The 225,104-nt window shown below is 67.6% G+C and carries 214 protein-coding genes, 1 tRNA gene and 1 pseudogene (2 of these 216 cut by a window edge); 102 read left to right on the forward strand and 114 right to left on the reverse strand.

From position 1 onward, the window contains the following. Nucleotides 1-470 carry the 3' portion of an ABC transporter ATP-binding protein gene (locus ACQY76_RS04875; RefSeq protein WP_428031776.1) on the forward strand. It extends 352 nt beyond the left edge of the window, so only the last 470 of its 822 coding nucleotides appear in the window; its start codon lies beyond the left edge, outside the window; it ends in the stop codon at nt 468-470. 6 nt (nt 471-476) lie between these two features. On the opposite strand, the gene ACQY76_RS04880 is transcribed toward ACQY76_RS04875, so the two are convergent. The 8 genes from ACQY76_RS04880 to ACQY76_RS04915 form a co-directional block, all read right to left on the reverse strand. Then, nucleotides 477-1,253, reverse strand: coding sequence for a 2,3-dihydro-2,3-dihydroxybenzoate dehydrogenase (locus tag ACQY76_RS04880; RefSeq protein WP_428031777.1), 777 nt, complete (start codon nt 1,251-1,253; stop codon nt 477-479). Then, a complete protein-coding gene (locus ACQY76_RS04885; RefSeq protein ID WP_428031778.1) occupies nt 1,235-5,167 on the reverse strand; it encodes an amino acid adenylation domain-containing protein in 3,933 nt (1,310 codons plus the stop codon). Before ACQY76_RS04885 ends, ACQY76_RS04880 begins: the two co-directional genes overlap by 19 nt. Continuing rightward, nucleotides 5,142-5,426, reverse strand: coding sequence for a phosphopantetheine-binding protein (locus ACQY76_RS04890; RefSeq protein WP_428031779.1), 285 nt, complete (start codon nt 5,424-5,426; stop codon nt 5,142-5,144). Before ACQY76_RS04890 ends, ACQY76_RS04885 begins: the two co-directional genes overlap by 26 nt. Beyond that, nucleotides 5,426-6,079, reverse strand: a complete 654-nt coding sequence (locus tag ACQY76_RS04895; protein WP_428031780.1) for an isochorismatase family protein — start codon at nt 6,077-6,079, stop codon at nt 5,426-5,428. The genes ACQY76_RS04890 and ACQY76_RS04895 overlap by 1 nt, the downstream gene beginning before the upstream one ends. Further along, nucleotides 6,080-7,705: a (2,3-dihydroxybenzoyl)adenylate synthase gene (locus tag ACQY76_RS04900; protein ID WP_428031781.1), complete on the reverse strand. Its 1,626-nt coding sequence runs from the start codon at nt 7,703-7,705 to the stop codon at nt 6,080-6,082. It abuts the gene before it with no gap. Beyond that, a complete protein-coding gene (locus ACQY76_RS04905) occupies nt 7,702-8,910 on the reverse strand; it encodes an isochorismate synthase (RefSeq protein WP_428031782.1) in 1,209 nt (402 codons plus the stop codon). Before ACQY76_RS04905 ends, ACQY76_RS04900 begins: the two co-directional genes overlap by 4 nt. Before the next feature lie 115 nt (nt 8,911-9,025). Next, a complete protein-coding gene (locus tag ACQY76_RS04910; protein ID WP_428031783.1) occupies nt 9,026-10,201 on the reverse strand; it encodes a YncE family protein in 1,176 nt (391 codons plus the stop codon). 62 nt (nt 10,202-10,263) lie between these two features. Further along, nucleotides 10,264-11,400 carry an ABC transporter substrate-binding protein gene (locus ACQY76_RS04915; protein ID WP_428031784.1) on the reverse strand — a complete coding sequence of 379 codons (1,137 nt, stop codon included), beginning with the start codon at nt 11,398-11,400 and terminating at the stop codon, nt 10,264-10,266. 363 nt (nt 11,401-11,763) lie between these two features. On the opposite strand from ACQY76_RS04915, the gene ACQY76_RS04920 reads away from it, so the two are divergent. The 4 genes from ACQY76_RS04920 (at nt 11,764) to ACQY76_RS04935 (ending at nt 17,056) form a co-directional block, all read left to right on the forward strand. Then, a complete protein-coding gene (locus ACQY76_RS04920; RefSeq protein WP_428031785.1) occupies nt 11,764-13,086 on the forward strand; it encodes a UDP-glucose dehydrogenase family protein in 1,323 nt (440 codons plus the stop codon). Between the two features lie 74 nt (nt 13,087-13,160). Next, complete coding sequence (locus ACQY76_RS04925; RefSeq protein WP_428031786.1) at nt 13,161-14,258, forward strand: YihY/virulence factor BrkB family protein; 1,098 nt, start codon at nt 13,161-13,163, stop codon at nt 14,256-14,258. Nucleotides 14,259-14,562: 304 nt separating this feature from the next. Beyond that, nucleotides 14,563-15,780 (forward strand): tyrosine-type recombinase/integrase, encoded by a 1,218-nt coding sequence (locus ACQY76_RS04930; protein ID WP_428031787.1) that lies wholly within the window; start codon nt 14,563-14,565, stop codon nt 15,778-15,780. Nucleotides 15,781-16,240: 460 nt separating this feature from the next. Next, nucleotides 16,241-17,056 carry an SHOCT domain-containing protein gene (locus tag ACQY76_RS04935; RefSeq protein ID WP_428031788.1) on the forward strand — a complete coding sequence of 272 codons (816 nt, stop codon included), beginning with the start codon at nt 16,241-16,243 and terminating at the stop codon, nt 17,054-17,056. Nucleotides 17,057-17,089: 33 nt separating this feature from the next. Here the strand turns inward: ACQY76_RS04935 and ACQY76_RS04940 are convergent. Continuing rightward, nucleotides 17,090-17,197: pseudogene (locus tag ACQY76_RS04940) on the reverse strand (MBL fold metallo-hydrolase); the annotation flags it as partial. A gap of 104 nt (nt 17,198-17,301) precedes the next feature. Here ACQY76_RS04940 and ACQY76_RS04945 point away from each other — a divergent pair. Further along, complete coding sequence (locus tag ACQY76_RS04945) at nt 17,302-17,493, forward strand: hypothetical protein (protein WP_428031789.1); 192 nt, start codon at nt 17,302-17,304, stop codon at nt 17,491-17,493. Between the two features lie 130 nt (nt 17,494-17,623). Here the strand turns inward: ACQY76_RS04945 and ACQY76_RS04950 are convergent, their stop codons facing one another. The 6 genes from ACQY76_RS04950 to ACQY76_RS04975 form a co-directional block, all read right to left on the reverse strand. Then, nucleotides 17,624-18,481 (reverse strand): SDR family oxidoreductase, encoded by an 858-nt coding sequence (locus tag ACQY76_RS04950; RefSeq protein WP_428031790.1) that lies wholly within the window; start codon nt 18,479-18,481, stop codon nt 17,624-17,626. Between the two features lie 551 nt (nt 18,482-19,032). Further along, nucleotides 19,033-19,188 (reverse strand): hypothetical protein, encoded by a 156-nt coding sequence (locus tag ACQY76_RS04955; RefSeq protein ID WP_428031791.1) that lies wholly within the window; start codon nt 19,186-19,188, stop codon nt 19,033-19,035. Between the two features lie 340 nt (nt 19,189-19,528). Beyond that, entirely contained in the window at nt 19,529-20,281 is a 753-nt protein-coding gene (locus ACQY76_RS04960; protein ID WP_428031792.1) for a hypothetical protein, read from the reverse strand. 353 nt (nt 20,282-20,634) lie between these two features. Further along, nucleotides 20,635-21,117, reverse strand: a complete 483-nt coding sequence (locus ACQY76_RS04965; protein WP_428031793.1) for a thermonuclease family protein — start codon at nt 21,115-21,117, stop codon at nt 20,635-20,637. A gap of 383 nt (nt 21,118-21,500) precedes the next feature. After that, nucleotides 21,501-22,916, reverse strand: a complete 1,416-nt coding sequence (locus ACQY76_RS04970; RefSeq protein ID WP_428031794.1) for an amidase — start codon at nt 22,914-22,916, stop codon at nt 21,501-21,503. A 45-nt stretch (nt 22,917-22,961) separates the two neighbouring features. Beyond that, a complete protein-coding gene (locus ACQY76_RS04975; RefSeq protein ID WP_428031795.1) occupies nt 22,962-23,204 on the reverse strand; it encodes a helix-turn-helix domain-containing protein in 243 nt (80 codons plus the stop codon). Between the two features lie 106 nt (nt 23,205-23,310). On the opposite strand from ACQY76_RS04975, the gene ACQY76_RS04980 reads away from it, so the two are divergent. The 12 genes from ACQY76_RS04980 to ACQY76_RS05035 all read left to right on the forward strand — a co-directional run bounded on the left by ACQY76_RS04980 (nt 23,311) and on the right by ACQY76_RS05035 (nt 29,802). Then, nucleotides 23,311-23,736 carry a hypothetical protein gene (locus tag ACQY76_RS04980; RefSeq protein ID WP_428031796.1) on the forward strand — a complete coding sequence of 142 codons (426 nt, stop codon included), beginning with the start codon at nt 23,311-23,313 and terminating at the stop codon, nt 23,734-23,736. A 10-nt stretch (nt 23,737-23,746) separates the two neighbouring features. Beyond that, nucleotides 23,747-24,043 (forward strand): hypothetical protein, encoded by a 297-nt coding sequence (locus ACQY76_RS04985; protein ID WP_428031797.1) that lies wholly within the window; start codon nt 23,747-23,749, stop codon nt 24,041-24,043. 24 nt (nt 24,044-24,067) lie between these two features. Continuing rightward, entirely contained in the window at nt 24,068-24,796 is a 729-nt protein-coding gene (locus tag ACQY76_RS04990) for a hypothetical protein (RefSeq protein ID WP_428031798.1), read from the forward strand. 55 nt (nt 24,797-24,851) lie between these two features. After that, nucleotides 24,852-25,199, forward strand: coding sequence for a hypothetical protein (locus ACQY76_RS04995; RefSeq protein WP_428031799.1), 348 nt, complete (start codon nt 24,852-24,854; stop codon nt 25,197-25,199). Continuing rightward, entirely contained in the window at nt 25,196-25,351 is a 156-nt protein-coding gene (locus ACQY76_RS05000) for a hypothetical protein (RefSeq protein ID WP_428031800.1), read from the forward strand. Before ACQY76_RS04995 ends, ACQY76_RS05000 begins: the two co-directional genes overlap by 4 nt. A gap of 112 nt (nt 25,352-25,463) precedes the next feature. Beyond that, nucleotides 25,464-26,246 carry a hypothetical protein gene (locus tag ACQY76_RS05005; RefSeq protein ID WP_428031801.1) on the forward strand — a complete coding sequence of 261 codons (783 nt, stop codon included), beginning with the start codon at nt 25,464-25,466 and terminating at the stop codon, nt 26,244-26,246. Between the two features lie 75 nt (nt 26,247-26,321). Next, on the forward strand, nt 26,322-26,537 hold the full coding sequence (locus ACQY76_RS05010; protein WP_428031802.1) for a helix-turn-helix domain-containing protein: 216 nt from the start codon (nt 26,322-26,324) through the stop codon (nt 26,535-26,537). Between the two features lie 81 nt (nt 26,538-26,618). Next, nucleotides 26,619-26,825 (forward strand): hypothetical protein, encoded by a 207-nt coding sequence (locus tag ACQY76_RS05015; protein ID WP_428031803.1) that lies wholly within the window; start codon nt 26,619-26,621, stop codon nt 26,823-26,825. Further along, the gene (locus ACQY76_RS05020) at nt 26,825-27,181 is read left to right on the forward strand and encodes a winged helix domain-containing protein (RefSeq protein ID WP_428031804.1); all 357 of its coding nucleotides are present in this window, start codon (nt 26,825-26,827) and stop codon (nt 27,179-27,181) included. The genes ACQY76_RS05015 and ACQY76_RS05020 overlap by 1 nt, the downstream gene beginning before the upstream one ends. Continuing rightward, nucleotides 27,178-27,426, forward strand: a complete 249-nt coding sequence (locus ACQY76_RS05025) for a hypothetical protein (RefSeq protein WP_428031805.1) — start codon at nt 27,178-27,180, stop codon at nt 27,424-27,426. The genes ACQY76_RS05020 and ACQY76_RS05025 overlap by 4 nt, the downstream gene beginning before the upstream one ends. 76 nt (nt 27,427-27,502) lie before the next feature. Further along, a complete protein-coding gene (locus ACQY76_RS05030) occupies nt 27,503-28,867 on the forward strand; it encodes a replicative DNA helicase (RefSeq protein ID WP_428031806.1) in 1,365 nt (454 codons plus the stop codon). Next, on the forward strand, nt 28,867-29,802 hold the full coding sequence (locus ACQY76_RS05035; RefSeq protein ID WP_428031807.1) for a YdaU family protein: 936 nt from the start codon (nt 28,867-28,869) through the stop codon (nt 29,800-29,802). The genes ACQY76_RS05030 and ACQY76_RS05035 overlap by 1 nt, the downstream gene beginning before the upstream one ends. A 386-nt stretch (nt 29,803-30,188) precedes the next feature. Here the strand turns inward: ACQY76_RS05035 and ACQY76_RS05040 are convergent, their stop codons facing one another. Together ACQY76_RS05040 and ACQY76_RS05045 are read right to left on the reverse strand one after the other, a co-directional pair. Further along, a complete protein-coding gene (locus tag ACQY76_RS05040) occupies nt 30,189-30,761 on the reverse strand; it encodes a hypothetical protein (protein WP_428031808.1) in 573 nt (190 codons plus the stop codon). Further along, nucleotides 30,736-36,969, reverse strand: a complete 6,234-nt coding sequence (locus ACQY76_RS05045) for an RHS repeat-associated core domain-containing protein (RefSeq protein ID WP_428031809.1) — start codon at nt 36,967-36,969, stop codon at nt 30,736-30,738. The genes ACQY76_RS05040 and ACQY76_RS05045 overlap by 26 nt, the downstream gene beginning before the upstream one ends. Before the next feature lie 752 nt (nt 36,970-37,721). Between ACQY76_RS05045 and ACQY76_RS05050 the strand changes: the two genes are divergently transcribed. From ACQY76_RS05050 to ACQY76_RS05060, 3 genes are all read left to right on the forward strand, one after another. Next, nucleotides 37,722-38,459, forward strand: coding sequence for a hypothetical protein (locus ACQY76_RS05050; RefSeq protein WP_428031810.1), 738 nt, complete (start codon nt 37,722-37,724; stop codon nt 38,457-38,459). Nucleotides 38,460-38,897: 438 nt separating this feature from the next. Further along, the gene (locus tag ACQY76_RS05055) at nt 38,898-39,347 is read left to right on the forward strand and encodes a hypothetical protein (protein WP_428031811.1); all 450 of its coding nucleotides are present in this window, start codon (nt 38,898-38,900) and stop codon (nt 39,345-39,347) included. Nucleotides 39,348-39,454: 107 nt separating this feature from the next. Then, the gene (locus ACQY76_RS05060; protein ID WP_428031812.1) at nt 39,455-39,664 is read left to right on the forward strand and encodes a hypothetical protein; all 210 of its coding nucleotides are present in this window, start codon (nt 39,455-39,457) and stop codon (nt 39,662-39,664) included. A gap of 123 nt (nt 39,665-39,787) precedes the next feature. On the opposite strand, the gene ACQY76_RS05065 is transcribed toward ACQY76_RS05060, so the two are convergent. After that, entirely contained in the window at nt 39,788-40,849 is a 1,062-nt protein-coding gene (locus ACQY76_RS05065) for an NAD-dependent epimerase/dehydratase family protein (RefSeq protein WP_428031813.1), read from the reverse strand. 144 nt (nt 40,850-40,993) lie between these two features. Continuing rightward, nucleotides 40,994-41,308 carry a PRC-barrel domain-containing protein gene (locus tag ACQY76_RS05070; RefSeq protein ID WP_428031814.1) on the reverse strand — a complete coding sequence of 105 codons (315 nt, stop codon included), beginning with the start codon at nt 41,306-41,308 and terminating at the stop codon, nt 40,994-40,996. Nucleotides 41,309-41,559: 251 nt separating this feature from the next. Between ACQY76_RS05070 and ACQY76_RS05075 the strand changes: the two genes are divergently transcribed. The 10 genes from ACQY76_RS05075 (at nt 41,560) to ACQY76_RS05120 (ending at nt 49,564) form a co-directional block, all read left to right on the forward strand. After that, complete coding sequence (locus tag ACQY76_RS05075) at nt 41,560-41,748, forward strand: hypothetical protein (RefSeq protein ID WP_131837286.1); 189 nt, start codon at nt 41,560-41,562, stop codon at nt 41,746-41,748. After that, nucleotides 41,748-41,966 (forward strand): hypothetical protein, encoded by a 219-nt coding sequence (locus ACQY76_RS05080; protein WP_428032937.1) that lies wholly within the window; start codon nt 41,748-41,750, stop codon nt 41,964-41,966. The genes ACQY76_RS05075 and ACQY76_RS05080 overlap by 1 nt, the downstream gene beginning before the upstream one ends. A 486-nt stretch (nt 41,967-42,452) precedes the next feature. After that, the gene (locus ACQY76_RS05085) at nt 42,453-42,686 is read left to right on the forward strand and encodes a hypothetical protein (protein ID WP_428031815.1); all 234 of its coding nucleotides are present in this window, start codon (nt 42,453-42,455) and stop codon (nt 42,684-42,686) included. Between the two features lie 11 nt (nt 42,687-42,697). Beyond that, nucleotides 42,698-42,865 carry a hypothetical protein gene (locus ACQY76_RS05090; RefSeq protein WP_428031816.1) on the forward strand — a complete coding sequence of 56 codons (168 nt, stop codon included), beginning with the start codon at nt 42,698-42,700 and terminating at the stop codon, nt 42,863-42,865. Continuing rightward, entirely contained in the window at nt 42,865-44,274 is a 1,410-nt protein-coding gene (locus ACQY76_RS05095) for a hypothetical protein (RefSeq protein ID WP_428031817.1), read from the forward strand. The genes ACQY76_RS05090 and ACQY76_RS05095 overlap by 1 nt, the downstream gene beginning before the upstream one ends. After that, the gene (locus tag ACQY76_RS05100; RefSeq protein ID WP_428031818.1) at nt 44,274-47,201 is read left to right on the forward strand and encodes a hypothetical protein; all 2,928 of its coding nucleotides are present in this window, start codon (nt 44,274-44,276) and stop codon (nt 47,199-47,201) included. The genes ACQY76_RS05095 and ACQY76_RS05100 overlap by 1 nt, the downstream gene beginning before the upstream one ends. A 119-nt stretch (nt 47,202-47,320) precedes the next feature. Continuing rightward, a complete protein-coding gene (locus ACQY76_RS05105) occupies nt 47,321-47,695 on the forward strand; it encodes a DUF5681 domain-containing protein (RefSeq protein ID WP_428031819.1) in 375 nt (124 codons plus the stop codon). Beyond that, nucleotides 47,683-48,105: a terminase small subunit gene (locus ACQY76_RS05110; protein ID WP_428031820.1), complete on the forward strand. Its 423-nt coding sequence runs from the start codon at nt 47,683-47,685 to the stop codon at nt 48,103-48,105. Before ACQY76_RS05105 ends, ACQY76_RS05110 begins: the two co-directional genes overlap by 13 nt. A gap of 455 nt (nt 48,106-48,560) precedes the next feature. Then, nucleotides 48,561-48,830, forward strand: coding sequence for a ribbon-helix-helix domain-containing protein (locus ACQY76_RS05115; RefSeq protein ID WP_428031821.1), 270 nt, complete (start codon nt 48,561-48,563; stop codon nt 48,828-48,830). Nucleotides 48,831-49,273: 443 nt separating this feature from the next. Then, nucleotides 49,274-49,564 carry a hypothetical protein gene (locus ACQY76_RS05120; RefSeq protein WP_428031822.1) on the forward strand — a complete coding sequence of 97 codons (291 nt, stop codon included), beginning with the start codon at nt 49,274-49,276 and terminating at the stop codon, nt 49,562-49,564. Nucleotides 49,565-49,756: 192 nt separating this feature from the next. On the opposite strand, the gene ACQY76_RS05125 is transcribed toward ACQY76_RS05120, so the two are convergent. Then, complete coding sequence (locus tag ACQY76_RS05125) at nt 49,757-49,933, reverse strand: hypothetical protein (protein ID WP_428031823.1); 177 nt, start codon at nt 49,931-49,933, stop codon at nt 49,757-49,759. Between the two features lie 457 nt (nt 49,934-50,390). Here ACQY76_RS05125 and ACQY76_RS05130 point away from each other — a divergent pair, with 457 nt between their 5' ends. Beyond that, nucleotides 50,391-50,777 carry an SH3 domain-containing protein gene (locus tag ACQY76_RS05130; RefSeq protein WP_428031824.1) on the forward strand — a complete coding sequence of 129 codons (387 nt, stop codon included), beginning with the start codon at nt 50,391-50,393 and terminating at the stop codon, nt 50,775-50,777. A 48-nt stretch (nt 50,778-50,825) separates the two neighbouring features. Here ACQY76_RS05130 and ACQY76_RS05135 read toward each other — a convergent pair whose 3' ends face one another. Together ACQY76_RS05135 and ACQY76_RS05140 are read right to left on the reverse strand one after the other, a co-directional pair. Continuing rightward, nucleotides 50,826-51,380, reverse strand: a complete 555-nt coding sequence (locus ACQY76_RS05135) for a hypothetical protein (protein ID WP_428031825.1) — start codon at nt 51,378-51,380, stop codon at nt 50,826-50,828. A gap of 218 nt (nt 51,381-51,598) precedes the next feature. Continuing rightward, a tRNA-Ala gene (locus ACQY76_RS05140) sits at nt 51,599-51,674 on the reverse strand. Between the two features lie 224 nt (nt 51,675-51,898). Between ACQY76_RS05140 and ACQY76_RS05145 the strand changes: the two genes are divergently transcribed. Continuing rightward, entirely contained in the window at nt 51,899-52,183 is a 285-nt protein-coding gene (locus ACQY76_RS05145) for a YggT family protein (protein WP_428031826.1), read from the forward strand. Continuing rightward, nucleotides 52,180-52,521 carry a DUF167 family protein gene (locus tag ACQY76_RS05150; protein WP_428031827.1) on the forward strand — a complete coding sequence of 114 codons (342 nt, stop codon included), beginning with the start codon at nt 52,180-52,182 and terminating at the stop codon, nt 52,519-52,521. The genes ACQY76_RS05145 and ACQY76_RS05150 overlap by 4 nt, the downstream gene beginning before the upstream one ends. Nucleotides 52,522-52,550: 29 nt before the next feature. Here the strand turns inward: ACQY76_RS05150 and ACQY76_RS05155 are convergent, their stop codons facing one another. The 3 genes from ACQY76_RS05155 to ACQY76_RS05165 all read right to left on the reverse strand — a co-directional run bounded on the left by ACQY76_RS05155 (nt 52,551) and on the right by ACQY76_RS05165 (nt 55,457). Beyond that, on the reverse strand, nt 52,551-53,060 hold the full coding sequence (locus ACQY76_RS05155) for an N-acetyltransferase family protein (protein ID WP_428031828.1): 510 nt from the start codon (nt 53,058-53,060) through the stop codon (nt 52,551-52,553). Nucleotides 53,061-53,265: 205 nt separating this feature from the next. Next, nucleotides 53,266-55,095 (reverse strand): translational GTPase TypA, encoded by a 1,830-nt coding sequence (gene typA, locus ACQY76_RS05160; RefSeq protein ID WP_428031829.1) that lies wholly within the window; start codon nt 55,093-55,095, stop codon nt 53,266-53,268. Nucleotides 55,096-55,223: 128 nt separating this feature from the next. Continuing rightward, a complete protein-coding gene (locus ACQY76_RS05165) occupies nt 55,224-55,457 on the reverse strand; it encodes a hypothetical protein (protein ID WP_428031830.1) in 234 nt (77 codons plus the stop codon). 197 nt (nt 55,458-55,654) lie between these two features. Between ACQY76_RS05165 and ACQY76_RS05170 the strand changes: the two genes are divergently transcribed. Continuing rightward, a complete protein-coding gene (locus ACQY76_RS05170) occupies nt 55,655-55,942 on the forward strand; it encodes a hypothetical protein (RefSeq protein ID WP_428031831.1) in 288 nt (95 codons plus the stop codon). Nucleotides 55,943-55,960: 18 nt separating this feature from the next. Here the strand turns inward: ACQY76_RS05170 and ACQY76_RS05175 are convergent, their stop codons facing one another. Further along, nucleotides 55,961-57,091 (reverse strand): site-2 protease family protein, encoded by a 1,131-nt coding sequence (locus ACQY76_RS05175; protein WP_428031832.1) that lies wholly within the window; start codon nt 57,089-57,091, stop codon nt 55,961-55,963. A gap of 125 nt (nt 57,092-57,216) precedes the next feature. Between ACQY76_RS05175 and ACQY76_RS05180 the strand changes: the two genes are divergently transcribed. Then, nucleotides 57,217-57,720, forward strand: a complete 504-nt coding sequence (locus tag ACQY76_RS05180) for a pyridoxamine 5'-phosphate oxidase family protein (protein ID WP_428031833.1) — start codon at nt 57,217-57,219, stop codon at nt 57,718-57,720. Between the two features lie 205 nt (nt 57,721-57,925). On the opposite strand, the gene ACQY76_RS05185 is transcribed toward ACQY76_RS05180, so the two are convergent. From ACQY76_RS05185 to ACQY76_RS05200, 4 genes are all read right to left on the reverse strand, one after another. Beyond that, entirely contained in the window at nt 57,926-59,155 is a 1,230-nt protein-coding gene (locus ACQY76_RS05185; RefSeq protein ID WP_428031834.1) for an argininosuccinate synthase, read from the reverse strand. 110 nt (nt 59,156-59,265) lie between these two features. Then, complete coding sequence (locus ACQY76_RS05190; RefSeq protein WP_428031835.1) at nt 59,266-59,781, reverse strand: hypothetical protein; 516 nt, start codon at nt 59,779-59,781, stop codon at nt 59,266-59,268. Between the two features lie 9 nt (nt 59,782-59,790). Further along, a complete protein-coding gene (rlmN, locus tag ACQY76_RS05195; protein WP_428031836.1) occupies nt 59,791-61,038 on the reverse strand; it encodes a 23S rRNA (adenine(2503)-C(2))-methyltransferase RlmN in 1,248 nt (415 codons plus the stop codon). A gap of 525 nt (nt 61,039-61,563) precedes the next feature. Further along, nucleotides 61,564-62,316 (reverse strand): GyrI-like domain-containing protein, encoded by a 753-nt coding sequence (locus ACQY76_RS05200; RefSeq protein ID WP_428031837.1) that lies wholly within the window; start codon nt 62,314-62,316, stop codon nt 61,564-61,566. Nucleotides 62,317-62,582: 266 nt separating this feature from the next. Here ACQY76_RS05200 and dapF point away from each other — a divergent pair, with 266 nt between their 5' ends. From dapF to ACQY76_RS05220, 4 genes are all read left to right on the forward strand, one after another. Continuing rightward, nucleotides 62,583-63,506, forward strand: a complete 924-nt coding sequence (dapF, locus tag ACQY76_RS05205) for a diaminopimelate epimerase (RefSeq protein WP_428031838.1) — start codon at nt 62,583-62,585, stop codon at nt 63,504-63,506. Nucleotides 63,507-63,508: 2 nt separating this feature from the next. After that, nucleotides 63,509-64,822: a tRNA (N(6)-L-threonylcarbamoyladenosine(37)-C(2))-methylthiotransferase MtaB gene (gene mtaB / locus ACQY76_RS05210; RefSeq protein WP_428032938.1), complete on the forward strand. Its 1,314-nt coding sequence runs from the start codon at nt 63,509-63,511 to the stop codon at nt 64,820-64,822. Beyond that, on the forward strand, nt 64,819-65,772 hold the full coding sequence (ftsY, locus tag ACQY76_RS05215) for a signal recognition particle-docking protein FtsY (RefSeq protein WP_428031839.1): 954 nt from the start codon (nt 64,819-64,821) through the stop codon (nt 65,770-65,772). The genes mtaB and ftsY overlap by 4 nt, the downstream gene beginning before the upstream one ends. Nucleotides 65,773-65,834: 62 nt before the next feature. Beyond that, nucleotides 65,835-66,398, forward strand: coding sequence for a septation protein A (locus ACQY76_RS05220; RefSeq protein WP_428032939.1), 564 nt, complete (start codon nt 65,835-65,837; stop codon nt 66,396-66,398). A gap of 31 nt (nt 66,399-66,429) precedes the next feature. Here ACQY76_RS05220 and ACQY76_RS05225 read toward each other — a convergent pair whose 3' ends face one another. The 4 genes from ACQY76_RS05225 to ACQY76_RS05240 form a co-directional block, all read right to left on the reverse strand. Further along, entirely contained in the window at nt 66,430-67,476 is a 1,047-nt protein-coding gene (locus tag ACQY76_RS05225; protein WP_428031840.1) for an aldo/keto reductase, read from the reverse strand. 84 nt (nt 67,477-67,560) lie between these two features. Next, nucleotides 67,561-69,594: an acyltransferase family protein gene (locus tag ACQY76_RS05230; RefSeq protein WP_428031841.1), complete on the reverse strand. Its 2,034-nt coding sequence runs from the start codon at nt 69,592-69,594 to the stop codon at nt 67,561-67,563. Between the two features lie 29 nt (nt 69,595-69,623). Then, nucleotides 69,624-71,636 carry an acyltransferase family protein gene (locus ACQY76_RS05235; protein WP_428031842.1) on the reverse strand — a complete coding sequence of 671 codons (2,013 nt, stop codon included), beginning with the start codon at nt 71,634-71,636 and terminating at the stop codon, nt 69,624-69,626. A 143-nt stretch (nt 71,637-71,779) separates the two neighbouring features. After that, on the reverse strand, nt 71,780-72,514 hold the full coding sequence (locus ACQY76_RS05240; protein ID WP_428032940.1) for an arylesterase: 735 nt from the start codon (nt 72,512-72,514) through the stop codon (nt 71,780-71,782). Between the two features lie 110 nt (nt 72,515-72,624). On the opposite strand from ACQY76_RS05240, the gene ACQY76_RS05245 reads away from it, so the two are divergent. From ACQY76_RS05245 to ACQY76_RS05265, 5 genes are all read left to right on the forward strand, one after another. Continuing rightward, nucleotides 72,625-73,353 (forward strand): ABC transporter ATP-binding protein, encoded by a 729-nt coding sequence (locus ACQY76_RS05245; RefSeq protein ID WP_428032941.1) that lies wholly within the window; start codon nt 72,625-72,627, stop codon nt 73,351-73,353. After that, nucleotides 73,350-75,953, forward strand: coding sequence for an ABC transporter permease (locus tag ACQY76_RS05250; RefSeq protein ID WP_428031843.1), 2,604 nt, complete (start codon nt 73,350-73,352; stop codon nt 75,951-75,953). Before ACQY76_RS05245 ends, ACQY76_RS05250 begins: the two co-directional genes overlap by 4 nt. Nucleotides 75,954-76,112: 159 nt before the next feature. After that, complete coding sequence (locus tag ACQY76_RS05255; protein ID WP_428031844.1) at nt 76,113-76,892, forward strand: Bax inhibitor-1/YccA family protein; 780 nt, start codon at nt 76,113-76,115, stop codon at nt 76,890-76,892. A 141-nt stretch (nt 76,893-77,033) separates the two neighbouring features. Next, nucleotides 77,034-77,393 carry a DUF1428 domain-containing protein gene (locus ACQY76_RS05260; protein WP_428031845.1) on the forward strand — a complete coding sequence of 120 codons (360 nt, stop codon included), beginning with the start codon at nt 77,034-77,036 and terminating at the stop codon, nt 77,391-77,393. 181 nt (nt 77,394-77,574) lie between these two features. Continuing rightward, nucleotides 77,575-79,017 (forward strand): NAD-dependent succinate-semialdehyde dehydrogenase, encoded by a 1,443-nt coding sequence (locus tag ACQY76_RS05265; protein ID WP_428031846.1) that lies wholly within the window; start codon nt 77,575-77,577, stop codon nt 79,015-79,017. A gap of 234 nt (nt 79,018-79,251) precedes the next feature. On the opposite strand, the gene ACQY76_RS05270 is transcribed toward ACQY76_RS05265, so the two are convergent. From ACQY76_RS05270 to ACQY76_RS05280, 3 genes are all read right to left on the reverse strand, one after another. Next, complete coding sequence (locus ACQY76_RS05270; protein ID WP_428031847.1) at nt 79,252-81,468, reverse strand: molybdopterin cofactor-binding domain-containing protein; 2,217 nt, start codon at nt 81,466-81,468, stop codon at nt 79,252-79,254. A gap of 5 nt (nt 81,469-81,473) precedes the next feature. After that, complete coding sequence (locus ACQY76_RS05275; RefSeq protein WP_428031848.1) at nt 81,474-81,932, reverse strand: (2Fe-2S)-binding protein; 459 nt, start codon at nt 81,930-81,932, stop codon at nt 81,474-81,476. A 178-nt stretch (nt 81,933-82,110) separates the two neighbouring features. After that, nucleotides 82,111-82,734, reverse strand: a complete 624-nt coding sequence (locus tag ACQY76_RS05280; protein WP_428031849.1) for a TetR/AcrR family transcriptional regulator — start codon at nt 82,732-82,734, stop codon at nt 82,111-82,113. Nucleotides 82,735-82,870: 136 nt separating this feature from the next. On the opposite strand from ACQY76_RS05280, the gene ACQY76_RS05285 reads away from it, so the two are divergent. From ACQY76_RS05285 to ACQY76_RS05310, 6 genes are all read left to right on the forward strand, one after another. Further along, complete coding sequence (locus ACQY76_RS05285; protein WP_428031850.1) at nt 82,871-83,950, forward strand: putative urea ABC transporter substrate-binding protein; 1,080 nt, start codon at nt 82,871-82,873, stop codon at nt 83,948-83,950. Nucleotides 83,951-84,191: 241 nt separating this feature from the next. Further along, nucleotides 84,192-85,010 (forward strand): ABC transporter permease, encoded by an 819-nt coding sequence (locus ACQY76_RS05290; RefSeq protein ID WP_428031851.1) that lies wholly within the window; start codon nt 84,192-84,194, stop codon nt 85,008-85,010. A gap of 1 nt (nt 85,011) precedes the next feature. Then, complete coding sequence (locus tag ACQY76_RS05295) at nt 85,012-85,860, forward strand: ABC transporter ATP-binding protein (RefSeq protein ID WP_428031852.1); 849 nt, start codon at nt 85,012-85,014, stop codon at nt 85,858-85,860. Nucleotides 85,861-85,865: 5 nt separating this feature from the next. Further along, nucleotides 85,866-87,179, forward strand: coding sequence for an NtaA/DmoA family FMN-dependent monooxygenase (locus ACQY76_RS05300; RefSeq protein ID WP_428031853.1), 1,314 nt, complete (start codon nt 85,866-85,868; stop codon nt 87,177-87,179). Nucleotides 87,180-87,329: 150 nt separating this feature from the next. Beyond that, entirely contained in the window at nt 87,330-87,791 is a 462-nt protein-coding gene (locus ACQY76_RS05305; RefSeq protein ID WP_428032942.1) for a flavin reductase, read from the forward strand. A 133-nt stretch (nt 87,792-87,924) separates the two neighbouring features. Beyond that, nucleotides 87,925-88,134, forward strand: coding sequence for a hypothetical protein (locus ACQY76_RS05310; RefSeq protein ID WP_428031854.1), 210 nt, complete (start codon nt 87,925-87,927; stop codon nt 88,132-88,134). Between the two features lies 1 nt (nt 88,135). Here the strand turns inward: ACQY76_RS05310 and uraD are convergent, their stop codons facing one another. From uraD to pucL, 5 genes are read right to left on the reverse strand one after another with little or no spacing between them, the layout of a single operon-like run. Then, a complete protein-coding gene (gene uraD / locus ACQY76_RS05315; protein ID WP_428031855.1) occupies nt 88,136-89,083 on the reverse strand; it encodes a 2-oxo-4-hydroxy-4-carboxy-5-ureidoimidazoline decarboxylase in 948 nt (315 codons plus the stop codon). Then, a complete protein-coding gene (gene guaD / locus ACQY76_RS05320) occupies nt 89,028-90,368 on the reverse strand; it encodes a guanine deaminase (protein ID WP_428032943.1) in 1,341 nt (446 codons plus the stop codon). The genes uraD and guaD overlap by 56 nt, the downstream gene beginning before the upstream one ends. A gap of 17 nt (nt 90,369-90,385) precedes the next feature. Further along, entirely contained in the window at nt 90,386-93,127 is a 2,742-nt protein-coding gene (locus tag ACQY76_RS05325) for a molybdopterin-dependent oxidoreductase (RefSeq protein ID WP_428031856.1), read from the reverse strand. Continuing rightward, entirely contained in the window at nt 93,124-93,945 is an 822-nt protein-coding gene (locus tag ACQY76_RS05330; RefSeq protein ID WP_428031857.1) for an FAD binding domain-containing protein, read from the reverse strand. The genes ACQY76_RS05325 and ACQY76_RS05330 overlap by 4 nt, the downstream gene beginning before the upstream one ends. A 30-nt stretch (nt 93,946-93,975) precedes the next feature. Further along, nucleotides 93,976-94,815 carry a factor-independent urate hydroxylase gene (pucL, locus tag ACQY76_RS05335; RefSeq protein WP_428031858.1) on the reverse strand — a complete coding sequence of 280 codons (840 nt, stop codon included), beginning with the start codon at nt 94,813-94,815 and terminating at the stop codon, nt 93,976-93,978. 219 nt (nt 94,816-95,034) lie between these two features. Between pucL and ACQY76_RS05340 the strand changes: the two genes are divergently transcribed. From ACQY76_RS05340 to ACQY76_RS05350, 3 genes are all read left to right on the forward strand, one after another. Beyond that, a complete protein-coding gene (locus ACQY76_RS05340; RefSeq protein WP_428031859.1) occupies nt 95,035-95,841 on the forward strand; it encodes an SDR family oxidoreductase in 807 nt (268 codons plus the stop codon). A 97-nt stretch (nt 95,842-95,938) separates the two neighbouring features. Next, nucleotides 95,939-96,583, forward strand: a complete 645-nt coding sequence (locus tag ACQY76_RS05345) for a TenA family protein (RefSeq protein WP_428031860.1) — start codon at nt 95,939-95,941, stop codon at nt 96,581-96,583. A 408-nt stretch (nt 96,584-96,991) separates the two neighbouring features. After that, on the forward strand, nt 96,992-97,456 hold the full coding sequence (locus ACQY76_RS05350; RefSeq protein WP_428031861.1) for a MucR family transcriptional regulator: 465 nt from the start codon (nt 96,992-96,994) through the stop codon (nt 97,454-97,456). A gap of 109 nt (nt 97,457-97,565) precedes the next feature. Here the strand turns inward: ACQY76_RS05350 and ACQY76_RS05355 are convergent, their stop codons facing one another. The 6 genes from ACQY76_RS05355 to ACQY76_RS05380 all read right to left on the reverse strand — a co-directional run bounded on the left by ACQY76_RS05355 (nt 97,566) and on the right by ACQY76_RS05380 (nt 103,581). Then, on the reverse strand, nt 97,566-98,330 hold the full coding sequence (locus ACQY76_RS05355) for a glutamine amidotransferase (protein ID WP_428031862.1): 765 nt from the start codon (nt 98,328-98,330) through the stop codon (nt 97,566-97,568). Nucleotides 98,331-98,452: 122 nt separating this feature from the next. Then, nucleotides 98,453-98,914, reverse strand: coding sequence for a TerB family tellurite resistance protein (locus ACQY76_RS05360; RefSeq protein ID WP_428031863.1), 462 nt, complete (start codon nt 98,912-98,914; stop codon nt 98,453-98,455). A gap of 293 nt (nt 98,915-99,207) precedes the next feature. Further along, nucleotides 99,208-99,939: a GntR family transcriptional regulator gene (locus ACQY76_RS05365; protein ID WP_428031864.1), complete on the reverse strand. Its 732-nt coding sequence runs from the start codon at nt 99,937-99,939 to the stop codon at nt 99,208-99,210. A gap of 336 nt (nt 99,940-100,275) precedes the next feature. Further along, a complete protein-coding gene (locus ACQY76_RS05370; RefSeq protein WP_428031865.1) occupies nt 100,276-101,790 on the reverse strand; it encodes a tripartite tricarboxylate transporter permease in 1,515 nt (504 codons plus the stop codon). A 53-nt stretch (nt 101,791-101,843) separates the two neighbouring features. Next, nucleotides 101,844-102,344, reverse strand: coding sequence for a tripartite tricarboxylate transporter TctB family protein (locus ACQY76_RS05375; protein WP_428031866.1), 501 nt, complete (start codon nt 102,342-102,344; stop codon nt 101,844-101,846). Nucleotides 102,345-102,570: 226 nt separating this feature from the next. Continuing rightward, nucleotides 102,571-103,581, reverse strand: a complete 1,011-nt coding sequence (locus ACQY76_RS05380) for a Bug family tripartite tricarboxylate transporter substrate binding protein (RefSeq protein ID WP_428031867.1) — start codon at nt 103,579-103,581, stop codon at nt 102,571-102,573. A gap of 732 nt (nt 103,582-104,313) precedes the next feature. Here ACQY76_RS05380 and zwf point away from each other — a divergent pair. The 3 genes from zwf to edd all read left to right on the forward strand — a co-directional run bounded on the left by zwf (nt 104,314) and on the right by edd (nt 108,660). Beyond that, a complete protein-coding gene (gene zwf / locus ACQY76_RS05385; RefSeq protein ID WP_428031868.1) occupies nt 104,314-105,789 on the forward strand; it encodes a glucose-6-phosphate dehydrogenase in 1,476 nt (491 codons plus the stop codon). Nucleotides 105,790-106,034: 245 nt separating this feature from the next. Continuing rightward, nucleotides 106,035-106,727, forward strand: coding sequence for a 6-phosphogluconolactonase (gene pgl, locus ACQY76_RS05390; RefSeq protein WP_428031869.1), 693 nt, complete (start codon nt 106,035-106,037; stop codon nt 106,725-106,727). 94 nt (nt 106,728-106,821) lie between these two features. Further along, nucleotides 106,822-108,660 carry a phosphogluconate dehydratase gene (gene edd / locus ACQY76_RS05395; RefSeq protein ID WP_428031870.1) on the forward strand — a complete coding sequence of 613 codons (1,839 nt, stop codon included), beginning with the start codon at nt 106,822-106,824 and terminating at the stop codon, nt 108,658-108,660. Nucleotides 108,661-108,738: 78 nt separating this feature from the next. On the opposite strand, the gene ACQY76_RS05400 is transcribed toward edd, so the two are convergent. Next, complete coding sequence (locus tag ACQY76_RS05400) at nt 108,739-109,827, reverse strand: DUF2125 domain-containing protein (RefSeq protein ID WP_428031871.1); 1,089 nt, start codon at nt 109,825-109,827, stop codon at nt 108,739-108,741. Nucleotides 109,828-110,049: 222 nt separating this feature from the next. Between ACQY76_RS05400 and ACQY76_RS05405 the strand changes: the two genes are divergently transcribed. Next, on the forward strand, nt 110,050-110,607 hold the full coding sequence (locus ACQY76_RS05405) for a gamma-glutamylcyclotransferase (RefSeq protein ID WP_428031872.1): 558 nt from the start codon (nt 110,050-110,052) through the stop codon (nt 110,605-110,607). A gap of 47 nt (nt 110,608-110,654) precedes the next feature. Here ACQY76_RS05405 and ACQY76_RS05410 read toward each other — a convergent pair whose 3' ends face one another. The 4 genes from ACQY76_RS05410 to ftsE all read right to left on the reverse strand — a co-directional run bounded on the left by ACQY76_RS05410 (nt 110,655) and on the right by ftsE (nt 113,475). Beyond that, a complete protein-coding gene (locus tag ACQY76_RS05410; RefSeq protein WP_428031873.1) occupies nt 110,655-110,978 on the reverse strand; it encodes a hypothetical protein in 324 nt (107 codons plus the stop codon). Nucleotides 110,979-111,066: 88 nt separating this feature from the next. Then, a complete protein-coding gene (locus ACQY76_RS05415; protein ID WP_428031874.1) occupies nt 111,067-111,759 on the reverse strand; it encodes a YdcF family protein in 693 nt (230 codons plus the stop codon). Between the two features lie 11 nt (nt 111,760-111,770). Further along, nucleotides 111,771-112,823: a cell division protein FtsX gene (locus ACQY76_RS05420; RefSeq protein ID WP_428031875.1), complete on the reverse strand. Its 1,053-nt coding sequence runs from the start codon at nt 112,821-112,823 to the stop codon at nt 111,771-111,773. Then, the gene (gene ftsE / locus ACQY76_RS05425; protein WP_428031876.1) at nt 112,816-113,475 is read right to left on the reverse strand and encodes a cell division ATP-binding protein FtsE; all 660 of its coding nucleotides are present in this window, start codon (nt 113,473-113,475) and stop codon (nt 112,816-112,818) included. The genes ACQY76_RS05420 and ftsE overlap by 8 nt, the downstream gene beginning before the upstream one ends. A 202-nt stretch (nt 113,476-113,677) precedes the next feature. On the opposite strand from ftsE, the gene hpt reads away from it, so the two are divergent. The 5 genes from hpt (at nt 113,678) to ACQY76_RS05450 (ending at nt 119,800) form a co-directional block, all read left to right on the forward strand. Next, the gene (gene hpt, locus ACQY76_RS05430) at nt 113,678-114,265 is read left to right on the forward strand and encodes a hypoxanthine phosphoribosyltransferase (protein ID WP_428031877.1); all 588 of its coding nucleotides are present in this window, start codon (nt 113,678-113,680) and stop codon (nt 114,263-114,265) included. 147 nt (nt 114,266-114,412) lie between these two features. Beyond that, entirely contained in the window at nt 114,413-115,231 is an 819-nt protein-coding gene (locus ACQY76_RS05435; RefSeq protein ID WP_428031878.1) for an exodeoxyribonuclease III, read from the forward strand. Between the two features lie 90 nt (nt 115,232-115,321). Beyond that, nucleotides 115,322-115,531, forward strand: coding sequence for an LPS translocon maturation chaperone LptM (gene lptM, locus ACQY76_RS05440; RefSeq protein WP_428031879.1), 210 nt, complete (start codon nt 115,322-115,324; stop codon nt 115,529-115,531). A 16-nt stretch (nt 115,532-115,547) separates the two neighbouring features. After that, nucleotides 115,548-116,816, forward strand: a complete 1,269-nt coding sequence (gene lysA / locus ACQY76_RS05445) for a diaminopimelate decarboxylase (RefSeq protein WP_428031880.1) — start codon at nt 115,548-115,550, stop codon at nt 116,814-116,816. A gap of 161 nt (nt 116,817-116,977) precedes the next feature. Beyond that, nucleotides 116,978-119,800 (forward strand): TIGR02302 family protein, encoded by a 2,823-nt coding sequence (locus tag ACQY76_RS05450; RefSeq protein ID WP_428031881.1) that lies wholly within the window; start codon nt 116,978-116,980, stop codon nt 119,798-119,800. A 127-nt stretch (nt 119,801-119,927) separates the two neighbouring features. On the opposite strand, the gene ACQY76_RS05455 is transcribed toward ACQY76_RS05450, so the two are convergent. The 6 genes from ACQY76_RS05455 to ACQY76_RS05480 form a co-directional block, all read right to left on the reverse strand. Further along, complete coding sequence (locus ACQY76_RS05455; protein ID WP_428031882.1) at nt 119,928-120,659, reverse strand: outer-membrane lipoprotein carrier protein LolA; 732 nt, start codon at nt 120,657-120,659, stop codon at nt 119,928-119,930. Nucleotides 120,660-120,830: 171 nt separating this feature from the next. Beyond that, nucleotides 120,831-123,281: a DNA translocase FtsK gene (locus tag ACQY76_RS05460; RefSeq protein WP_428032944.1), complete on the reverse strand. Its 2,451-nt coding sequence runs from the start codon at nt 123,279-123,281 to the stop codon at nt 120,831-120,833. 296 nt (nt 123,282-123,577) lie between these two features. Then, nucleotides 123,578-124,849, reverse strand: a complete 1,272-nt coding sequence (locus ACQY76_RS05465) for an aminotransferase class I/II-fold pyridoxal phosphate-dependent enzyme (RefSeq protein WP_428031883.1) — start codon at nt 124,847-124,849, stop codon at nt 123,578-123,580. A gap of 236 nt (nt 124,850-125,085) precedes the next feature. Then, nucleotides 125,086-126,450, reverse strand: a complete 1,365-nt coding sequence (locus tag ACQY76_RS05470; protein WP_428031884.1) for an ammonium transporter — start codon at nt 126,448-126,450, stop codon at nt 125,086-125,088. Nucleotides 126,451-126,501: 51 nt separating this feature from the next. Next, a complete protein-coding gene (locus ACQY76_RS05475; protein ID WP_013168191.1) occupies nt 126,502-126,840 on the reverse strand; it encodes a P-II family nitrogen regulator in 339 nt (112 codons plus the stop codon). A gap of 296 nt (nt 126,841-127,136) precedes the next feature. After that, nucleotides 127,137-128,015 carry an acyl-CoA thioesterase gene (locus ACQY76_RS05480; RefSeq protein WP_428031885.1) on the reverse strand — a complete coding sequence of 293 codons (879 nt, stop codon included), beginning with the start codon at nt 128,013-128,015 and terminating at the stop codon, nt 127,137-127,139. A gap of 138 nt (nt 128,016-128,153) precedes the next feature. On the opposite strand from ACQY76_RS05480, the gene ACQY76_RS05485 reads away from it, so the two are divergent. Beyond that, entirely contained in the window at nt 128,154-129,386 is a 1,233-nt protein-coding gene (locus ACQY76_RS05485) for a ubiquinone biosynthesis hydroxylase (protein ID WP_428031886.1), read from the forward strand. Between the two features lie 3 nt (nt 129,387-129,389). On the opposite strand, the gene ACQY76_RS05490 is transcribed toward ACQY76_RS05485, so the two are convergent. Then, nucleotides 129,390-129,617: a Trm112 family protein gene (locus ACQY76_RS05490; RefSeq protein ID WP_428031887.1), complete on the reverse strand. Its 228-nt coding sequence runs from the start codon at nt 129,615-129,617 to the stop codon at nt 129,390-129,392. Nucleotides 129,618-129,727: 110 nt separating this feature from the next. On the opposite strand from ACQY76_RS05490, the gene ACQY76_RS05495 reads away from it, so the two are divergent. Further along, nucleotides 129,728-130,402: a GntR family transcriptional regulator gene (locus tag ACQY76_RS05495; protein ID WP_428031888.1), complete on the forward strand. Its 675-nt coding sequence runs from the start codon at nt 129,728-129,730 to the stop codon at nt 130,400-130,402. Nucleotides 130,403-130,459: 57 nt separating this feature from the next. On the opposite strand, the gene ACQY76_RS05500 is transcribed toward ACQY76_RS05495, so the two are convergent. Then, the gene (locus tag ACQY76_RS05500; protein WP_428031889.1) at nt 130,460-131,263 is read right to left on the reverse strand and encodes a gamma-glutamyl-gamma-aminobutyrate hydrolase family protein; all 804 of its coding nucleotides are present in this window, start codon (nt 131,261-131,263) and stop codon (nt 130,460-130,462) included. A gap of 227 nt (nt 131,264-131,490) precedes the next feature. On the opposite strand from ACQY76_RS05500, the gene ACQY76_RS05505 reads away from it, so the two are divergent. The 5 genes from ACQY76_RS05505 (at nt 131,491) to ACQY76_RS05525 (ending at nt 136,421) form a co-directional block, all read left to right on the forward strand. Further along, complete coding sequence (locus ACQY76_RS05505) at nt 131,491-132,906, forward strand: MBOAT family O-acyltransferase (RefSeq protein WP_428031890.1); 1,416 nt, start codon at nt 131,491-131,493, stop codon at nt 132,904-132,906. A 14-nt stretch (nt 132,907-132,920) separates the two neighbouring features. Then, nucleotides 132,921-134,027, forward strand: coding sequence for an alginate O-acetyltransferase AlgX-related protein (locus tag ACQY76_RS05510; protein WP_428031891.1), 1,107 nt, complete (start codon nt 132,921-132,923; stop codon nt 134,025-134,027). Between the two features lie 129 nt (nt 134,028-134,156). Continuing rightward, nucleotides 134,157-134,696: a prolyl-tRNA synthetase associated domain-containing protein gene (locus tag ACQY76_RS05515; protein WP_428031892.1), complete on the forward strand. Its 540-nt coding sequence runs from the start codon at nt 134,157-134,159 to the stop codon at nt 134,694-134,696. 75 nt (nt 134,697-134,771) lie between these two features. Then, nucleotides 134,772-135,698 (forward strand): thioredoxin, encoded by a 927-nt coding sequence (gene trxA / locus ACQY76_RS05520; RefSeq protein ID WP_428031893.1) that lies wholly within the window; start codon nt 134,772-134,774, stop codon nt 135,696-135,698. 45 nt (nt 135,699-135,743) lie between these two features. Then, nucleotides 135,744-136,421, forward strand: a complete 678-nt coding sequence (locus ACQY76_RS05525; RefSeq protein WP_428031894.1) for an LON peptidase substrate-binding domain-containing protein — start codon at nt 135,744-135,746, stop codon at nt 136,419-136,421. Between the two features lie 150 nt (nt 136,422-136,571). On the opposite strand, the gene ACQY76_RS05530 is transcribed toward ACQY76_RS05525, so the two are convergent. The 10 genes from ACQY76_RS05530 to ACQY76_RS05575 all read right to left on the reverse strand — a co-directional run bounded on the left by ACQY76_RS05530 (nt 136,572) and on the right by ACQY76_RS05575 (nt 148,776). After that, complete coding sequence (locus ACQY76_RS05530) at nt 136,572-139,772, reverse strand: efflux RND transporter permease subunit (protein ID WP_428031895.1); 3,201 nt, start codon at nt 139,770-139,772, stop codon at nt 136,572-136,574. Continuing rightward, nucleotides 139,772-141,034 carry an efflux RND transporter periplasmic adaptor subunit gene (locus ACQY76_RS05535; RefSeq protein ID WP_428031896.1) on the reverse strand — a complete coding sequence of 421 codons (1,263 nt, stop codon included), beginning with the start codon at nt 141,032-141,034 and terminating at the stop codon, nt 139,772-139,774. The genes ACQY76_RS05530 and ACQY76_RS05535 overlap by 1 nt, the downstream gene beginning before the upstream one ends. After that, entirely contained in the window at nt 141,031-141,753 is a 723-nt protein-coding gene (locus ACQY76_RS05540) for a TetR/AcrR family transcriptional regulator (RefSeq protein WP_428031897.1), read from the reverse strand. Before ACQY76_RS05540 ends, ACQY76_RS05535 begins: the two co-directional genes overlap by 4 nt. A 126-nt stretch (nt 141,754-141,879) precedes the next feature. Further along, complete coding sequence (locus tag ACQY76_RS05545; RefSeq protein ID WP_428031898.1) at nt 141,880-142,392, reverse strand: RNA pyrophosphohydrolase; 513 nt, start codon at nt 142,390-142,392, stop codon at nt 141,880-141,882. Between the two features lie 86 nt (nt 142,393-142,478). Next, entirely contained in the window at nt 142,479-142,856 is a 378-nt protein-coding gene (locus ACQY76_RS05550; protein ID WP_428031899.1) for a hypothetical protein, read from the reverse strand. 198 nt (nt 142,857-143,054) lie between these two features. Next, a complete protein-coding gene (locus tag ACQY76_RS05555) occupies nt 143,055-144,404 on the reverse strand; it encodes a S41 family peptidase (RefSeq protein WP_428031900.1) in 1,350 nt (449 codons plus the stop codon). After that, entirely contained in the window at nt 144,401-145,642 is a 1,242-nt protein-coding gene (locus tag ACQY76_RS05560; RefSeq protein ID WP_428031901.1) for a murein hydrolase activator EnvC family protein, read from the reverse strand. The genes ACQY76_RS05555 and ACQY76_RS05560 overlap by 4 nt, the downstream gene beginning before the upstream one ends. A gap of 143 nt (nt 145,643-145,785) precedes the next feature. Continuing rightward, nucleotides 145,786-146,268 carry a 23S rRNA (pseudouridine(1915)-N(3))-methyltransferase RlmH gene (gene rlmH, locus ACQY76_RS05565; RefSeq protein WP_428031902.1) on the reverse strand — a complete coding sequence of 161 codons (483 nt, stop codon included), beginning with the start codon at nt 146,266-146,268 and terminating at the stop codon, nt 145,786-145,788. Nucleotides 146,269-146,275: 7 nt separating this feature from the next. Next, the gene (gene rsfS, locus ACQY76_RS05570; protein WP_428031903.1) at nt 146,276-146,689 is read right to left on the reverse strand and encodes a ribosome silencing factor; all 414 of its coding nucleotides are present in this window, start codon (nt 146,687-146,689) and stop codon (nt 146,276-146,278) included. Nucleotides 146,690-146,790: 101 nt separating this feature from the next. Further along, nucleotides 146,791-148,776 carry a hypothetical protein gene (locus ACQY76_RS05575; protein ID WP_428031904.1) on the reverse strand — a complete coding sequence of 662 codons (1,986 nt, stop codon included), beginning with the start codon at nt 148,774-148,776 and terminating at the stop codon, nt 146,791-146,793. Nucleotides 148,777-149,048: 272 nt separating this feature from the next. Here ACQY76_RS05575 and ACQY76_RS05580 point away from each other — a divergent pair, with 272 nt between their 5' ends. Together ACQY76_RS05580 and ACQY76_RS05585 are read left to right on the forward strand one after the other, a co-directional pair. Beyond that, nucleotides 149,049-149,453, forward strand: a complete 405-nt coding sequence (locus tag ACQY76_RS05580; protein ID WP_428031905.1) for a hypothetical protein — start codon at nt 149,049-149,051, stop codon at nt 149,451-149,453. Between the two features lie 100 nt (nt 149,454-149,553). Then, complete coding sequence (locus ACQY76_RS05585) at nt 149,554-150,693, forward strand: BMP family ABC transporter substrate-binding protein (RefSeq protein ID WP_428031906.1); 1,140 nt, start codon at nt 149,554-149,556, stop codon at nt 150,691-150,693. Here the strand turns inward: ACQY76_RS05585 and ACQY76_RS05590 are convergent. After that, nucleotides 150,657-151,277 (reverse strand): nicotinate-nucleotide adenylyltransferase, encoded by a 621-nt coding sequence (locus tag ACQY76_RS05590; protein ID WP_428032945.1) that lies wholly within the window; start codon nt 151,275-151,277, stop codon nt 150,657-150,659. The two genes, ACQY76_RS05585 and ACQY76_RS05590, sit on opposite strands and share 37 nt — an antisense overlap. A 47-nt stretch (nt 151,278-151,324) precedes the next feature. Then, the gene (locus ACQY76_RS05595) at nt 151,325-152,587 is read right to left on the reverse strand and encodes a glutamate-5-semialdehyde dehydrogenase (RefSeq protein WP_428032946.1); all 1,263 of its coding nucleotides are present in this window, start codon (nt 152,585-152,587) and stop codon (nt 151,325-151,327) included. A 288-nt stretch (nt 152,588-152,875) separates the two neighbouring features. Between ACQY76_RS05595 and ACQY76_RS05600 the strand changes: the two genes are divergently transcribed. From ACQY76_RS05600 to ACQY76_RS05650, 11 genes are all read left to right on the forward strand, one after another. Then, nucleotides 152,876-153,709 carry a YihY/virulence factor BrkB family protein gene (locus ACQY76_RS05600; RefSeq protein WP_428031907.1) on the forward strand — a complete coding sequence of 278 codons (834 nt, stop codon included), beginning with the start codon at nt 152,876-152,878 and terminating at the stop codon, nt 153,707-153,709. Nucleotides 153,710-153,826: 117 nt separating this feature from the next. Continuing rightward, nucleotides 153,827-154,285, forward strand: coding sequence for a host attachment protein (locus ACQY76_RS05605; RefSeq protein WP_428031908.1), 459 nt, complete (start codon nt 153,827-153,829; stop codon nt 154,283-154,285). A 131-nt stretch (nt 154,286-154,416) separates the two neighbouring features. After that, nucleotides 154,417-155,388: a hypothetical protein gene (locus ACQY76_RS05610; RefSeq protein WP_428031909.1), complete on the forward strand. Its 972-nt coding sequence runs from the start codon at nt 154,417-154,419 to the stop codon at nt 155,386-155,388. Nucleotides 155,389-155,476: 88 nt separating this feature from the next. Beyond that, the gene (locus ACQY76_RS05615) at nt 155,477-155,953 is read left to right on the forward strand and encodes a TspO/MBR family protein (RefSeq protein WP_428031910.1); all 477 of its coding nucleotides are present in this window, start codon (nt 155,477-155,479) and stop codon (nt 155,951-155,953) included. A gap of 44 nt (nt 155,954-155,997) precedes the next feature. Next, the gene (locus tag ACQY76_RS05620) at nt 155,998-156,201 is read left to right on the forward strand and encodes a twin transmembrane helix small protein (RefSeq protein ID WP_428031911.1); all 204 of its coding nucleotides are present in this window, start codon (nt 155,998-156,000) and stop codon (nt 156,199-156,201) included. A 10-nt stretch (nt 156,202-156,211) separates the two neighbouring features. After that, nucleotides 156,212-156,841, forward strand: a complete 630-nt coding sequence (locus ACQY76_RS05625) for a cob(I)yrinic acid a,c-diamide adenosyltransferase (RefSeq protein ID WP_428031912.1) — start codon at nt 156,212-156,214, stop codon at nt 156,839-156,841. Further along, complete coding sequence (locus tag ACQY76_RS05630) at nt 156,838-157,485, forward strand: glutathione S-transferase family protein (protein WP_428031913.1); 648 nt, start codon at nt 156,838-156,840, stop codon at nt 157,483-157,485. Before ACQY76_RS05625 ends, ACQY76_RS05630 begins: the two co-directional genes overlap by 4 nt. Nucleotides 157,486-157,575: 90 nt before the next feature. Then, nucleotides 157,576-158,295 (forward strand): rhomboid family intramembrane serine protease, encoded by a 720-nt coding sequence (locus ACQY76_RS05635; RefSeq protein ID WP_428031914.1) that lies wholly within the window; start codon nt 157,576-157,578, stop codon nt 158,293-158,295. A gap of 210 nt (nt 158,296-158,505) precedes the next feature. Then, nucleotides 158,506-159,255 carry an electron transfer flavoprotein subunit beta/FixA family protein gene (locus ACQY76_RS05640; RefSeq protein ID WP_428031915.1) on the forward strand — a complete coding sequence of 250 codons (750 nt, stop codon included), beginning with the start codon at nt 158,506-158,508 and terminating at the stop codon, nt 159,253-159,255. Between the two features lie 2 nt (nt 159,256-159,257). Next, the gene (locus tag ACQY76_RS05645; RefSeq protein WP_428031916.1) at nt 159,258-160,202 is read left to right on the forward strand and encodes an electron transfer flavoprotein subunit alpha/FixB family protein; all 945 of its coding nucleotides are present in this window, start codon (nt 159,258-159,260) and stop codon (nt 160,200-160,202) included. A 45-nt stretch (nt 160,203-160,247) separates the two neighbouring features. After that, nucleotides 160,248-161,129, forward strand: a complete 882-nt coding sequence (locus ACQY76_RS05650) for a 3-hydroxybutyryl-CoA dehydrogenase (protein ID WP_428031917.1) — start codon at nt 160,248-160,250, stop codon at nt 161,127-161,129. Nucleotides 161,130-161,189: 60 nt separating this feature from the next. Here ACQY76_RS05650 and ACQY76_RS05655 read toward each other — a convergent pair whose 3' ends face one another. The 16 genes from ACQY76_RS05655 to ACQY76_RS05730 form a co-directional block, all read right to left on the reverse strand. Beyond that, nucleotides 161,190-162,071, reverse strand: a complete 882-nt coding sequence (locus ACQY76_RS05655; RefSeq protein ID WP_428031918.1) for an urease accessory protein UreD — start codon at nt 162,069-162,071, stop codon at nt 161,190-161,192. Further along, nucleotides 162,068-162,706 carry an urease accessory protein UreG gene (gene ureG, locus ACQY76_RS05660; protein WP_428031919.1) on the reverse strand — a complete coding sequence of 213 codons (639 nt, stop codon included), beginning with the start codon at nt 162,704-162,706 and terminating at the stop codon, nt 162,068-162,070. The genes ACQY76_RS05655 and ureG overlap by 4 nt, the downstream gene beginning before the upstream one ends. Before the next feature lie 5 nt (nt 162,707-162,711). Continuing rightward, a complete protein-coding gene (gene ureC / locus ACQY76_RS05665) occupies nt 162,712-164,424 on the reverse strand; it encodes an urease subunit alpha (protein ID WP_428031920.1) in 1,713 nt (570 codons plus the stop codon). 2 nt (nt 164,425-164,426) lie between these two features. Then, nucleotides 164,427-165,110: an urease subunit gamma gene (locus ACQY76_RS05670; RefSeq protein WP_428031921.1), complete on the reverse strand. Its 684-nt coding sequence runs from the start codon at nt 165,108-165,110 to the stop codon at nt 164,427-164,429. 28 nt (nt 165,111-165,138) lie between these two features. After that, entirely contained in the window at nt 165,139-165,822 is a 684-nt protein-coding gene (locus tag ACQY76_RS05675; RefSeq protein WP_428031922.1) for an urease accessory protein UreF, read from the reverse strand. Continuing rightward, complete coding sequence (ureE, locus tag ACQY76_RS05680) at nt 165,816-166,283, reverse strand: urease accessory protein UreE (protein WP_428031923.1); 468 nt, start codon at nt 166,281-166,283, stop codon at nt 165,816-165,818. Before ureE ends, ACQY76_RS05675 begins: the two co-directional genes overlap by 7 nt. Before the next feature lie 130 nt (nt 166,284-166,413). After that, entirely contained in the window at nt 166,414-166,737 is a 324-nt protein-coding gene (locus ACQY76_RS05685) for a hypothetical protein (RefSeq protein ID WP_428031924.1), read from the reverse strand. 5 nt (nt 166,738-166,742) lie between these two features. Continuing rightward, nucleotides 166,743-167,441, reverse strand: a complete 699-nt coding sequence (locus ACQY76_RS05690; RefSeq protein WP_428031925.1) for a tetratricopeptide repeat protein — start codon at nt 167,439-167,441, stop codon at nt 166,743-166,745. A 4-nt stretch (nt 167,442-167,445) separates the two neighbouring features. After that, complete coding sequence (locus tag ACQY76_RS05695) at nt 167,446-168,537, reverse strand: ring-hydroxylating oxygenase subunit alpha (protein WP_428031926.1); 1,092 nt, start codon at nt 168,535-168,537, stop codon at nt 167,446-167,448. A gap of 72 nt (nt 168,538-168,609) precedes the next feature. Continuing rightward, nucleotides 168,610-171,006: a N,N-dimethylformamidase beta subunit family domain-containing protein gene (locus ACQY76_RS05700; protein WP_428031927.1), complete on the reverse strand. Its 2,397-nt coding sequence runs from the start codon at nt 171,004-171,006 to the stop codon at nt 168,610-168,612. 132 nt (nt 171,007-171,138) lie between these two features. Beyond that, nucleotides 171,139-171,579: a N,N-dimethylformamidase, small subunit gene (locus ACQY76_RS05705; RefSeq protein WP_428031928.1), complete on the reverse strand. Its 441-nt coding sequence runs from the start codon at nt 171,577-171,579 to the stop codon at nt 171,139-171,141. Between the two features lie 181 nt (nt 171,580-171,760). Next, nucleotides 171,761-172,465, reverse strand: coding sequence for an urea ABC transporter ATP-binding subunit UrtE (gene urtE, locus ACQY76_RS05710; protein ID WP_428031929.1), 705 nt, complete (start codon nt 172,463-172,465; stop codon nt 171,761-171,763). Further along, on the reverse strand, nt 172,462-173,208 hold the full coding sequence (gene urtD / locus ACQY76_RS05715; protein WP_428031930.1) for an urea ABC transporter ATP-binding protein UrtD: 747 nt from the start codon (nt 173,206-173,208) through the stop codon (nt 172,462-172,464). Before urtD ends, urtE begins: the two co-directional genes overlap by 4 nt. Nucleotides 173,209-173,216: 8 nt before the next feature. Then, a complete protein-coding gene (gene urtC / locus ACQY76_RS05720) occupies nt 173,217-174,317 on the reverse strand; it encodes an urea ABC transporter permease subunit UrtC (RefSeq protein ID WP_428031931.1) in 1,101 nt (366 codons plus the stop codon). Nucleotides 174,318-174,361: 44 nt separating this feature from the next. Next, on the reverse strand, nt 174,362-175,237 hold the full coding sequence (urtB, locus tag ACQY76_RS05725) for an urea ABC transporter permease subunit UrtB (protein WP_428031932.1): 876 nt from the start codon (nt 175,235-175,237) through the stop codon (nt 174,362-174,364). 104 nt (nt 175,238-175,341) lie between these two features. Next, nucleotides 175,342-176,649 carry a transporter substrate-binding domain-containing protein gene (locus ACQY76_RS05730; RefSeq protein WP_428031933.1) on the reverse strand — a complete coding sequence of 436 codons (1,308 nt, stop codon included), beginning with the start codon at nt 176,647-176,649 and terminating at the stop codon, nt 175,342-175,344. A 552-nt stretch (nt 176,650-177,201) separates the two neighbouring features. Between ACQY76_RS05730 and ACQY76_RS05735 the strand changes: the two genes are divergently transcribed. The 6 genes from ACQY76_RS05735 to ACQY76_RS05760 all read left to right on the forward strand — a co-directional run bounded on the left by ACQY76_RS05735 (nt 177,202) and on the right by ACQY76_RS05760 (nt 184,137). Next, nucleotides 177,202-177,900 (forward strand): response regulator, encoded by a 699-nt coding sequence (locus tag ACQY76_RS05735; protein ID WP_428031934.1) that lies wholly within the window; start codon nt 177,202-177,204, stop codon nt 177,898-177,900. Nucleotide 177,901: 1 nt separating this feature from the next. Beyond that, nucleotides 177,902-179,473 (forward strand): ATP-binding protein, encoded by a 1,572-nt coding sequence (locus ACQY76_RS05740; protein ID WP_428031935.1) that lies wholly within the window; start codon nt 177,902-177,904, stop codon nt 179,471-179,473. Further along, entirely contained in the window at nt 179,470-180,744 is a 1,275-nt protein-coding gene (locus ACQY76_RS05745; RefSeq protein ID WP_428031936.1) for an ABC transporter substrate-binding protein, read from the forward strand. The genes ACQY76_RS05740 and ACQY76_RS05745 overlap by 4 nt, the downstream gene beginning before the upstream one ends. A 144-nt stretch (nt 180,745-180,888) precedes the next feature. Continuing rightward, a complete protein-coding gene (locus tag ACQY76_RS05750) occupies nt 180,889-182,253 on the forward strand; it encodes an allantoate amidohydrolase (protein WP_428031937.1) in 1,365 nt (454 codons plus the stop codon). Continuing rightward, entirely contained in the window at nt 182,222-183,175 is a 954-nt protein-coding gene (locus ACQY76_RS05755) for a phosphotransferase family protein (protein ID WP_428031938.1), read from the forward strand. Before ACQY76_RS05750 ends, ACQY76_RS05755 begins: the two co-directional genes overlap by 32 nt. Nucleotides 183,176-183,198: 23 nt before the next feature. Next, a complete protein-coding gene (locus ACQY76_RS05760) occupies nt 183,199-184,137 on the forward strand; it encodes a phosphotransferase (RefSeq protein ID WP_428031939.1) in 939 nt (312 codons plus the stop codon). Between the two features lie 15 nt (nt 184,138-184,152). On the opposite strand, the gene ACQY76_RS05765 is transcribed toward ACQY76_RS05760, so the two are convergent. Together ACQY76_RS05765 and tlpA are read right to left on the reverse strand one after the other, a co-directional pair. Then, on the reverse strand, nt 184,153-185,115 hold the full coding sequence (locus ACQY76_RS05765) for a DMT family transporter (protein ID WP_428031940.1): 963 nt from the start codon (nt 185,113-185,115) through the stop codon (nt 184,153-184,155). Nucleotides 185,116-185,859: 744 nt separating this feature from the next. Continuing rightward, nucleotides 185,860-186,642 carry a thiol:disulfide interchange protein TlpA gene (tlpA, locus tag ACQY76_RS05770; protein ID WP_428031941.1) on the reverse strand — a complete coding sequence of 261 codons (783 nt, stop codon included), beginning with the start codon at nt 186,640-186,642 and terminating at the stop codon, nt 185,860-185,862. Between the two features lie 27 nt (nt 186,643-186,669). Here tlpA and argH point away from each other — a divergent pair, with 27 nt between their 5' ends. Beyond that, on the forward strand, nt 186,670-188,052 hold the full coding sequence (gene argH / locus ACQY76_RS05775; protein WP_428031942.1) for an argininosuccinate lyase: 1,383 nt from the start codon (nt 186,670-186,672) through the stop codon (nt 188,050-188,052). Between the two features lie 118 nt (nt 188,053-188,170). Here argH and ACQY76_RS05780 read toward each other — a convergent pair whose 3' ends face one another. Then, entirely contained in the window at nt 188,171-190,471 is a 2,301-nt protein-coding gene (locus tag ACQY76_RS05780; protein WP_428031943.1) for a heavy metal translocating P-type ATPase, read from the reverse strand. Nucleotides 190,472-190,565: 94 nt separating this feature from the next. On the opposite strand from ACQY76_RS05780, the gene ACQY76_RS05785 reads away from it, so the two are divergent. Next, nucleotides 190,566-191,000: a MerR family transcriptional regulator gene (locus tag ACQY76_RS05785; protein ID WP_428031944.1), complete on the forward strand. Its 435-nt coding sequence runs from the start codon at nt 190,566-190,568 to the stop codon at nt 190,998-191,000. Between the two features lie 24 nt (nt 191,001-191,024). On the opposite strand, the gene ACQY76_RS05790 is transcribed toward ACQY76_RS05785, so the two are convergent. Continuing rightward, nucleotides 191,025-191,945: a LysR family transcriptional regulator gene (locus tag ACQY76_RS05790; RefSeq protein ID WP_428031945.1), complete on the reverse strand. Its 921-nt coding sequence runs from the start codon at nt 191,943-191,945 to the stop codon at nt 191,025-191,027. Between the two features lie 117 nt (nt 191,946-192,062). On the opposite strand from ACQY76_RS05790, the gene ACQY76_RS05795 reads away from it, so the two are divergent. Then, the gene (locus ACQY76_RS05795) at nt 192,063-193,553 is read left to right on the forward strand and encodes a CoA-acylating methylmalonate-semialdehyde dehydrogenase (RefSeq protein ID WP_428031946.1); all 1,491 of its coding nucleotides are present in this window, start codon (nt 192,063-192,065) and stop codon (nt 193,551-193,553) included. A gap of 147 nt (nt 193,554-193,700) precedes the next feature. Here the strand turns inward: ACQY76_RS05795 and ACQY76_RS05800 are convergent, their stop codons facing one another. From ACQY76_RS05800 to ACQY76_RS05815, 4 genes are all read right to left on the reverse strand, one after another. Continuing rightward, nucleotides 193,701-194,096 carry a hypothetical protein gene (locus ACQY76_RS05800; protein ID WP_428031947.1) on the reverse strand — a complete coding sequence of 132 codons (396 nt, stop codon included), beginning with the start codon at nt 194,094-194,096 and terminating at the stop codon, nt 193,701-193,703. A gap of 111 nt (nt 194,097-194,207) precedes the next feature. Beyond that, the gene (locus tag ACQY76_RS05805) at nt 194,208-195,143 is read right to left on the reverse strand and encodes a prephenate/arogenate dehydrogenase family protein (protein WP_428031948.1); all 936 of its coding nucleotides are present in this window, start codon (nt 195,141-195,143) and stop codon (nt 194,208-194,210) included. Continuing rightward, nucleotides 195,133-196,260 (reverse strand): histidinol-phosphate transaminase, encoded by a 1,128-nt coding sequence (gene hisC / locus ACQY76_RS05810; protein ID WP_428031949.1) that lies wholly within the window; start codon nt 196,258-196,260, stop codon nt 195,133-195,135. The genes ACQY76_RS05805 and hisC overlap by 11 nt, the downstream gene beginning before the upstream one ends. Nucleotides 196,261-196,320: 60 nt before the next feature. Beyond that, entirely contained in the window at nt 196,321-197,250 is a 930-nt protein-coding gene (locus tag ACQY76_RS05815) for a chorismate mutase (RefSeq protein WP_428031950.1), read from the reverse strand. A gap of 133 nt (nt 197,251-197,383) precedes the next feature. On the opposite strand from ACQY76_RS05815, the gene metX reads away from it, so the two are divergent. Then, nucleotides 197,384-198,568 carry a homoserine O-acetyltransferase MetX gene (metX, locus tag ACQY76_RS05820; protein WP_428031951.1) on the forward strand — a complete coding sequence of 395 codons (1,185 nt, stop codon included), beginning with the start codon at nt 197,384-197,386 and terminating at the stop codon, nt 198,566-198,568. Further along, nucleotides 198,568-199,218, forward strand: coding sequence for a methionine biosynthesis protein MetW (metW, locus tag ACQY76_RS05825; protein ID WP_428031952.1), 651 nt, complete (start codon nt 198,568-198,570; stop codon nt 199,216-199,218). Before metX ends, metW begins: the two co-directional genes overlap by 1 nt. A 9-nt stretch (nt 199,219-199,227) precedes the next feature. Here the strand turns inward: metW and ACQY76_RS05830 are convergent, their stop codons facing one another. From ACQY76_RS05830 to ACQY76_RS05840, 3 genes are all read right to left on the reverse strand, one after another. After that, nucleotides 199,228-199,551 (reverse strand): type II toxin-antitoxin system RelE/ParE family toxin, encoded by a 324-nt coding sequence (locus tag ACQY76_RS05830; RefSeq protein ID WP_428031953.1) that lies wholly within the window; start codon nt 199,549-199,551, stop codon nt 199,228-199,230. Nucleotides 199,552-199,570: 19 nt separating this feature from the next. Further along, nucleotides 199,571-199,843, reverse strand: coding sequence for a type II toxin-antitoxin system Phd/YefM family antitoxin (locus tag ACQY76_RS05835; protein WP_428031954.1), 273 nt, complete (start codon nt 199,841-199,843; stop codon nt 199,571-199,573). 62 nt (nt 199,844-199,905) lie between these two features. Next, nucleotides 199,906-200,634 (reverse strand): class I SAM-dependent methyltransferase, encoded by a 729-nt coding sequence (locus tag ACQY76_RS05840; RefSeq protein WP_428031955.1) that lies wholly within the window; start codon nt 200,632-200,634, stop codon nt 199,906-199,908. Nucleotides 200,635-200,926: 292 nt separating this feature from the next. Between ACQY76_RS05840 and ACQY76_RS05845 the strand changes: the two genes are divergently transcribed. Continuing rightward, nucleotides 200,927-202,294 (forward strand): DEAD/DEAH box helicase, encoded by a 1,368-nt coding sequence (locus ACQY76_RS05845; RefSeq protein ID WP_428031956.1) that lies wholly within the window; start codon nt 200,927-200,929, stop codon nt 202,292-202,294. Between the two features lie 154 nt (nt 202,295-202,448). Then, complete coding sequence (gene infA / locus ACQY76_RS05850) at nt 202,449-202,730, forward strand: translation initiation factor IF-1 (protein ID WP_213370524.1); 282 nt, start codon at nt 202,449-202,451, stop codon at nt 202,728-202,730. A 93-nt stretch (nt 202,731-202,823) separates the two neighbouring features. On the opposite strand, the gene ACQY76_RS05855 is transcribed toward infA, so the two are convergent. From ACQY76_RS05855 to ccmA, 8 genes are all read right to left on the reverse strand, one after another. Continuing rightward, nucleotides 202,824-203,498, reverse strand: a complete 675-nt coding sequence (locus tag ACQY76_RS05855; protein WP_428031957.1) for a TenA family protein — start codon at nt 203,496-203,498, stop codon at nt 202,824-202,826. A gap of 76 nt (nt 203,499-203,574) precedes the next feature. Beyond that, nucleotides 203,575-203,991 (reverse strand): F0F1 ATP synthase subunit epsilon, encoded by a 417-nt coding sequence (locus ACQY76_RS05860; RefSeq protein WP_428031958.1) that lies wholly within the window; start codon nt 203,989-203,991, stop codon nt 203,575-203,577. A 69-nt stretch (nt 203,992-204,060) separates the two neighbouring features. Then, entirely contained in the window at nt 204,061-205,494 is a 1,434-nt protein-coding gene (atpD, locus tag ACQY76_RS05865; RefSeq protein ID WP_428031959.1) for a F0F1 ATP synthase subunit beta, read from the reverse strand. A gap of 24 nt (nt 205,495-205,518) precedes the next feature. After that, on the reverse strand, nt 205,519-206,403 hold the full coding sequence (locus tag ACQY76_RS05870; RefSeq protein ID WP_428031960.1) for a F0F1 ATP synthase subunit gamma: 885 nt from the start codon (nt 206,401-206,403) through the stop codon (nt 205,519-205,521). A gap of 25 nt (nt 206,404-206,428) precedes the next feature. Continuing rightward, nucleotides 206,429-207,958: a F0F1 ATP synthase subunit alpha gene (gene atpA, locus ACQY76_RS05875; RefSeq protein ID WP_428031961.1), complete on the reverse strand. Its 1,530-nt coding sequence runs from the start codon at nt 207,956-207,958 to the stop codon at nt 206,429-206,431. After that, nucleotides 207,958-208,512, reverse strand: coding sequence for a F0F1 ATP synthase subunit delta (locus tag ACQY76_RS05880; RefSeq protein ID WP_428031962.1), 555 nt, complete (start codon nt 208,510-208,512; stop codon nt 207,958-207,960). Before ACQY76_RS05880 ends, atpA begins: the two co-directional genes overlap by 1 nt. Before the next feature lie 367 nt (nt 208,513-208,879). Next, nucleotides 208,880-209,551 carry a heme exporter protein CcmB gene (ccmB, locus tag ACQY76_RS05885; RefSeq protein ID WP_428031963.1) on the reverse strand — a complete coding sequence of 224 codons (672 nt, stop codon included), beginning with the start codon at nt 209,549-209,551 and terminating at the stop codon, nt 208,880-208,882. Next, a complete protein-coding gene (ccmA, locus tag ACQY76_RS05890) occupies nt 209,548-210,189 on the reverse strand; it encodes a heme ABC exporter ATP-binding protein CcmA (RefSeq protein WP_428031964.1) in 642 nt (213 codons plus the stop codon). The genes ccmB and ccmA overlap by 4 nt, the downstream gene beginning before the upstream one ends. A 214-nt stretch (nt 210,190-210,403) precedes the next feature. On the opposite strand from ccmA, the gene acnA reads away from it, so the two are divergent. The 5 genes from acnA (at nt 210,404) to aguA (ending at nt 216,921) form a co-directional block, all read left to right on the forward strand. After that, on the forward strand, nt 210,404-213,088 hold the full coding sequence (gene acnA / locus ACQY76_RS05895) for an aconitate hydratase AcnA (protein WP_428031965.1): 2,685 nt from the start codon (nt 210,404-210,406) through the stop codon (nt 213,086-213,088). Nucleotides 213,089-213,372: 284 nt separating this feature from the next. Further along, on the forward strand, nt 213,373-214,179 hold the full coding sequence (locus tag ACQY76_RS05900) for a DUF1223 domain-containing protein (protein WP_428031966.1): 807 nt from the start codon (nt 213,373-213,375) through the stop codon (nt 214,177-214,179). Nucleotides 214,180-214,553: 374 nt separating this feature from the next. Beyond that, the gene (locus tag ACQY76_RS05905) at nt 214,554-214,895 is read left to right on the forward strand and encodes a DUF2794 domain-containing protein (RefSeq protein WP_428031967.1); all 342 of its coding nucleotides are present in this window, start codon (nt 214,554-214,556) and stop codon (nt 214,893-214,895) included. 25 nt (nt 214,896-214,920) lie between these two features. Beyond that, entirely contained in the window at nt 214,921-215,811 is an 891-nt protein-coding gene (gene aguB, locus ACQY76_RS05910; protein WP_428031968.1) for an N-carbamoylputrescine amidase, read from the forward strand. Between the two features lie 18 nt (nt 215,812-215,829). Then, nucleotides 215,830-216,921 (forward strand): agmatine deiminase, encoded by a 1,092-nt coding sequence (gene aguA, locus ACQY76_RS05915; RefSeq protein WP_428031969.1) that lies wholly within the window; start codon nt 215,830-215,832, stop codon nt 216,919-216,921. A 69-nt stretch (nt 216,922-216,990) separates the two neighbouring features. Here aguA and ACQY76_RS05920 read toward each other — a convergent pair whose 3' ends face one another. The 6 genes from ACQY76_RS05920 to larA are packed head-to-tail and all read right to left on the reverse strand — an operon-like array spanning nt 216,991 to nt 224,101. After that, complete coding sequence (locus ACQY76_RS05920; protein WP_428031970.1) at nt 216,991-218,022, reverse strand: SDR family oxidoreductase; 1,032 nt, start codon at nt 218,020-218,022, stop codon at nt 216,991-216,993. Between the two features lie 11 nt (nt 218,023-218,033). Further along, the gene (locus ACQY76_RS05925; RefSeq protein ID WP_428031971.1) at nt 218,034-220,067 is read right to left on the reverse strand and encodes an acyltransferase family protein; all 2,034 of its coding nucleotides are present in this window, start codon (nt 220,065-220,067) and stop codon (nt 218,034-218,036) included. Beyond that, nucleotides 220,067-220,735 carry a nickel pincer cofactor biosynthesis protein LarB gene (larB, locus tag ACQY76_RS05930; RefSeq protein WP_428031972.1) on the reverse strand — a complete coding sequence of 223 codons (669 nt, stop codon included), beginning with the start codon at nt 220,733-220,735 and terminating at the stop codon, nt 220,067-220,069. The genes ACQY76_RS05925 and larB overlap by 1 nt, the downstream gene beginning before the upstream one ends. A gap of 3 nt (nt 220,736-220,738) precedes the next feature. Further along, a complete protein-coding gene (locus ACQY76_RS05935; protein ID WP_428031973.1) occupies nt 220,739-221,569 on the reverse strand; it encodes an adenine nucleotide alpha hydrolase in 831 nt (276 codons plus the stop codon). Next, the gene (locus ACQY76_RS05940) at nt 221,562-222,779 is read right to left on the reverse strand and encodes a LarC family nickel insertion protein (protein ID WP_428031974.1); all 1,218 of its coding nucleotides are present in this window, start codon (nt 222,777-222,779) and stop codon (nt 221,562-221,564) included. The genes ACQY76_RS05935 and ACQY76_RS05940 overlap by 8 nt, the downstream gene beginning before the upstream one ends. Then, nucleotides 222,776-224,101 (reverse strand): nickel-dependent lactate racemase, encoded by a 1,326-nt coding sequence (gene larA / locus ACQY76_RS05945; protein ID WP_428031975.1) that lies wholly within the window; start codon nt 224,099-224,101, stop codon nt 222,776-222,778. Before larA ends, ACQY76_RS05940 begins: the two co-directional genes overlap by 4 nt. Nucleotides 224,102-224,430: 329 nt before the next feature. On the opposite strand from larA, the gene ACQY76_RS05950 reads away from it, so the two are divergent. Then, a protein-coding gene (locus ACQY76_RS05950; RefSeq protein WP_428031976.1) for a cupin domain-containing protein crosses the window boundary here: on the forward strand, nt 224,431-225,104 show its 5' portion. It continues 574 nt past the right edge of the window; 674 of the gene's 1,248 nt are visible here — the first part of the coding sequence; its start codon is at nt 224,431-224,433; its stop codon lies beyond the right edge, outside the window.

Below are 225,104 nucleotides of genomic sequence, written 5' to 3' on the forward strand. Positions count from 1 at the left end.
CGGCCCGCAGCGATATCGTGCTGTCGAATGCCGAAGCCCGCACGCGGGCGCTGGAGACGCTGGAACGGTTGGGAATCCTCGATCTCGCGCAGCGCGGGCTCGACGAGTTGTCCGGCGGCCAGCGCCAGCTCGCCAGCCTCGCCCAGTCCATCGTGCGCGAGCCGACCGTGCTGCTGCTCGACGAGCCGACCAGCGCGCTCGACATCCACCACCAGATGCGGGTGATGCAACTGGTCGAGGAGCTGGCGCGCGAGCGCTCCATCATCGTCGTCATCGTGCTGCACGACATCGCCCAGGCCGCCCGCTATTGCGGACGAATAGTCGTTCTGGAACAAGGACATGTCGCCGCCGACGGCTCGCCGCGCGAGGCGATCACGCCGCAGATGCTGGCCCGTGTCTACAAGGTGGAGGCGCGCGTCGAGCACTGCTCGCAGGGCTTCCTGCAGGTCATCGTCGACCGGGCGGTGTGAGCGGCCTTAGCCCCGCAGCGTGGCGCCGCCATCGACATAGAGGTCGGCCATGGTGACATGGCCGGCGCGGTCGGACAGCAGGAACAGCACGGCGTCGGCGACATCATCCGGATTTGCCAGTTTTCCCAAGGGGATGCCAGCCTTGAAGGTCTCCGGCGTGCCGGCGATCACCTTTGCGGCGCCGTGCGCGTCCGCCCACATGCCGGTCTGCATCGGCGTCAGCGTCGACCCCGGCGCGACGATGTTGCAGCGAATGCCGTGCGGCGCCAGTTCCAGCCCGAGGCAGCGGGTGAACATGGTGGCCGCCGCCTTGGAGGCGGCGTAGGCGGCCATGGCATGGCGGGGAATGCCGGCGGCGTTGGAGGAAACCACCACCATCGCCCCGCGCCCGCGCGGCTGCATCACCCGCGCCACCGCGCGGCTCACGCGGAACACACCGGCGGCGTTGATGTCGAGCACCCGCTCCCATTCCGCATCGGAAAGGCTGATCACCGGCTCATAGGACAACACGCCCGCCACATGGGCGAGCAGGTCGATGGGGCCGAAATCGCGCTCGATGCGCGTCACCAGCGCATCCACCGCCTCGGTCGAACGCACATCGAGCGGGAAGGCGACCACGGCGTCACCGATCGCGGCGGCCAGCGCCGTCGCCCCGCCCTCGTCGCGGTCGGTGGCAACGACGCGCACGCCCTCCTCCACCAGCTGGCGCACCAGCGCCGCGCCGATGCCGCCGGCCGCACCGGTCACCAGTGCGATCTTGCCGCTCAAACCACTGTCGCGCATGATTTTTCCTCGTCTGCGTCTGCCATCGCCAGCGCCCGCGCCAGCACCGGCGCGATCGCCTGCACTGCCTCCGGCCCGGTGAGATGGGCGTGCAGGCTCGGCACGTCGATTACCGCGACGGAGGCCACATAGGGCCGCCACTGCGCCGGGGAGAGGTCGCGCCCCACATGGTCCAGCGCGGCACGGAAATGCAGCACCGGCCCGTTATAGCGGCGGTGGAAATGCCCGCGCACCAAGCGGTTGTTGCCCGCCACCACCCGCACCACCCCGTCTAGCGCCTCGTCCGGCAGCCGGCCGAGCGGGCTGTCGGAGGCGCGCAGGAAGGCGAGCACCGAGGCGCGGTTCAGCGCCAGCGCCGGCAGGCGGTCCGGGTCATGGCCGGCAATGGCGAGCAGCGCCTTCAGCGCGCCGTCCTCGCCGGGGTCGGGTTCGCCGCGCCAGACATCGCAGGGGTAGGAATCGAGCATCGCCACCACGCCGATGTCGGCGCCGTCTTCCGCCAGCCGCACCGCCATCGCCTGGGCGAGAATGCCGCCCACCGACCAGCCGAGCAGGTGATACGGCCCCTCCGGACGTACTGCGCGCAGGCGCCCGACATAGTCGGCGGCCACCACTTCCAGACTTTCCGGCGGCGGCACATTCGGCACCAGCGCCGGCGCCTGCACGCCGTAGACCGTGCGACGGGGGGCAAGCGCCCGCGCCAGCCGTCCATAGCACCAGGAAATCCCGCCGGCCGGATGGACGACGAAGAGCGGCGGCAAGGCGGGGTCGCCCTCCAGCAGGGTGATGAGCGGCGCCAGCCCCATGTCCCGGTCGGGCGCCTCGGCGTCGAGCAGCCGCGCGAAGCCCTCCACCGTCGGCTGGGCGAACAGCGCGCCGAGGCCGGGATCGCGCCCGAAGGCCTCGCGCACGCGCAGCAGCAGCGCGACGGCACTGAGCGAATCCCCGCCCAGCGAGAAGAAGTCGTCCTCCACCGCCACCGGCTGTTCGATCTTGAGCTGCGCAGCGAACAGCGCCGCCACCTTTCGCTCCGTCTCGCTTGCCGGCAAACGGCTTCCACCGCCGGCGAAGTCAGGCGCCGGCAGGGCGCCGCGGTCCAGCTTGCCATTGGCGTTCACCGGCAGCGCACCGAGCCGCACAAAGGCGGCCGGCACCATGTAATCCGGCAGCCGGACGGTGACCGCCGCCTTTAGCCCCGCGAGATCGGCGCCCGGCTCCGCCGCCACATAGGCGACAATCCGCGTGGTGCCGCGATCCTCGCGCGACAGGATCGCGGCCTGCCGCACGAGGCCGGTCGCCATCACCGCCGCCTCGATCTCGCCGAGCTCGATCCGCAGGCCGCGTATCTTCACCTGGTGGTCGGAACGGCCCAGAAACACCACCGCCCCGTCCGGCCGCCACAAAGCGAGATCGCCGGTGGCGTAGATCCGCTCCCCCGGCCGGAACGGGTTGGGCCGGAAGCGCTCGGCCGTCAGGTCCGGCCGGCCGAGATAGCCGTGCGCCAGCTGCACGCCGCCGAGAAACAGATGGCCCGGCACGTCGTGCGGCTGCGGCCGGCCCTGCGCGTCCAGCACATAGAGCTGCGTGTTCCACACCGGAAAGCCGATCGGCACCGGGCGCGTATCGTCGGCGGCGCCGGCGGGCCAGAAGCTCACATCCACCGCCGCCTCGGTCGGCCCGTAGAGATTGTGCAGCTCGGCGCGCAGCGTCCGGTGGAAGCGGTCGCGCAAATCCGCCGGCAGTTCCTCGCCCGAGCAGAACACCCGGGCCAGCGCCAGCCCCTGCGCCGCCGGCTCGGCCAGAAACGCCGCCAGCATGGAGGGCACGAAATGCGCGGTGGTGATCGCCTCCGCGGCGATGATCCGCGCCAGCGCCAGCGGGTCGCGATGCGCGTCCGGCGGGGCGACGACGAGGCAAGCGCCTGTCAGCAGCGGCAGAAAAAACTCCCACACCGACACATCGAAAGTTGCGGGCGTCTTCTGCAGGATGCGGTCAGCGGGCGTGAAGCCGTAATGCGCCCGCATCCATTCCAGCCGGTTGACGATGGCGCGATGGCTTATCACCACGCCCTTCGGCTCGCCGGTCGAGCCGGAGGTGTAGATCACATAGGCGGCGTCCTCGGGCTCCGGGCCATCGAGCGGCGCCCCTGCGGGCGTGGTTGGCCAGTCGCCGGGCGCCAGCACGGCGGCGGTGCCGTCGAAGCGGTGGGCATCCTCGGCGAAGGCCAGCACAAGCCGGGGCTGCGCCGAATCCAGAATGCGGCCGAGGCGCGCATCCGGCTGGGCGAGATCGAGCGGGAGATAGGCGAGCCCGGCGCGCAGCACCGCGACCAGCGCTACCACAAGCTCGAAGGAGCGCGGCAGCGCCACCGCGACGAGGCCGCCCTCCCCCGTTGCGTTGAGCCGCTCCGCCAGCGCCCGGCTGCGCGCGTCCAGCGTCGCGTAGTCCATCGCCTCCCCGGCAAAGCGCAGCGCCGGCGCGGCAGGAGTCGCCCGCATCTGCGCCGCGATCAGCGCCGCCAGCGTGGTGTCCGGCACGGGATGATCGGTGGCGTTGAGATCGAACACATGTCGGCGTGCCTCCTCAGGCGTGGCGGTCGGCACGTCGTCCAGCCTTTCCGCCGTGCTCGCCGCCTCGATGAAGTGCTTCAGCCGCCAAGCCTGCGCCTCGACCGTGCGCGCGTCATACAGCTCCGGGTTGGCGTCGACCTCCAGCCGCAGCCCGTCCGTGCCGTGCAGGCGGAAGGTGAAGGTGATGTCGTCCACCGGCCCGGTCGACAGCACCTCGAGCCGGCTGGTCAGTCCCTCGAAGCGCGGCGTCTCGTCGAAGGGCAGAAGATTGATTAGCGATCCGTGCAGCCGGCGCTGCCCGCCCACCAGCTTGAGATCGCGGCGCAATTGCTCGGAACGGTAGCGCCCGTGCCGGCGCGCCCGCGTCAGGCTCTTCGCCACCGCGCCGAGATAATCGTCGACCGGTGCCTCGCCGGGCATCGCCACCCGCAGCGGCAATACGTTCATCAGCATCGCCGGCACCCGCGCCGCCGCGCTGCCGAGCCGCGCCATGAACGGCACGCCGACGATCACCTCGGGCATACCGGTGTGGCGCCCGACATAGGCCGCCGCCAAGGCAGTGATCACATCCGGCCACGGAATCGCGGTGCGCTCGCCCACCGCCCGAATCCGGGCGAAGGCGGCAGCGTCGATCTCCACGGCCCGGCGGTGAAAGCGCGGCGCGCTCACCGCGCTGCCGGCGGCGAGGCTCGCCACTTCCGGCCGGTCGGCGAACAGCGCCCGCCAATAGGCACCGTCGGCCTCGCGCCTGTCGCCGGCGCTATAGGCCGCATCTTCCGTGAAGGCGGCGGCGATACCCGGCAGTGCCGGCCCCGGCACGGTGCCCCGCAGGCCCGCATTGTAGAGCTCGGCGACGCGTTGGGTGAGCAGGATCATCCCATAGCCGTCAATCGCGAGATGATGGATGCGCTGCTGCCAGACATAGCGCTGCGGCCCCAGCACGAACAACCGCTCGGCGGCGAGCACGTCCCGCGTCGGGTCGATCGGGGTGGCCATGTCGCGGGCGATGTCGGCCTGCGCAGCGGCCAGCGGGTCGTCCGTGCCGGAAAGGTCGATCACCTCCAGCACCGGGCGCCGGCCCGGGTCAACGATCTGCATCGGGCCCGCCGGCGCGTCGATGATCCGCAGCGCCAGCGCGTCGGCCTCGGTCACCGCCTGCGCCACCGCCGCCGCGAAGGCCTCGCGGTCGAGCGGACCGGTCAGCTCGATGTATTGGCCGGTGTTGAACAGCGGGTTGGCGGGGTCGAGCCGCTGGGCGTACCACAGCCCCGCCTGCGCCTCGGTCAGCGGCTGCGCCGCGCCGGCATCGGCCATCGCGTCATCCTCGCGCACGCTGGCGCGCATCCACCAGCGCCCACCAGCCGTCCAACGTCGGGTTCTCGGCGAATTCGGCGAATTCCAGCTCCAGCCCGCCTTCGCTCCATTTCAGCACGAGATTCATCGCCCGCATGGAATCGAGGCCGAGATCGAGCAGGCTGTCGCCGCCGCCAATCTCCTCGGGGTCCTCATGCAGCATCCGGGCGATGTCGGCGCGCATCTGCCCGCGCGTCACCGGCGCGGCGGGAGTGACGATGCGCCTGATGTCGCCGGGTTCGATCGCCATCACAGCAGCTCCAGAATGGCCGCGCTCATCAGCGGCACGCCGCAGACATCGGCGACATAGGACAAGGCAAGGTCATGCTTGGCGCGGGAGAAGTCCGCCAGCGCGTCCGCCGCCATGAACGGCTCGATGTCGCGCATGAAGGCCTCCGCCGCCGTCAACGCGCAGCCAATATGGGCGTAGACGCCGCAGATGATCAGCTGGTCGCGCCCGCGCGCCCGCATCAGCGTCTCCAGGTTGGAGCGCTGGAACGCGCTGTAGCGGTGCTTCACCAGCACCTTGTCGCCCGGCTGCGGGGCCAGCGCGGCGAGGATGTGCTGGTGCTCGGGCGCGGCACTCATGCCCGGCCCCCAGAGGTCGGCCTGCAGCCCCCGGTCGCGCCGGTCCTGCTCGCCTTCCTGCGCGGTGTAGAATACCGGCACGCCGGCGAGGCGGGCGGCCTGCACTAGGGCGGCGATGTTGGCCACCACCGGCGCCAGGGGCGCCGCATCCGGCACGAAGGGGCGCAGGAAATAGTTCTGCATGTCGTGGATCAGCAAGGCCGCGCGGTCACGCTGCAGCGTCCAGGGCGCGCGCGGCGTGGGCAGCTCACCGGCGCGCGGCAGTTCGTAAGGGGCGATGGTCGGCAGGCCCTTGGCGGCAGAGGTCGCGGTCATTCAGCCCTCCGCCGCGTCGAGGAATCGCCGGCGCAGGCTGGCGCGCAGTTCCTTGCGCGAGACCTTGCCCACCGCCGTGGTCTCGAAGCCTTCGACGAAGACGATCTGGTCCGGCACCTTGAAATCGGCGAGGCCGCGCCCTCTCATCCAGGCCTTCAGCGCCGCCGCCTTCGGCTTGTCGCCCTGCGCGATGATGAAGGCACAGGAGCGCTCGCCGAGGAAATCGTCCGGCAGCGACACCACCGCTGCGTCGAACACATTGGGGTGGCCGAGCAGATGGTCTTCGATCTCCTCGGCGGAAATCTTCTCGCCGGCGCGGTTGATGTGGTCGCCGGCCCGCCCCTGCACGACGAGGTAGCCGCCCGGCAGGCGCTTCACCACGTCGCCGGTGCGGTAGAAGCCGTCCGGGGTGAAGGCACGGGCGTTGGCGCCGTCATTATTGTGATAGGCGCGGATGGTGTAGGGCCCGCGCGTCAGCAGATTGCCCGCCTCGCCCTCCGGCACGGCATCGCCCACGTCGTCAAGGATCAGCACCTCGTCATCCGGGCTGATCGGACGTCCCTGGGTGGAGACGATGGTCTCCTCCGGGTCGTCGAGCCTTGTATAGTTCACCAGCCCCTCGGCCATGCCGAACACCTGCTGCAGCGTGCAGCCGAGCACCGGCTTCACCCGGCGGGCGGATTCAGCGAGGAACTTCGCCCCGCCCACCTGCAGCACCTCGAGCGAGGAGAGGTCGTGCGCGCTTCCCGGCGCCGCCTGCAGCCAGAGCAGCGCCAGCGGCGGCACCAGGCCGGTAATGGTCACGCCTTCGCGGGCGATCAGCGGGAACGCCACTTCCGGGCTGGGCGAGGGCGCCAGCACCACGCGCGAGCCGGCATAGAGCGCGCCGAACACGCCGGGGGAGCTCATCGGGAAATTATGCGCCACCGGCAGCGCCGCGAGATAGACGCTCGACGCGTCCAGCCCGCAGATCTCGGCACTGGCGCGGAACGAGTAGATATAGTCGTCATGGGTGCGCGGGATCAGCTTGGAGAGCCCGGTCGAGCCGCCCGATATCTGCAGGAAGGCGACCTCGGAAGGATCGGCATCCTCCGGCAGCGCGACGGCCGATCCGTCCGGCAGGGCATCGACCGCGGCGAACGGACCGCCCTCCCCGACCACCACGACATGCGCCAGCTCGGGCACCTCGCGCTGCACCTCCTCGGCAAGCGCCCGGTAGTCGAAGCCGTCATGCCGGTCGGCGATGATGTAGCCGCGCGCCTGCGCGGTGCGGGCGAAATGGATGATTTCCACGCTGCGATGCGCCGGCAGGGCATAGACCGGGATCAGCCGGGCGCGGAACAGGCCGAACACCACCGACAGGAACTCGGCGATGTTGGGCAACTGCACCACCACCCGGTCCCCGGGCTTCAGGCCCAGCGCCAGCAGGCCGCGCGCGATGGTCTCGGCGCGGGTCTCAAGCTCGGCAAAGCTCCAGCGTCGCTCGCCGCCGACCACGGCGAGGCGCTCGGGCATCTCCTGCGCGCGGTCGCGCAGGAAGGAGGTGAAGGTCTCGCCCCTCCAATAGCCCCTGGCGCGGTAGCGCGCGGCGAACTCCTCCGGCCAGACCTGTTCGAGCGGTATCACGCAACATCCTCCGCCAGGGAGCGGCCCTGCTCGTCAATGCCCAGCGCGGTCAGCAGGGCGGCGAACTTGGCCGACGTCTCCTCGCCCTCCGCCTCCGGGTCGGAACCGGCGACGATGCCGGCGCCGGCATAGAGCCGCGCCTCGCGGCCGGCAAGCTCGGCGCAGCGTATCGCCACGTGCCAGTCGCCATCGCCGGCGGCGTCGCACCAGCCGACCGCGCCGGCATAGAAGCCGCGCTCATAGCCTTCCAGCTCGGCGATGGCACGCGCGGCCGGCAGGCGCGGCGTGCCGCAGACGGCGGGGGTGGGGTGCAGCAGCAGCGCGAGGTCGAGCGCCTGGAGCCCGGTTTCGCGCAGGCGCCCGGCGATCGGCGTGCCGAGGTGCCACATGCTGGCGGTGGAGGTCAGTTCGGGCGCCTCCGGCACGGCAAGTTCGGCACAGTGGGGCGCAAGCTGGTCGAGAATGGCTTCCACCACCTCGCGATGCTCGCGCCGGTCCTTCTCGGACGCCAGCAGCGCGTCGGCCGCCGCGCGGTCCGCCTCGGGGTCGCGCGCCCGGCGGGCCGAGCCGGCGAGCGGGTGCGAGGTCACCGTCGCGCCGCGCCGCGACACCAGAAGCTCGGGGCTCGCGCCCACCAGCGTGCGCGGGCTGGGCCCCGCGCCCAGGGGGACGCAGAAAGCGGTGACGCTGGCATCTTCCGACAGGGCCCGCAGCAGCGCGCTGGCATCGATCGACCGGTCGGCGACGAGCTTCAGGCTGCGAGAGAGCACGATCTTGCGCGGATCGTCCGTGCCCCCGGCCATCCGCGCCAGCGCGTTCGCCACCGCGCTTCGATAGGCCGCAAGCGAGGGCTCCGGCGTCACCTGCCAGCGCGGCGCCACGCGCGCGGCCGGGCGCACCAGCGCCGGCGGGGGAAAGGCGGCGGCAAGGCGCGCCCGGCCGGGGCTGCGCGAGAGCTCGGCCGGGCGGTAGAGATGGACCGGCACCTCTGCCCGGAAGGGCAGCGCGCCGACGAGGAGGGCGGGCGCATCAATCGCCGCGTCGAGAAGACGCCGCGCCCGCACACCCACAGATTCGGGCCCGGCCTCGATGAGGCCGGCGCAGCCCCGCGCGACCAGCGTCTCATGGGCGGAAACCAGCGCAAAGGGCAAGGCGGGGGCGAAGGCCGCCTCGCTCAAGGCTGCCGTCTCCGCGCCATCGCGCATGCGCTTCGCTCCAGGAGAGACCGTCATCGAGAGACCGTCATCGAGAGACCATCATTGAAAGGCCGGGCTCCGGCTTTGGCCGATCAACGTTTGGGCCGATCAACGTTTGCGCCGATCAGGGCTTGATGAGGGTGACGGTGTCGCCATAGGGGTCGACCATCGGCACCGGGCGCGCGCGGGGAGCCTCGCCCGCCGGCGCGGCAGCCGGCGTGGCACCAGGCGTGGCGGCTGCGCCTGCGGCGGGGGGCGCGGGCGGGCGCGGGCGGCCGGCACTCTTCAGCTTGTTGGAGACATAGGCATTGCCGGTGGCGGCATCGACCGCGACGGTCTGCGGCATCGAGCCGGTGACGATGTTGGCGACCGGCTCCAGCGTCTTGGTGTCGACCAGCGAGGTGAAGCCGGCCTGCCGGTTGGTGACGTAGAGCAGGCTGCGCTGCGGGTCGATGGCAAGGCTGAGCGCGCCGGCACCGGTGGAAATTTCCTTGATGATCTTGCCATCCTTGGCGTCGAGCACCGCGACCTCGCCGGAGCCCTGATTGGCCACGAACACCTGGTCGCCCGAAGCGTCATAGATAAGGTTGATGGAGCCCTCGCCGCCGGTCGGGAAGCTCGTCACCTTCTTGCTGGCGAGGTCGACCACATGCACCTCGTTGCTCTCCATGGCGGAGAGGAAGAGGCGCTTGCCCTTGGCGTCGAGCGAAATGCCGGTCACCGAACCCGGCAGGTTGTCGATCGTGTCGACGACCTCGTTCTTGGCGCCATCGATGATCCATACCGAGGAAGGGGTGTCGCGACGGCCGGTCACGGTGACATAGGCGCGGTTGGCCGCCTCGTCGACGACGACCTCGCGCACATGCGCCTTCTCGCCCTTGGCGATCTTGGCGACGACCTTGCCGGTGGCGAGGTCGATCACCGCCAGCGAGCCGTCGCGGGTCTGGGTGCCGTACAGCGTCTTGGTGGCGTTGTTGATGCCGAGGCCGAACACCGGGTCGTCGCCGAGCGCGATCGTCTCCCTGGTCTCCAGCGTCGCGGGGTCGAGCGCGTAGACGAAGGTCTCGTTCGCCCCGCGCGCGCCGGCGGCGGCGACATAGACGCGGTTCATCGGCGCGCTGAACACCAGCTCGTACAGGCCGTCTCCCGGCTTCACCGATTTCACGAATTCCGGGTCGGCAAGGGCCGCCCCGGCAAGGCCGAACAGCGCGACAGAGGCAAGGGTGACCCGGGCAAAGGTGGCCCTGTGAAGGGCGAGCGTCCGCAGGCGGGGCCGGGCAAAGGTCGCGTCGTTCGGCATGAAGTATCTCCGTTGATGAGAGCGGGTTGTTCCGGACGGCGCCGCCCCCGGCGAGCGGCCCGTCAGTCGAGGCTTATCCAGTTGGGTCCCTCGACCGGCACGGCGAGGAAGCGTTCGTTCACCTCCGCCACCGTGCGGTCGACATCGAGCCCGGCAAAGCGTTCGGGGTGGATCCACTTCGCCAGGATCTCGACCGTGAACAGGTCGAGCGGCGAATTCAGCATCTGGTGCGACAAGCCGTGGACGCGGTGGTCGCGCACGGCGGCGAAGCCGGCAAAGCCGGGGCGCGCCACCACGCCCGCCAGGGTCTCGCGCGCCCGTGCGGGGCTGTATTCCGGCCCGATCAGCAGGCCGGCGGTGCCTTCCATATGGCTGCCACCGGTGGCGATGTAGACCTGCGGGTCCTGCGCGATGACATATTCGAGGTTGAGCTTGCCGAAGGCGCGCGGGATCACCGCCGCGCCGATATTGGTGCCACCCACCGCCTCGATGATGTCGCCCACATTGCCGCGCCCCGGCGAATTGCAGCAATCCGCCGTCATCGCCGCGTGCGGCTCCAGGAAGACGCGCGGGCGTTCCGTGTCCGGCGGCCCTTCGAGCTTGGCGCGCACGGCGTCGATGCGGGCGCGGCGGAAGGCGAGAAACGCCGCTGCCGGCGCGGTTGCGTCGGTGGCAGCGCCGAGCAGGGTGAGGCTCGGCTCCAGATTGGTCAGCGGATGGGTGAAGAAGTCGATCACCACCACCGGGATGCCCGCCGCCTCGATGCGGGCGCGCTCCTCCGGTGCGGGCTGGGAGCCGAGCGAGAACACCGCGAGGTCGGGCCGCGCTGCCACCACCTGTTCCACCGACAGCGCGCCGGCCGAGCTCGCGACCTTGGCGAGCGTCTCGATCGCCGGGAATTTCGCCCGGTACGCCTCATAGGTGCGCGCGCCGATGCGGTTGATGTCGCGCGGCCACGCCGCCAGCACGCTCACCGGGTCGCGGTGCAGCAGCGCCAGCGCGATGAGGAAGCGTCCGTCGTCGATCAGCAGCCGCTTGGCCGGTGCGGCCAGCGTCACCTCACGCCCGGTGACGTCCGTCAGCGCGATCTCCGCCCGTGCCGGCAGCGTCGAACCGGACAGGAGAGCGGCCAATACCGCCAGCCCGGCCGCGACGCGGCGTGTGGAGGCGGCAATGTCGGCACGGAAGCGGCGGAGCATGGGCGGAAAATACCAGCGGGAGGCGCAATGGATGCCGCCTAATCCCTCCGCCGCGCCCGATCTGTCAACTAAACATTTTGTAATTGCTTGTTTTTAATTAGTCTAATTTAGAAATAATAGTGGCATCTGCTCCGTTTTACTTAAAGTCATGCGTCTCGTCTTGACCTGACGTCATCACAACGCTGTGCAGTGCGGCGCGGCTGAAAGGGACGTGTCGCCTAACCGACGCAGAATCCTGCAAATATCCGCGCCGAGAGGGCGATACGGCCCATGCCTCTCGATATCGCGAGGGCGATTGGCTAAAGGAGGTAAGGCTCCTGGCCGGCGGCAGGGCCCCCCGCTTTAATCCGGAGTGAGAGCCACATGCGCGTCGCGATGATCGGTACAGGCTATGTCGGCCTGGTCTCGGGCACCTGCTTTTCCGATTTCGGCCACGACGTCACCTGCGTCGACAAGGACATCTCGAAGATCGAGCGCCTCAAGGCGGGCGTGATGCCGATCTTCGAGCCCGGCCTCGACGATCTGGTCGCCCGCAATGTCGCCGCCGGCCGGCTGCGCTTCACCACCGACCTCACCGAAGCGGTCGAAGAGGCGGAGGTGGTGTTCATCGCGGTTGGCACCCCCTCGCGGCGCGGCGACGGCCATGCGGACCTCTCTTATGTCCACGCCGCCGCGCGCGAGATCGCCCGCGCCGCGAAGGGCTTCACCGTCGTCGTTACCAAGTCGACCGTGCCGGTCGGCACCGGCGCCGATCTCGAACACATCATCCGCGAGGAAACGCCGGCCGCCGACATCGCGGTCGTCTCCAATCCGGAATTCCTTCGCGAGGGCGCGGCCATCGAGGATTTCAAGCGTCCCGACCGCATCGTCGTCGGCACCGGCGATCCCCGCGCCCGCGAGGTGATGAGCGCGCTCTACCGCCCGCTGTCGCTGAACGCCGCGCCGCTGCTGTTCACCGAGCGGGCCAATGCCGAGCTGATCAAATATGCCAGCAACGCCTTCCTGGCGATGAAGATCACCTTCATCAACGAGGTGGCGGATCTGTGCGAGAGGGTCGGCGGCGACGTGCAGGAAGTGGCGCGCGGCATCGGCCTCGACCGCCGCATCGGGCCGAAATTCCTGCATGCGGGGCCCGGCTATGGCGGCTCCTGCTTCCCCAAGGATACCCTCGCCCTCACCCGCACCGCGCAGGAGGCGGGCGCCCCTATCCGTCTCATCGAGACCGTGGCCACGGTGAACGAGACCCGCAAGGCGGCGATGGGGCGCAAGGTGCTGGAGGCGCTCAGCGTACCCCCGCGCGGCGCCACCGTCGCGGTGCTCGGCCTCACCTTCAAGCCGAACACCGACGACATGCGCGACAGCCCGGCGATCAACATCGTCCAGTCGCTGGTCGACCGCGGCGTCAAGGTCCGCGCCTATGACCCCGTGGGCATGGAGGAGGCGCGCAAGGTGCTTCCCGAGGGCATCCACTACGCCACCGGCGCCTATGAATGCGCCGAGGGCGCCGACTGCCTCGTCATTGTCACCGAATGGGATGCCTTCCGCGCCCTCGACCTCGACCGGCTCAAGGCCCAGCTGCGCAGCGCCATCGTCGTCGACCTGCGCAACATCTACCCGCCGGAAGACCTCATCCGTCGAGGCTTCACCTATGTCGGCATCGGCCGGGGCGAGCCCTCCAAGGGCTGATCCCCGCCGGAACAGCGCCCCGCCCTCCGCGTTTGCCTTTCAACGGCGTTGCGGGGACGGTGGGGAGAAGTGGCGTGAGCAAGAGACGGGCACTCTGGAGCGCAGCGCTGTGCGGCGCCGTGATCGGCGCATTGGCCAGCGCCGCACTGCCCGCGCTGCTCGGCCGAACCTCGGGCCCGGCGGGTGTACGACCGGCTGGCAACCACGCGAACCCGGCCGCGGCGCTGGAGGCCGCGCGCGGGCGCATGGCGGTCGACCCCACTCAGATTCCCCGGCGTGGCTGGCGCGATATTCTCACCCGCACCTTCAACGAGTTCCTCGCCGACCGCGTCCTCAGCCTCTCGGCGGGCGTCACCTTCTACACGCTGCTGGCGACCTTCCCCGCGCTGGCGGCGATCGTGTCGCTCTATGGGCTGTTCCTCGATCCGGCGTCCATTCGGGGCCAGCTCGAAGCGGCGTCGTGGCTGCTGCCATCCGGCGCCATCGAGGTGATGCGCGACCAGATCGTGCGGCTGGCGACGACGGAGAATTCCAGCCTGGGCTGGCGGTTCGCGTTTAGCCTGGCAGCCGCGCTGTGGAGCGCCAATGCCGCCACCAAGGCCATGATCGAGGCGCTCAACATCGCCTATGAGGAGGAGGAACGCCGTTCCTTCCTGATCTTCACGTTGGTCACGCTCGGCTTCACCCTCGCGGCGGTGCTGTTTGCGGTCATCGCCCTCGCGGCGGTGGTGGCGCTGCCGCTGGTGCTCGACGCGCTCTATTTGCCCAGCGGCACGGAGCGGCTCATTTCGGTGCTGCGATGGCCGGTGCTCGCCGTGGTCGTGGCCGTCCTCGTCACCGTGGTCTATCGCTTCGGCCCCTGCCGCCAGCGGCCGAAATGGCGGTGGGCCAGCATGGGCAGCGCCGTCGCCGCCCTGCTCTGGCTGGCGATGTCGGCGGGCTTCTCGTGGTATGTCAGCCACTTCGCCTCCTATGAGCAAACCTATGGCTCGCTGGGCGCGGTCATCGGCTTCATGGTGTGGATCTGGCTGTCGGTGACGGTGATTCTCCTCGGCGCGGAACTGAACGCCGAGATCGAGCACCAGACGGCCATTGACACCACCACCGGCGCGCCGCTGCCCATGGGCATGCGCGGAGCCCGCATGGCCGATACGCTCGGCGAGGCGCAGTAGGCGGCCCATAGCCGTTTCCGCGAGGTCTCGCGGGCACGATCATGGTCGGATGGGGGAGGTAACGGGGAAGGTGTTGGGATCAGCTCTGGCGGATGAGATATTCCGCGGAACGATCAACTCTCTGAAGCGAGTGCCTGGTGGAGCCGAGGTCCACCCAACTCGTGTCCTTCTGCAGTTGCTGGCGTCCTGGGAAGCCTAGTGTCTATGGGGTTTTGCGCCACCTTCGTACGCTCGATGTTTGTTGACGTTTGCCGGAAGCATCGTAATTTGTTGGGGTAAATGTTGGGGTAAGTTGGGGTGCCGGATGGCTCGCGAGGTGAACAAGCTGTCGGCGCGCGGGGTGGCAAGCCTCAGTAAGCCAGGCCGGCATTCCGACGGCGGCGGGCTCTATCTCGTGGTTGATCCCAGCGGAGCTAAGCGGTGGCTGTTTCTGTTCCGCTGGCAGGGCAAGTTGAAGGAAATGGGATTGGGCGGGGCTGCGTCGGTCTCCTTGGCTGTGGCCAGGGAGAAGGCCGCTGAGGCACGCAAGACCGTCGCTGCCGGCGAAAACCCAATTCTCGTCCGCCGCGCGGAAGAAGCAGAGAAGAGCGCCGCCGTCACATTCGGCGCGTTCGCGGACCAACTCGTTGACGACATCAAGTCGGGCTTCCGAAATGAGAAGCACCGCTGGCAATGGAAGCACACACTTGAGGTCTACGCCGCCAAGCTCCGCCCCATTCCGATTGGCGACGTGACCACCGAGAACGTGTTGGAGGTGCTGCAACCCCTTTGGCAGACGAAGCAGGAGACGGCCTCCCGGCTAAGAGGCCGTATCGAGCGTGTCTTGGATGCGGCGAAGGCCAAGGGCCACCGGGCGGGTGAGAACCCTGCCCGGTGGCGTGGTCACCTCGACAACCTTCTGCCGCGCCGTCAGAAGCTCCAGAGGGGCCATCACCCTGCGATGCCCTATGCCGATGTGCCGGCGTTCATCATCGATCTGCGCAAGCGCGAGGCCGTCGCAGCACTCATGCTGGAGTTTACGATCCTCACCGCTGCCCGCTCCGGCGAAGTCGTCGGAGCCAGATGGGAGGAGATCGATCCCAAGGCGAGGACTTGGACAATCCCTGCATCCCGCATGAAGGCCGGAAAGGAGCATCGTGTTCCGCTTAGCGACAGGGCGATGGAGATCCTCGATGCGGCTCAGGTGATTCGACGGGAGGACGGCTTTGTTTTCCCCGGCCCCCGGAAGGGTAAGCCACATTCGAACATGGCGATGCTGGCACTCCTTCAGAAGCGCATGGATCTTCCGACAGTGACCGTTCACGGCTTTCGCTCATCTTTCCGCGACTGGGCCGGCGAGCGCACGGCATTTCCTCGCGAGATTGCCGAAGCGGCGCTGGCCCACGTCGTTGGGGACGAAGTCGAGCGCGCCTACCGTCGTGGCGACGCGCTTGAGAAACGGCGAAAGCTCATGGATGCATGGGCTAAGTTTATTGGGGCAAGACCGGCGGAGAACGTCGTTCCCTTGGTCAGAAACGCTTGACCGACGCCCGCTGAAACGGATGCATGTCCCAAAGATTGGCGTATGCTTCGCCCTGGAGGAAGAGTTTTCCTCGAAATGTGGAGAAGGCCGATGAACAGAAGGTCTTTCTTACTCGCATTGTGCGGTGCGGCGACGACAGTAGCCGGGATCGCTGCACTTAGCCCGATGATAGCAGCTCCCGCCGAAGCAACTCCGCTAGATGCACTGAAAAGCGCCGTGCCTCCGGAAGAGACGGGCGCGGACGGACCGTATGGCGTGGCACCAGATGGCACCCCGGCGGACAGCACATACTGGGTATGGAGACGCGGACGCCGCTACTGGGTAACGCCTCGACGCCGGTGGCGGCGGCGGCGCGTATGCCGCCAAGTTAGAGTGAGGGGCGGCTGGCGGACGCGCTGTTGGTATCGATAATCGCGAAATGCGATGCAGTGTGCCCCGAGAGTTGGACTGTGTGGGGATTATGAAGCAACGTTTCATTGAGGAATTCTCCGCGCGCCACGGCATCGGAGCCGACGCGGTGGAGAGTTTGCTGAGCGCTGTAGTCGCCGGCAGAGGCACAATGGCCCAGTTCAGCCATCCGGATCTCGGGGGAATGGGTCAGTGGTCGCGCGGTGGCATGATCATGGTTGGCGACATGTTCAACCAGGATCTTAAGTACCGGGTGGACAGGCTGTGCACGGAGATTTCTGATGCGTTGATGCAGAATCCCGCACTGGCGGCCGAGTCCCGGCCGCCCACATCTGGCTCCAGCCTTTCCTCCCTGGGAGCTTGGTGGCCCGAGGAATTCGGCAATCCGAGTTCCTCGGGCGCGCAGAACGACCTGAGCTACGCCTTCTTTCCTGCGGCACGGCGTCTCGTGGTGGAGAGCGCCGGCGCTCAGACCATTTACGATACTGGGGAGCACATGATTTCTGGGGTTTCGCAGCAGCAGGGCGGCGACCAGTCGCTGAGTTTCTCAAGCCAGTTCGGACTGGTGAGGCTTGCCGAGCTGCCCCGGATTGACAGTGCGAAACAAGTCGCTGGTGGGACGGGCGACGAACCGGGAAATCACGGCCAAACCACCAGTGCTCCGCCACAAGGCGTAGCGACCTCGCTTACCCCCGAAAAGAACGCCGTTCCCTTCTCAAATTCAGCCCCTCCGGCTTCCGGTAATGAAACGCGCGGCGTTGGCGACATTTTCACCATGATCGAACGTCTCGCCGACCTGCATTCCAAGGGCATTCTGACCGAAGAGGAATTCACCGCGAAGAAGGCCGAATTGCTTGATCGGCTTTAGCTAGGCGGGGAATTCTCTGTCATTCAAATCTCTGCGCTCGGTAGCGACCATGTCGTAAATCCGCTTGCGCGTCTCGGAGCCTATTGCCTTGTGCCAATCGGGCCGGGCCAGCGACGCGACTTCGTGATGCGCGCAGCCGCCCTGATATTCCTCCGATGCCGGTTGAGCCAGGTGAGAACGGATCAGCTACCGCCGAACCAAATTCGCCAGTTGCCGCTTAACCCTGGACAAAAAGGAGTGCCCCCATGTCTGATGCAGTCCAATTGATCGAGCTTGACGAGCGCATTGCAGCGGCGCGTCAAAATCTATCGGAACTCACCGAGCAAGCAGCAGCCTTCTCAGGCGCCAGCGATGAAGAACGCGCGGCCGACCGCATCGCGCAGCAGCAGGCGATATTGGACAACCTTATTCAGCAAAGGGAAGCGTTGGCCGAATAGCCGTCGTGGATGGCGGTGCAGGCGGCGGCCTCTTGCCGGCATAGCCGGCATCGCCATCACTCTCGACTCGCCCCTGGCATCGCTGCCGCGCAGGAACTGCGGAACCTTCGTTCTCCTCCGCCGAGGCCGTTCAGATCATCGGCGCGCCGCCAGTAATGGCGATGGTCGCGCCGGAGACGTAGCTAGAGAGCGGGTCGGCGAGCATCACGTAGGCCGTGGCAAGCTCCGCTGGCTGACCGGGACGCTTCATCGGCACTTGCTCGCCGAAATGCGCCACCTTCTCCACCGGCATGGTGGCGGGGATGAGCGGTGTCCAGATTGGTCCCGGCGCGACCGCATTGGCGCGAATGCCCTTTTCCGCCAGCATCTGCGCCAGCCCTGCGGTGAAGTTCTGGATTGCCCCTTTGGTGGTGGCGTAGGCAAGCAGCGTGGGGTTCGGCTTGTCGGAGTTGATTGACGCGGTGTTGATGATGGCGCTGCCAGGCTTCATGTGCGGCACCGCCGCCTTGGTGAGGTAGAACATCGCGTGGATGTTGACCTTGAAGGTCAGCTCCCATTCCGCGTCGCTGATCTCGGAAATGTCGGTGAAAGTGGCTTGGTGCGCGGCATTGTTGACGAGGATGTCGATGCGGCCGAACGCCTCCACTGCCTTGTCCACGAGCGCCCGGCACTGGGCCGCGTGCTGGATGTCGCCCGGCACCAGCACCACCTGTCGACCGGCCTCGCGCACCAGCTCGGCAGTCGCCTCGGCGTCGTCGTGCTCGTCGAGATAGGAGATCAGGACGTCCGCGCCTTCGCGCGCATATGCCAGCGCCACGGCGCGCCCGATGCCGCTGTCGCCGCCAGTGATGAGAGCCTTCATTCCGTCGAGGCGGCCGGAGCCTTTGTAGCTGTCCTCGCCATGGTCTGGACGGGGCAACATCGCCTCAGTCCGTCCGGGCACCGACTGCTGCTGCTCCTCGAACGGCGGGCGCGGATAATCGAGCATTTGCAGGGCTCCCATGGCTTAACGTCGACGAGGAACGTTGGCCAACGGACGAGAAGCATGTTGGTTCCAGGACGAAAAGCGACACCAATCCGGCCTCATCTGATTGTCACTGCAAGCCCTTCGCCGCAGTCCGGCATAGGTGTGCCGCGAACGCGAGCCCACACGACCGCGATTGTTGGATTGCGGCAGCGCTTAGATGGACGCGGCATTTGACCAATGGGAAGTTCGTGGCGCCCCGAAGTGGGCGAGCGTCCACCGAGCAGATACCTCGACCAGCGAACGGCGATGACGGTGCCGGGGCTCGCATCAGGAACCTGTCGCGAAGCCCAGGCTCGCGACGTGATCCTGCCACGGTCTTGGCCTAGGGCGAAATAATCATGAGCCCGTCCCGCCTGCCGCCGCCTGACTCCAGTGCCACCACCGCCATCATCGCCGCGTCCGATGCGCTGCTTGACCGAGATCCGTCGCGTATGCAGGCGGCACGGGCGGCCATGAGCGCCGTACGTGACCGTATGGCAATCGATGGCGCGGAGCCGGAGGCGCTCGCCCGCCTATGCCGTCACATCCGAGAGATCGACGCTCATCTGCGGCGGGGGTGCCAGACGCGTCTTAAGCTCGTGGCCGACGATATCGAGTAGGTACAGTAGATCGCTCCAGCCATGGGCCTCGCAGACATAGCGCAGGTCGCTCATACGCTCGCAGATCACGGCCCCTATGCTCTCCGTCTCGGGCAGAGCTTCCCCGTCCGTTGTGGTCCTCGCCGTCATCGCCGCCCCCGCAGCTAGAGTGATTGATCAGATGCCACCTGTGGTAGGCCTGATCGTCCGCCGGAACTGCAAGTTCTGCAAGCCCTCTATTTTGCTACGTATCCCTCTGCGCCGCATTTTGTCAGGCGCCCGTAATATTCCGTAAGATATCAATCTTCCCCGCCGCCGCTCTTGACGGTTGTCTTCCGCTGATGACGACCCTGTGGAGGCTGGGCTGCACTCGTTGTGGATTGTAGACCGCAGGTGCGAAGTCGTAGTCGACGCCATCAGGCTTCAATCTTCAGCTTCCGGCCGGCCGCTGGGCGACGTCGATCTGATGCACGTCTGAACCCACGACGACCGTGATGCGATATTCCTTACCAGTATCGTTGTTAGCCGGGGGCGCGATATGCACCTGTCCGCCGATCCACTCCCCCGGCATAATCGTGTTGTCCTTGAGGACCTGATTTTCCAACACTGCGAGATTTTGCTGCCCTCGCTCGATCACGGAAGCCGTCATTGCCGCATTTTGGTATGCCGCATTGTTCCGGGCGATCGAAGCCGCTGCGGGGCTATAGCCTGAGGTATAAACGGTCGCCGTTCCGTGCGGAGTGTAGACGGTAGATCGGCTATTGTAGTACCCGGCGTTGCTGGCTGATGCCGCATTTGCCCCAGCAGCCACGCCTACGAGGATGGCCGCCATCACTTGGCGTGCCTGCTCTTCTCTCAGTAGATCCTCATAGGTGAAGACCTTAAGGTCGCCAATCGGCTCCCCGCCCGCCATCTGCTCGACAGTGATGTTGCTGACAGAAAGCAGGGTGGAATCGGGCCCGTCGTTGTACGCCGCAATCACATAGACGGGACGCCCGCCAGGGACCATTTCGCGCTTCGCGGGCCGGACGAGCACAATCGAGCGCGGCTTTTTGGAGACGATGGCGGCATTGCCGTCCCGAACTATCGCCTCCTGTCCGGCTGATGGTTTGAAGTGAGCCTTTTCGCTCGTGACGCACCCCGACAGCGCTAGCGAAGCCGCCAGCACGAACGCTAATTTCATTGAACTCTCCCCAACCCGAGCGAGATGCTGGACCATCTGCAATCGAGAGTCGAGGGTGCTATGGGAGGGGTGAGTCGCTTATGGTGGAGATGGCGATGCACATCATTGCAACAGTCGGAATGCTGTTGGCGCTGGCGCAGACGGCTGATGCAGATGGCGGCGGTTGCCGGAAAGACTCACCGCCCGGACAATGCTGCCATATGGATCGCAAGGCCGGGACCAGTCATTGCCACTGAAGCGCCAGGGCTGTGATCAACGCGAGCAAGCACACAAATGCGATCATAACGCGCGCACCCCATCCGGGGTCGGGACCGCCATAGTCGTCTGACTTTTCATAACCGCTCGGCATCGCCCTAACGCTCACCGTTGCGCCATTCCCAGGGCGGCACGAAGTGACCCTGCCACACCCCTCGCCGTGCCGTTCTCGCTGCCTCTTCATCGGCCACATAGTCGAGACTGTAGCGCCTGAAGGCGAGTGCGTGCCCCGAGGCCACGAGCCAGGCGCCCATGTCCTCTCCGCGAACGGTGCAGACTGCAATGGCCCGCCTCCACCGGTCAACGTCGGTCTGCCGGCACGATACCGCCGCGCGCGCGATCCAATCTGCCAGGGCGAGAGCTGCGACCTGACCGCAGCGATACTCTGCTCCATTAGCTCGCTCGCAGAGTTGACGGCTTTCGGCCGCGTCGACTCCGTGCAGGCGGATACGCTGGCCGTGGATCTCAAGGGTATCACCATCAATGACTGAGGCTTGCCCTTGGATCTGCTCGGCGTGGGTGGGATGGCAAAGGACGGCATTCACGAGCGCAGCGGCAGCGGCAGCGGCAGCAATCTTCATCGGCAACTTCTCGGTTCCCGTCACCTCGGAGGCCGGGGGCGCTTAGACTGCTCAATTTTGAGCAGTCTAGCATCGTCAGGGGCTTGGAGGGGTTTGCGTGGTTTGGTGCGGGGGTGTCCAGATCTGGGGAGTCGAGCACCTGTGCCAGGTCGTCGCCTATGCAAACCATCTTCCCCAGCTGCTCTTTCCCGCTGGGTTGAGCTGATCGAGTTGAAGAGGGTTTCGTCTCAGGTTGAACCGAAACCGGAAGGCGGCCGCCCTGAGGCTGGCGTCCGGGCGGCGGCACGTGAGCTTGGCATTTCGGAGCCTGATGGATCTGACTGCGGCCGGCCGTGCAGCTGGCCGAAGGTCAAGGGAACTGAGCACTCCACTGTGTCCCACAGCTACGCTCGCATGTCCTTTGGGGCAATCGCGGGCCAGTTCGTGGCCAAGTGGTATTGATTCCCGGCAGCCAGAACGTCGGCATCGCCGCCATCAGGCCCTATGAGTTGCATTCCCATGGGCAGACCACTCGCGCCGAATCCGCAGGGAAGAGCCAGCGAAGGAAGCCCGATTAGACTAACGGGGACGACTATCTCCATCCAGCGGTGATAGGTGTCCATCAAACGACCATTGATCGAACTGGGCCAGCGCCAATCCGAGGGGAACGGCCAAACCTGCGCCGAGGGCAAAACAAGGAAATCGTACTGCTCGAAGAGCTTCGTGGCCTCCGCGTACCAGCGCGACCGGGTGACGCTTGCGGCATAGACTTGTGATGCCGTCACTGTCTGGCCGAACTCGATCTCCCATTGGGCCTCCGGCTTAAGGAGGTCTCGGCTTTTCGGATCCGCAAGAAGGGCACCTTTCGAACCCGCATTGAGAAAGCCCCGCAATCTGATCCAAGCCTCCCACAGTTGATCCGCTGCGAATGGCGGGGAAACCAGATCGACCTTGGCGCCAAGCTCCTCAAGCACTCGCAAGCCCTGGCCGCACAATTCAAGAATGCCCGGCTCGCACGCATAGGCGCCGCCCCAGTCGGCAAGCCAGCCTACTCGACGGCCGCGCGGGTTGGTGTCGAGCTGGTGCGAAAATGTCGTCGCCTGCCGCCCGAAGGGCACGCCAGGATTGGGCCCGGCGAGCGTTTCGAGCAGGCGGGCGATATCTTCGATAGTGCGCGCCATGGGCCCGTCGGTCGCCAGCGTCGACAGGAAAGTGTCGCCCGTCGCATCGGCCGGCACGAGACCCCAGCTGGGTCGGAATCCATAGACGTTGCAGAAGGCGGCTGGGTTTCGCAGGCTTCCCATCATATCCGACCCGTCGGCGACAGGCACTAGCCGTGCCGCCAGAGCGGCAGCCGCGCCGCCCGATGATCCCCCTGCGGAGCGGCTCAGGTCGTAGGGATTGCGAGTGGTCCCGAATATCGGGTTGAAGGTGTGACTGCCCTGACCCCACTCCGGCGTATTGGTCTTGCCGGTAAAGATGGCCCCGGCTGCGCGCATGCGCTCGGCGATCAGATCATCCTGTTCGGGCACATGATCCCGATAGAGCGGCGAGCCGAACGTGGTTCGTATGCCGCGCACCTCAACCAGGTCCTTCACCGCAATCGGAATGCCGTGGAGCCAACCGCGTGGAGTTTGGTCATCTATCGACCTCGCCTCGGCCAACAGTTCCTCCGGCTCGCGCGAGGAGACGATGGCATTTACGGACGGATTGGCGGCGGTCAGGCGCGTTAGATAGGCGTCCATCAACTCGGATGGCTTCAGCGCGCGGGTTGCTATGAGGCGAGACAGCTCGCTCGCACTTAGCTCCATCAAAGACATTGGGACCCGCTCTGCACCTTTGCCTCAACTCAAAGCCCTGGACGCTTATTCCGCCTTCTTCATCAGCCGGACACCCGCGCCGCCGCCATTCTCTGGAATAAACTCGATGCCGGCGGCTTCGAATGCGCGCTGGATAGCAGTCACAGTACGCGCTTGGGCCGCAAGCGGACCCGGTAGCGATTCAAGCCTTTTAATCGAAGGAAGCGAGACTTCCGAGGCTTCCGCTAACTGTCTTTGCTCCCATCGAAGCATCGCACGGGCGGCTCGTACCTGTTCGCTCGTCAGCATCGTTAAAATTAATCCTGAAGGATAAATTTATCCCTGAGGCATTGACGTGACCTCAGGAGTTGAATTATTCCTAGGGTATCGAAATTAAACGCACTGAGCAACCCCAATGCCGAACACCATCGTTCCGGCCAACGCCACCGGCTTGCCTACTCCCTGCCGCTACGACCGTTCCGCCGTCATGCGGAGAGCCGTGGTCTTTGCGCGGGCGATGATCGAGCGGGAGCGAGAGCATTACCTGCGCCGCTGGTCCGCCGAAATCCGCTACGGCGGCAAGCGCCCGGCGATGAAGCTGCCGACGTGGCGCACCGCCATGTCGGAAGGTCTCCGGTTCGCCTGGGCTGAAGCGAAAAAGGCCCGCAAGCCCGCGCCGGGTGCTCCGGCCATTTCCGCCGAACTCGCCAAGGTCGAGCTTCGCATTTTCTCCATCCACGCCGCCGAACGGCTCACGCGCACCGAGAGCGCCATGCTCCCGGCTCTGCACGTCCGTGCGGCCGAACTCTCCCGCGCCGCCTTGGCGCACGTCCATCACTGAGGAGTGAAACATGACTTCGAAAACGATGCCCGAGACCTTCGCAGGCCCGCTCACTGAGCCTTGCGTCATCACCGACACTTTCTGTTCCGAGTTGGCCCTGGTCGAGAGCATCGGCCCTTGCCTACGCCTCACCTTCGCGGTCGCTCAGACCATTCACGGGTGCGACGGCGCGAGCGAGAGAACTGTCGTCGCCAAGGTCGTCATTCCGGCCGAAGCCGTAGCATCGCTGCTTCGCCAGATATCCGGGCCGGCAAAATCAGTCGGTCTCGCGCGCGGCAGCAACGAGCCGCGAACCCTTGTGAACTGAAGCGCCAAACAGCTGGAGAAACCCATGACGACACGCCGCAATCTTCTCCGCGCCGCTGCTCTGGCTCCGGTCATCGGAGCGCTGCCCGCCCTCGCTTGGTCCACCGAGGCTGATCCTTCCATCAATGCTGTGAACGCCTACAAAGTCGCGCGCGCGGCCTATGTCGACGCCTGCCAGCGATGGGAGAGTGACGAAGACGTGGATGCGACGGGCCGCATTGAGAGCTTGGCGGCAATCGCCGCCTTGTCGACCGTGCCCACGTCGCCCGCCGGCCTCCGCTCGTTCTGCGAATTCGCGGGTTGGCTTTTGAGCGTTGGCGAAGCGGACCTTACCTATTGGTGGCCCGGCCGTGGCACCGCCGGAGCCGACCAGCGGACCGGTGAAGACATGTACTTTGCGACGCTCGCCGCCGCTGCCGCCGCGCTCCTGCCGGCCGCACCGCAGGATATCGGCGCGCTGCCGGTTTCCGTGCCTGCGCCTGCGCTTCCGTCCCGCGATCCGCTCGCCGATATGATCCGGGCCTTTCACGACGAAGAAGCCGTCATGCGCTCGTTTCCGGGCGATATCCCCGATGACTTCGAGCATGCGGCCTTCGCTGCGCTCGGCGATGATGAATTGCCGCCTGCGCAGTCGCGGGAAGTGGCGCTCGACGCGCTGCGCCTCGCCGTCCGCCTGGGTGATGAAACCCCTGGCGATTATGCGACACCGAACCTCGCCCGCGCTGCGCTCGCATTCTTCGAGGCCCGCGCTTAACCGCGCGGCCCCAAATCCGTCACTGCCAATCATCAGCAAGCCCTAGGAGACTGCCATGCAGTTCCATACCCATGATCCCATGGTTTCCGTGCTCGCCATCTACGAAGCCGAGTTGCAGCGATACAACGCCGACACGTCGCCGGTATCACCTGAGCAAGACAGCATCGATGCCGCCGGCTGGGGCCGCATTTACAGCATGGAGGTGCTGCCGACGCCGACGACCCTGGAAGGCGCCATGGCGGCGCTGCGGGCCGCGCTGCATGAAGAGGGCGACGACCTCTGCGGCTTCACCGGGGGACTGATCCGGGCGACGCTCGGATATCTCGAAACGCAGGCCATACTGAGCATGCACCCCTTGGCTGATCCGACGGGCGGCTCCCCGAGCAGCCCGGTGGCGTCATGAACCGCCGCCCCGAGCCCACGACCTTCATCGCCATCACGCCCACAATGCGCCAACTCATCGAGAACGTCGTCGAGGATCTGATGCTCCTGCTCGACGAGATCGACGGCGACCCAGACATGGAGGAGTTGGATATGAGTGCTGATGGGGGATAGCCTCACCAGCCACAGTAGCGGTTGTGAGGTATGAAAATAGTCGCGCCGTTGCCGTAGCGCACGGTTAGCCGCGACCAGCTATGCGATTCCGCCGAAGCCTCGGAACCTACCTTTGAAAAAACCACCTACGAAAGCTATTGCCTCAGACAAATGGTCGTATGGCGGCGCAGTAACCGCAACGCTTGGTCATCCCCTTCCGGTGCACCGGAGCCTAGAGGAGCGCATAAAGCGAGCTTTCGAGCTTGAAGCTCAAGTGACCGTTCATGCGGATGAACTCAAGGAGATTTTCTTCCACAGGCAACTACCAGATAAATCCCCCAGGCACCGCGACCGATATGTCGCCGCGCTGGTCGTGCTCAGCGGCTACATGAACGCCGTCGGATTTCCAAAATATATTAGCGGCGAACTAATCGCGCTCGCTCAAGGGCTCCAGGATTTGGATCGCGGCACAATCCCGCATTTTCTGAAGCCAGCCGAAGTTACCGCTCGCCCGAGGGACCCGACCGGAGTGTGGGCCGCGAGAAGTTGGGTAGCGGCTGCAGTACAGAGGCTGATCGAAAGCGGCAGCACTAGAAGGGCGGCGTGTAAGTGGATCGCAGATGAGTACGGCATACTGGCTCTATGCATTGCCCCCAGCTCCAAGAGAGAGTTCTTCGCCGTAATAGAAAGCTGGCATAGACAGTTGTCGGAACGAGACCGAATATCCAAGCCGGGCCGAATTCCATTCTATGAGCAAGAGACATTTGACAGCCTCATTAAGGAAACAACATTCGACGCTCGTGAGTTGATGGAAACGGCGCTTTTGCTTTCAGTCCGCGTTGTGGCTCCTGAGGGCGTGGACCTGATAAAGAAAAAGCTCTCGCGCGTGAAAAAAGCCCCCCTCAAATCTCCCTGACGCCGCCCGCATTCTCCTCAGCAACGGCAACAAACGCCGGACACGTCATCGACGTTTCACCGCTGAGGACACGACATGCGCAAGCCGTCTGACCGTATCGACACCGAAACCCTGGCCTATGACGTGAACGACGCCATGCGCGTCCTGAGCATCGGTCGCAACAAGCTCTATGACGAGATTACCGCTGGGCGGCTTGATGCCCGGAAAGTTGGGCGCCGCACTGTGATCCCGCGCGCCGCCATCGAGGCCTGGCTTAGCAACCTACCCCGCGTTGCGACCACTGCCGCCTAAGAACGCGAAAAGCCCAACGCCGCCACAGCGTTGGGCTTTGGAATTCGCTTTGAAACCCGTTCCTCCCCAGGAAAGAATTTCATGACCTATGTAGCCCACGCCCGGAATCCGGGCAAGGAAATTCAGCCGAGCTCTGGCCTTCCGCTCTTCGACTGGCGCCCCTCGCGGGCGCTGTATGCGAACCCCCTGCACGTCATTGCCCGCCGTCTCGCCAAGCGCTGCCGTGTTCCCTTCCATGTTGCGCTCGCCCACGCCGAACAGGCGGGCCTCGGTAAGGAGGCCTGCTAATGCGCGGCCCGCAATCTCTCCTCATCCGCGCCCGCCTCGGTGGTGAAGACGGCAAGGTGATCACGGTGAACGGGCGTGCGGCCTGGGCGCTGGATCAGCTGATGAAGGCCGGCGACCGGGGGCTCACCCCAGTTTCCAATCCCGCCCCGAGGTGGAGCCATTACATTTTTGGACTTCGCCGCGATGGCGTCGCTATCGAGACCGTGGACGAGCCGCACGCGGGCGCCTTTGCCGGCACCCATGCCCGGTACATCCTCCGCTCGCCGGTTGAGGTGCTGGAGCGTACCGGCGCCACGGCCCCGCCCCCACCGCCTGTCCCGGCCGGCGCGCCGCTGGAATACGGGAGGCGCCCGTGAACGTCATTCGCTACCGCAACCGCCCCTTCGCCGTGCTGAACGGCGGCGTCATCGCCAAAGACACGGACCCGTCCAACGTCGGCAAGTTCTGGTTCTTCGTCGAGTACGTCGATGAGGAAGGCGACCGCCTCGGCGTGTGGGATGGCCCCTCCTATGATGAGGGCTGCGCCGCTCTGGCGGCGTGGCGTCAGAACGGTGTGCGTACCGTCGACCTTTTGCAGGGGGCGCCCGATGCCCTCCACTGACACGCACGGCGCTCCCCATTCGGGGGGCGCTGTTCACCCGCGTGATGGCTATGCCATTGTCGAGGTGGAGCAGGAATTGCTGGGCGCTCTCCTCACCATGCCGGACGCATTCGCGGCGGTCGCGGGCATCGTCGCGCCGGAGCATTTCGCGGAGCCGATCCACGCACGGATCTTCGCGGCTCTCGAAGCCCGTCAGACGGCGGGGGCACCCGCCAATCCGGCGACGCTTGCGGTGGATCTCGGGAGCGATTGGCTCCAGCCCTTGGAAGGGTTGGGCATGACGCTGGGCCAGTACATCGCACGCTTAGCGACCGCGCCGGCTCCCGCTGTCATGATCCGGCCGCACGCCCGCGATGTGCGGGATTCCGGCGCGCTGCGGCTTCTCTCCGGTGCCGTGGCTGAGGCCACGACGACGGGCGGGATACCGGGCGATCAACTCACCCGCATCTTTACCGCCGTCGATGAAGCGCGTGCCCTTGTCGTCGAGCGGGAGGGAGCGCGCCGGGCGGCCGGCGAGGTTTCCGGTGCCCTTGTGGAGCGGGTGAACGCGGCCCGCATGGGCGAACCGATAGAGAGCGGCGCGACGTCGGGCTGGCCCGCCCTCGATGCGCTCATGGGCGGGTGGCGACCGGGCCAGTTGGTCGTCATCGCCGGCCGACCCGGCATGGGCAAGACGACCGTGGGCACGTCCTCGGCGTGGCAAAGCGCGGCCGCTGGCAACCCCGGCCTGTTCTTCTCTCATGAGCTTGGCGAGGAAGATTGGAGCGCGCGCGTCCTGGCGGACATGGCGACCAGCCGGGGCGAGGCGATCCATTACGCCAGCGTGCGCCGGGCCAGTCTTATGGGTTGGCAGATGCAGCGCCTCCTCGAAGCGGATGCGAGGTTGAAGACACTCCCGCTCTATGCCGACTTCTCCAGCCGGCTTTCGGTGGCGCAGATCAAAGCCCGCGTTCTTGCCGCCAAGCGCAGCCTGGCAGCCAAGGGCGAGCAGCTGCGCACCGTCTACATCGACTACCTCAAATATCTCACCGCCACGGACCGCTATAAGGGCAACCGTGTGTACGAAATTGGCGAGATTACCGCCGGCCTGCGCGCCATGGCCAAAGAAATGGGCGTGTGCGTGGTGCTGCTGGCGCAGCTCAATCGCGGGGTTGAAGCCCGCGACGACAAGCGCCCCCAGCTATCCGACCTCCGCGAAAGCGGCGACATCGAAGCCGACGCCGACGTGGTGCTCTTCGTCTTCCGCGAGGAATACTACCTCACGCGGGAAGCGGAGGGGAAGGACTGCAAGCCGGAGACGTTGGCTCGCCTTGATCAGGTGCGCGGTACGGTCGAATTGATCGCCGCCAAGAACCGGAACGGACCCACGTCCTCGGTGACGCTGGAGGTGGATATCGCCGCCTCCGCCGTGCGGGATCTTAGCAAGGAAGGGGTGCACTGATGAGCGAACGCCCTTGGTATCGTCGCTATCCCTCAGACTTCCTGCACGGAACCGCCGGCATGTCCCTTGAGGTGAAGGGAGCATATTCCGTCGTGCTCGATCTGATCTTTGACCGGCGGGGCCCGATTCCGGACGATGCCCGGTGGATCGCCGGGCACTGCGGGTGCTCGGTGCGCCTGTGGAACCGCATTCGCGCCGAGCTGATAGAGGCCGGGAAATTGGTCCTGGAAGATGGGAAGCTGGGTAATGAACGAGCGTTGCGCGAAGTCGCGAACGAAGAATTATCGGCGCGAAAACTGGCTGAAAACGGCGCGAAAGGCGGATATAAATCGGCTGAAACTCGCCGTAATCGGGCTGAAAATCGAAGCGATACGAGTGATAACAACGACATAGCTGAAACCGGGCTTATAGCGGGGCTCAAGCATCGCGCGCCCGTTCTAGAACCATATACTAGAATTAACCCTATAGTCCCTTCGCCAAAACCTGACATCGAAGGCCCCTTTCGAGAGTTCAGGCATGCCTACCCGAAACGCGATGGATCGCAGGATTGGGCGAAGGCGAAAACCCGGTTTGCCTCACTCGTCGGCAAGGGCATTCCGCCGGATCGGCTCATCGCCTCCGCACGCGCCTACTGCGCCGAGGCCGTGCGCAAGGGCAACCTCGGCACGAGCTACGTGAAGCAGGCCGCCACGTTCCTGTCGGGCGCATGGGAGGAGTACGGCGGCCCGGGTGCCGAGCCTGGGAATGACCCGCAGCTTGCTGCATGGCCCCGCAACCTTCCCGCCCCGAGTTTCGTCAAATCGACATGGCAGTCTGGAAAGTGGCCCCGCGATGCCTGGGGGGCAGAACCGGGGGCGGACGGGAGCCGCGTGCCACAAGCGATTGCGGCCGACTGGATCGCTGAACGGGCCTCGGCAACGGGAGCGGCGGCATGATCGGAAATGGAAGGCCTCGAGACGCTCCAGAATTCGCGCAGGGAGTCAAAACAAGCCCTAATGGCTCCGTGCCTAGCGCCGACACCAGAGTGCCCGCCAGCGGCCATTCTGCGAATCTGGCGCCGCGCCGACAGCCACGCCGCTGTACTAAGACGAGCGCGTGCGCATGATGCTGTTGTGGGTGGACCATCTTGATGAGTTGAGGAAGGCGATGGCGAGGAATGCTCGAGGCCGTGGATGCGCGTGGAGGATGGGCGGCCGCCGGCCGATGTGGCACGAACTGGATGGAAGGCTGCACCCCCATGAAAACCTCCCGGATATCATAAATGTCGAGGTTAGATTAGGGGCGTTATCAATTAACGGATCGAAGGGCAAATCTATATAAATTATAAACTCTTTCTAAGCTCAAACTGTAAAAATGACGCATTATCTTCGAATATTCCCTCAGGGGGGTAATATTCGAACACTAAAACACCAAACGGGCTTGTGTGAAGCTCAACAGAATATGTCAATGTTATTTGTCTAATTATATTAATACCAAAATTATCAAGCTTTTTCTTTATAGTCGATAATTTATCTCCCGCATTAAGTCCATGACATCTGAAATAAATATACTTATCAATGTCGAGGAAATCTTCATCGTTTTTCAGGCTTGAGACCACTATCGCAATTATCCTGAATATATGGTCAAAATCTTTTTGTAAATGTATCCGCAACCCACCAACAGCGAAGCCGCACTGGTCCGGTATCGAGTCGTCATAAACCCCCCAAGAAAAATAATCTTTTTCCAATTCATAAATTGAATTCAAGAATTCTTTAACATTCTCCAGTGTATCTCCCACAGAAATCGCGCCGAACCGGCCGCATCGAATCATCTCTAACGCGTCGCCATTTATTGCTTTATCACTATTATCCATTATTTCATTATCTCTACTATTTATCTTTATCAGATTTATCATTTTTATCCGAATTGTCAGACTTATCAGATTTTTCGCTTTCTTGTTTGAGTTCCTTTGGAGTCTTCTTTGTGCGGTCAATTTTCGCACCGCTTCTTAGGCGATCAGCCAGCTCTTTTAATTCTTTGGCGCGCTGTGGATCTGACTCTTTCGCATATTTGTCGATCATATCGATCGCCTTATTGCGACCTCTGGCTGTATTAAGGGAATCCTCCATTGCATCAATCGCATCATCATAGCCGGGATGCTTCAGGTCCTTACCATACACGGGACCCAGGGTTACCTTGCCGTCAGGCCCTGGGTTGATGCCGACATGCGGTCCACTGGGTCCTCCGACCTTGACGTGGGGTCCCGAAGTGCCCCAGTCCTTGGTGCCCCCACCCCAAGAAATATCTTTAGGGCCATAGCTTCGCGCCTCGTGGCGTACAGGCTGAGAGCTGGCAGGATCGAACCCTAATGCATCGGCGAGTCTGGAGATCAATCCAGATATGGGCGATCCATTAAAGCTTCCATCATCTGCTAGGTCCGCTGCGTATAGGCTTAACGTTACGGCTGCGGCTATGTCATATGCTGCGGGTGCTGCGAGCAAAAATACCGCATGTCCATTCGGATCGCTCTTATTGATGGGATCGTTGTCGGCATAGGCGTAGCGGTTGGTGCCGACGCCGGGCTCGATGGGGTCGAGCGTGTCGGGTGAGAGGAATCGGCCGATCACCGGGTCGTAATAGCGCGCGTGGAGATAGAGCAGCCCGGTTTCCGGGTCGTGCCGCTCGCCGATGAAGCCGCGCGGCTCTGCCGGGGCGGCGGGCGAGCAGCCGGGGACGGACGGGGCTTCGGCCTGCGTCCGGTCGCCATAGGGACGGTAGGCCGAGCGGCTGGCGACGCAGCCGGTGGCGTCGGTGGTAAGCTTTACGCTCTTGAGATGGTCACGATGCAGGAACACCGGCGCGGTGGCGCCGCCGGCATCCGGCGTCACCAGCTGCGTGTCGGCGTGGACATCGAGCCGCCAGGAGGTCTTCGCCGTCCAGGCGGCAGGCGTGCCCTCGCACGAATAGGAGGTCACCCGCTCGATATCGCCGGTAACGGTGAGCGTCACCTTCTGCGGCGCCGGGGATGTGCAGGCCGAGCCCGGCGGGATCTCCGTCGCGGTGGTCTTCTTTAGCCGCTCGCCCTCGGGGCCGTAGGTCATCGCCACGCTGGCGCCGGCGAGCGTGATGGTGGCAGGACGGTTCTCGCCGTCCCAGGCGAGGGTGCGTCCGCGCCCATTGGTGAGGTTGCCGCCGGCATCCCAGCTCAGCGCCGCGCCGTCGATGGTGAGCGGCGCATGCGGGCGAGGCGCGGTCGGCGCGGGATAGGTGTAGGCGCCGACGCCGGTGGCGGAGGTCAGGCGGCCGGCATTGTCATAAGTGAAGCTCTGGTCGCGGCTGTCGTCGGTATTGTCCGCGGTGATCAGCCGGTCGAGGTCGTCATAGCTGTAGGTCCAGCTGTCGCCCGGCACGGTCGGCGCGGTGCCTGATGTGGCCACCGAGGTGATGCGCCCGCCGGCATCGTGCTGATAGATCGCCTGGAACAGGGTGGTGCCAGCCTTCGCCGTGGTCACCTGGTCGAGCCAGCCGCGCGGCAGCGAATAGGCGAAGGCGGTGGTCACGCCATTGGCATAGGTCGCCGAGGTCGTCTTGCCGGCGGCGTCATAGAGGAAGGCGCTGACATGGCCGGGGACGGTGAGCAGCCGGCCGGCCTCGTCATAGGTCCACGGGCTGGCCGAGGTGCCGACGACGTCGCCATTGGGGAAGCTCTTGCCCCGCAGGCGCCCGCCCTCGTCATAGCGGGTCTCCAGCGTGAAGGTCTCTGACCCTGTGCCTGAGGGTGGCACCGTCCATTGCTCGCGCACCGCCCGGCCGGCCATGTCATAGTCGGTGCGGGTGGCGGAGATGTTGGCCTTGGTCTGCGTGGTGAGCTTGCCGACATTGTAAAAGCCGGCCCGCGCCTCGTCATAGGTTGAGGTCGTGGCCTCGGAAGGCCCGCCGCTTGGCGCCACCGTCTGCGAGGTGACGCGCGAGAGCCGGTCATAGGTGAAGGTCGTCACCGTGCCGCGCGCATCCGTGCGGGTCAGCATGCGCCCGGCGGCGTCATAGGTGTAAGACGAGGCCCCGGCATCGGGATCCTGTGCGACGGTTCGGCGGGACAGCGTGTCGTACTGATAGGACCACGGCGCCCCGATCGGATCGGTGATGGTGGCGAGCCGGTTCAGCCCATCCCAGCCATAGTTGGTGGAGACGGCGAAGCCGCCGAGCATGCGGTCCTCGCGGACCTTGTTGTCGAAGGCGTCGGTGTGGACCACCGCGACATTGCCGTTGGGGTCGGTGGTGGTCGCACTGACAAGGCCGAGCGGCGCGGCGCTGAGGCCGTAGCTCTGCATCATCGTGGCCGCGTCCGGCAGGACGGTGAGGGTCAGACGGTCGAGGCCGTCATAGGTCATGTTCGAGAACTGCGGCGTCTCGTTCTGGTAATAGGGCAAAGAGAGGGTGGCAGTCTCGCCGCGCGTGGTGAAGCTGCGCTGCAGGACGATGGCCTGGTTCGCCGCCGGCCCGCGCGACGAGGTGAGATAGGCGCGGGAGAGCCCATCGAAGAAGTAGCCGGTCCAGGCATCGCCCGCCGCCGTCGCACCGGGCCGGGTGACGATGATCCCCTGGCTCACCGGATTGCCGATGTCGCGGTATTCATAGCCGCGGAAGTCATTGCCCGGTGGCACCAGTCGGGTCAGCCGGCACAGCGCGTCATAGGAGCGGGTGGTCGGCTGCAGGTTGATGTCGGTCTCGACCGCCGCGGCGCGGCAGGTCGGGTTCCACGCGGTGGTGGTGCGGAAGCGGGTATCGCCGTCAAAATAGGGCGGCTGCTTGGTCTCGACCTCCAGCAGGTGATGGACGGCGTCGAAGACGTGTTCGGTGCGGTTGCCGACCTCGTCGATCTCGGCGGTGCGGTTGCCGTAGCTGTCATACTCGGCGGTTCGCTCCACCCAATTATCGGCCGGGCCGAGCCAGCGCCGCATCTTCGTCGGGTCGCCGCGCACCGGCGGCGTCGTGTTGATGGTGGCGCCGTCATAGAACACCAGGCTGCGCGCCAGCGGCGTGCTCGCGGTGCCCCCGGAACCATAGCGCAGTTCTTCGCGCGGCTTGTCGACGATGTAGGCGGTGCTGTTCGGCGCGAAGGCCTTTACCGTCGAACGGTCATCCTGCGCCACGCCGACGAGGCCGCGCTCCTGCAGCGTCGTCACATTGCCATAGAGATCGAAGACCCGCTCGGTGCGGGCGGTGCGGGACTGGCCGCCCGCCCACATCACCCGGTCGGAGGCGGTGTTGCGGGAGTAGAAGGGCGGCAGGTCCAGGCGGATGTCCTCATAGCTCTCGACATCCTCGCGCAGCACGGCGCCGCTGTCGTCCCGGTAGACGAGCCGCTCGATCTTGCCGGCCGAGGCCACATCCTGGCGGAAGGTGTATTCGCGGGTCGGGCACGCCGTCTCCCAGCTCTCGCAGGGCAGCGTCATGGTGGCGGTGCGATAGCCGAGGAAGCGCCGCTCGGCAAAGTCATAGAGCGCGCCGGCATAGGCGTATTTAGTGGTCGAGGTGGTCGCCCGCCCGTCGAAGACCGAGACCTCCTTCACCGTCTGGTAGGTCGAGGGCAGCCGATTGCTGCGCGTCCATTCTGAGGACGGCGCATAGGTCACGCTTGTCACCGCGCCGTAAGGTGTGGTGACTGAGGTCAGGAGGTCCGGCACGCCGAAGGTCGCCAGATACACCCGGCCGTCGAGCGAATAGTTCACCCTCGTCGAGTTGTAGACTTGAGTGGCGGCAGCCCTGATGATGTCCGCCCGCCCGTCGCCATTAAAGTCGGCCGCTCCATAGATGGGAGGCAGATCGATCCGCTCCCAAGGCTGCGACCCACGCGAAAGATAAACGCGGGTGGTGAGGTTCGAATAGGTCTGGCTCCTGGGCTGGAAAGCGATATCGGCCCGGCCGTCGCCATCGAAGTCCCCAAGGGTGATACGAGGTGAATCGTAGTTGAGACTGACAACGTCTACGGGGGGGTCGAACGTCGCGCCGTTTGAGTACGCAATAGAAAGGGCTGTGCCGCCGCCGGCACCCATCGCAATGCGATCCGACTTCCCATCGCCATTGAAATCGGCAGAATACGTGGCCTTCTGGATCGTTGCTCTGGGAGCGAAGTTCCCGCCCGCCGCGTTCAAGTTATAGAGTTTCGTGCCGAGCGCGAGTTCCGACCGGCCATCGCCGTCAATGTCTGGCGCAGCAAATGACGGTGAAGGAAACGAACTCGCCGGCAATGTGGACAGACCGGCGATTGTAACGGTTCGTCCGCTCAAGGCAGACCCATTATAGCTGAACAGCCGAATGGCGGACCCCGTTGTAACGCCGACGGCATCACTCGTCATAAATATGTCTTCGCCGCCATCGCCGTTGAAGTCGCCGACGACGATATTGTGTTTATACGGAACGGGATCCCTGAGACTGAACTGATACCACGGCGTTGGAATGCTCACCGATTTAATGCTCAGCTTGTTTGTGGGCTTGGTGTGGTCAATGCTGTAGACATCTGACCCACCTCGTAGCTGCGGGCATTGAGTGAGGCCCTCGCAGTTTCCACGATATGACTGCGACCAGATAAAGTCGTCTGTCCCGCTCCCGTTGAAGTCAAGGACGATATTATCCTCGACCCAGCCGGTTCCCCTGCTGTTTACGGTCGGGCAAACCACAAGGTTGGGGGCCAAATACCCCATGAATTTGCAATAGCGGTTAAGCTCGTACGGGAACAGATTGGCCGGCTTAGCAAATTCTGCCTTTCCGTCGCCGTTGAAGTCACCAACGCCTTGCGACTTTTTATCGGATGCCGCGTCGAGAAACCTCTCCGAGGTGTACTCCATGCTCGGGTTCGAATAGCTGAAGGTGGTCGGTGGCAGGGCGGTGCCGGTCGCCGAGCCGTCCGGCTGTATGGCGAAATCGCTGCCGAACTCCCGCACCGAGGTCAGCCGGGCGAGCCCGGTGATCGGGCTTGCCTCCTGCGCCAGCAGATAAGCTTTGTATTTGTTGCCATCGACACGGATCTCGATCCGCTTCAGGCGCTTGTCCTGCACCGCCAGGCTGCGGCCGGTGGCCGAGGTCTGGGTGTCCGCGACCGTGTCGGCGATGAAGTCGATCTGCACGCCGGCATAGGTGATCTGGGTCGGCCAGCACGAGGGAAGGATCCCGCAGCTATAGGCATAGGAGACCGCGTTGCCGTGGGTATCGATCACCTGCGCCAGCAGCCAGCGGAACTGATTGCGCAATTTGTCGGGATCGTCATCGCCGCTGGGTACCGTGCTGCCCCAGGCCGAGACCGGGCGATAGATGGAACGGGTGCCATCCCTCGCCGTCACTGTCCAGCTATTGTCGCCCGACGCGAAGACGATGCGCTGATAGCTCTCAACGCGGGTCGCATGGGTGCCGCCGGAGGCGCAGCTCGGATTGGTCGCCGCGGTCGCGCACGGGACGAGCGGCGTGCCGTCGAGGGCGAACGTGTCATTGGCGTCGAACGCCGGGGCGCCCTGCCGCACCGAGATGCGGACAATGTCGCTGAGGCCCGACACCTGCCAGCCTACGCCGACATATCCCGCAAAGAAGCCGCCGGCGCGCAGCCCGAGACTGGAATCATAGACGAGGTCCAGATCCGGCTCGAGGCCCCGGAAGGCCGGCACCTTCAGATCGACGACCTGAGTGTAGCTGCCATTATAGGGAGCCTTGCTCGGCCTGGTCTCGCCGGCATCCGGCGAAATGTTGCTGTAGTCGGTGAAGCCGCCGTCATCATCGTCGCCGGCCGCCAGGACGGCAGCGGCCTGCTGCCCCGCATTGTCGGCCTCGCTCGGCTCGCCGGGCTCCGTGCCAGCCTTTGCTTCCTCGCCAGGCGCTTCCTGCCCCTCCGGCGCGTTCGCGTCGGGCTTTGCTGCTGCCGAGGAGTTCGTCTCCGGACCGGCGGGTGCGACTGTCGCCGGCGCACCGGCATCGGGAGCTGGCGGCGCCGCTTGCCCAGTGGGTGACGGAGGGGCCTGCGCCACGGCGCCGTTGCCCGCATAGAGCGTGACGGCCGCTACGCTGATGACCACCAAGGCAAGGAGGGAACTGGACGACACTGCACGACGACGAACGCTGCCAAGAAAGGTCATCCCGCCCCACCAAACTGCATATGCGTGCACACAAGGCTAGTGCACGTTATGGGCGCGCCGCAACGGGAATGTGACGCAAAAGTGGCGGGACATTTTGCTAGGTCGGACTAAACGCGTTCTCATTCACTGATGCGGACCTATCTCCGACTCACAGTCGCCATGTCTGGCGGCGACAACCTGACTGTCAGGCAGGTTTCGAGAGCTGTGTCTTTGTGCGTTAGGTTCGGGCCGGCTTCTGAGCGACATCGATCCCGCCGATCCCGGACGGCTGGCCGTCGAATCCAAGCGCCTGACCGCGTCCGCGATGCACTCTCCTGCAACCAGTGGCCTGGACTGTCGGGCCCCCGCCCTGGTGATCCTTTGATCACGACTCTCGCCAGACCAACCAAGTGTCGAAGTTCAACCTGATGCCGTCACCGGTGGGGGTACGGCAATGACGGGGTTGTCCTTCCGGGCGCTAGATCTACTCGGCAAACTTCTGCTGCTAGGCGGAACGCCGTTGCAACTTTGAGGGCCATTTCCCGAGTCAGGGACGCCCCACCGACGGCTGTTTAGCCACTACGTGCCCCCCCGAGGGGGGTCACGCACCGCAAAACGCCCGTCAGGAGTCAAATGCGGGGATTTGGAGAGTACGGCGTAAACGTCAAAGTCACTTGGCCTCGCGCACTTGGCGTGCCGGTGGTGTCGCGATGTCGGCCCTGCTGGCGACCACCGATCTGCACTGCTAGGATCAAATCCCGAGAGGAAGGCGCATGAAAGACAATTTCCGGATGGCGGTCATCGGTGCCGCTTGTGCGCTTCTCGGCATAGGCATCGGTTTTGCGCTGGCCGCCACGTTCTGGGATCGGCTCCTGGTCGGCATCAATGATGCGAACCTTTCAAATTGGCTGGGCTTCACAGGGGCGATCCTGGGGGCTCTCGCGACCGTCACCGCCGGCGCGCTGGCCTATCTCGGAGTGCTCTACAACCATTCCGCCAGCACGCGCGACGACGCCGTGCATCGGATCACCGGCTATCTGGCGACCCTGCGGAATCTCTACGCCAGCTGGCTCGAATTGAAGGACATGGCTGAGACGGATCCGAACCGGCCGCTGAAGATGCACACGCTTCAGAGCGAACTTGTGAGGCCGGAAATCACCGTCGCTCTGTACGATTCGATCCTGCAAGAGGACCAGGTGCCGGTCTTCGTGTTCTGCAACACGCTGCGCGTCGCGCTCACGACAGGGCACCCGCATCAGCACAATGCTGCGGCAATCGCTCTTTTCATCTTCGAGGACGTCACCCGGGCGCTGACAATCCGGAAACGGCTGCTAGAGGAAGGCACCCCGCTCCGGAAGGTGCAGGGGACGAAATTCCTTACTCCTGAGCCTTACATCCAGGCGCTCTCCGACGGACAGACGAACGCCCTCGCCGCGAAGAAGGCATGGGTCTACATCGAGCCTGGGCAGCCGTCGTCCGAGCTGCCCGGACAACTCGCAGTCGAGGCGTGAGCTAAGACCGCGAATCGAGCCGGTCGCGGGGCAGTACGGCGGCTTCGTCGTTATTGCGACGCTGATGGCGGCTTTCTCGCGCGCGAGCGCGTACTGCTCTCGAAACTGCTCGTTCTTCGAGAGCCACTACACGAGCGTCGGGTTCATCGGACGCCTCGCGTGCAGGTGCAGGTGCAGGTGCAGGCGCGCGAGGCGTCCCTCGGCAGGCGTTCCGGCGAAAGCATCCAATCTTCGACATCCAACCTTCGGGCGCTGCGGCGTATCTCTAAGGCGTCGGCAACACGAGTCAGAGGCGGCGGTGTCATTACGTAGTGGGGCGTTCGGGCAGCCGGTTGCGCAACTCTTGCTTAACCGCGTTTTCCGACTGCACGGCGGCATGGGGAACATGGTTACCCCGCGACGGTTGGCTTCCTGTCCCAACGGAAATGGGAGGAACCGATGTCCGCTCTCGACATTGGCGTCGTCAATCGCTCCTGGAACGTGGTCAAGTTCGCCGCGCACCTTGGGGTCTCAGTTTTCCCTGCGCCTTGGATCCGGGTCGGGTTTTCGCGCGCGCTATGTCGATGGCCGCATTTCTCGGCATCTGGCGCAGCTGGCAACTCCGAGCGATCGAGCATGGGCAGGATGATCAAGGCGACGGGGTGGCTCAGGGCTAGCGGCTTTGGCTCTTCGACGGCAAAGTTCGAGATTGATCTTTCGACCAGTCCGGCAAGCGGTCGGGTGCAAACTGAAATGACAATGATGGTTGAGGCTATGGCGGCCGGGCGGGCGACACTGGTCACCGAAAGCGGCCGATGGATTGCCATTCGCCCCACGGGACGAACCGCCGATGGGCTGGCGTTCATGGTGCTGGAAGATAGCGCCACGGTGGCAAGGTACTTTTATTGACAGTTTTGTGTGCTCTAGGGAACATTCCTCAGGCTGATCACGTGCTAGCGCTTTTGGCCTCCGGCGCCCTGCGCGTTGGCCCGGAACTCATGCCCGAGGACCGCCGCGTGAAGCACACCGAAGACACTGCCCGCCAACTCTGCGCCATTGATCTGCGTCAGCGGGGAATCGATGAGGAGCGCATTCCGGAGCTGGTCGAGCGTTTCTGGCCCGTTCTCGCCAATGAGATCCGTCAAGGCATTGCGGATGATCCTTGGCCGTACGCCGTCGATGAGATCAATTCTCTCTCGGTCGAATACCGCACGTTGCTCGGCTAGAACGCCTGTGGAAACTGCCGTGAACGTTTGATCATGCGCCGATGAAGACACACAGCCGACGGTAAGGCCGAGACGCATCGGGACCGCCGTCCTCCAGGAAAGCGCGGGTCACTTCCAGGTTGCTTATGGAATAATCCGGTCAGCCCGCAGGCTATTAAAGAGCGCGCTGAACGCATCATCAGTCGACTGATATCCGGTAAAGCCAAGGCGGCGGCTTTTCCCCATGTCGGTGACAACCTCAATTGGGCGTCCGAGGTCGGCGTCAGTGTGCCAGGGCGAAGTCAGGCGGCTGAGATCCCTCTCCACTAGACCTTCACGCATGGCAATGCGTCGCCACACATCGGCATCATTCGCCATCTGCTGCTCGAGGGTCTGCACCGTTCCATCGAATGGCGCCGGTTCGAGACCAAACCATTCAGCAATGCGAGACCACATCCAGCTCCAGCGAAACACATCGCCATTGACAACGTTAATCGCCTCGTTGTGCGCAGCGGGGGTTTGCGTCGCCCACAGCAGATGTTTTGCCAATTGCCGCGCGTCCGTCATGTCGGTGAGCCCATTCCACTGGGCACCAGAGCCGGGGAATCGAAACGGACGGCCGGTCTCACGGCAGATCGTCGCATAGACCGCGAGCGTGGTCCCCATGTTCATCGCGTTGCCGACCGCCTTTCCGATAACCGTGTGCGGACGATGTACACTCCATGAGAATCCATCACGTTCGGCAGCAGCAAAAACCTCGTCTTCCTGGGCGTAATAGAAATTCTCGACGTCGAGCCGTCCCTGTTCCTCGCGAAACGGCGTTTGCGGCAGCGAGCCCTTTCCATAAGCCTCGAAAGGCCCGAGATAATGCTTGAGCCCCGTGACCAGCGCGACGTGGCGGGTGCTGCTATGCGCGCTCAAGGCATCGAGCAGATTGCGCACCATGGCTGAATTCACGCGGATGTTTTCGGCTTCGCTGTCCTGCCGGAGCCATGTCGTGATGAATACGGCGTCGGGCCGAATATCGGACAAGGCGGACGCGGTGCCGGCCTTGTCCTGAAGGTCCGCTAAAAGCGGGACCACGCCCGTCTGCTCCACCGAGCGCCTCGCAAGGCCGTAAACCTTCCAACCCTCTTCGCAGAGCAACGCCCCCGTCGCACTGCCGACTATGCCGCTCGCGCCGACGACCAATGCCGTTCCTGCCATAATCATTATCCAATCGCATCACTGCATGAAGCTAGGCATCAAGCGCGGGGTCTCTAGAAGGCGCCTTGTCGGGGACATAGGCACCGTGGGGCAACCGTATTCCGGCACACCCGCTCTAGCGTGTGTTGCACGTCGGCGCCTTCCTCAGACCCGAAATTCCGGACGGTCCGTGTGCTCCGGCAGCTCTTTCAGCTGATCCTTGGTGAAGCGCGTAATGGCGTGCACATCGCCATCCTCGTCCCGCATGAAGTCGAGATCCTGTATCGGAAGAGCCACCGGCTTGGCACCGATGCCGAGGAACCCGCCGACGTCGACCACGACGGTGGCTGCGGGGCCGGCACCGTGAAGATGCGAGACATGCCCAATCTTTTCGTCGTCGGGACCATAGATGGTTGCGCCATCAAGGGTATCCGATGTGAGTTCGGAAGGCAGAAGCCGAGTGTGGTTGGTATGATCCATCGTGAGCACTCCCATGGTTGTGCCTGGTAAACCCACAGGGGGCTGTGGCAGTTCCCGGCGGTGCCCGAGCGCCTCGGGCTGGCTCTGCGAGTGACCTTCCATCACTGGCTACCACTACTGGCTCCTTGATCATTCCGGCTGCGGAATTGGCCTTGTTCGCTTTTTGTTCTCATGGAATCCATGGCGGCGTGATGGAGGTCGGAATGATCCAGCGAAGCAAGAGAGGCCTATCTGCCCATGAGGCAGCGCAGATGCAGCGCGAGCTGCGCGCGTTTCACCACGTGACGAGAACCTGGGCCGGAAAGCTGCCGATTGGCGAGCCGGCGTACGTCGCGCTGGAGAGCCTCAATAGCGGACTGATCCTGATGGATCGCCAGTTGCAGGGCGCTATGGACGGCGAGCGTAAAGCCTGGCCCGCCGGTCATGAAGGGCTGCCGTGATGGACGAGGTGGAAGCTGAAGCAGTGCCGATCGACGTCACCGATGCCGACGTCGACATGGCGCTTGATGCGTGCGGCGGCGACCCCCGCGCCACCATCAGGGCGCTTCTAATTGCCGGGCAATTTCTCGAACGCGAGTTGGACGAGGCGCGGCAGGAGGCCAGCCGGGGCTATGTGCGGCGCAGACCGGTACGGCGGGAGATGGCGGCGCAAGAGTGATATCCATCCCCGCGCCGATGGCGACGTTGTCGAAGACCGCCGCGCCGAGTGCTGCGCCCAAGCTGGGGCCTATCGCCATTCCAAGAGCCAATGCAGGGACGTGGGGCGGGTTGGGGAGGCGTCAAGAGCGTTTGGCCGCCAGGAGGCGGGCCGGAAGGAACCGCAACGCGCGCCAGCGATTGATTTTAATCAGAGATAATCAAGCCGGCCTGATGCGGCAAGCGGCTGGGCCGGTCGCGTTGGGCAGCGTCGGTAGCGATCCTATCCGGTAAGCGCGGTGCACGTCGGCTGTGCCGCCGAGTTTTCGGAGCCCCTAAAGGCGAGGTCGTCTGGAGTCGCTCCCGTGAAGAAACGTCGGTAAACGTCAGTAAATATAATAGTACGTCAGTAACACGATGTAATTCAATTTGTAATACTCGCGAATACATGCGATAATCTCCTCAAATTCGAAGGCCCTACGAGGGTCTTGCAGGTTTGAGGGGCGATATGGATCAAGTAGAGCTTCGTGCGATTTGCCTGTCGGCGGCAACCAAGACCGCCGGCACTCCCGAGCAGATGGTTCGAGAGGCGTTTGCCTACGAGCTTTACCTGTACGGGGGCGCCCAGGTGGCCCTCGATAATTTGGCCGGCAAGCTGGTGGCGACGGACAGCGCGCGTACGCCAGAGGTGGCCGCGCCCGTCGCCGCCAGCGGCGACGATGCTCCCGACATCATCCATTGAGGGAGGCGGCCATGAAATTCGACAGGCATATCAACCTGCGCATCCCCGACCGCATGCACGCCGTGTTCGCGCGCCGCGCACGTGAGACCGGCTCCCCGCTGAGCGAAGTCCTCCGCCAGGCGATGGCCTCGGGGATCCCCGCGAGCGACGAGCCCACGAAGCAGGAAAGGGCTCACTGATGGCAACGTTCGGATTTGGCCGGCAGAATGCCTCTGGCACGGATTTGTTCGCAGCGAGTGCCGACGCCGATACCCCGCGCATTCCGGCTGCCCGAGGCGGCGGCTTCTTGTCGGGCCTTGCCGAAAGCTGGAGTAAGCAGCTTGACGACCGCCAGGCAGCGGTTGCTCTCGCGCCCTATCTGGACGCCGTTTACGGAGCCGAGAGTGCGCCGCAGACGGTAGGTTTCCTCTCTCAGCTTTTGGGCGTGGGGCAGGCTCCCGCTGGCGGCGTTCAGGTGGCGCAGGCCCCGACCGTCCCCGGGGCGGCGCCCGCTGCAACAGGGATGGCGCCCTCCGCCTCGCCCCAGCGCAAGGGCTTCACGGCGGCGGAGATCAACGCAGCCCCGCAGTCCAATGCCCCTCTCACCAGCATTCCGGCTCTGGCCGGGGCTTCTCCCTCTTCGCCATCGGGTGCCGGAGCTGTCCCGTCGGCGGCGGCGCCAGGTAACGCACCCCGCCTTCCGCGCGCGGCGGTCGAGCGTCTCCTTGCCAATCCTGAGACCCGCCGGCTTGGCCTGATGCTCATTCCGGGCGGCGAACTGGATCGTGAGAGGGAGAGTGAGACGTGGGATCGCAGCTTCTCCGAGCGCAAGTTCTCCGCCGATCAGGATTACCGTCGCCAGAGCCTCGACATCCAGCGGCAGGCTGGCGCGCGGGCCGGTGCGCGCCTTGAAGACAATGCCCCGCGCACCACGACGATTTACGATCCCGAGACCGGCCAGCCGCAGACGGCGCAGTGGGATGCGAGCGTGAGCGACTGGAAGCCCATCGGTGGCACGAAGCAGGCGCCGAAGCGTCCCGTTCCGGCGGCCATCCAGAAAGCTGAAGGCGACGACCTTCAGGACGTGCAGACCCTTGGGCAGCTCAATCAGCGCCTCGGCGGCTATGTCGACCAGATCGACAGCGGCAAGCTCGTGCTGGGTCCGGCGCAGAACCGAGTTTCGGAGTTGCAGAACTGGGCCGGCAACTCGAATGACGCCTCGCGCAACTACGCCAGTTTCGTCGCCGGCATGGAGCAGATGCGCAACGAGAGCCTGCGCCTGAACAAGGGCGTCCAGACCGAAGGCGATGCGCAACGCGCATGGAACGAGGTGTTCGCCAATATCAACGATCCGGCCGTCGTGAAGCAGCGGCTTCAGGAAATCCAGCGCTACAACGCCTCAGCTGGAGAGTTCAAACAGAACCAGATCGGCCTGCGCCGGGCGACGAATAATCTGATCGACCTCGACGTCGGCGGCGTGGTAACCGCCCCGCGCAGCGGTGCCCCCAAATCTGGGGAATCCAATGCGCCCAGTGATGGACAGACCGCGACCAACCCGCAGACGGGCGAAAAGGTCATCTTCCGCAATGGTCAGTGGAGTCCGCTCTGATGGCCCAGCTTCCTGAAGGCTTTGTACTCGACGAGCCGATGTCTGCCGCTGGTGGAGCGGCGGGCGTGGCATTGCCGCCGGGCTTCGTGCTGGACGAACCCAGCGGCGCTGAAACCCGCGTGGATCAGCGCCCCGGCCAGCGCGGTGATGGCGCCTTCATGAACACCACCGCCGGCCTGAACGAGGGCATCTATGGAACGCTCGGCGCTCCCGTGGACCTGGCGGCGGGAGCGATCAATCTCGGCGTACGCGGCATCAATGCCGCGACTGGCACGGAACTCCCGACCATTCAGGACCCAATTGGCGGTAGCCGGTCGATTGCCCAAGCATTCGGCGCAGCTGGCGTTCCCGACCCTGCCGACATTGAAGCCGCAACTGCTGGCGAGAAGATTGCGCGCGGAGCGGGCCAGGGTATCGGATACATGGTCGCGCCCGAATTGGCGGCACGTGGCGTGGCGCAGGCGGCCGGCCGGACCATTGGGCCGTGGCTCCGCTCCATCTTCGGCGAGTCCCGCACAGTTGGTGACGTGGCGGGCAATGCGCTCGCTGGCGCGGCCGGCGGCGCTGGCGCTTCTCTTGCCGGCCAGGTGGCGCCGGAATCGGCTCGCCCTCTGGCGGAGATGGCAGGCGGGCTCGTCGGTGGCGGGCTTGGTGCTCTGGCTGCTTCCACGCCGCGAATCGCAGCGGAAGGTGCCCGGATGGCCGGGGACTACATCGCGCCATTGACCGAGGCCGGCCGTGAACGATTGGCCGCGACCTCACTTCGGGACGCCGCCAGCGATCCGGCAGCAGCCCGCGACGCTCTCGCCCGCAATGGGGAGCTTGTGCCCGGTTCGCAGCCGACGACCTTCCAGCAATCGGGAGATATGGGGCTCGGCGCCCTAGAGCGTGCGGTGTCCGCGCTTTCCCCAGACCAGTTCATGCAGCGCCGTTCCGATCAGAACGCGGCCCGTCTTGATGCCCTCGGCGACGTCCAGTCCCAGGGGAGCCCGCAGGCTATCGTTAGCGCGCTGCGCGCTAACCTCGCGGATCTGGACGAGATGACCGGCGAGGCCCTTCAGGGGGCGACGCGCACGGCACAGGAACGCGCGGCGGCTATCGGCGGCGCCGGGACCCCCGAGGGCTACGGCTCTGCGGTTCGGCAGCGCTTGATGGATGCGGAAAACACGGCGCGTGAGCGTGAGCGCGCGCTTTGGGGCGCGGTGGACCCGGATGGCTCGTTGGCGCTGCCCACGGGTGGAGTACGGCAGGAGGTTGAGAAGGCGCTAGGCTCGCTGCCGCAGGCTGCCCGGCCGATGGAGGGAGAGGAACGCGCCATCTTCGCGGCAGCGGGAGGCTTCGGCCCTGTGATGCCGTTCAAGGAGGTGACGGCGCTGCGGTCGCGAGTGTCCACCGAAATGCGCCGCGAACTCTCGCAGAACGGTCGCAGCCCAGTATATGCTCGACTCTCGCAGCTTCGCGGTGCCATCGAGCGCAATATCGAGGACGCAGTCACCGGGAAGGCTGCACAGGAAGCAGAGGCCGTGGCTTCGGGCGCTATGCGTCAGGAAGACACGATGGCGGCGCTTGTCGCTGGATGGCGGGATGGCTGGCGAGAAGAACAAGCGACTCGGGCAAGAGCTGATGCCGGTGCTGGATCCGATGGCTCCAGCGGAGCGGGCGGCTTTTCTGGTGCACGCGGAAGCGCGGGCCAAGGCCGAGGGGAATTTTCAGGTGCTGCGGGCTCTCAAGGAATACCGGGAGATCAGCGAGGCCTCGCCCCCAACTTCGACGCCGGAGCCAAAAACCGACTGAACGCCGCCAGCGAGGCGACGAAGCAGCGCGCGCAGACCTATGGGCGCGGGCCTGTCGGTGACGTGCTCCGCCGCTCTGGCTCAGAAGGCCCCTACAACGTTCCGTCCTCTGCCGTTGCCGAGCGGTTCTTTCGTCCTGGCTCCAAGGGCTATGAAAACGTACAGGCCCTGCGTCAGGCGGCCGGCGATCCCGAAACCGTGGCATCTATTCGAGACTATGCGCTTTCGACCCTGCGCCGCTCTGCCATGCGGGAAGACGGCACGCTGGATCCTGCAAAGGTGCAGCTTTGGAAATCGCGCTATCGCGATGCCCTGCGCGCCTTCCCTGAAATTGACGGCATGGTGGCCGATCCAGTGCGTGCTTCCCAGGCGATGGAGCAGCTTGCCGTTCAGCGCAAACAGTCGTTCGACACCTATCGCCAGGGGCTCACCGGCCGCCTTATCGGCGTCGACAATCCCGAGGACGTGACACGCGCCATCGGTTCGGTGTTCACCTCGCCCCAGCCTGCAACCCTGATGCGCCAGCTCGCCGAACAGGTGCGCGGCAATGGCGAAGCGGTCGAGGGCCTGCGCAAGGCCGTTGCCGATAGCATGGTGCAGCGTCTCGTCTCCAATGCCGAGGTTGCCACCTCCGGCCGTGCCCTCATCAAGGCTGATCAGTTTCAGAATTTCGTCCGCCAGAATGAAGCGGCCTTGAAAGAGGTGTTGAAGCCGGCGGAAATCTCCATGCTGAAGGCCATCGGCGACGACCTCCAGCGGGCGAACCGCTCCATTACCTCGGTGAAACTGCCGGGCGGCTCGAATACGGCGCAGGATCTTGTCGCCCTCGCCCAATCCTCGCAGCCGCAATCTTGGGGGCGCATCTTCCTCGCCGCGCTGGCGCAGGGCGGAGGTGGCTTCGCTCTTGGTGGCCCTATCGGCGGCATCGCGGCCATTGGCGGGGGCCAAGCGCTCGCCGCCCTTCGTCGGGCTGGCATGGAGAAGGTCGACGACTTGCTCACCGATGCCATGCTGAATCCTCAGCGGGGATTGCTCCTCCTCACCAAGGCACCGCCGAAGCCGACAGAGAAGGACGTGCTGTCATTCTTGCAGCGTTTCACGCGCACGATGGTGAATCCGGCCGACGGGGAGTAGGCACATTGGTGCGCCAGATCGAGGGCTCGCGGCTTGAAATCAATCAAGATTAATCAAGGGCGGGCGCCGGTTCAGGGCCTGCACAATTCCATGCAGACCCTGCAAAGCGATGGAAGCATATGATGGCCGAGCGCGCTGATAGATCAGCGATGAAACAGCGAGGCGTCCCGTTCGAACCCGGCAGGAGCGGCAACCCCGCCGGCCGACCCAGGGGCGCCCGCAACAAGCTGGGTGAGGACTTCATCGCCGCCCTCTCCACTGACTTCGCCGAGCATGGTTCTGCCGTCATCGCCAGTGTGCGCACGGAAGCGCCTGCCGCTTACCTGAAGGTCATCGCTTCCCTCATGCCCCGTGAGATGAAGGTCGAGACCGCGCGCCCTCTGGAACAGATTAGCGACGACGAGCTTATGGCCATCGTCGCGGCCGCCGACGCCGAAGGGGAGCCAGAGTTTCTTGAGTCCCTAAAAGGGAAGGGCTCCGGATGCCAGCGCTGAAAAATGCCCGCCATGAGGCTTTCGCCCGCGCGCTGGTGGAGGGGAAGAGCGCCAGCGAGGCATATGTTGAGGCCGGATATTCCGAGAGCCGTTCCGCCGCATCGCGCCTGTCGACAAATGTGAACGTCACCTCCCGCGTGGCAGAATTGATGGCAGCAGCAGCGGAGCGCACCATGACGACCGTCGAAGACATTACGGCCCGGCTCTATCGCATCGCGGACGCAGCCGAGGCAATCAAGGAGGCGTCCGGGCTTTCGGTCGCCCGTGCAGCGCTGATGGATATCGCCAAGCTCAACGGCCTCGTGGTCGACAAGACCGAGAACCGCACCTTCACCTATGAGGTGACCGACAAGCCGTTGTCGGAGGAAGAGTGGGAAAAGGAGTTCTGCCCGAAAGGGCCGGCTCGGTAGATCTCGGAGTTATGTCAGTCCCTAAAGGCTCTTTGTGTCCAAGGACCGAGCCGTCCGGTTCGCCATGGCCTTTGAAAAACAATCAAACGAAAATCAAAGGTGGCCCGCATTAGGCAAGCGAGCCTTCGCCGGACAACGCCCCGCAGCGCGCCCGGCGGTCCGAAAATAGCTCGATTTATCAAGCTGGTCGGACAACACATGGTAACTGAACGCCGGAGCGGACGATAGCGGCCATCTGCATCGGCCCTCTGTGTACTATCCTGCCGGTCGAAGCTGACCCGTCGTCGCTGGTCGTGAACGGCCGCGCGAGAACGTTCCGACGTAGACGGCCCGGAGCGCGTTGCGCCCACCTGAATTCGCTGGCAAAAATCGCTCTCATCGTCGCCACGGCGGTTTGAATTTGGAGTCCCGACACATGGCGGCGACGGACATACAATCCCGCATTGGAGCGTCACATGGATAGGAGTGCACGCGTTGTTGTTAAGCGCTCAGTTGTCGTAGGACAGCACAAGACGAGCGTTTCCCTTGAGGAAGAATTCTGGACGTCTCTGAAAGATATTGCCCACGACAAGGGCCAGTCGATAGCACAGCTCGTCACGAATATCGATGCTGAGAGATTGCACGGCAATCTCTCTTCTGCCTTACGGTTGTTCGTTTTGCAGCACTATCGGGGCACGATGAACAAAAGCGGGGTGCCCATTGCTGAAGCGACCAGCGCCCGATAGCGGCGCGCGACGCCTCCGCTAGAGCCGTTCAACCAGAAATGGCTTTTGCGCATCTCCCCGGTCGCGGAGGGGGTGTTGATGCCTATCCCAGCGGACGCCTTTGCCCCGCAACTTCGCGCCTCATGGAAAAATATGCCCTGTGGCCGGGCGCGCGCCGCAGGTCGTCTCGATGGTTATCGCGGGCAACTGGCGCGCTCTCAACGTTGTACGGCGGCCACGCACTGCTGGGAAAACGTGAACATGTCGTCGGGCGTTCCGCCACGGCCGGGCGCTTTCCTGGCCGTAGCAAATCGTGATCGGAACCGCGGTCACATTCCGACGTTTGCAAAGACACTGCTTCGAGTCGTGTTAGCCCCATGTTCGCAACTGCCCACGCTCCTGAGAGAGCGGGCTCTGTTGGACCTGCGGCATTTAGATAGCCGCTGCGTCCAGGAGGTCGAGCAATGCCGCAAGCAGATCAAAAAATGAGGGTTAACGCCAGCGCCCCCTATTACATCCTCTATTTCACGGAGCGGGCTTTGGATGGGCGCATGGGACCTCTGAAGCGAGCCCGCTTCGCCCTCATTCATGAAGCCGTCGACCATGCCCACGGGATGCGCCACGGCCTTCGACAAGACCCGATTGAGATACGAGATCAGCATGATCAGCTGGTCACTTGCGCCTTGATGGGATGGCGTTTGTCGCCTTTGCATCGAAACATGGAGCCCCGTTTCGACTACGCTCGCGGCGCATAGAGAGGCCGGCCTGGCGCGAAGCTTTGCTACTCACGGGTCAGAAATAGCGTTGCAAGTGGAATGAGGTTCGGTTCGGGCGCTTCTGCGAGGCGCCGCGCCATTCCGGCCTCTAAACGCGACACGAACGCATCATGTCGAGGATCGCCGCCGCCATATCGCCCAGGCTCATCGCTGGCGCCCGCGATGAGCCGCCTAGGAGCCCCGCTCCTCATCGATCATCGCCTCGATAGCACCGAGGGTGACCTCTATATCGGCAATTTTGCGCATCGTGTTGTCGGAGGGGATCGTGCCGGCCTCCGCAGCAACAACGATGAGATGACGCTGGGCCGCGAGCAGCCGCCCGCGAAGGGCTTCGAGTTTGGCTTTCATAGCCGATACCTAGCGAGTGGCTGTTCGGCGCACAACGGCAATCCCCAAGCCGCGCCTCAGGAACGCCCTTTTAAGCTGCCTCACTAGTCAATGGTCCTTCGAACTCCGGCCAGCTGGCGCCACGCCTCGGGCTAGGTCCGGTTTTAAAATACCCTCGACTCGCGATTGTCCATCGGAGACCATCAGCCGTTGGTTGGTTAGGGCGGTCGCCGTCCGCCTCGAAGGAGCGGCGCCTGTGGCTTCGAAAGCGGCCGGAACTCTCGTCTGGATTTTCATCGGCGCAGCGGCATTGGCGTGGTGCACACCCCGAAAGAAAGAGCCAGAAGTCAGGCAGCCCGCTGCCGCCTCCTACAGACCTCTCCCGCTATTGGAGCAGGCCCCCCGTGCCGGGGGTGGCGAGTTGCCTGGCCCATCGCCATCCCGCTTGGGCGCCTCGTCCAATCCCGTCTCCAGGCGGATGTACGCAACGGCGAACGTCAACATCCGTGCCCAGCCCTCCACATCAGCCGATGTGCTGGGCCAGGCGACAAAAGGCACATCGATTCTCGTCCTCGATAAGCAGGGCGATTGGTATCAAATAATGCACGGCGACAAGAGCGGCTGGGTAAGCGCCGGGTACGTCAGTCCGTCGCCGCCGACCGAGCGAGAACCTGAGCGACCTATGCGGACGCAGGCGCCAACTACTGTTGCGCCGGCCGTCCGCGCCTTTTCTGGCCGTGCCGTGAGAGCGCCCTATGTCGGGACGTGTGATTGCCCCTACGACTTGAAGCGAAACGGTGCCCGATGTGGAGGGTCGAGCGCCTATAGCCGCCCAGGCGGGCGAGAGCCCGATTGCTACGAGTGACGCTGAAAGCCCCCCCCGCCCGCCACGCCCCTTACGTGGGGCAGCAGACTATGTCCTTGCGGGCTTCGCTGGCTTTTTCGTCTTCCGCTTGCCCGAGGCGCGAGGTCGAGAAGGTGTTGGGGGCAGCGGCGCCAACTGCCTCAGCAATCCCGAGAGATAGCTTCCGCCTCCTTGCCTCGACACTTCCTCTCTGTCGATCAGGTAGCTTTCAAGCGCCCGCCTGAAGTCGTCGTGCCGTTGTGAAGCGCGGCCTTTCGCGAAACCATCCGTCGCCAGCATCTCGGCCGCAAGCCGAAGCGCGCTTTGCAGAAGCCATCGCAGTTCCGCGTCATACGAATCGTTGCCACTTGGCATCAACCGTTCGTGGACATCCCGCACCCCCTCATGAATTGAGGCGTGAAGATGCACATCGGCGGCAGACAGCCTCTCGTACAGAAACTGGAGGGCCATGCTGGTGCGATAGGCATTGTCGGGCCCGCGCGCGACCGCCCGCAGAACTTCAATGGCAAGCCCGGCAAATGCGTCGGCCGCCATGGCTTCTGCATATGCAGCTCGTCGCTCCTCCGGGCTACCACCGCCCTCGATAACACGCAGATCGACCATGGCCGCCTCCCAAATTCGGGAGGGAGCCTAAGGCCCAATCATTCATGCAGTCGAGTTTGGCGGAGGCGATCCCGCCGGATCACGGCTAATCCCGTTTGATCCCGCGAAAGTTCGCCTACGTTTGCCTGAAGCCCAACCGCGTGTTGGGGTAAATGTTGGGGTGCGCCACTGCGCACTCAAAAATTCGGCAACGATTTCAAATTATTGGATGATTTGCCTGGTGGAGCCGAGGGGATTTGAACCCCTGACCTCTGCAGTGCGATTGCAGCGCTCTCCCAACTGAGCTACGGCCCCATGCTTCAGGCCGCGCCTTGTACGTTCGCCGTCGCCCCCCTGTCAAGGTGGCGCGGCGCGGTTGCGCACCGCTCTGTGAATGAGGGTTGCCGCAATGCGGCGGCACCATTAAGCATCTGGGCGGACGGCGCTCCGCAGCCTGATCCGATCCGGTGGGGCACCGGTTCGGCACCAGTGCGCGCGTAGAGCCGCGCCGTGCTCCCGCCCCTGTTTCGAGGCTGCCGATGTATTCTGTTCTCTGGCTGTTCGACACGCTGATCACGCTCTATGTCTGGATCCTCATCGCCTCGGCCATCCTGTCCTGGCTGGTGGCCTTCAATGTGGTCAACGCCCACAACCCGATCGTCCGCAGCATCGGCGAATTCCTCTGGCGGGTGACCGAGCCGGTGCTGGCGCCGCTGCGCCGCATACTGCCCAATCTCGGCGGCATCGACATCTCGCCGGTGATCCTGATCGTGCTGCTCTATTTCATCCGCAACCTGGTGTTCGAGCTCGTCGCCGGCGCGTGAGCCCGTCCACCCCGGCTCCCCCGTGGACCCTCGCCGCCGAAGGCGTGAGCGTGACCGTGCGCGCCACGCCGCGCGGCGGGCGTGATGCCATTGACGGCATCGTCGCCCTGGGCGACGGGCGCCGCGCCCTCAAGGCGCGGGTCAGCGTCGCCGCCGAGGACGGCAAGGCCAATGCCGCCCTCGCCAGGCTCCTCGCCAAAGCCGCAGGCATCGCCCCCTCGCGCGTGGAACTGCTGTCGGGCGCCACGGGCCGCACCAAGAGCTTCCGGCTGACCGGCGACCCGCAGGATATCGCCGCGCGCCTCGCCGCGCTCGCGGGTGACACGCCGCAGCCGTAAAGCACCTCGTGGGAAGCCGAGCGGTCGGCTCAGCCGTTCCAGCCGAAGGCGAGCTTTTCCAGTGAGCGCCCGCCGAAGGTCTCGGTGGAGCGGGCGACGCCGAGGCCGCCCATGGCACGGTAGAAGCCCAGCGCCGGCTCATTGGCCGCCAGCGCCCACACCGCCAGCCCGTCGAAGCCGACGCTGGCGAGTTCCTTGCGGGCATCGCCGAACAGGCGGCGGCCGAAGCCCAGCCCCTGATATTCCGGCCTCAGATAAAGCTCGTAAATCTCGCCCTCGAAGGGCAGCCCGCGCGCGCGGTTGCGCCCGACATTGGCATAGCCGGCCACGGCATCGCCGAAGGTCAGCACGATGACGCGCGAACCGCGCTTCAGCGCGGTCTGCCACCAGGCCGGGCCACGGCGCAGGATCATCTTTTCCAGTTCGGCACCGGGAATGAGGCCGCGATAGGCGAACCGCCATGCCGAATCGTGGATATCGGCAATGTCGCCTGCATCGGCCGGCTGCGCCCGGCGTGTCTCGACGAGAAGCGTGCTCATGTCCCTGATGGGAGCAAATGCGACCGGCGGGATCAAGGTCTTTCCGCAGGGAAGACGCGATCGTTCCACCGGAGCGTGGCGCGAACGCCACGCTGTAACCCGCGCGCGCGGGGCCATGCGCACACCGCGCGCGACACAAAGTGGCGGCGCCCGCAGGCGCCGCCAATGGCAGGGAGAGCGGACGCGCCCGAAAGGGGCGAGGGCCTCAGACGCCCTCGGACTCCTTGCGGCGCTCCTCGCGCTTGCGCTCGTTCGGGTCGAGCCAGCGCTTGCGGATGCGGATCGATTTCGGCGTCACCTCGACCAGCTCGTCGTCCTGGATCCAGGCCAGCGAGCGCTCCAGCGTCATGCGGATCGGCGGGGTGAGGCGCACCGCCTCATCCTTCGACGTGGTGCGGATGTTGGTGAGCTTCTTGCCCTTGAGCACGTTCACTTCAAGGTCGTTCTCGCGGTTGTGCTCGCCCACGATCATGCCCTGATAGACCTTCCAGCCGGGCTCGATCATCATCGGGCCGCGATCTTCGAGGTTCCACAGCGCGTAGGCCACTGCCTCGCCGGCCTCGTTGGAGATCAGCACGCCGTTGCGGCGGCCGGGGATCTCGCCACGGTGCGGCTGATAGGCGTGGAACAGCCGGTTCATGATGGCGGTGCCGCGCGTGTCGGTCATCAGCTCGCCCTGATAACCGATGAGGCCACGGGTGGGGGCGTAGAACACCAGCCGCTGGCGGGTGCCGCCCGACGGCTTCATCTCGACCATCTCGGCCCGGCGCTCGGACATCTTCTGCACGACGACGCCGGAATATTCCTCGTCGACGTCGATCAGCACTTCCTCGATCGGCTCAAGGATCTCGCCGGTCTCGGGGTCCTTGGAGAACACCACGCGCGGACGCGACACGGCGATCTCGAAGCCTTCGCGGCGCATGGTCTCGATGAGCACGGAGAGCTGGAGTTCGCCGCGGCCGGAGACGAAGAACGAATCCTTGTCGGCGGATTCCTCGATCTTCAGCGCGACATTGCCTTCGGCCTCGCGCAGCAGGCGGTCGCGGATGACGCGGCTGGTGACCTTGTCGCCCTCGGTGCCGGCGAGCGGCGAGTCATTCACGATGAACGACATGGTGACGGTCGGCGGGTCGATCGGCTGGGCCTTCAGCGGGGCGTCGACCGAGAGGTCGCAGAAAGTGTCGGCGACGGTGCCCTTGGAAAGGCCGGCAATGGCGATGATGTCGCCCTGCACGCCCTCTTCGATCGGCTGGCGCTCGATGCCGCGGAAGGCGAGGATCTTGGAGATGCGGCCCTGCTCGACGACGCTGCCGTCCTGCGCCAGCACCTTGACCGACTGGTTCGGCTTGATCGAGCCGGAGGTGATGCGCCCGGTGATCATGCGGCCGAGGAAGGGGTTGGCTTCCAGCAGCGTGCCGATCATGCGGAACGGGCCGTCATCGACCGTGGGCTCGGGAACGTGCTTCAGGACCAGGTCGAACAGCGGGGCCATGCCCTCGTCCTGCGAACCGTCGGCCGAGGTGTTCATCCAGCCATTGCGGCCGGACCCGTAGAGGATCGGGAAGTCGAGCTGGTCGTCATTGGCGTCCAGCGCCGCGAACAGGTCGAACACCTCGTTGATGACTTCCTGCGAGCGGGCGTCCGAGCGGTCGACCTTGTTGATCGCCACGATCGGGCGCAGGCCCACCTTCAGCGCCTTGCCGACCACGAACTTGGTCTGCGGCATCGGGCCCTCGGCGGCATCGACCAGCACGATGGCGCCGTCCACCATGTTGAGGATGCGCTCCACCTCGCCGCCGAAATCGGCATGGCCGGGGGTGTCGACGATGTTGATCCGGGTGTCCTTCCAGACCACCGAAGTGGCCTTGGCGAGGATGGTGATGCCGCGCTCCTTTTCGAGATCGTTCGAATCCATCACACGCTCGGCGACGCGCTGGTTCTCACGATAGGAGCCGGACTGCTTGAGCAGTTCGTCCACCAGCGTGGTCTTGCCGTGGTCGACGTGGGCGATGATGGCGATGTTGCGCAGCTTCATATGAAAACACCAAAAAGCGGGCCCGAACGGTTTCGGACCCGCATGAATTTTGCGGCGCACTATACTCAGAACGCCCGCGAGATCAACGCCGGATGCCGATTGCGCCGTCAGAAGCGGCGAAAAAGCGCCTAGTGGTCGCGGCGGAGCTCCCACAGGCGGCGGATCTGGGCCGGCTTCAGGATCTGCCCTTCCGCCGTCCGCAGCCACGCCACCTCGCGATCGGCGGGCGATTGGGTCATGGCAAAGGCGACGGCATCGTCCACCGTTCCGAACTCATAGGATTTCGGCCAGTTGTCGGGCGCATCGACGGTATGGGACGGGGGCCAGTACTGCAGCCGGACGGGTTCGTGAGTGGCTGTCATGAACCTTCCTCCTCGGCGCGCGACGGGGAAAACGCCGCGCCCGCGCGCCGGTGGGTAAGACGCGGCATTTGTGCCAACGCCCCGCCCGGCGCGAAGGTTCCGCCCTGCCGCAATCGCCGTTACCGACCTCGGCAAACCCTTGTGTGAACCCGATCTTCAGCCCACCTTGAACCGATCAGCACGCAAGGAGTGGGGCAATGGTTCACGACAGCGGCAAGCCGGGCAGCCCGGAATATACCGAGGCGGAAATCGACGAGAGCGTTGAAGAGAGTTTCCCCGCCAGCGATCCGCCGGCCTTCAGCGGCATCACCGGCGACGAGGTGAAGCCCGTGGATACGGAACCGGCGCCGAAGGCGGCCGCCTTGCCCGCACCGGAGCCGACCGAGGAAGACGTCGACGAAGCGCTGGAAGACAGCTTCCCCGCCAGCGATCCGCCCGCCTTCAGCGGCATCACCGGCGACGTGAAGCCTTCCGACGCCGAATAGGCCCGCGCGCCGCGCCCCTCAGACGGTCGGGCGCGGCGGCGCCGGGCGCTTGGCCCACGGCCCGAAGCGCCCCTCGGGCTGGGCGGCGCGCAGCATCATCATCTCGCCGACATTCTCCGGCGAGATCAGGCCCACCAGCCGCCCGCCGGCATCCACCACACCGACCACCGGCGCGCCCTTCTGGGTGAGCAGCGCCAGCGCCCTGTCGAGCGGCGTGCGCGTGCCCACGGTGGGCACATCCGCCTGCATCGCCTCCAGCACCGAGGCGCCCGGTCCCTGCGCCTGCAGCGCCCGGATCATGGCGTCGCGGGTCAGCACGCCGCGCAGATGCACGGCGCCGTCGACAATGGGAAACTCCTTCTGCGTGGTGCGGATCAGTGCCTCCGCTGCGTCGCCGACGCTCGCCGTCGGCCCCAGCGTCTCGAACTGGGTGATCATCGCGTCCTCCACCAGCAGCCCCTGCGCCACCTGCTTCATCTGTACCTGCCCGGCCTCGCCGGAGGCGGCGAGGAAGACGAAGACCGCGATGATGATCAGCATCGGGTTGCCGAAAATGCCGAGCACGCCGAGGCCGATGGCAAGGCCCTGGCCGATCGACGCCGCCATCTGCGTCGCCTGCGCGTGGCTCATCTTCATCGCCAGCAGCGCCCGCAGCACCCGCCCGCCATCCATGGGGAAGGCGGGTATGAGGTTGAACACCACGAGGAAGATGTTTGCCGCCGCCAGCTTGGCCAGCAGGCTCACCTGCGGGTTCTCGATGCTTTCAATGTGCTCGACGCCGACATGGCCGCCGAGCAGCACGAAGAGCACGGCGGCGATGACCACATTGACCGCCGGCCCGGCCAGCGCCACCACCAGCTCCTCCGAGGGCTTCTCGGGAATGCGCTCCAGCCGGGCGATGCCGCCGAACGGCCACAGCGTGACTTCGGGCGTCTTCACCCCGTAGCGCCGCGCCGCGAAGATGTGGCCGAACTCGTGCAGCAGCACGCACAGGAACAGCAGCGCTACGAAGGCCACACCTTCCCATGCCGCGCCGGCACCGCCGCGCTGGTAATAGGCGACCCAGATCCAGGCCAGGAACAGCAGGAAGGTGACGTGGATGCGCACCGCGGTGCCGTAGACATAGCCGACCGTCAGCGACCAGGGCATGGAAGATTCTCCTGAAGCGGGACCCCACCATAGCCCAGCGCGCGTCCGGCGACAGGGGGAGCGGAACCGCGCGGCGCCCGCCGTGTTGCCTTGCTGAACCGGATCATCCGCAGGAGGCGACCCCAATGAGCGACAATGAACGCACCACCGCCGAGGCCATCGACCGCGCGTGGGAGATGATGGAAGACATGCGCATCTGCATGCTTGTCACCCGCGAGGGCGAAACCCTGCGCGCCCGCCCGATGGACGCCCACCCCTCGCGCGAGGAAGGCTGCATCTGGTTCCTGTCCGACCGCCGTGGCCACAAGGATGACGAGATCAACCGCGACCCGCAGGCCGCCCTCACCTTCGCCCATCCCGGCAACAATAATTATCTCTCGGTCTCCGGCCAGGCCGAGGTTTCCGATGACCGCGCCAAGATCGACGAGCTGTGGAGCGACATGAACAAGGCGTTCTGGCCGAACGGCAAGACCGACCCCAACATCTGCGTGCTGCGCTTCGTGCCCGAGGATGCCGAATATTGGGACGGCCCGTCCAGCTCGATCGGCGTGATGTTCAAGATGATGGCCGCGCGCCTGACCGGCGCCCCCACCGACCTCGGCGAAAACCGCAAGGTGCCGCTGGACTGAGGGCGACGCGCAAGAGCGCCGCGCGGTGGTCACGCCACCTTGCGGCTCTTGCACAGACGTGGATCCCCGGGCCAAGCCCGGGGATGATCTATTGCCTAAAGCGGCGTAAAAACGGGCTTCGGAAAACACCGTCATGCCCGGCCTCGGGCCGGGCATTCACGCCTTCCCCGTCGGTCTCGGGGCCTCGACGCCGTCGCCTAAGGCGTCAGCCGCCGATCTTGCGCGCCCGGCTGCCCAGGGTGCGCAGACGCAGGGCGTTCAGCTTGATGAAGCCGGCGGCGTCGCGGTGGTCATAGGCCACCGCGCCTTCCTCGAAGGTCACGAGGTCCTGATTGTACAGCGAATAGGGCGAGGTACGCCCGACCACGTCGACATTGCCCTTGTAGAGCTTGATCCGCACCTCACCGGTGACGAATTCCTGGCTCTTGTCGATCAGCGCCTGCAGCATGTCGCGCTCGGGCGAGAACCAGAAGCCATTATAGATCAGCTCCGCATAGCGGGGCATGATGTCGTCCTTCAGATGCGCCGCGCCGCGGTCGAGCGTGATGCTCTCGATGCCGCGATGCGCCTGCAGGAGGATGGTGCCGCCGGGCGTCTCGTAGACGCCGCGCGACTTCATGCCGACGAAGCGGTTCTCGACCAGGTCGAGCCGGCCGATGCCGTTTTCCTTGCCGAGGGCGTTGAGGCGAGTCAGCAGGCTGGCGGGGGAGAGCGCCTCGCCGTCGATCGACACCGCGTCGCCCTTCTCGAACCCAACCGTGATGTAGGTCGCCTTGTCAGGCGCGTCCTCGGGGGAAATGGTGCGCTGATAGACGAATTCCGGCGCCTCGACCGAGGGGTCTTCCAGCACCTTGCCCTCGGAGGACGAGTGCAGCAGGTTGGCGTCGACCGAGAACGGGGCTTCGCCCCTTTTGTCCTTGGAAATCTGGATCTGGTGGGATTCGGCGAAGGCGATCAGCTGCTCGCGCGAGCGCAGATCCCATTCGCGCCACGGCGCGATGATCTTGATCTCGGGTTCGAGCGCGTAATAGCTCAGCTCGAAGCGGACCTGGTCATTGCCCTTGCCGGTGGCGCCATGGGAGACCGCATCGGCGCCGACTTTCCGGGCGATCTCGATCTGCTTCTTGGCGATCAGCGGGCGGGCGATCGAGGTGCCGAGCAGATAAAGCCCCTCATAGAGCGCGTTCGCCCGGAACATCGGGAACACGTAGTCGGAAACGAACTCCTCACGCACGTCCTCGATGAAGATGTGCTCCGGCTTGATGCCGAGCAGCTCCGCCTTCTTGCGCGCCGGCTCCAGCTCCTCGCCCTGGCCGAGATCGGCGGTGAAGGTCACCACCTCGCAGCCATAGGTGGTCTGCAGCCATTTCAGGATCACCGAGGTGTCGAGACCGCCCGAATAGGCAAGCACCACCTTCTTCACATCGTTCGCCATGTCAAATTCCGAGAGAGTCAGAGTCCGCGGGAAGATCGAGCCCGGCAGGGCGCGCGGACTATAGGCATGAGGCGGGCGCGTGCAAGTATGCACCTCCGCATGTGCGCGTGTCAGTTCGCCGGCGGCAGGGCGGGCGGCGGCGCCGGCTGGGCGGCGGGCATCGGCGCGGGCAGCCGTTCCGCGCGCAGCGGCTTCCAGAAGCCGGCATTCCAGCCGGCCACCAGCCAATAGGCCAGCCCGCCGGCAAGGCCGGCCGCCACCACATAGAGGTCGCCGTCGAACGGCACGGGCGCCTGCGCATAGGGCGCGAACACCGAGGCAGCGAGCCAGGCCGAGATCGCGCCATTGGCCACATGGTAGATCCACGACCGCACGCCGAAGACCTCGGCGAACAGGATGCCGACCAGCGCCACCGCCCACATCGCCAGCAGCACCGCCATCAGCAGGTAGCTGGCCGTGGCGAAGGCATCGACCAGCGCCATAGCCTCGACATCCACATTGCCGGCGAGCAGGTCGCCGAGGCGCCAATAGCCGAACAGCACCACCACGAAGGAGGCGATGAAGCCGCAGATCATGCCGAGCGGCACGAGGATGAAGCGCAGCAGCAGGCGCAGCAGATCGTCCATGCGCGCCGCCTATTCCGCCGCCGCCGCCATGGCGCGCAGCGCCAGCCGCTCGCGGGCGGAGAGCTTTTCCGTCTCGCTCTTCAGCTGGCCGCAGGCGGCGAGGATGTCGCGCCCGCGCGGCGTGCGCACCGGGCTGGAATAGCCGGCGCGAAAGACGATGTCGGAGAACTGCTCGATCGTCTCCCAGTCCGAGCACTCATATTTCGTGCCGGGCCACGGGTTGAACGGGATGAGGTTGATCTTGGCCGGAATGCCGGCGAGCAGCTTCACCAGCGCGCGGGCATCGGCGGGTGAATCGTTCACACCCTTGAGCATGACGTACTCGAAGGTGATGCGCTTGGCGTTGGAGGCCGGCGGGTAGGTGCGGCAGGCCTCCAGCAGCGCCTTCAGCGGGTACTTCTTGTTGATCGGCACCAGCTCGTCGCGCAATTCGTCGCGCACCGCGTGCAGCGAGATGGCGAGCATCGGCCCGACCTCGCGGCCCAGCTTCTCGATCTCCGGCACCACGCCCGAAGTGGAGACGGTGATGCGGCGCTTGCCGATCCCCAGCCCCTCGCCATCGGCCAGGATCTCGATGGATTTCGCGACCGAATCATAGGCGTAGAGCGGCTCGCCCATGCCCATGAACACGATGTTGGTCACCAGCCGGTCGCCCTCGGTGGGCAGGCCGGGGCCGACGGCGCGGTCGCGGCCGGGATAATCGCCGAGCCGGTCGCGCGCCACCATCACCTGCAGCACGATCTCGGCCGCCGTGAGGTTGCGCACCAGCCGCTGCGTGCCGGTGTGGCAGAACGAGCAGTTCAGCGTGCAGCCGACCTGGCTGGACACGCACAGCGTGCCGCGGTCGCTTTCGGGGATGTAGACCATCTCGACGTCGTGCGGCTTGTCGCCGGCAATGTCGGGCGGCAGGCGCAGCAGCCATTTGCGGGTGCCGTCATTGGACACCTGCTCGACCACCACCTCCGGCCGGTCGAGCGTGAAGGCGCCCGCGAGCTTCTCGCGCAGGCCCTTGCCGACATTGGTCATCTCGTCGAAGGAGAGCGCCCCGCGCAGATAGATCCAGTGCCAGAGCTGGGCGACGCGCATCTTGCGCTCGCGCTCGGCGACGCCGATCTCGGCCAGCGCCTGCGCCAGCCCGGCGCGGTCCAGCCCCGCCAGCGAGCGACGCGTCTCGGTACGCGGCGTCTCGGCGCGGGCGCTCTCTACGGGAGCACGCGCCCCGGCGGCGGCGGCCGCAGTGGTGTCGATGAGGTTCATGTCGCTATCGATGATGTCCGTTTGCGCGCCTCATACCACAGAGCGGCCGGCGAGGCGAATAGGCAGCGGCGCCGGGCACCCATGCAAGGCCGCGCGGGCCCACGCCAACCTCAAGGACATCGCCAGAAAGTCTTCCGCTGGGGCCCGGATCATCGGCGCGCGACGCGCGCCTCGTCCGGGCAACGGGCCCCGCATCCCGCACAGCGACGCCAAGGGCAGACCCGCATCCCGGACCAGCGACGCCGCAGGCAGTCCCGTGTCCCGGACCAGCGACGCCAAAGGCGGAGCGCCGCGCCGGGACCCAGCAAAGACTCTTCAGCGAACCCCATCTCCGCACCCCATCCCCGTCACATCGTCATGCCCGGGCATCCACGACGTGGACCGGGCGCTTGGGGAAAGGAAGGCGCGGATGCCGGGCCACCCATGACGGGCAGGGGCGGAGCGCGCGCCCTCAGATCGGCCTCGACGCACGTAGCCACCATCCCGGCTCGGTCCTGTGGACCGTCCGGGAGGACGCTATGTCGCTCACTTCAGCGGCACCCAGATGTCGATGACCAGATTGTCTTCCGGCGTGGTGCGCGGGTCGGAACGGTATTCCTCGACATAGAGGTCCTGCGCTTCCAGATCCTTGGCGTCGAGCAGATTGGCGATCTGCTCATAGGTAGGGTCCATCGCATCATAGGGCCCGCGATGGGTGAAGCGCAGCGCCTTGCCGGCCGGCGAGGCGGAGAACTCCATGCCGTTCTGCGGCTTCTCCACCGTCGCCCCCTCGAACGGCACCGCCGCCTCGAAGTCGAAGCCGAGATCGTCGGTCGCCGTGTAGATGATGAAGGAGGCGCCGTTCGGCTTCAGCTTCAGCCGCGCCATCTCGGCGTCGATTTCCCCAAGCGTCGCGACGATGGTCTTGAACGCGTCGTCCCAGCCCGCATGCGCCTTCTTCATCAGCACCGGCACCGGCTGCAGGGTCGCCGGCTCGCCGAAGCCGTCCGGCCGGGTCAGCGGGTCCGGCGCCGGGGCGACATTCTGCGTCTCCACACCGCGCGGGTCGATCATCGGCGGGGCGATCATGTCGTCCTCGTCCAGCGGGGCGGCATCGGGCGCCGGTTTGGGCTCGGCGGGTGCCGGATCGCTGGGTGTGATCTCGGGCGCAGCGGCGGGCGGCGCGCCGGCCGGCGGAGTCTGCGCCCAGAGCGGCGCCGGCAGAGCGAGCGCCGCGAACAGCGCCAACAGTGCCAACAGCCGGCGCGGCAGGGCGCGGGCAGGGAAATTCACCATCATGATCGGTTCACCGGAACGGGCGCGACGCCGAAGACATCTACCCGCGACATCTAGCATTCCCGCCCGCCGCCCGCGACCGGCGCGCGGGACACGGAGCGGTGTTCGTCCGGCCCTGTCGCCGCGACGCGACACTTCTGCAGCGCCATTGGCAGCGCCCCGCCATGCCCGATAAGTCTGGCCAATCCTCGGCGCTTCGCCATATAAGGACCGCACCCTCTTCCGTACTCCCCGGCGGCCCGCCCGCCGCATGCCGCGAAACCGGGCCCATGGCTGCGCTGGAAAACCGACCTTTCGTCAAGATGAACGGCCTCGGCAACGAGATCGTCGTGCTGGATCTGCGCGACGCGCCGCTCGCCGTCCCGCCGCAGGAGGCGCGCGCCCTCGCCCGGCCGGACGTGCTGCCCTTCGACCAGATCATGGCGCTCTACCCGCCGCAGTCCGAGGGCACGCGCGCTTTCGTGCGCATCATCAATGCCGACGGCTCGGAATCGGGCGCCTGCGGCAATGGCACGCGCTGCATCGCGCTCTATGAGGCCGGCCGCACCGGCGAGCGCCACATGGTGTTCGAGAGCGTCGCCGGCCCGCTCGACTGCACGCTGGCGCCGGAGGGCATCACCGTCGACATGGGCGTGCCGCGCTTCGGCTGGCACGACATCCCGCTCGCCGGCCCGGTCACGGATACCCGTGCCATCGAATTGCAGGCCGGCCCGGCGGAAGCGCCGGTGTTGCGCGGCCCCTCCGTGGTGAATGTCGGCAACCCGCACGCCATCTTCTGGGTCGAGGATGTGGAGGCCATCGACCTCGCGTCTCTCGGGCCGGAGCTGGAGCACCACCCGATCTTCCCCGAGCGGGCGAACATCTCGGTGGCGCAGGTCGTCTCGCCCGAGCACATCGTGCTGAAGGTGTGGGAGCGCGGCGTCGGCCTCACCCGTGCCTGCGGCACCGCCGCCTGCGCCACCGCCGTCGCCGCCGCGCGCCTCGGCCTCACCGGCCGGCGCGTCACCCTCACCCTTCCTGGCGGCGATCTCGTCATCGACTGGCGCCCAAGCGACGACCACATATTGATGACCGGCCCGGCCGAGTTCGAGTTCGACGGCCGGCTCACCGCCGCCATGCTCGGCGAAGCCGAGTCCTACGCCGCCATGCTCGGCGAAGCCGAGCCCGCCGGCGCCAGACCCGGCGCCGCGTGACCATGCAGCTGGAGCCAGCGGCGCCCCTGTCCCCGGTCGAGGTCGTCACCTTCGGCTGCCGGCTGAACGCGCTCGATTCCGCCACCGCCAAGTCCATGGCCGAAGCGGCCGGGCTCGAGAACGTGGTGGTGGTCAACACCTGCGCCGTCACCGCCGAGGCGGTGAAGCAGGCGCGCCAGACCATTCGCCGGCTCAAGCGCGAGGCCCCCTCCCGCCGCATTCTCGTCACCGGCTGCGCCGCGCAGATCGAGCCCGCTGGCTTCGCCGAGATGCCGGAGGTCGACCGCGTGCTCGGCAATGCCGAGAAGACCGCGCCGGACGCCTGGCGCGCCACCCGCACCGCCCTCGATTCCGGACACGATTTCGGCCTCGGCCGCGACGCGAAGATCGCCGTCAGCGACATCATGGCGGTGCGCGAGACGGCGGGCCACCTGCTCGCCGGCCCGGCCGACACCATCGAGGGGCACACCCGCGCCTTCGTGCAGGTGCAGGATGGCTGCGACCACCGCTGCACCTTCTGCGTCATCCCCTATGGCCGGGGAAACTCCCGCTCCGTGCCGATGGGCGCCGTGGTGGCGCGGGTGCGCCAGCTGATGACCGAGGGCGCGCGCGAAATCGTACTCACCGGCGTCGACCTCACCTCCTATGGCGCCGATCTTCCCGGCGCGCCGCGCCTCGGCACGCTGGTGCGCACGCTGCTGCGCCACGCGCCGGAGCTGCCCCGGCTGCGGCTCTCCTCCATCGATTCGGTCGAGGTCGATGAAGAACTGCTGCGCGCGCTCGCCGAGGAGGAGCGGCTGATGCCGCATCTGCACCTCTCGCTGCAGGCCGGCGACGACCTCATTCTCAAACGCATGAAGCGCCGCCATCTGCGCGCCGACGCCATCCGCTTCTCCGCGCAGATCCGCCGGCTGCGGCCGGATGTGGTGTTCGGCGCCGATCTCATCGCCGGCTTTCCCACCGAGACCGAGACCCAGTTCCGGGCCTCGCTCGACCTCGTGGATGCCTGCGGGCTGACGCATCTGCACGTCTTCCCCTTCTCCCCCCGCCCCGGCACGCCGGCCGCGCGCATGCCGCCCGTCGCGCCCGGGCTGGCGAAGGAGAGGGCGCGACGCCTGCGCGAAAAAGGCCAGCACGCGCTGCTGCGCCACCTCGCCGGCGAAGTCGGGGCGCGCCGCGACGTGCTGGCGGAGCGCGGCGGCCTCGCCCGCACGCCGAGTTTCACCCCGGTGCGCCTTTCCACCCCGCTGGCGCCCGGCACGCTCACCCAACTCCGCATCGCCGGCCATGACGGCGTTCGGCTGATCGCGGCATGACCGACATGAACGACGACACGACCAGCACCCGCCCCGGCTTCTGGAAACGCCTGACCCAGGGGCTGACGCGCACCGCCACCGGCCTGTCCACCGGCATCACCGACCTGTTCACCAAGCGCAAGCTCGACGCCGACACGCTGGAGGATCTGGAGGACATGCTCATCCGCGCCGATCTCGGCGTCGAGACGAGCGCGCGCATCGCTGCGGCGGTCGGAAAAGGGCGCTACGACAAGACCATAGAGCCCGATGAGGTGCGGAGCGTGGTCGCCGCCGAGATCGAGGCGGTGCTGAAGCCGGTCGCGGTGCCGCTGGTCTTCGCCAGCGACAGCAAGCCCTTCGTGCTGCTGATGGTCGGCGTCAACGGTTCCGGCAAGACCACCACCATCGGCAAGCTCGCCGCCACGCTGAAGGCGCAGGGGCGCAAGGTCGTGCTCGCCGCCGGCGACACGTTCCGCGCCGCCGCGATCGAGCAGCTGAAGGTCTGGGCCGACCGCACCGGCGCCACCGTCGTCTCCCGTGCGCCGGGCGCCGACGCCGCCGGCGTCGCCTATGACGGGCTGCAGCAGGCCCGGGCCGAGGGAGCCGACGTGCTGATCATCGACACCGCCGGCCGGCTGCAGAACCGGGTGGAGCTGATGGCGGAGCTTGAAAAGGTCGTCCGCGTCATCAAAAAGCAGGATGCCACCGCCCCGCACGCCGTGGTGCTGACCCTCGACGCCACGGTGGGGCAGAACGCCCTCCAGCAGGTGGAGGCGTTCAAGCGGGTGGCCGGCGTCACCGGCCTCGTCATGACCAAGCTGGACGGCACGGCGCGTGGCGGCATTCTCGTCGCCCTTGCCGCGAAACACGGCTTGCCCGTGCATCTCATCGGCGTCGGCGAGGGCGTCGACGACCTGCAACCTTTCGAGGCGCGCGACTTTGCCCGCGCCATCGTCGGATTGGAGAACTGACCATGAGCGATTCATCGTCCGGCACGCCGCCCGCAACGCCGCCCGCCACGCCTCTGCGCACCATGCATCCGCTGCTCAAATTCGCGCTGGAGCTGGGGCCGCTCGTTGTCTTCTTCATCGCCAATGGGCGCGGCGGCATCTACCTCGCCACCGGCGCCTTCATGGTCGCCACCTTCGCCGCGCTGGCGGTGATGTGGATCATCGCGCGCAAGATCGCGGTCATGCCGCTGGTGTCGGCGGGCGTGGTTCTGGTGTTCGGCACCCTCACTCTGGTGCTGCAGGACGACCACTTCATCAAGATGAAGCCGACGCTGGTCAACGCGCTGTTCGGCATCGCCCTGCTCGGCGGCCTGTGGCTGCGCAAGCCGCTGCTGCCCTATGTGCTCGGCGACGTGTTCGTGCTGACCGACGAAGGCTGGCGCGTGCTCACCATACGCTGGGGCGTGTTCTTCCTGGTCATGGCGGTGCTGAACGAAATCGTCTGGCGCAGCGTCTCGACCGATACCTGGGTGGCGTTCAAGACCTTCGGCTATCTCCCGCTGACGCTGGTCTTCGCCATGGCGCAGATGCCGCTGATGACCCGCCACGCCCCGCCCGAGAGCAAGGGCCAGGGCGACAGGCCCTGACGGCGGGCTTTTCGCCCGCCGCCGGTCGTTTTCAGGGACACGGATTGCCGCGCCGCTGGTGCACGGCGTCGATGCGCGCCAGCACATCGGGCGCCAGCACCAGATCGACCGCGTCGATATCGGTGGCGAGCTGCGCCATCGTCGTCGCGCCGATGATGACAGAGGTCACGAAATCGCGCGTCAGGCAGAAGGCGATGGCCATCTGCGAGGGGTCGAGCCCAGCGTCGCGGGCAATGGCGAGGTAATCCTCGATCGCCTCCTCCGCCCCCGGCACCTGATAGCGCACCGCCCGCTGGAACAGCGCCGTGCGCGAGCCCTCGGGCAGCGCGCCGTTCTGGTACTTGCCGGTGAGATAGCCCTGCCCGAGCGGCGAATAGGCCAGCAGGCTGACATCTTCGCGCAGGCTCACCTCGGCCAGCGCCGTCTCATAGGTGCGGTTCAGCAGATTATAGGCGTTCTGCAGCGAGACGGGGCGCGGCCCGCCGGTGCGCTCCGCCTCGGCCAGGAACGACATCGTGCCCCAGGCGCTCTCATTGGACAGCCCGAAATGGCGGATCTTGCCTTCGGTCACCAGCTCGCCAAACGCCGCGAGCGTCTCGGCGATCGGGGTTTCCGCGCCGGGCGCACGCTTCCAGCGGGTCGGGTTGGCGCCGAACACATCCACCGGCCGGCCCGGCCAGTGCAGCTGGTAGAGGTCGATATAGTCGGTCTGCAGCCGCGTCAGGCTCTTCTCCACCGCCTCGCGGATCTGCCCGCGCGTCGGGCGCGCCGGCGACCCGTCGTCGCGGAACCAGGTCATCTGCGACAGGCCGCACGCCTTGGTGGCGAGGATCACCTTGTCACGGTTGCCGCGCGCCTTGAACCAGCTGCCGATGATGCGCTCGGTCGAGCCCTGCGTCTCGGGCTTGGGCGGAATGGAATAGAGTTCGGCGGTGTCGAAGAAATTGATGCCGCGGTCGAGGGCGGCGTCCATCTGCGCATGGCCTTCCGCCTCGGTGTTCTGCTCGCCATAGGTCATGGTGCCGAGACAGATCGAGGAGACCTCGAGGCCGGTGCGGCCGAGCGGGCGATACTGCATGTCGGTGCTTTTCGGGAAAAAGAGGAAAGGAGATGCGCGCAAGATAGGTAGCCGCGCGCCGCCCGGCAACCGGCCGGGCCGCCCTCATGGCCGGGAGCCGCCGGCGGGCAACCGCGCCTCGGCCGCGATGTCCGCGAAAGCCGCCGTCAGCGCCGGCTCGACCCGCGCGGCTCCATAGGCGGACAGGTGGTCGCCATCGATGTAATAGGCCCCGTCGCGGTCGCCCCACACATAGCGCCCGTCGCGGGCGAACAGCGCGTCGAAGGACAGCACCCACACCTTGGCGCCGCGCAGCTTCTCCAGCGTCGCCTCGGCGAAGGCCTGCATCGTCTCGTCCGCCGCGATCTCCACCGAGCTGTCCCGCACCGCGCGGGCGAATCTTTCCGCGTCGACGCCGCCATCGACGCCGAGCAGCACCGCCTGCTCGATCACCTTGCGCGGCAGCACGTCCTGCTCGGGCAGTTGGTCGATCAGCACCACCGTGGCGCCGAGCGCGAGATAGTCCTGCACCGTCGCGGCCACATGGCTGGCGAAGGTCGCGCGCGAGACGGCGAGCGAGGGAAAGCTCGCATCGCCTTCCGGTGCCAGCGCGAAGCCGCGCCGTCCCTCGCGGCCGGCATAGACCGACCAGCGGGCGGCCAGCACCACGACATCGAACCCGCCCTGCCGGACCGCCTCCATCTGGTCGCGCGCCGCCTGCTCGCACACGCCGATGTCGAAGATCGCGCGGTGCAGCGACACGTGGTTGATCGGCGGGCAGCTCAGCTGCGCCATCTGGTAGACGGCATGGCGCTCGCCCACCCCGGCAAAGGCGGGCAGCAGGGCCAGCGAGTGGCTGTCGCCGATCACCAGGATGCGCAGCTCGGGGTTTGCCGGCGTGTAGACGGCGCAGAGCTGGGGCCGGTGCGGTCCCTCGCCGGCCGGCGCGCACCGGCGGTCCAGCGTCCCCATCCGCAGGGACGCCAGCAGCGTCGCGCCATAGGAGCCGGGTTCGATACCCGCGAGGCGGGAGGGGATGCCGCCGCTGACGCTGGCATAGGCGCCGAAGCCGGCAAAGACCGCGCCCGCCACCGCGCTGGCCGCGAACACCGCCCGCCGGGTCGGCAGCAGCGGCCGCCCGCGCCGGAACGGCTGCTCGACAAAGCGCCAGCTCAGATAGGCGAGCCCCAGCGACAACGCCGCCAGCCCCATCATCAGCGCCGGCGCCGGCTCGGCCAGCGCCCGGATCCGGGCGAAGGCGAACAGCGGCTGGTGCCAGAGATAGGCGCTGTAGCTGATCAGCCCGATGCCCACCAGAGCCCGCGCCGACAGCACCCGCGCGACGAACGTCCCCTTATGCGCGTACATCACGATCAGCGCCGCCCCGCCCACCGGCACCAGCGCGTAAAGGCTGGGGAACGGCGTCGCCGCATCGAAGGCGAAGATCGCGAACACGATCATCGCCAGCCCCAGCGCGCTCAGCACATTGTTCGGCCGGGCATGGCTGGCGGCGAGAAATCCGCAGATCGAGCCGGCCAGCAGCTCCCAGATGCGGAACTGCGGCAGGTAGAAATTCGCCCGCGGCGCAAAGCGCCAGCCCCATTCGGTGGCGGCGAGGCTCACCACCGCCGTCGCCACCACCAGCCAGAACACGGTGCGCCGGCCGAAGCGCCACAGCAAAGCCAGGCTCAGCGGCGCGATCAGGTAATATTGCTCCTCGACCGCCAGGCTCCAGGTGTGCAGCAGCGGCTTCAGCTCGGCGGCGGCGGCGAAATAGCTGCCTTCCTCGCTCCAGAACAGGAAGTTCGAGACGAAGAACACCACCGCCGTGACGCTGCGGCCGAAATCGCGCAACTGGTCGGGGATCATCCACAGCAGCGCGAAGGGCACGCACGCCGCCATCACCACGAACAGCGCCGGCAGGATGCGCCGCGCCCGCCGCTCGTAGAACCGCCCGATGGAGAAGGTGCCGGCCTCGATCTCCGCCAGCAGGATCATCGTGATCAGGTAGCCGCTGATCACGAAGAACACGTCGACGCCCACATACCCGCCCGAGAACGCCCCGAAGCCAGCGTGGAACAGGATCACGGGAACAACGGCAACCGCACGCAACCCGTCGATCTCGTCGCGATACGTCATGCGCTCTCCGGCACCGGGCCGCTGCCGCCTCAGGGAGTGCGCAGGCTACGCGAAATCTCGTCGAACGCCGCCGTCATCGCCGGCGCCAGCATGGCGGCGCCATAGGCGGTGAGATGATCGGTGTCGCCATAGAACGCCCCGTTCCGGTCGCCGGCGAGATAGCGCCCGTCATGCGCGAACAGCTCGTCGAAGGACAGCACCCACACCTTGTCGCCGCGCAGCCGATCCAGCACGCTCTCGGAATAGCCCTGGCGGCGCGTATTCTCTTCGACCGTCACCGACACCTCCCGCACCGCCTGCTCGAAACGCGTCGCGTCGAGGCCGCCATCGCTCGCGAGCAACGCCGCCTGCTCGACCAGCGCGCGCAGCGGCACGTTCTGCTCCGGCACCTGGTCGATCACCACCACCGCCGCGCCAAGCGCGCGATACTCCGCCACGGTGGCGGGCAGCAGCGTCTCGAAGGTCTCCCGCGGAGGCGCATAGGGGCGGCCGGCCTCCGGCGCGAGAATGTAATAGCGGCCGCCTTGCTGGGTGTAGAGCGACCAGCGGGCCACCAGCACCACCACGTCGAAGTGCCCGTCCCGCACCGCCTCCATCTGCGCCTGCGTCATGCCCGGGCAGGCCCCCGGCGCCAATATGCCGGTGCGCACTTCCGCATGGCGGATCGGCGGGCAGCCGCCAATGCCGAGCCGGTAGACGGCGTTGCGCTGCCCCACCCCGGCGAAGGCCGGCAGCAGCGTGCCCGAATGGCTGTCGCCGATCACCAGGATGCGCAGTTCCGGGTCCGGCGGGTCGAAGGCCGGGCACAACCGGGCGCGACCTGCCGCGTCGAGCATGTCGATCCCGTCATAGCAGTCGCCGAGCAGCCTGTTGTGACGCACCGAGGCGAGCAGCGTCGCGCCATAGGAGCCGGGTTCGATACCCGCGAGGCGGGAGGGGATGCCGCCGCTGACGCTGGCATAGGCGCCGAAGCCGGCAAAGACCGCGCCCGCCACCGCGCTGGCCGCGAACACCGCCCGCCGGGTCGGCAGCAGCGGCCGCCCGCGCCGGAACGGCTGCTCGACAAAGCGCCAGCTCAGATAGGCGAGCCCCAGCGACAACGCCGCCAGCCCCATCATCAGCGCCGGCGCCGGCTCGGCCAGCGCCCGGATCCGGGCGAAGGCGAACAGCGGCTGGTGCCAGAGATAGGCGCTGTAGCTGATCAGCCCGATGCCCACCAGAGCCCGCGCCGACAGCACCCGCGCGACGAACGTCCCCTTATGCGCGTACATCACGATCAGCGCCGCCCCGCCCACCGGCACCAGCGCGTAAAGGCTGGGGAACGGCGTCGCCGCATCGAAGGCGAAGATCGCGAACACGATCATCGCCAGCCCCAGCGCGCTCAGCACATTGTTCGGGCGGGCATGGCTGGCGGCGAGAAATCCGCAGATCGAGCCGGCCAGCAGCTCCCAGATGCGGAACTGCGGCAGGTAGAAATTCGCCCGCGGCGCAAAGCGCCAGCCCCATTCGGTGGCGGCGAGGCTCACCACCGCCGTCGCCACCACCAGCCAGAACACGGTGCGCCGGCCGAAGCGCCACAGCAAAGCCAGGCTCAGCGGCGCGATCAGGTAATATTGCTCCTCGACCGCCAGGCTCCAGGTGTGCAGCAGCGGCTTCAGCTCGGCGGCGGCGGCGAAATAGCTGCCTTCCTCGCTCCAGAACAGGAAGTTCGAGACGAAGAACACCACCGCCGTGACGCTGCGGCCGAAATCGCGCAACTGGTCGGGGATCATCCACAGCAGCGCGAAGGGCACGCACGCCGCCATCACCACGAACAGCGCCGGCAGGATGCGCCGCGCCCGCCGCTCGTAGAACCGCCCGATGGAGAAGGTGCCGGCCTCGATCTCCGCCAGCAGGATCATCGTGATCAGGTAGCCGCTGATCACGAAGAACACGTCGACGCCCACATACCCGCCCGAGAACGCCCCGAAGCCAGCGTGGAACAGGATCACGGGAACAACGGCAACCGCACGCAACCCGTCGATCTCGCTACGGTATTTCATATGCCCCCGGCACAGGCAGAACACGGCACGTCGGCCCCAGGCCGAGCGATACCCCACCCGAACCCCAGCGTCGATAACCGGGCGGCAACAGTTCGTCACATTTGGAAACAGTCCCCGCGCCACCCCCGGCCGCGCGGGCAGGCTCAGCCGGGGTCGGCCGATCCCGGCGCAGCGGTGCCAGGGGCGCCATTGGCGGCCGGAACGGGGGCCTTCAGCGTGGCGAGGAAGGCTTCGACGCTCGGCAGCATGCGCCCGACGATGATGTCCACCCCGGCGGCGGTCGGGTGCACGCCGTCCGGCTGGTTCAGCCCCGTGTTGCCCGCTACCCCGTCGAGGAAGAACGGGTAGAGCGGCACGTCATATTTCGCCGCCAGCCGCTCATAGATCGGGTCGAAGCGCTTCTGATAGGCCGCGCCGAGATTGGGCGGCGCCTGCATGCCGGCCATCAGCACGGGAACGCCGCGCGCCTTCAGACGCGCCAATATGGTATCGAGCGAACGCTCGGGAATCGCCGGGTCGAGCCCGCGCAGGGCATCATTGGCGCCGAGTTCGAGGATCACCCCGTCGGTTCCGTCGGGGATAGACCAGTCGAGCCGGGCGAGGCCGGCGCTGGTGGTGTCGCCCGAGACGCCGGCATTCACGATCACAACGTCGTGTCCCTTGGCCTTCAGCGCGTCCTGCAGCCGGACCGCGAACGACTTGCTGGCGGGGAGGCCATAGCCGGCGGTCAGGCTGTCGCCGAACGCCACGATGCGCAGCGGTTCGGCCATCGCCGGGGTGGAAGCGCCGGCCGCCGCGCCGAACAAGGCGAGGCCGCCGAGAGCGAGGAGCCGATGGAGCAATCGTGACACGGGCCTACCCTTTCGGAAACGGTGCAGCGCAGCATATGGTGCGCCAGATGCCGGCCGCAAAATGGCGATGCCGTTCCCGCACCGGAACAGACGCGAAAAAGAGCCCCATGCCTCCAATGACCAAGCCTCCCGTCACGATGCCGTCGGCCCGGGTGCCGACAGGCGCGCAGACCGCCACCGCCATCCGCCTCGACGGCGTGGAACTCTCCCTCGGCAGCGGTGCGGCGCGCGTGCACATCCTCAAGGGCGTGTCGCTGGCCATACGCCAGGGCGAGGCCGTCGGTCTTGTCGGCCCCTCCGGTTCGGGCAAGTCGAGCCTGTTGATGGTGCTCGCCGGGCTGGAGCGGGCGGACGCCGGACGGGTCGAGGTGGCGGGACAGGAGCTGACAGGGCTGAACGAGGACGCCCTCGCGCGCTTTCGCGGCCGCCATGTCGGCATCGTCTTCCAGGCCTTCCATCTCATCCCCACCATGACGGCGGTGGAGAATGTCGCCGTGCCGCTGGAACTCGCCGGCCGTGCCGACGCCTTCGAGCGCGCCGCCGCCGAGCTGACCGCCGTGGGCCTCGGCGCGCGTCTCGACCATTACCCCTCCCAGCTTTCCGGCGGCGAGCAGCAGCGCGTCGCCGTTGCCCGCGCGCTGGCACCCGAGCCCCGCATCCTCGTCGCCGACGAGCCGACCGGCAATCTCGACGAGGCGACCGGCAAGCAGATCATGGACCTGCTGTTCGAGGCGCAGGCGCGGCGCGGCGCCACGCTGGTCATCGTCACCCATGACGCGACGCTCGCCCGCCGCTGCGACCGCACGGTGCGGCTGCGCTCGGGCGCCGTCGAGCCCGAGGAAGCGCTGGCCGGGGCCGGCGCATGAGCACCGGAGAGGTTTCGACCCCGGCGGCGGAAGCCGGCCGGGTGGCCCTGCTGCGCCGTCCCGGCCGCCGCACGCTGCCGCTGCGCTTCGCCCTGCGCGAACTGCGCGGCGGCCTGCGCGGCTTCGCCGTGTTCCTGGCCTGCCTCGCGCTCGGTGTCGCGGCCATTGCCGGTGTCGGCGCCTTCTCGCGCGCCCTGACCGATGGCCTCGCCCGCGAGGGCACGACGCTGCTCGGCGGCGACGCCGCCTTCACCCTGGTGCAGCGCGAGGCGAGCCCGCAGGAATATGCGCTCATCGCCGCCGGCGGGCCGGTCTCAACCATCGCCACGCTGCGCGCCATGGCGCGCGCCGGCAGCGGCGAATCGCTCGACGCCACGCTGGCGGAAGTGAAGGCGGTGGACGGCGTCTACCCGATGGTCGGCACGCTCGACATCGAACCGCCGCAGCCGCTCGCCGGGGCGCTCGCCGCCGAGGGCGACGCCTTCGGCGCGCTCGTCGACCCCTCGCTCGCCGACCGGCTGCAGCTCAAGACCGGCGACCGCTTCCAGCTCGGCGAGGCGACGCTCATCCTCAAGGGCACGCTGGCGCGCGAGCCGGACCTGCTCTCCACCGGCATCGGCTTCGGCCCGCGCGTGTTGGTGTCGCTCGACGCGCTGCGCGCCACCGACCTGCTGCAGCCCGGCTCGCTGGTGCGCTGGCACTACCGGGTGAAGATGGACCGCCCGGCGGAACTCGCCGGCTTCGTCGACGGCGTGCAGAAAGGCGCGCCCGAGGCGGGCTTCGAGGCCCGCACCCGCGACGCGGCCGCGCCCCGGCTGGAGAACAACGTCCGCCGCTTCACCGAATATCTCACCCTTGTCGGCCTTACCGCGCTGCTCGTCGGCGGGGTCGGCGTCGCCAATGCGGTGAAGAGCCATCTCGACGCCAAGCGCGGCGTCATCGCCACCTTCAAGAGCCTCGGCGCGCCGGGGGTGACGGTGTTCGCGATCTATCTCGCCGAGGTCGGCCTCATCGCCCTGATCGGCATCGGCATCGGCATCGTCGTCGGTTCCGCCCTGCCCTTCCTCGCCGATGCCGCCTTCGGCCATTTGCTGCCGATCGCCATCGAGCCGAGCCTGCAGCCGAGGGCGATCCTGCTTGCGCTGGCCTATGGCGCGCTGATCGCGCTGGCCTTCGCCCTGTGGCCGCTGGGGCTCGCCCATGACGTACCGGTCTCGGCGCTGTTCCGCGAGCATGTGGAAGGCGCCCGGCGGCGCCCGCGCCTCGTCTATATCGCCCTCACCACGCTGGCGGCGCTGGCGCTGGCGGGGCTCGCGGTCTACGCGTCGGAGCAGCGTTATGTCGCGATGATCTATCTCGCGGCGGCGGCGAGCGTGCTGGTGACGCTGCGCCTCGTCGCGGCCGGCATCATGGCGGTGGCCCGCCGTCTGCCGCGCCCGCGCTCCACCGCGCTGCGTCTCGCGCTCGCCAACATCCACCGGCCGGCGGCGCTCACCCCCACCATCGTGCTGTCGCTCGGCCTCGGCCTGACGCTGCTGGTGACGCTGGCGCTGATCGACCGCAGCCTGACGCGCGAGCTCACCTCGCGCCTGCCCACCGAGGCGCCGAGCTTCTTCTTCCTCGACATCCAGAACAGCGAGACCGACACCTTCGTGCGCTTCCTGCACGAGAAGGCGCCGGAGGGCGAGGTCGAAGTCGTGCCGATGCTGCGCGGGCGCATTGTCACGCTCGGCGGGCGCCCGGTGGAAAGCCTCGATCCGCCGGCGGAATTCGCCTGGGTGCTGTCCTCCGACCGGGGCATCACCTATGCGCAGGGCCTCCCCGAGGGCTCCGTTCTCGCCAGCGGCGAGTGGTGGCCGGCCGATTATGCCGGCCCGCCGCTGGTCTCCTTCGAGCGCGAGATCGCCGACGCCTTCGGCCTGAAGATCGGCGACGAGGTGACGGTGAACGTGCTCGGCCGCTCCATCACCGCCACCATCGCCAATCTGCGCGACGTGGAATGGGAGCGGCTCGCCATCAATTTCGTCATGGTCTATTCGCCCAACACCTTCGCCGGCGCGCCGCACACCTCGCTGGCCACCCTCACCCTGCCGGAGGGCGGCGATGTCGGCACCGAGCGCAGCCTCGGCCGCGCCGTGGCGACCGACTTTCCCGCCGTCACCGCCGTGCGGGTGAAGGAGGCGCTGACCCAGATCGGCGAGATCGTCGCCAATCTGCTCATCGCCATTCGCGGCGCCAGCCTCGTCACCCTGCTCTCCAGCGTGCTGGTGCTCGCCGGCGCGCTGGCGGCGGGCCAGCATCATCGCGTCTATGACGCCGTGATCCTGAAGACGCTCGGCGCCACGCGGGCGCGGCTGGTGGCCGCCTATGCGCTGGAATATGCCGCGCTCGGCCTCGTCACCGCCGTGGTGGCGGTCGGGGCGGGCACGGCGGCGGCCTATGTGGTGGTGGTGTATGTGATGAAGCTCGGTTTCGCCTGGTCCACCGGCGCGGCGCTCGGCGCGGTGGCGGTGGCGCTGGTGCTCACCGTCGGCTTCGGTCTCGTCGGCACCTGGCGGGCATTGGGACAGAAACCGGCGCGCATCCTGCGCAATCTGTGAGTGCGAATCGGCAGAACCCGCTGCCCCAGCGTCATTCCTGTCGCAAACTTCACTTGCGGCAGGCCGATGCGCCCCTCATATTCACGCTGAGTTCCCACACTCCCCGGCATGTCGCTGGTGGCGGGGTGGGTCACGGGATTATCGGGAGAGAATCCGACCATGTCCGACTTTAACCGCAACGTCTCCGTGCCGCGCTTCGGGGCGACCGCGGCCCGGACGCAGGCCGATATCGACCAGGGCCTGCGCGCCTATATGCTGCGCGTCTACAACTACATGACGCTCGGCCTGGCCATCACCGGCGCGGCGGCGCTGGGCATCTACATGCTCGCCGTCTCCAGCACGCCGACCGAATATCAGTTGGCCGGCATCTACCTCACCGAGACCGGCGCCGCGCTGTTCAGCAGCCCGCTGCGCTGGGTGGTGATGTTCGCCCCGCTGGCGGCCGTGATGTTCCTCAGCTTCCGGGTGGACCGGCTGAGCGTCGGCGTCGCGCAGACCATCTTCTGGGTCTATGCCGCGCTCGTCGGCGTGTCGCTGGCCAGCATCTTCCTGGTCTACACGCATGAGAGCATCGTCCGGGTGTTCTTCATCACCGCAGCGGCGTTCGGCGGGTTGAGCCTCTATGGCTACACCACCTCGCGCAGCCTCTCGGGCCTCGGCTCGTTCCTGATCATGGGCCTCATCGGCATCCTGGTCGCGATGGTGGTGAACATCTTCCTCGGCTCCTCGATGCTGCAGTTCATCATCTCGGTGGCGGGCGTCCTCGTGTTCGCCGGCCTCACCGCCTATGACACGCAGCGCATCAAGGAAATGTACTTCGCCGGTGACGACGACGTCGTCGCGGGCCGCAAGGCCATCATGGGCGCGCTGACCCTGTATCTCGACTTCATCAACATGTTCCTGATGCTGCTGCAGTTGTTCGGCAACCGGAACAACTGAGCCGCCGCAGCGCTCCACTGACCACCGAAGCCCCGGCCCCGCGCCGGGGCTTTTTCGTTTCCGCGGCCCTCCGCCCTGCCGCATTTCCGTTACGGAATGACTCTAGGCTTCGCCCTCGCCAGCAAGAACGAGGAGGAAACCATGAGCTATGTCGACGGATTCGTCGTCGCCGTGCCCACCGACAAGAAGGACGCCTACCGCGCCATGGCCGAGAAGGCGGCGCCGATCTTCCTGGAGCACGGCGCGCTACGCGCGGTCGAGGCATGGGGCGACGACGTGCCGGACGGCAAGGTCACCGATTTCCGCAGGGCGGTGAAGGCGACGCCCGAGGAAACCGTGGTGTTCTCCTGGATCGAATGGCCCTCGCGCGCCGCCCGCGACGCCGGCATGAAGGCCTTCATGGAGGATCCGCGCCTGAAGGACATGACCGACATGCCCTTCGACGGCCAGCGCATGATCTTCGGCGGCTTCGCCCCGCTGCTCGACGCCCGCAAGGAGTGAGCCCTTCCGCCCATGCCCTCACAACCGATGTGACCGCCGCCGCGATTGTCCGCCGCCCCGCCGGGCGGTACAAGGCGGGCCCGGCGTTGGCCAGCAGGGTCCGCGCCCCGGGAGCCTGATCCGGTCGGGTCGCACAGCCTGGCCGGTGAATCAGTCTCCCCCGGATGGAGAGGCGGATCCCATGAACTGGTCGGATTTCAAGCGCGATACCAATCTCATCGGCGGCGAATGGGTCGGCGCCGATGCCGGCGGCACCATCGAGGTCACCAACCCCGCCACCGGCGAGGTGATCGGCACCGTGCCCAACGCCGGCACGGACGAGACCCGCCGCGCCATCGCCGCCGCGGCGAAGGCCTTCGAGACCTTCTCGCGCACCACGGCGGATGAGCGCGCGAAGATGCTGCGGCGCCTGCATGCCGCCATCATGGACAATCAGCGGGCGCTGGCCGAACTCCTCACCCTCGAGCAGGGCAAGCCGCTGGCCGAATCCATGGGCGAGGTCGGTGCCAGCGCCGCCTATGTGCTGTGGTTCTCCGAGGAAGCCCGGCGCGTCTATGGCGATGTCATCCCCTCCCCGTGGGGCGAGCGGCGCATCCTCGTCACCAAGCAGGCGGTCGGCGTCGTCGCCGCCATCACGCCGTGGAACTTCCCCTCCTCCATGCTGGCGCGCAAGATCGGCCCGGCACTGGCGACCGGCTGCACCTCGGTGGTGAAGCCGGCGACGCAGACGCCCTATTCCGGGCTCGCCTGGGGCGTGCTGTGCGAACAGGCCGGCTATCCCAAGGGCGTGGTCAACATCCTCACCGGCTCGGCCTCGGCCATCGGCGGCGAGATGACCGCCAACCCGGCGGTGCGCAAGATCACCTTCACCGGCTCCACCCCCATCGGCAAGCTGCTGATGAAGCAGGCGGCCGACACGGTGAAGCGGGTGTCGATGGAGCTCGGCGGCAACGCGCCCTTCCTCATCTTCGACGACGCCGATCTCGACAAGGCGGTGGAAGGCGCCATCGCCTCCAAATACCGCAATTCCGGCCAGACCTGCGTCTGCGCCAACCGCTTCTATGCGCAGGCGGGCATCTATGACGCCTTCGTCGCCAAATTCGCCGAGGCCTCGGCCAGGCTGAAGGTCGGGTCCGGCCTCGACGAGGGGGTGGTGCAGGGGCCGCTGATCGACGACAAGGCGGTCGCCAAGACCGAGAGCTTCATCGCCGACGCGCTGGCCAAGGGCGGCAAGGTGGTCACCGGCGGCGGGCGCCATGAACTGGGCGGGCAGTTCTTCCAGCCCACCGTCATCGCCGGCGCCACGCCCGAGATGAACTTCGCCCGCGAGGAGATCTTCGGCCCGGTCGCCCCGGTGTTCCGCTTCGAGACCGAGGAAGAGGCGGTGCGCCTCGCCAACGACACCGAGTTCGGCCTCGCCTGCTATTTCTACACCCGCGATCTCTCCCGCGCCTTCCGCGTCTCGGAAGACCTGCGCTATGGCCAGGTCGGCATCAATGCCGGCGTCATCACCACGGAAGTGGCGCCTTTCGGCGGCGTCAAGGAATCCGGCGTCGGCCGCGAGGGCTCGAAATACGGCATCGAGGAATATATCGACGCCAAATATGTCTGCATCAGCCTCTGAGCAGGGGAAGGCAGCGGAACAGCAAAAAGGCCGGTCTCGCGACCGGCCTTTTCAATTTCAGCAGGCATTCGCCCCCAAGAGCCGAGTCGGCCCCGCGCACGCCGCCAGAGGCGTCATCCCGGAAGGGCCGAAGGCCCTATCCGGGATCGCAAAGGCCTCCCGGTGGACGATCCCGGCTCTTCGCCTCCGGCTGCGGCCGGGATGACGGTCTTCCAAGGGCGAGTTGAGGCAGCCTCAGGCCTTGAAATCCTCCAGCCGGAACGGCAGCGAGCGCAGCCGCTGGCCGGTGGCGTCGAAGATGGCGTTGGAGAGCGCCGGCGCGACGCCCGGCACGCCCGGCTCGCCAATCCCCGTCGGTGCATTCGCGGAGGGCAGGATATGCACCTCCACCACAGGCATCTCCGACATGCGCAGCGGCACATAGGTGTCGAAATTCGCCTGCTCGACCACGCCGCCGTCGAGGGTGATCTCGTCATGCAGCGCCGCGCCGAGGCCGAAGCCGACGCCGCCCTCGATCTGCGCGGCGATCACGTCCGGGTTGATGGCGATGCCGCAATCCACCGCGCACACGACGCGCTCGACCTTGATCTTGCCATCCACCACCGACACGTCGATGACGCTGCCGACCACCGTGTCGAAGCTCTCATGCAGCGCCACGCCGCGCCCCTTGCCGGCGCCCGCCTTCGGGCCCCAGCCGGCCTTCTCCGCCAGCAGCTTCAGCACGGCGGCGTGGCGCGGCTGGTCCTTCAGCAACTCCAGCCGGAACTCCACCGGGTCGCGCCCCGCCGCATGGGCGAGTTCGTCGATCATCACCTCCACCACATGGGCGGTGTGGGTGTGGCCGACCGAGCGCCACCACAAGGTGGGCACGTTCACCTTCGGCGAGTGCAGGTCCACCCGGAAATCGCCGATGGCGTAGTTCGTGTCGGAAGCGCCCTCCACCGAGGTGCCGTCGACGCCCTCCTTGATGATGAAGGCCTCGAACGGCGTGCCGGCGATGAAGGACTGGCCGACAATGCGCTGGTCCCAGCCGGCGATCTTGCCGTCGGCGGTGAGGCCCGCGCGCACCGAATGGTAGAACATCGGGCGGTAATAGCCGCCCTTGATGTCGTCCTCGCGGGTCCAGACGAGGTGCACGGGCGCCCGCCCGTCGATCGCCTTGAGGATGGTGGCGGCCTCGGCGACATAATCCGCCGGTGGGTTGGCGCGGCGCCCGAAGGAGCCACCGGCCCACAGCGTCTCGATCTTCACCTGCTCGGGCTTGATGCCGAGAATGCTGGCCGTCACCGCCTGCTCGATGGTCTGGAACTGCGAGCCGGTCCAGATGGTGACGCCATCCGCCGTCTTCTCGATCACGCAGTTCAGCGGCTCCATCGGCGCATGGGCGAGATAGGGGAAGCTGAACTCCGCCTCGATGGTCTTGACCGCGCCCGCCAGCCCCTTGGCGGCGTCGCCCCGCCGCGCGGCGGGCAGGCCCGGCGTCTGCGCCAGCTTGCGGTATTCGTCGAACAGCTCGGCCGTGCCGCGTTTCTCGGCCTTGGCCTCGTCCCACTCGATGGCGGTGAGCGCGTCGCGGCCCTGGATCGCCGCCCAGGTGTTGTTCGCCAGCACGGCGATGCCATTGGGCACCGCCACCACGTCGACCACGTCAGGCACCTTCTTCGCCGCCGTCGCGTCGAAGCTCTTCACCGTGGCGCCGAAGCGGTCCGGGCGGCGGAGGACGGCGGTCAGCATGCCCGGCCGCTTGATGTCGAGCGCGTAGATCGCCTTGCCGTCGGTCTTGTCCGGGGAATCCAGCCGGGGCAGCTTCGTGCCGATAAGCCGGAAATCCTTCGGCTCCTTGAGCGACACCTCGGCTGGCACCGGCAGCGCCGCCGCCGCTTCCGCGAATTCGCCGAAGGTGCCGGAATGGCTGCCGCTCTTCAGCACGCCCTTGTCGATGGTGATGCTGTCGGCCGGCACGCCCCACGTCGTGGCCGCCGCTGCGACCAGCATCTGGCGCGCGGCGGCGCCGGCGCGGCGCAGCTGCTGCCAGCTATTGGCCACCGAGGTCGAGCCGCCGGTGCCCTGCACCGGGCCGAAGGCGAGGTTGTTATAGAGCTTGGCGTCGGCCGGCGCGAAGGCCGCCCGCATCTGGCTCCAATCGGCGTCGAGTTCCTCGGCGACGATGGTGGACAGGCCGGTGGTGACGCCCTGCCCCATGTCGAGATGCTTGATGAGCACCGTGACCGTGTTGTCCGGGGCGATGCGCACGAAGGCGTTCGGCAGGGGCGGCGCGGCAGCGGCGGGGGCCTCCTCGGCCAGCGCGACGCGCGGGTCGAGGTGGACGCCGATGACAAGCGCGCCGCCGGCGGCCGCGAGGCCCTTGAGGAAGCTGCGGCGGGAGGCGGCAACCGGGGCGCCCATCCCCGCCAGCATCTGCCGGTAGTGTTCGGGCTTGATGAGATGCATGGCGCTCACGCGAGGTTGGAGGCAGCTTCGTGGATGGCGGCGCGGATGCGCTGATAGGTGGCGCAGCGGCACACATTGCCGTCCATGGCTGCGTCGATGTCGTCATCGGTCGGCTTGCGGTTCTCGCTGAGCAGGCCCACCGCCGACATGATCTGGCCGGGCTGGCAATAGCCGCACTGCACCACGTCGAGCGTGCGCCAGGCCGTGACCACGGCATTGCCGATCTCGCCGGTGGCGGCGACGCCCTCGATGGTGGTGACGCTCTTGCCCTCGACATCCGACAGCGAGGTCTGGCACGAGCGCACCGGCGCGCCGTCGAGATGCACCGTGCAGGCGCCGCACAGGGCGGCGCCGCAGCCGAATTTGGTGCCGGTCAGGCCGGCAATGTCGCGAATCGCCCACAGCAACGGCATGTCGCCATTGGCATCGAGGGTCTGCTCGCGTCCGTTGAGTGTGAATTTCATCAGTCGCCCTCTCCTTCTAGGGATGAGGACGCGCAACTACGAACGGCCCGCAATCACCTCCCGGCGGCGGCAAGCCGTGATGTCTGCGCTCCCGCTATGAAGTTACCGCTTCATGACGACCATCATCTAATCACCGTTCCGTGACCTGCCGCGCCCGGGCGTGCGGTTGTGCAATCCCTCACGCCGCCACCTCGGCGCGCGCCCCCAGCATGTCGCGCACGAAATCGGCGAGGTCGGTGATGTCGTCGATAATGCGGTCGTCGCCGCGGCTGGCCGAGGCATGGAAGATGCCGTCGAGCATCAGGCCGATGCGGCGAGCGGTGCGGGGAATGTCGACCGGCGTGAACCGGCCGCTGTCCATGCCGCGCTGGAGCGCGCTTTCCAGCAGCTGCTTCTCGCGCGCGTAGAAGCCGGCGATCAGCGCGTCGACCTCGTCGTCGCGCAGGCCCGAGCTCGCATAGTCGCTCATCAGCTTGACCATCAGCGCCAGCGTGGGGGCAAGCTCGATATGGGTGTCCAGCCAGGCGAGGATTTCGGCCAGCGGCTCCACGCCGGCGGCGCGCCGTTCCTCGTAGCCTGCCATGAGCTGCTCGATCGCGTGCCCAAGAGCGCGCCGCACCAGGTCGTCCTTGTTGTCGAAATAGTGGTAGAGCAGGCCGACATTGATGCCGCAGACCAGCGCGATGTCGCGCACGGTGACCACTGAGAAGTGGCGCTCGGCGAACAATCTCAAGGCTTCCTCAAGAATCATCCCCCGCCGCTCGGCGGGCTGGAGGCGCTTGCGCGCGGTGCGGGCGGTCATGCGTTTCCTCCGTATTTTTACGGAATTTTCTGCCTTGCTCATATGCTAAGCGTGCCCATTTGTTGGGCTTGCACGCGATATTAAGTCACCGTTTAATAGCCCGGTCCAGCCATTTCAGCGACCGGAGCCACCCCTCATGAAGCGCATACTCAGGGCAGCAGCCGTCTTCGCCAGCCTCGCTGCCGTCGCCCTCGCGGGAGCGCCCGCGGCGCAGGCCGCGCCGAAGACGAGTTTCAAGGTCGCCTACACTGTCTATATCGGCTTCATGCCGTTCGCCTACATGAAGTCCTCGGGCATCATGAAGAAGTGGGCCGACAAATACGGCATCGAGGTCGAGATCATCCAGGCCAACGACTATGTCGGCTCGATCAACCAGTTCATCGCCGGCGAGATCGATGCGGTGGGCGTGGCGTCCATGGACGGCCTCACCATGCCGGCCGCCGGCGGCGTCGACACCTCCATCCTGCTGATCACCGACTATTCCAACGGCAACGACATCGTCGTCTCCAAGACCGCCAAGGATGTGAAGGAACTGGCCGGCCAGGACGTGTACCTGCTGCAGTACAGCGTCTCGCACTATCTGCTGAACCGCGGCCTGCAACTCGCCGGCATCGACGATCCCACCGCCGCCAAGACGGTGAACATCTCGGACGCGGAGATCTCCGCCGCCTTCGTCTCGCAGGACGAGATGAAGCACGCCGTCTCGTGGAAGCCGCTGACCGAGGACATGCTCAAGGTCAAGGGCGCCACCAACCTGTTCGATTCGTCCAAGATCCCCGGCGAGATCATGGACGTGTTCATCGGCAACACCCAGAACATCAAGGACAACCCGAACTTCGCCAAGGCGATGGTCGGCGCCTGGTATGAGGCGCTCGGCATCCTCAAGGCCGGCGGCGCCCCCGCCGAGGAGATGCGCGCCGTGATGACCAGCGCCATGGGCACCGATGCCGGCGGCCTGCAGGCGCAGCTCGACACCACCCACTTCTTCTACACGCCGGCGGAAGCCGCCAGCTTCCTGATGTCGGCCGACAACGCCAAGATCTGGAACAGCATCCGCACCTTCTGCTTCCAGCAGGGCCTGTTCGGCCAGGGCGCCACCAGCGTCGACACCATCGGCATCGAGGTCGCCGACGGCACGGTGCTGGGCGACAAGGCGAACATCAAGATGCGGGTCAATGCCAGCTTCACCAAGGACGCCGCCGACGGGAAGTTGTGAGCGGTTGCGCCAGCCTCTCCCGCTGTCGGGAGAGGCTGGCGTGAGGGGGTATGCGGAACGGTGAGAGGCCGTGCCCCGTTCCGTTCCCCGGACGAGCCGCACGAAGCTGCGGCGCCGATCCGGGGCCCAGGAAACACGCCCGGGAAACACTCCGGCCGAGCCCTGAGAGACTGCTCCGAAGCGCCATCATCGCGGGAGGAGGTTCAGCCTCCCGGATGACGATCGCAACCGAAAGGCCGCCATGCGCCGCATCATCAATTACGCGCCACGTCCCGGCGTCCGGCTCATCCTCGCCCTCCTGCCCTTCGTCGCGGTGCTGGCGATCTATCTTCTCGCCTCCAATGCCCGCCTCGCTGTGGAGCCGGCCGACAAGCTGATGCCGAGCTTCGCCAGCTTCTGGGCGACCATGGTGCGCATGGCGACCACGATCGACATCGCCACCAAGCAGTATCTGCTGTGGTGGGACACCTGGCTCAGCCTGCAGCGTCTGTTCCTCGGCCTCGGCATCTCGGCTTTGCTCGGCCTGGTGCTCGGCATCATCGTCGGCTTCGTCCCCTATCTGCGGGCGACGTTCGAACCCTTCTTCGCCGCCTTCTCGCTCATCCCGCCCCTCGCCGTGCTGCCCATCCTGTTCATCCTGTTCGGGCTCGGCGAGGCGTCGAAGATCGTGCTGATCGTGTTCGGCATTGCCCCCTTCATCATCCGCGACGTGATGCTGCGCGTCTCCGCCATTCCCGCCGAGCAGATCATCAAGGCGCAGACGCTGGGCGCCTCCACCTGGCAGATGATCTCGGGCGTGGTGCTGCCGCAGGTGATGCCGCGCTTGATCGATTCCGTGCGCCTGTCGCTCGGCGCCGCCTGGCTGTTCGTCATCGCCGCCGAAGCCATCACGTCCGAAGGCGGGCTGGGCTACCGCATCTTCCTGGTGCGGCGCTATCTCGCCATGGACGTGATCCTTCCCTACGTGATCTGGATCACCCTGCTCGCCTTCCTCATGGATTACGCGCTGCGTCGCCTCAGCGTCGCCGCCTATCCGTGGGACCAGATAAAGGCGGCCTGAAATGACCACCATCAGCTTCGAGAACGTCTGGAAGGAATATGACGAGCGGGTCGTGCTCGAGCAGGTGAACCTGTCGCTGGCCGACCACGAATTTCTCGTCATCATCGGCCCCTCCGGCGTCGGCAAGACCACGCTGCTGCGCATGCTGCTCTCGCAGGAACAGCCGACGCGCGGGCGCATTCTGCTCGATGGCGAGCCGATCGCCACCGAGCCCACCGCCGACCGCGGCGTCGTGTTCCAGCGCTATTCGGTGTTCCCGCACAAGACCGTGCTGGGCAATGTGATGATGGGCCCTCAATGGGCCGGCGCGCCGCTGCTCGGGCGCTTCTTCGGTGCCCGCCGCGCGGCGCTCGAAGAGCGCGCCATGGCGCTGCTCACCCGCGTCGGCCTCGGCGAGCACGCGGCCAAGTACCCCGCCCAGCTCTCCGGCGGCATGCAGCAGCGCCTTGCGCTGGCGCAGGCGCTGATCATGAAGCCGAAGGTGCTGCTGCTCGACGAGCCCTTCGGCGCCCTCGACCCCGGCACCCGCAAGTCGATGCACGAGCTGGTGGGCGAGTTGTGGGAGGAAAACCGCATGACCATCGTCATGGTCACGCATGATCTGCCCGAGGCCTTCCTGCTCGGCACGCGCGTCATCGCCGTCGACCGGCGGCGCAACGACCCGCAGGCGCCCGAGCGCTTCGGCGCCACCATCGTCTCCGACTTCGAAGCCAAGTGCCGCAGCGTGCGGGAATCCAGAGCTTTCGAGGCAGAGCGCGAGAGGGTGCGCCTGACCTTCCTCGCCGGCACGCCCGCAACCGGGGACGACCCGGCCGTCCCGGCATTCGAGACTGCTTTAGTGAAGGACTGACAGCAATGGCCGACAACCGCTTCCATCTCGCCTGGTTCATGAACTTCACGCCCGACGAATGGCGCGAACCGTTCGGCCAGGGCGGCAATCCGTGGGACGGCCGCTTCTATGTCGAGATGGCGCAGGCGATGGAGCGCGCCTGCTTCGATCTCATCATGATCGAAGACAAGCTGATGGTGCCGGAGACCTATGGCGGCTCGCGCGATCTCTCGCTCAAGCACGCCATGATGGTGCCGAAGGCCGATCCCGCCCCGCTGGCGGTGGCCATGGGCATGGCGACCAGCCATCTCGGCGTGGTGGCCACCCTGTCGACCATGGCCTACCCGCCCTTCATGCTGGCGCGCCTGTGCTCCACCATCGACAGCCTCACCAAGGGCCGCTTCGGCTGGAACGTCGTCACCTCGGCCGAGGACCTGATGGCGAAGAATTTCGGCATGGACAAGCTGCCCCCGCGCGAGGACCGCTACGCCATGGCCGAGGAATATATGGAGGTCGTGGACAAGCTGTTCAATTCGTGGGAGCCGGACGCCGTGGTGCTCGACCGCGCCAACGGCATCTATGCCGACGGCTCCAAGGTCCACACGATCGACCATGACGGCACCTATTACAAGGTGCGCGGCCCGCTCAACACCGTGCCGTCGCCGCAGCGCCGCCCGGTCTATCTGCAGGCCGGCGCCTCGCCGCGCGGGCGCGATTTCGCCGCCCGCCATGCCGACGCCATCGTCTCCGTCGCCAATGGCGTCGAGGGCATGAAGGCGTTCCGCGCCGACATCCGCGCCCGCGCCGCCGCGCTCGGGCGCGACCCGGACGAGATCAAGGTGTTCTTCTGCATCTGCCCGAGCCTGGGCGAGACCGAGGCGGAAGCCCGCGCCCGCTACGACAACGTCACCATGTCGGACAATTTCGTCACCGACGTGCTGATCTCCATCTCCGCCATCACCGAGATCGATTTCGCGCAATACGACCTCGACAAGCCGCTGCCGGAAAAGCTGGTCACCAACGGCGAATCCGGCACGCTCGACAAGTTCCAGCAATGGGGTTCGGGCAAGACGCTGCGCCAGCTCGCCGCCTCGGGCGGCGGCGGTCTCGTCTCCTCCATGGAGCTGATCGGCACGCCGGCGCAGGTGGCGGACAAGATGGGCGATGCCATGGCCGAAGTCGGCGGCGACGGCTTCCTCATCACCACGCCGGTGCTGCGCGTCTCGCGGCGCTACATCACCGAGATCTGCGACGGGCTGGTGCCGGAGCTGCAGGCGCGCGGCCTGGTGCGCACCGAATACAAGCACCAGTTGCTGCGCGACAATCTGCGCGAGTTCTGAGCGCATCTGTCCGGGGTGCGGCCGCGCCGCGCCCCATTAGTGCCGGCGATGTTCCGGCTGGAAGGAGAGGGCATGACCCAGTGCTCGCCGCACGACGGCGCTCCCGACAATGCCCCGCCGCAGGTGACGCGGCAGGGTTACCGCAACGCCATGGCGCGGCTCGGCGCGGCGGTGAACATCGTCACCACCGACGGGCCGGCCGGGCGCCATGGCTTCACCGCCTCGGCGGTGTGCTCGGTCACCGACAGCCCGCCGACCCTGCTGGTCTGCCTCAACAAATCGTCCTCGGCGGCCGGCCCGGTCCATGCCAATGGCGTTGTGTGCATCAACACGCTGGCGGCGGGGCATGAGCCGCTCTCCAACCTGTTCGGCGGCCGCACCCCGCCGGAAGAGCGTTTCGCCAGCGGCGCGTGGCGGGTGGCGGCCACCGGCGCGCCGATGCTGGTCGGGGCGGTCGTCGCCTTCGATTGCCGCATCGTCCGCACGGTCGAGGTCGGCACGCATGACGTGCTGTTCTGCGAAGTGGTCGGCGTCGCCGAGGGCGGCTCGGACGAGAGCCTGATCTATTACGACCGGCGCTACCACACGCTCTCCGGCCCGACCGACGACTGACACCGGCCGCGCGCCATTCTTCAACAGCCGGTGATCCCCGCGGAATTTCGCGCGCTGCGAAAAGCGTCACGTGAGGCGCGACCGTACATGGTGAGGCGCGTGCATGTCGCACGCCTGTCAGGGAGTGCCCATCATGAAGCGTTCAAGGATTATCGCCGCCGCCGCGCTTGCCGCCACCCTAACGCTGCCGGCCGTCGCGCAGGCGCAGAGCAGCCCGCCGTCGGGTTTCCCGTGGCTGCGCAACTACGCGTCCCAGCCCCGCGCCACCAATCAGGCCGCGCTGAACGGCGACGCCGCCATTCGCTGGCAGGAAACCATCAACGCCTATTCACGCGGGCGATGATCTAGCTGCCGCGATAGGTGGAATAGCTCCACGGCGTCACCACCAGCGGCACGTGATAATGCCCCTCCGGTTCGGCGATGCCGAAGCGGACCGGCACCTCGTCGAGGAAGGCCGGCTCCGGCAGCGCCAGCCCGCGCGCGGCGAAATACGCGCCGATGTGGAACACCAGCTCATACCGCCCGGCGCGCAGCGGCGTGCCCGAGATAAGCGGCGCGTCGGTGCGCCCGTCCTCATTGGTCAGCGCCCCGCGCAGCAGCGCGCGCCCGCTCGCCCCCACCTCGAACAATTCCACCCGCACCCCCTGCGCCGGCCCGCCTTTGTGGGTGTCGAGCACATGGGTGGAAAGCCGCCCGTAAACCTTCGGCAGGCCCGGCCCGTCCACGCGCTCCACCAGCCGCAGCGCGGTGATGCGGCCGATCTCGGCGAGAGCGGCGGCAAGCTCGTCAGCCCTGTCATGAGCGAGCCGCGCCTCGAAGGCATCGAGAATCGCGTCGCGCGTCTGGCGCCGCACGCAGATGACGAAGGGAAAGCCGAAGCGCGCCCAATAGGCGCCGTTCAGCCGCTCGAAGCGCGCATATTCGGTGTCGGAAAGCCGGTCCAGCCCGAGCCCGGCCTGTTCTGAGACGGAATCCGCCGCCATGTCGCCGGCCCGCGCCGCCTTGCCGGCAAGGTCGGGATGCGCCGCCACGAAGGCCACCTGCTCGGCCTCCGGCCGCGCCCGCACCGCGCCCATCAGCGCCGCGTGCAGCGCCGAGACGGTGGCGAAGGGCGCGCCGGCGAACGCCGCCTCGGGCACCCAGGGCGCGTGCTCGAACACGCCGTCCAGCGCGGCGACAAAACCGTGTTGGTCGCGCGCGTTCAGCTCGTCGAGGGAAAGGGGTTCAGGCACGGGCTCACTCCTCGCGCGGCAGGACAGGCACGAACGGGTCGCCCGTCCGCTCGCGATCATAGACGCAGCGTCCGGCGACATAGGTGGCGCGCACGGCACGATCGTCGCCCAGCGTCATCAAAAGAAACAGCATTTCCTCGATCGAGGCGCAGTAGCCGGCGCGGAACGCCATGAGCGGCGTCGCCTTCGGGTCGAGCACGCAGATATCTGCCTCCATCCCCGGCGCCAGCCGGCCGAGCCGGTCCTCCAGCCCCAGCGCCCGCGCGCCGCCGAGCGTGGCGAGGTAGAAGCCCTGCACCGCGTCGAGCTTATGGCCGGTGAGCGCGGCGACCTTGTAGGCCTCGTTCAGCGTCTGGAGCTGCGAGAGCGAGGTGCCCCCGCCGACATCCGTGCCGAGCCCCACCTTCACCGGCCGGCGCGGGTCCACCGCCTCGAACAGCCTGAACAGGCCGCTGCCGAGAAACAGGTTGGAAGTCGGGCAATGCGCCAGCGCCGCCCCGCTCTGGTGGCAGGTGCAGAAATCGCCCTCGTGCAGATGCACGCCATGGCCGAACATCGAGCGCGGCCCCATCAACCCGGCATGGGCGTAGACATCGAGATAGGAAGAGCGCGCGGGGAACAGTTCGCGCACCCATTCCACCTCGCCGGGATTCTCGCACAGATGCGTCTGCAGGAAGAGCCCGTCGCGGGTCTTCAACAAGGCGCCGGCGGCGTCGAGCTGCGCCTCCGTCGAGGTCGGCGCGAAGCGCGGCGTGACGCAATAGAGCGCCCGCCCGCGCCCGTGCCAGCGGTCGATCAAGGCGAGGCTCTCATCATAGCCGCGCTGCGCGGTGTCGAGCAGGCCCAAAGGCGCGTTGCGGTCCATCAGCACCTTGCCGGCAATCATCCGGGCATCGAACCGCGCTGCCTCGGTGAAGAACGCGTCCACCGAATGCGGGTGCACGGTGCAATAGACCATCGCCGTCGTGGTGCCGGCGCGCAGCAATTCGCGCAGGAACAGCTGCGCCACCCGCTGCGCATGGCCGGCATCGGCGAAGCTCATCTCGGCGGGGAAGGTGTAGGTCTCCAGCCACTCCAGCAATTGCGCGCCGAAGGCGCCGATCATCTGCATCTGCGGGTAATGCACATGCGCGTCGATGAAGCCCGGCACCAGAAGGTGATCGGGGTAATGCACGATGTCGACGCCGCCGGGCAGCGTGTCCCTCAGTTCGGCATGCGGGCCGAAGGCGGTGATGATCCCGTCCTCGATCACCACAAGCGCGTCGTCATGGGTGACGAGGCAGCCACGGGAGGGCTGCTCGAACGGGTTTCCCGCCAGCGTCGCCGCCGGCCCGCGCAGCACCATCCTGCAGCTGGGTTCTCTCATGATGAGGCGCCTTCTGCAGCTTGGGATGGCAGCAGCGCATACAGTTCGTCGGCCATGAACGGGGTCGCCCGCAGCCGCACCCCGGTGGCATCGAAGATCGCGTTGGCGAGCGCCGCCGCAACCGGGTTGAACGGGCTCTCGCTCATCGATTTCGCTCCCATGGGCCCAATGGAATCATGGGTTTGCGCGAAGAACACCTGCGTGCGCGGCACATCGGCGAAGGCGGGAATATGGTAGCCGCGAAAGCTCGCATTGGTCACGGCGCCCTGCCCGTCCATCATCAGCCGCTCATGGAGCGCGACGCCGATAGCCTGCGCCACGCCCCCCTCCACCTGCCCCCGGCACTGCATGGGGTTGATCACCGTCCCGGCATCCGCCGCATGGACGGAGCGCAGGATGCGGATCTCGCCGGTGCGGGAATGCACTGCGATTTCAAAGCCTTGCACATTGAAGGCGACCGAGCGCGGCGTGCCGTCGGCATCGCCCACCGCCTCCAGCGGCGCGAGATCGGCAAGGGCGATACGCGTGTAACCGGTCATCACCGCCTCGCCCTCGATCCGGCATTCTTCGGCCGCCACGCCCAGCCGGGCGGCAGCGGCGGCACGGATCGTCTCCCCGAGAGCAAGCGCCGCCCGCCGCGTCGCCTCGCCGGCCACCACCGTTCCGGTGGAGCCATAGGCCCCGGTGTCGTGCGCGACATGGGCGGTGTCGGATTGCAGCACGCGGATCTGGTCCGGCCGCGCGCCGAGCAGGGTGGCGGCAATCTGCACGTGAACGGTCGTTGTGCTGTTGCCGAATTCCGCCGTGCCGGTGCGTAATTCATAGTTCCCTGAAGGGGTTAGCCTCAGCCGTGTCTGTGCCACATGGCCGCGCGGGGGAATCGTGTCGATCATCGCCGCCGCCACGCCGCGCCCGACATGCCAGTCGGGTGACAGCCCTGCCAATGAGAGAGTCGCCGTCGCAGGCGTCTCCAGCGCCGCCTCCACGAGATCGAGGCACTGGTCGAGACCATAGCTGGCCATTTCGACATCGTGATGCGGGGCGCAGGACGACACCATCGCATCGCCCGGCCGCACCATGTTCAGCCGCCGCAACGCGATCGGGTCGAGGCCGAGCTTGTGCGCCAGCTCGTCCATGGCGGATTCCACCGCGAAGATGGTCTGGCTCAGCCCATAGCCGCGAAAGGCGCCGCTGGGCAAAGCATGGGTATAGACCGACCAGCCCTCTATCTTCTTGTTCGGGCAGCGATAAATCGCAACGCTCTCGCCCGAGCCGTGAAACAGCACGCCGGTGGCGTGGTTGCCATAGGCACCGGTGTTCAGCAGCATCCGCATGGAAAAAGCGGTCAGCCGCCCCTCTTGCGTGGCGCCGAGCTTCACCGTCACCTTCATCGGGTGGCGGCTGGTCGAGGCCGCGAACTGCTCGGCGCGTGTATATTCCAGCTTGACCGGCCGCCCGGTCTTCAGCACGGCGAGCGCGACGATGTCCTCGGTGAGCATTTCCTGCTTGCCGCCAAAGCCCCCGCCCACCCGGCCGGTGAACACCCGCACGCCCTCGCGCGGCAGGTCGTAGAGCGCGGCCAGCGCGTCGCGGGTGAGGAACGGCGTCTGGGTGGAACTGCGCAGGACGAGCCGGCCCTCCGCATCGCGCCAGCCGATGCAGCCATGCGTCTCCAGATGCGCGTGCTGCACCCGCTGGCTCTCATAGGTGGCCTCGTGGATCACGTCGGCCTGCGCGAACCCCGCCGCCACATCGCCCACCTCGCCTTCCAGCGCCGCGACGATGTTGCGGGAGGGATCGGCGATGCGCGAGGCCGGGCCCTTCTCGCCATGCACCAGCGGCGCCCCCGGCAGCATCGCCGCCTCGGGGTCGAACACGGCTGCAAGCGGCTCATAATCCACGCGAAGCGCCGCGCAGCCGGCCTCGGCGGCGGCCTCGCTTGTCGCCACCACCGCCGCCACACGCTGGCCGATATGGCGCACCACATCGTCGAGCACGCGGGTGTCGTCGACATCGTCGGTGGCGTGGTGATGCCGCGCGGTGGAAAACAGCCGCAGGGGCGCATCCTCGTGGGTCAGCACCGCGACCACGCCGGGCACGGCACGCGCCGCCGCCGTGTCGATGGCGAGGATGCGCGCATGCGGATGGGGGGAGCGCAGCAGCTTCAGATGCAGCAGCCCTTCGAGTTCGCCCTCCGCCGCCACATCCATGGTGTAGCGGCTGGCACCGGTCACGATGTCCGGCCCGGCCGGCGCGGCGAGACTGCACCCGACCCCGCCCTGCCCCGCATCGCTCTGCGCGGTCACTACGCCCGCCACCGCATCGGCAATCGCGGCATAGCCGGTGCAGCGGCAGAGATTGCCCTTCAAGGCCTCCGGCAGGTCCGCCCGCTGGCTCTGGTCGAGCACGGCGGCGGTCATCACCATGCCGGCGGTGCAGAAGCCGCATTGGAAACCCTGCGCCTTCAGAAAAGCGCTCTGCATCGGGTGCAGCCCGTCACCCTCCCCTGTCGCGGCCAGCCCTTCGACCGTGGTCACGGAGCGCTCCGCCGCGCGGAAGGCCGGGGTGATGCAGCTGTGCACGGCCCGGCCGTCAAGATGCACCGTGCAGGCGCCGCAATCGCCGGCGTCGCAGCCCTTCTTCACCCCGAACCAGCCGAGTTCCCGCAGCAGGGTGCGCAGGCATTGGCCAGGGCTGGGCTCGGCTGTGAAGGCGCGGCCGTTGACGGTGAGCCTCACGCGCGCTCCCCTTCAAGCTCGACGCGGATTTCCTCCGCCAGCAGGGCGGTCATGTGGCGACGCCAGTCGGGGCGACCGTGCATGTCGTCATAATACAGCGCATCGGGAATGGCCGCCGCCAGCTCCGCGGCAAGTTCGTCCGGCGTGGGCACGGCGGGAAAGGCGAGTTGCACCGGCCGGCGGGTCGCGGCCGTGACGGTCAGATGGAAGCCTTTGTCACCCCGCGTGCCGACCAGCAGCGCGCCGGAGCGCCCGAGCGCTGTGAGCGAGGCGCGGCGAAAGGCAGCCCGCCGCCGCAGCGCCGCTGCCGGGAGGTAAATCGCCCGCAGCACCTCGCCCGGGGCCAGCGCCACCTCGCGCGGCCCACGCACGAAATCGAGAATCGTCACGCGGCGCTCGCCGCCCTCCGGCGCCCAGAGCACGCCCTCGCCATCGAGGGCGACCGCCAGCGAAATCATCGGCCCGGCGGGGAGGCCGAGGCAGATGTTGCCGCCCACCGTCGCCATGTTCCAGATCTTGAACGAGGCGAGGAAGGCGCTGCAGCAGGCACGGATCAGCGGCGCGGCCGGCCAGCCCGCCGGCGGCTCGAAGCCGTTCAGCTCGGCAATGGTGCAGGTGGCGGCGATGCTCAGCCCTTCCGCGTCGACGCGCAGCGGCTCCCAGCCAAGCCCGGCGAGATCAACGAGCCGGCGAATATCCGGCTGCGGTTCGGAAAACAGCCAGCTTCCGCCGCCCAGTACGGCGTCGCCCTCCCGCGCGGGCGGCAATTCGGCCCGTTCACGCGGGTGCAGGATCGCCGTGACGGTGTTGAGGTCCATCGGTTTGCCTCCTGACGCGCCGTTGCCGCGTCAGCCGCGCGCCACGGTGCAGGCGATCTGTCCGTGCGGCTCGTCGGTCGGCGTGAAAACCTGCCCGTCGAAGGAGCGGCCAAAGGGCGAGAGGTCGATGGGGAGATAATGCTTGTTCGGGCAGGACATGGAGATTTCCGCCAGCTCGGGCACCGCCGCCAGCACCGCCTCGCCCATCTGGTACAGCGTCGCCTGCACGCCGGGGCTGTAGGTGGTGGCGAAAATCGTCAGCGCCGTCTCGATCACCGCCGCATTCGCCGCCGCGTAGCTCGCCGGCACGCCGCTCCACAGCCACTCCGCCTCCATCGAGGTGGCGAACAGCCGGTCGGCGGTGGGCTTCAAGGTGGTCGCCTCGTCGAACCAGTAATCCTCCCAGCCCGACTGCGTGGTCTTCAGGAAGGTGAAACCCTTGATGCCGGAGACGAGGCGGGTGCCCGCGCGCGTGGCGGCGAGCGTGAGGGTGGGCGTGCCGTTGCCGTCGAGAACGAAGGCGTGGTCATGCGCGCCGCCCTCAACCTCGATCCGCCGCCATTTCGTCTCGTGCGCGGAAATCTCGACGCCGCTCACATGGGGGTAGCGGTCGAGGAAATACCGCGCCAGCGCCCCGGCGAAGACCTCGTTCTCCGCCCCGACATGGTCGCGGGCGACGATGTTGATGATGTTCTTGATTGAATCGGTCGCGATGACCTGCCGGTTGTCGCCCTGTGTATAGGCGGCCTCGAAGTCTCCGCTCAGCATCGCCTGTACGGAAAGCTCGCGCACTTCGTGCCGCGCCGCCTCGCGCTGCACCCGCATGATACGCACGCGCCCCTTGCCGTAACTGTTACGAATGAGCGGCATGGACACAACTCCCGTCAGATCGGATGGCTGCCGATCCGTATGCGAAACCGGTGCCAGTCTGGCACCGCAAGGCGCGGCGCGAAAGCCGTCCGGCCGAAACGCCGCAGCGGCTAGCCGGTGCCGGTGCCGGCCCCGCTGCAGCGGGATGGCGCGAAACCGGGTGGCGTCCGGCAGGGCGAGGGGCGAAAATGGCTGCAACGCCCTCCATGCGAGCTTGCCATGCCCCCCCTTGCCGATTCGCCTTCCGCCCACCCGCCCCTGCCGCGCCCGTTCCGTCTCGATGGGCGCGTCGCCCTCGTCACCGGGGCCGGCCGTGGGCTCGGCTTTGAAATGGCGAAGTCGCTGGCCTCCGCCGGGGCGAGCGTGGTGATCAACGGTCGCCATGCCGGCCGGCTGGAGGCGGCTGCGGCCGCGCTCGCGGCGGAAACCGGCAGGGTTGTCGACACCGCCCCCTTCGATGTCGCCGATCCCGACGCCGGGCGCGCGGCCATCGCCGCCATCGCGCAACGCCACGGCCGGCTGGACATACTGGTCAATAATGTCGGCGCGCGCGACCGCCGGCCGCTGAAGGATTTCGCGCCCGGCGAGATCGCGTCGCTCATCGCCACCGATCTGGTCGGGCCGATGCTGCTGGCGCGCGAGGCGGCCGAGCACATGACAGCGCACCGCCATGGGCGGCTGATAACCGTCACCTCCATCGCCGGCCAGGTCGCCAACCGGCATGATCCGGTCTATACCGCCGCGAAGGCTGGCCTTACGGGTCTGATGCGGGCGCTGGCGGTCGACTATGCCCGCGCCGGCATCACCAGCAATGCCATCGCTCCCGGCATGTTCGCCACCGAGACCAATGCCGGGCTGGTCGCCGATGCCGCCTTCTCCGCGTTTGTCGATGTCCGGGTGCCGCTGGGGCGCTGGGGCCGGCCGCATGAAATCGGCGCCGCCGCCGTGTTCCTCGCGTCGGACGAGGCCTCGTTCGTCAATGGCCATGTCCTCACGGTGGATGGCGGGCAGACGGTGAGGATGTAGCCCGCGAGATCAGGCCGTTTTCAACAGAGGAGATTCCACCCCGCCGTCAAACGCTCTAGATAGCGGCAAAGCGTCTGGATGTTTCGGAGGAAAAGCGGTGAGTTTCAGCAGTGAATTGCGCCAGGCGTGCGCGCCGGACTGGGATGCTTGCGTCGATCACCGCTTTGTCAGGGAGATCTTCTCCGGCACGGTGCCGCCCGAAGTGATGCGCCGCTATCTGACGCAGGATTATCAGTTCATCGATGGCTTCGTCTCGCTGCTCGGCATGGCCATTGCCACCGCCGACCGTTTCGAATCGCGCATCCGCTTCGCGCAGTTCGCGGCGATGATCACCAGCGACGAGAACACCTATTTCCAGCGCAGTTTCGATGCGCTGGGCGTGCCGGATGCCGAGCGCCGGCATCCCGTGCTCACCGCGCCCACCGCCGGCTTCCAGGCGCTAATGAAGCATGCCGCCGACAGTGCCGACTACAGCGCGTGCCTGGCCGTGCTCACTGTGGCGGAGTGGCTTTACTTGTCCTGGGCGGACCGGGCTGTCGAGGAGCTGCCCCCGGACTTCGTTCACGCGGAGTGGATCACCCTGCACAATAATGACGGGTTCCGAACCTTCGTGACTTGGCTGCGCAGCGAACTCGATCGTGTCGGGGCGGCAGCAGATGATGATGGCCGGGCCGAGGCTGCCGCCTTTTTCCGCCGCGCGGTGACTTTGGAGCGTGCTTTCTTCGATCACATCTACGAGTGATTCGACAAACCGGCCCCCACTACGTGGAGCGCCCAGAGATTGCATTACGAAGCGGCCTTCATCAAAAGATTGTGCGCTGATGCTTGGCATCCTTTATTTCACTCAGGTTCTCCTTTTGTCCGGCAGACGACTTTGACCACAGATCATCCCGGGCACGCTCAACTCATGGCATGTCTTTGTCGGGCGCCATGAAAAAGCCCGCTGGCTCGGCAACTTCATCGCGTTGGTATAATAGTCTCGGTCCTAGGCCCATTTAGAGCGGGACACATCCGGAAATATCTGCCGTTCACCGCTAGCTTTTATGTCCGACGAAGAAATCGCAGTGACGGAACCACTCTGCTTGTCAATTGCTTATTGACGTTTTCGGGTTTGGTGTTAAATCCGTGTCAGCTTCAATGGAGAAAATAGATGTCTGAGCAGGAGAGCGTGTCGGCCGACTATCTGGGCCTTACCGCGGATGTCGTTGCCGCCTTCGTGGGCAATAATTCGGTGCCGGCCGCCGAGCTTCCGGATTTGATCGCCAAGGTGCATGGCGCGCTGCTTCGTCTGTCTGCTCCGGCACCGGCCGTGGTCGAAGAGGTTCTCAAGCCCGCCGTTCCGGTCAAGAAGTCTGTCACGCCGGAATATATCATCTGCCTTGAGGATGGCCTCAAGTTCAAGTCGCTCAAGCGTCACCTGCGCACCAAGTACAACATGACGCCCGAAGAATACCGCGCCAAGTGGGGCCTGCCCAACGACTATCCCATGGTCGCCCCGAGCTATGCTGAAGCCCGCTCCAATCTCGCGAAGAAGATGGGTCTCGGCCAGCAGCGCAAGAAGCCGGTTCCCGCCCCCGTGGCGAAGCCGCGCGGCCGCGCCAAGAAAGTGGCCTGAGCGTTCGCCTCAGCCATTGATGTAACAACATGAAAAAGGCCGCGCCGGCCCTGTCGGCGCGGCCTTTTTCGTTTCCGCCGGCCTCCCGGAGTGCCCTCGAGGCGTGGCGTCAGTTTCCGCCCATTACGTCAAGCGCGGCATCGGAAGCCAGCCAATGGTCGACGAAGGCCTCCAGCCACAGCCGGATGCGCGCATCATGCTGCAACCGGTCGGCGAAATGCGCCCGGCGCGGGCGGGCGCCCGGCTGGTCCAGCCTCTCGCTTCCCCGCACCGTCCACCGGCACATCATGTGATGCGTCACTTCCGGGTGGAACTGGATGCCATAGGCGCCGCGCCCGAAGCGGAACGCCTGGTTGGGAAAGGTCGGCCCCTCGGCGAGCAGTTCCGCACCGGCAGCCAGATCGAACCCCTCGCGATGCCAATGATAGACATGATCGGGCCAGGACCCGGCGCCGGCGGCATCGCCGCGCGTCTCGCGCAGCAGGCCGGCACCGGCATCCGTGGCGCGGATTGGGTAATAGCCGATCTCGACCAGCCCTTCGGGATGGGGGGCCACGCGGGCGCCCAGATGGCGGGCGAGCATCTGTGCGCCGAGGCAGATGCCGAGATAAGGCTTGTCCTCCCGCAACGGCACGCCGATCCAGTCGATCTCGGCCCGCACATAGTCATGGCAGTCATTGGCGCTCTGCGGTCCGCCGAACACCACCGCTCCGGCATGGCGGGCGAGTGTCCGGGGCAACGCGTCCCCGAGGCAGGGGCGCCTTATGTCGAGCCGGTGCCCCCGCTCGGCCAGCAGCCGCCCGACGCGGCCGGGCGAGGAATGCTCCTGGTGGAGCACAATGAGAACGGGAAGCGGAGACTCTGCAGAAGCCATGATCTCGGTGCGGCACGGGTCCGGGTTGGCGCGGGGGTCACCATCCCAAGCAAGTATGACGCCACGTTTCGCCCGGCCCATCAACCCCCTGGCACGCAGGGCTGTCGTGCGACGACGACGTGCTATCCCTCGAAGGCGTCGCGCACGCGCTTGCGAATATCCACCCGGTCGCGGGAGCTGATATTGAGCAGCTCCGCCGCGCGCCAGACGAGATTGTCCTCGAACTCGGTCAGCCCGCCATCGGCATAGGCCACCTCGAACATCATCTCCACGACGCGGCGGCGTCCCTCTTCGTCCATGGCGCGGTTAAGCACGCTGGTGAAACCGTAGAGGTCGACCGCCTCGGCATCGCGGGCGATGGCCGCCTCCAGCAACTTCTCTGCTTCATCTTCGGACAGCGTGAAGCGGAGGGCCAGGAGACCGCGCAGCTTGTCCATCTCATCGGCGCCGATAACGCCGTCAATGGTCACGACATGCACCAGCAGTGCGGCAGCCGCCAGCCGGTAGTCGTTCTCGGCAAAGGCCGACGCCTCGCGCCCGCCTCCGGCGATCTCGGCAATGAAATCGGTCAGCGAGCGCAGCATGCCAGGCGGCTCCTCCGGCGGGACGATCAGTTCAGCGATGGGATGGGTCCGCCTGCGGACCTGAGCCGTGGGTAACGTAATCCCCGCAACGGCGCAACGGCCGGTCGGCCGCGCGCGACAGAAGGCGCGGCATCGGTGCAGGCACGCCACACCCTTCCTTGGCAAAGGCAGGCCGACAGCGGTGCTAGAGCCTGCCCCGCCGTTTGAAAAAGAGCCCGGCCGGGTCGAGGAACCGGCCGGGAGGAGGTTGGGGACGCTGCGGACGCGGAGCGGGGGCCGCCACGCGCCTCGCCCTATTCGAGATAGTCGGCGTAGCGCGAGACATGGTCGGCGAGGCCGAGCGCGTGGTTGCGCACCAGCACCTCGGCGGCGTCCGTCTCGCGGGCCTCCAGCGCCTGGATGATGGCGAGATGGTCCTGGATCGAGCGGTCGGCCCGGTTTTCCTCGCCAATGGTCTTGCGCCGGATCATCCGCATGTGGGTGAACAGGTTTTCGGCCAGATTGACGAGGATGCCGTTGCCGCCCATGGCGATGATCGTCTGGTGAAACTGGATGTTCACCTCGGAATATTCGTCGAGCTTGGCATGCGGCGCGCCGCCCGCCTCGTCGAAGGAGGCAAACATCTGCCGCAGCCGACCGATCTCATCGTCGCTGGCGTGCATCGTGATCAACCGCGCGGCGAGGCTCTCCAGCGCCGCCCAAACCTGGATCATCTCGATCACTTCGCGGCGGGTCTTGCGCACCACATAGATGCCGCGCCGCGGCACCGAATGCACGAAGCCCTCGCGTTCGAGCTGGGCCATCGCCTCGCGCACCGGCGTCCGGCTGACCCCGAGGCTCTGCGCGAGCTGACGCTCGTCCAGGCGCACCTCGTTGGTTTGATCGTAGATATTGAGCGAGACGATGACCTCCTTCAACGCCGTGTAGGCGCGGTTCTTGAAGGTGGACGTGTCCTCGAGCGGCGCCACGGAGAGCTTGGCGGCTCCCCCATTCACCCGGCGAATGGTGCTTTCGACGCTTATCATGATGCTTCCATCCCGGGCCCGGTGCGGGGCAGTTGCCTATGGCATCGGAAACGAAGCCCTGTATCGGCATAAAACATTGGCGTTGCCTCCCGTCCCCCCGAAACGCCGGCTCGCGCTTCCGTTCCGCCGGCCACCTTCTGGTGCGTGGCTCGGACGACGGCGTGTCACGCGGCCGTTGATGGCCCGATCTCCCTCTCCGGGGGCGAGGGATTCGGCGGAAGAGCGATTGGCCCCGCCCTTCGCCTGGGCGCCCGAGAAAAGTAACGCTAGGTCACCTCTCTCGCGGCAGAGCCCGCCGCACGATCAACGCGCGGCGGGTTCGTTCTCGTGCCCGCCTCAGGCCGGCTGGGTGGTGTTGCCGCGCAGCTTGCTGAAGCCCATGGCGATCAGCGGCCACAGGCCGGCGACGAGGCCGAGACCCATGATCGTCGAGACCAGCGGGTTCGACCAGAACACCGCGAGCGAGCCACCGGAGCCGAGCAGGGATTGGCGGAAGGCTTCCTCGGCGCTGTCGCCGAGAACGATGGCCAGCACCAGCGGCGCCAGCGGGTAGTTCGTCTTCTTCAGCAGATAGCCGAGGACGCCGAACACCATCATCATCAGCACGTCGAAGACGTTGTTGTTCACCGTGTAGGCACCGATGGCGCAGATCACCAGGATCACCGGGGCGATGATCGAGAACGGAATGCGCAGGATCGAGGCAAACAGCGGCACCGTGGTCAGCACCAGAATGAGGCCGACGATGTTGCCGAGATACATGGAGGCGATGAGGCCCCACACGAACTCAGCCTGCTCGACGAACAGCATCGGACCGGGCTGGAGGCCCCAGATCAGCAGGCCACCGAGCAGAACCGCGGCGGTCGGCGAACCGGGAACGCCCAGCGCCAGCATCGGGAGCATGGCGGCGGTGCCGGCAGCGTGAGCGGCGGTCTCGGGAGCCACGACGCCCTCGATCTCGCCATTGCCGAAGTTCTTGCCGTTCTTCGACACGCGCTTGGCAATGCCATAGGCCATGAACGAGGCCGGCGTCGCACCGGCGGGCGTGATGCCCATCCAGCAGCCGATGATGCAGGAGCGCAGCGACGTCGCCCAGTACTTGGGCAGCGTCTTCCAGGTCTTCCACACCACCTTCGGGTCGATCTTCGCCGCCTTGCCGCGGAACTCCAGGCCCTCTTCCATGGTGAGCAGGATTTCACCGATGCCGAACAGGCCGATGACCGCGATCAGGAAGTCGAAGCCGTTGAGCAGTTCCGTCACGCCGAACGTCAGGCGCAGCTGGCCGGTCACCATGTCGAGGCCGACGGCCGCGAGGGCGAAGCCGATCATCATCGACACGATGGTCTTGGCCGGCGGCTCCTTGCTCATGCCCACGAAGGAGGCAAAGGCGAGGAAATAGACCGCGAACTTCTCGGCTGGACCGAACTGCAACGCGAACTGGGCGACCAGCGGCGCGATGAGGGTGATCATCACGATCGCGAAGAAGGCGCCGACGAAGGACGAGGTGAAGGCAGCGGTCAGCGCCTCGCCCGCCTGGCCGTTTCGCGCCATGGGATGACCGTCGAAGGTCGTCGCCACGGACCAGGGTTCGCCCGGAATGTTGAACAGCACCGACGTGATGGCGCCGCCGAACAGCGCGCCCCAATAGATGCAGGTCAGAAGAATGATCGCCGAGGTCGGCGACATCGAGAAGGTCAGCGGCAGCAGGATCGCGACGCCATTGGCGCCACCGAGGCCCGGCAGCACGCCGATGATCACGCCGAGCAGGATGCCGATCACCATCAGGAGGATGTTGAACGGATCGCCGGCTATGTAGAAGCCGTGATAGAGGTTGATGAAATTATCGACAATCATGGGCGCGTTTCCCTGGGAGCGGCCGCAACCGGCCCCGTCTTATCTGTTGGCGTTCAGAGTCCGAGCATTGCCTCGATCGGCCCCTTGGGGAGGGGGATGAGGAACCAGCGCTCAAGCGTCACGTAGAAGAACGCCGGCACGCCGATGGCCACCGCCAGCGAGAGCGGGAAGCCGTATTTGCCCAGCCACGTCATGAACACGACGATGAGCAGGAAGGACGGAAGATAAATTCCGAGGAACGGGATCAGCGCGACATAGATCGTCGCCGGGATCAGAACCCGCAGCACCTGGCCAAGCTGGCCCCACTCGGCGAACAGGCCGGTTTCGTGCTCGCGCAGGGCCATGACGAGGTTGATCAGGCTGCACAGGCAGATGATGAGCCCGACATAGAAAGGAAAGAAGCCGGCCTGCGGACCATCCGAACCCCAGCCGAAGCCGACGATGACGCTGCCATAAATGACGATGAGGCCGAACAGCAGGGTCAGCAGTGCCGTGCCGATCTCGACGGCACGTTGCTTCGGTCCCGCTGCGGCTCCGTGGTGAGCCTGTTCCATCAAGATATCTCCGAAAAATGCGCGCACAGGCCCACCCGGCGGGTAGGCCCCGGCGGCGGCAGGTCACGCTTGCTCGTTGTTACGTTGGTATTCGCAGGCCCGGGGGCGGCCAGGCGGATGGTGCTTCGACCATCCGCCCTTCGCCGTGTTTCCACGATGTTCGCAGATTCCGCAGCCGGCCTTCAGCCGGCTGTTCTCGGGCGTGCGCGCCAGTCTTCGAGGCGCATCAGTTACCGGCGATGAAGCCGGCTTCCTGCATCAGGCCCTTGTGGGTCGTCTCGGCCTGATTGAGCCAGGCCTTGAACTCGTCGCCGGCCATGAAGGTCTGGTTGAAGGCACCATCCTTCATGAGCTGCTTCCACTCGGGGGTCTCGCGCACCTTCTTGAACAGCTCGACGAAGTAGGCGACCTGCTCATCCGTCACGCCCGGGGGCATGAAGACGCCGCGCAGCATGAGATATTCGACGTCCAGGCCTTCCGACTTGCAGGTCGGAACCGAGGACCAGGACAGGTCACCCTGAATCTTGTCGGTGTAGGGCAGAGTCTTGGAGTCGAACACGCAGAGCGGGCGAACCTTGTCGCCGCGCCACTGGGAGACGGCCTCGATCGGGTTGTTCACGCTCGAATTGATGTGCCCGCCGACCAGCTGCACCGCGACCTCGCCGCCGCCCTTATAGGGGATGTAGGTCAGCTTCTTGCCCAGCGCCTTCTGGATGGCGACGGTGATGATCTGGTCTTCCTGCTTGGAACCGGTGCCACCCATCTTGAAGGTGTTGTCCGGAGCGTCCTTGATCGCCTTCTCGTATTCCTGCGCCGTCTTGTAGGGCGCCTCGGCGTTCACCCACAGCACGAACTCGTCGAGCGCCAGCATGGCGACCGGGGTCAGGTCCTTCCAGTTGAAGGGAATGCCGGTGGCGAGCGGGGTGGTGAACAGGTTGGAGAGCGAGATGACGATCTTGTGCGGATTGCCCTTGTTGCTCTTCACGTCGAGGAAGCCCTCGCCGCCGGCGCCGCCGGACTTGTTGATGACGACGAGCTGCGTCGACATCAGGTCATGCTTGGCAATGATGCCCTGGAGCGTGCGGGCCATCTGGTCGGCGCCGCCGCCGGTGCCGGCGGGAACGATGAACTCGACCGGCTTGGTGGGCTCCCAGGCGGCCGCGGCCGGCAGCATGGACAGGGCCGTCATGCCAAGAGCGGTCACGGCACCGAGGCCGAGAGCATGCAGATGTTTCATTTGGCGTTTCCTTCCCAAAGGGTTTGGCGAACGGCCGACTCATTGAATGGTCGGCTCTTTGCTTGGGGGCCTGCCTCTCGTCCGAAGCCGGGGCAAGACCTCTGATAACCGGCGACTTTGTTGTGTCTCTCCGCCGGATATTCTGTGTAATAACTTGTACCAAGAATAAGCCGAAGCCAAGCGATAATTCTAAAGTGCAATGTTGCAACGCAAGGTCAACTGGTATTACGTATTCACGTTATTATGAATCTGGCATACCAACTCTGGTATACTTAATAATTCATATTTTACGTACGCATATCTTATTACGCAAACCATTGCGCCAGAAGCCTTTTCCGGCCATGGCTGCCGGCCCGCCCGCTCTCCCCACGGCTGACCGGGTGTGGTGCCCGGCGACCATCGAGGCTGAGAACCGGTTTTCTTGACCGCACGACGCGAATACATAACCCGGCGAGTTCTGCCCGACTTTGCCCCGATATCGCCCACTTTGCCGCCATATTGCTGCGGTGCAGCACATCCGGTTCGAGCTCTGAAGGGGATTTCGACCACGCCTTCACGAGGACGGGTGAAACTCCGGGAGAAAGTCGCCGCCTGCCGTCGCGGCACGGTCGCGGCGCGGAATCGATTTTGCTAGGAGACGGGCGAATGGCACCGCCTCCCCAATTAGGCCGCGAAGCGGACCGACCTTTACCTGCCGTCTCGGATTCGGGACATCAAGGAGACACTGTCCAAATGACCAGCCGTGTGATTCCGGTGGCTCCCTTCACGCTCACCGTCTTCGGCGCGACGGGTGACCTCTCACGCCGCAAGCTCATTCCGGCGCTCTTTCACCGCGACCTCGACGGCCAGATTCCGGACGATGCCTCGATCATTGGCGTCTCCCGCCGCGCGCTCAGCGACGATCAGTTCCGCGCCTTCGCCCGGCAGGCGCTCAGCGACCATATTCCTGCCAGCGAGCTGGAAGGGCCGGAAGTCGACCGTTTCCTCGCCCGGCTGTCCTATGTCGCCGCCGATGCCGACGCCGATGGCGGCTGGCCCGAGCTGGCGCAGCGCGTGGGCACCTCCCCCGAGCATATTCCGGTCTATTATCTCGCCACGGCACCGCACCTTTTCGGGCCGATCTGCGAGCGGCTGGGCAAATACGGCCTCGCCGAGCATGGCCGAGTCGTCATCGAGAAGCCCATCGGCAAGGATCTGAAGTCGGCCGTCGCGCTCAACCAGCAGATCGGCCGCATCTTCCCGGAAGAGCGCGTCTACCGGATCGACCATTATCTCGGCAAGGAAACGGTGCAGAACCTGATGGCGCTGCGCTTCGCCAACGCCTTGTTCGAGCCGCTGTGGAACAACGCCCATATCGACCATGTGCAGATCACCGTCGCCGAGGCGCTGGGGGTCGAGGAGCGCGCCGGCTATTACGACACCGCCGGCGCGATGCGCGACATGGTGCAGAACCATATCCTGCAGCTGCTCTGCCTCGTGGCCATGGAGCCGCCCGCCTCGCTCGACGCCGATGCGGTGCGCGACGAGAAGCTCAAGGTGCTGCGCGCCCTCAAGCCGATCGACGACCACAACATGGCCGCCGTCACAGTGCGCGGCCAGTACCGTGCCGGCGCCTCTGCCGGGGGCGCCGTGCCGGGCTATCTCGACGAGCTCGGCTCCTCCACCAGCCACACCGAAACCTTCGTCGCGGTGAAGGCGGAAGTGGAGAACTGGCGCTGGGCGGGCGTGCCGTTCTATCTGCGCACCGGCAAGCGGCTCGCCTCGCGCGTCTCGGAGATCGTGGTCGGCTTCAAGCCGGTGCCGCATTCGGTGTTTGACGCCAATGTGGGACCGATCGAGTCGAACCGTCTCGTCATCCGCCTGCAGCCGGACGAGGGCGTGAAGCTGTGGCTGATGATCAAGGACCCGGGCCCCGGCGGCATCCGCCTCACCCATGTGCCGCTCGACATGAGCTTTGCCAAGGCGTTCAAGGTCCGCAACCCGGACGCCTATGAGCGCCTCATCCTCGATGTGGTGCGCGGCAACCAGACCCTGTTCATGCGACGCGACGAGGTCGAGGCGGCGTGGAAATGGGTGGACCCGATCCTGCAGGCGTGGCGTGGTGCCAAGGAGCCGCCGCGCCCCTACACCGCCGGCACCTGGGGGCCCTCGGCCGCCATCGCGCTCATCGAGCGCGACGGCCGGACGTGGCTCGAAGACGGCGCCTGATCGGCGCCTTGGGCTCGAAGACGGCGCCGGACCGGCGCCCGCGATTCGAAGAGGACGGCGCCTTATCGGCGCCGCTGACGTGACGACGGCGCCCTGCCGGGAGATCGGGGTGCCCATGCGAGAGGCGTGGCGGCCGGTCCCCGGACGCCGCGCAACTGCCCTATACTCACGGCGGACGGCGCGGCGCGCCGCCATGAGGCAAGGGGTCCGGCCGCTGGCCGGCACGAAAGGGAGCACGCGGGAGCATGCCGGAACTGCACGAACTGAAGGACAGCGCCGAGGTGGCGCGCGCGGTGGCTGATTTCGTCGGCGCGGCGCTCAGCGCCCGCGTGGCCCGCAGCGGCTTCGCAAGCCTCGCGGTCTCCGGCGGGCGCACACCCACCCGCTTCTTCGAGGAACTGTCCACCCGCGACCTGCCCTGGGAGAGGATCGCCGTCACCCTGGTGGACGAGCGCTGGGTGCGCGAGACGTCGGAGCGCTCCAATGCCCGGCTGGTGCGCCAGCATCTGATGCAGAACAAGGCGGCCGCCGCCCGGTTCGTGCCGCTCGCCAATGACGCGCCGACGCCGGAAGACGGCCTCTTCGCCGTGAACGAGGCGCTGGAGGAAATGGCGTGGCCGCTCGCCTGTGCCATTCTCGGCATGGGCGATGACGGCCACACCGCTTCCTTCTTCCCCAATGGCGACCATCTGGAAGAAGCGATCGACCCGGACGCGGCGCTCGGCCTCATCCCGATGCGCGCGCCCGATGCCGGCGAGCCGCGCATCACCCTCACCCTCCCCGTGCTGCTGGGCGCCGATGCGCTCGCCTTGCACATCGAGGGCGAGGCCAAGAGGCCGGTGCTGGAAAAGGCGCTGGGCGAGGGCCCGGCGACCGAGATGCCCATCCGAGCCGTGCTGCGGGCCAAGCCGGGGCTCGACATCTTCTGGTGCCCCTGAGCAGGCACCGAACGCCTCCGGCGACCCGCCCGGGCCGCCGGTCACCAAGGAGCGGCCGCAATTGCCGGCCGCTGATGCTTCTGAGGAGAGCCGCATGGCCAACGCCATACCGTCCAGCGTGAACGCCCGCATCGGCGAGGTCACGGAGCGCATCGCCACGCGTTCGCGCGACACCCGCGCGCGCTATCTGGAACGGATTGCGGCGGCGGCCGAGCGCGGCCCCACCCGCGCCAAGCTGGGCTGCGCCAACCAGGCACACGGCTTCGCCGCCTGTGGCCCCTCCGACAAGGCGATGCTGCGCGAAGGCCCCGGCGCCAATCTCGGCATTGTTACCGCCTATAACGACATGCTCTCCGCCCACCAGCCCTATGAGACCTATCCTGATCTCATCCGCGCCGCCGCCCGACGCGCCGGCGGCACGGCGCAGGTGGCGGGCGGCGTGCCCGCCATGTGCGACGGCGTCACCCAGGGCGAGGCCGGCATGGAATTGTCGCTGTTTTCGCGCGACGTCATCGCGCTGTCGACCGCCGTCGCCCTGTCGCACCAGACCTTCGACGCCGCGGTGTTTCTGGGCATCTGCGACAAGATCGTGCCGGGCCTCGTCATCGGCGCGCTGTCCTTCGGCCATTTGCCGGCGGTGTTCATTCCCGCCGGGCCGATGACCTCCGGCCTGCCCAATGACGAGAAGGCCAAGATCCGCCAGCTCTTCGCGGAAGGGAAGGTTGGCCGTGACGCGCTGATGGAGGCCGAGAGCCAGTCCTATCACGGGCCGGGCACCTGCACCTTCTACGGCACCGCCAACACCAACCAGATGATGATGGAGATCATGGGCCTGCATCTGCCCGGCGCCTCCTTCGTCAACCCCAACACGCCACTGCGCGACGCTCTCACCACGGCCGCGGCCGAGCGCGCCATGTCGATGACGGCACTGGGCAATGACTACGTGCCGGTGGGCCGCATGCTCGACGAGAAGGCCTTCGTGAACGGCATTGTCGGCCTGCACGCCACCGGCGGGTCCACCAACCACACGCTGCACATCGTCGCCATGGCGGCGGCGGGCGGGATAAAGCTCACCTGGGACGACTTCTCCGACCTCGCCGACGTCACCCCCCTGCTGTGCCGCGTCTACCCGAACGGCAAGGCGGACGTGAACCACTTCCATGCGGCCGGAGGCATGGGCTTCGTCATTCGCGAGCTCATCTCGGACGGCAAGCTGCACCGCGACGTGGAAACGGTCTGGGGCGGTGGCCTTGACGCCTACACGCAGGAACCCATGCTTGCCGCCGACGGCTCGCTCGGCTGGCGCGAAGGAACGGTGGAAAGCGGCGACGAGGCGGTGCTGCGGGGCGCCGGGGCGCCGTTCCAGGCGACGGGCGGGCTCAAGCTGCTCGCCGGCGAACTGGGCAGGGCGGTCATCAAGACCTCCGCCATCGCGCCCGAGCGGCACATCATCGAGGCGCCGGCCCGCGTGTTCCACAGCCAGGAGGAACTCCAGGCCGCCTTCAAGAGGGGCTCGCTCACCGGCGACTTCATCGCCGTGGTGCGCTTCCAGGGCCCGAAGGCCAACGGGATGCCGGAACTGCACAAGCTCATGCCGCCGCTCGGCGTGCTGCAGGATCGCGGTCACAAGGTCGCGCTGGTCACCGACGGGCGCCTGTCCGGTGCCTCCGGCAAGGTGCCGGCGGCCATCCATGTCACCCCCGAAGCCGCCGATGGCGGCGCCATCGCGCTCATTCGCAATGGCGACATGATCCGTGTCGACGCGGTCAACGGCACGCTGAAGGTGCTGGTCGACCCGGAAGTCTGGGCCGAGCGCGCGCCGACGCCGGCCAATCTCGCCCCGTCGCATGTCGGCGTCGGGCGCGAGCTGTTCGCCGCCTTCCGCGCCGCCGTCGGCACGGCCGACACGGGGGCCAGCATCTTCGCCGTTTAACCGGCTACACAACCGGCAACGCCGGCGCCGGGACGGCTGACCGTCATGGGGAGTGCCCGGCCATCGGCCGGGCGCCACTCAGTAGAGCGGGCCGATCTTGCCGAGCGGCAGCACGCCAAGCATCACCCGACCGTCGCGGAACGCGAAGGGAAAGGAGCTCGCCTTCTGCCCGTCGACCGTGGTCGGCAAGCCGGCCATCATCATGGCGGGGGCGAGATTGGCCAGGAAATCAGGCATGAGGCCGGCCGTTGCCATCGCCTCGAACAGCGGCTGCGCCTTCACCACGGCGAGGTCCAGCTTCCCGTCCGGCCGGCGCTGCGCATCCAGACCGAGGTCGCCGGACGCGCTGAGCGCCCCGCCGCCTCCGGTGATGCGCGCCAGTTCGAGCTTCACGCGCCCGCCCGCCTGCTGCCACAGCGCCATCCGCTGGGCGGCCGGCATGGAGCGGAAAGGCGGCACCTGCGTCACCGTCGCTTCCACTTCGCCGTTGATCGACTTGGCCGCGAGCGCCGCCGCCTGCGCCGCCGCAACGCCGGAGGTGCGGGCCTGCGGCGTGCTCAGCGCCATGCCGCTGGCACCGGTAAAGCCGAGCGCGATGTCGAGCGTGCCCAGCGCCTCGCCGGGATGGTGGCGCACATGCAGTTCCAGACGCCGCGCCGAAAACACCGTCGTGCCGCCCTCGGCCAGCGTGTAGTCATTGGCGGCGATGGAGACGCGCTCGGCACGTCCCTCGCGGCCCACGCCGCTGACCTGCAGCAGCGACCAGTTCGCCGTGATCTCGCGGCCGGTCCCCGCCTCAGTCAGGACCGAGGGTCCCTCGAACTCGGCGATGATATGGCGCGGGTTCCACACCTGCGCCACGGCATGGGCGCGGGTCATGCGGGCGTTCCAGTCCGTGGGGCCGGAAAACGTCACGGTAGGGGCGTCGCAGATCAGCTCGAAGCGGAAGGGATAGCCGCCGAATTCGCGGCTGGCGCAGTTCCACGTGCGCCCCTCCGTCGCCTCGCGGGCGATCCACGCGTCGATTTCCGCCGCCGCGCGGCCGGCGCCCCAATTCCACGCCAGCGACCAGCCGATGCCCAGCAGCACGATCGCCGCAAAGGGCAGCGCGATCAGCCATCGGCGACGGGGCGCGACGGGATCGGGGCGGACATCGGAAACGCTCATGCAGCAACTCCAGGCAGGACGGCCGGCGCACGCTCGACCGCCGATGCGGCAGGCTTAAGGCGCTGGGGGTTCGCGGGCGGGCGCCCCGGCAAAAACATAGTCGCACCTCGAACATGTGCGACGGCTTCAGATCACGCGCACCGCTTGCGCCATCGCGCGTCCGCAGGCAAGGACGTTTGGCACGGCAAGCGCACCGATTCCGTCTCCACCACAGGTCACCTTATGCCCGCCGCCGGTCTTGTCGCCCATCCCCCCGCCCCCGGCGAGCCGCTCTGGGTGTTCGGCTATGGCTCGCTCATGTGGAATCCCGGTTTCGACTTTGAGGAGCGCGTGCCCGGCAAGCTCATCGGCGCGCACCGCTCCTTCTGCGTGAAATCCGTCCACTGGCGCGGCACGCCGGAAAAGCCGGGCCTGGTGCTCGGTCTCGATCGTGGCGGCGCCTGTGTCGGCATCGCCTTCCGCGTCGCGCCGTCAGGAGCGGAAGCAACGCTCGCCTATCTGCGCGAGCGCGAGCAGGTGACCAACATCTACCGCGAGGCGGTACGGCGGGTGTGGCTGAAGGATGGGAGCGCACGCACGGTGCCGGCCGTCGTGTTTCTGGTCGATCGCGGCCACCCGCAATATGCCGGCCGGATCACGGCCGAGGAACGGCTGCATCTGATCCAGCAGGGCCATGGCGTGGGCGGGCCGAATGCCGATTACGTCAGCGCCACCGCCGTGCATCTTGCCGAACTCGGCATCCGCGACGAGGAAGTGGGCTGGCTGGTCGAGCGGCTGTAGAGGCGCGCCGCGCCGGAGAGGCCGGCCGCGCGTTCCCAGCAGGCCGTTCAGAGAGGCGCCAGCGCGCCGCTGTCGGTTTCCGGCAGGATGCGCAGATGAATCTCCTGCGCGCCGGTCGCCATGGCGGCACTGCGCGCCTTGGCGCCGGCCGGTCCGGTCCACATCGGAATGCGGCGGGTGCCGTCCATCCGCACGGCGATAGCCACCGCTGCGGGATAGTCGGGCGCCTCCTCGGCGGCGTAGACCGAGAACACCTGGCGGCGTCCATCCGTCCCCCGCCAAAGCCGGAAACGCCGTGCCAGCAGACCGCTGGCGCTGAGCGGACCGGCGTCTTGCAGCGAATCGAAGCACTTCGTGTCGCGTGTCATCATGGGAACAAATCTAGAACATCTGGTTGCGGCGTCAACTCGGTTCCTGGGATGAATCCGCAAACATGCTGAAGGTTCCGTTGATGTGGCGTCAGGGCGGCGGGCCGTCCCCGCCCTCGCGCAATTGTGAGGTCACCGCCGGCCAGGAACGTACCCCGGCATAGGCGGCGAGGAACTTCACATATTCGATCGCCAGCAGGCGCAGGCTGGCACGCGGCATCGGGCCGTCCGCATCGGGCGCGCGCTGCGGCACCACGGGGTAGGGCACCAGCACGATGTCCGGCATGGTGCGGCGCAGTTCCACCAGCGCGCGCGGCATATGCCAGGCGGAGGTCACCACCAGCAGCGAACGGAAATGATGTCCGTGCGCCCATTCCGCCGTCTCGATCGCGTTGCCCTGCGTATTGAGCGCCGAGCGGCCGAGCTCGACGCAGCATTCCAGCGCCTCGCGGGTCGCCGGCACGGTGCGCACGATCTCGTCCAGCGTGGTGTCGGGATGCACGCCGGTGATGAGCAGGCGCTTGCCGCGCCCGTCGAGCAGCAGGTTGGTGGCATCGACGATGCGCTCCGAACCGCCCGTCAGCACCACGATGCCGTCGGCGCGGCGATCCGTCTGCGCCTCGCGACCCTCGATCCCCGCCACGAAGAAGGCGAAGCCGATGAGCAGCGCAAGCGTCGTCGCCGCCAGCAGCCCCGCGACGACGCCGAGCAGCCGGAGCAGGATTCGCAGGCCCGAGGACCGCGGCGGCACGGCAGGAGGGCCGGAGGGATAGGCGGACGTCACCGGGCGCGGCCTCAGCTTATGCCGCGCAGCGTGCGGTAGACCGTGGCGCTCGAGGTGAGCGTGGTCACCAGCGCCACCAGCACCGCGACACCGACGATCCCGCCATAGCCCCGCGCATCGATGGTCAGCGCGCCGACAAGCGTGTCGATCTGCCGGTCGAGGCTCAGCCAGCCGGGCAGCGTCGAGCCGAGAAAGAACAGCGCGACTGCCGCGCCGCCGCCAATCGCCGCGCCTTTCAACCCGACGGTGAGAAAATGGCGCTGGAACTCCGACACGATGAAGGTGTCGCGCGCGCCGACGAAATGCAGCACCTCGACGACGAAGCGCGCCGCATCCACCGCCGCGCGGGTCGCCACCGCCACGCACAGCACGGTGGCGACGGCGACCAGCGCCAGCACGGCGAGACCGATCGCCATCGCCGTGTGTGCCGTGGTGGAAAGGCGCTCGGCCCAGAGGCGGTGGTCGTCGAGACTGGCGGAGGGCACCTGCAGGGTAAGCCCGGCGCGCAGCGCCTCCAGCGTCTGCGCGTTCGCGTTGGACTCGAGGCTGACCGCCACAAGCCGCGGCACCGGCAGGTTGGCGAGATCGAGCCCGGTGCCGAGCCAGGGCTCCAGCAACTTGGCGGTGGCGGCGGGGTCGAGGGCACGCGCCGACGCCACGCCGGGCGTCCCCTGGGCGACCTCGACCGCCTTGGCGAGCGCAGCCTCGACATCCAGCCCGTCTCCCGGCTTGATCTCGATCGTGGTCTCTCGCGCGATGTCCGCCGTCCACTCGGTGGCAACATTGCTCACCGCCGAGACCGCGCCGATGGTGATGCCGGCAAGGAAGGTCATGATCGCGATCACCGCGATCAGCGCCCGGGCGGTCACCGTCGCGCTGGGCACGATGGGGCGCTGGGCGGCCGAGCGGGGCGACGCGGCAGCGTTCGCCGCGGCGCGGGCGGCAGGGGTGACAGGCCGTCCGCCCTGTTCCGGCGCGGCCGCCACCGACGCCCCGGCCGCGCCCGGCCGGCGCAGCCGGCCGGTGATCGTCGCCAATCGTCCCGTGGGTCGGTGCTCAGTCATAGACGGTCAGGCGCCCCTGATTGATGACGAGACGGCGCGCGTCGAACTGGTCCATCAGTCCGATGTCATGGGTCGCGATCAGCACCGAGGTGCCGGTCTTGTGCAGTTCGAGGAACAGGCGCAGCAGCCGGCGGGCGAGGCTCGGGTCCACATTGCCCGTGGGCTCGTCGGCCAGCAGGATTTCCGGTCGGCTGATCAGCGCCCGGGCGATGGCCGCGCGCTGCTTCTCGCCGCCCGAGAGAACCGGCGGCAACACATGCATGCGCTCGCCAAGCCCCACCCAGTGCAGCAGCTCGGTCACCTCCGCCCGATAGCTCGCCTCCTCGCGCCCCTGCACGCGCAGCGGCAGCGCGACATTCTCATAGGTGCTGAGATGATCGAGCAAGCGGAAATCCTGGAACACGATGCCGATGCGCTGGCGCAGCGCCGCCGTCTCATCGGGCGCCAGCTTGGCGGCGTCGCGGCCGAAAATGGTAATCAGCCCGCGTGTCGGCCGCAGGGAAAGGAACAGCAGGCGCAGCAACGTCGTCTTGCCCGCGCCGGACGGTCCGGTGAGGAACTGGAATGAGTGCGCGGGAATGCCGAAGGTGACATCCCGCAGGACCTCCGGGCCCATGCCGTAGCGCAGACCGACATTCTCGAAGCGAACCAAGACTCAATCCTTCGGCGGGGCGGACGCCCGCTGATTCTGATGGCGCGACCTCTAACATAGCGTGTCCGCCACGTCGCAAAAGACACGCCGGCGCGTCAGACGCTCCCGGTAGTTGGAAACCTCGGCTGGACGGGCGTCAACGGCCCGTTCATCCTGACCGGCTCAGGACAGGGTGCGCCACGCGCCGCGCAAGAGGAAGCCGATGACCGAAGAAAATGCCCCCTCGACCTCTGCTGATGCCGGTCCTGCCTATCAGAACGCCGCCATCGAGGTGCTGTTCGACGCTGATACCATCGCCGGCCGCAATCGCGAACTGGTCGCGGAAATCGTCGCCGCCGCGCCGGAGAAGCTGGTGGTCATCGCCGTACTGAAGGGCAGCTTCGTCTTCGCCGCCGACCTCATCCGCGCCATGCACGCCGCCGGGCTGGCGCCGGAGGTCGAGTTCATCACCCTGTCGAGCTACCGCGATGCCCGTGTCTCCTCCGGCCAGGTCGCCGTTCTGCGCGACATCGAGACGGAGGTGCGTGGGCGCGACGTGCTGCTGATCGACGACATCCTCGAATCCGGCCGCACGCTGGCCTTCGCCAAGGATCTGCTGTCGGCGCGCGGGGCGCGGCGCGTGCTGGTGTGCGTGCTGCTGGAAAAGCCGCTCAAGCGGGCGGTGCAGATCGAGGCGGATTTCGTCGGCTTCAAATGCCCGGACTATTTCGTCGTCGGCTACGGCATGGATGTGTCGCACGCCTTCCGCCAGCTTCCCTTCATCGGCTACATCCCCGACGCTGAAAAATAGGTGCCGCCGCCATCATTCCGGATCGGCTCCCCGCGCCAAGCCGGAGGATGACGGTGTGACGGCCGTCACGGCGGCAAGCGGGACTCCCCTTCACGCGAAAATGCTCTAGTGTCGCGGCCGATTCCCGCCCGAACAGGTTCCCCCGCCTTGCCGCTTTCCATCGCCACCTGGAACATCAACTCGGTGCGCCTGCGCATCGGGCTCGTCGGCAAGCTCGCCGAGGAGCACCAGCCCGACATCATCTGCCTGCAGGAGACCAAGACGCCGGATGATCGCTTCCCGCTGAAGGAGGCGGCCAGGCTTGGCTATCCCCACGCCGCCATCCACGGCCAGAAGGGCTATCACGGCGTCGCCATCCTCTCGAAGCGGCCCTTCGAGGCGGTGAGCCGGCAGGGTTTCTGCGACATGGGCGACGCGCGCCACATCTCGGTGGTGCTCGGCCGCGAGGCGGGGCTCTCCGCGCCGCTGACCATCCACAATTTCTACATTCCGGCCGGCGGCGACGTTCCCGACCCCGAGGTGAACGAGAAGTTCCGCCACAAGCTGGCCTTCCTCGACGAAGCCACCGCCTGGGAACATCTGCACCCGCTTGATCCCGCCGCCCGCTCGGTGCTGGTGGGCGACCTCAACATCGCCCCGCTGGAAACCGATGTATGGAGCCACAAGCAGCTGCTCGACGTGGTCAGCCACACCCCCATCGAGGTGGACAAGCTGGCGAAGCTGCAGGCAGCCGGCAAGTGGGTGGATGTGATGCGCACCTTCATTCCGCCGGAGGAGAAGCTCTACACGTGGTGGAGCTACCGCGCCGCCGACTGGGCGGCGTCCAATCGCGGCCGCAGGCTCGACCATGTGTGGGCAACGCCGGCTCTCGCCCCGCTGGCCCGGGCGATGACCGTGCTGCGCGAGGCGCGCGGCTGGGAGCGCCCCTCCGACCACGTCCCCATCATCACCAGCTTCGACGCGTAAGGCCGCAGGCGCGTGTTGCGGGCTCGCCTTTCCGCAGGCGGCGTTATAGGTTGCGCGTGATCGTCTCCTGCCCCAGTCGAGGAAGCCTCCTTGTCCCGCGCTCTCTCCCGCCTGTGCCGTGTTCTCACCGTTTCGCTCGCGCTCAGTGGCGCGCTGGCGTTGGGCGGGTGCGGCGTGAAAGGCCCGCTGGAGCCGCCGCCCGGTTCGCCGCAGACGCACCCCGGCCCGGACGGCAAGGTGCCGAAGGATACCGGCCCGGTGAAGCCGAACCAGCCTTTCATCCTCGACGGCCTGCTCTGACCGGCTGAACCGCGCCATGCATCATTTCGCCTATCGTGACGGCATCCTCCACGCCGAGGATGTCAGCCTTGTCGACATCGCCCACGCGGTCGGCACGCCCTTCTATGCCTATTCCACGGCGACGCTTGAGCGGCACCACCGGGTGTTCACCGAGGCCTTCGCCGACATGCGCACGACGCTGTGCTACGCGGTGAAGGCCAATTCCAACCAGGCGGTGATCCGCACCTTCGCCAAGCTCGGCGCGGGGGCGGACATCGTCTCCGGTGGCGAGTTGAAGCGGGCGCTGGCGGCGGGGGTGGAACCGCGCAAGATCGTGTTCTCCGGCGTCGGCAAGACCCGCGAGGAAATGGCGGCGGCGCTCGATGCCGGCATCATGTGCTTTAATGTCGAGAGCGAGCCGGAGCTGCTGACGCTTTCCGAGGTGGCGGTCAGCCATGGCGTGGCGGCGCCGATCTCGATCCGCGTCAACCCGGACGTCGACGCCAAGACCCACCACAAGATTTCCACCGGCAAGTCGGACAACAAGTTCGGCATTCCGGTGTCGCGCGCCCGCGAGGTCTATCGCTACGCGGCCGCGCTGCCGGGGCTGCGCATCACCGGTGTCGACATGCATATCGGCAGCCAGATCACCGATCTTGGCCCGTTCGACAACGCCACCGCGCTGCTCGTGGAACTGGCCCGCGACCTGATGGCGGACGGCCATCCCCTCACCCATCTCGATCTCGGCGGCGGGCTCGGCGTGCCCTATGTCGCGGGTGAGGCGGAACCGCCGCTGCCGTCCGCCTATGCGGCGCTGGTGAAGCGGCACACGCATAATCTCGGCCTGGGGCTGGTCTTCGAGGTTGGGCGCATGCTGGTTGCCAATGCCGGCATCCTGGTCGCGCGCGTGCTTTATGTGAAGGAAGGCGAGGGCAAGCACTTCGTCATCGTCGACGCGGCGATGAACGACCTCATCCGCCCGACGCTCTACGACGCCCATCACGAAATTTTGCCCGTGCGCGAAGCGGTGTCCGGCGAGGGGCAGATGGTCGCGGACGTCGTCGGTCCGGTGTGCGAATCCGGCGATTTCCTGGCGCTGGGGCGGCGGCTGCCGGGTCTGCGGGCCGGCGATCTCATCGCCGTCATGACCGCCGGTGCCTATGGCGCGGTGCAGGCTTCCACCTACAATACCCGGGCGCTGATCCCGGAAGTGCTGGCAAAGGGCGGCGAATTCGCGGTCGTGCGGCCGCGGGTCGAGGTGGACGAGCTTATCGCCCTCGACCGCCTTCCCGGCTGGCTGGCCTGAGCGCGGCGGGCGAGGCCCGCCACATTCGCCCGGCGCGCGCTTTCACAATGTGATGATGAAGTGGGCGTGCCCGTTCCTGCGGCAGGGCTGGCGCGTCGGTTTCGCCATGTTAAGGTGACGCTGGGGCTGGTGTGGACCTGAAAGCGTCGGAGGTCGGCTGCGTGACGGCAACACCGGATGGAACGGAAGGCGAGGGCCGCCCGGCGGCAAGCACGGCCGTGCGCGCCGAGAAGTCGCGGGCCGAGGCTCGCCAGACCGAAATCCGCCTCACCGAAAGCCGCCGCGCCGAACAGCGCATGGGTGCCGCGCTGCAGCGGGCCTGGGGCGTGCTCATGTGGGAGCGCATCTGGCCGGCGATCGTCGCCGTCAGTGCCGCGCTCGGCCTGTTCCTCATCGCTTCCTGGCTCGGCCTCTGGCTGGCGCTGCCGCCGCTGGGCCGGATCGTCGGCCTTGTCCTCTTCGCCGCGCTGTTCGCGCTTGCCCTCGTGCCGGCGCTGCGCATCCGGCCACCTTCATCGGGCGAGGCACTGTCGCGGCTCGATCGCGAGAGCCGGCTGCCGCACCGGCCGGCCACGGCACTTTCAGACCATCTGGCCTCGAAGCCGGACGATCCCGTCGGCGTTGCGCTCTGGCGCGCGCATCTGGGGCGGATGTCCGCGCAGATCAGCCAGCTTCGCGTCGGGCTTCCCGCGCCGGGCGTCGCCGCCAAGGACGGGCAGGCGCTGCGCGCGCTCGTGCTGCTCGGCGTGATCGCCACCTTCTTCATGGTGCCGGGCGACCATCTCCGGCGCGTCGCCGCCGCGTTTGACTGGCAGGCGCTGATTCCGGCCAAGCCCTACCGCATCGATGCCTGGGTGACGCCGCCCGGCTATACGGGCCGCGCGCCGGTGATGCTGCCGGGACTACGCTCGCAGGAGATCGCGCAGGGCGGTACCGGAAACGCGTCCCCGGACGCCGCGGACGGTTCCTCCTTTGAGGCGACCGCGATGACGGTGCCGGCCGGCAGCGAGCTGGTGGTCCGCATTATCGGTCTCGACGATGCCCGGCTGGTCACGCAGGGCGGCATCGCCGCCGCCCCGCCGAAGGAGAGCGAGCCGGCTGCCGCCCCGACGGCCGCCCCGGCTGCGGTCCAGAAAGCCCCCTCCACCGCTCCGGGTGCTGCCGGCGATGAGCGGCGCTTCGTGATCGCCACAGACGGCTCGGCGCGGGTCGAGGGACCCGATGGCCGTTTCGTGTCCTGGCATTTCCGCGCCCAGCCGGACAACCCGCCGACCATCGAGCTGACCAAGGAACCGCAGGCGTCCGGCAACAACGCGCTGGCGCTGAGCTACAAGGCCGAGGATGATTACGGCGTTGCCGGTGCCGAGGCGCGCTTCAAGTCGCTGCCGCCGCCCGCACCGCTGCACGCGCTGAAGAACGCCGCAAAGCCGGCCGAGGCGCGCCCGCTGGTCGAGGCGCCGAACTTCCCGCTGCCGCTGGCCGGTGGCCGCGCCAAGACGGCGACGGGCCAGACGACGAAGGATTTCACCGAGAACCCCTGGGCGGGCACGCGCGTGGAGATGACGCTGGTGGCGCGCGACCAGGCCGGCCATGTCGGCCAGTCCCGGCCGCGCAGCCTGACCCTGCCGCAGCGCGACTTCTCCAACCCGCTGGCGCGGGCGCTGATCGAGGAGCGGCGGACGCTGGCGCTCGACGCCAACCAGCGCGCCCGCGTGGAAGCCGGTCTCGACGCGCTGGCCATCGCGCCGGAGCTCTTCACGCCCGATCCCTCGCACTATATGGGCCTGCGCACGGCCTCTTTCCGGCTGGCCAATGCCCGCAGCGACGACGATCTGCGCGGCGTGGTCGACTATCTCTGGGAGATGGCGGTCCGCATCGAGGATGGCGACCTGTCGGATGTGGAGAAGCGGCTGCGCGACGCCCAGCAGGCGCTGCAGAACGCGCTGGAAAACAACGCTCCCGACGAGGAGATCAAGCGCCTGGCGCAGGAACTGCGCGACGCGATGAACGAGTTCATGAAGGCGCTCGCGCAAGAGGCGCAGCGCAACCAGAACCGCGCCGACGCCAACCAGCCCATGGACCCCAACACCCGCACGGTCCGTCCGCAGGACCTGCAGAAGATGCTCGACCGCATCGAGGACATGGCGCGCAATGGCGCCCGCGATGCGGCGCGCCAGATGCTGAGCGAGCTGCAGAACATGCTGAACGGCCTGCAGGCCGGCCGCCAGCAGCAGCGCCAGCAGCAGGGCCAGAGCCAGATGTCCCAGTCCATGGACCAGCTCGGCGACATGATCCGCCGCCAGCAGCAGCTGCGCGACCGCACCTTCAAGGAAGGGCGCGAGGGCCAGCAGGACCAGGCGTTCAACGACCTGAAGCAGAACCAGGAGCAGCTGCGCGAGCAGCTCCGCCAGCTGCGCGAGAAGATGCAGCAAGCCATGCGCGGCCAGCAGGGACAGGGCGAGCAAGGCGAAGGCGGCCAGCAGCCGGGCGAGAACGGCCAAGGACAGCAGGGGCAAGGCCAACAGGGACAGGGACAGCAGGGGCAAGGCCAGGGCCAGGGACGCGGCCAGGGGCAGGGCATGCCCGGCGATGGCGGCTTCGGGCAGGCGGAGCAGGCGATGCGCGAGGCCGAGCAGGCGCTCGGCGAGGGCGACGGCACCGGCGCGGTCGATGCGCAGAGCGAGGCGCTTCAGGCGCTGCGCCGCGGCGCCCAGCAGATGGCCGAGGCGATGCAGCAACAGCAGGGCGGCCCCGGGGGCGAAGGACCGGGCGGTCCCTCCGGCCAGAGCGCCGAGCGTACCGATCCGCTCGGCCGGCCGATGCGTTCCCGCGACTATGGCGACGACAATACGGTGAAGGTGCCCGAGGAAATCGACATGCAGCGCGCCCGCCGGGTGCTGGAGGAACTGCGTCGCCGCTTCGGCGAGCCGGACCGGCCGCGGCTCGAACTCGATTATCTCGAAAGGCTGCTGCGCGACTTCTGACGCGGCCTTATCGGCTCCGCCCCGTACGACGAAGCCGCGACCTCACGCTCGTCCGTCCTTCAGGAGGCGGATGACGAGACAGGCGGGGTCATGACGGCGCTCCGACCCCAATCGTACCGTCGTCCCCTCAATTCCGGTTGATGACGAACAGCATCGGGTCGGGCCGCTGGGCGGTGTCGAGATTGGAGACCGCGACGGTGGTGTCGTAACCCTGCGGGTCGGTCACCGTCCATTGCTTCAACTGCATGGTCTTGGCGTCGAACATGATCATCAGCCGGTAGGTGCCGACCATGGCCTGCTTCTCCTCGATCACCACCGTGGCGAAGATATCGTCCTGGTAGACGCCGGTGACGTTGGCGTTGCGCGCGAGGTTGAAGTTCTCGGACAGCAGGAAGCGCAGCGGGGTGGCGGAGAGCGGCGAAATGTCCTGAGTCTTCAGCCGCTTGTCGCGCACCGCCACCGAGCGGCCATCCGCCACCAGCTCGATCGGGCTGGGCGGGTCGTACTCGAACAGCACCCGGCCGGGCTTGAGGATGTAGAACTGCCCCTGCCGCCGCGTGCCGTCGGGATCGACCTGCACGAAATTGCCGATCATCGTCTTGAAGCTGTTGAAATAATCGTTGATGCGCTGAACCGTGTCCGCCGCCGCGCGCTGGTTCGCCACCGCCGCGACCTGGATGTTCGGATCGCCGGCCGAGGCGAACGGCGCCGCCGTGTCCGCCTGCGCGGTGCGGGTCAGCATCGCCGCCGGCTTCTTCGGCGGCACCCGCGCGAAGGGCGGCGGCGGCACCTGCGCCAGGGCGAGGCCCGCCGGCAGGAGCAGAAGGGCGGCGGTGCAGATACGGATCATGTGGCGCATGGGGCACGTCTCGCTGGGCGCGCGGCGCAAGAGCGGCCGGGTGCGCGTGTCGGTGTCGATGAGGCGGGTAGCGCGCCGCTGTGGCGATCCTGTGGCCCCGACGCAGCGTCAGGGCAGGCGGGGAAAGGCCGCGCCGGGCGAGGGCGCGCCGGGGGCAAAGCGCTCATCGGGTCAATAGCCCTCCGAACCGCCGGCCTCGACGAGGATCTCGCGCTTGCCGGCATGGTTGGCGGGGCCGACCAGCCCCTCCCGCTCCATGCGCTCGACCAGCGAGGCCGCGCGGTTGTAGCCGATCTGCAGCCGGCGCTGGATGTAGGACGTGGAGCACTTCTTGTCGCGCATCACCACCGCCACCGCCTGGCTGTAGAGGTCGCCGCCCTCCTCGCCGCCCATCGCGCTCTTGTCGAAGACGGCGCCGTCGTCGCTTTCGCTGTCGAGATCGATCGTCACCTCGTCGAGATAGTCCGGCGCGCCCTGCGCCTTCAGATGCTCGACGATGCGCTCGACCTCCTGGTCGGAGACGAAGGGCCCGTGCACGCGCGAAATCCGCCCGCCGCCGGCCATGTACAGCATGTCGCCCTGGCCGAGCAGCTGCTCGGCGCCCATCTCGCCGAGAATGGTGCGGCTGTCGATCTTCGAGGTGACCTGGAAGGAGATGCGGGTGGGGAAGTTCGCCTTGATGGTGCCGGTGATGACGTCGACGCTGGGGCGCTGCGTCGCCATGATGATGTGGATGCCGGCGGCGCGGGCCATCTGCGCGAGCCGCTGGATGGCGCCCTCGATCTCCTTGCCGGCAACCATCATCAGGTCGGCCATCTCGTCGACCACGACCACGATGTAGGGGATCGGCGAGAGGTCCATCTCCTCGCGCTCATAGATCGCTTCGCCCGTCTCCTTATCGAAGCCGGTCTGCACGGTGCGCACGATCTGCTCGCCCTTGACCTGCGCCTCGGCGATGCGGGCATTGAAGCCGTCGATGCTGCGCACGCCGACCTTCGACATCTTGCGATAGCGCTCCTCCATCTCGCGCACCGCCCATTTCAGCGCCACCACCGCCTTCTTCGGATCGGTGACGACGGGGGTGAGCAGATGGGGGATGCCGTCATAGGCGGACAGCTCCAGCATCTTCGGGTCGATCATGATCAGCCGGCACTGTTCCGGCCGCAGCCGGTACAGCAGCGACAGGATCATGGTGTTGATGGCGACCGACTTGCCCGAGCCGGTGGTGCCGGCGACCAGCAGATGCGGCATGCGCGCGAGATCGACGATCACCGGCTCGCCGCCAATGGTCTTGCCGAGCGCGATGGCCAGCTTGTGCGCCGCCTCGCCGAAATCGCGGGCGGCGAGGATCTCGCGCAGCAGCACCTTGTCGCGCTTGGGGTTGGGCAGTTCGATGCCGATGGCGTTCTTGCCGGGAATCACCGCCACGCGGGCGGAGATCGCGCTCATCGAACGGGCGATGTCGTCGGCGAGGCCGATGACGCGGCTCGACTTGATGCCGGGCGCTGGCTCCAGCTCGTAGAGCGTCACCACCGGGCCGGGGCGCGCATTGACGATGGCGCCGCGCACGCCGAAATCATCCAGCACGCCTTCGAGATCGCGGGCGTTCTGGTCGAGCGCCTCGCGCGACAATGCTGGGGCGCTGCGCGCCGGGGCGGGCGCCAGAAGATCGAGGCCGGGCATGGCATAGCGCCGCCGCTGCTCCTCCAGCGCGGCGCGGCCGCCACGGATCGAGCGGAGCGGCGGCGGGCGCTTGGCCGCGCGCCCCATGGGCGCGGGTGCCGGCGCGACGGGCTCTTCCTCCAGAATATCGGGCAGGTCGTCATCGGCGCTCTCGAAGCCGGCAACGTCCTCTTCCTCGTCGAACGTCTCGCGCCGGCCGAAGCTCGGCTCGTGCCGTCCCATGTCCGGGCGGGCGCGCCGCTCGCCGGCATCCTCGTCCTCGCCGTCGAAACCCATGGCGCCACGCAGCCGTTCGGACAGCCCGCGGGACGGGCGGGCCTGCCGCGCCCGCCGCGGCGCGCCGGGCACGAGGCGCGCCTTTAACGACAGCAGCGCGTGGGTGGTCATGCCGAGCAGGAAGGCCAGCCAGCCCGGCTCGTCCTCCTCGAAGTCGCCGGTGGGCGGAGCGCGGTGCAGATCCTCGGCGCCTGCCGCCGGGTCGCCGGAGCGCAGGCCGAAGCCGACGGCCAGCGGCAGGGTCAGCACGGCACCGACCAGGCAGATGATGCCGGCCACCGCATAGTCGGCGCTGGTGAGCCAGCCCGCGCGCAAAATCCCCGGCACGGCGAGCACGCTCTCGCCGAGCACGCCGCCCAGCCCGCTGGGCAGCGGCCAGCCGCCGAAGCGGGGCAGGCAGGCGGCGAAGCCGGCGGCGAACACCACCCCGACAATGAGCGCCGCGAGGCGCGATTTCAGCCGCCCGGGATGGCGATGGGTCAGCACCAGCCAGCCCCAGCTGCCAATCGGCAGCACCACCGCCAGCGCCGCAACGCCGAAGAGCTGCATCATCAGGTCGGCGAAGATCGCCCCGGGCAGGCTCATCACGTTGGAGGGCGCCGCGGCACTGGAGCGGCTGAGGCTGGGATCGTCGGCCGACCAGGTCGCCAGCGCCAGCAGCATCAAGGCGCAGGTGCACAGCAAGGCGAGGCCCACCAGCTCCGCCGAGCGGCGGCTGATGGCCCCCTTGATCTCCTCGGGCAGGAAGCCGCCCGGCGCGCTCTTGCCCGCCCGGTGCGCCCGCGCGCCGCTGGCCGCCGCCTTGCCGTTGCCAGCGGAATCCACCCGGAGCCTTGGCCGAGCGGCACGAGAGGGGCCGGCCTCAAGCCGCGGCGCCCGCATCGTCGTCTGCGTCCCCATGTCCCGCCCGGTCTCCCGCCCCGTTTCCTTGCCCCGCCGCGCCAACCGCCCCGCCCCGCTCAGGACAGACCGGCCAGAAGGCGTGGCAGCGCCTCCTGCGTGGTTGCCAGATCCTGCACCAGCGCGATGCGCAGATAGTCCGCGCCGGGGTTGCGCCCCTCCGCGCCGGTGCGGCAGAGATAGCCCCCCGGCACGGTGCGCAGCCCCTCGCGCTGCCAGAGCTTGCGCGCCGCCTCCTCGCCGGCGCTGCGCGTCGCGGTGCACAGGCCTGCGACGTTCAGCCAGAGGAAAAAGCCGCCATCGGGCCGCTGGTAATCGAAATGCCCGCCAAACACCTCGTCGGCGATGTCGACCTTGGCTCTGTAGAGGTCGCGGCTCTCGTTCACATGCGCCTCGTCCGCCAGCGCGGCGATGCCGACCCACTGGATCGGCTCGGGCACCTGCGGCGCGGCAACGTTGCGGAACTCGGCGAAGGCCTCGATGAAGCGCGCATCGCCGGCGCAGAAGCCGCAGCGCAGGCCCGGCAGGCTGGAACGCTTGGACAGCGAATTGAAGGCGACGACGCCGGCGAAATCGGCGCCCGCCACTTCCAGTATGCCGGTGGGCGGCGTGGCGCCGAGCCAGATCTCCGAATAGCATTCGTCGGCGAACACCATCACCTCATGCGCCCGGCACAGTGCCACCAGCCGCTCCAGATAGGCGCGCGGCGCGATGGTGCCCTGCGGATTGGCAGGCGAGGCGAAATAGAGCGCGACCGAGCGGTCCAGCATTTGCGGGGTCAGCGCGTCGAGGTCCGGCAGCCAGCCGCCATCCACCGGCAGCGGCAGGTCGATGCTCACGCAGCCGGCCGCCTCCGCTCCCGCGCCATAGGCCGCGTAGAACGGGTTGGGCAGCAGCACCGCCGGCTCCTGCGCACCGATGCGGGCGCGCTTGTGCGGCGAGAGCAGCCGGCGCGCCATCAGCGCCGCGAAGAACAGCCCCTCGCGCGAACCGTTGAGCACCAGCACCTCGCGCTCGGGATCGAGAGCGCGCGGCAGGGCGTAGCGGCGGGCGAACCAGTCGCCGGCGGCACGGCGGAATTCGGGCAGGCCCTTGCCGGCGGGGTAGCGGCCGAAGCCGTCGAGATGAGCGGCCAGCACGTCGCCGACGAAGCCCGGCATGGCGTGGCGCGGCTCGCCCACGGCAAGGCTGAGCGCGGGCTTTCCCGGTGCGAGGTCGGCCAGCAGTTCGGTCAGCCGCACGAAGGGCGAACGCGCGGCCGGCCCCGCATCGGGGGTCGCGCCGGCCGGCGGCGCGGGGGCATGGGGAAAGCGGGCGTCGGGCACGGGCAAGCGTCTCGCCTCGGCCGCGGGAATGCGGCGTCTTGCACCAGCATAGCCGCGCTGCGGTAAAGGCGTTCTTAACCATGCGCGCTCGTGGGCGCGGAAGTCGCCAGAAGAAAAGGCCCCGGCGGGAAGCCGGGGCCTTCAGGCAGCGGGAGCTGCGGAAGCAGATATCGGGCGGCGGCAGGTCCCGGAAGGCCGGCACGCGGCGAACCGCCTGCCGGTGATCCGGGCTCAGGCCTCCATCAGCTGTGGTAGGCGCGCTCGCCGTGCTCGACGATGTCGAGACCCTCGCGCTCCTTCTCCACCGACGGACGCAGGCCGACGATGATGTTGACGATGTAGTAGAGGATCGCCGAGACGACGCCGCACCACACGATGGTCATGCCCACCGCCTGGATCTGCACCCAGATCTGGTGGCCCATCTCGTAGTCGGCGACGCCGGGGCCGCCGAGCGCCGGGGCGACGACGATGCCGGTGCCGATGGCACCGACGATGCCGCCCACGCCATGGACGCCGAACACGTCGAGGCTGTCGTCATAGCCGAGCGCGTTCTTGATGGTGGTGCAGAAGAAGAAGCAGACGATCGAGGCGACGAAGCCGAGCACGATCGCGCCGAGCGGGCCGGAAAGGCCGGCCGCCGGGGTGATGGCGACAAGGCCGGCCACCATGCCGGAGATCGCGCCGAGCATGGAGGGCTTGCCCTTGGCCAGCCACTCGATGAGCGTCCAGCCCACGATCGCGCCGGCGGTGGCGACGAAGGTGTTGATCACGGCGAGCGTGGTGCCGGCATTGGCTTCGAGGTTGGAGCCGGCGTTGAAGCCGAACCAGCCGACCCACAGGACGCTGGCGCCGACCATCGCGAAGGGCAGCGAGTGGGGAGGCATCAGTTCCTTGCCGTAGCCGGTGCGCTTGCCGATGATGATGCAGCCGACCAGACCGGCGATGCCGGCATTGATGTGCACCACGGTGCCGCCGGCGAAGTCCAGCGCGCCCATCGCGAACAGGTAGCCTTCCGAGAACCACACCATGTGGGCGATCGGGTAGTACACGAACGTGACCCAGAGAATGCTGAACAGCACGATCGCCGAAAACTTCATGCGCTCGGCGAACGCGCCGATGATCAGCGCCGGGGTGATGGCCGAGAAGGTCATCTGGAAGACGATGAAGATATATTCCGGAATCTTCACATTGGCCGAGAAGGTGTCGGCCAGGCTCTCGGTCGTGACGCCAGCGAGGAACGCCTTCTCGAAGCCGCCGATGAAGGCGTTGCCCGAGGTGAAGGCAAGCGAGTAGCCGTAGAACACCCAGATCAGCATCATCACCGCAGCGATGACCGTGACCTGCATCAGCACGGAAAGCATGTTCTTGGCGCGCACCAGGCCGCCATAGAACAGCGCGAGGCCCGGCACCGTCATGAACAGCACGAGGATGGAGGAGATCATCATCCAGGTGATGTCGCCCTTGTCCACCGTGGCGACCGCTGCAGCGGCCTCGGCGGTGGCTTCCGCACCGGTGGCGGGGTTGTCCTGCGCGAAAGCGGCGGCTGCAAAGAGCGCCGTCGTCGCCAGCGCAGGCAGGCCCGCGCGTATCCAGTTCTTCGTCGTCATGGGTTCAATGCTCCGTCGCAATCGGAAAATGTCGGGATCAGTGGCACGGGCTCAGAGCGCGTCGGCGTCGGTCTCGCCGGTGCGGATGCGCACGGCCTGGTCGATCGCGTAGACGAAGATCTTGCCGTCGCCGATCTGGCCGGTCTTGGCCGAGGTGGTAATCGCGTCGATGACCTTGGAAACCTGATCGGAAGGCACGGCGACTTCGATCTTGAGCTTGGGCAGGAAGCTCACCGCGTATTCCGCGCCGCGATAGATCTCGGTGTGGCCCTTCTGCCGGCCATATCCCTTGACCTCCGTGACGGTCAGTCCGTGCACACCAATGCCAGTGAGCGCATCCCGGACTTCCTCAAGCTTGAAAGGCTTGATGATAGCCATGACGATCTTCATGGTTCGTGTCCCCGCTTGGCCCCGAACCGCTGGCGGGGTTCTGGGCGTTTCATGTCGGACTCGGCCAGGCGGATTATTCCGACCGTTCGGTCAAGCCGGGCAAAGAGAAACAATTTACGTGCCAACCCAGCCGCATCAACGGTTCCCGCGGCACGGGCCGGTTGTGCGATGCCATTGCGCCACGCACGCAGGAGACGCCCTGCGCGGGTGAGACACGGCCCGCTTGCTCAATTCTTGGTCGGCGCCCTGACCCATCCTGAGTCACCGCCGCACATTCGCCATATGAAGATCAATTTTTAGGCAGATGCCCGATCCGAAGGCGCTACCGGACGGATGAGACCTTCCTGCGCAACCGAGGCGACGAGCCGGCCCGCTCTGTCGTAGATCAGCCCCCGCGCCAGCCCGCGGGCGCCTGCCGCACTCGGGCTGTCCTGGGCATAGAGCAGCCAGTCGTCGGCCCGGAACGGGCGATGCAGCCAGAGCGCATGGTCGAGGCTTGCCGCCTGCAGCGTCTCGCCGAGCACGCTGGTGCCGTGCAGAACCGTCGTCGATTCCAGCAGCGTCATGTCGCTCGCATAAGCGAGCACGGCGCGGTGCAGGCCCTCGTCATCCGGCAGCGCGCCATTGGCGCGGAACCAGAGCGCGCGGCGCGGCGTCTGCGCCGGGGCCCCGAGGCCGATCGGCTTCAGCTCGATGGGGCGCGGCCGCATCCAGTAGTTCCGCACCGGCGCCGGCAGACGCGCCAGAATGTCCGCCGGGAGTTCGTCGATGCCCGGCACCTCCTCCGGCGCGGGCACCGCCATGTCGAGGTCGAGCTGGTGCTCCAGCCCCTTCTCCTCGCGATGGAACGACACCGACATGATGAAGATCGGCCGCCCGTGCTGGATCGCCACCGCGCGCCGCGTGGAGAAGCTGCGCCCGTCACGCACCCGCTCGACATCATAGATGATCGGCACGTTCGGATCGCCGCCGAGCAGGAAATAGGCGTGCATGGAATGGGCGCTGGCGCCCTCCACGGTCCGCTGCGCCGCCACCAGCGCCTGCGCCAGCACCTGCCCGCCAAACACGCGGGTACGGAACGGCCAGGATTCCGGCGGGTTGTCACCCCGGAAGAGGTTATCCTCCAGCCGCTCCAGATCGAGCAGGGCGACGAGTTCGGCGGCGCTGTTGGTCATCGGCGTACGGCTCCTCACCTGAACAAGGATCGTGGCAGCGCAGCCGCCTTGACCGCGCGCATTGTCCGGGGTGCGTAGCTAAGGCATAGGATGGCCCGCGCACAATGCGCGGATGATCGAGAGACGGAGGCGCACGCCATGCAGCAGGGCCAGCGATATGATGCGGTAATGGCGGGCGGCGGCCTCGCCGGCCTGTCCCTCGCGCTGGCGCTGCGGCAGGGATTGGGCGACAGCGCCCGTCTCGCCGTTGCCGACCCCGCCTTCGCCGCCGTCCAGCCCGCGAGTTCGGACCTGCGCGCGTCTGCCATCGCCGCCGGCGCCCGCCGCCTGTTCGAGGCGCTCGGCGTGTGGGAGCGCGTCGCGGCCGAGGCCGAGCCGATCCTTGCCATGGAGATCACCGATTCGAAGTTCGGCGACGCCGCCCGCCCGGTGTTCCTGTCCTTTGACGGCGAAGTGGAGCCCGGCGAGCCCTTCGCCCATATGGTGCCCAATGCCGTGCTGCAGGACGCGATGACCGCGCTCGCCAAAGCGCGCGGCATCGAGCTGCTGGCGACCCGCATCGCCGGCTTCACGCACGCCCCGGCGCGGACCGCGCTGCGCCTCGCCGACGGGTCGGAAGCTGCCACCTCGCTGCTCGCCGCCTGCGACGGAGGCCGCTCGAAGCTGCGGGCGCTGGCCGGCATCGGCGTCACCGGCTGGCCTTATGGCCAGTCGGCCATCGTGATGACGGTGGGCCATGAGCGCCCTCATGGCGGCAAGGCGATCGAGCATTTCCTTCCCGCCGGGCCCTTCGCCATGCTGCCGCTCACCGGCAATCGCTGCTCCATCGTCTGGACCGAGGAGACCGACACGGCCGGTCGGCTGCTCTCCCTTCCCCGCGTGCTGCTGAAGGACGAACTGGAGCAGCGCTTCGGGCTGGAGCTGGGCGAGATCGACATCCTCGACGAGCCGAAGGCGTTCCCGCTCGGCTTCCAGATGGCGCGCGCCTTTGTCGGGGATCGCTTCGCCCTGGTGGGGGACGCCGCCCACACCATCCATCCCATTGCCGGGCAGGGCATCAATATGGGCCTGCGCGACGTGGCGGCGCTGGCCGAGGCGGTCACCGACGCCGCCCGGCTCGGCCTCGACATTGGCGGCGAGGGCGTGCTGGAGCGCTATCAGCGCTGGCGCCGCTTCGACACGCTGGCCATGGGAATGGCGACGGACGGCCTCAACCGTCTGTTCGGCATGCGCTCGGACGCGGTGCGGCTGGCGCGCGACGTGGGCCTCGGCCTGGTCGAGCGTGCTCCGGCGCTGAAGGCATTCTTCATCCGCGATGCCGCCGGCATTGGCGGGGCCTCGCCGCGCCTGCTGCGCGGGGAAGCTCTCTAGAACCTACCGCGCCGCCTCTTCCTCGGTCAGCGTCCGCGCCTCGTCGGCCAGCAGGATCGGGATGCCGTCGCGAATCGGGTAGGCGAGCCGCGCCGCGCGGGAGACCAGCTCATGGCCCGCCCGGTCATAGTCGAGTGGCCCCTTGGTAACGGGGCAGACCAGCAATTCGAGGAGCTTCGGGTCGATCTCGTAGCCCGAACGCGCGGCGGGAATCTGGGGGGTTGCGGCCATGGACAGGGTTCTCTCGATCTTCACGAACGGATGCAGCGTATTCCGGCTATATAGCGCAGCTCGCTGACATTCTCACGTCATCGCCCCCCACCCGCCAGCCTTACGGAACGATGGACTCTCCCGCGCTCGATCTCGCCCAGCAACCGCGCCTCGACGGCGAGACGCTGCAGCAATGGGTGTTCCGCCGGCTGCGGCGCTCCGTCATGGCCGGCCGCTTCCCGCCCGGCAAGGCGGTGACGATTCGCGGGCTGGCGGATGCGCTCGGCGTGTCCTCCATGCCGGTGCGCGAGGCGCTGCGCCGGCTGGTGGCCGAGCGGGCACTGGTGCTGCTCGACAATCGCCGGGTGCGGGTTCCGGAGATGACCGCCCGCCGCTTCGAGGAGTTGATGGCGGCGCGCACGCTGCTGGAATGCGAGGCCGCCGCCCGCGCGCTCACCGTTGCGGATGCCGCCTTCATCGCCCGGCTCGACGCGCTCAATGCCGCCTCCGACGCGGCGGTGGCCGCCGGCGACACCGAGGCGATGATCGAGACCAATCTGGCCTTCCACAGCGCGCTTTATGGCGGGCGGGCGGACAATGTGCTGCTGCCGCTGATCGAATCGGTGTGGCTGCAGATCGGCCCTTTCATGCGCATGGCGCTGGCGGACCTCGAGGCGCACTACCCCGTCGACCGCCATGCGCAGGCGCTGGCGGCGCTGCGTGACCGTGACGAGGCCGCGCTGCGCCGCGCCATCGAGGCCGACATTCGCGACGGCATCGGCCACCTCCTCGCGCAGCTGGGATAGGCGGCGCTTTACGCGCACCACGCCGGCGCCGTCATGCGCGGGGAGGACGAGCGAGCCTCAGCCCGTCGCCTTCAGCTTCGCTCCGCCGCGCCGGCGCTCGGCCGCCAGACGGGCGGCGGCGCCGAAGGCGGTGAAAATGCCGCTGGAGAGCTTGTCCTGCCAGAAGCGCCATTCCGGGTGCCACTGGATCGCCATGTTGAAGCCCGGCGCGTCGGTCACGCGAAACGCCTCGATGGTGCCGTCCGGTGCCCGCGCCTCCACGCTGACGCCGGGCGCCAGCCGGGCGACGCCCTGCCCGTGCAGCGAGTTCACCTGCCAGCTTGTCGCCCCGGCGAGGCTCGCCAGCAGGCCGCCGGCCTCCAGCGTCACCTCATGGGCAGGCGCGTACTGGCCGTCGATGTCGAGGCCGGAATCCTCGCGGTGGTCGAAGCGGCCGGGCTGCTCGTAGAGCTTCTGGAACAGCGTGCCGCCGAGCGCGACGTTCATTTCCTGGAACCCCCGGCACACGCCGAACAGCGGCACGCCGCGCTCCAGCGCCGCGCGGATCAGCGGCAGCGAGATGTCGTCGCGGTGCGGATCCGCCGGCAAGGGCGGGTCGTGCGGCAGATCGCCGTAATGCTGCGGCCCGACATTGGAAGGGCTGCCCGGCAGGAACAGCGCGTCGACCGAATCGAGAATCTCGTCGACCACAATGCGCTCGGGCGCCATGTCGCCATCGACCGCCGAGATCGTGCCCGGAATCAGCACGGGCATGGCCTGCGCGCCGCGCGCGACCGCGTAGATGTACTTCTCCGTGACGCCATGCAGCACGTGGCCGCCAAGCGCCTTCACGTCGCTGATCACACCGATGACTGGACGCATGATGTCTCCCGCACTCTGCCTGCCAGATGTGGGCCCGCCCCCGGCCGGCTGTCAACGGCACCGGCGCGCACGCCCGCCCTGCCTCCAGCGCGGGGCGGGCCCTACGTCACGCGCAGGCAGCACCTCTTGCGCGCTGCGGCGCGGGCCGGAGATGGCCAAGAGTTTCCGAGCGTGATTCTTCGTGTATGAAGGGCCATCCCTCCGCCGCAGGCCGCCGCCGGAAGCTCATGGTTTTTTCATCCGTCACCTTTCTCTTCTATTTTTTGCCGGCGTTCCTGATCTGCTATTTCGCGATGCCGGGCGTGCGGGCGCGCAACCTGGTGCTGCTGGCGTTTTCGCTGGTGTTCTATGCCTGGGGCGGGCTCGCCAATGTGGCGGTGCTGGCCGTCTCCATCGGAGCGAACTACCTCTTCGCATTGCTGATCGACGCACGCGCCGCGCCCTGGCGGCTGCGCATGCTGGCACTCGCGGTGGCGGCGAACCTCGCGGGCCTGATCGCCTTCAAATATGCTGGCTTCCTGGCCGAGAACGTCAACCTGCTGCTGCCGGCCGGCGCCCAGCTTCCCGTCGTGCACCTGCCACTGCCGCTGGGCATCTCGTTCTTCACCTTCCACGCCATCTCCTATCTGGTCGACGTCTATCGCGGTAAGGCGCGGGCGAATGGCCGCTTCGAGGAGATTGCGGTCTACATCACCATGTTCCCGCAGCTCGTCGCCGGCCCGATCGTGCGCTACTCCACCATCGCGCACCGCATCCGGGCGCGGCGAACCACGCTGGGCCGCGTGTCGGCGGGGCTGCGCATCTTCGTCATCGGCCTGTCCTGGAAGGTGCTGATCGCCGACGAGGTGGCGCCGCTGGTCGCGGTGGTGTTCGACAGCACCACCACGCCGAGCCTCGGGGAGGCGTGGATCGGCGTCAGCGCCTATGCGCTGCAGATCTATTTCGACTTCGGCGGCTATTCCAACATGGCGATCGGCCTCGCGGTCGCCATGGGGCTGAAATTCCCGCGCAACTTCAACCTGCCCTATGGCGCGCTTTCGATCACCGATTTCTGGCGCCGCTGGCATATGAGCCTGTCGAGCTGGTTCCGCGACTATGTCTACATCCCGCTCGGCGGCAACCGGCGCGGCCATCTGTTTACGGCCCTGAATCTCTGGACGGTGTTCCTGCTCTGCGGCCTGTGGCACGGCGCCAGCTGGAACTTCGTCATCTGGGGCATCCACCACGGCAGCTTCCTGGTGCTGGAGCGCACCCGCCTCGGGGCGGCGCTCCGCGCCGCGCCGCGCGTGGTGAACCATGCCTATGTGCTGCTGGTGGTGCTCACCAGCTGGGTGTGGTTCCGCGCCGAAAGCCTGCCACAGGCGCTCGACCTGTTCGCCGGGCTCGCCGGGCTCAACGGCGCGGGGCCGCTCTCGGTCAACCTGATCGCCGATCTCCAGCCGGTGACGATCGCCATCATGGTGCTGGCCTGGCCGCTCGCCATGTTCGGCCTGCCCCGGCCCAGCGGGAAGGCGCTGTCGCAGCGGCTGCGACTTGCGCTGTTCGGGGTTACCGACACCGTGGTGGTGGCGCTGCTGTTCGGCCTGTGCGTCCTGTCGGTGGGAGCGGCGACCTATTCGCCCTTCCTCTATTTCCGGTTCTGAGGGGGAGGGAGACGATGCCGCTGCTCATGGCCTTCCGCCGCTGGTGGGCACTTCTCTTCGTCGCCATTCTCTCGTTGCCGACCCTCGGCCTTATCGTGCCGGACATGCCCGCGCCGATGCGCACCGTGCTGGAGCCCGAGGCGCGCTGGTGGGAGCACGCCTCCCAGCGCCTCGACCCCTACATCAACAACGCCTTCGGCTTTCGTGGCGCGGTGCTGGCTGCGCACCAGTCCTATCTGCGCTTCATCGACGCGCCGCAGGGCGAGCGGGTGCTGCAGGGCGAGGGCGGCGTGCTCTTCATCCGCGACAACAACGCGCTCGAGCAGTCCATCGGCCAGTTGGTGCGGCCCAAGATGGTCGCCGCCTTCATCGACTTCGCCACGTCGCTCGACGCGCAGGAGACGGCGCTGGGCGGGCGCTTCGTCCTTCTCATCCCGCCCAATGCGCACACCGTGAACTTCGATCAGCTGCCGGCCTATGCGCGGCGGCAGAAGAAGGCGCCGACCGAGTATGATCTCATTGCGGCAGGCCTCGCGGCGGAGGGCACGCCCTTCGTGGACCTGCGCCCGCTCCTCGCGGCGGCCTCGAAGGACGGGCGGACTTATTTCCGCTACGACACGCACTGGAACGAGCGTGCCGCGCTCGTCGCCTTCAATGCCGCGATGACGGCCGCCGGCCGGCCGGACCTCGCGGTCAGCCCGGAACAGGCGCTGGGCCCGCGCGTCGTCAAGCCGGGCGGCGACCTGCTGCGTCTCGGCGGCCTCGACCAGCGCGACCCGCCCGACGAGCGCTATCAGTGGAATCCGGCCTTCGCCGCCCCGCAGGGCCTGAAGCCCCTCGACGGGATGATCACCGGCAATGAGAACCCGCTCTTCCCTACCGAGGCCGTGGAAACCGGCCATGCCGGCCCACGCATCATGGTGATGGGCGATTCCTTCACCCGCAGCTTCTGGCGCGGGCTGCTGGCCGCCCAAAGCTCGGCCTTCCTATGGACGCACCACCAGAGCTGTCAGCTCGACCGTGGCCTCATCGACCGCTTCAAGCCGGACATCCTGATCTACGCGCCGACCGAGCGCTTCCTGCCCTGCTCCAACCATCCCCTGCGGGTGGAGCTGCCGTGACCGTCCCCGCCGAGACGCCCTCCAAACCGTTGCGCCGCGCCGGATGCCGCCGGCGCTTGCGGCCAATGGCGGCAAGGCATTAAAACCCGCCGACGCCCTTTTCTCCCTGCCGCTTTTGCGATCCCCGCCATGTCAGACGCCCCCTCCGCCCCGCTGTCCCGCGACGACCTCCTCGCCCGCCTTGCCGCGCTCGGCATCGCCACGCGCACGGTCGAGCACCCCCCGCTGTTCACGGTGGAGGATTCGCAGGCCCTGCGCGGCGATATTCCCGGCGGCCACACCAAGAACCTGTTCCTCAAGGACAAGAAGGGCAACCTCTTCCTGGTCGTCGTCGAGGAGGAGACGCAGGTCGATCTCAAGGGCCTGCACGGCCCCCTCGGCGCGGCGAGCAAGCTCTCCTTCGGCAGCGCCGAACTGCTGGAAGAGGTGCTCGGGGTGAAGCCCGGCGCCGTCACCGCCTTCGGGCCGGTCAACGACACGGGCGGCCGTGTCACCGTCGTGCTCGACGCCGGGCTGATGGCGCATGAGGCGGTCAACTGCCACCCGCTGGTGAACACCGCCACGACCACCATCGCCAGTGCCGATCTCCTCCTCTTCCTGCGCGCCACCGGCCACGAACCGCTCATCATCGCGGTGCCCCGCCGCAACGTATCGGAGAGCGAGGGCTAGGCGCCGCCCGTTGCATTCGCGGCCGGGCAGACCATTTTAGACGCCGAGTACGAGCACCTATTGCGAGGACGACCCATGTTGCTGAACCAGCCTTCCTCCCCCGCCGCCGCTGGCGATGCGCCGGCCGGCGACGATGTGGTGATGGACGTCACCACCAAGAGCTTCATGAAGGACGTGGTTGAGGAATCGCGCCTGCGCCCGGTGCTGGTCGACTTCTGGGCCCCCTGGTGCGGCCCCTGCCGCCAGCTCACCCCCATCATCGAGAAGGTGGTGCGCGCGGCCAAGGGCAAGGTGCGTCTCGCCAAGATGAACACCGACGAGCACCCCGCCGTCGCCCAGCAGCTCGGCATCCAGTCGCTGCCCACCGTCTATGCCTTCGTCAACGGCCAGCCGGTCGACGGCTTCATGGGCGCGCAGCCGGAGGCGCAGATCAAGGCGCTGGTCGACAAGCTGCTGGTTGCCTCTGGCGGGGGCGATGACATCGCCGAGATCCTCGCCAGCGGCGACGCGGCGCTCGCCGAGGGCGATCTCGTCGGGGCGGCGGAAATCTTCTCGGCCGTGCTGGGCGAGGAGCCGGCCAATCTCGCCGCCATTGCCGGCCTCGCCCGCACCGAGCTGGCCGCCGGCAATCTCGAACAGGCCCGCGCCACCCTCGCGCTGGCACCGGAGGCCGCCGCCACGGATAGCGCCATCGCCGCCGTCCGCGCCGCCATCGATCTGGAAGAGGCGGCGAGCGCCTTGGGCGATGTGCGGGAGCTGGAGGCCAAGGTCGCCGCCAACCCGCTCGACCACCAGGCGCGCTACGATCTCGCCGTGGCGCTCAGCGCCCGCGGCAAGCGCGAGGAGGCGGTGGACGAGCTGCTTTCCATCGTCCGCAAGGACCGCACCTGGAACGATGACGGCGCCCGCAAGCAGCTGGTGCAGTTCTTCGAGGCATGGGGCCCGACCGACGAGCACACGCTCTATGGCCGGCGCCGCCTGTCCTCCATCCTGTTCGCCTGACACTGTCGGCCCCGACAGGCCACGCGGCGTGCCGCAAGGAACCCAATGGCGATCAACAACCCCTACACCGCCCCGTCCGAGCTGGCGTCGATCATCCCGCTCTTCCCGCTGGAGGGGGCGCTGCTGCTGCCGCGCTGCCAGCTGCCGCTCAACGTGTTCGAGCCGCGCTATGTCGCGATGATCGACGCGGCGCTGGCCGGCAACCGGCTGATCGGCATCATCCAGACCGCCCCCGAGCAGCCGGCGCTCACCGTGCCGGGCGCGCCGGAGATCGTCGGGGTGGGCTGCGTCGGCCGCATCACCGAGATCGCCGAGAGCGGGGACGGGCGCTATTTGCTCAATCTCAGCGGGATCGCCCGCTTCAAGGTGGTGGCCGAGGTTGATTCCGGCACGCCGTTCCGGCAGGCCAAGGTCGATTACGAACCGTTCCGCGCCGATTTCACGCCCAATGCCGGCGCCGATGCGGTGGATCGCGGCACGCTGCTGCGCACGCTGGCCGACTATCTCGACGCCAACCGGCTGGAAGCGGATTGGAAGAGCATCAAGGATGCGCCCAATGAAGCGCTGGTCAACGCGCTCGCCATGATGGCGCCGTTCGGTCCGCGCGAGAAGCAGGCGCTGCTGGAGGCCCCGAGCCTCGCCTCGCGCGCCGAGATGCTGATCGCCGTCACCCAGATGACCATGGCCCGCACCGGTGGCGAGGGCGACGGCACGCTGCAATAGCCCCCGCCTCACCCGTGTCCCGGCCACGCGCAGGCACAGCCGAAGCGCAGAGCCGGGACCCACCGCAAAACCCTTTGGCTATTTCCCGTTTTAACCGAACGCGCCCCGCCCCGGCCGCCTGGGCCCCGGATCGGCGGGATGCGCCGCCTCTCACTCCGCCGCGATCGGCGGGCGGGGCGTGGAATGTGGCCCGGCATCGACGGCGTGCAGGCCCGTGCGCACCGCCGGTGCCTCGCCATGCTCGTCCGGCTCGTCGCGGGCGCCGACGAAGCGCCCGAAGATCCGCACCATCAGCCGTCCGAAATCGTCCATCAGGGTGAACACCGCCGGCACGAAAACCAGCGACAGCAAGGTGGAGGCGATCAGCCCGCCGATGACCGCGATCGCCATTGGCGAGCGGAAGTCGCCGCCCTCGCCCAGCCCGAGCGCCGAGGGCATCATGCCCGCCACCATGGCGATAGTGGTCATGATGATCGGCTGCGCCCGCTTGCGGCCGGCCTCGATCAGCGCCGTGGTGCGGTCTACCCCCGCATGCACGGCCTCGATGGCGAAATCGACCAGCAGGATGGCGTTCTTGGTCACGATGCCCATCAGCATGAGGAAGCCGATCACCACCGGCAGCGTCATGGCGTTGTTGGTGAGCAGGAGCGCAATGAAGGCGCCGCCTACCGACAGCGGCAGCGCGATCAGGATGGTGATCGGCTGCAGCACATTGGCGAACAGCAGCACCAGCACCGCCAGCACCATCATCACGCCGGCGCCCATGGCGGTAGCAAAGCCGCCGAACACTTCGGCCATGATCTCGGCGTCGCCGGTCTCCTTCAGCACCACGCTGGGCGGGAGGTTCTTGGCGCCCGGAAGCGCATAGACCTCCGCCAGCGCCTCGCCGAGCTGGGTGTTGCCGGCGAGGTCGGCCTCGATGGCCACCCGCCGGGCACGGTCGTAGCGGTCGAGGCTGGAGGGCCCGGTGCCGAACGAGATATCCGCCACGGACAGCAGCGGCACGGAGGCGCCGGAGGTGGTGCGCACCTTCAGCGTCTCGAAGGTGGCGAGCGCCCCACGCGCCTTTTCGTCGAGCTGGACGCGGATCGGCACCTGGCGGTCGCCGGCGGAGAACTTGGCGAGATTCTGCGACACGTCACCGAGCGTGGCGATGCGCACGGTCTGGGCGATGTCGGCCACCGAGACGCCGATTTCGGCCGCCTCCGCGAGCTTCGGCACCACCCGCAGCTCCGGCCGCTGAAGCGCCGCCGAGGTCTGCACATTGGACAGGCCCTTCACCTGCGAACGAATCTCGCGTTCCAGCTCAAGCGCCGTGGCTTCCACCACCGCGCCATCCGAGCCGGAGAGGATGATGGTGAATTCGCGCCCGCCCGGGCCGGCGCCGCCCGAGGCACCGAAATTGAAGCGCAGGTCCGGAATGCGCGCGATCTCCTCGCGCAGGCGCATCTCGAACTGCTTCTGGGTCTCCGTGCGCTCGCTGCGCGGCACGAGGTTGACGATGATCGTCGCCTTGCGAACCTCGCCGGCACCATTGACCGAGCCGCCCGTGGCACCGGAGCCGGCGGTGGCGAAGACGCTCGCGACCTCGGGCTGCGCGTTCAGCTTGGTGGTGACCTCGTCGACGACGCGTCGCGTCGCCTCCAGCGTCGCCCCCGGCGGCAGCTCCAGCGCCAGCACCGAGCGGGAGACGTCGGAATTGGGGATGAACCCCGACGGCAGAAGGGTCGAGAGCCACATGGAGCCGATGAACAGCACGATGCCCGCCGCCACGGTGAGGAAGCGGTGGCGGATCGAGCGGTGCAGCAGCCCGACATAGAAGCGCATCAGCGCGCTGTCGGGCTTCTCGCGATGGCCATGGTCGCGCAGGAAATACGCCGCGAGCATCGGCGTCAGCAGCCGCGCCACCAGCAGCGAGAACAGCACCGCCACCGCCACCGTGATACCGAACTGGCGGAAATACTGGCCCGCAATGCCGCCCATGAAGCTGACGGGCAGGAACACCGCCACGATGGTCAGCGTGGTCGCCACCACGGCGAGGCCGATCTCGTCGGCCGCGTCGATCGCCGCGCGGTAGGCCGATTTCCCCATGCGCATGTGGCGCACGATGTTCTCGATCTCGACGATGGCGTCGTCGACCAGAATGCCGGTCACCAGCGTGACGGCGAGCAGGCTCACCCCGTTCAGCGAGAAGCCGAGCAGGTCCATCACCCAGAAGGTGGGCAGGATGGAGAGCGGGATCGCCGTCGCCGTGATGATGGTGGCGCGCCAGTCGCGCAGGAACAGCATGACCACGATCACCGCCAGCACCGCGCCCTCGATGAGCGTGTGCATGGCGGAGGTGTAGTCCGCCTGCGTATACTTCACGGTGGAGTCGATCAGCGTTATGGCGACTTCCGGGTGGCGCTTCTCCAGATCGCGCAGCGCCAGGTCGGCATTATCGGCGACCACCACGTCGGAGAAGCCCTTGGCGCGGTAGACGCCGAAGGCCACCACCGGCTTGCCGTCGAGGCGGGCGAAGATGCGCGGCTCGGCCGCCCCGTCGGTCACCGTGCCGAGATCGGCCAGGCGCACATGGCGCGGGGACCCGCCTCCGGTCGCCGGCAGGGCGATGCGGGTCTCGGCGAGCTCGGCCACGGTGCTGGCGCCGCCCAGCGTGCGCACGGATTGTTCCTGCGTGCCGATCTCGCCGCGCCCGCCGGCAAGGTCGATATTGGTGGCGGCGAGCTGGCGGTTGACATCCGCTGCCGTCACGCCGAGCGCCGCGAGCTTGTCGGGATCGAGCGAGATGCGGATCTCGCGGTCGACGCCGCCCTCCCGCTTCACCTGCGCGACGCCGCGCACGCCCTGCAGGGCACGCACCAGCGTGTCGTCGACGAACCAGGACAGCTCTTCCGGGGTCATTGCGGGGGCGGAGGCGGCATAGGTGGCGATGGCCATGCCCTCGACATCGACGCGCTGGACCAGCGGCTCCTCGATGTCCTGCGGCAGGTCCGTGCGGACCTTGGTCACCGCGTCGCGCACGTCGTTCACCGCGCGGTCCACCTGCGTTTCGAGCTGGAACTCGACCACGGTGAGCGAGGTGCCCTCGGTGATGGTGGAGGAGATGTGCTTCACCCCCTGCACGCCCGCGATCGAGGTCTCGACGATCTTGGTCACCTGCGACTCGAGTTCGCTCGGCGCGGCGCCTGGCTGGGTGATGGCGACGGAGACGATCGGCACGTCGATATTGGGCATGCGGGTGATCGGCAGCTGGTCGAACGTGTAGAGACCGATCGCGGTCAGCACGACGAACAGCACGATGGACGGAACCGGCTTGCGGATCGCCCAGGCGGAGATGTTGAGGGCCATCAGACGCCGTCCTTCGCGCTGTCGGCCACCAGCGGGGTCGGCGTCACCCGGTCGCCGTCGCGCAGGAAGCCGCCGGCGCGGGCGACGACGCTCTCGCCCTCGCTCACCCCTTCCAGCACCTCGACGAAGCCGTTGCCCTTGAGCCCGATCTTCACCGCGCGCTGGCGGACGAGATCGCCCTCGACGACCAGCACGAAGACGCCTTCCGGCGCGAACTGCACCGCCGATTGCGGCAGCGCCACGCCGTCATGGCGCGCGATCTCGATAAGGCCGCGCGCATAGGCGCCGGGCCGCAGCCGCGTATCGTCCGGCAGGGCCACCGCCACGCGGGCCAGGCGGGTCCTGGCGTCGACCTTGGCGCCGACAAGCCGCACCGTGCCGTGCAGCGGCACGTCGAAACCGGCCGGCGTCACCGCCACGCCGAGGCCCGGCGTTACGCGCGGCAGCGCGGATTCGGGAACCTCGGCATCGAGGTCGATGGCGCCGTCCTTGACGATGCGGAACAGCGGCTCGGCATTGGCGGAAAGGACGATGGCGCCGATCCGGGCCGAGCGGGCCCAGACGATGCCGGCCAGCGGCGCCTTGATCTCGGTACGGGCGAGCCGCACCTCGATCTCGTCGCGGGTGGCCTTGATCTGGGCGGCCTCCGCCTCGGCCGCCGTCACCATCTCCTGCGCCGCCGTCACCTGGGCGGTCGAAACCTTCACCGCGCGCTCGCGCTGGTCCAGCACTTCCTGGGAGGTGGCGCCCGTCTTGATCAGCGTGCGGGCGCGCTCGACCGCGGCTTCCGCCTCGGTAAGCTGCGCCAGCATCTGCTGGAGCTGGGCCTTTTGCTGGGCGATGGCGGCCTGCGCCTTGGCGGAGTTGGCGGTGTTCTGGGCGAGCAGCGTCTCCAGCATGTCGCGCGACAGGCGCGCCATCACCTGGCCCTTCTCCACCCGGTCGCCCTCCTCGACGAGGATCTCGGTGATCTGGTAGCCGTCGATCTGCGGCCCGACCATGATCTCCTCGCGCGCCACCAGCGTGCCGGTGACGGGCAGGCTCTCGACCACCTCGCGGCGCGCGGCGGGCACGACGGAGATGGTGATGCCCTTCACCGCGTTCGGCGCCGGGGTGGCGACCTCGGCCTGCGCCGGCTCGGCGAGGCTCAGCCCGGTGGCAATCCGGTCGCGGAAGGCATAGCCGGCAAGACCGACGACCACCGCGGTCATGGTGAGGGCGAGCAACACGCGCCCGCGCAGGGATGGCGGCTTCACGGTCATGGTGTGCGGTCCGGTGAAAGGGTCGGCGCCGTGGCGGGCGCGAGCATGCGGGCGATCAGGCCGGCGAGTGCCGGCATCATCTCGCCCAGCGGCAGGCCGGGCTCCAGGCTGTGGCGCAGCACCAGGCCGTCGCCGATGGCGTTGATCATCAGCATGGCGACATCCGGGTCGATGCCCGCATCGATCTCGCCCCGCGCCTGCGCGGCAACCAGATGCGCGCGGATCGCCGCGTTCATCTCGTCCTCGACAGCGTCGAAGGTCGGCTTCAGCGCCGGGTTGCGCGCCGCCTCGGCATAGATTTCCGGCCCGAGCTCGAGGCACACCATCGGCGTCTGCGCCGAGAACAGCACGTCGCCCATGCGGGCGAGGCCTTCGACGAAGCTCGGCGCGGTCTCCAGGAGTTCGAGGCAGCTCATCCGCATCGCGCGCTCCTCATCCACGATGGCGATGATGATCGCCTCCTTGGAGGGGAAATAGCGGTAGAGCGCGCCGGGGCTCATGCCGGCCTCGGTGCAGATCTGCTGCATCGAGGTGCCGTGGAAGCCGGCGCGGGTGAAGCAGGCGATGGCGGCATCCAGCACCCGCCGGCGCGGCTCGCGGCGCGGCGCATCTTCCGGCATCGCGCCGGAAGACGCCGGCGGAGCCGTCGTGCCGCGACGCCGCGCAGCGGGCTTCTCGCCGGGCGGCGGTACGGAGATGCGGGAAAGATGCGCGGTCATCGACCATCCATAATGGGAGCGAACGTTCGTTCGCATTTAGACATGCGCCGGAAACGAGTCAAGAACGAACGTTCGTTCGCATATCCATCGGTGCCGGGAGACGGGGCGCGCTCATGCCGTCGCCGTCTATTCCGCCGGCGCCACCACGGCGTGGAACGCGTCCGCGACCCGCTCATAGACGGGGCGCTTGAAGGGGACGATCAATTCCGGTGTCCGCTCCAGCCGCTCCCAGCGCCAGCCGATGAATTCCGGCTTGTGATGGCCCCCGCCCGGATGGCGAACGTCGATCTCGTCATCCGTGCCGGTGAAACGCAGCGCGATCCATTTCTGCTTCTGCCCGCGATAGCGTCCCTTCCAGGCCTTGCGAGCGATGGGCTCCGGCAGGTCGTAGGCGAACCAGTCGGGTGCGACAGCCAGCGTCTCGACGGAGGAAACGTTGGTCTCCTCATAGAGTTCGCGCAGCGCCGCTTCCTCGGGGCTCTCGCCCTCGTCGATGCCGCCCTGCGGCATCTGCCACGCGTGCTGGGCATCGACCTTTTCCGGCCCGCCGAGGCGCTGGCCGAGAAAGACAAGCCCGGCGCGATTGACGAGCACCACCCCGACGCAGGGGCGATAGGGAAGCTGGTCGAAAGGGATCATGAAGCACCGGGGTCTGGAACGCACGCGCCGGCAGGATCATAGGCGAGGCGGACGCCCGCGCGTAGGGGCCGCGCGCCGCCGCTTCGTCACGGGGTTAACGCCGCCCCGCTGTCCGCGCCGGTGAAATGCGCGGCGTCGGCGGTGTCGAGAGGGCCGGGCCGCGACATCACTTCGCTTCGCCCGGTCGCGCCGTCGAACACGGTGATGCTGTCGCCGTCATCGGCACCGAGGCTCGGGCGCAGCGTCGGCATGTCGCCGGCGATGCCGATCATCGGGAAGCCATCGTCGCCATGGGCGAAGGGAGCGGCCTGCGACGCCAGCGGCGCGCTGTCGCGGAAGGCATAGGCGGTGACGGCGAGGCTGACGATCGCCAGCGCGGCGACGCCGAAGATGCCGACCGCCGCGTAATGACAGGCGCTGTCGCGGCCGGCATCCTCGCCGGGCAGCGTCTCCGTCGACGACATCGTTCCCGACGAGCGGGCATGCGGGAGGCGGAGGGGACGCACTCTGTTCATGGCTGCCTTTGTCGCCGCCGACCAAGGCAGGATCGCGGCAGAATCGGGCGGACGCGGCGGCAGCGCAAAAAAGCGAAGGCCCGCTCTCGGCGAGAGCGGGCCTCAGGGGGGCGATCACGGCGCGGCGAGGCGCGCGCCGGGTCGCGGTCAGTTCGGGACGGCGGCCTTGGGGTCGGCCGGGTAGGCGGCGTTCTTCTGCACGCCCTCGATCAGGTCGATCGCCAGCTTGAGCTGGGTGTCGTCCTTGGGCTCCGGCGGCACATAGGCCGGCGAGCCGGTCTGCTCGTCCTCGCCGTTCTTCAGGTGGCCCTTGAGCGAGGCCTCGCCGCGCGTGGTCTCGACACCGGCAGCCTCGGCCTTCTCCTTCACATCCTGCGGCACGTCCTGCACCAGCTCGATGTCCGGCTGGATACCCTTGGCCTGGATCGAGCGGCCCGACGGCGTGTAGTAGCGCGCGGTGGTCAGCTTGATCGCGGCATTGCCGGAAACCGGGATGACCGTCTGCACCGAGCCCTTGCCGAAGGACAGCGAGCCGAGCACCGTGGCGCGCTTGTGGTCCTGCAGGGCGCCGGCGACGATTTCCGAGGCCGAGGCTGAGCCGCCATTGACCAGCACGATGATCGGCTTGCCCTTGGCGAGGTCGCCGGGCCGCGCATTGCGCCGCTCGGTCTGCTCGGGGTCGCGGCCGCGGGTGGAGACGATTTCGCCGCGGTCGAGGAAGGTGTCGGAGACGTCGATCGCCTGGTCGAGCAGCCCGCCCGGATTATTGCGCAGGTCGATGATGAAGCCCTTGAGCTTGTCCTCGCCGATCTGCTTGGTGAGGTCGGCAACCGCCTTCTTCAGGCCTTCGCCAGTCTGCTCGCTGAAGGAGGTGATGCGGATATAGCCGATGTCTCCGTTCTCGACACGGGCACGCACCGACTTGATGTTGATGATGTCGCGGGTGATCGACAGCTCGATCGGCTTGTCCGCGCCCTTGCGGACGATGGTGAGCTTGATCGGGGTGTTCACGGCGCCGCGCATCTTTTCGACGGCCTGGTTCAGGGTCATGCCCTTCACCTCGTCGCCGTCGAGCTTGGCGATGAGATCGCCCGCCTGCACGCCCGCCTTGGCCGCCGGGGTGTCGTCGATCGGGGCGACGACCTTGACCAGCCCGTCCTCCATCGTCACCTCGATGCCGAGCCCGCCGAACTGGCCGCGGGTCTGCACCTGCATGTCGCGGAAATCCTTCGCGTCCATGTAGGTCGAGTGCGGATCGAGCGAGGACAGCATGCCGTTGATGGCGGCTTCGACCAGCTTCGAATCTTCCGGCTTCTCGACATAGTCGGCGCGTACGCGCTCGAACACGTCGCCGAACAGGTTGAGCTGGCGGTAGGTATCCGAGGCGGCGGCCATCGCCTGGGTCGGCTGCAGCAGCAGCCGCGGCTGGGTGGCACCGACCGCGATCAAGGCGCCGGCCGCCGCACCGAAGAGAAATACTGACGTCCTGCGCATCATCCGCGTACCTTCTCGCTTTCGCTCGTCGCCCACCATGGCGTTGGATCGATCGAGTTACCATCCTTCCGGAACTCGACGTAGAGAATGGGTTGGGCGGTTCCAAGGCCGGCCGACGACACGAGCTGGGGACCACGCCCCATCACTCCCACCGGCTCGCCCGACAGCACGAACTGACCCAATTCCACAGTGATCTTATCCATTCCGGCCAGCAGGATATGATACCCGCCGCCGGCATTGATAATTAACAGTTGTCCATATGAGCGGAAAGGCCCGGCATACACCACCCAGCCATCGCTCGGTGAGGCCACCTGCGCCTCGACGCGGGTGGCGAGCGACAGGCCCTTTTCCTGCCCGCCATAGCCGTCATCGGCGCCGAAGGCCTTCAGCGAAGCGCCGCCGACCGGCAACCGCAGCAACCCCTTCGCGTCCTCGAACGGCACCCCGGGCGCCAGCCGTCCCGGGTTCTGCAGCGCCGCCAGACGGTCGGCCGGCCCGCCACCGGCCCCTTGCCCCGCCTCGGTTTGCGCCGCATCCTGGGCGGCCTTGCGGGTGGCCGAGACCTCGGTCTCCATCCGCTCCATCAACTCACGCACATTGCCCGCCTCGGCGGCGAGCGCGGCGGCGCGGGTCTTCTCCTCGGTCAGGGCCGCCTCGCCCTCCTGCAGCGACTTCTTCTTCTCGTCGATGAGGGCGGCCGTGCGCGCCCGCTCATCGGCAAGGGAGAGTTTCAATTCTGCGAGAGCGTCGCGTTCGCGGGCGCTGTCCTGCCGCACGCGCTCCTGCGCGGCGAGCTCGCTGGCCAGCAGGTCGGTCTCCGCCTTCAGTTCTGGCAGCACGGCGCCGAGCAGCATGGCGGAGCGGATCGACTGCAGCGCGTCGTCGGGGCGCACCATCAGTGCGGGCGGCGGCCGGCGACCCAGCCGCACCAGCCCCCCCAGCACCTCGGCCAGCACCGCCCGGCGGGCGTCGAGCGATTCCTTGATGTCGGCCGCCTCGCGGCTGAGCTGCAGCAGGCGCTGCTCGCTGGTGTCGAGCTTGGCCTCGGTGTCGCGCACCCGTATCGCGGTATCGAGCAAGGCCTCGTTCAGCTTGGCCCGGTCGCCCTCCAGCGCCGCCATCTCCGTGGCAAGGCGGGTCTGCGCGGCGGTGGAATCCTTCAGCTCGGCGTCGAGCCGCTCGATCCGTTGCTGCTGTTCCTGCGAGGGCGGCGGTGGCGATTGGGCGAGCGACGGCGCCACCCATAGCCCCAACCCCAGCGCACAGGCGCGCCAACCCGCCGCGCGAAGCGGATGAGGCGCGGGGGGCGAAGCGGTGCGGCGCACGGGCATCGGAGTAGGAAGGGCCGGCATGGTTAAGGTGAGGTTAGCGCGCCGGCGCCCGTTCAGGCCTTGTGGTAGGGATGGCCTGCGAGGATCGTCGTCGCGCGGTAGATCTGCTCGGCCATCATGACGCGGACCAGCTGGTGGGGAAAGGTGGCGCGGCCGAAGGCGATCATCCGGTCGGCGCGCCCGCGCACCGCCTCGCTCAGCCCGTCGGCGCCGCCGATCACGAAAACGAGGTGGCGCGCGCCGCGGTCGCGCAGGGCGGCGAGATCGGCGGCAATCTGCTCAGAACTCATCTCCAGCCCGCGCGGATCGAGCGCCATGACGGCACCGGCCTCCGGCAGGGCGGCGATCAGCGCGGCGCCCTCCTCCGCCATGCGGTCCTCGGGGCGCCGTGCCGGGCTTTCGGCGATCTCGGTCACATCAGGCCCGGAAAGGCCGAGCGAGCGGCCGCCCTTGCCGGCGCGGTCGAGATAGCGCGCGCACAATTCTCTCTCGGGCCCGGCCTTCAGCCGGCCCACGGCGAGAAGCAGCAGGCGCAAGGCGCGCTCAGCCGCGCGTCAAATTCGCCGGACCGCCGGGAATGGCGGCCGACCACATCTTCTCGATGTTGTAGAACCCGCGCACTTCCGGCTGGAAGACATGGACGATGACGTCGCTCGCATCGATCAGCACCCAGTCGCAGGCCGGAAAGCCCTCGACCCGCACGCCCTTGACGCCACGCGCCTTGAGCGCCTCGACGAGGTGCTCGGCAATGGCGCCGACATGGCGCTGGGCGCGGCCGGAAGCGACGACCATGTAATCGGCGATGGTCGTCTTGCCGCGCAGTTCGATGGACACGACGTCCTCGGCCTGGTCATCATCGAGACGGGCGAGAACGAGGGCAAGAATCTCCTCGGCGTCGAAGCGCGCGTCAGAGACAGGTGCAGTCGCCGGGCTGGTGTCGGCCGCTGCAAGCGCCATGATGGACAGGGGTCCTGATCCTCTCGTCGAAACCGCATCGCCCCCGGCGGACCTCCCGCCCCGGACATGCCCCCTTAGGATAGTGCGGATGGGGCCGTTCTTCAACCGGGGGGTTCAGACACAAGAGCGGGCAAGGCGAGTTCGCCCCCCATATGCGCGCGCAACAGGGCGGCCGCTTCGGCGTGGGGCGCCTCGAGAATCGCATCGTAGAAGCCGATCGCCGCGGCGCAATACGCCGCCGCTTCCGCACGCTTGGGCTCGCCTTCGCCCAGCAGGGCGACCTGTTTCGGCGTATACGTGCCGCGCATCCGCGCAAGGGCGTCCGCGATCAGCGGTGCCACCGCCTCCTTGTCCGGCGCCGGGCGCAGGTCTTTCTCCGCGACGACACGCCAGCCGATGTCGCGGTAGCGGTCGAGAATGTCGGGATCGAAGTCGTACTGCGTGCGAAACACCGCGCCCCCCTTGAAGCCGAAGCGGGCACATCGGTAGGCGTCCTCCGCGCGCAGCAGGTTGAGTTCCTCAACAAACAGGCGGCCAAGATCGACGACGGAGTCATCGTCACCGGAAGCCTTTATGTTGCGGATGATCGCGCGGTATTCCCAATAATCTAGCGTTGCCATCAACTCGTCATCGGTCACGCCGTCGAGGTAATCCTTGTAATAATCATCGACGGCATCATCGAACGCCTCCGGCTGGGCGTCCTTCTGCCAGGCGAGAACGGCGCTTTCATTGACCATATCGGAAGCGAATGCCTCCTTGCTCGCCTTCGCCCCGAAGCCCGACGCTGCGAATTGCGAACCGTCAGACACGTCCGTCACCACCTTTGCGTCCCGCAGTTCCTTGAGATCGGGCGTCCACAAATCGCTGTTGGAAGTGGCCAGCGCCTTGTCGATAAAGGCCTTGTCAAAGCCGGACCGGACCAGAAGCGCCCTTTGGCTTTCGTTGGCGGCCGCCGCGTCGAAGCTGGAGAAGCCCGGCGCCGCCGCCGCATGGAAGCCCAGCTTTGCGTTCGGCGCGATCCAGCGCTCCGCTCCTCCCGCGAAGGCGATGGTGCAGGCCGACGCGCACATGCCGGAGACATAGGTCGTCAGCCCGGCGTCGCGGATCACCTCGTTCAGCTTCAACCCTTCGCCGAGCCGGCCACCGGTGCTGTTCAGGTGTATCGTGTCAATCCGTGGTGATGCCTTCAAAAGCGTCAGCAACTCGTCGGTCAGGCCGTATTTGATACCGCCCGTGATCTCGACCTCGGTACCATCGCGCATGATCCGCAGTCCGTAATCGGGAATACGCGGATCACCTTGAAAGGCCATCCGGTATGTTTCCTTGAACTGCGGGATCGCGATATCGATAACCGAGACAAGGGACCAGAATGTGCCGAGGACGATGGTGAGCTTGGCGATGCCGGCCCAGATCGGCTTTTTGCCGATGGCTACTCGCGCCGCGATATTCCGATTGGCCGAGCGCCATACGCCAACATATTGCCATACCGTGATCAGCCCCAATGAAACCCAGAGAAATGCGATGGACCAAAATATATTACTCGGTCGATAAATACTATCGAGCAATTGAACAATGACTACTGCTACTGTTATAATAAATATAGGTATAGCACTCAACAGTCCGACAACCCAGTAGGACACGCCAAGGGAGTAGCATCCCCTCCAGTGGTTGGAAAATACGTTCCAGCTTTTGGTCGGCCCCGCGGCAACGGGCGGCACGCTCGGCAGCGCGGGAGCGCCGTCTTCAACAGCAAGGATCGGCGGAGCGGCGTCTGCGGCCTGCCCCGGCTCCATCGACTCCGACACGGTCGGCTTCGGCGCCGGGACCTTTGCCTGCTTGCGGGCACGCCTCAGCTCGTTGAGCGACAATAATATGAGGCAAAGACCCTGCGGCAGCGCGTAAAGAGCGATGCCATCTTCAAATCCACCCTGATAGACCGATGATCTTGCTAACAGGACGATGAGGCACGAAAGCAAGACGGCGAGATATTTTTGCAGAAACACGCGCAGACAAAGCAGCGCCGCCCATGTCAAAAGCAGCGAGGCGAACAGAGAGCCCGCCACATAACCCACGAGATCAGCCGTCATTGGTACACCCCACCCGCAGCGGTAGAATGCCATGGGAGGCAGCCAAATGCCACCGGACGGCGCGGCCGGGCGATGTGCAACCCGCGCGCCCATGGGCCATCTCGACACGCTCGCCGGTCGGGCGCCAAGGCTTGTCGGATGGCGCCGGCGGTTCAGCGGGCCGGTCGATCCCTGCGGCGGGCACCAGCGCCGCCACCTTTTCAGGCCCCAAGCGCGCCTTGCCTTGCCTCACCCTGCGGTGGCATCGTCGCCGTTCACCGGACGGGGATGCAATGAATCGACTGGTTGCTTTTTTCGCCCCCGCCACGGCCGCGCTCGCCCTCGCCGCGCTGCTTTCCGGGCCCGCCCTTGCCCAGCCCGCCGCCTCCGACCCCGACGCCCTCATCATCCAGGCGGGCAGCATGGCCGAGCTCACCGCCAAATGGTGCCCGGCGAACCCGAAGGTGGAGCACATCGTGGTGCTTCCCGCCGCGCTGTTCGTCGACAGCGAACAGTTGATCTGCGACGGCAATCCCTACAAGCTCTATCGGCTGATCGAGCATGACGACCCCGACGATTTCGAGTATTTCCTCGATCCGCCGTTCACCAACACGATCCGCCTCGGCTGCGACGGCAAGGCCGGCCGCACCATGAAGACCGTGGCGCTGAACTGCCGGCCCCTGCACCCGACGCGGTAGGGCGCCACCATTCAGTGTTAGACGGCGATGTACCGATCGGATTGGTCTAACCTGATCGGATCGCGGGCTGAAGCCGGCGTCCCTCACGCGGATGAACCCCATGCCCGGCCTGCCCACCCGCCGCCATCTGCTGAAGGGTCTGGCCCTCGCCGGAGCGAGCCTCGCGCCCGTGCCGCTCCTGCCGGGCGCCGCACGCGCGCAGGGGTTCACGACCGGATTCGTCGCCATCGGCCCCTGGCTCGACTGGGGGTGGAACCAGTCCTTCGCCACGGCGGCGCAGGCGCTGCGGGCGTCGGGCGTCAACGCGCTGGAGGCCGGCTATCTCCCCGAGAGCACCGACTATGACAGCGGCCGCGACGATGCGCAGACCCGCGCCTATGCGCAGGCGCTCGACGCGCTGGTGGCAGAGGGGGCGCGGCTGGTGTTCTCCACTTCCTTTGGCCACGACCCGTTCCTGGTGGCGGCAGCGCAGAGGCACCCCGAGGTGATGTTCCGGCAGGCCTCCGCGCTGGCGATTGACGCCACGCCCGCCAATCTCGGCAGCCAGAACGCGCTCATCAACCAGGGCCATTATGTCAACGGCGTCGCCGCCGGGCTATGCACCGCCACCGACACGCTCGGCTTCGTCGCCGGCCTGCCCTTCGCGCCGGTGCTGCTCAACGTGAACTCGTTCCTGCTCGGCGCGCGCTCCACCAACCCCAAGGCCAGCGTGCGGGTGCTGTTCACCGGCGGCTGGGAGGACGAGGTGCACGACGCGGCGGCCACCGATGCGCTTATCGACGCCGGCTGCGATGTCATCGCCTGCCATCTCGACGCGCCGCAAGTGGCCATCGCGACGGCGGAGAAGCGCGGCGTGAAGACCTGCGGCCACGCCTTCGACCAGAACCCTCTGGCGCCCAAGGGCTACATCACCGGCGCCGACTATCACTGGGCTGGCCTGTTCGAAGGCTTCGCGCAGGCGGTGGCGCGCGGGCAGGCGCTGCCGAAATTCGCCGTGGGCGGCTATGACACCGGGCTGGTGCGCTCCAGCCCCTTCGGCGCCGGCGCGACGCCGGAAGCGCGAAGCGCGGCGCTGCAGGCCATGGACCGGATGAAGCGCGGCGCGCCGATCTTCGTCGGGCCGATCAAGGATAATAAGGGCACGCGGGTGGTGCCGGCCGGAACCACCTACGGCCCCTATGCCGACGCGCTGCAGCGCACCGACTACCTGATCGAGGGCGTCGTCGGCTCGCTCGGCTGAGACACCGCTGCCCGGTGGCCGGACGGGTCCGCCTCCCGTATCCGCGTCGAGGACAGCGGCGATTTCAGACCGTGCAGGAACACCCAGGCCGGCGGGCGCAAGGCGGCGAGCGCCGCCGCCTCGCTCTCCGGCCGGCGCCAGCGGGCCAGCGCGGCGGCGGCGGGGCTGGCCATGGCGGGGAAGGTGCAGCCGGGCCGGTCGATCACCGCGATCGGCACCAGCGCCGCAATGTCGCGCCAGTGCTGCCAGCGGTGGAAGGAGGCGAGGTTGTCCGCCCCCATCAGCCAGACGAAATCGACGCGGGGAAAGCGCCGCACCAGCGCCGCTACCGTGTCGAAGCTGTAGCGGGTGCCCAGCCCCGCCTCCAGCCCGGTCGGCACCAGCGCGGGGTGGTTCGCCACCGCCCGCGCCCGCGCCAGGCGCGCGGGAAGCGGCGGCAGCGCGCGGTTGTCCTTCAAGGGGTTGCCGGGCGTCACCAGCCACCACACCTGGTCGAGCCGCAGCTTCTTCAGCGCCAGCAGGCTGGCGGCGCGGTGCGCCTCATGCGCCGGGTTGAAGCTGCCGCCATAGAGGCCGATGCGCATGCCCGGGGCGAGCGGGGGAATCCGCGCCTCGAAAGCGGCGCCTGCGCTCACGGGCGGATCTGGCCGGTGCCGCGCACCCGGTATTTGAACGAGGTGAGCTGCTCGGCGCCCACCGGCCCGCGCGCATGCATGCGCCCCGTGGCGATGCCGATCTCGCCGCCGAAGCCGAACTCGCCGCCATCGGCGAACTGGGTCGAGGCGTTATGCACCACGATGGCCGAATCGACCTCGTTGAGGAACCGCTCCGCCACGCCGGCATCCTCGGTGAGGATGGCGTCGGTGTGGTGCGAGCCATAGGTCTCGATATGGTCGATGGCGGCCCCTACCCCGTCCACCAGCTTCACCGAAATGACGGCGTCGAGATATTCGGTGCGCCAGTCCTCTTCGCTCGCCGGCGTCACCCGGGGGTCGGCGGCCTGGGCGGCGGCGTCGCCGCGCACCGCGCAACCCGCGTCGATGAGCATGGCAACGAGCGGGGCGAGCAGCCGGGCGGCGTCCGCGCGGTCGACCAGCAGCGTCTCGGCGGCGCCGCACACGCTGGTGCGGCGCAGCTTGGCGTTCTTCACGACCGCGAGCGATTTCTCGAGGTCGGCGGCCTTGTCGACATAGATGTGCACCAGGCCTTCCAGATGCGCGAACACCGGCACCCGCGCCTCGGCCTGCACCCGGGCGACCAGGCTCTTGCCGCCGCGCGGCACGATCACGTCGATATTGCCGCCGAGCCCGGCGAGCATCTCGCCCACCGCCGCGCGGTCGCGGGTCGGCACCAGCTGGATCGCGTCGGCGGGCAGGCCGGCGCTCACCAGCCCCTCCACCATGGCGGCATGAATGGCGCGCGAGGAATTGAAGCTGTCGGAGCCGCCGCGCAGGATCACTGCATTGCCGGCCTTCAGGCACAGGCTGCCGGCATCCGCCGTCACGTTCGGGCGGCTCTCATAGATCACCCCGACCACGCCGAGCGGGGTGCGCACGCGCTCCAGCCGCAGGCCGTTGGGCCGCTCCCAGCTTTCCGTCACCTTGCCGACCGGGTCGTCCAGCGCGGCGATTTCCTCCACCGCGCGGGCGGTGCCCTCCAGCCGCGCGGCGGTGAGGGTCAGCCGGTCGAGCATGGAGGCGCTGATGCCGGCGGCCTGCGCGGCCTCCACGTCCTGCGCATTGGCGGCGAGAATGGCGGCGGCCTGGGCGCGAATGGCGGCGGCGGCGGCCATCAGCCCGTCGCGCTTGGCCGCGGCGGGGGCGAGCGCCAGCGCGCGGGCGGCAGAGCGGGCGCGGGCGCCGATCCCGGCCATCATGGCCGGCACGTCTTCCATTGCCCCGCCCGGGCCGCGCGGCGCCGGCGCGCCGAGACGGGTCTCGGTGGCGGGAACGGCGCGCAGCGACGAGGAGGCGGTCATGGCTTCACCCAGCTAGGTTCATCAAGGGGTCGTCAAACGGGCGCCCTGTCTAGCACAGGGGGCGGCGGCGACACCAAAACGAAATGGCGATCGGCGCCCATCTTTACCATATCGCGCCGCCAAGCCTTGTCATTTGCCGTCCAACGTCCGATGTCACGGCGACCGCCTGTCCGCAGGTCCGCATCCGCGAGGAGACCGGAGCCCTTGTTTCGCGCCTTCGACATCGCCTGGGACGCCTTCTGGCGCTTCGTCGAGGATGATGGCTGGGCCATTGCCAGCCACATCGCGCTGTCGGCGCTGATGTCGCTGTTCCCCTTCCTCATCTTCGTCACCGCCCTGGCGGCGTTCTTCGATTTCAAGAACCTCGCCGACGAGACGGTGCAGCTCATGCTGGAAGCCTGGCCGGCGCAGGTGGCCGACCCCATCGGCCGCGAAATCCGCAACGTGCTCACCCAGGTGCGCACCGATGTGCTGACCATCGGTGTCGTACTGGCCATCTACTTCTCGTCGAACGGCATCGAGAGCCTGCGCATCGGCCTCAACCGCGCCTATGGCATGCGCGAGCCGCGTTCCTGGTACTGGCTGCGGCTCGAATCCATCGGCTATGTCGTGGTCGGGGCGGCCGGGCTGCTGGCGCTGTCCTTCCTCGTGGTGCTCGGCCCGGTGCTGTGGCTGGCGGCGGTGCGCTACGTGCCGGCGCTGGAGCCGTTCGGCTGGGTCATCACCTTCCTGCGCTATGCCGCGACCTCGGCCATCCTGGTGGTGGCGCTGGTGGTCGCGCATATGTGGCTGCCGGCCGGCCGCCGCACCATGACCGAGGTGGCGCCCGGCATCCTGGTGACGCTGGCGCTCTGGCTTGCCGCCGGCGCCGCCTTCGGCCGCTACCTCGCTGAATTCGCCAACAACTACGTCACCACCTATGCTGGCCTCGCCTCGGTGATGATCGCGCTGGTCTTCCTCTACACCACCGCCTCCATCTTCGTGTATGGCGGCGAACTCAACGCCGCCATCCGCCGCGCGCGAGAAGGCCGCCTCTAGGCGCCCGCCCCCGGTTTGAGGGGAACCTCCCCACCCTCCCGCCGCTTGACCAAGGTCAAGGCACGCCGGTGCGATCCGGGTGCCCAATGGCGCCGTGGAGTTGAGAAGGAGGCTTGCATGAGCACCAGCTACGACAAGATCAGGATCGAGGAGGGCGCGTGGGTCCTCGTGTGCGACGGCCGCAAGGCGCTGGTCCTGTGCAACAAGGGAGACGCCACCTTCCCCAATCTGCGCACCCACGAGGTGCATGAGCAGGACAATCCGCCCACCCGCGAACAGGGCACCGACGCCCCCGGCCGCGTGCATGCCTCCGTCGGCACGGCGCGCTCCTCGGTGGAGCCGACCGACTGGCAGGAAGAGGGCGAGCGCGCCTTCATGCGCGAGATCGCCGGCCGGCTCGATGCCGCCGTCACCGCCGGCGAGGTCAAGTCGCTGGTCATCGTCGCCGCCCCGCGCGCACTCGGCGCGCTGCGCCCGCATCTCACCAAGGGCGTGCAGGAAATCGTCGCCTCGGAGGTCGACCGCGACATGGTCAAGCTGCCGATCCACGAGATCGAGAAGCATCTGGCGGCCTGAGCCGCCGCCACCCCGCGCTGGAGATCGCCCAATGCCGGCGCCGATTTCCTCAGCGGTAAAAGCGGACTACCCTGCCCCGCCGCCGGCATTCCCCGGCGGCGGGGCTTTGCGGTGGGCGCGCGGGGGCGGGCATGTGGGATTTCTCGATCGCGACCACGCTCGCGCTGGTTCTGCGCACCTGGCCCTTCGTGCTGCTGCGCCTCGTCGTCTACACCGCCATTGCCGGCGGCTTCGGGCTAGGCGTCGGGGTGGGCGCCGGCTGCGGCTTCGCCATCGGCCACGCTTTTGCTGGCGATGGCCCGCTCATCGGGGCAATGGTCGGCGCCTTCGGCGGCCTCGGCCTCGCCTGCGGCGTATTGTGGTGGGTGCAGCAATATCTGGTCTATCTTGTCAAGGCCGGCCATGTCGCGGCGATGGACGCGCTGCTGCAGGGCCGGGACCTTCCCGGCGGGCGGGCGCAGATCGACTATGCCCTCGCCACGGTGAAGGCGCGCTTCGTCGAGGTGAACCTGCTCTTCGCCCTTGACCTGCTCATCCGCGGCGCGGTGCGGGCGCTGATCGGCCTGCTCAACCTGCTCACCGCGTGGATACCGGGCTTCCGCACGCTGAGCGCCGCGCTCGATGCCGTGCTGAAGGTGGCGCTCGGCCTGGTCGACGAGGTCATCCTCGCCGTCATCATCCGGCGCGGCGGCGAATCCCCGGCGGAGGCGGCGCGGGACGGACTGGTGCTCTACGCCCAGAATGCCGGTCCGCTGCTGCGCAACGCGGTCTTCATCGCGCTGTTCGAATATGGCACGGCGGCGCTCCTCTTCCTGTTTCTGCTTGGCCCCGCCATCGGCCTCGCTTATGCGCTTCCCGGCCCGCTCGCGGCCTTCGGCGTTGTCTTCGCCTTCATCGTCGCCTGGGCGCTGAAGGCGGCGCTGATCGAACCGCTGTCGATCGCCGCGCTTCTCCAGGCCTATCACCGCGTCACTGCCGGCCAGCGGCCGGATCCGGAATGGACCGCCCGGCTCGACGGTGCCTCCCGCGCCTTTCGCGAGCTTGCCGCCACGGCACCGACGCCCCGCGCGGCAAATCCGCGCCCCGCCGGCCAGCCAGGGTGAACCGATGGCGCGCAGCCGCGTATTGACGATCAAGGGCGAGCCCCGCATAGCCGGAACCGCCGCCGGCACAGCGTCCTGAAGGAGCACCATGAAGACCCTGTCCTTCTTCCGCCTCGTCCTCGCCGTCGGCCTCTGCCTGGCGGTGGGCGCCGTCGGCTCGCTCGCCACCTCGCCAAAGATCCCGACCTGGTACGCGGCGCTGGCCAAGCCTTCCTGGACCCCGCCCGACGCGGCGTTCCCCATCGCCTGGACGATCCTCTACGTGCTGATGGCGGTGGCGCTCTGGCGGCTGTGGCAGCTGCACAACCCCTCGCCGCAGCGGCGCCTGGCAATCGGCCTGTGGTTCGCGCAGCTGGCGCTCAACGCCCTCTGGTCGCCCATCTTCTTCGGGCTGGAGGCGCCGGGGGCGGCGCTTATCGTCGTGGTGGCGATGTGGGTGGCGATCGCCGCCACCATCTGGGCCTGCGCGCGGATCGACCGCATCGCGGCGGGCCTGCTGGTTCCCTATCTGGCGTGGGTGTCCTATGCCACCGCGCTGAATGCTGCCATTGTCGCCCTGAATTGAGCGGCCCTGAATGAACGTCCCCTCGGGCGCCGCCGGAGATTTCGATGGAACTCGTCACCATCGCCAAGTTCATCGTCCTGCCCATCGCGCTCGGCTCGGTGGCGCTTGTGCTGGTTCTCGGCCTCGCCAACATGGCGCGCGGCGGCTCGCCGCTGGTGTCGCAGAAGCTGATGCAGTGGCGCGTGCTGCTGCAGGCGGTGGCGCTGTGTTTCGTACTGCTCACCATCATCCTGATGAACCAGAGCTGAGGCGCCTTTCATGGTCGTGCTGAACCGCATCTACACCCGCACCGGCGACGACGGCACCACGGCGCTCGGCACCGGCGAGCGCCGCCCGAAATATGATCTGCGCGTCGCCGCCTATGGCACGGTGGACGAGACCAACGCCGTCATCGGCGTCGCCCGCCTCCACACCGCCGCCGCCCCGGCGCTGGCCGACATGGAGGCGATGCTGGCGCGCATCCAGAACGACCTGTTCGACCTCGGCGCCGACCTCGCCACGCCGGAGACCGGCGAGGACCTCGGCTATGAGCCGCTGCGCATCGTCGCCTCCCAGGTCGACCGGCTGGAGCGCGACATCGACACGCTCAATGCCGATTTGAAGCCGCTGCGCTCCTTCGTGCTGCCGGCCGGCACCCCGGCGGCGGCGCATCTGCATGTCGCCCGCACCGTCTGCCGCCGCGCCGAGCGGCTGGTGGTGGAACTCGCCGGCACGCTCGGCGAATTCGTCACCCCGGACGCCGTGAAATATCTCAACCGCCTGTCCGACCTGCTCTTCGTCATGAGCCGCGTGGCCAATCACCGCGCGGCGGCCGAGGCGGGGAGCGAACAGGCCGGCGGAGAGAACGCCGGCGACGTGCTCTGGGTCCCGGCGGCGGGGCGGGAGTGAGCGCAGCGGCGCCCCGCGTCTTCGGTACGCCGGACAGCGTCTATGTCCGCATTGTCCGGTTGGCGCTGATCGAGAAGGGTATCGACCACCATCTGGTGCCGGTCGATCCCTTTGCGCCGCAAGGTCTGCCGCCCGGTTATAGTGAGCGCCACCCCTTCGGGCGGATTCCGGCCTTCGAGCATGACGGCTTCCGTCTCTACGAAACCGGCGCCATCACCCGCTATGTTAATGAGGCCTTCGAGGGCCCTGCCCTTCTGCCCGACGAACTGAGGGCGCGGGCCCGCGCCAACCAGATCATCAGCCTCACCGATGCCTACGCCTACCATCCGCTGGTCTGGGGGGTCTATGTCGAGCGGGTGGAAAAGCCCGCGCAGGGCGCGCCGAGCGATGAGGCCCGCCTTGCCGCCGCGCTCGCCGAAGCGGGCCGCTGTCTCGCCGCCCTCGCGGCGCTCATGGATGGCGGGCCGTTCCTCGCCGGCACCCAGCCGAGCCTCGCCGATTTCTATCTCGCGCCGATGGTCTTCTATTTCCGCCAGGCGCCGGAAGGCGCGGCGCTGCTCGCCGCCTATCCGGGGCTCACGGACTGGTGGTCCCGCCTGGCGGCCCGCGCCTCCATGCGACAGCTCGGCCTCGCCGCCGGCTGAGCGTGCTTCTGGCGCCCCCGGATGGCGTTTTCACCCGCGACGCGGCAATGTGGTGCCGCGCCGCACCCCGCCCCTTCGAGTCCCCCCCCCATGCTCATCCCCTTCAACGACGACAACCCGCTGGAGGGCATCGCCCACGCCTATGTCACCTGGGCGCTGATCGCGGTGAACGTGCTGGTGTTCCTGCTGGTGCAGCATGGCTACCGCGCCGAGATCGACATCCCCGCAGTGTTCGGCTTCGGTGCCATTCCCGCCGTGGTGACGCATGCGGCCGTGCTGCCGGAGGAATATGTCCGCCTGCCCGCCGAGCTGACCCTCGTCACCTACATGTTCCTGCATGGCGGCTGGCTGCACCTCGCCGGCAACATGGCCTTCCTCTGGGTGTTCGGCGACAATGTCGAGGACGCGCTCGGCCATGCCCGCTTCCTGCTGTTCTATGTGCTCTGCGGCGTCGCCGGCGGCCTCGCCCATTCCCTCGCCGTGCCGGATTCGGCCTCGCCGCTGGTCGGCGCCTCGGCGGGGATTTCCGGGCTGGTCGGCGCCTATCTCATGCTGCACCCGAATGTGCGCATCTGGGTGCTGATGTTCCTGCGCGTGCCGCTGCGGGTGCCCGCCATCCTGCCGCTCGGCGCGTGGATCGGCTTCCAGCTGTGGAACCTGCTGATGTCCGGCGACGAGGAGACCGCGTGGTGGGCGCATGTCGCCGGGCTCGCCGCGGGCGCGGTGCTCATCGTGTTCCTGCGCCGGCCGGGGGTGCCGCTGTGGGTGATGACGCGCGACGGCACGCCGGAAGGGCGGCCGCCGGTGTAATCGAGCCCGGCGCACGCCGCAGTGAGCGTTGACAGTGCCGGGACCGAACCATAGTTTGCCGGCGCTTTTCGCAGGCTGCTCCCGCCCTCCACGCACCGCCCTCAAGCGCCCCTCTCCGGCTCCTTGCGCGGCCCTGCGCGGCGGTGGCCCTGCCCCAACGCGGCTGCCAGAGGCGGGGTTCTTGCCCCCCGCCCGAGGGGGAGACAGGTGATGAAGATCCTCGTGCCCGTGAAGCGGGTGGTCGACTACAACGTCAAGATCCGGGTGAAGGCCGACGGCTCCGGCGTCGAGCTCGCCAACATCAAGATGTCGATGAACCCGTTCGACGAGATCGCCGTCGAGGAAGCGCTGCGCCTGCGCGAAGCCGGCACGGCGAGCGAGGTCATCGCCGTCTCCATCGGCCCGGTGAAGACCGACGAGACCATCCGCACCGCGCTCGCCATGGGCGCCGATCGCGGCATCTGGGTGAAGACCGACGAGGCGGGTATCGAGCCGCTCACCGTCGCCAAGCTGCTGGCAAAGATCGTCGCGGCCGAGGGCCCCGCGCTCGTCATCCTCGGCAAGCAGGCGATCGACGACGATTGCAACCAGACCGGCCAGATGCTCGCCGCCCTGCTCGGCTGGCCGCAGGCGACCTTCGCCTCGAAGGTCGTCGTCGGCGAGGGCGCGCTCGACGTCACCCGCGAGATCGATGGCGGCCTGCAGACGCTGCGCCTCGCGCTGCCCGCCGTGCTGACCACCGATCTGCGCCTCAACGAGCCGCGCTACGCCTCGCTGCCCAACATCATGAAGGCGAAGAAGAAGCCGATCGAGGAGAAGAGCGCCGCCGAGCTGGGCGTCGACATCAGCCCCCGGCTGGACATCCTCTCCACCTCCGAGCCCTCGGGCCGCACCGCCGGCGTCAAGCTGGCCTCGCCGGCCGAACTGGTCGGTCATCTCAAGCAGGCGGGAGTGCTCTGACCATGGCCACCTTGCTGTTCGCCGAACATGACGATGCCAGCCTCAACCCGGTCACCGCCCGTGCCCTCACCGCCGCGCTGGCGCTCGGCGCCCCCGTGCATGTGCTGGTGGCGGGCGAGAATGCCCGCGCCGCCGCCGAAGCCGCCGCCAGGCTCGACGGCGTCGCCGAAGTGCTGCTGGCCGACGGCCCCGGCTTCGCCCACCGCCTCGCCGAGCCGGTCGCGGCGCTCGGCGTCGCCCTCGCCAGGGATTACGACGCGCTGGTCGCCCCCTCCACCGCCTTCGGCAAGAGCGTCATGCCGCGCATCGCCGCGCTCATCGACGTGATGCAGGTGTCCGACGTCCTCGCCGTCGTCGCCCCCGACACCTTCGACCGGCCGATCTATGCCGGCAACGCCATCCAGCGGGTGCGCGCCACCGACGCGACCAAGGTGCTCACCATCCGCACCTCCTCCTTCGCCGCCGCCGGCGAAGGCGGGTCGGCGCCGATCCGCGCCCTCGACCTCACCGAGCCCGCCGGCGGTTCGAGCTTCGTCGGCGAGGAAATCGCCGCCAGCGCCCGCCCGGACCTCGCCGCCGCGCGCATCATCGTCTCCGGCGGCCGGGCGCTCGGCTCGGCGGAGAACTTCCACGCCGTCGTCGAGCCGCTGGCCGATGCGCTCGGCGCGGCGGTGGGTGCCTCGCGCGCCGCGGTCGATGCCGGCTACGCCCCGAACGACTGGCAGGTCGGCCAGACCGGCAAGGTGGTGGCGCCCGACCTCTATGTCGCGCTCGGCATTTCCGGCGCCATCCAGCATCTCGCCGGCATGAAGGATTCGAAGGTCATCGTCGCCATCAACAAGGACGAGGACGCGCCGATCTTCCAGGTGGCGGATTACGGGCTGGTCGGCGACCTGTTCGAGATCGTGCCGGCGCTCACGGCCGAAATAGCTAAGGCAAAAGGCTGACGGGACACTATACTGCCGCGTCAGCAGGGGCAGGACGGACGAGCAATGGCTTTCGAGATCAAGCGCATCGGCATCATCGGCGCCGGCCAGATGGGCAACGGCATCGCGCATGTGTGCGCGCTCGCCGGCTATGACGTGGTGCTGAACGATCTGGAGGCGGACCGCATCAAGTCCGGCCTCGCCACGATCAATGGCAACATGGCGCGGCAGGTCTCCAAGGGCTTCTATGCCGAGGACGAGAAGAAGGCCGCGCTGTCCCGCATCCACGGCACCGACCAGGCCGCCGACCTCGCCGAGGTCGACCTCCTCATCGAGGCCGCCGTGGAAAAGGAGGAGATCAAGCGCCGCATATTCTCTTCCATCTGCCCGTTCCTGAAGCCGGAAGCGATTCTCGCCACCAACACCTCGTCCATCTCCATCACCCGCCTGGCCGCTTCCACCGACCGGCCGGAGCGCTTCATCGGCATTCACTTCATGAATCCGGTGCCGCTGATGCAGCTGGTGGAGCTGGTGCGCGGCATCGCCACCGAGGACGAAACCTTCGAGCTCTCCAAGGCCTTCATCACCCGGCTGGGCAAGACCTATGCGGTGGCGGAGGATTTCCCCGCCTTCATGGTCAACCGCATCCTGCTGCCGATGATCAACGAAGCGATCTACACGCTCTATGAGGGCGTCGGCTCGGTGGACGCCATCGACACCGCCATGCGGCTCGGCGCCAACCACCCGATGGGCCCGCTGCAGCTCGCCGATTTCATCGGCCTCGACACCTGCCTCTCCATCATGCAAGTGCTGCATGAGGGGCTGGCGGATTCGAAGTACCGCCCCTGCCCGCTGCTGGTGAAATATGTCGAGGCCGGCTGGCTGGGCCGCAAGACCCAGCGCGGCTTCTACGATTATCGCGGCGAAAAGCCGGTGCCGACCCGGTAGAGGCGGGGCACGCCGGCCCGCTGACACCATCGGCGCATCGCGCCGCGCGCGATACGCCGGCTATTTCCGCAGCGGCGGCGGGGCATGGCCCATCCACGCCTCGAACACCGCCGCGAAGGCGAGGGCCATGCCCCGCGCGAGGTGACCGCCGCTCGGGGCGAGGCACCGCACGGCGATCCCGCATTCATTGGGCAGCGGGCTGATGCCGACCCGGCAGTCCAGCGCGTCGAGCTGGCTCATCAGCGCGGCGATGTCCATGTCCCCGTGCGCGCGGCCGAGCGCCACCAGGCTGCCCATGGCCCGATAGGGGCCGAGCGGCGAGGCCGGGCTGGCAAAGTGCAGGCCGGTCAGGCCCCCCCGATCCCGCACCAGAAGCCGGCCGCCGGCGTCGCGCACGCTCAGCTCGGTACGCAAGGTCCCGAAAGGCCGGCCGCCCTGCGCCGGGTCGTGGGTGGCGAAGCCGTCGACAAGAATTGCGCGCCCGCCGGGGGCCAGCACCACCTGCGTGCTGGAACTCAGATGCGCGTCGGGAAACAGGATGAAGGGGTCGTTGGTCAAAGCGAGGAACGCATCGGCCTCGATGCGCAGCGTCGTCGAGAAGCGTGCCTCGTCGTCTGTCGTGCGGTGGACGACGGTCGCCGCCTGCGAGGTGATATGGGCCTGCGCGCCCTTGCCGACCTCGATGTCCAGCGTCAGCCGGTCGCCCGTATAGAGCCCGCCGGAGGAGGATTGCAGATAGAGCGTCGCCATTTCCGGCAAGGCCCGGTCGAGCCAGAACGGCCGGGTGATGTGGAAGGGATAGGGCACGTGCTGGCGCGCCAGCACGGTGCGTCCCCCGCCACGGATGAAGCGCAGATGCGCCGCCACGTCGCGCGCCCCCGCCGCGCCGGCCGGCGCCGGTGAGGCGGGCCGCAGATCGGCCATGCGGGGCGGGACGTTCATCGAAACAGCACCGCCTTCATGATCTGGTCGGCGACCTCGCAGACCCCGCTGCCGCGACGCGCATCCGTGACGATGACCGGCCGCTGCCCGCGCACGCCGCGCGCCTCTTCCAGCATGCGGGGAAGATGCACCCCGACATGGGGGGCAAGGTCCTGCTTGTTGATCACCAGCAGGTCGCAGCGCAGCGTGCCCGGCCCCTTCTTGCGGGGAATGTCGTCGCCGCCCGCCACGTCGATGACGAAGATCCACCAATCCACCAGGTCGAGCGAGAAGGTGGAGGCGAGATTGTCGCCGCCGGATTCGAACAGGATCAGTTCGACCCCGGGAAAGCGGGCTTCCAGTTCATCGCCCGCCGCGATGTTCAGCGTAGGGTCCTCGCGGATGACAGTGTGCGGGCAGGCGCCGGCCTCGACGGCCGAGACGCGCTGCGGGTCGATGAGCCCGGAACGGCGCAGGCGCTCAGCATCCTCCTTGGTCACCAGGTCGTTGGTCACCACGGCGAGGTCGACGCCCCGCGCGTGCAGCACCGGGATGAGCGCCTCGATCAGCGCCGTCTTGCCGGAGCCGACCGGCCCGCCAATGCCGACGCGCGCCGCCACCGCGCGGCCCGCCGGCTCTTCGGGGGAAGCATCCATGCGGCTCATCGCAGCATGTACCGCTGGGCGAGGGGAAGCTCGTCATAGGGCTCGCAGGTCGCCAGGGTGCCGTCGACGAACACCTCGAAGGTCTGCGGATCGACGCGGATATCCGGGCAGGCGTCGTTGTGCAGCATGTCCCGCTTGGTCAGCGTGCGCGTGCCGCTGGCCGGCAGCAGCGCCTTGGACAGGCCGAGCGAGCGGCCGAGCCCGTCCTCGATCGCCAGCGGGTGCACGAAGCAGGCGGAGAGCGCCGGCGCGGCGCGGCCGAAGGCGCCCCATTGCGGGCGCATCATGATCGGCTCGCAGGTCATCAGCGACGCCGCCGAATCGCCCATGGCGCCCCAGGCGATGAAGCCGCCCTTCACCACCAACTCCGGCTTGATGCCGAAGAAGCCGGGGCGCCAGATGACGATATCCGCCATCTTGCCGTCCTCCAGCGAGCCGATATGGCTGGCAATGCCGAAGCTGCGGGCGGCGTTGATGGTGTATTTGGCGATATAGCGGCGGATGCGGGCATTGTCGCCCATGCCCGCCACATCCTCCGGCAGCAGGCCGCGCTGGTCCTTCATCTTCGAGGCGAGCTGCCAGGTCCGGCAGATCACCTCGTGGATACGCCCCATGCCCTGGCTGTCGGAGCCCAGCATCGAGATCGCCCCGAGGTCGTGCAGCACGTCCTCGGCCGCGATGGTCTGCGGGCGGATGCGGCTTTCGGCGAAGGCGACATCCTCGGGAATCGCCGGGTTGAGATGGTGGCACACCATCGTCATGTCGAGATGTTCGTCGAAGGTGTTGACCGTGTAGGGGTTGGTCGGGTTGGTCGACGAGGGCAGGCAATGGCTGAGGCCGGCCACCCGGATGATATCGGGCGCATGGCCGCCGCCGGCACCCTCGGTGTGGTACATGTGGATGGTGCGCCCGCCAATGGCCGCCAGCGTGTCCTCCAGGAACCCGCTCTCGTTCAGTGTGTCGGTGTGGATCTGCACCTGGAAGTCGAGTTCGTCGGCCACCCGCAGGCAGGTGTCGATGGGCGCCGGCATCGACCCCCAGTCCTCGTGCAGCTTCAGGCCGAGGCAGCCGGTTCGCATCTGCTCCACCAGCGAGGCCGGCTTGTGGCTGTTGCCGCGGCCGAGAAAGCCGAAATTCATCGGCCATTCCTCGGCGGCCTGCAGCATCTTGCCGGTATTGAACGGCCCGCCGGAATCGATGCCCACCGTGATGGGGCCGAGCGAGCCGCCGATCATCGTGGTGATGCCGCTGGAAATCGCGTGCTGGACGAGGCCGGCGCTGTCGAAATGCACATGCACGTCGATCGCTCCCGCCGTGGCGATCAGCCCCTCGCAATCGCGCACCGTGGTGGCCTGCGAGACGATGAGCCGGGGATCGACGCTGTCCATGATCGCCGGATTGCCGGCCTTGCCGAGGCCGACAATCTTGCCGTCCTTGATGCCGAGGTCGCCCTTGACGACGCCGAGCACCGCGTCGATCACCACGACATTGCACAGCAGCATGTCGAGCGCGCCCTCGGCGGAGGTGACGCCGGCGGCGAGGCCCGCCCCGTCGCGCAGCGTCTTGCCGCCGCCATGCAGGCATTCGTCGCCATAGACCGTGTGGTCCTTCTCGACCACGGCGACCAGCGAGGTGTCGCCGAGCCTAATCCCGTCGCCGACCGTCGGCCCATACATGTGGGCGTAGTCCCTGCGCAGCATCTTGACCATGGTCAGGCTCCCTTGAAACCGCCGTCGCGGGCCCGGCGCATCGCCGCGTCGAGATCGGCGGTGCCGTCGCTCAGATTGTTGAAACCGCTGATCTTCTGCTCCCCGCCGAAGGGCACCAGCACCAGCTGCTTGCTCTGGCCGGGCTCGAAGCGCACCGCCGTGCCGGCGGGTATGTCGAGCCGCTTGCCATAGGCCTTCGCCCGGTCGAATTCGAGCGCCTTGTTCACCTCGAAGAAATGGAAATGCGAGCCGATCTGGATGGCCCGGTCGCCGGTATTGACCGCCGTGATCTCGGTGCGCGCCCGCCCGGCATTGAGCTCGATCTCGCCGTCCAGCGGCAGCAGCGCGCCCGGCTCCACCGCGTCCGCATCGGCTCCCTCGCGCGGGCGGATGGGCTCGTGGATGGTGACCAGCTTGGTGCCGTCGCGAAAGCCGCACTCCACCTGGAGGATGGGGATCAGCGACGCCACGCCGGGCATGACGTCGTCCGTGCTCAGAATGGTCGAGCCGAAGCCCATCATCTCCGCCACGCTGCGCCCGTCGCGCGCGCCTTCCAGTATCTCGTCGGTGATCAGCGCGACCGCCTCGGGATGGTTGAGCTTCAGCCCGCGCGCCCGGCGCTTTCGGGCCAGCTCCGCGGCGGTGAAGATCGTCAGCCGTTCGAGTTCGGTCGGGGTCAGGAGCATGGGTTTCTTCCTGCGGAGGGGAGCGGCATCAGTTCGAGAACAGCCGGACCTCCGATGTCGCATGCCGCATGGTGGCAATGTCGAGCATCGGGGTCAGGCTCTCGAAATCGTCGCATGAGAGGGGGCCGGCGCGGCCGGCCTCGTCCACCAGCCGCGCCATCAGCGGCAGCGTCGCGCTGAGGCAGCTCTGCGCCTCCACGGCGCCGATGAGGCTGAGGCGGACGGCGGCGCTGGTCATGCCGGCGGCGACGCCATAGGCGGAGGCGGCGAGGACGGATGTCGCGTCCATGCCGCAGCTGCGCCAGATCGCGCCCTGCACCACCGGGAGATGGCCGAGCATGCCGCCCGTCTCCACCTGCCGCTTCAGCGCGGCGGCGGCGCCGGTGCCGAGTCGCGCATGGGCGGTGAGGAAGCCCAGCCCGTTGCGGCGCGATCCCGTGCGCTGCAGGGCGGGCAGCGTCGCGGCCTCGAAGCGGTGGTCGATCTCCGCGAGGCGGGCCATGTCGTCGCCGGCGGCATAGGCCAGAGCCACCGCGATGCGGTCCATGCCCATCCAGCGATGGGTGAGCGTCATGGCCAGCACATCGGCCAGCCCCTGGCGGTCGAAGCGCTGGCCGAGATCCGCCAGCCCCTCAATGCCGTTGGAAAAGGCGAAGCCTCCATTCGGGAAGGCCGAATCCGCCTGCCAGAGCGTGGCGAAAAGGCTCAGCATGGCGCCTCGTCGGCCGGGCGCGGCGCCATCTCGATGCGGCTGTCGAGGCCGAGCGAGACCAGCCGGGCGACATAGCTCTCCTGCGGCCCCTCAAGCGCGACCTCGATGGAGCCGGCCGCGAACCGCACCCGCCAATGCAGGTTGCCGACATGATAGCCAAGCTCCAGCGCGGTCGCGAGATCGCGCGGCGTGAGCCGCAGCCAGCGTTCGGCGTCCACCTTCACCACGATCGCCCGGTGCGGCTCGAACAGCAGCACGGCGCCGTCGGTCAACGGCTCGTCGCGCGGCAGGGCCACCGCCACCTCGGCACCACGGCTCGTCACCGCGCGAAACCGCCGGCGTGCCAGTTCGGCGGCGGGAAGCAGCAGCCACTCCACCTCGCCATGGTGTTCGAGGTGATGGAGAGGGTCGGCGAAATCCTCGTCCAGCCGGTTCCCGAGCACGCGATTGACAAGCAACATGGTCAGCTTTCCGAGAACGAAGAGGTGCCGGTCCGGCATCCTAGCGCGCATTGGCGCGATGGCCAGCCATGCCGGAGGTTGCAGCCGGGGCAGGCGTGGATAAGCGGTGCCGGGCGGGCCACTTGCCGCATCAGGCGTCTCCCGGCCGCGCGGGCAGGGGCACGCCGTTCTCCGCCAGGCTGCGCCGGAACAGATAGATGCAGCGTCCCGCGCCCTCGTCGGCGGCGGGCATGTGCAGCTGTTCGGTCAGATAGCGAAACACGATGCGCGCCGCCGCCTTCGACAAGGTCGGCTTCCACAGCCAGATGTCGCGTGCGGGATCGACGCCGTGGCGGTCGAACAGCGCCAGCGCGGCGTCGTCGGCGCAGCCGACGCACCATTCCGCCGGCCTGCCGCCGAATTCCTTGATGTAGCTGAGGAACTCGAACTTCACCTGCTGCGGGCTGAACACCATGCCCGTCACCCGGGAACGGGGTTGAGGCGTGCATGGCGCGAGGCGTCCGCCGTGCGGCCGCGCCAGCGCCCGACCGCGGCCGTACCCGCCTGCTTTTCCTCCGACGACATCTGCGCCACCACCGCCTCCAGCGCGGTGAGCGCGGTGCCGACGCCGTGCTGGGCGGCCAGCGACAGCCAGGTGAAGGCCTCCACGCGGTCCTTGGCGACGCCGAGGCCGTTGGCATAGAGGAAGCCGAGGCGCGCCTGCGAGGGGTAGTGGCCGCGCTCCGCCGCCGACCGGTACCAATGCGCGGCGGCGGCGGGGTCCGCCGGCAGGCCGTCGCCCTTCGACAGCAGGGTGGCGAGATTGTACTGCGCGAACAGATCGCCGCTCGCCGCCGCTTTTTCCAGCCAGAGCACGCCGGCGGGAATGTCGCGCGGCGTGCCCTGCCCCATGCACAGCATGGCCCCGACATTGGTCTGCGCCAGCACGATGCCGGCCTGCGCCGCTTCCATATAGAGCGCGAAGGCGCGGGCCGGCGAGGCCTCGACGCCCTCGCCATTGGCGTGCATGGCGCCGAGCCAGCTCGTGGCGTCCGCGTCGCCCTCCTCGGCGAGCGTCGCGAACAGGCGCAGGGCCTCGGCGAAATCGCCGCGCTCATAATGGCCGATGGCGGCCCCGAGCGGCGTTTCGGTGCGGGGCGAGAGATCCAGCGACAGCATGGGTTCAGCCCCTCGGGTTCTGGTAAAGCGGTTGCGGCAGGTCATCGGCCGGCAGGCGCGCCAGGCGGGCGGCCAGCGCCGCCTGCATCCAGGCTCCCGCCGCCCCATTCTGGCGCGGCGGCGCGGCGGCGATCGTGTGCGGGCGGTGCTGGGTTCCAAAGCGGGCGAGGTCGAGATGCGCGGCCTCCGCCTGCGCGGCCCGCCGGCCGATCTGCTCGCGCCAGAACGCCAGGTCGTGTTGCGGGTCTGCGCCATAGGTCGAGAGCCGGCACAGGGTCTGTCCCATGGCGGTGGGCTGCAAGGTCACAACGGCGGTGCTCGCCGCCGTGGCGATCAGCACCAGATTGGGGAACAGCCAGGCCGCCTGCGCGGGGGTGCCGTCGGACAGGGTGGTGGGCGCCAGCATCCACACATCGCGCTCGCCGGTCACCGGCCCGCCGGCGGCGAGGGACTCGCCCATCAGCTTCCAGTTCGCGGCATATTCGAGCCATAGCTCGCGCGAGCGGCTGGGCTTGTGGGCGCCGAAGAACCCGCCCATCCGCCCCAGCGCCGCCAGTTCCGCGTCGGGCCAGACGGGGGCGACATCGAGATTGACGAAGATCAGCGGGCCCCAGCTGCGGGCCTGCGCGGTCAGCAGGCGTTCCGGGCGCAGGCCGAGATATTGGTGCATCTCCGGCGTGCCGTCGCCAAGCTCGCTGGCCGGGATGGCGGCGCGGTCGCGGCTGTAGCCGCAGGAGGTGAAGGAGCATTTGGTCTTGGCACCGGTCTGGCACTGCAGCGGCACCGCCCGGCAGCCGCCATGCTGCGCCTTGTTGAACCGGGCGACGATGCCGCCCGCCGTGCGCTGCACGTGCACGCCATGCGTGCCGACGGTGAAGGGAAGCAGATCGCCGTTTTCCGGTATGGCCTCATGCGCGCCGACGCACACCCAGTCGCGCGTCCACACCGCCTCGTCTTCCAGTTCGCTGAACCGCCGCGAGCGAAACGCCACCGGCGGCAGCACACGCGGCTCCGGGCCGAGCGCGTCGGCATAGAAGGACGCCTCCGCGAGGTTGCGGCCTTCGTCCCAGTAACCGAGATCGCGTCTGTGGGTCATGTCCGGCGTCCTGCGAGAAAGGGCCGGCACGCGCGCGGGGGGACGCGCGTGCCGGCAGTTTTGCCCGAGGGGTCAGGCCGTGGTGGCGAGCGCGGGCGATTCGTAATCGGCGCGGCCGCGATGCTTGATCGCCTCCGCCGGCGCGGGCGGCAGCGGGCCATCCGCCGAGAACCGGTCGAGCACGTTCTTCACCAGGGTGGAGACGTTGTTCCGGCCTTCGTTCCACGGCAGCGAGCCGCAGAAGGCGATGGACGAGAAGGCGAAGCACCCGCCGCCATTCGGCGTTTCGTGGAAGGCGATGTCGCCGCGCACGCGCGGGTGGGTGGTGCCGTCGAGGCCCTGCTGGTTGAAGCCGAAATCCTCCATGACGAGGAGATAGGCTTCGGTATGCCGGCCCGCCGAGGTCGCCACCGCCAGCGTGTGCGGCGGGGAGCCGAGCGTGACGTCGACAATGTCGAGCTCAAGCCCGGCGCAGCCGCCGCCGACCAGGCCGAAATTGCCGATCGGCTCGTCATAGGCGATGCCCTCGAAGGCCCAGGCGACGCGCGGGTCGAGGCTGTCCGGGGTCCGGCTGTAATAGGTCGAGATGTCGAAGCCTTCATTGGTCATGCCGACGCCGGCGACTGAATAGAGCGAGCGTCCGCGGAAGCGCCACATTCCGCCCAGCTCGCCGGTGCCCTGGTGGTAATATTCGCCCGGCTCGGCGCGCCAGGTACGGATGCCGGATTCGCAGCGCCGCATCTCGGTGACCACGCCCCGGCCGAGATGGTCATAGGCCGGATGGAACGAGTGCACCCAGTACCAGGCGTCGGCGCCCATATACATGAGGCGCCCGCCGCGCTGGGTGTAGTTGTGCAGTGCGTCGAGCTGCGTGCCCGAATTGTGCTCGGGATGCGAGCCGGTGATGATGACGTTGTAGTTTTCCAGCCGCGCCAGACCGTCATAGGTGACGTCTTCGTCGGTGATCACGTCATAGTCGTAGCCCATCGTCTCCAGCCAGTAGATGAGATGGAGATCGGCGGGGTATTGCCACGGCGCCTGCGCGAGGAAGTGGTCGTATTTCGGCCGGATCGACAGGATCGGCCGCAGCCGCGACGACAGGCAGATGCCCGAGCCATCGGTGTGGGTGTCGTAGATCGAGCCGCCATATTCGCGGTGCTCGGCCAGGAACATGTTCTGGTGCTGCATGATCGGCACGCGGTAGACGAACAATTCGGCGCCGCCAGCATTGCAGGCCACATGCTCATTGGCATAGGCCATGTAGCTGATCGTCGGCACCATGACGGCAATCTTCGACTGTTCCTTGCCGATCTTCGGCACGATCCAGAACGGGATATAGTCCTCGTCGCCATCCGTGGTGGTCAGCTTCAGCGCGTAGAAGCGGCTCTTGATCTCCTCGGGGACGGTCCATTCGACATCGACCTCCCAGCGGGCATTGTCGACATCGTCGTCGTGGAAATGGATCGCGCCATATTCCTTCTTGGCGTGCTTCCAGTCGAAATTCTCGCCCGCCCAGCTATAGCCGGTGAGGGCGCGCGTCGGGCAGCCCACCAGCGTCGCGTCGAAGCGGTAGGGGCCGTTATCCTTGGCGGTGATGGTGTCGATGCCGTCCCAGAAATCCCAGGCGGCAACGATCAGCGCGGAGAGCTCGCCGGTCGGGCCGGAATTGCGACGCTCGGTCAGGCCGGGCTGCGCACCGCCCTTCATCTGCTCGATCTCGAAGCGGCTCAGCGCCTTCTTGACGATGCGCGGGCTGTCGATCTTGCCATTATATTTGCCGGCAAACCACACGCCGGCGGGCAGCGAGGACGCCCCGAGCGGATCGTCGTTGATCGTCTCGACATAGGCGCCCAGCGCCACCGGCGCCGCCGTGTGGATGATCTTGGTGGCGAGCGTCGCCTTCACCGGCTCGATGATGGGATCGAGCGCATAGACGATCAGCGGCTCGTGATAGAGCACCGCCTCGCCGGTCGCCGCATCGAAGCTGGCAGCGACGAAATGCCAGGCATGGTCGCGGATCGGCACGCCGGTGGTGATGGTGTGCTCGTTGATGCGCAGTTCGAGGAAGCCGGCCTCATTGATGAACAGGCCATAGCCCTTGCCGTCCATCCATTTGGTCACCAGCCCCTGCGCCCCGTGCTTCCAGTAGCGCGGATGGGTCTTCGGCGTGGTCGGCCAGATGTGGCACTGCAGGGTGAAGCTGTCGACATGGAACTGCGGCGCGTCCTCGACATAGCCGTAGGACCCGCCATGGATGATCTGCTTGCGGCCCTTATAGGTGCCGTTGGCGTCCGCCGCGATCGGCTTCTCGATGAAGCCCGGGCCGCGCGGGTTGGTGTCGCCATTGATCATGTGGACGACTTCGGCGGTGAACTCCGCCGGCCCGTCGCAATTGACGTAGAACTTGATCGTGTCGCCGGGATGGACACCGAACTTGTCGGCATAGCCCGTCAGCCGCATGGCGCACATGTATCGATTCTCCAACAATGAAGCCGGCGTCAGGCAAGCCGCTCCCGTTCGCGGCCGGGAAGGCCGCGCGGACAGAACCGGCGCTGAGGCGAAGCTAGAGCGGCGCGGCGCGGCGCGCGTGAAACCGGGGGATCAGGTAACGGGCCAGTTGTCGTCCCGATGCTTCCAGCCTTCCTCGAAGTTCTCGGGCATGCCGGCGGTCTCTGGCAGCTCGTCGAGCCGCATCAGGAAGATGTCGTGCTGGATTTCCTGCTCGGAATCATAAACCTTGTCGTTCACGAATTCCGGCGGCACCCCGCGAATGCCGGAAAGGCGCCCGATGCGCCATTCCGCATCCACCTTGGTGCAGATGACGATGAGCTTGCCCTTCGGCGAGACGCCGCGCATGCGCAGCAGCACGCGGCGCAGGTCCGGGTTGTCATGCACGCCGCCGGTAACCACCGTGGTGTCGCCGGGCGTCTCGCATTTGAGCACCGAGAAGCCCGCCACTCCCTTCATGGAGTCGACGCACGCCTTGTGCTCCTTGATCATGGCTTCCCGCTCGGGCGTGCCTTTCTTCGGAATCGGTATCATCGCCAATATTCTCCGTCCTGGTCGAAGAAACGTCACCACGCGTCCTGTATTGAGCGGACGGGCGACGCAGGGGCTGAATATTCGGAGCGCCACATCAGCAGGCGCCGCAGTTTAGAATTTTACCGATACTAGACATTTCGTCAATGATATTTGACGATTTCGGAAAAGTTTATCGTTTCGTCTAGATGGTCATATGCCGCTCGACCAGTTGATCGGTCATGTCGGACATCGGGCCTTCCGCCACCACGCGGCCATTGTCCACCATCAGGAAGGCGTCGCCCAGCTTGCGCGCCACCTTGATGTGCTGCTCGGTGACGATCAGCGTGATGCCCAGTTCGCGGTTCAGCATCTTCAGGATCTCGCCGATCTCGACCACGATATTGGGCTGGATGCCCTCGGTCGGCTCGTCGAGCAGCAGGATCTGCGGATCGACCGCGAGGGCGCGGGCGATGGCGAGCTGCTGTTTCTGCCCGCCGGAGAGAAGCCCGGCGCGGCGGTCGAGATTTTCCTTCAGATAGGGGAAGATCCGCAGGCACAGTTCCGGGATCTCGCTCGACTTGTCGGCGCGGGCGAAGGTGCCGAGCAGGATGTTCTCCCGCACGGTGAAATTGGAGAGAATGCCGCGCCCCTGCGGCACATAGCCGAGCCCGTGGGTGGCGCGCACATGCGTCGGCTCGCCGCTCATCTCGGCGCCGTTGATGCGGATGGCACCCACCGAGCGGTCGGTCAGCCCCATGATGGTGCGCATCAGCGTGGTCTTGCCCACGCCGTTGCGGCCCAGCACGCACAGGCACTGCCCCTTTTCGACCTCGAAGGAGACGTCCTTCAGGATGCGGGTGGCGCCGTAATAGGACGTGACGTTGTCGAAACTCAGCAGCGCGCTCATGCCGCCTCCTGCTCGCCGAGATAGACGTCCCGCACCCGCCGGTCCGCCTCGATCTGCTGGATCGTGCCCTGGGCGAGCAGCGAGCCCATATGCATCACCACCACCACGTCGGCGATCTCGCGCACGAATCCCATGTCGTGCTCCACCACCAGCAGCGTCGCGGATTTGCGCAGGTCCTTGAAGATGCGCGCGGTCTTCTCGGCCTCGCCCTCGGTCATGCCGGCGATGGGCTCGTCCATCAGCAGCAGCCGCGGCTCCTGCATCAGCACCATGCCGATCTCCAGCCATTGCGTCTCGCCATGCGAGAGGATGCCGGCGCGCTCGTTCAGCCGCCCGGTCAGGCCGGCCAGCGTCGCCACCTCGTCCAGCTTGTCCTTCAGCCCGGCCTTGCGAAACTTGAACAGGTTGCGGAACGGGTTGGTCTGCCGGCTGAAGGCGACTTCGAGGTTCTGCTGCACGCTCATGTCGCGCAGCACCGCCGGCACCTGGAACTTGCGGCCGATGCCGGCACGGGCGATCAGGTGCTCATGCTTGGCGGTGATGTCGTCATTGGCGAAGAACACCTTGCCGGAGGTCGGCTTGATGCGGCCGGTGATGAGGTCCATCGTCGTCGTCTTGCCGGCGCCATTGGGCCCCACCAGGCAGCATATGGTGCCTTCGACAACCTCCATGCTGAAGTCGTTGATCACCTTCGTGGCGTCGAAGCTCTTCGAAAGATTGCGGATTTCGAGAAGACCGGACATCGGCGCGCTCACTCGGCTGGCAGGGGCCTGCCGCCGTCCGGCGCAGGCGAGGAGGTGGTGTCGCGGCGCTCGAGCAGGCCGAACGCCTTCTCCACCAGGCTGGCGAGGCCGTTCGGCAGGAACCGCACCACCACGATGAAGAAGCCGCCGAGAATGAGCAGCCAGGTGGCGAGGAAGGTATCGCCGAGATAGCTCTGCGCGCCCTGGATGATGAAGGCGCCGAGGATGGAGCCGAGCAGCGAGTGGCGCCCGCCAATGGCTGCCCAGATAACGATGGACAGGCTGAAGCTGACATCCATCTGCGCCGGCGAGACATACTGCACCAGCATCACCCAGCAGCAGCCCGCCACCGCCGCGATCAGCCCGGAAATGGTGTAGATCACCGTTTCATAGCCGGCGACGCTATAGCCGAGAAAGCGCACGCGCTCGGCATCGTCGCGGATCGCCTGGGTCACCAGGCCGAAGGAGCTCTGGGTGATCAGCTTGGTGAGGAAGGTGGCGCCCATCAGCAGGCCGAACACCACCCAATAGGCGGTGGGGCTGTAGGGATCGATCTCGATATCGCCGAACTGGAAGGCGGCGGGGGGCGTCAGCCCGTTGACGCCGCCCGTATAGGGCTGGCGGTCGAGGATGATGGTGTAGAAGGCCGACAGCATCGCCAGCGTCATGATGGCGAAGAACGGGCCGGAAACGCGGGCGCGGAACATGATGCCGCCGAACACCGCGCAGAACAGCGTCGGCGCGGCAACCGCCAGGATCAGCCCCAGCGTGGTGCTCTGGAAGGGCTGCCAGAGCATGGGCAGGGAATCGAGGCTGTTGTTCAGCATGAAGGGCGGGATCGGGTTGGATTCCGTCTGGGTCTGCATCTGCATGGTCATCGCCATGCCATAGGCGCCGAGGCCGAAGGCGATGCCCTGCCCCAGGTTCAGGATGCCCCCGAACCCCCAGCACAGGCTGATGGAGAGCGCCAGCATGCCGTAGACGCCATAGGTGGCGAACTGGTTCAGCAGGAAGCTATCGCTGATCATCAGCGGCAGGGTCCCCAGCGCCGCGAAGAACACGACATACACGGCCCATTGCGCCGTCTTGTTATGGTAGAGGTTGCCCATGTTTCAGAACCGTCCTGACGCGGCGTGGCTGACGACGGGGGCGTTCATCGCCGGGCTCCCGCCTGGGCAAACAGGCCTTGCGGGCGATACCGCAGGAAGATCACGATCAGCACGAAGATGATGAAGCGGGCCATGGTGTCGTTGGTGAAGAAGGCGAACACCGACTGAAGCTCGCCCGTCACGCCGCTCGCCACCACGCTGCCGGCCAGCGAGCCGCCGCCCACCACCACCATGAGGAAGGCCTGCACGACATAGCTGGACCCCATGGTCGGCAGCACGATCGCCAGCACGCCGAACAGCGCGCCCGCCACGCCGGCCAGCCCGGCGCCGAGCGCGAAGGTGAACATGTAGATGCGGCCGGCATTGATGCCGAACGACGCCGCCATCTCCTTGTTCTGCATCACCGCGCGCACCTGCACGCCATAGCGCGTCTTGTAGAACAGCAGCCACAGCCCCAGTACCAGCAGCGCCGTGACCGCGAGGACGACGATGCGGAACGCGGAAATCGACACCGAGCCCAGCATCACGTTGCTCTGGAAGATTTCCGGCACGGCGAGATATTTCGGGTCGCTGCCGAAGAGCAGCCGCACGCCCTGCATCAGCACCAGCGAGACGCCATACGTCGCCAGCAGCGTGTCCAATGGTCGGTTGTAGAGATAGCGTATCAGCCCGCGCTCCAGCGCCAGCCCCACCAGCGCGACGATGACGAAGGAGGCCGGCAGGCACAGCAGATAAGGCAGGCCCAGATGGAACTGCAGCATGTAGGAGCTGTAGGCGCCGAGCATGATCAGTTCGCCATGCGCCATGTTGATGACGCCCGCCGTGCCATAGATGATGGTCAGGCCCAGCGCGGCGATCAGCCAGATGCTGGCGATGCTGACGCCGAGAATGAGCGCATTCAGGAGCGAACTCAGATCCATTGAACCTTATCCGTTGAGCCCTTGCGGGTCCTCCGCGCGGCGGGAGCGCGAGCAGGCGTGAGGCGGCAGGGCCCGGCGATGCGCGCCGCCGGGCCCCTTGCGCGTCAGATGACGCTCTTGCGGATCTTGCCGTCCGGGGCCTTCAGGCCGTCCTTGGTGCAGATGCCGGCGTCGGGGTAGATCGAGTAGGGGTCGGGCGCGACGTGCTTCTCGGCGGCCTTGACGATCTTGAAGGTGCCATCGGCCTGGCACTGGCCGATCTTCGGCTTCAGCCAGGTGTTGAAGTTGTTCTCGTCGATCCAGATCAGCCCTTCGGGCGAGACGTCGTCCTCGACGCGGATGCCGCCGGAATGGTCGCGGATGATGCGCGGGGTGACGTTCTCGAAGCCGACAGCGGCGGCGGCCTTCTCGAAGCCGGCCTTGAACACATAGGCGGAGGTGTAGGTCTCCTCCATGTTGTAATGGGTGGTGCCGTTCTTGCCGTACTTGCTGGCGAGGAAGCTCTCGACGAACTTTTTGTTGGTCGGGGTGTCGAGCGACTGGAAGTAGGGCGCCGACAGGAAGTGGCCGGCGCCGAATTCCGCACCCATCGCCCGGGTCTCGATCTCGCCGGTGGTGAGCGAGGCGATCGGCATCTTGTCGACCTTGAAGCCTTCCTGCTTGAACTGCTTGTGGAAGGCGATGTCGGAGGCGCCGACCACGGTGGAGAAGATGAAGTCCGGCTTGGCCTCGCGAATCTTGTTCAGCACCGGCCCGAATTCCGAGCTTCCGAGCGGGATGTATTCCTCACCCAGCAATTCGCCGCCGGCCTTCTCCAGCCACACCTTGGCGTTCTTGTTGGATTCCTTCGGCCACACATAATTGGAGCCGACGAAGAACACCCGCTTGCCGAACTGCTGCACCATGAAGGGGATGAGGTCCTGCGAATGCTGGTTCGCCAGCGGACCGGTGCAGATGGTGTTCTGGGTGCATTCGGCACCCTCGTAGCAGGTGGGGTAGTAGAGCAGGTGGTCGCGCTGCATCACGGTGGGCAGGATCGCCTTGCGGCTCGCCGAGGTGTAGCAGCCGAACAGTGCGATCACCTTGTCGCGCAGGATCAGTTCCTTGGCCTTCTCGGAATAGACGGCGAAGTCGGACTTGGCGTCGACGATCACCGGCTCGATCGGCACGCCGGCGACGCCGCCGGCCTTGTTGATCTCGTCGATGGCGTACTGCATCACCAGCGTGGAGTCCTCTTCCGGCACGGCGAGCGAGCCGGTGAGCGAGAACAGCAGGCCGACCTTGATCGGCTCGCCCTTCTTCAGGGTCGCTCCCCAGGCTTCGCTGGATTTGGGCAGCCAAAGATGAGGCAAAGTAAGAGCGGCCGAGGCGGCAACGGTGGACTTGAGAATGTTGCGGCGTGTGATCTTCATGTCTGCGACCCTTCGGACATCCCGTGTTGACTGGGCAATTCACCTGCGCGTCCGGACGCTTTTATCCGTCACTAGACTAATCATCTAGATGATAGGTTGGGAGCGAAGCCGGCGTCAACGGCTTTTCGTCCGAGTTATCAAAGTTTCTTGTCACGATTAAAAACTGCACCGGCACGCGCCAAAAGCCCGGTCAAGAACTGACCAAATGCCTTGATAATAAGCGATTTCAGCGGCGTTCCCGACAATGCCGGCGAGGCCCATGCCCGCCGCTCGGGCGCGGGAATTCTTGCCCTGCCGAAGAACCGCCAGCCGACATCCAGCCGGGGAGCACAAGCGCCGGGGCGGGCCGCGAGCTAGATGTTTCGTTAGGTTGGCGGCCGCAACGCGGTGCCGGTCGCGCGCATTCTCTAGTGTAATTGCGCCGGCCCCCTTTAAATAATGTCGTAATCGTGACAGAAGGGCTTATCTAGGATTGAGAGTACGCAGGCTCGATTGGCGCTGTTTCGCGTCCCGAGGGCGTCGACGACCGTCGGAAGCAGCGATCGCTGGCATATGAAAATTCTCATCGCCGATGACCATTGGGTGGTCCGCCAATCGCTGAAGCAGGTCATGCGTCGCCTGCGGCAGAAACTCGAAATCTTCGAGGCGGAAACCTTCGACGAGGTCGCGGCGCTGCTGGTCGAGCACCCCGATATCGACCTCGTGCTGATCGATCTCGTCATGCCCGGCTTCGATGCCTTTGACGGCCTGCACAAGCTGCGGACGAATTTTCCCGACGTGCCGGTGGTGGTGGTCTCGGTCCATGAGGATGTCGACCACGTGCTGCGTTCCGTGGAACAGGGCGTCATCGGCTATGTCCCGAAATCCGCCGGCGGCTCGGAGATCGAGCGCGCGCTGGAACGCGTGCTGGCCGGCGAGGTGAGCTTCCCCCGGCGGATCATCGAGCGTTCCGCCGGCAGCAGCACCTCGAAGCCCATCGCCAAGCCCGCCCCGCCCGCCCCCAGCCCGGCGCCGGCCGCGCCGGCGGACGAGCCCCGCGACGAACTCGATCTGCTGACCCCGCGCGAGCGCGACGTGCTCGGCCTGCTCGGTCGCGGCTATTCGGTGAAGCGCATCGCCGAGGAATTCGAGCTCAGCAGCCAGACGGTGCGGGTGCATCTGGGCAATGCCATGCGCAAGCTCAACATCAGGGATCGCTCCGCCGCCGTGCACTACGCCATCGGCCGCTTCAGCGCGGGCGAGTCGGTCTGACGTGGCCGGCGCGCCCGCTTCCGTCGGCCCCGATCACCTCGACGAGATTTTCGCCGGACTGGATATCGCGCCCTTCGGCATCCTGATCTGGTCCGCCGAGCGGCGGCTGCTCTATGCCAATGAGCGCTTCAAGCGCAGCTGGGATCTGCCCGTCACCCCCGGCATGCGCTTCGAGGCGTTCATCGCCACCATGGCGCATGCGAGCGAATGCGTGCTCCCGATCGAGCCCGAGGCGTGGGAGCGCCAGCAGATCGCGGCCTTCGGAACCGAGCGCAGCGAGGATTACCTGTTCGCCACCGGCAGCGTGCTGAACCTGACGCAGGTGCCGACGGCCTCCGGCGGCATGACGATGTCGTTCTCCGACGTCACCGCCATCAAGAGCAATGAGCGCGCCCTGCAACTCGCCAAGGAGACTGCCGAGGCGACGGACGAGGCCAAGTCGCGCTTCCTGCGGGCGGCGAACCATGATCTGCGCCAGCCGCTCGCCTCGCTCAAGATCCTTGTCTACAATTGCCTGCGCGAGGAAGATGCCGCGCATCGCTCCGACATGCTGCACGCCATGGGCATCGCCACCTCCATCATGGAGGACCTGCTCGGTGCCCTGCTGCAGATCGGCCAGCTCGACGCCGGCCGCGTGGAGCCGCGCATCACCTCGTTCCAGCTCTCGCAATTGTTCGAGCGGCTCGACGTGCAGTTCCGCCACCAGGCGCGCGAGAAGGGCCTGCGGCTCGTCTTCGTCCCGCCGCGCGGCACCATCGCGACCGACCGGGCGCTGCTGGAACGCATCCTGAGCAATTTCGTCGCTAATGCCGTGCGCTTCACCGAGGTCGGCGGCATCGTGGTCGGCTGCCGGCGCGAGGCCAACGGCCTGCGCATCGAGGTGGTGGATACCGGGCGCGGCATCCGCCACGAAGACCGCGAGCGGGTGTTCGACGAGTTCTTCCGGGCGGAAGAGCAGCGCGCCCAGAAGAGCGGCCTCGGCCTCGGCCTCAACATCGTCAAGCGCCTGGCCGACCTGCTGGAAATTCCCATCCGCCTGCGTACGGAAGTCGGCCGGGGGTCGATCTTCTCCGTCACCGTGCCGCTGGGCAATATCTGGCACAGCGAGGCGAACGAGATCGAGATCAGCGAGACGGTGGCGGGCGAGTTCGTCGGCACGCCGGTCATTCTGGTCGAGGATGACGACATATTGCGCCACACCATGACCCAGTTGCTGCAGCGCTGGGGCATGGAAGTGCATGCGGCGGCGGACGAGGCGGACGCCATCCGGCTGATCGAAAGCGGGGTATCCCCGCGCCTTATCGTCGCCGACTATAATCTCAAGGCGCGCATGGGCGTCGACGTGGTCGAGAGGCTGCGCACCGCCATCGGCGCGAAGGTGCCGGCGATGATCGTGACGGCGGATGCCGAGCCGCGCGTCATCGAGATCATCCGCAATGCCGGCCTGCCGGTGCTGGTCAAGCCGGTCAGCCCGCCACGGCTGCGCGTGCTGATGCACAATCTGCTGTTCGAGCCCTCGCTGGTGAATGTCGGCGAGCCGGCGGCGGTCCAGCCCAGGAGGAGCCTTACGTGAGCGCGCACAACGAGCCGGTGCCCATCGGCAGCATGGTGCCGCTCACCGGGCCTTCGGCAGCCGATGGCGCGGAGTTCCGCAAGGGCATGATCCTCGCGGTGGAGGAACTCAACGCCCGTGGCGGGCTGCTCGGCCGGCCGGTCCAGCCGATCTTCGCCGACACCTGCCGCCAGACGGCGGAAGAAGTGGTCAGCGCCGCCCGCTGGCTGATCGAGAAGCACAACGTCCATGCCATCATCAACGGCTATAATATCGGGCCGCAGAATTCCGAATACGAGCCGATCGCCGATGCCGGCATCATCTACGTCCATTCCAATACGCTGCTGCAGCACCACGACACGGTGATGAGCGACCCCGCCCGTTATTTCGGCTGCTTCATGGCGGACCCGGCGGATTACTGGTACGGGCCCGGCTTTATCAAGTTCATTTCGTGGCTACGCGATTCCGGCCAGTGGACGCCGCACTCCAACCGCATCGCCATCATCTCGGGCTCGAAGCCCTACAGCATCGTCATTGCCAATGCGATGGCGAAGGCGGCGGCGGATTTCGGCTGGCACGTGGCCTTCGGGCCGAAGATCGTGCAGACGCCGACGCATCATTGGCGCGATGTGCTGGAGGAGGTGCGCGCCACCAATCCGGCGGTCATCGCCAACACCCATTTCTACGCGGTGGACCTCGCGCATTTCCAGCGCCAGTTCCGCGCCAACCCCATGGATTGCATCGTCTATCTTCAGTACGGCGCGATGCACCGCACCTTCAACGACATTGCCCAGGAGGCCAGCGACGGCGTCATCGTCTCCTCGGTCATCGGCCTGCTGCGCGATGAAATGGGCAAGCGCTTCGAAGCCCGCTACAATGCGCGCTTCGGCGAGGGCTCCACGGCCACCATTGGCTGCCAGTCCTACAGCAACATGCACCATTATGCGGTGGCGGCCGCCATGGCCGGGGGCTCCGGCCCGCCCGGCGATTTCGAGCAGAACCGCAAGGTGGCCTTCGCCCTCAAGGGCATGATCTACCGCAGCGTGCACGGCACGATCCGCTATCATCCCGACTGGCAGGCCGTCGTCCCCTACCCCGTGGTGACGCACGATCCCTCGCTCGGCATGCCGCACATCTTCTATCAGATACAGGACTTCCGGAAGTCGCTCTCGATGATCGCGCCGGAGCCCTACAACACCGAGCGCTTCATCTATCCCCCCTGGATGAGCGGCCGCACCCCGCCGACCCGGCCGATCACCTCCCCCAACCCGCGCGGCCTCGTCGGGCTCTGACGCGCCGGGATTGCCGGCCTGAAAGCCTTCTCCCGCATGAGCCGGGGAGCGGCGCGATAAGCTGTTGCAAATGTCTAGATATCTGCTTCAACTAGACGTCTAGGCGCATTCCCGCCGCCCTTCCCGAACAGCCGACGCAACAGCTTGAGCGCATTTTCCCCGCCGCCGCACGACCCACGGGTCGAACGCTTCCACAGCCTGTTCGACGCCTTCGCCGCGTGCGGCGCGACGGCGGCCGGCGGCGTTCACCGGCTCTGCGCCAGCCCCGCCGATGGCGAGGCCCGCGCCGTGTTCGCAGCCGCCGTGCGCGATGCGGGTGGCACCGTCAGCATCGACGCGGTCGGCAACCAGTACGGGCTGTTCGCGCTGGCGCCGCGGCACGGCGCGCCGCAGGATGATGTGCCGCAGGAGAATGTACCGCTCGTCATGTGCGGCTCGCATCTCGACAGCCAGCCCCAGGGCGGGCGCTTCGACGGCGCGCTCGGCGTGGCGGCGGCGGTGGCGGCCGGCGCGGCGCTGATGGCGGCCAAAAAAGCGACGGAGACGGCGGGCGCGCCCTTCGCGGCCGATTTCTGTGCCGTCAACTGGACCAATGAGGAGGGCGCCCGCTTCCGCCCCAGCCTGCTGGGAAGCGGCTTCTTCGCCGGGCGGCACGATGCCGCCTATGCCCTCGCCCGCACCGACGATTCCGGCACCTCGCTGGGCGAGGCCCTCGCCGCCATCGGCCAATGCGGGAACGACGCACCGCCGAAAACGCCGGCGGCCTATCTCGAACTCCATGTCGAGCAGGGCCCCGCGCTGGAGCAGGCAGGCGCGACCATCGGCATTGTCGGCCGCAACTGGGGCGCCGCCAAGTTCGAGGTCCGCTTCGACGGCGAGCCGGCCCATACCGGCCCCACCCCGATGCCGCGCCGCCGCGATGCCCTGCTGGCGGCGGCCTATCTGATCGCGCAGACCCGCGCCATTGCCGACCGGTGGCCGGGCATTGTCCACTCCTCCGTCGGCCGCCTCCTCGTGCTGCCGAACTCGTCCAATGTGGTTCCTAGCGCGGTGAGCCTGTCGGTCGAGATCCGCGCCGCCGATGACCGCATCCTGGCGGAGGCCGCCGCGCTGGCCGCCGACGCCGTCCGCGACGCGGCGGCACGGGCCGGCGTCGATGTCGGCGTGTTCGAGCCGGCGGAGCGGCCGGGGCGGGAGTTGCCGCGCGACATGCGCGACCTAACGGCAGCCTGCGCCGAAGCGCTCGGCCTGCCGCATCTCGGCCTCGACACGATATCGGGCCACGATGCCCTCAGCCTGCTCGGCCTCTGCCCCACCGGGCTGGTGTTCGTCCCCAGCGCCGGCGGCATCGCCCATAGCGAGCGCGAATACACAGCCCCCGGCGATCTCGAAGCGGGCTTCCGGCTGCTGCTGGAAGCGGCGACGCGGCTGTGCCGCGCGGGCGGGATGGTCGAGGCCGCGATCCATGGAGCCGCTGATGCGTGCGATCCCGTCCACACTGCCCGTTGAGGCCCGCATCGAGGCCGCGCTGGCGCGCCTGCCCGGCCTGTCCGGGCGGGTCCGCTCGCACGCCCTCGCCGTCGCCCCGGTGGCCTCGCCCATGCATCGCGGCGTTGCCTCCGACGGGGTGCGGCTGGATCTCGTCGACGGCGCCAGCGTGTTCCTGAAGATCCATCACGAGGATTGCGCCGCCGACGTCACCCCGCACGCCGCCGAAGCCGTGCGCAAGGCGGCCGCGCGCGGCGTGACGCCGGCCCTCATCGAGGCGGCAGACGGCGCGCTGGCGCTGGCATGGCTCGATACGCCCTGGCGCTATGCCCGCGTCGGCGACCTGCAGGATGCCGCCCTCCTCGCCAAGGTGCTGGCGGCGAAGAAGGTGCTGCATGTCGACGGCCCCATCGGCCACCGCGTCGACCCCTTCGCCCGCCTCGCCTCGCTGTTTGCCGAGGTCGTCGCCGCCGGTGCGCCTCTGCCGGACGACACCGAGCGCCTCGTCGCCACCTGCGCGCTGATCGGCGAGGCCGTCGAGGCCAGCGGCATCGACCTCACCTTCTGCCACAATGACGGGGTGGCCTCGAATGTCATGCTGCACGGCGAGAGAGGGGATGTCCTTCTCGTCGATTTCGACCTCGCCGGCGACAATGACCCCTGGTTCGATGTCGGCGCACTGATCAACGAGGCCTGCCGGTTCGAGGCGGATGAGCGCGCCGCCATCGAGGCCTATGCCGGCGCGTGCGAGGAGCGGGTGCTCAATCGCTGCCGGCTCTACGGCATCGTGGACGACACGATGTGGGGCCTCTGGGGCCTCGCCCGCGCGGCGGCGACGCCCCGGCCCGGCATCGAATTCCACAAATATGGAACCTGGCGTCTGTCGCATGCGCACGCAAAGGTGGCGGCGCGCGGCTTCGAGACGTGGCTCCGCCGGTTATAGGCGGGCGAGGGGAGAAGGCCGCGATGTCCTGGAAGACCCTTGGTGCGGCGGAAACCGCCGCCGAGCACGAGCTGGAAGCCATTCTCGCCCGCACGCCGCGCTGGAGGGGGCAGGCGCTGCGCTACCGCCCGGTCTCCGGCGGCATCAGCAACGCCAATTGGCGGATCGACGCGGGCGGCCCGCGCGATTACTTCCTGAAAGCCCCCGGGCGCGGCACCGAGATGTTCATCGACCGCGTGGCGGCGCATGAGGCCAGCCGGCGGGCGCATGCCAGCGGCTTCGGCGTGGAGGCGGTGGATTTCCTTCCCGATCTCGGCGTCGAAATCTTCGTGTTCGTGGAAGGCTTCCGCGCCTCCTCCACGCTTGATTTCCTGCGCCCCCCGGTCCGCCGCAACGCGGTGCGGGCGCTGAAAGCCTTCAATGACAGCGCGCCGCTGGGGCTCACCAAGACCATTTTCGACATGATCGAGGAACATGAGGCCCAGGCGCGGGAGGTCGGCGGCAGCCTGCCGGCCGACCAGTCCTTCCTCATGCGCCGCTGCGCCGAGGCCAAGGCGGCGTTCACCGCCTCCGGCATGGACCTCGTGCCCTGCATGAACGACACGCTGGCCGGCAATTTCATGATCGACGCCGCCGACGAGGTGATGATCGTCGATTTCGAATACGCCTCGAACAATGAGCGCGCCTATGAGCTGGCCGGCTGGTTCGATGAAATGGCGTTTCCCCGCGGCATCGAGCGGGAAATGACCGAAGCCTATTTCGGCCATGTCAGCCGGCAGGTCGAGGCGCGCATCAACGTGCTCAAGGGGCTGGCGGACCTCAAATGGTCGACCTGGGCGATGATCCAGGAGGCGGTTTCCAGCCTTGACTTCGACTTCCACAAATATGGAATGTGGAAGTACATGCGCGCCCGCAACCAGTTCCACCATCCCGACTGGAACGCCTGGCTGCGCTGGCTCTGAGCGGTTTCCCCCGGCCTATCCGAGGCGCGCGCGAAGCCACCGCGCCGGACGCCCGTCAATGGCCGCCAGCCCGAGCGCGATGATCGCGAAGCCGAGAAATTCGCGCGGCTCCAGCGCCTCGCCCAGCACCAGCGCGCCCAGCAGGATGGCGCTCACCGGCACTAGGAAGGTCACCAGCGAGATATTGGTCGCCCCGTTCCGCGCCACGATGCGGAAGTAGAGGATATAGGCGAGGCCGGTGGAGAGCACGCCGAGCCCGATCAGCGCGCCGATCACCGGCAGCGAGGGCACCGGCAGGCGCCAGGGCTGGTCCAGCAGCGCCACCACCGGCAGCAGCAGCACGCTGGAGGTGGCGAGCTGCGCCATGGCGACGCCGAGCGGCGGCAGATGGCGGAACCGGCGGGAATAGACGGCAGCGAAGCCATAGGACACCGTCGCGCCGATGGCGGCGAGCTGCGCCGGCAATTGATGGCCGCCAAGCTGGCCCAGCAGCGCCGGACCCATCATGACCGCCACGCCGAGAAAGCCCAGCGACACGCCCGTCAGCTTGCCGATGGTGAACTTCTCGTCATGGGTGAAGGCCTGCGCCACCAGCACGGTGAACAGCGGCGTCGCCGCGTTCAGGATGGAGGAGAGCCCGCTCGGCAGATGCTGCTGCGACCAGGCGATCAGCCCGAAGGGGATGATGTTGGCGATGACCGCCAGCACCAGGAATTCCCCGATCAGTCGCCGGTTCATCGGCAGGTGGACGCCGCGCGCGCGCGCAATGATCCAGAGCGCCAGCGCGCCGATGGCGACGCGCGTCAGCACCATGGTGAGCGGGGGTATCTCCGCGATCGCCACCTTGCCGAAGAAGAACGAGCCGCCCCAGATCAGCCCCAGCAGCGCCAGCGCCCCCCAGTCGGAAGGCGCCATCGGCAGCGGGCCGGCCAGCGAGGTGGCAAGCCCGGTGCGGTGGACAGGCCCCGAGGCGGACATGGAAGGCTCCTGCAACGCGTGGAGCGGCGTTCTAGTCCTTCCCGGGGTCGAGCGCCACCCGATTCCGGCGGGCAGCCCATCGGCAGGCCACTCCCGCTCGTCATCCTGAGGCGCCCGGCAGCGCCGGGCATTGAGGAACGCACAACGCCGCCACGCGACGGGACGGGAAAGCGCCACGTGCCTGCGTGCTTCGAGGCCGGCCTGCGGCCGGCACCTCAGCATGACGGGGGACGAGGGGTAGCCGGCGACGGGGGACGACGGGCGGCCCCGCAGGCGTACCGTCATGGCCGGGCTCGACCCGGCCATCCACGTCTTCCTTGTCCACAAGCGCCGGGTCGCATTCGTGGATCCCCGGGCCAAGCCCGGGGATGACGGGAGATGACGGGGCGACGGGCGTATAGGCAGCCCCGTCGCCCCCCGGTCCGCTCGTCATCCTGAGGTGCCCGGCAGCGCCGGGCGTTGAGGAACGCACAACCCCGCCGCGCGAAGGAACGGGAAAGCGCCACGCGCCTGCGTGCTTCGAGGCCGGCCTCCGGCCGGCACCTCAGCATGACGGGGCACGAGGGGTGGCCGGCGACGGGGGACGAAAGCCGGCCCATCGGCCTGCCCGGCGCGCCCGCAAGCGCACCGTCATGGCCGGGCTCGACCTGGCCATCCACGTCTTCCCTGTCCACAAGCGCCGAGTCCCAGTCTTGGATCCCCGGGCCAAGCCCGGGGATGACGGCCGCAAGGGCCCGCCGGGCGCTACGGCGTCGCCTTCGCCGTGTCGGCCAATGCCGCCCGGACCAGCGCCAGCGCGTCGGGGCTCGCCCATTCCGCCGGGCCGGCAATATGGCCGATCTCGCAGCCCTGCGCGTCGATCAGCATCGTCGTCGGCAGGCCGAAGCCGCGGCCCACCACCCGCAGGTCCTGGAAGGCCTGCGCCTTCGGGTCGGTATAGAGGGCGAGCCGCTGGAGCCCGGTCTCCTGGAAGAAGGTCTTCGGCTTGGCGGGGTCGCGGGTGTCGATATTGACGGTGATCACCTCGAAGCCCGGCACGCCCGCCGCCGTCGGGCGGCCCAGCTCGGCCTGCAGCTGGTCCAGCGCCGGCATTTCCTTGCGGCAGGGCACGCACCAGGTCGCCCAGATGTTGACGAGCTTGAGCCCGTCGCCGCCGACCTGCGACAGCCGGGTCGGCTGGCCATCCGGGGCGAGGAAGGCGAGGTCGGGGATGCGGGTCGGCTTCTCGGTCGGCGCGAAGGCGGCGAGCTCTCCCTTGGCGAGCGAGGCCAGGCGCTTGCCGGTCTCACTGGCCGCACTGCACCGACCATCCACCTCATCGGCCTGACTAGCCACGCCGGACGGCGCCGGCGCAACAGGTCCGGTGGCAACGACATTGCGCCCCCCGCCCCCTATCCCGTATACGCCTGCCAGCCCGACAATGGCGCCCAGCACCAAGGCGGCCGCCATGACCAGGGCGAACCGGCCGATGCGGCGCGGCGAACCCTGGCTTTGCGGTTCGCCTGCGTCCTCGGGTCGTTCGGTCATGGCCGTCCTCGCGGAGAAAAAGTCAGCATGAGCAACAAGATGTGGGGTGGCCGCTTCGAAACCGGACCCGATGCCATCATGGAGGAGATAAACGCCTCCATCGGTTTCGACCAGCGCCTGTATGCGCAGGACATTGCGGGATCGAAGGCGCATGCCTCGATGCTGGCGGCGAAGGGGATCATCGACAAGGCAGATGCCGAAAAGATCGTCGCCGGTCTAGACACGATCCTGTCAGAGATCGACGGCGGCGATTTCGTCTTCCAGCGCGGGCTGGAAGACATCCACATGAACGTGGAATCGCGCCTCGCCACCCTGCTCGGCCCCGCCGCCGGCCGCCTCCACACCGCCCGCTCGCGCAACGACCAGGTGGCGACGGATTTCCGGCTCTATGTGCGCGACACGATCGACACGCTCGACGCACAAATTCGCGATCTACAGCAGGCACTTGCCGAGAAGGCCCTGCTGCATTCCGGCACGGTTATGCCCGGCTTCACCCATTTGCAGACCGCCCAGCCGGTGACCTTCGGCCACCATCTTCTGGCCTATGTCGAAATGCTCGGGCGTGACCGCGGGCGCTTCCGCGACGCCCGCGTGCGGCTCAACGAGTGCCCGCTCGGCGCCGCCGCGCTCGCCGGCACCTCCTTCCCCATCGACCGCCATGCCACCGCCAGCGCGCTCGGCTTCGACCGGCCGACGGCGAATTCGCTCGATTCCGTCTCGGATCGCGATTTCGTGCTGGAAACGCTGGCCAGCGCCTCGATCTGCGCCATGCACCTCTCCCGCTTCGCCGAGGAGATCGTGATCTGGACCTCGCCGCTGGTGGGCCTGCTGAAGCTCTCCGACCGCTTCACCTCCGGCTCCTCGATCATGCCGCAGAAGCGCAACCCGGACGCGGCGGAGCTGGTGCGCGCCAAGATCGGCCGCATCGCCGGCGCCTTCTCCGGCCTGCTCATGGTGATGAAGGGCCTCGCCCTCGCCTATGCCAAAGACATGCAGGAGGACAAGGAAGGCACGTTCGACGCGCTCTCCACCCTCTCGCTGATGATCGCGGCGACGTCCGGCATGGTGCGCGACATGGCGCCGGACGAGAAGCGGATGAAGGCGGCGGCGGGCTCCGGCTACTCCACCGCCACGGATCTCGCCGACTGGCTGGTGCGGGTGCTCGGCCTGCCGTTCCGCGAGGCGCACCATGTCACCGGCCGCATCGTCGGCCTCGCCTCGGCCAAGGACGTGCCGCTGCACAAGCTCTCGCTCGCCGAGATGCAGTCGGTGGAGCCGCGCATCACCCAGAAGGTGTTCGGCGTGCTGTCGGTGTCGAAATCGGTGGCGAGCCGCGTTTCCTATGGCGGCACGGCGCCCAAGAATGTCCGCGCCCAGGCCGAGCGCTGGATGAAGCAGCTGGCGAAATAAGCGCGCGCTACCGTCATGGCCGGGCCTGGCCCGGCCATCCACGCCTTTGCGTTCCCTGCCCTCGAAGCCATGGATCCCCGGGCCAGGCCCGGGGCTGACGTCGCTCTTGCGGCGGGGCTCAGGCCTTCCGCCCCAGCAATCTCAACGCGTTGGCGGTCACCAGCACGGTGGCGCCGGTGTCGGCGAGGATGGCCGGCCACAGGCCGGTGATGCCGGCAATGGTGGTGACCAGGAACACCGCCTTCAGCCCCAGCGCCAGCGTGATGTTCTGGTGGATATTGCCCATGGTGGCGCGCGAAAGCCCGATCATCGCCGCAACATCGCCCACCCGCCCGTGCAGCACGGCGGCATCCGCCGTTTCCAGCGCCACGTCGGTGCCGCCGCCCATGGCGATGCCGACATTGGCGGCTGCGAGGGCCGGCGCGTCGTTGATGCCGTCGCCGACCTTGGCGACCTTCAGCCCCTCCCGCTGCAACTCGCCGACGATGCGCTGCTTGTCCGCCGGCATCAGCCCGGCGCGCACCTCGATGCCGAGAGCGGCGCCGATGGCCTTAGCGGTGCGCTCATTGTCGCCGGTCAGCATCACAGTGCGGATGCCGGCGGCCTTGAGGCTGTCGAGCCCGGCCCGCGCGTCAGCACGCGGCTCGTCGCGCAGGGCGAGCAGCCCCTGCACCCGGCCATCGCCCAGCAGCACCGTCACCGTCTTGCCGGCATCGTTGAGGGTTGCGATGACGGCAAGCTGCGCCTCGGCCAGCGGGGCACGTGCCGCTGCCGCCTTGGGCGAGCCGAGGAACAGCGCCACGCCGTCCACCGTGCCGCTCACCCCCTCGCCCCCCAGCGCGCCGGCCTCGCGCACCGCAGGCACGGCAAGGCCGCGTGCGGCCGCCTCTGCCAGGATGGCGCTGGCGAGCGGATGGGTGGAACCCGATTCGAGCGCGGCAGCGCGAGCCAGAAGGCTGGCCTCATCGCCCTCGAAGACGAGGATGTCGGTCACCTTCGGCTTGCCCTCGGTCAGGGTGCCGGTCTTGTCGAATGCCACTGCATTGATGGTGCGCAGCACCTCCAGTACCGCGCCGCCCTTGATCAGCAGGCCGCGCCGCGCGCCGGAGGCAAGGCCGGCGGCGATGGCGGCGGGGGTGGAGATCACCAGCGCGCAGGGGCAGCCGATCAGCAGGATGGCGAGGCCCTTATAGACCCACTCGTCCCATCCCGCCCCGAACAGCAGCGGCGGCACCACAGCCACCAGCGCGGCGAGCACCACGACGAACGGGGTATACCAACGCGAAAAGCGATCGATGAAGCGCTCGGTCGGCGCCTTGCTCTCCTGCGCCTCCTCGACCAGCCTCACCACGCGGGCAATGGTGTTGTCGGAAGGCTCGGTGGTCGCGCGGATGGTGAGCGCGGCCTCGCCATTCACCGTGCCGGCGAACACCGCGTCGCCGGTCTCCTTGGCCACCGGCACGCTTTCGCCGGTCACCGGCGCCTCGTTCACCGAGCCCCTGCCCTCCAGCACCTGCCCATCGGCGGGAATACGCTCGCCGGGCCGCACCAGGATCACGTCGCCGACCTTGAGGCTGTCGGCCGGCACCTCGCGCGTGGCGCCGCCTTCCACCAGCCGGGCGGTCTTCGGCACCAGAGCGGTGAGCGAGCGGATGGAGGAGCGCGCGCGGCCGGCGGCGACGCCTTCCAGCAATTCGCCGACCAGGAACAGGAAGACCACCGCCGCCGCCTCTTCGGACGCGCCGATGATCACCGCCCCCACCGCCGCGATGGTCATCAGCGTCTCGATGGAGAAGGGCGTGCCGGACAAGGCCGCCATCAGCGCCCGCCGGGCGATCGGCACCAGCCCGAGCGACAGAGCGGCGATGAATATCCACGGGTCGAGCCCGGGGTAGAAATGGCCGAGCCCATAGGCGGCAGCCAGCGCCGCGCCGCACAGCAGGGTGAGCCGCGCCTTGCCGGTCTTCCACCACGGCATGTCGTCGGGCAAATGCGCATGGCCACCGGGCGCCGGGGCCGTCGGCGTTGCCGGCGCCTTCGCAGCGTGGTCGTGCCCGCTGGTGGCATGCGCATGATCGCCGCCACAGCCGGGCCCGTGCTCATGGTCGTGCTCATGGCCGTGATCGTGCGGGTGGTCGTGCCCGTGGTCATGGTCATGCGCCGGCGCGAGCGGAGCGGTGCCGCCTGCAGCGGCCCGCGCCGTCGCCGGCAGGGGCGCGATGGCGTAGCCGAGGCCGGTGACGCGCCGCTCCAGCAGCGCGAGGTCGGCGCCGTCATGCTCCACCGTCATCGTGCCGGCGGTTACCGACACCGACACCTCCTCGACGCCATCAAGGCGACGTACGGCCGTATCGATCTTCATGGCGCAGGAGGCGCAATCCATGCCCTCGATACGGTAGCGGGTCTTTTCGGCCGACATATGCCACTCCCTGCGCCCGGACTTGTCGCGACGCCGAGGGCACCCTACTTCCTCTAGCGACTAGAGGAGCAAGCGGGAAATGGAGCCGGCGCGAATGACGGGCAACCACACCATCGGCGATGCGGCACGGGCGAGCGGCGTGAAGGTGCCGACGATCCGTTATTATGAGCAGATCGGCCTGCTGCCGCGCCCGCCGCGCACCGAGGGCGGCCGCCGTTCCTATGGCGAAGAGGATCTGCGCCGGCTGGCCTTCATCCGCCATGCGCGCGAGCTGGGCTTCGAGATCGACGCCATCCGCACCCTGCTGAAGCTGCAGGACGAGCCGGAGCAGTCCTGCGCCGCCGCCGATGCGCTGGCGCGCGACCATCTGGTCGCGGTGGAGCGCCGCATCGCCAGCCTCACGGCGCTGCGCGGCGAGTTGCAGCGCATGGTGGAAGGCTGCTCGCACGGCCATGTCGCCACCTGCCGGGTGATCGAGATCCTCGCCGACCATGGCGAATGCCGCCATCATCATCACGCCGCCGCCTGAACCCGCCGGGCCGCGCGGCCGGCCTCACGCCGGGGCGGCCCGCTCCTCGTCGCGCGGTGCATCGCGGGTGAAGCCGGCGCGTTCCTCGCGCACCGCGCCGACGATGAAGTCCTCCACCGTGCGGATACGCCTAAGGTCGCGAATGTCGGCATGGGTCACCAGCCAATAGGCGCGGCGGAAGCTCAGCTCCGGCAGCAGCCTCACCAGTTCGGGGTGATCCAGCGCGGCGTAGTCGTGCAGGATGCCGATGCCGCCGCCCTGCCGCACCGCCTCCATCTGGCCGACCACGCTGGCGCATTCCAGCCGCCGCGCGTCCACCTCGCGAAACACCTCGAAATAGTCGAGCGCCGGCGAGTAGACGAGATCGGGCACATAGGTCACCAACAGCCGCCCAGTGACATCGCGCAGCGTGTTCACCGGGCCGGTGCGGGCGAGATAGTCCCGCGCCGCGTAGACGCCGAGCGTGTAGTCGGTGAGCTTGCGCGCCACCAGCCGGCCCTCGCTCGGCCTTTGCAGCGTCACCGCGATATCCACCTCGCGCTTGGGCAGCGAAAAGCTGCGCGGCAGCGGCGCCAGCTGGATCGACAGGCCGGGATGCTCCTCGGCCAGCCGGCCGAGGCGGCCGGCGAGGAAATAGGTGCCGAACCCGTCCGGCGCGCCGATCCGCACCGTGCCGGCCAGCGCGAGGTCGACATTGCCCAGCGCCGCCTGCGCCTGCAGCATCTCGGTCTCGATACGCTCGGCATGGGCCAGCAGCCGCTCGCCGGCCGGGGTGAGCTCGCTGCCGGTGGTGCGCCGCTCCAGCAGCTTGGAGCCGAGGCTCGCCTCCAGCGCGCCGAGCCTTCGTCCGACGGTGGCGTGGTCGAGCCCAAGCTGGCGCGCCGCCGCCAGCATCTGGCCGGCACGGGCGACCGCGAGGAAGATGCGCAGATGATCCCAATCCATGGCACCATGCCTAGCCAATTGTGCGCAGCCGCACAACGGATGCGAAAACATCGTCGTTGAAGTGACGAGTTTCGACAAGCACAACCGCAGGCAGGAAAAACCAGAGGGGAGATCGCAATGGCGGTCATCGGTCACTACATCGCCGGCAAGTCCGTCACCAGGGCCGGGCGCAGCGCGCCGGTCTTCGATCCCTCCACCGGCGCGCAGTCGGGCGAGACGCTGCTGGCCAGCGTCGCCACGGTGGGCGAGGCGGTGGCCGCCGCTGCCAAGGCCTTCCCCGCCTGGGCCGATACGCCGGCGCTGACCCGCGCCCGCATCATGTTCAAGTTCAAGGCGCTGCTGGAGCGCGACATCGACGCGCTCGCCGCCGCCATCACCCGCGAGCACGGCAAGACCTTCGAGGACGCCAAGGGCGAAGTCACCCGCGGCATCGAGGTGGTCGAGTTCGCCTGCGGCATCCCGCATCTGCTGCGCGGCGATTTCACCGAGCAGGTGGCGCGTGGCGTCGACGTGTTTTCCGCCCGTCACCCGCTCGGTGTCGTGGCCGGCATCACGCCGTTCAACTTCCCCGTCATGGTGCCGATGTGGATGTTCCCGGTGGCGCTGGCCTGCGGCAACGCCTTCGTGCTCAAGCCCTCCGAAAAGGATCCGACCCCCTCGTTGATGCTGGCGGAACTGCTGGCCGAGGCCGGCCTGCCGGCCGGCGTGTTCAACGTGGTGCAGGGCGACAAGGAGGCGGTCGACGCCCTCCTTACCCATCCCGATATCGCGGCGGTCAGCTTCGTCGGCTCCACCGCCATCGGCGAATATGTCTACAAGACCGCCGCCGCCAACGGTAAGCGGGCGCAGTCGCTGTGCGGCGCCAAGAACCATCTGGTGGTGATGCCCGACGCCGATCTCGACAAGACCGTCGACGCGCTGATGGGCGCGGGCTACGGCTCGGCCGGCGAGCGCTGCATGGCGGTCTCGGTCGCGGTGGCGGTCGGCGGCGTCGGCGACGCGCTGATGGAAAAGCTGGTGCCGAAGGTACGCGCCCTCAAGGTCGGCCCCGGCCTCGACCCCGACAGCGAGATGGGTCCGCTGGTCACCAAGGAGCACCTCGCCAAGGTCTCCGGCTATGTCGATGACGGCGTCGCCGCCGGCGCCGAGCTGGTGGTGGATGGGCGCGGCCTCAAGCTGCAGGGCTATGAGAACGGCTATTTCATCGGCGGCTGCCTGTTCGACAACGTCACCCCGGACATGAAGATCTACAAGGAAGAGATCTTCGGCCCGGTGCTCTCCGTGGTGCGCGTCGACCGCTATGACGAGGCGCTCAAGCTGGTGAACGAGCACGAATACGGCAATGGCGCCGCCATCTTCACCCGCGACGGCGACGCCGCCCGCGCCTTTGACCGCGACGCCAAGGCCGGCATGATCGGCATCAACGTGCCCATCCCGGTGCCGGTGGCATTCCACTCCTTCGGCGGCTGGAAGCGCTCGGTGTTCGGCGACCGCAACGTCTATGGCATGGAGGGCGTGGGCTTCTACACCAAGATGAAGACCACCACCGCCCGCTGGCCCACCGGCATCCGCGAGGGCGCCCAGTTCGTCATGCCGACCAGCGGCTGAGGCAGGGAATGGCCGTCATCCCGGCCGAAGCAACGCGCAGAGCCGGGATCGTGCGCAGATGGAAGCGCGCTCTTCCTTGACGCGATCCCGGATAGGACCTGCGGTCCTTCCGGGATGACGACCGTTGTGGGAGCCCCCCCGCACACCCTACCGTTTCATGTCCGGGCAGACATAAGGCACCTGCGCCACGGCGTAGCGGTGCTCGACCACATCCTTGCCGGCCTTCACCCGCAATATGAGCTGGGTCGCCGACAGCTTCTGCACCTTGGCGGTGATCGTGGCGCCGTCCTCATCCCAGGAAATCGCGTCCGGCGCGGTGCGGGTCCATCGGCGCAGGGCATAGGTCTCCCAGCACGAATCCATCAGCAGCGTGCCGCCGTGCAGAAACACCAGCATCATGCCGGGCAGCTTCGAGGCTGGGTCGGTCTCGACCCAGACGCGGCCGACCAGCCCGTCGGCCGCCGGCGTCTCGGCCGCCTGCGCCCCCGCAGACGCCGCCAGCGTCAGTGCGAGCCCGGCGGCAAGGTTGATGAGCGTCTTCATGCGCGTCTCCCGTTTCAGGCGGGCGCTTGTATAGCGGGTCGGCAGCCCACCCCGCGGTATCTTCACGCTCAGCCCGGCCATCCGCAGCCCCCGCCAGAGAACGTACGCCCCTCACTCCCGCTCGCGGCCGAAGTCCGGGGCGGCGGTTTCCTGGCCGATCTCGATGATCGAGCGGCGGATGGCGCGGGTGCGGGTGAACAGGTCGAACAGCGCGTCGCCCTGCTCCCAGCGAATGGCCCGCTGCAGCGCGATCAGGTCCTCGGTGAAGCGCCCCAGCACCTCGATCACCGCCTCGCGGTTGTTGAGGAACACGTCGCGCCACATGGTCGGGTCGGAGGCGGCGATGCGGGTGAAGTCGCGGAAGCCGCCGGCCGAATACTTGATCACCTCGGACTGCGTCACCTCTTCCAGATCCGCCGCCGTGCCGACGATGTTGTAGGCGATGAGGTGCGGCACATGCGAGGTAATGGCCAGCACCAGATCATGGTGCTCGGGCGTCATGGTCTCGACATTGGCGCCCATGGCGGTCCACAGCGCCACCAGCCGCGCCACCGCGTCCTCGTCCGTCCCCTCCGGCGGGGTGAGGATCGACCAGCGGTTCTTGAACAGCGTGGCGAAGCCCGCATCCGGGCCGGAATATTCCGTGCCCGCCACCGGATGGCCGGGGACGATGTGGACATTGCCCGGCAGATGGGCGCGCAGGGCGGTCACCACGGCGCCCTTTACCGAGCCGACATCGGAGACGATGGCGCCGGCCTTCACATGCGGGGCGATGGCTTCCGCGACCGCGCCCATCGCGCCCACCGGCACGCACAGGATGATGATGTCGGCGCCGTCCACCGCCTGCGCCGGGGTCTCGGCGACGCGATCGGCGAGGCCCAGCGCGCCGGCGCGTTCGCGCACAGCCGCCTCGCCGTCATAGGCGACCAGCGTGCCGGCAAGCCCGCGCGCCTTGGCCGCCCGCAGGATGGACGAGCCGATGAGGCCGATGCCGATGACGGTCAGCCGGCCGACCAGCGGTTGGGCGAGCGGCGGATCAAGCACCATCGCCCGTCTCCTTGCCGAAGAACGTCTTCAGGGCCGCGACCAGCAGGCGGTTCGCCTCCTCGGTGCCGACCGTCAGCCGCAGCGCCCCCGGCAGCCCATAGGAATCCACCCGCCGCAGGATCAGCCCGCGCTGGCTCAGGAAGGCGTCGGCCTCCTTGGCGGTGCGGCCCGGCGTATCGGGAAAATGCACCAGCAGGAAATTGGCCACGCTCGGCGTCACGGTGAGGCCGAGCGCCGTCAGCTCGCTTGCGAGCCAGGGCAGCCACGTCTGGTTATGGGCGATGGCGGCGTCGACATGCCCGGCATCCTCGATCGCCGCCACGGCGGCGGCCAGCCCCGGCGCCGAGACGTTGAACGCCCCGCGAATCCGGTTCACCGCATCCACCACCTCGGCCGGCCCGTAGAGCCAGCCGACCCGCAGCGCCGCAAGGCCGTAGATCTTCGAGAAGGTGCGCAGCATCACCACATTCGGGCAGGTGGCGACCAGCTCGATGCCCGCCTCGTAATCGTTGCGGCGGACATACTCGGCATAGGCCGCATCGAGCGCGAGGAGCACATGCGGCGGCAGGCCGCGCTGCAGCCGCTTCACCTCGTCGAAGGGCAGATAGGTGCCGGTCGGGTTGTTGGGGTTGGCGAGAAAGACCACCCGCGTCTTTTCGGTCACCGCCGCCAGCAGCGCGTCGACATCGGAACGGTAGTCCTTTTCCGGTGCCACCACGGGGGTCGCCCCCGCCGCCAGCGTGGCGATGCGATAGACGAGGAAGCCGTGCTGCGAATAGAGCACCTCATCGCCCGGGCCGGCAAAGGCGGCGGCGGTCAGCATGAGCAGCTCGTCCGAGCCGGTGCCGCAGACGATGCGCGCCGGGTCGAGCCCGTAGGTGGCGGCAATCGCCTCGCGCAGCCGGGTCGAGGAGCCGTCGGGGTAGAGCTCCAGCGCCGTCGACGACTGGAAGGCGGCCAGCGCCTTCGGGCTGGGGCCGAGCGGGTTTTCGTTGGCCGAGAGCTTATGCACCTTCACCCCGGCGCCCGCCTGCGACTTGCCCGGCACATAGGCCTCGATCTCCAGCACGCTGGCGCGCGGCACGGGACGGGTGGGGCGGGTGGCGTCGGTCGACATGACGGGGCTCCGAAGGGCGGCGGGCATCAGGGGTGGAGGAAGGCGACGGGCCGGCGGGGATCAGCCAAGCGGGGATTGGCTGACCTTCGGCGCGTGGGTATAGCGGCTCGCATGGCTGCCGACGAGAGCCACCGCGCGCACGGAAGCCCCGCATTCGCGCAGCGTCGCCAGCACCGCATCGAGATTGACCGCGCCGCCGACCGGGATCGAGGCCAGCAGCGCCGCCCCGTCCAGCCCGCGATCGGGCACCGCGATGACGTCGGCGAGCGGCGCCAGCGCCCGTGCCGCCTGGGCGTTCCAGCCGGAAACATGCAGGCTCCAGGCCTCGACCTCGGTCACCGCCCCGTCGGTCACCGGGTGGGCGATGCAGAACACCGGCAGCCCGGCCGGGTGGTCGGCCCGCTCGACGAAGGGCAGGCGGGCGATGATCTTTGGGGCGTGCTCGCCTTCCAGCGCCGTCCACCACGCCCCGGCGGAAGGCGAGGCAAAGGCCGGCACGAGGCCGAGATCGCCGCGCGAGCGCGCCACCGCCGCCACCACGCCAGCCGCGCCCATATGGCCGATGAACGGGACGGTGAAGCCGAAATGGAAGCGCGAGGCATCGCGCATCGCCGCCTCGCCCGAGGCGAGGTCGGCATGCACCGCATAGGGCGCCTGCACATAGGTGAAGGTGGAGATGATGACCCGCCAGATGCCCTCGACCGTGTCGAGCGGCAGGATGCCGCGGTGCCGATCGACGATCTGGCGCATCATCGAGGCCTCGCGCGCCGGGCGGAAGGCCGAGCCGCTCTCCGTCCCCTGCGCCCGCTTCACCGCCACCAGCCGGTCGATGATCTGGCTGCGCTCGATCAAAAGCGCGTGCATCGCCGCGTCGATGCGGTCGATCTCGGCGCGCAGGCTGCCAAGGTCCGGCGCGGCGGCCGGGACCGGGGAGGAGCCTGCCGGCGCGGGGGCCTGCGGGGTGGCGGCGATGTTGGCTTTCGTGTCCATCAGGGGATGTCGTAAACCCCGCGCGCGTCGCGCGCAAAGCAAAATCGGGGGCCCGGCTCTATTGACAAGTGTGGCCTGTGGGATCATCCGATCGTCCGGTATAAAGAACTCTTCGTCCGGTATGACGGTTCCCATGTCCGACAACACCGCCCTGCGCGATCTTTCGTCTCACGAAGCCCGCGGCGAAGCGGACCACCCGCATTCCGCCGTGGTGCGCTTCGGCGCCGAGGCGCCGCTGCCGCTCGACGCGGGCGGCACGCTTACCCCGTTCCAGATCGCCTACCAGACCTATGGCACGCTGAACGCGGCGCGTTCCAACGCCATCCTGCTCTGCCACGCGCTGTCCGGCGACCAGCACGCGGCCAATGTCCACCCGGTCACCGGCAAGCCGGGCTGGTGGGAAACGCTGGTCGGCCCGGGCAAGCCGGTCGACACCGATCGCTTCTTCGTCATCGCCTCGAACGTGTTGGGCGGCTGCCTCGGCACCACCGGCCCCTCCTCCACCAACCCCGCCACCGGCCAGCCCTATGGGCTCGATTTTCCCGTCGTCACCATACGCGACATGGTGCGGGCGCAGGCCATGCTGATCGACCATCTCGGCATCGAGACGCTGCTCGCCGTCGTCGGTGGCTCCATGGGCGGCATGCAGGTGCTGCAATGGGCGGTGAGCTATCCCGAGCGCGTCTTCGCGGCGATGCCCATTGCCACGGCCGCGCGCCATTCGGCGCAGAACATCGCCTTCCACGAGGTCGGCCGGCAGGCGGTGATGGCCGATCCCGACTGGCGCGGCGGGCGTTACCTCGCCGAGGGAACCAGCCCGAGGCGCGGCCTCGCCGTGGCCCGCATGGCCGCCCACATCACCTATATGTCGGACCCCTCGCTGCACCGGAAATTCGGCCGGCGGCTGCAGGACCGCGACGGGCACACCTTCTCTTTCGACGCCGACTTCCAGGTGGAAAGCTATCTGCGCCACCAGGGCGAGTCGTTCGTCGACCGCTTCGATGCCAATTCCTATCTCTATGTCACCCGCGCCATGGATTATTTCGACCTCGCGGCAGACTATGACGGCGTGCTTGCGCATGCATTCAAGGGCGCCAGGACGCGCTTCTGCCTTGCCTCCTTCACCTCCGACTGGCTGTTTCCGACCTCCGCCTCGCGGGCGGTCATCCATGCTCTCAACGCTGCGGGGGCGCAGGTCTCCTTCGCCGAGATCGAGAGCGACAAGGGCCACGATTCCTTCCTGCTCGACGAGCCGGAATTCTTCGCCATCACGCGCGGCTTCATCGATGCCGCCGCCCGGGCCGTGGGAGTGAAATGATGGCGACCCGCGACCTGACCATGCGCGAGGCCGCCCGCGTCGCCGGCGCGCGCGTCGACCTGCTGCTCATCGCCGAGATGGTGCGGCCGGGTTCGCGCGTGCTCGATGTCGGCTCGGGCGACGGCGAATTGCTGGAACTGCTCGCCACCACCCGTGGCTGCGACGCGCGCGGCATCGAGCTCTCCCGCGAGGGCGTCAATGCCGGCGTGGCGCGCGGCCTGCCCATCATCCAGGGCGACGCCGATGTCGATCTCGCCGACTATCCCGACAATTCCTTCGACTATGTCATCCTCTCGCAAACCATCCAGGCCACGCGCCGGCCGAAATGGGTGCTGGAGCAGATGCTGCGCGTGGGCACCCACGCCATCGTCTCCTTCCCCAATTTCGGCTTCTGGCGCATGCGTCTGGATCTGCTGCTGAACGGCCGCATGCCGAGCACGGAAAACCTGCCCTATAGCTGGCACGACACGCCGAACATCCATTTCTGCACCATCCGCGATTTCGTCGCGCTGGTGGAGGAGGTCGGCGCCCGCATCGACCGCGCGGCGGCGCTGAACGGCTATGGCCACCCCGTGCGCTTCAACCTGCCCTGGGCGGTGTGGAACCTGCTCGGCGAGCAGGCGGTGTTCCTGCTGTCGCGGAAGGGATAGGCGGTACGGTCAACGCAGAAGGCGGCGCTGCAGGAAGGACTGCATGTCGCGCCGACCATCGGCGACGGCGATCACGGATACCACCCTGCCCTCGATCAAATAGATCATGCGGTAGGATTGGTGATGCAACTCGCGAAGGCCGACGACACCAAGATGGGATAACTCCCTCGGCATGTTGCCGCGGCTCGGCATCTCCGCCAGAGTGGCAAGCCTTCCCTGCAAGGCGGAAAGAATCTGCCCGGCACGAGCCGCAGATTCGCTTTCGGTGAGAAATCGGCGGATTTCGGCGAGATCGCGCGCCGCACCGAGCGTTAGCTGAACATCGTATCGCATGCAGGGATCGCCCGCCGGCTCAATCTACTGACCCGTCGTGGATGCGCTGGAAGGCCTCGTCCAGGGGCACGACCTTGCCCTCGCGGATTTCCTGCTGACCTATCTGAATGATCCGCATCAGCGCGATCGCCTCCTGCATCTCCTCATAGGAGTCGATGTCCTGCAGCACCGCCTTGGCCTCGCCATTGACGGTGATGATCATCGGCTGCTGGTGCTCGGCCAGCTTGCCGATCACCTCGGCGGCATTGGCCTTGAGATAGCTGATCGGCTTGATGCGGTCGGAGAGCTTCATGGCGGGCCTCGTTGATGCCAGGCCGAATATAGTCCGAATTCGGTCCGCTTTGAAGCTCCCCCTCACCCGCCCATCGGCTGCGGCGCCAGCACCGGCTCGAACACCCGCAGGCGGGCGCGGCGCTTGGTGGGGACCGGCTTGTAGACCTGCTTGGTCGCCTCGACGATGTGCACCCCGGCGAAGGGCAGCGACAGGCTCGACCCTACCCGCTCCCACGCCACCGCCGAGCGCAGGAACCAGTTGCGCGTTACCGGCGGCATGTAGAGCGCCTCGTCCCAGCCCACCGGGGTGAACAGCGCCCCGCGCAGCAGATCGGTGATCTGTGTGCGGGAGAAGGGCCGTCCGTGGCCGAACGGGTTGTTCTCGGTGCGCGCCCACACCCCGCGCCGGCTCGGCACCACGCAGAGCAGCCGGCCGCCCGGGGCCAGCACGCGCCACACTTCGCGCAGCACCTCGCCGGCATCGGGGGTCATCTCCAGCAGGTGCACGGCGATCACCCGGTCGATCATGGCGTTGCGCAGCGGCAGCTCGGTCTCGTCCACGAGAGCGGCGAGCGTCGGCGCGGCCGAGGGCCAGCGCGTCACCCCCTGCGCGCCCGGCATGAAGGCGAGGGAGCGCTCGCACTCCTCGCGGAACACACCGAGATAGGGGGTGGCATAGCCGATGCCCAGCAGCGACAGGCCGCGCACATTGTCGAAACGCGCGCGAATGGCGCGTCCGACGAGGCGGCGGGTCACCACGCCGAGGGGGTGGGCATAGAAGCTGCGGAGGCCGACGACATCAGGATACATGGCTTCCCTTATAGCGAGAGCGATGACGCCTTGAAATCACCACCCTTTTAGGCCACATAGACGGGGCATGCGGATGTGTCGTCCGTATCGGGGCCGCGTCGCTCGATGTCCGCTTCGGCTGGGAGCTGGTTTCGGTCAGGTTTTCCTGATCGAGTTTCCGCCTCCACTTCTGAGCCGCGGCAGTCTTCGGCCCTTCATCATCTGAAATCGCCGACGTCCCAGGCCACGCGGGGTGTCTCAACACCCCGTGATTCGCAGTTCGCGCCCGATGTGCGCGCGGACGCAATCGCCCATGAAAGAATTTTACTTGAACTCCTTCAACGAACTCGGCCTTGCCGAGCCTATCCTGAAAGCCCTCGCGGAAGCGAACCACACCACCCCCACCCCGATCCAGATCCAGGCCGTGCCGCAGGTGCTGGCCGGGCGCGATCTCATCGGCATCGCCCAGACGGGCACGGGCAAGACGGCCGCCTTCGCGCTGCCGATTCTCCAGCATCTCGTCACCAACCGCTTCCGCCCCGAGCGCCGCTCCGCCCGTGCGCTGGTGCTGAGCCCCACCCGCGAGCTGTCCGGCCAGATCCTCGAGAGCTTCCGGCTCTATGGCAAGCATGTGCGCCCCTCCACGGCGCTCGCCATCGGCGGTGTGCCGATCGGCCGCCAGGCCCGCGCGCTGGCCAATGGCGTCGACGTTCTGGTGGCCACCCCCGGCCGCCTCGTTGACCTGCTCGAGAACAATGCCGTGCGGCTCGACATGGTCGAAGTCCTCGTCCTCGACGAAGCCGACCAGATGCTCGACATGGGCTTCATCCATGCCATCCGCGCCATCTGCGCCCGCCTGCCGGCCAAGCGCCGCAACCTGTTCTTCTCGGCCACCATGCCGCGCGAGATCGAGAAGCTGGCCGATTCGCTGCTCACCAACCCGGTCCGCGTCGCCGTGACCCCGGTCGCCAAGACCGCCGATCGCGTCGAGCAGAAGGTGCTGTTCACCGACCGCGCCGGCAAGCCGAACCTGCTGGTCGAGCTGCTGTCCGAGCCGGAAATGGACCGCGCCCTCGTCTTCTCGCGCACCAAGCACGGCGCGGATCGCGTGGTGAAGGGTCTGGCCGGTGCCGGCATCGCCGCCGAGGCGATCCACGGCAACAAGTCCCAGCCGCAGCGCGAGCGGGCGCTCGCCGCGTTCCGTCAGGGCGTGGTGAAGGTGCTGGTGGCGACCGACATTGCCGCGCGCGGCATCGATGTGCCGGGCGTCAGCCACGTCATCAATTACGACCTGCCCAACGTGCCGGAAAGCTATGTCCACCGCATCGGCCGCACCGCACGCGCCGGCCGCGAGGGCATCGCCGTCTCCCTGTGCGATGGCGAGGAGCGCGCCTTCCTGCGTGACATCGAGCGGTTGATCAAGATCACCATCCCCTCGGTAGACCGCCGTGGCGAAAGCCGCCGCGAAGGCGCCCCGCGCCTCGAAGGCTTCCGCTCGGAAGGTCGTCCGGAAGGTGCGCGCCCGGCGCGCGATCCGCGTGGACCGCGCAGCGACGCCCCGCGTGGCGCCCGCCCGTTCAATCGCGGCCCGCGCCCCGAAGGGGCGGACGTCCGCAAGGACGGCCCGCCGCGCGAGGGCCGTCGCCCGCCGCGTCGCAAGGCCTATAACGCCGCGACCTGATCCAGTGTCGAGACGGGACCTCGCGTGCCGAAAGGTGCGCGGGGTCCTCTGGCGTTTGCTGCCCCGCAGCATTATCAGCACAAGACAAATGCCGGCCGGCAGGGTATTTGCCTAGCGGCAAGGCCGGCAGCAGCCTGTACGAGGAGAGCCATTAATGGCGAAAGAGGAACTGCTCGAGTTCGACGGCACCGTGACGGAAGTTCTGCCCGACGGCAACTTCCGCGTCGTGCTCGACAATGAACACGAGATACTCGCCTATGCGGCGGGCAAGATGAAGAAGAACCGTATCCGCACCATCGTCGGCGACCGTGTCGTCGTCGAGATGTCGCCTTACGATCTTGATCGTGGCCGCATCAACTTCCGCCACAAGACCGGTGGCCCGACGCCGCCGATCGGTAGCGGCCAGCGTCGTCCTCCCCCGGGCCGTCGCCGCTGAGCAGCCGGGCGTCATGCCCGGCAGCCTCACGCCCTGAGCCTTGGGGACGGCGTCCGCGCGCTGTCGAAGTGACGAGCGTCTGGTACGCTCCGCTCAGACCGGCCAGTCGGCGAGGCGCCAGGCCGAATCCCAGAACATCCATTCGAGTTCCGTGGCCCGCTTGTAGGCCGCGTGCATCCGCGCGAGCACGGCCGGCGAGGCCCCGGCCGCCGCGCGGTCCGTCGTGGCGATCACCGCCCGCACCGCCGCGTGGAATTCCTCGCCCGCATAGGTGTCGATCCAGGCGTCATAGGGGTTCGGCCGTACCGCGCGGCCCAGAATGTCGCGCCCGACCTCGGCATAGATCCAGAAGCACGGCAGCAGCGCCGCCAGCACCACCGGATAGGGCTCGGCATAGGCTGTGGCGATCAGGAAGCTGGAATAATGATGGCACACCGGCGACGTCGGGGTGCGCTCGAACTCGTCGGCATCGACACCGAACGCAGTGAAGAAGTCGGCATGCAGCGAGCGCTCCACCACCACGGCGACCTTGGCGCCTTCCGCGAACTGCACCAGCCCGTCCGGGTCGTCCGCCTTCGCCGCGGCGATCGCCAGCGCGCGGCCGAACGCGATCAGGTAATGCGCGTCCTGCACCATGTAGTGCCGGAAGCGCTCGGGCGACAGCGTGCCGTCGGCCAGCGCCGCATTGAACGGCATGGTGCGGATGGCCTCGAAGGTCGGCAGGTTGCGGCCCCAGGCATGGGCGCTGAAGGTCGAGCCGTCGCTCATGGGCATAACTCCGGAAATGAAAAGGGCCGCTGGAGAGCGGCCCGGATCATAGTCATTTCAGGCCGTGCGGCGAGCCTCAGTGCGACAGGCGCGCATCCGCCTCGATCGCGGCGGCCGCAGAGGTCAGCTGTTCGAGGAACTGCTGGCGGCTGGCGCGGGTGGTCTCGTCGCGGGCGTCCTCGACGTCTTCCTGCGCGTCGCGGATCATCTTGGCGAGATTCTCGGCCCGCAGCTCGGCGAGCGGGATGGCGGTCTCGGCGAGCACGGTGAGGCCCTGCGGGTTGGCTTCGGCGAAGCCGCCACGCACGAAGAGCTTCTTCGCCGCGCCGTCGCCCTTGATCGTCAGCACGCCGGGCTTCAGCGTCGACACGAAGGGCGCATGGCCGGCGAGAATGCCGAACTCGCCCTCGGTGCCGGGAACGATGACCTCGGTCACCGCGCCGGAATAGACCAGACGCTCGGGCGAGACGAGTTCGAACGGGAAGGTGGCCATGGATCCTCCAGGGGGTGCGTCAGCGTCAATGATCGACGCCCCGTGCCGTCAGCGGCCGGGGCGCGCGGATCACGCGGCTTCGGCAGCCATCTTCTTGCCCTTCTCGATCGCCTCTTCGATGGTGCCGACCATGTAGAAGGCCTGCTCCGGGAGGTGATCATACTTGCCTTCCACCAGGCCCTTGAAGCCCTTGATGGTGTCGGCAAGGTCGACGAGCTTGCCGGGCGAACCGGTGAAGACTTCGGCGACGTGGAAGGGCTGCGACAGGAAGCGCTCGATCTTGCGGGCGCGGGCGACGGTGAGCTTGTCCTCTTCCGAAAGCTCGTCCATGCCCAGGATCGCGATGATGTCCTGCAGCGACTTGTAGCGCTGCAGCGTCTGCTGCACCGAGCGCGCCACATTGTAGTGCTCCTCGCCGAGGATCAGCGGCGAGAGAATGCGCGAGGTCGAGTCGAGCGGGTCGACGGCCGGGTAGATGCCCTTTTCGGCGATCGAGCGCGACAGGGTGGTGGTCGCGTCCAGATGGGCGAAGGAGGTGGCCGGCGCCGGGTCGGTCAGATCGTCGGCCGGCACGTAAATCGCCTGCACCGAGGTGATCGAACCCTTGGTCGTGGTGGTGATGCGCTCCTGCAGCGCGCCCATGTCGGTGGCGAGCGTCGGCTGATAGCCCACCGCCGAGGGGATGCGGCCGAGCAGAGCGGAGAGCTCGGAACCGGCCTGCGTGAAGCGGAAGATGTTGTCCACGAAGAACAGCACGTCCTGGCCCTGGTCGCGGAAATGCTCGGCGACGGTCAGGCCGGTCAGCGCGACGCGCGCGCGGGCACCCGGGGGCTCGTTCATCTGGCCATAGACCAGCGCGCACTTGGAGCCTTCGGTGGAACCGCCATGCTCGTGCGGGTCGACGTTCACCTTGGACTCGATCATCTCGTAATAGAGATCGTTGCCCTCGCGGGTGCGCTCGCCGACGCCGGCGAACACGGAATAGCCGCCATGCGCCTTGGCGATGTTGTTGATCAGTTCCATGATCAGCACGGTCTTGCCGACGCCGGCGCCGCCGAACAGGCCGACCTTGCCGCCCTTGGAATAGGGGGCCAGCAGATCGACGACCTTGATGCCGGTGACGAGGATTTCGGCCTCGGTCGACTGGTCGGCGTAGCTGGGGGCCTGCTGGTGGATAGCGCGGGTGGTCTCGCCGACGATCGGGCCCTGCTCGTCCACCGGCTCGCCGATGACGTTCATGATGCGCCCGAGCGTGCCGGCGCCGACCGGCACCGAGATCGGCGCGCCGGTGTCCGTCACCGTCGTGCCGCGGACCAGACCTTCGGTCGAGTCCATGGCGATGGTGCGCACGGTGTTCTCACCGAGATGCTGCGCCACTTCGAGCACGAGGCGGACCCCGTTATTCGTGGTCTCCAGCGCGTTCAGGATCTCCGGGAGGTGATCCTCGAACTGCACGTCCACGACGGCGCCGATGACCTGCGTGATGCGTCCGACATTAGCCATGTTCGTCGTCCTTCCGGTCCTGCCTCAGAGCGCCTCGGCGCCGGAAATGATCTCGATGAGTTCCTTCGTGATCATTGCCTGGCGGGTGCGGTTGTAGGTCAAAGTCTGCTTCTTGATCATGTCACCCGCGTTGCGGGTGGCGTTGTCCATCGCGCTCATGCGCGCGCCCTGCTCGGACGCGCCATTTTCGAGCAGCGCCTTGAAGATCTGCACCGCGAGATTGCGCGGCAGCAGGTCAGCGAGGATTTCGGCCTCGCCAGGCTCATATTCATAGACCGCCTCGGCGCCGGTAGCGGCGGCGGCCGGCGCGGCGAAGGTCGCCGGGATCAGCTGCTGCGCGGTCGGGACCTGCGAAATCACCGACTGGAAGCGGCTGAAGAACTGGGTGGCGACGTCGAATTCGCCGGCGGCGAACATCGCGCCGATCTTGTCGGCGATCTTCTGGGCGTCGGCGAAGGTGACGCCGCCCTTGCTGGTGCGCAGCTCGACGACCTCGACGATCTGCTTCTCGAACTGGCGGCGCAGCGCGTCGTGGCCCTTGCGGCCGACGCAGAAGATCTTGACCGTCTTGCCCTGCCCCATCAGCGCCAGGGCGCGTTCGCGGGCAAGGCGGACGATCGACGAGTTGAAGGCGCCGCACAGGCCGCGCTCGGCGGTCAGCACGAGCAGCAGATGCGTCTGGTCCTTGCCCGTGCCGGTCAGCAGCAGCGGCGCGTCCGGGCCGCCGGAAATCGTGCCGGCAATGTTGCCGAGCACGCTCTCCATGCGCACGGCATAGGGACGCGCGGCCTCGGCCGCCTGCTGGGCGCGCCGCAGCTTGGCGGCGGCGACCATCTGCATCGCCTTGGTGATCTTCTGCGTCGCCTTCACCGAAGCGATGCGATTGCGCAGATCCTTAAGGCTGGCCATGTGTCCCTGTGCTCCGCTCTGCCGTTCAGGCGAAGGTCTTCGAGAAGGCGTCGAGCGCCTTGACGAGCTTCTCGGTGGTGTCCTTGGACAGTTCCTTCGACGTGCGGATGGTGTCGAGGATCTCGGCGTGGCGGGAACGCAGGAACAGCAGGAGACCCTGCTCGAACTCGCGGACCTTGGACACCGGCAGGACGTCGAGATAGCCGTTGGTGCCGGCGTAGATCACCACCACCTGCTCCTCGACCTTCAGCGGCGAGAACTGCGACTGCTTGAGCAGCTCGGTGAGGCGGGCGCCGCGGTTCAGCAGCTTCTGCGTCGAGGCGTCGAGGTCGGAGCCGAACTGGGCGAAGGCGGCCAGTTCGCGATACTGGGCGAGCTCGCCCTTGATCTTGCCGGCAACCTGCTTCATCGCCTTGATCTGGGCGGACGAGCCGACGCGCGACACCGAGAGGCCGACGTTCACCGCCGGGCGGATGCCCTGGAAGAACAGGTCGGACTCGAGGAAGATCTGGCCGTCGGTGATCGAGATCACGTTGGTCGGGATGTAGGCCGACACGTCGTTGGCCTGGGTCTCGATGACCGGAAGGGCGGTCAGCGAGCCGGCGCCGTTGTCGTCATTGAGCTTGGCGGCGCGCTCGAGCAGGCGCGAGTGGAGATAGAACACGTCGCCGGGATAGGCTTCGCGGCCCGGCGGGCGGCGCAGCAGCAGCGACATCTGGCGGTAGGCCACGGCCTGCTTCGACAGATCGTCATGGACGATCAGCGCGTGCATGCCGTTGTCGCGGAAGAACTCGCCCATGGCGGTGCCGGAGAACGGCGCCAGGAACTGCATCGGCGCGGCGTCGGAAGCGGTGGCGGCGATGACGATGGAATATTCCAGCGCGCCCTGCTCTTCCAGCACCTTCACGAACTGCGCGACGGTGGAACGCTTCTGCCCGATCGCGACATAGACGCAATAGAGCTTGGCCTTCTCGTCGGTGCCGGCGTTGATCGACTTCTGGTTCAGGATGGCGTCGAGCGCGACGGCGGTCTTGCCGGTCTGACGATCGCCGATGATCAGCTCGCGCTGGCCACGGCCGATCGGGATCAGCGCGTCGATGGCCTTGAGGCCGGTCTGCATCGGCTCGTGCACGGACTTGCGCGGGATGATGCCCGGCGCCTTCACGTCGACGCGGCGGCGCTCGGTGAACTCGATCGGACCCTTGCCGTCGATCGGGTTGCCGAGGGCGTCGACGACGCGGCCGAGCAGGCCCTTGCCGACGGGAACGTCGACGATGGCGCCGGTGCGCTTGACCGTCTGGCCTTCCATGATCTCGCGGTCGGAACCGAAGATCACGACGCCGACATTGTCGATTTCGAGGTTCAGCGCCATGCCGCGCGTGCCGTTCTCGAACTCGACCATCTCGCCCGCCTGGACGTTGTCGAGCCCGTAGATGCGGGCGATGCCGTCACCAACGGACAGAACCTGGCCAACCTCGGAGACTTCGGCTTCCTGGCCGAAATTCTTGATCTGCTCCTTGAGGATCGCGGAAATTTCAGCGGCGCGGATATCCATCAGCGAACCTCTTTCATCGCAGTGCGGATCGAATTGAGCTTTGTCTTGAGCGAGGCATCGACGAGCTTCGAGCCGACCTTGACCTTCAGCCCGCCGAGCAGCGAGGGATCGACCTCGATGGCGAGCTTGACGTTCTTGCCGGTGAGCACGTCGAGCGACTGCTTCAGCGTAGCGGCGTGGGCGTCGGAGAGCGGCTGCGCGACGGTGACTTCCGCCGTCACTTCGCCCTTATAGGCGGAGACCAGCAGCTCGAAGTCGCGAAGGATCGCCTCGACGGTGAAGAGGCGGCGATTGGCCGCCACGGTCTTGAAGAAATTGCCGGCAAGACCGTCAATGCCGGCCTTGGCCAGCAGGGCGGTAACCGCCTTTACCTGCTCCTCGGACGAGAACACCGGGCTGCGCACCAGGCGCTTGAGGTCGGCGCTTTCGGCGATCATGGCGTTGAACCTTTCCAGGTCCGCCTTGACCGCATCGACAGCATTGGCGTCGCGGGCCAGCTCGAAGAGCGCCGTCGCGTAGCGTCCTGCCACTCCGGATACGTAGGTCTCGGCCACTTTGCCTCTCTCGGGGCTTGTCCGCAGCACGTGCCGCCCGACAGGGGACGCCTGCTTCCGGACTGGAAGGAGTCAAACTCAAGGCGGCGTAGGGATTTCCCTTACCCGGCCCCAAGGTCGGCGGTTCCCTAACACGGCTCTCGGCGTGCTGCAACACGAGGGCGTGAGGGAAAAAGCGGGGCAAATGACGTAGCGGCCGCAGAATGCCGCCGAACCCGCCATCTCCCGGCGCCACAAGGCTTTGTGCGGCCTGCGGCGCATTGCTGCACCGCGCCGGCGCCCGGCCGAGGCACCGGGTTTTCCACGGCTGCGCGTGGATGTCGCGGCTTCTGGCATGCCAGAGCCATCCCGCACTGGCGGCGCGAGGTCAGTCGCGGGCCACCCGCAGCGCCGCCGCGGCAGCGATCGGCCCCAGCACCATCGCCGCCAGCGACAGGCCGAGCAGGATTCGGAACGGCGTGCCGAACGGCACGGTGCCGCCGAGCGCGGTGCCGGTCGCGGCCACCGCGAAGATCAGCACCGGAATGGTCAGCGGCATCACCAGCACCGCCACCAGCAGCCCGCCGCGCCGGAACACGGCGGCGAAGGCAGCGCCGATCAGCCCGAGAAAGGTGATGGCCGGCGTGCCCACCAGCAGCGTCAGGGTGAGCGCGCCGGTCGAGGCGGGCGCGAGGTTCAGCAGCAGCGCCAGCACCGGCGCCGCCACCACCAGCGGCAGGCCGGTGGCGATCCAGTGCGCCAGGCCTTTCGCCGCCGCCACCAGTTCCAGCGGCAAAGGCGCCATGGCGAGCACGTCGAGCGAGCCGTCCTCGGCATCGGCGGCGAACAGCCGGTCGAGGCCGATCAGCGATGCCAGCAGCGCGCCGATCCACAGGATCGCCGGGCCGATGCGGGCCAGCAGAGCGAGGTCCGGCCCGATGGCGAAAGGCGTCACCACCACCACGGCGAGGAAGAACACCACGCCGAGCCCAGCCCCGCCGCCGGCGCGCAAGGCGAGCCGCAGATCGCGGGTGAGCAGCGCGAGGAAGGCCCGGCTCATTCCATCTCCACGGGCTCGGCAACAGCGAGGGCCGGCCGCCAGGCGCCGAGATCGAGCGCGTCGGACGGGCCGAAATCGAGCGGCGCGTGGGTGGCGGCGACAATCAGCCCGCCCTTTTCCACATGCGCCCGCGCCAGTTCGCCAAAGCGCGCCTGCGCCGCCGCATCAAGCGCCGTGGTCGGCTCGTCCAGCAGCCAGAGCCGGCGCTGCGCCACCAGCAGGCGAGCCAGCGCCAGCCGGCGCTTCTGCCCGGCCGAAAGCACCGCCACCGGCAGCCGCTCCAGCCCGCCCAGGCCGACCGCCTCCATCGCCTGCGCTACGGTAAGCGCCGGGCGCCCCAGCATGGCGCGCCAGAAGGCGAGGTTCTCCTGCGCGCTCAAGGCTGCCTTGTGGGCGTCGAGATGGCCGAGATAATGCACCTCCTCGGCGAAATCCTCCGGCTCGGCCGCGCCCTCGAGCCGCAGCCGGCCTGATTCTGGCCGCGCCAGCCCGGCGAGGATCCGCAGCAGCGAGGATTTGCCGGTGCCGTTCGGCCCGGTGACGATCAGCGCCCGCCCGGCTTCCAGCGTGAAGCCCAGCCCCGCGAAAAGCCGCCGCTCGCCGCGCCGGCAGGCGAGATTCTCCACCACCAGCCGCATCAACCCTTCCCCCGCTTACCGCCGGCGACGCGCCGCACAAATTTCCGATGCATTGCGTCAAGCCTCTAGGATCGGAGTTTGAAATGGCTCTATATAGAAATCTGAACGATGCGCCCCGTGCCGTGCCAGGGCTTGCCCGAGCTATAGCCTGCGAGCCCTCTTCCCTCCAAGGCCCAGCGCATCCTGTCACTTTGTTAGCGGGGACCTGCCAGCCGTGACGTCTCTCGACAGCTTCAAAAGCCGTAAAACCCTCACCGTCGGGTCCAGGACCTACGTCTATTACAGCCTGCCGGAGGCGGAGAAGAACGGCCTCGACGGCGTCTCGGCCCTGCCCTTCTCGATGAAGGTGCTGCTGGAGAACCTGCTGCGCTTCGAAGACGGCCGCTCCGTCTCGAAGAAGGACATCGTCTTCATCAAGGACTGGCTGATCAATCGCGGCAAGGTCGAGAACGAGATCGCCTACCGTCCCGCCCGCGTGCTGATGCAGGACTTTACCGGCGTTCCCGCCGTGGTCGACCTCGCCGCCATGCGCGACGCCATGGTGCATCTGGGCGGCGACCCCAAGCGGATCAACCCGCTGGTGCCGGTCGACCTCGTCATCGACCATTCGGTGATCGTGAACTTCTTCGGCGACAACGCCGCCTTCGGCAAGAATGTCGATGAGGAATACAAGCAGAACCAGGAGCGCTACCGCTTCCTGAAATGGGGCCAGTCGGCCTTCGACAATTTCCGCGTGGTGCCGCCCGGCACCGGCATCTGCCACCAGGTGAACCTCGAATATCTCGCCCAGACCGTCTGGACGAAGGACGAGGACGGCGACACCGTCGCCTATCCCGACACCTGCGTCGGCACCGACAGCCACACCACCATGATCAACGGCCTCGGCGTGCTGGGCTGGGGCGTGGGCGGCATCGAGGCGGAAGCCGCCATGCTCGGCCAGCCGGTCTCCATGCTGATTCCCGAGGTCATCGGCTTCAAGATGACGGGCGAGATGAAGGAGGGCATCACCGCCACCGATCTCGTGCTCACCGTCACCCAGATGCTGCGCAAGAAGGGCGTGGTGGGCAAGTTCGTCGAGTTCTTCGGCCCGGGCCTCGATCACCTCACCCTCGCCGACCGTGCCACCATCGGCAACATGGCGCCGGAATACGGCGCCACCTGCGGCTTCTTCCCGGTCGACCAGGAAACCATCGCCTATCTCGACGAGACCGGCCGCACCGATGAGCGCATCGCGCTGGTCGAGGCCTACTCGAAGGCGCAGGGCATGTGGCGCACCGCCGGCACCGCCGACCCGGTGTTCACCGACGTGCTGGAGCTCGACATCTCCACCGTGCTGCCCTCGCTCGCCGGCCCCAAGCGCCCGCAGGACCGCGTGCTGCTCTCCGGCACCAAGCAGGGCTTCCTCGCCGCGCTGGAAGGCGAGTTCAAGAAGGCCGGCGAGACCGGCAAGCGCGTTCCGGTGGCCGGCACCGATTACGATCTCGGCCATGGCGACGTGACCATCGCCGCCATCACCTCCTGCACCAACACCTCGAACCCCAGCGTGCTCATCGCCGCCGGCCTGCTCGCCCGCAACGCGGTGGCGAAGGGGCTGACGTCCAAGCCGTGGGTGAAGACGTCGCTGGCGCCCGGCTCGCAGGTGGTCGAGGGCTATCTCAACGCCGCCGGCCTGCAGGGCGATCTCGACGCGCTCGGCTTCAACCTGGTCGGCTTCGGCTGCACCACCTGCATCGGCAATTCCGGCCCGCTGCCGGAGCCGATCTCGGAGGCCATCAACAAGAACGACCTCGTCGCCGGCGCCGTCATCTCCGGCAACCGCAACTTCGAAGGCCGCGTGAACCCGGACGTGAAGGCGAACTACCTCGCCTCCCCGCCCCTGGTCGTCGCCTATGCCATTGCCGGCTCGCTGCAGGTCGACCTCACCACCGAGCCGCTCGGCATCGGCTCGGACGGGCAGCCGGTGTTCCTTAAGGACGTCTGGCCGTCCAACCAGGAGATCGCCGCCTTCATCCGCGCCAACGTCACCAAGAAGATGTTCCAGGAGAAGTATTCCGACGTCTTCAAGGGCGACGAGAACTGGCAGAAGATCGCCATTCCGCTGGGCGAGACCTATGCCTGGGAAAACGCCTCCACCTATGTGCAGAACCCGCCCTATTTCGAGGGCATGAAGATGGAGCCCGAGCCGGTCACCGACATCATCCAGGCGCGGGTGATCGGGCTGTTCCTCGATTCCATCACCACCGACCACATCTCGCCCGCCGGCTCGATCAAGGAAGCCAGCCCCGCCGGCCATTATCTGCGCGACCATCAGGTGCGCCCGGCCGACTTCAACCAGTACGGCACCCGTCGCGGCAATCACCAGGTGATGATGCGCGGCACCTTCGGCAATATCCGCATCAAGAACCAGATGCTGAGCGGCAAGGAAGGCGGCTTCACCCGCCACTGGCCGGACGGCACGGAGATGCCGATCTACGATGCCGCCATGCTGTACAGGCAGGAAGGCGTGCCCACCGTGGTGTTCGCCGGCAAGGAATACGGCACCGGCTCCTCGCGTGACTGGGCGGCCAAGGGCACGGCGCTGCTCGGCATCCGCGCCGTCATCGCCCAGAGCTTCGAGCGCATCCATCGCTCGAACCTGGTCGGCATGGGCGTGGTGCCGCTGGTATTCCAGAACGAGGAATCCTGGCAGTCGCTCGGCATCCAGGGCGACGAGATCGTCACCCTTAAGGGCATTGAGGGCGACCTCAAGCCGCGCCAGACGCTGATCGCCGAGGTCACCTTCGCCGACGGCACCGTCAAGCAGGTGCCGCTCACCTGCCGCATCGATACGCTGGACGAGCTGGACTACTTCCGCAATGGCGGCATCCTGCCTTTCGTGCTGCGCAATCTCGCGGCCTGAGCGGGCGCGAGCCACCCCTCATGATCAGCCGGCGCGGGCTTCGGTTCGCGCCGGCTTTGCATTTGCGAAGCCCCGCCGCGCGCCGTGCGCGACCTCTCACGGCGGCGTGCGCGGCGACACCCGAATGTGACTGGTCGCAACAGGCGCCGGGTCTTATTGGCTAGAGGCGGATCCGGCCGGCAGCGCCCGGCCCGGGTCCATCCCACGCCCTGCGACAGCGGCCGTCCCTGCGGACCGGCCCGCCACGTGCCCGACGATTCCGCGACCAAGGACCCCCGCCCAACATGTCCGTGACCGCCTTCGTCCCCCGCCTGCCAGCGCTTACCGCCCGCGCGCTGGCCTTCCCGCTGCTGGCTCTTGTACTGGCGCTGCCGGGCGCCGCCCGCGCCGAAGACACGCCGGCGCCCGCCGAGACCGCCGAGCCGGTGAAGCCTGTTAAGACTCCGAAGGCGGTGATCGAGCTTTTCACCAGCCAGGGCTGCTCGTCCTGCCCGCCGGCCGACAAGCTGATGGGCGAGCTTGCCGCCCGGCCGGATGTCGTCGCGCTCACCCTGGCGGTGGACTATTGGGATTATCTCGGGTGGAAGGACACACTGGCCAAGCACGGCCATTCCGTGCGGCAGAAGGCCTATGCCCATTTGCGCGGCGACGGAAAACTGTTCACCCCGCAGGCGGTGGTGAATGGCCGCGCCATGATGATCGGCTCCGACAGCGCGGCGCTGGAGCGTACGCTGGCGAGCATCGCCGCGCCGCCCGTCCCCGTCACGGTCGAGAGTGCCGGCGGCAAGGTGAAGGTCCACATCGCCGCCGCTCCCGGCTCGGCCAAGGGTGAGGTGTGGCTGTGCCCGGTGGCGAGCCGCATGGAGGTCACCATCGCCCGCGGCGAAAACGAGGGCGCCAACGTGGTCTACCACAATGTGGTGCGCGGCTGGACGCGGCTCGGCGCCTGGGAGGGTAACGAGGCCAGCTTCGAGGCGACGGTGCATCGGCTCCCGGGCGATCCCACCGACGCGGTTGCCATCATCGTGCAGTCCGGTTCGTCCACCGAGCCCGGCAGCATTCTGGGCGCGGCGCTGCAGCCGCTCGACTGAGTGCGGCGTCGATCACACGCTCGTTAACGAAAAACACAAGACGGCCCGATTTCGGCCGTTGCAATGCCCCCGGCCCCTACCAATCTCAGTCTCATAGCGTTGGGCCGGTTCGCGAGTGCATCGGTTTCCCAGCCCCCCAGCCCCCCGCGGTGCTTGTGGACCGGCCTGACGTTATCTCTAGGTTCAATCCCCGAATTGCTCTTCAGGGCCGGCCATGTCGCCGGCCCTTTTTCTTGTCGGCCGGACGCCTCGCGCCGGCCTTCCGCCGAAAAGGCGCTTGAAGCCGCCCGCCGCCCGGTGGATCATGACGCCGACATGACACCCGTTGAGTCCGCCGGCCCCATGCGCGGGGCCGCACCGAGCGGAGGAGCCGCGTGGCGGAAACCGACCCGATAGTCCTGCCGGTCGGCGCGCGCGTCGACCGCGTCACCTTCGACCGGCGCGAGCTCGACCGCATTCTCGATCTCTATGGCCGCATGGTCGCGCAGGGCGAATGGCGCGACTACGCCATCGATTTCACCCGCGACAAGGCCATCTTCTCCATCTTCCGGCGTGCCACCGAGGTGCCGATCTATCGCATCGAGAAGGACCCGCGCCTCGCCCGCAAGCAGGGCGCCTACACGGTGGTGTCGCAGACCGGCCTCATCCTCAAGCGCGGCCATGAGCTTGCGCGGGTGATCACGGTGCTGGAAAAGCCGCTGCGCGCCGTCAACTGACCCGCCCGCCGATTCGGAGATTTCCATGCGCAGCCTGACTGTCGCCGCCACCCAGATGCGCTGCGACTGGGACATCGAGGCCAATATCGCCCGGGCGGAGGGTTTGGTGCGCGCGGCGGCCGCGCGCGGGGCAAAGCTCATCCTCCTGCAGGAACTGTTCGAGACCCCGTATTTCTGCCAGGACCAGTTGCACGAATTCCTCGACCTCGCCAAACCCTTCGCGGGCAACCGGCTGATCGCGCATTTTTCCGCGCTCGCCCGCGAACTCGGCGTGGTGCTGCCCATCTCCTTCTTCGAGCGCGCCGGCCAGGCCACCTTCAACAGCCTCGCCATGCTGGACGCGGATGGCGAGGTGCTCGGCCTCTACCGCAAGAGCCACATCCCGGACGGGCCCGGCTACACCGAGAAGTTCTACTTCTCGCCCGGCGACACCGGTTTCCGGGTTTGGGACACGGCCGTCGGGCGCATCGGCGTCGGCATCTGCTGGGACCAGTGGTTCCCGGAATCCGCGCGCGCCATGGCGCTGCTCGGCGCCGAGATACTGCTTTACCCCACCGCCATCGGTTCCGAGCCGCAGGATGCCAGCCTCGATTCGGCCGGCCACTGGCAGCGGGTGATGCAGGGCCATGCCGGCGCCAACCTCATGCCGCTCATCGCCTCCAACCGCATCGGCCGGGAGGAGGGCCGCAACGGCACGTCGATCACCTTCTACGGTTCCTCCTTCATCGCCGGCCCCACCGGCGAGAAGGTCACGGAAGCCGGGCGCGACGAAGAGACCGTGCTCACCGCCACCTTCGACCTCGACGGCATCGCCCGCCAGCGCCAGAGCTGGGGCGTCTTTCGCGACCGCCGGCCGGACCTGTACGGCCCGCTGTTCTCCCTCGACGGACGCGCCCCGACGCGGGCGATCGGATGACCTCATGAGCGACACACGATGAGCGATACACTCGCCACCCTTCCCGCTGCCGACGGCTTCCGCATGCCAGCGGAATGGGAGCCGCATGCCGGCACCTGGATGATCTGGCCGGAGCGGCCGGATAATTGGCGCGACGGCGCCGAGCCGGCGCAGGCGGCGTTTGCGGCGGTGGCCGCCGCCATCGCCCGCTTCGAGCCGGTCACCATGCTCGCCACCGCCCGGCAATGGCGCCACGCCCGCGCCGCCCTGCCGCCCTCGGTGCGTGTGGTCGAGGCGTCCTCGGACGATTCCTGGTGCCGCGACAGCGGGGCCACCTTCGTGACCGACGCCGCCGGCCGGCTGCGCGGCGTCGATTGGGGCTTCAATGCCTGGGGCGGGCTCTACAGCCCCTACGAACAGGACGAGTTGATCGCCGCCAAGATGCTGGAGATCGAGCGTGCCCCGCGCTACGCCGCGCCGCTGGTGCTGGAAGGCGGCTCGATCCATGTCGATGGCGAGGGCACGGTGCTGACCACCGAGGAATGCCTGCTCAACGCCAACCGCAACCCCGACCTCACCCGCGAGGAAATCGAGCAGCATCTGAAGGATTATCTCGGCGTCTCCAAGGTGCTGTGGCTCGGCGCCGGGCTGGTCGACGACGAAACGTCCGGCCATATCGACAACCTCGCCTGCTTCGTGCGTCCCGGCGTGGTGGCGCTCACCGGCTGCGAGGACCCGCTCGATCCGCAATACGCCATCTCCCGCGATGCCCGCGAGCGCCTCTCAAAGATGACCGACGCACGCGGGCGCGCGATCGAGATCGTCACGCTGCCGCTGCCGGGCCCGCTATACCGCAGCGGCGCGGAGGCGCTGGATCTGGGCACCGAGACCGGCAGCATGTCACGCCGCCCCGGCGAGCGCCTCGGCGCCTCCTATGCCAACTTCTACCTCGGCAACGGCTTCGTGCTGATGCCGCTGCTCGACCCGGCGCAGGACGAGGCCGCCCACGCCATCCTTTGCCGCCTGTTCCCGGGGCGCGAGGTGGTCGGCGTGCCCACGCATGAGATCATCCTCGGCGGCGGTAACATCCACTGCATCACCCAGCAGCAGCCCCTCGGCACGCCGGGCTGAAAACCGCAGCGTCATCCCGGCCCCCCGCAGCGAGAGCCGGGATCGCGTCCATCCTGCCACGGACGGCGATCACCTCTTCACCAGACCGAGCCGGATCAGGCTTTCCGCCGTGGCGAGGATCGCCTCCTGCGCCGGGCGAGGCGACCAGCCCAGCCGGCGCCGCGCCTTCTCGCTGGAGGCGCTGCGGCGGATGCCGAGCCGCGGCACGGCGAGGCGCGCCATCGGCAGGGCGAGGGCGGCGAGGGGCACCGCGATGTCCGGCAGTTCGAAGCGCGGCACCCGCCGCGCCGCCGGTCCCAGCCCCGCGCGCAGCGTCCGCGCCATCTCGTGCAGCGATATTGCCTCGCCCGCCGTGGCGAGAAAGCGCTCGCCCGCCGCCTCCGCTGCCGTCATCGCCGTCACATGCAGCTCGGCGACGTCGCGCACATCCACGAGGCCGAGATAGACGCGCGGCGTCGCCGGCAGGGCGCCGTCGAGCAGCGCCCGTACCAGATCCAGCGAGGCCGACATGTCAGGCCCCAGCGCCGGGCCGAGCACGACGACCGGGTTGACCGCGGCGAGCTCCATGCCGCCGCCCTCGCGCGCGATGAAATCCCATGCCGACCGCTCGGCCAGCGTCTTGGAGCGCGTATAGGCGTCGACATCCGCTCCCTCGGGATCGGTCCAGTCGCGCTCGTCATACAGCCCGGCGCGCGGGGGGTGGCCATACCCGACCGCCGCAAAGGAAGAGGTCAGCACCACCCGCCGCACGCCCGCCTCCCGCGCCGCCTTCAGCACCCGCAGCGTGCCCTCCCGCGCCGCGCGGATCAGGTGGCCCTCGTCGCTCGCCATCATCCCCGCCGGCAGGGGCGAGGCGACATGCAGCACGTAATCGCAACCGGCGGCAGCCGCCGCCCAGCCCTCATCGGCGAGCAGCTCCGCCTTGTGGAAGCTCACCTCGCCGCCCGCCGGCGCGCCGGCTTGCGCGAGCATCGCCCGCACCCCGGCTTCGCGGGCGCGATCACGCAGCGTCGCCCGCACCTCGTGTCCGGCGTGCAGCAGCGCCAGCATCACATAAGACGCGATGAAACCGGAGCCGCCGGTGACCAGAACGCGGGCCATTCAGCTCTCCCTCACGGCGCTGTGGCCGCCACATCGGGCGGAACCTGCGCCAGCGCGGCGCGCACCTGCGCTACCAGCGCCGGCAGCAGTTGCCGGGAGCCAGCCGGCGCGAGATGATCATCATCCACATAATAGGCGATGCCGTCCTCGCTGTTGCGGCAGCGCCCCTGCTCCTTGTCGCACAACACTTCGTGCGGGCGCACCTTGAACACGCGGGGGTGGTCAATGGCATCGAAGACGGCGATCACGTCGCCATTGCGTTCGAGAAAGCGCGCATGGGACGTCGTTATTGGCCCGGCGCGGGCCCCCACCTCCAGCTCGCGCCTTGCTGCGCGGAGCGGCACGTTCCAGCCGGCTTCCGGTACCGAATAGACCAGCACTACGTTCAGCCCGTCGGCGATTTTTTCTATCGATGGCGCCAGTGCGCCCAACACCCGCCGGCGACGCGCTCCTTCGGGCTCACCTGGCTGCCCCACGAGGTCGACCCGCGGGTACAGGCCGGTCTCGACCCCGCCCTCGCCATTGTCGAAGGGCGTCCCGTCGACATAGGCGGCAAAGCGCGAGACGATCACCACGGCCTTGGCCCCGTGGTGGCGGGCGAAGTCCAGCATCGCCCGGTTATAGGCGTCGCAGGCATGGGCGGCCGTCCGCTCCGTCCGGTAAAAGCCCGGCAAGCCGACACAGCCATGATAGCCGGCGGCATAGGAGGAGATACCCTCGGCCCATAGCGCCTTTTGCAGTTCCGGGGCGATAGCGGCCGAATGGCTATCGCCGATCATCACCACATCCGCCCGGCCTTCTCGCATAAAGCGGCCACAGTCTGGCGTCGGCTCGAGCGGCAGCGGATTCTCCTCCGAATAAGTACAGGCCGCCAGAGCCTCTCCACCCATGCGCTGGGCCTCCAGCAACGCCCGCACATCCGTCGGCATGCGCCAGGGCGCGCCTTGGGACGCGATGCCGAAGGCGGCGATACAGAAAAAGGCGACCGAAACCACGCCCGCCCCGGCGAAGATCTCGCGTCGGCCGATCCGCCGGGCGAAAGCGCCGTGGCGGAACGGGCGCTCGACAAACCGCCAGGACAGCCAGGCGAGGGGCAGCGTCGCCGCCGCCAGCCCAAGCATGAGCCACGGTCCCGGCATGTCGAGGCTGCGCACCCGGGCGAAGGCGAAAAGCGGCTGGTGCCAGAGATAGGCGCTGTAGCTGATCAGCCCCACTCCGACGAGCGGGCGCGCCGCCAGCAGCCTTCCCGCCCCTGAGCTCGGCGCTGCGAACAGCAGGATCAGCACCGCCCCGCCCACCGGCACCAGCGCATAGAGCTGGGGAAACGGCGTGTGCTCGTCGAAGGCGAACACCGCGAACAGGATCAGCCCCAGCCCGGCAAGCGACAGCGCCGCGTTCGGCCGCACCTTCTGCTCGCGCAGGAAAAGCGCGCACAGCGCCCCGGCGCCGAGTTCCCAGGCCCGCGTGGGAAGCAGATAGAAGCTCGCCTCGCGGCTGTGATTCCAGCCGATATAGGAGAGCGCGAGGCTGAGGCAGGAGAGCAGGGCTATGCCGAGAAAGGCATTGCGGCGCCCGTAGCGCCAGAGGAAAAACAGCACCCGCGGAAACAGGATGTAGAACTGTTCCTCCACCGCCAGGCTCCAGGTGTGGAGCAGCGGCTTCTCCTCGGCGGTGGGGGCGAAATAGTCGGCCTCCCGCCAGAACAGGATGTTGGAGGCGAACAGCGCCACCGCCGCGACGGACTGCGCGAAGTCCTTGAGCTGCGAGGGAAACATCCACAGCCAGGCGAAAGGCACGCAGGCCAGCACCACCACGAACAGCGCCGGCAGGATGCGCCGCGCCCGTCGCTCGTAAAAGCGGGCGAGGGAGAAATCGCCCGCCTCCATTTCGCCGGCCAGGATGGTGGTGATGAGATAGCCGCTGATGACGAAGAACACGTCGACGCCGACGAAGCCGCCGGAGAACACACCGAAGCCGGCATGGAACAGGATGACGGGAAGCACCGCGACGGCGCGCAGGCCGTCGATCTCGGGCCGGTACTTCATCAGCGAACGCCCCCGCCGTGATGCGAAACCACACCGAGCATCTTAATGGCGGCGCAGGCCGCGCCAAAGCCATTATCGATGTTCACGCTCACCACGCCGGGCGCGCAGCTCGCCAGCGCCGAGGACAGCGCCGCCCTGCCGCCCTCCGCGACGCCATAGCCGACGGACGTCGGCACGGCGATGACAGGCGCGCTCACCAGCCCGCCAAGCACGCTGAACAGCGCGCCCTCCATTCCCGCCACCGCGATCACCACCCGGCAGGCGCGGATGGCCTCGATCCGCTCCATCAGCCGCCACAGCCCGGCGACGCCGACATCGGCGACGAGCAGCGCCTCATGCCCGCAAAAGGCCAGCGTGCGCACGGCCTCGCGCGCCACCGGCAGGTCGGAGGTGCCCGCCGCCACCACGGCCACGTCGTCGCCCGACAGGGCCACGGGACCGCCGAGCACGGCGGTGCGTGAGGCCGGGTCATAGTCGAGCCCGGCGCGCGCGGCGTCGTCCAGCGCCGCAAAGCCCGCCGGCTCCAGCCGCGTCAGCAGCAGCCGGGCGGAGCGCGCACGCGCGGCGGCAAGGATTTCCGCCAGCTGCCCGGACGACTTGGCGCTGCACAGCACCGCCTCGGGAAGGCCGGTGCGCGCCGTGCGCTGCCAGTCGAAGGTGAAGTCCATGGCTCAGGCCCCCACGACCTTGGTACTCACCAGCTTGGCGCCGACGAACATGGCGCCGCGGCGATAGGGGCGGTTGCCGGCATAGGCCCGCCCGGCCTCGGCGCACAGCCCCGCCATCAGCGCCTCCACCGCCCCCGCCTGGCCCATCGCCTCACCGTCGAGCTCCACCACCACGCCCTGATGGGTGATCCGGCAGCGCAGCGTGCCCCCGCCGGTGAGGTCGGCGAGCCGCCGCTCGGCCATCTCGACAAAGGCGAGGTCGCCGGCATCGATGGCAATGCCGGTTTCCACCCGGCTGGCGAGGCAGGGCTGCGCCGGCAGCTCGGCGACAGCGTCGAGCCCGAGCGCGCGCGCCAGCGTCCGCACATCGCTCTTCGTCATTCCGGCCTCGATGAAGGGATGCACCACCCGCCGCTCGGCGGCGGCGATCAGCCCCGGCCGGTAGTCGCCGAGATCGTCGAGATTGGCGCCCGAGGCGATGGGCTGCGCCGTCAGCCCGGCGATGCGGTCATAGAGATTGGTCTTGCAGAAATAGCAGCGGTCCACCGGGTTGTCGCGGTAGCGCGGGTCGTCGAACTCGCCGGTGCCGGTCACGGTCAGCGCCCAGCCCTGCGCCGCCGCCAGCCGGCGCACGCGCAACGTTGCCTCCGCCGGCACGGCGGGGGAAACGGCATGGATCACCGTCAGCGTCACGCCGTGGCGGTGGGCGAAGCTGGCGAGGGTCAGCGAATCCACCCCGCCGCTCACCGCCACCGCCAGGCCGGCGAAGCGATCGAGCACCCGCGCCAGCCTTTCGGCGGGGGGCGCCCCCACATGCGGCGCGGCCTCAGTCATCGCCGCGCTCCGCCCGCTGCTTCAGCGCCCGCCGCTCGGCGAGCGTTTCGCCGACCAGCGCATCGCTCTCGGCCTTCACCGTGTCGCCGCCGGGCCGCGCCACCCGCTTCACCGGCACGCCGTCCTTGTCGTCGGCCTGGCGCGAAAGCGTCAGCCGGCGCTCCTCGCGCAGGCGCAGCCCGATGGTCGAGGTCTGGGCGAAGCAGGCCTGCGCCACCGCCTCGGCCTGCTCCGGCCGCGCCAGCAGGCGGATCGATGCAACCGGCCGCCCCTTCTTGCCGAGGCGTTGACCGAGGCTGACATCGAGCACGCCGGCCTGCGCGCGCAGGCATTCGCTCGCGGTGCCGATCTCCTCGCCGGTCATGTCGTCAAGGTCGAAGGTGATCACCGTGACCGTGTCCCCCGCCTGCCCCGCCTCCTCGAACACCAGCGCCCGCAGCACATTCGGCATTCCCGGCAAGGCGCGGGTGCCGGCGCCGGTGCCGGAGGCGACGAGCCGCCCGCCGGCCGGCCGGCCGGGGCGCGCCAGATGCTTCAGGATCGCCGCGCCGGTGGGGGTCACCCGCTCGCCCGTCACGCCGTCGTCGCGCCAGTCGAAGCCGGCGAGCAGGGCGGCGGTAGCCGGCGCCGGCACGGGCAGCAGCCCGTGCTGGGTCTTCACCAGCCCGCCGCCCAGCGGCAAGGGCGAGACGGTCCACACCGCGCCGTCGAGAGCCGCCGCGAGGCTGCCGGCGGCGACCACGTCGAGCAGCGAATCCCAGTCGGCGATCTCGTGGAAATGCACCTCCTCGACCGGAACGCGGTGGATCGCCGCTTCCGCCTCCGCCAGAAGGCCGAGGATGGCGGCGGCGTGCCGGCCCGTCCCCGCGCTCAGCGGCGCCCGGGCGATGCGGGCCAGCATGTCGCGATACGTGCCGGCCGTGTCATCATGGGCATGCTCGTGAGCCGGCTCATCACCGTGCTCGCCGCTTTGCGCGTGTGCATGAGCGTGGGCGTGTGAATGAGCACGGGCGCCTTCCAGCCCGAAGCGCTGCGCCGCCACCGCGCCGCTCAGCCCCTGGCGCAAAAAGGGTGCGCCGGCGCCGGGCGGCAGCACGGCGGCCGCGTCCGCCAGCACCCGCCCGGCCAGTTCGGGAAAGGCATCGAGCAGCGCGGCCACGAACATGTCGCCGGCAATGCCGCCTACTGCATCGAGGTGGATGCGCCTCACGCCGCAGCCTGCCGTTCCCGGCACACCGGGATCACATAGGGTCCCTCGGGAATGATGGCGAGCGCGTTGTCGCCCGAACGCGCCAGGCTCGCGGCGATCGCCGCGCTGAGGTCGGGCACGATCTCCACCGCCGTGATGCGCCGTTCCTCGTCCGTCAACCCCGTGGTGTGCAGCTGGATGCGCCCCACCCGCATGGGCTTCAGCTGCATCTCGGTCTGCCACTCGTCGACATCGGCCAGCGTCTTGGCGGTCAGCGTGGCGAGGAAGCGCTCCGGGCCGAGTTCCACCAGCCGCTCCTGCGCGGCGCGGAATTCCTCGCTGCCGAAGCCCTCCGAACATTCCGACGCGATGATCAGCGTGCCGCCGGGCTCCAATATGTCGAGCGGCGTCACCATGCCCTTCACCGTCTGGTAGTAGGTCTTGTCGAGTGGATAGCCGGCTGAAGATGTCACCACCGTGTGGTAGCGGCGCGGCGCCTCGATGACCGTGGCGCCCTCCACGAACGCCACGGCGGCGAGATGGCTGGCGATGACCTCGCCGAAGGAAACGAAAACGAGGTCGCGTTCCTCGTCCAGCACCGTGTTCAGCGCGTGGATCTCGCCCACCTTGCGGACGATTTCCAGCTGCTCCTCGTGCAGCGGGTTGCCGACGAGGTTGCACTGCACCGCCAAAGGGTCTTCCATGAATCGGGCGGAATGGAAGGTGCGGATGGTCTGGTGCCCGGCGACGCCCGGCGCCACCACCTTGCGCCCGCCGGACCATCCGGCCATGAAATGCGGCTCGACCAGGCCGGTGGCGATGCGCAGTTCCGCGTCGATGAAGCGCCGGTCGATATGCACCGGCGTGCCGCGCGTCGGCGTCGGCCCGAGATCGACATGGGCGGCCTCGTCGCGGGCGAAATGGTTCTCCACCCGCACATTCTCGAGCACCCAGGGGTCGCCCACCAGTTCGGCCAGTTCCTCGCCCTCGTTCGGCCGGTGCAGCCCGGTCGCCACCAGCACAATGATGGCCTCCCGGGGAATGCCGGCCTCCAGCAGCGTCTCGATCATCGGCCGCAGGAACAGCCCGTTCGGCACCGGGCGGGTGATGTCGCAGATGAGGATGCAGGCGCTGGCGCGCCCCTTCGCCAGCTCGCGCAGCGGCGGCGCGCCGACCGGGTGGTCGAAGGCGTGGCGGATGGCGGCAAGATTGTCCGGCAGCTTGGGCAGCGCCGCCTTGCGCAGCACGGTCGGCTTCGCCCCCGGCGGCAGGGTGAACGCAAGCGCACCGCGACCAAAGGCGAGTTCGAGGGCGTTCTCGTGCTGGGTCGGTCCCGCGTGCATGGTGGTTCCCTAAGGCTCGAGGCCGAAGCGCCGGGGGTGGCGCGCCCGGGTGCGTTTTCCCCATGATAGACGCTTGCCGCCGGCGCATAAACCACCGCCGCGCCGGCATAGGTCACGCCCCGGTGCGGCGGTAGGTGCCGCAGCCCGCGCCGATCATACCAAGGGGTGCCGCCAGCCTCCCTTCGGCTGGAAATTGCGCAAGCGCCCGCCCTGCGATCCCGGCAATGCGGGCGTGGAAGAATTGCCGCCGCCGCCCCCGCACATTGCCCCCACCGCAGGATGCCACCGCACAGGGAGGCGGGCCTGCCCAGCCCATGAGGAGAGCGGAAATGGAAAACCTGTCCCGACGCACAATGCTCGCGCTCAGCGCTCTCGGCGGTGCCGCCGTCGCCAGCGGCGCGGCCCAGGCCGCGACATTCGGCAACCCGGACCAGCCGGCGGAAGGCGCGATCAATGCGAGCCTCGGCGCGCTGTCCGATCCCGGCCCGCAGAGCCCGGCGCTGGCGTCGCAGATTCCGGCCTTCCAGAGCCCGCCCGCCACCGATGTCGGCAACATGCCGATGATGTGGTCCTCCTTCAACATCATGCCCAAGCGCATCCAGGCCGGCGGCTGGGCGCGGCAGATCACCGCCACCGAGTTTCCCGCCGCAAAGGAAGTTTCCGGCGTCAATATGCGCCTCGCCGCCGGCGGCGTCCGCGAGATGCACTGGCACCTCGCCGGCGAATGGGCGCTGATGACCAATGGCCGCTGCCGCATCACCGTGCTCGACAAGGACGGCAACCCCTATGTGCGCGATGTCGGCGCCGGCGATCTGTGGTTCTTCCCCGCCGGCTACCCGCACTCGCTGCAGGGCCTCGGCCCGGAGGGCTGCGAATTCCTCATCGTCTTCGACGACGCCTACCAGTCCGAATACAACACGCTGCTGCTCACCGACTGGTTCGCCCACACCCCGCCGAAGATCCTGGCGCAGAATTTCGGCGTGCCGGCCGACACCTTCAAGAA

The organism is Ancylobacter sp., from assembly GCF_965279025.1.
Classification (GTDB): Bacteria; Pseudomonadota; Alphaproteobacteria; order Rhizobiales; family Xanthobacteraceae; genus Ancylobacter.

Bases quoted from the DNA above. Each gene is read 5' to 3' on its own strand.
- mtaB (WP_428032938.1), top strand. From the start codon at position 63,509: ATGCAGCTGGAGCCAGCGGCGCCCCTGTCCCCGGTCGAGGTCGTCACC.
- ACQY76_RS05675 (WP_428031922.1), bottom strand. From the start codon at position 165,822: ATGCTGAGCCTTTTCGCCACGCTCTGGCAGGCGGATTCGGCCTTCCCG.
- ACQY76_RS04885 (WP_428031778.1), bottom strand. From the start codon at position 5,167: ATGCGCGCCAGCGTGCGCGAGGATGACGCGATGGCCGATGCCGGCGCG.
- argH (WP_428031942.1), top strand. From the start codon at position 186,670: ATGAGCAACAAGATGTGGGGTGGCCGCTTCGAAACCGGACCCGATGCC.
- ACQY76_RS04905 (WP_428031782.1), bottom strand. From the start codon at position 8,910: ATGCGCGATGGCGCGGAGACGGCAGCCTTGAGCGAGGCGGCCTTCGCC.
- ACQY76_RS05815 (WP_428031950.1), bottom strand. From the start codon at position 197,250: ATGGACACGAAAGCCAACATCGCCGCCACCCCGCAGGCCCCCGCGCCG.
- ACQY76_RS05510 (WP_428031891.1), top strand. From the start codon at position 132,921: ATGCCGCTGCTCATGGCCTTCCGCCGCTGGTGGGCACTTCTCTTCGTC.
- ACQY76_RS05370 (WP_428031865.1), bottom strand. From the start codon at position 101,790: ATGATTGTCGATAATTTCATCAACCTCTATCACGGCTTCTACATAGCC.
- ACQY76_RS04890 (WP_428031779.1), bottom strand. From the start codon at position 5,426: ATGGCGATCGAACCCGGCGACATCAGGCGCATCGTCACTCCCGCCGCG.
- ACQY76_RS05175 (WP_428031832.1), bottom strand. From the start codon at position 57,091: ATGCCCTGGTCGCTGACGGTCGGCTATGTCTACGGCACCGCGGTGCGC.
- lysA (WP_428031880.1), top strand. From the start codon at position 115,548: ATGCATCATTTCGCCTATCGTGACGGCATCCTCCACGCCGAGGATGTC.
- ACQY76_RS04945 (WP_428031789.1), top strand. From the start codon at position 17,302: ATGTCTGATGCAGTCCAATTGATCGAGCTTGACGAGCGCATTGCAGCG.
- ACQY76_RS05690 (WP_428031925.1), bottom strand. From the start codon at position 167,441: ATGCTGTCGCTGGATCTCTCGCCCCGCACCGAAACGCCGCTCGGGGCC.
- ACQY76_RS05355 (WP_428031862.1), bottom strand. From the start codon at position 98,330: ATGGCTTCTGCAGAGTCTCCGCTTCCCGTTCTCATTGTGCTCCACCAG.
- ACQY76_RS05285 (WP_428031850.1), top strand. From the start codon at position 82,871: ATGAAGCGCATACTCAGGGCAGCAGCCGTCTTCGCCAGCCTCGCTGCC.
- ACQY76_RS05050 (WP_428031810.1), top strand. From the start codon at position 37,722: ATGAAAGACAATTTCCGGATGGCGGTCATCGGTGCCGCTTGTGCGCTT.
- ACQY76_RS05595 (WP_428032946.1), bottom strand. From the start codon at position 152,587: ATGGAAGACGTGCCGGCCATGATGGCCGGGATCGGCGCCCGCGCCCGC.
- uraD (WP_428031855.1), bottom strand. From the start codon at position 89,083: ATGATCGCGAGCGGACGGGCGACCCGTTCGTGCCTGTCCTGCCGCGCG.
- ACQY76_RS05705 (WP_428031928.1), bottom strand. From the start codon at position 171,579: ATGATACCGATTCCGAAGAAAGGCACGCCCGAGCGGGAAGCCATGATC.
- typA (WP_428031829.1), bottom strand. From the start codon at position 55,095: ATGAAGCTGCGCAACATCGCCATCATCGCCCACGTCGACCACGGCAAG.
- ACQY76_RS05090 (WP_428031816.1), top strand. From the start codon at position 42,698: ATGAAATTCGACAGGCATATCAACCTGCGCATCCCCGACCGCATGCAC.
- ACQY76_RS05350 (WP_428031861.1), top strand. From the start codon at position 96,992: ATGTCTGAGCAGGAGAGCGTGTCGGCCGACTATCTGGGCCTTACCGCG.
- ACQY76_RS05075 (WP_131837286.1), top strand. From the start codon at position 41,560: ATGCAGCGCGAGCTGCGCGCGTTTCACCACGTGACGAGAACCTGGGCC.
- ACQY76_RS05275 (WP_428031848.1), bottom strand. From the start codon at position 81,932: ATGAAATTCACACTCAACGGACGCGAGCAGACCCTCGATGCCAATGGC.
- guaD (WP_428032943.1), bottom strand. From the start codon at position 90,368: ATGGTGCTGCGCGGGCCGGCGGCGACGCTGGCGGGAAACCCGTTCGAG.
- rlmN (WP_428031836.1), bottom strand. From the start codon at position 61,038: ATGAACCTCATCGACACCACTGCGGCCGCCGCCGCCGGGGCGCGTGCT.
- ACQY76_RS05845 (WP_428031956.1), top strand. From the start codon at position 200,927: ATGAAAGAATTTTACTTGAACTCCTTCAACGAACTCGGCCTTGCCGAG.
- ACQY76_RS05460 (WP_428032944.1), bottom strand. From the start codon at position 123,281: ATGCTGCTGGCGCTGGCGACCTGGTCGGCCGACGATCCCAGCCTCAGC.
- ACQY76_RS05550 (WP_428031899.1), bottom strand. From the start codon at position 142,856: ATGTCGTCGACGGAGACGCTGCCCGGCGAGGATGCCGGCCGCGACAGC.
- ACQY76_RS05400 (WP_428031871.1), bottom strand. From the start codon at position 109,827: ATGAGCGTTTCCGATGTCCGCCCCGATCCCGTCGCGCCCCGTCGCCGA.
- ACQY76_RS05190 (WP_428031835.1), bottom strand. From the start codon at position 59,781: ATGGACGATCTGCTGCGCCTGCTGCTGCGCTTCATCCTCGTGCCGCTC.
- ACQY76_RS05700 (WP_428031927.1), bottom strand. From the start codon at position 171,006: ATGTGCGCCATGCGGCTGACGGGCTATGCCGACAAGTTCGGTGTCCAT.
- ACQY76_RS05065 (WP_428031813.1), bottom strand. From the start codon at position 40,849: ATGGCAGGAACGGCATTGGTCGTCGGCGCGAGCGGCATAGTCGGCAGT.
- metW (WP_428031952.1), top strand. From the start codon at position 198,568: ATGGCGACCCGCGACCTGACCATGCGCGAGGCCGCCCGCGTCGCCGGC.
- ACQY76_RS05525 (WP_428031894.1), top strand. From the start codon at position 135,744: ATGGCGATCAACAACCCCTACACCGCCCCGTCCGAGCTGGCGTCGATC.
- ACQY76_RS05300 (WP_428031853.1), top strand. From the start codon at position 85,866: ATGGCCGACAACCGCTTCCATCTCGCCTGGTTCATGAACTTCACGCCC.
- urtD (WP_428031930.1), bottom strand. From the start codon at position 173,208: ATGTCCGGTCTTCTCGAAATCCGCAATCTTTCGAAGAGCTTCGACGCC.
- ACQY76_RS05200 (WP_428031837.1), bottom strand. From the start codon at position 62,316: ATGATGGTGAATTTCCCTGCCCGCGCCCTGCCGCGCCGGCTGTTGGCA.
- ACQY76_RS05650 (WP_428031917.1), top strand. From the start codon at position 160,248: ATGGCTTTCGAGATCAAGCGCATCGGCATCATCGGCGCCGGCCAGATG.
- ACQY76_RS05590 (WP_428032945.1), bottom strand. From the start codon at position 151,277: ATGCGCATCGGCCTCTATGGCGGCAGCTTCAACCCGGCGCATGAGGCG.
- ACQY76_RS05225 (WP_428031840.1), bottom strand. From the start codon at position 67,476: ATGCAGTATCGCCCGCTCGGCCGCACCGGCCTCGAGGTCTCCTCGATC.
- ACQY76_RS05155 (WP_428031828.1), bottom strand. From the start codon at position 53,060: ATGAGCACGCTTCTCGTCGAGACACGCCGGGCGCAGCCGGCCGATGCA.
- ACQY76_RS05655 (WP_428031918.1), bottom strand. From the start codon at position 162,071: ATGAACGTCCCGCCCCGCATGGCCGATCTGCGGCCCGCCTCACCGGCG.
- ACQY76_RS05105 (WP_428031819.1), top strand. From the start codon at position 47,321: ATGATGGCCGAGCGCGCTGATAGATCAGCGATGAAACAGCGAGGCGTC.
- ACQY76_RS05235 (WP_428031842.1), bottom strand. From the start codon at position 71,636: ATGAAATACCGTAGCGAGATCGACGGGTTGCGTGCGGTTGCCGTTGTT.
- ACQY76_RS05290 (WP_428031851.1), top strand. From the start codon at position 84,192: ATGCGCCGCATCATCAATTACGCGCCACGTCCCGGCGTCCGGCTCATC.
- ACQY76_RS05645 (WP_428031916.1), top strand. From the start codon at position 159,258: ATGGCCACCTTGCTGTTCGCCGAACATGACGATGCCAGCCTCAACCCG.
- ACQY76_RS05840 (WP_428031955.1), bottom strand. From the start codon at position 200,634: ATGTATCCTGATGTCGTCGGCCTCCGCAGCTTCTATGCCCACCCCCTC.
- ACQY76_RS04910 (WP_428031783.1), bottom strand. From the start codon at position 10,201: ATGCCGAACGACGCGACCTTTGCCCGGCCCCGCCTGCGGACGCTCGCC.
- ureG (WP_428031919.1), bottom strand. From the start codon at position 162,706: ATGGATGCTTCCCCCGAAGAGCCGGCGGGCCGCGCGGTGGCGGCGCGC.
- ACQY76_RS05230 (WP_428031841.1), bottom strand. From the start codon at position 69,594: ATGACGTATCGCGACGAGATCGACGGGTTGCGTGCGGTTGCCGTTGTT.
- ACQY76_RS05670 (WP_428031921.1), bottom strand. From the start codon at position 165,110: ATGCTCCTGACCCCGACCGAACTCGAACGGCTGACGATCTTCACCGCC.
- urtE (WP_428031929.1), bottom strand. From the start codon at position 172,465: ATGAGCGCGCTGCTGAGTTTCGACAACGTCACGTCCTATTACGGCGCC.
- ACQY76_RS05145 (WP_428031826.1), top strand. From the start codon at position 51,899: ATGTATTCTGTTCTCTGGCTGTTCGACACGCTGATCACGCTCTATGTC.
- ACQY76_RS04970 (WP_428031794.1), bottom strand. From the start codon at position 22,916: ATGTCTTTGATGGAGCTAAGTGCGAGCGAGCTGTCTCGCCTCATAGCA.
- aguB (WP_428031968.1), top strand. From the start codon at position 214,921: ATGCGCAGCCTGACTGTCGCCGCCACCCAGATGCGCTGCGACTGGGAC.
- ACQY76_RS05475 (WP_013168191.1), bottom strand. From the start codon at position 126,840: ATGAAGATCGTCATGGCTATCATCAAGCCTTTCAAGCTTGAGGAAGTC.
- ccmA (WP_428031964.1), bottom strand. From the start codon at position 210,189: ATGCGGCTGGTGGTGGAGAATCTCGCCTGCCGGCGCGGCGAGCGGCGG.
- ACQY76_RS05735 (WP_428031934.1), top strand. From the start codon at position 177,202: ATGAAAATTCTCATCGCCGATGACCATTGGGTGGTCCGCCAATCGCTG.
- ACQY76_RS04980 (WP_428031796.1), top strand. From the start codon at position 23,311: ATGCCGAACACCATCGTTCCGGCCAACGCCACCGGCTTGCCTACTCCC.
- hpt (WP_428031877.1), top strand. From the start codon at position 113,678: ATGACCGAAGAAAATGCCCCCTCGACCTCTGCTGATGCCGGTCCTGCC.
- aguA (WP_428031969.1), top strand. From the start codon at position 215,830: ATGAGCGATACACTCGCCACCCTTCCCGCTGCCGACGGCTTCCGCATG.
- ACQY76_RS05755 (WP_428031938.1), top strand. From the start codon at position 182,222: ATGCGTGCGATCCCGTCCACACTGCCCGTTGAGGCCCGCATCGAGGCC.
- ureC (WP_428031920.1), bottom strand. From the start codon at position 164,424: ATGGTCAAGATGCTGCGCAGGGACTACGCCCACATGTATGGGCCGACG.
- ACQY76_RS05760 (WP_428031939.1), top strand. From the start codon at position 183,199: ATGTCCTGGAAGACCCTTGGTGCGGCGGAAACCGCCGCCGAGCACGAG.
- ACQY76_RS05095 (WP_428031817.1), top strand. From the start codon at position 42,865: ATGGCAACGTTCGGATTTGGCCGGCAGAATGCCTCTGGCACGGATTTG.
- ACQY76_RS05015 (WP_428031803.1), top strand. From the start codon at position 26,619: ATGACCTATGTAGCCCACGCCCGGAATCCGGGCAAGGAAATTCAGCCG.
- ccmB (WP_428031963.1), bottom strand. From the start codon at position 209,551: ATGAGCCGGGCCTTCCTCGCGCTGCTCACCCGCGATCTGCGGCTCGCC.
- ACQY76_RS05555 (WP_428031900.1), bottom strand. From the start codon at position 144,404: ATGATGCGCAGGACGTCAGTATTTCTCTTCGGTGCGGCGGCCGGCGCC.
- ACQY76_RS05020 (WP_428031804.1), top strand. From the start codon at position 26,825: ATGCGCGGCCCGCAATCTCTCCTCATCCGCGCCCGCCTCGGTGGTGAA.
- rsfS (WP_428031903.1), bottom strand. From the start codon at position 146,689: ATGGCGCTTGCAGCGGCCGACACCAGCCCGGCGACTGCACCTGTCTCT.
- ACQY76_RS05170 (WP_428031831.1), top strand. From the start codon at position 55,655: ATGGTTCACGACAGCGGCAAGCCGGGCAGCCCGGAATATACCGAGGCG.
- ACQY76_RS05265 (WP_428031846.1), top strand. From the start codon at position 77,575: ATGAACTGGTCGGATTTCAAGCGCGATACCAATCTCATCGGCGGCGAA.
- ACQY76_RS04895 (WP_428031780.1), bottom strand. From the start codon at position 6,079: ATGACCGCGACCTCTGCCGCCAAGGGCCTGCCGACCATCGCCCCTTAC.
- ACQY76_RS05120 (WP_428031822.1), top strand. From the start codon at position 49,274: ATGCCGCAAGCAGATCAAAAAATGAGGGTTAACGCCAGCGCCCCCTAT.
- ACQY76_RS05835 (WP_428031954.1), bottom strand. From the start codon at position 199,843: ATGAAGCTCTCCGACCGCATCAAGCCGATCAGCTATCTCAAGGCCAAT.
- tlpA (WP_428031941.1), bottom strand. From the start codon at position 186,642: ATGACCGAACGACCCGAGGACGCAGGCGAACCGCAAAGCCAGGGTTCG.
- ACQY76_RS05035 (WP_428031807.1), top strand. From the start codon at position 28,867: ATGAGCGAACGCCCTTGGTATCGTCGCTATCCCTCAGACTTCCTGCAC.
- ACQY76_RS05545 (WP_428031898.1), bottom strand. From the start codon at position 142,392: ATGATCCCTTTCGACCAGCTTCCCTATCGCCCCTGCGTCGGGGTGGTG.
- ACQY76_RS05765 (WP_428031940.1), bottom strand. From the start codon at position 185,115: ATGTCCGCCTCGGGGCCTGTCCACCGCACCGGGCTTGCCACCTCGCTG.
- ACQY76_RS05785 (WP_428031944.1), top strand. From the start codon at position 190,566: ATGACGGGCAACCACACCATCGGCGATGCGGCACGGGCGAGCGGCGTG.
- ftsY (WP_428031839.1), top strand. From the start codon at position 64,819: ATGACCGACATGAACGACGACACGACCAGCACCCGCCCCGGCTTCTGG.
- ACQY76_RS05495 (WP_428031888.1), top strand. From the start codon at position 129,728: ATGGACTCTCCCGCGCTCGATCTCGCCCAGCAACCGCGCCTCGACGGC.
- ACQY76_RS05830 (WP_428031953.1), bottom strand. From the start codon at position 199,551: ATGCGATACGATGTTCAGCTAACGCTCGGTGCGGCGCGCGATCTCGCC.
- ACQY76_RS05330 (WP_428031857.1), bottom strand. From the start codon at position 93,945: ATGGACCTCAACACCGTCACGGCGATCCTGCACCCGCGTGAACGGGCC.
- ACQY76_RS05000 (WP_428031800.1), top strand. From the start codon at position 25,196: ATGAACCGCCGCCCCGAGCCCACGACCTTCATCGCCATCACGCCCACA.
- larB (WP_428031972.1), bottom strand. From the start codon at position 220,735: ATGGACTTCACCTTCGACTGGCAGCGCACGGCGCGCACCGGCCTTCCC.
- ACQY76_RS05640 (WP_428031915.1), top strand. From the start codon at position 158,506: ATGAAGATCCTCGTGCCCGTGAAGCGGGTGGTCGACTACAACGTCAAG.
- larA (WP_428031975.1), bottom strand. From the start codon at position 224,101: ATGCACGCGGGACCGACCCAGCACGAGAACGCCCTCGAACTCGCCTTT.
- ACQY76_RS05125 (WP_428031823.1), bottom strand. From the start codon at position 49,933: ATGAAAGCCAAACTCGAAGCCCTTCGCGGGCGGCTGCTCGCGGCCCAG.
- ACQY76_RS04950 (WP_428031790.1), bottom strand. From the start codon at position 18,481: ATGCTCGATTATCCGCGCCCGCCGTTCGAGGAGCAGCAGCAGTCGGTG.
- ACQY76_RS05800 (WP_428031947.1), bottom strand. From the start codon at position 194,096: ATGAAGACGCTCATCAACCTTGCCGCCGGGCTCGCACTGACGCTGGCG.
- ACQY76_RS04880 (WP_428031777.1), bottom strand. From the start codon at position 1,253: ATGCGCGACAGTGGTTTGAGCGGCAAGATCGCACTGGTGACCGGTGCG.
- ACQY76_RS05515 (WP_428031892.1), top strand. From the start codon at position 134,157: ATGTCAGACGCCCCCTCCGCCCCGCTGTCCCGCGACGACCTCCTCGCC.
- ACQY76_RS05070 (WP_428031814.1), bottom strand. From the start codon at position 41,308: ATGGATCATACCAACCACACTCGGCTTCTGCCTTCCGAACTCACATCG.
- ACQY76_RS05920 (WP_428031970.1), bottom strand. From the start codon at position 218,022: ATGGCCCGCGTTCTGGTCACCGGCGGCTCCGGTTTCATCGCGTCTTAT.
- ACQY76_RS05625 (WP_428031912.1), top strand. From the start codon at position 156,212: ATGGTCGTGCTGAACCGCATCTACACCCGCACCGGCGACGACGGCACC.
- trxA (WP_428031893.1), top strand. From the start codon at position 134,772: ATGTTGCTGAACCAGCCTTCCTCCCCCGCCGCCGCTGGCGATGCGCCG.
- ACQY76_RS05420 (WP_428031875.1), bottom strand. From the start codon at position 112,823: ATGACTGAGCACCGACCCACGGGACGATTGGCGACGATCACCGGCCGG.
- zwf (WP_428031868.1), top strand. From the start codon at position 104,314: ATGACCAGCCGTGTGATTCCGGTGGCTCCCTTCACGCTCACCGTCTTC.
- ACQY76_RS05585 (WP_428031906.1), top strand. From the start codon at position 149,554: ATGCCCGGCCTGCCCACCCGCCGCCATCTGCTGAAGGGTCTGGCCCTC.
- ACQY76_RS04930 (WP_428031787.1), top strand. From the start codon at position 14,563: ATGGCTCGCGAGGTGAACAAGCTGTCGGCGCGCGGGGTGGCAAGCCTC.
- infA (WP_213370524.1), top strand. From the start codon at position 202,449: ATGGCGAAAGAGGAACTGCTCGAGTTCGACGGCACCGTGACGGAAGTT.
- ACQY76_RS05620 (WP_428031911.1), top strand. From the start codon at position 155,998: ATGGAACTCGTCACCATCGCCAAGTTCATCGTCCTGCCCATCGCGCTC.
- ACQY76_RS05540 (WP_428031897.1), bottom strand. From the start codon at position 141,753: ATGACCGCGCATCTTTCCCGCATCTCCGTACCGCCGCCCGGCGAGAAG.
- pgl (WP_428031869.1), top strand. From the start codon at position 106,035: ATGCCGGAACTGCACGAACTGAAGGACAGCGCCGAGGTGGCGCGCGCG.
- ACQY76_RS05280 (WP_428031849.1), bottom strand. From the start codon at position 82,734: ATGACCGCCCGCACCGCGCGCAAGCGCCTCCAGCCCGCCGAGCGGCGG.
- atpD (WP_428031959.1), bottom strand. From the start codon at position 205,494: ATGGCTAATGTCGGACGCATCACGCAGGTCATCGGCGCCGTCGTGGAC.
- ACQY76_RS05780 (WP_428031943.1), bottom strand. From the start codon at position 190,471: ATGTCGGCCGAAAAGACCCGCTACCGTATCGAGGGCATGGATTGCGCC.
- ACQY76_RS05295 (WP_428031852.1), top strand. From the start codon at position 85,012: ATGACCACCATCAGCTTCGAGAACGTCTGGAAGGAATATGACGAGCGG.
- ACQY76_RS04995 (WP_428031799.1), top strand. From the start codon at position 24,852: ATGCAGTTCCATACCCATGATCCCATGGTTTCCGTGCTCGCCATCTAC.
- ACQY76_RS05730 (WP_428031933.1), bottom strand. From the start codon at position 176,649: ATGAAGATCACACGCCGCAACATTCTCAAGTCCACCGTTGCCGCCTCG.
- ACQY76_RS05085 (WP_428031815.1), top strand. From the start codon at position 42,453: ATGGATCAAGTAGAGCTTCGTGCGATTTGCCTGTCGGCGGCAACCAAG.
- ACQY76_RS05360 (WP_428031863.1), bottom strand. From the start codon at position 98,914: ATGCTGCGCTCGCTGACCGATTTCATTGCCGAGATCGCCGGAGGCGGG.
- ACQY76_RS05045 (WP_428031809.1), bottom strand. From the start codon at position 36,969: ATGACCTTTCTTGGCAGCGTTCGTCGTCGTGCAGTGTCGTCCAGTTCC.
- ACQY76_RS05110 (WP_428031820.1), top strand. From the start codon at position 47,683: ATGCCAGCGCTGAAAAATGCCCGCCATGAGGCTTTCGCCCGCGCGCTG.
- ACQY76_RS05935 (WP_428031973.1), bottom strand. From the start codon at position 221,569: ATGACTGAGGCCGCGCCGCATGTGGGGGCGCCCCCCGCCGAAAGGCTG.
- ACQY76_RS05165 (WP_428031830.1), bottom strand. From the start codon at position 55,457: ATGACAGCCACTCACGAACCCGTCCGGCTGCAGTACTGGCCCCCGTCC.
- pucL (WP_428031858.1), bottom strand. From the start codon at position 94,815: ATGCCGCTCATTCGTAACAGTTACGGCAAGGGGCGCGTGCGTATCATG.
- ACQY76_RS05535 (WP_428031896.1), bottom strand. From the start codon at position 141,034: ATGACCGTGAAGCCGCCATCCCTGCGCGGGCGCGTGTTGCTCGCCCTC.
- ACQY76_RS05115 (WP_428031821.1), top strand. From the start codon at position 48,561: ATGGATAGGAGTGCACGCGTTGTTGTTAAGCGCTCAGTTGTCGTAGGA.
- ACQY76_RS05375 (WP_428031866.1), bottom strand. From the start codon at position 102,344: ATGGAACAGGCTCACCACGGAGCCGCAGCGGGACCGAAGCAACGTGCC.
- ACQY76_RS04985 (WP_428031797.1), top strand. From the start codon at position 23,747: ATGACTTCGAAAACGATGCCCGAGACCTTCGCAGGCCCGCTCACTGAG.
- ACQY76_RS05470 (WP_428031884.1), bottom strand. From the start codon at position 126,450: ATGACGACGAAGAACTGGATACGCGCGGGCCTGCCTGCGCTGGCGACG.
- ACQY76_RS05250 (WP_428031843.1), top strand. From the start codon at position 73,350: ATGAGCACCGGAGAGGTTTCGACCCCGGCGGCGGAAGCCGGCCGGGTG.
- ACQY76_RS05380 (WP_428031867.1), bottom strand. From the start codon at position 103,581: ATGAAACATCTGCATGCTCTCGGCCTCGGTGCCGTGACCGCTCTTGGC.
- ACQY76_RS05900 (WP_428031966.1), top strand. From the start codon at position 213,373: ATGTCCGTGACCGCCTTCGTCCCCCGCCTGCCAGCGCTTACCGCCCGC.
- ACQY76_RS05455 (WP_428031882.1), bottom strand. From the start codon at position 120,659: ATGCGCCACATGATCCGTATCTGCACCGCCGCCCTTCTGCTCCTGCCG.
- hisC (WP_428031949.1), bottom strand. From the start codon at position 196,260: ATGTCGACCGACGCCACCCGCCCCACCCGTCCCGTGCCGCGCGCCAGC.
- ACQY76_RS05860 (WP_428031958.1), bottom strand. From the start codon at position 203,991: ATGGCCACCTTCCCGTTCGAACTCGTCTCGCCCGAGCGTCTGGTCTAT.
- ACQY76_RS05480 (WP_428031885.1), bottom strand. From the start codon at position 128,015: ATGACCAACAGCGCCGCCGAACTCGTCGCCCTGCTCGATCTGGAGCGG.
- ACQY76_RS05080 (WP_428032937.1), top strand. From the start codon at position 41,748: ATGGACGAGGTGGAAGCTGAAGCAGTGCCGATCGACGTCACCGATGCC.
- ACQY76_RS05135 (WP_428031825.1), bottom strand. From the start codon at position 51,380: ATGGTCGATCTGCGTGTTATCGAGGGCGGTGGTAGCCCGGAGGAGCGA.
- ACQY76_RS05255 (WP_428031844.1), top strand. From the start codon at position 76,113: ATGTCCGACTTTAACCGCAACGTCTCCGTGCCGCGCTTCGGGGCGACC.
- ACQY76_RS04975 (WP_428031795.1), bottom strand. From the start codon at position 23,204: ATGCTGACGAGCGAACAGGTACGAGCCGCCCGTGCGATGCTTCGATGG.
- ACQY76_RS05485 (WP_428031886.1), top strand. From the start codon at position 128,154: ATGCAGCAGGGCCAGCGATATGATGCGGTAATGGCGGGCGGCGGCCTC.
- ACQY76_RS04965 (WP_428031793.1), bottom strand. From the start codon at position 21,117: ATGAAGATTGCTGCCGCTGCCGCTGCCGCTGCGCTCGTGAATGCCGTC.
- ACQY76_RS04920 (WP_428031785.1), top strand. From the start codon at position 11,764: ATGCGCGTCGCGATGATCGGTACAGGCTATGTCGGCCTGGTCTCGGGC.
- ACQY76_RS04960 (WP_428031792.1), bottom strand. From the start codon at position 20,281: ATGAAATTAGCGTTCGTGCTGGCGGCTTCGCTAGCGCTGTCGGGGTGC.
- ACQY76_RS05870 (WP_428031960.1), bottom strand. From the start codon at position 206,403: ATGGCCAGCCTTAAGGATCTGCGCAATCGCATCGCTTCGGTGAAGGCG.
- ACQY76_RS05505 (WP_428031890.1), top strand. From the start codon at position 131,491: ATGGTTTTTTCATCCGTCACCTTTCTCTTCTATTTTTTGCCGGCGTTC.
- edd (WP_428031870.1), top strand. From the start codon at position 106,822: ATGGCCAACGCCATACCGTCCAGCGTGAACGCCCGCATCGGCGAGGTC.
- ACQY76_RS05805 (WP_428031948.1), bottom strand. From the start codon at position 195,143: ATGGTGCTTGATCCGCCGCTCGCCCAACCGCTGGTCGGCCGGCTGACC.
- ACQY76_RS05340 (WP_428031859.1), top strand. From the start codon at position 95,035: ATGCCCCCCCTTGCCGATTCGCCTTCCGCCCACCCGCCCCTGCCGCGC.
- ACQY76_RS05795 (WP_428031946.1), top strand. From the start codon at position 192,063: ATGGCGGTCATCGGTCACTACATCGCCGGCAAGTCCGTCACCAGGGCC.
- ACQY76_RS04915 (WP_428031784.1), bottom strand. From the start codon at position 11,400: ATGCTCCGCCGCTTCCGTGCCGACATTGCCGCCTCCACACGCCGCGTC.
- ACQY76_RS05245 (WP_428032941.1), top strand. From the start codon at position 72,625: ATGCCGTCGGCCCGGGTGCCGACAGGCGCGCAGACCGCCACCGCCATC.
- ACQY76_RS04990 (WP_428031798.1), top strand. From the start codon at position 24,068: ATGACGACACGCCGCAATCTTCTCCGCGCCGCTGCTCTGGCTCCGGTC.
- ACQY76_RS05530 (WP_428031895.1), bottom strand. From the start codon at position 139,772: ATGGCCCTCAACATCTCCGCCTGGGCGATCCGCAAGCCGGTTCCGTCC.
- ACQY76_RS05925 (WP_428031971.1), bottom strand. From the start codon at position 220,067: ATGAAGTACCGGCCCGAGATCGACGGCCTGCGCGCCGTCGCGGTGCTT.
- ACQY76_RS05040 (WP_428031808.1), bottom strand. From the start codon at position 30,761: ATGATAAATCTGATAAAGATAAATAGTAGAGATAATGAAATAATGGAT.
- ACQY76_RS05695 (WP_428031926.1), bottom strand. From the start codon at position 168,537: ATGACCCACAGACGCGATCTCGGTTACTGGGACGAAGGCCGCAACCTC.
- ACQY76_RS05365 (WP_428031864.1), bottom strand. From the start codon at position 99,939: ATGATAAGCGTCGAAAGCACCATTCGCCGGGTGAATGGGGGAGCCGCC.
- ACQY76_RS05615 (WP_428031910.1), top strand. From the start codon at position 155,477: ATGAAGACCCTGTCCTTCTTCCGCCTCGTCCTCGCCGTCGGCCTCTGC.
- ACQY76_RS05580 (WP_428031905.1), top strand. From the start codon at position 149,049: ATGAATCGACTGGTTGCTTTTTTCGCCCCCGCCACGGCCGCGCTCGCC.
- ACQY76_RS05635 (WP_428031914.1), top strand. From the start codon at position 157,576: ATGCTCATCCCCTTCAACGACGACAACCCGCTGGAGGGCATCGCCCAC.
- ACQY76_RS05220 (WP_428032939.1), top strand. From the start codon at position 65,835: ATGCATCCGCTGCTCAAATTCGCGCTGGAGCTGGGGCCGCTCGTTGTC.
- ACQY76_RS05685 (WP_428031924.1), bottom strand. From the start codon at position 166,737: ATGGTGTTCAGCCCGCAGCAGGTGAAGTTCGAGTTCCTCAGCTACATC.
- ACQY76_RS05100 (WP_428031818.1), top strand. From the start codon at position 44,274: ATGGCCCAGCTTCCTGAAGGCTTTGTACTCGACGAGCCGATGTCTGCC.
- ACQY76_RS05185 (WP_428031834.1), bottom strand. From the start codon at position 59,155: ATGGCGAACGATGTGAAGAAGGTGGTGCTTGCCTATTCGGGCGGTCTC.
- ureE (WP_428031923.1), bottom strand. From the start codon at position 166,283: ATGTTGCTTGTCAATCGCGTGCTCGGGAACCGGCTGGACGAGGATTTC.
- ACQY76_RS05010 (WP_428031802.1), top strand. From the start codon at position 26,322: ATGCGCAAGCCGTCTGACCGTATCGACACCGAAACCCTGGCCTATGAC.
- urtB (WP_428031932.1), bottom strand. From the start codon at position 175,237: ATGGATCTGAGTTCGCTCCTGAATGCGCTCATTCTCGGCGTCAGCATC.
- ACQY76_RS05270 (WP_428031847.1), bottom strand. From the start codon at position 81,468: ATGCATCTCATCAAGCCCGAACACTACCGGCAGATGCTGGCGGGGATG.
- ACQY76_RS05180 (WP_428031833.1), top strand. From the start codon at position 57,217: ATGAGCGACAATGAACGCACCACCGCCGAGGCCATCGACCGCGCGTGG.
- ACQY76_RS05260 (WP_428031845.1), top strand. From the start codon at position 77,034: ATGAGCTATGTCGACGGATTCGTCGTCGCCGTGCCCACCGACAAGAAG.
- ACQY76_RS05490 (WP_428031887.1), bottom strand. From the start codon at position 129,617: ATGGCCGCAACCCCCCAGATTCCCGCCGCGCGTTCGGGCTACGAGATC.
- ACQY76_RS05500 (WP_428031889.1), bottom strand. From the start codon at position 131,263: ATGCGTCCAGTCATCGGTGTGATCAGCGACGTGAAGGCGCTTGGCGGC.
- ACQY76_RS05790 (WP_428031945.1), bottom strand. From the start codon at position 191,945: ATGGATTGGGATCATCTGCGCATCTTCCTCGCGGTCGCCCGTGCCGGC.
- ACQY76_RS05855 (WP_428031957.1), bottom strand. From the start codon at position 203,498: ATGAGCGACGGCTCGACCTTCAGCGCCCATGCCTGGGGCCGCAACCTG.
- ACQY76_RS05130 (WP_428031824.1), top strand. From the start codon at position 50,391: ATGTACGCAACGGCGAACGTCAACATCCGTGCCCAGCCCTCCACATCA.
- ACQY76_RS05575 (WP_428031904.1), bottom strand. From the start codon at position 148,776: ATGACGGCTGATCTCGTGGGTTATGTGGCGGGCTCTCTGTTCGCCTCG.
- ACQY76_RS05405 (WP_428031872.1), top strand. From the start codon at position 110,050: ATGCCCGCCGCCGGTCTTGTCGCCCATCCCCCCGCCCCCGGCGAGCCG.
- ACQY76_RS05310 (WP_428031854.1), top strand. From the start codon at position 87,925: ATGAAGCGTTCAAGGATTATCGCCGCCGCCGCGCTTGCCGCCACCCTA.
- ACQY76_RS05410 (WP_428031873.1), bottom strand. From the start codon at position 110,978: ATGATGACACGCGACACGAAGTGCTTCGATTCGCTGCAAGACGCCGGT.
- metX (WP_428031951.1), top strand. From the start codon at position 197,384: ATGTCCGACAACACCGCCCTGCGCGATCTTTCGTCTCACGAAGCCCGC.
- ACQY76_RS05305 (WP_428032942.1), top strand. From the start codon at position 87,330: ATGGCGCGGCTCGGCGCGGCGGTGAACATCGTCACCACCGACGGGCCG.
- ACQY76_RS04935 (WP_428031788.1), top strand. From the start codon at position 16,241: ATGAAGCAACGTTTCATTGAGGAATTCTCCGCGCGCCACGGCATCGGA.
- atpA (WP_428031961.1), bottom strand. From the start codon at position 207,958: ATGGATATCCGCGCCGCTGAAATTTCCGCGATCCTCAAGGAGCAGATC.
- ACQY76_RS05055 (WP_428031811.1), top strand. From the start codon at position 38,898: ATGTCCGCTCTCGACATTGGCGTCGTCAATCGCTCCTGGAACGTGGTC.
- ACQY76_RS05605 (WP_428031908.1), top strand. From the start codon at position 153,827: ATGAGCACCAGCTACGACAAGATCAGGATCGAGGAGGGCGCGTGGGTC.
- urtC (WP_428031931.1), bottom strand. From the start codon at position 174,317: ATGGGCAACCTCTACCATAACAAGACGGCGCAATGGGCCGTGTATGTC.
- dapF (WP_428031838.1), top strand. From the start codon at position 62,583: ATGGCTGCGCTGGAAAACCGACCTTTCGTCAAGATGAACGGCCTCGGC.
- ACQY76_RS05610 (WP_428031909.1), top strand. From the start codon at position 154,417: ATGTGGGATTTCTCGATCGCGACCACGCTCGCGCTGGTTCTGCGCACC.